Here is a 195,365-nt window from a genome sequence, read left to right on the forward strand (position 1 = left end):
CCATGCCGAACTCAGAAGTGAAACGCCGTAGCGCCGATGGTAGTGTGGGGTCTCCCCATGCGAGAGTAGGGAACTGCCAGACATCAATTAAGTGAGAAGGCCATCCGAAAGGATGGCCTTTTTGCGTTTGGAACCCTATGAATCTATAGGCCCGGTAAGCGTGGCGCCACCGGGCAAAACAAGCGTTTAATGAATGACCTGCGACAGGAACGCTCGCGTACGTTCTGATTTCGGATGCGCGAAGAACTCATCTGGCGGAGCCTGCTCTACAATCTCTCCCCGGTCCATGAAGATCACTCTGTCTGCCACGGTTCTGGCAAACCCCATCTCATGCGTGACGCAAAGCATTGTCATCCCCGACTGTGCCAGGCCAATCATGGTATCCAACACTTCTTTAACCATTTCAGGGTCCAACGCTGAAGTAGGTTCATCAAACAGCATGATTTTCGGTTTCATGCACAGCGAGCGAGCAATCGCTACGCGCTGCTGCTGACCGCCCGAGATCTGGCCCGGGAATTTATGAGCATGCTCCGCTATACGAACGCGTTCGAGATAGTGCATCGCCAGGGCTTCGGCCTCTTTTGTCGGCATTTTACGTACCCAAATGGGAGCCAGCGTACAGTTTTGCAGAACAGTGAGATGCGGAAAGAGATTAAAATGCTGGAACACCATTCCAACCTCCTGCCTGACGCGTTCGACATTACGAATGTCCTCATTCAGCTCGATACCATCCACAACGATACGTCCTTGTTGATGTTCTTCGAGATGATTAATGCAGCGGATCGTCGTTGATTTCCCCGATCCGGAAGGACCACATAAAACAATGCGTTCTCCCTGTCTTACGCTCAGGTTAACATCCTTTAAAACATGGAACTGCCCGTACCATTTATTAACGTTTTCCAGCGTAATCATCGCGTCGGCAGATGGCATTAAAAGTTGGCTCATAGAATCCTCAGTGCGGCGTACGCCCGGTGTTAAAGCGCTTTTCCAGATACTGGCTGTAGCGCGACATGCTGAAGCAAAAAATCCAGTAAATCAGAGCGGCAAAAACATAGCCTTCGGTGGACATACCCAGCCAGGCAGGGTCAACCGTAGCTTGTTGCACGCTACTAAAGAGATCGAACAGGCCGATGATGATGACCAGACTGGTATCTTTAAACAGCGCGATGATGGTGTTGACCAGGCCCGGAATAACCATCTTCAGGGCCTGAGGAAGAATGACCAACCCTTGCATTTTCCAGTAGCCAAGAGCTAACGATTCCGCCGCTTCATATTGACCCTTTGGCAGCGCCTGAAGCCCACCACGAACAACTTCCGCGACATAGGCGGACTGAAACAGAATCACCCCTACCAACGCCCGAATGAGTTTATCGATACTTGTTCCTTCTTCCATGAACAATGGCAGCATAACCGATGACATAAACAGGACGGTGATCAGCGGCACGCCTCGCCAGAACTCAATGAAAATAACAGATAAGATCCGGACAACGGGCATAGGGGAGCGGCGCCCCAGAGCCAGAAGAATCCCTAAGGGTAACGCCCCAGCGATCCCGACAGAGGCGATGATTAAGGTCAGGGTCAGCCCTCCCCACTGGCGCGTTTCAACCCGCTCCAGCCCAAGCAAACCGCCATACAACAACCACCAGACCACTAACGGGTAGATGACTGCCCAGACAGCAATATAACGTCCGCGCCGGGGCATCCTGTTCCAGAACATCGGAACAATTGAGACCAGCCCGACAAACAGCGCCAGCTTGATCCGCCAGCGTTGCTCGTGCGGATAAAGGCCAAACATAAACTGGCCGAAGCGTTCATGGATGAACACCCAGCATGCGCCTGATTGCGTGCAGTCCGCACGAGCAGAACCGACCCAATTGGCCTGCAAAAACGCCCAGTTTACGAAGGGAGGAATAAGCTCCCACATCAGCCACAGGCATAAGATTGTCAGTAGGCTATTCAATACGCTGGAAAAAAGATTTTTACGCACCCAGGCCACGATTCGGCCATGACCATGACTGGCCGGATGCGCGGGATGTGACAGCAGGACTTTTGTCATCATGCTTCCTTAGCGCTCAACGAGGGCGATGCGGCGGTTATAAATATTCATCAGCAGTGAGATGCTCAGGCTGATGATCAGATACACCGACATGGTGATGGCGATAGTTTCAATGGCCTGTCCTGTCTGATTCAGAACCGTTCCCGCGAACAGCGAAACCATATCGGGATAACCAATCGCGGCGGCCAGCGAGGAATTCTTAACAATATTGAGGTACTGGCTGGTTAACGGCGGGATAATCACCCGCAGCGCCTGAGGAATAATGACCTGACGTAGGGTGACCGTGTTTGGAAGCCCCAGCGAGCGCGCTGCTTCATGTTGACCATACGGCACCGCCTGAATCCCCGCGCGAATGATTTCCGCAATAAACGCCGAGGTATAAACCGACAGTGCCAGCGTCAACGCCGCCAGTTCGGGGATAAGCACCATTCCGCCACGGAAGTTAAACCCCCGCAATTCGGGGATGTCCCAATGAAGCGCAGCGCCAAAAAGCCAGTGGGCGAACAGTGGCAACAGGACAATCAGCCCCAGCGCAGTAGGCCAGGTTTTACGTAACTGTCCTGTTTTTGTCTGGTGCATTTTATTGAAGCGAAACAGCCCAACGGAAATCGCAACGGCGAGCGCAATTGAGATCGTAAAAGGCAGTATGCCTTCTCCCAATTGCGGAGAGGGAATATAGAGACCCCGGTTACTCAGAAACACGGTATCCAGCGCGCTGACAGCCTGCCGCGGGCCGGGCAAATTGCGTAACACCGCGAAGTACCAGAAAAATATTTGCAAAAGCGGGGGGACGTTGCGGAAGATCTCAATATACACCGTCGACAGTTTGCGCAGTAACCAGTTATCGGAAAGGCGTGCCAGCCCGAGAAAAAAGCCGAGAACGGAGGCAAACACAATACACAATGCGGAAACCAACAAAGTGTTAAGCAAACCAACCAGAAAAACGCGCCCGTAAGTATCACCCTGTTGATAGTCAATCAGGTGCTGGACAATACCAAACCCGGCACTGCGGTCAAGAAACGCAAAACCTGAAGTAATGCCGCGATTGCTCAGGTTATTAATCGTATTGTGAACAAGGTAAATAACCACGGCGACGACCGCAAGAATGGCGATAATTTGAAACAGCCACGCGCGGACCACAGGATGAGAAAAGGAGAGCGATCCTTTTGCGTGAGAGCGGCGATGGAACATAAGAAAGCCTCGGTAACCATGACTCTGGACTGAGCGCCGCCTGTGCGGCGCTCGTTACAGCACAACGACTTAACGTACGGGTGGTGCGTACTGGATGCCGCCGTTATTCCAGAGATTGTTTTGCCCACGTTTGATCTTCAACGGGCTTTCCGATCCCACGTTACGTTCAAAGATCTCAGCGTAATTACCCACCTGCTTGATGATGTTATATGCCCACTTGTTATCGAGTTTCAGGTCTTTACCGTAATCCCCTTCTTTGCCTAACAGATGAGCCATATCCGGCGTCGCGGGGTTAGCCGCTTTCTCATCAACGTTTTTCGACGTGACGCCCATCTCTTCAGCATTAAGCATCGCAAACAACGCCCAGCGTACAACAGCAAACCATTCATCATCGCCGCGACGGACAACAGGGCCAAGCGGCTCTTTGGAGATTACCTCCGGCAGGACGATCCATTCGCCTGGGTTACTTAGCTTAATGCGCAGAGCGTAAAGCTGAGACTGGTCGGAGGCGAGGGTATCACAACGTCCTGACTCCAGCGCTTTTGCCGACTCGTCAGAGCGATCAAAGGTCACTGGGGTATACTTCATCTTATTCGCTTTAAAATAGTCAGCCACGTTCAGCTCAGTGTCTGTTCCTGCCTGTATACAAACAGTCGCACCATCAAGTTCTTTCGCGCTTTTCAGACCCGCTTTGTTGTGTGTCAGAAAACCGATGCCGTCGTAATAGGTTACGCCGGTAAATGACATGCCCATCCCGGCGTCACGCGAGGAGGTCCAGGTCGTATTCCGCGAGAGAAGATCCACTTCGCCGGACTGTAACGCGGTGAAGCGCTCTTTGGCCGTCAGCGGGGTGTATTTCACTTTGCTGTCGTCGCCGAGCACAGCAGCAGCGACACCGCGACATACGTCGACATCAATGCCCGAGAATTTCCCCTCCGCGTCGGCGTAAGAAAAGCCGGGCAGCCCATCACTGATCCCACATTGTACGAAGCCTTTCTTTTTTACGGCATCCAGGGTTGCACCCGCATGTACCTGATTTGCAACCGTAAGCAGCACGCCGGCGGCAGCCAGCGTGGCGATCATCATCTTTTTCATAATGCATCCTGTGTGGCGAGAATTATTGTTATAGAGAACGTTACGCAACGTTTTAAACCTGTCTGTGGCCTGGCCGTACTCTTATAAGCAAAGGGAGTGCCAAGTTTTGCGTCAGCGTGCACGACGCAATATCCAGAGTGTAGACAGGATTAAATACATGCAGCGCCCTTAAATAGGGCGAAAATGAAACGTAAGCCACATTTTGGAGCAAAATATTTTTAACATATTCACTAAATCGAAATACTAATTTCGGACGTGAATATCGACAGGGTGAGTAATAGAAAAGTATTTCGTAAATGAGCAGTAGGAAATTTACAGAGCTCACAGAAAAGTAAATCAATGAAGAGAAAAAAATAATTAAAGGTGATACCAGAAATCATTTTCAAACGGCTTAATTATGGTGATACAGGTAAAAACGTAATGACACCCTGCCGGACAGAACAAAATAATGATTCGATTCATAAAGTAAGAACAAGGCAGGATGTCACAAAGGCGTCCTGAGACGCCTTTGTTGACACGGTTACTGGCGGGTTCGTCCAAAACGTCCTCTGACGACCACGAAGAAGACAGGCACAAAGAAGATTGCCAGCAGGGTTGCTGAAACCATGCCGCCCATCACGCCGATACCGACCGCATTTTGCGCGCCGCTACCCGCGCCATTACTGATCGCAAGCGGCAATACGCCAAGTATAAAGGCCAGTGACGTCATGAGAATTGGACGTAAACGCATACGTGACGCAGAGAGGGTCGCTTCAATAACGCCTTTGCCTTCTTTATCCATTAAGTCTTTCGCGAATTCGACAATCAGGATCGCGTTCTTCGCGGACAGGCCAATGGTGGTTAACAGCCCAACCATAAAGTAAACGTCATTCTTTTGCCCAAATAACGTTGCGGCGAGCAATACCCCCACAATACCTAACGGCACAACCAGCATCACCGAGAAAGGTATCGACCAGCTTTCATACAGTGCGGCCAGGCAAAGGAAGACGACGACAAACGAGATGGCGATTAGCGCTGGCGCCTGGTCTCCGGAGAGCCGCTCCTGATACGACATTCCTGTCCAGTCATAGCCAATCCCCACAGGAAGATTGGAAGCCATGCTTTCCATTAAGGCCATCGCCTCACCGGAACTGGTTCCAGGGGCGGCTTCCCCCAGGATCTCCATTGAAGGCAGGCCGTTGTAACGTTCCAGACGCGGCGAACCGTAAATCCAGTGTGACGAACTAAACGTAGAGAACGGCACCATCTCTCCATTTGCGCTCCGCACATACAGATTATCGATGTCCTCCGGCAACATGCGGAACTGGGCGTCGGCCTGAACATAGACTTTCTTCACACGACCACGGTCAATGAAGTCGTTAACGTAGTAGCCGCCCAGCGCCGCAGAGATTGTCTCGTTGATATCGGACAGCGAGACGCCCAGCGCCTGCGCTTTTTCCTGATCGACGTCCAGCTTAAACTGCGCAGTGTCTTCCAGCCCATTCGGGCGAACGCGTACTAACGTTTCAGGATGTTGAGCCACCATTCCTAAAAGTTGGTTTCTCGCCTGGGTTAACGCGTTATGCCCCAGCCCCGCCTGGTCGATAAGCTCAAAGTCGAAGCCCGTTGCGGTACCCAGCTCGACAATTGCTGGCATGTTGAAAGGGAAAACCATGCCATCCCGGATCTGGCTGAAAGCGCGAGTCGCCCGGGCGATAATCGATTCAACGTTGTTTTCTTCGCCGCTACGCTCCTCCCAGGGCTTGAGGCTCACAAAGGCCATCCCCGAGTTTTGTCCCTGACCGCTGAAGCTAAAGCCGTTCACGGTAAAGACGCTTTCAACGTTGGCTTTCTCGGTGTCCAGATAATAATGGGTCACTTGATCCAGCACTTTTTGCGTGCGCTCCTGCGTTGCCCCGGCAGGAAGTTGGATCATGGTCAGAAACACGCCCTGATCCTCTTCAGGCAAGAAGGATGTCGGCAAGCGTACGAACAGGAGCGCCATCCCGACAACAATCAGCAGATAGATTAGCAGGTAACGACCGGTGTTGTGGACAATGCCGCTGACGCTATTGGTGTAATGGTTGACGCTATGATCGAATTTGGCGTTAAACCAGCCGAAGAAACCGCTCTTTTTCTCATGATGCTCAGCGGAGACGGGTTTAAGCAACGTCGCGCAGAGCGCAGGCGTGAGAATCAACGCGACCAGCACCGAGAGCGCCATTGCCGACACAATGGTGATGGAGAATTGGCGGTAGATTGCGCCTGTCGATCCGCCAAAGAAGGCCATCGGGATGAACACGGCGGAGAGCACCATTGCGATCCCCACCAGGGCGCCCTGAATCTGCGACATGGACTTCTCAGTGGCTTCCCGTGGGGGCAACTTATCTTCCATCATCACGCGTTCGACGTTTTCAACCACCACTATCGCGTCATCGACCAACAGGCCGATGGCGAGCACCATGCCGAACATGGTCAGGGTGTTTATCGAGTAACCAAATGCCGCCAGTACCGCAAACGTTCCCAACAGGACAACCGGAACGGCAATGGTCGGGATCAGCGTGGCGCGGATGTTCTGCAGGAACAGATACATCACCAGGAATACCAGTACGATTGCTTCGAAAAGTGTTTTCACCACTTCATGAATGGAGATTTTCACAAACGGGGTGGTGTCATACGGGTAAACCACTTTCATTCCCGCCGGGAAGAAGGGCTGTAGCTCGACCAGTTTGGCCTTAATGGCGGTGGCAGTATCAAGGGCGTTGGCGCCAGTAGCCAGTTTAATCCCCAGACCGGATGCCGGTTTACCGTTAATGCGAGCGACAACATTATAGTTTTCTCCGCCAAGCTCAATGCGCGCGACATCTTTCAACCGCACGACGGAGCCGTCGCTGTTTACGCGCAGCGTGACTTTGCCGAATTCTTCGGGATCTTTCAGGCGCGTCTGCGCAATGATCGAGGCGTTAAGCTGTTGTCCCGGCAGGGCGGGCGTCCCGCCAAGCTGACCGGCCGCGATTTGGTCGTTCTGCACTTTCAACTGGTTGATAACATCTACCGGCGTGAGCTGGTATTTGTTCAGGAGATTGGCATCCAGCCAGATGCGCATCGCATACTGCGCGCCAAACAGTTGAACGTCACCGACGCCGTTCAGACGGCTGATGGAGTCTTTAACGTTTGAGGCGACATAGTCGGAGATATCGTCCTGGGTGGTCTGAGGATTATCGGAAACAAAGCCTGCAACCATCAGGAAGCTACTGCTCGACTTCTCAACGCTAATTCCCTGCTGCTGAACTTCCTGCGGCAGGAGCGGCGTCGCCAGCTGCAGTTTGTTCTGAACCTGAACCTGAGCGATATCCGGATCGGTACCCGACTCGAAGGTCAGCGTGATGGTTACGCTTCCCGCAGAGTCGCTGGTGGAGGACATATACATCAGGTTATCGATACCGTTCATATTCTGTTCGATAACCTGAGTCACGGTATCTTGTACCGTCTGGGCATCTGCCCCCGGATAGTTTGCGGAAATCGAAACCGCCGGTGGAGCGATGGTGGGGTACTGCGCAACGGGCAGTTGCATAATGGCCAGGGCGCCCGCCAGCATCAGAATGATGGCCAGTACCCAGGCAAAAATAGGACGCCTGATAAAAAAGTTTGCCATGTCCGTTTACCTTATGGCGCCGCTTGTGCGGCAGGGGCTTCGGTATCCGGCGTGGCTTTCACTTTGGTGCCTGGACGCGCTTTTTGCAACCCGCTCACGATCACCCGATCGCCAGGCTGTAACCCTTCGCTTATCAGCCATTTGTCGCCAATTGCCTGCGAAGCGATGACGGGGCGGGATTCCACTTTGCTTTCGTTGTTCACGACCAGTACCGTGGCATCGCCGCGCGGGGTTCGTGTGACGCCTTGCTGTGGTACGAGGATCGCGTTTGGCTGCACGCCTTCATCGATACGCGCGCGGACAAACATGCCCGGCAGTAATGTGTGCTGCGGGTTAGGGAACACGGCGCGTAAGGTGATTGAGCCGGTGCTTTCGTCAACGGTGACATCAGAGAACTGTAAAGCGCCTTTTAGCGGATACGCTTGGCCATTTTCCATGACCAGCTCGACGCTACTGCTGGCGTTATCCTTGTGCAGACTGCCTTGTTCGAGAGATTCTTTCAGACGCATGAAGTCGTTGCTGGACTGGGTCACATCGACGTAAATAGGGTCGAGCTGCTGTACGGTTGCCAGTTCCGTCGCCTGCCCGTTAGTCACCAGTGCGCCTTCGGTGACGCTTGATTTGCCAATCCGTCCGCTTATCGGCGAGGTGACTTTGGTATAAGCGAGATTGATACGCGCGCTTTCCACCGCGGCTTTTGCAGCTGTGACGGCGGCATCAGCCTGGCGCGCATCGGCAATGGCCTGATCGTATTCCTGTTGGCTGATGTACTTTGTACCAACCAGCGGAACATAGCGTTTCACCGTCAAATGGGCGATGGCGGCAGCGGCTTCGCTTTTCGCCAGCTCGCCTTTCGCACTGTCATAGTCGGCCTGATAGGTTGCTGGATCGATCTGGTAAAGCGACTGTCCTGCCTCGACATCGCTACCTTCGGTGAAATTCCGTTTAAGGACAATACCGCTAACCTGCGGGCGAACCTCGGCAATGCGGAAGGCTGTGGTGCGTCCCGGTAATTCTGTGGTCACGGCTAATGGCGCGGTGTTGACCACGTGTACGGTCACATGCGGCTCGCTGGCATGCGCTTGTTGCTCTCCCTGATCGTTACAACCGGCCAGCAGCGCAGCAGAGATGATAATGAATGAGGGCAGGAGTGAAAACCTGGCATGTTTCGTCATTACTGTTCCTTAAAAACCAATAGCTCGTTATTTACCGGATAACGGTAAGGCGGTAACGTGCGCGAAAAAATAACAGCTTGCTATCCTACAAATTATTGGGTCGCGATGTAAGTAATACTTATTTTTAGGTTGGCGCAACGGCACGTAAAAACAAAAAAGGAACACTGGCTTACCGTATTGTCCTGTCGAATTTAGACATTATTTATTGCGAGTTAATATATTTTGAAATATACATTCTTTGTGTGAATAATTTATCTATTAGCATTCGTGCACTCTATTTGTTTGAATGATTTGTGCGTCACAAACAGGCTTTTATTTCGTGTGCGCGGGTCTGAGATGTTACAGTCGGCTTTTCCAGAACGGCTTTACTGGCGTAATAATTACTCCGACTCTGATGTGATACTCCATGGCAAAAAAAACCAAGGCTGATGCCCTTAAAACGCGACAACATTTAATTGAAACGGCCATTACACAGTTTGCCGCACGGGGCGTAGGCAACACCACGCTCAATGATATTGCCGACGCCGCCCAGGTCACGCGTGGCGCAATCTACTGGCACTTCAGCAACAAGACGCAGTTGTTTAACGAAGTGTGGCAGCAGCAACCCCCTTTGCGCGATCTTATTCAGGAACGAGTCACTGCGCCGAATGCAGAAAACCCGTTACAACAACTGCGTGAGAAGTTTATCGTCGCATTGCAATATATTGCCGAAGTTCCACGACAGCAGGCTTTATTACAAATCTTATATCATAAATGTGAATTTCAGGATGACATGATATCTGAGCGGGAAATACGTGAGAAAATAGGTTTTAACCAGCAGGCGTTACGCGAGGCATTACAGGCCTGTATGGCGGAGGGCATGATACCCGGAACCCTTGATCTGGACGTGGCCTTAATCATTATTTGCGGCAGTTTTAGCGGCATCCTTAAAAACTGGTTAATGAACCCTGCCAGTTATAATCTTTATGAGCAGGCGCCTGCGCTGGTGGATAACGTATTAAGCATGTTAAGCCCGGACGGAAATGTCAGGCAATTAATAAAACCAACCAATATTCACGGGGAAATATAATCATTTCCCCAATTCAAAAACGTGACGCTATTGCAGGTCGGCACAGTTGACCAACTTAAGGGGATTCACCGAGTCCATGTTGCGACACTTGTCGGATTCCGTGGTGATAAGCTCGATCCACTGAATCAGTAACGCATCAAAGATAAAAACGGAGACCGCAAAAACAACCAGCCACCAATACTTGCGAATCATTGTCCAATCCTGTGTATTCATGCCCAAGCGTGCTGGAAATATACACGAAAAATGCGCTCTGAAAAGCGGGCTTACAATGCTTTTACTTTGTCACGACGCTGAGCGTTTTGGGCCCCGTCCGGCTCTTTTTCGACAAATTTTTCGTCTTCCGTTTTTTCACTTTCGCAAGCTCATCGCTGGTGAAGTGCGAGGTCACATTCATGCGTCGCAGGCCTATCTTGACGTATTCATCATTTACCTCAATACCAATGAACTTCCGTCCTGTCTCCAGCGCCACCGCGCCGGTGGTAAAGCTGCCCGCGAAAGGATCAAGAACGGTATCGCCAGGGTTTGAGGAGGCCAATACGATCCGCTTTAACAGGGCGACAGGCTTTTGCGTCGGATGGTTTTCATATTCATTCATCAGGTAACGCACACGGGGAAACTCCCAGACGTTTCCCGGGACTTTTTGCGTGTTGTAGGGCTGAGGCGGGTTTTTACGGTAGTCGATCAACGCTCGTTTAGCGCCGGTTTTTGTCTCAACCAGAATCGCTTCGCTATTGAAGGTGTAATTTTTGGCGTCTTTTACCATCATCAGGATCGGTTCGTACATTGAGCCGAAATATTTCTTTGCCTGTACGCCTGAGCTGTCGTAGGACCAGACGATCCGGCTCTTGATGGTAAACAGATTCCGGCACTTGAGATCAATATATGGCATGTTCTCGGTGCTGTTCATAATGTACATCGTGCCCTGCTTTTTCAGTACCCGATGACACTCTTCAATGCATTCGAACAGCCAGGCGAGGAAAACGTCCGCGTCCCAGGCTTCCCGCATGCCGTCAAAATCTTTTCCGATGTTATAGGGCGGATCGGCAAAAATTAAGTCGACGCTTTCAGTGGGTAATTTCTTGAGTTCGGCTAACGCATCTCCGTGAATGACCGACGTCGATTCATTGCCAAAGTAGTGTGGTTCAACTCCCGTTTTCATCTCTACTCCACAAGAAATGCGTATAAAAAAGGCGCTTCCCCATGCCGAGTAGCGCCTTTTATATCAGACAGTTAACTGATTAGTATCAGTTCATGCCGTATTTTTTCAATTTTTTACGCAGCGTACCACGGTTGATGCCCATCATCAGAGCAGCACGGGTCTGGTTACCGCGGGTGTATTGCATCACCATGTCCAACAGGGGCTGTTCAACTTCAGCCAGTACCAGCTCATAGAGGTCATTAACATCCTGACCGTTCAGTTGAGCAAAATAGTTCTTCAGTGCCTGTTTAACCGAGTCACGCAGGGGCTTTTGAGTTACCTGATCCTGAGAGTTAACGGTAGAAACGGTCAGTACGTCAGAATTTACGCGTTGTTCGAACATAGTTCTGTCAGCTCTTTATTTCATTACGCAAAATTTTCGAAGTATGCCTCCAACGCCTCCAGCTGTTCGCTGGCATCCTCAATGGCGTTGAATGTGCGCCGAAACTGGTCATTTGGAGCGTGCTCCTGGAGATACCAGGAGACGTGTTTACGCGCAATTCGGTACCCTTTTGCCTGGCCATAAAAGTCATGCAATTCCCGAATATGCGCACAAAGCAAGCGCTTAACCTCTGCCAAAGGCAGGGGGGACAGCAGCTCCCCAGTGTCCAGATAATGCTGGATTTCCCGGAAGATCCAGGGTCTTCCCTGAGCTGCGCGGCCTATCATCAGGGCATCAGCCCCCGTATAGTCGAGCACAGCTCTGGCTTTAAGCGGGTCAGTAATGTCGCCATTCGCGATAATCGGAATGGAAACTTTCTGCTTAACTGCCCGAATACTGTCGTACTCAGCATCTCCATTGAACAAACAGGCGCGGGTGCGTCCATGAATGGTCAGAGCCTGAATGCCACAGTCTTCAGCCAGTTGGGCAATCTCTACGCAGTTACGGTGTTCCGGAGCCCAGCCGGTGCGAATCTTCAGGGTGACAGGAACGTCCACTGCTCTGACGACCTCGGTTAGTATTGACTTCACTAATTCCGGGTACTGCAAGAGGGCTGAACCTGCGAGCTTGCGATTCACTTTTTTAGCCGGACACCCCATATTGATATCAATAATCTGGGCGCCGCTTTCCACGTTGATACGTGCGGCATCGGCCATCTCAACAGGGTCGCTACCGGCAATTTGCACCGTGCGAATTCCTGGCTCATCAACGTGCACCATCCGTAGCCGGGACTTGTCGCTTTCCCAAACCTGCGGGTTAGAAGACATCATCTCGGATACGGTCAATCCTGCTCCCATCTCGTAGCACAGCGTCCGAAAGGGTCTGTCAGTGATGCCAGCCATTGGCGCTGCGATCAGGCGATTTCTGAGCTGGTATTGTCCGATGCGCATGAGTTAAGAAATGACCATACTGTGACTGCAAGGCGGCGTATATTACGCATTTTTTGCACGAGATGAAAGGCCAAACTTTGACCAATCCTCTGAGATGGATCAAAGAATCACCGTTAAACGAAGGTGACTTGAATAATTAGCTTTATAAATCATTAAATTAAAAAAATGTGTCGAATTTCTGTACGCGTATTATTTTGCGTAACTTCTCATTTTTTCTTCGATACCACAGGAGCTGACAAGATAATCTGCTGAATTAACCAGCAGATTAGCAGGTCATAGTGTGACTATGCTCTCATTTCAGGCATGAACGTTTACCGTGTCGTCGTTTACTCAACCACCACGCGGCCATTCAGCGGCTGTGCCGGGCGGCTATTGTCATGGTGCATGGTGTGGCTGAACTTCTCCAGTTGTGCCGCAGAGAGGGTCAGCGGATGCTTAAGAACGATCCAGGTCACGCCTTCAGAGCAGGGCGGTGTGGTCAGAGAGCCGCTGAAACGCCAGTAAGATTTCTCTTTTGGCAACAGCGCGTTCAGGTCCATCTGGGTGGTAATCTTGACGTCCTGAGCGGCTTTTTCCGGCATCGTCGCCCACAGCTTTTCCAGTTCGCTATTGGCGGCACCTTTGTCGAACATGACGGCGACGACGGTAATCGCCCCTTTCGCATCTTTATGCACCAGATGCATCTCCATGGCGTAATGCTTACCGTGAACGGTGTTTTCGCTCGGCGCATGGAAGTGAAACTGCTGCAACGTGAATGGTTGGCCATCGATCGTTACGGTATCCGCAGTGGTGGATTTTAACCCGGCCTGAATGGTATGCCCGTTGTTGATCAGCGTGACAGGGCCATCAACATAGTGGGTAGCCAGCGGACTCAAATGGGCATCGACCGTATGGTCGATATTAACAGGGGACTGATTCATTCCTGTCTGACAGGTTTTATATTCCTCACTCAGCGTACCCCAGTGCTCCGGGGCGCCTTCGCCTTCATAGGTCCAGTGTGAGGCCAGTGCCGTAAACGGCATGATACTTAGCGCCAGAAGCGCTACCTTGCTCAAAGAATGGTTCATCGTATTCTTCCAATGAATGTATATGATTTTTATATGTGTAACTTCAATTGGTTACGTCACTATTTTAGCGAATGGAAGGCGATGGAGAAGAGGTAAAAAACCGAAAAAAAGGCCTGCGAACAGGCCATATTGGAAAAAAGGGATTACTGTTTTATTCCGGTGATCCGGCACCACTCCTCTTTTTCCACTACCGGATCGAGGGCGAAGAGGTCGGCATAGGCTTCGCAGACGCTTTCCGCCTGGCTGGCGAGGATACCGGAAAGGCCCAGCAAACCGCCTGTAACGGGCAGGACGCTGATTAACGGCGCCAGCTCGCGTAACGGGCCAGCAAGGATATTAGCGACTACCACGTCGGCTTTCAGGGCTTCTGGTTGATCCTGCGGCAGGTAAAGCGCCAGGCGATCGGAAACGCCGTTACGTTCGGCGTTGTCGCGACTGGCCTGAATCGCCTGCGGATCAATGTCCACGCCGATGGCTTTCGCCGCCCCAAGCTTCAGCGCCGCAATCGCCAGAATGCCGGAGCCACAGCCGAAGTCGATCACGGTTTTACCGGTTAAATCGAGGCTGTCCAGCCATTGCAGGCACAGGGAGGTCGTTGGATGTGTGCCGGTGCCGAATGCCAGTCCCGGGTCGAGCATGACGTTGACCGCGTTTTCGTCGGGGACTTCACGCCAGCTGGGGCAGATCCACAGGCGTTCGCCAAAGCGCATCGGGTGGAAGTTTTCCATCCATTCGCGCTCCCAGTCTTTATCTTCTAACTGTTCGATTTTATGGGCAAAACCCGCGCCAAGCAGCGGATGATTCTCGAGAATCGCGACCACCTCTTTCATGTCCGTCTCGGCGTCAAACAGGCCGATCACATCAGTGTCGCCCCACAGGCGGGTTTCGCCCGGCAATGGCTCGAAAACCGGCGTGTCGTGGGTATCCTGGAAGGTAATGGAAACAGCGCCTGCTTCCATTAACGCATCACTCAGATCTTCCGCATTCGTACCGGTGGCATTCAGTTTTAATTGGATCCATGGCATGGCAAAACTCTTTATTTATCAGTAGACAATACGGCGGCCTGTGGTGCGGGGGAACCGAAACGGTTTCCGACCAGAAAGGCCAGCAGACTTAGCAGTAGCGAGGGCACTATCGGGTGAAAGCCCTGATACTGAATATTCAGGGTGGCGAGGATGGCGTATAGCCCACCACCGACGATCATCGCGCTCAACGCCCCGGTTGCGTTTGCGCGCTCCCAGTACAGCCCAAGCACCAGAGGCCACAGGAATACCGCTTCCAGTCCGCCAAACGCCAGCAGATTCAGCCAGATAATCATCTCTGGCGGCTTCCAGGCCGCCAGCAATAACAGCGCTCCCAGGATCAAGGTGATCGCCGCGGACATACGCTTCAGCCGCGTCTCATTTTCCGCGTGATCCGGGCGAATATTGAGGTAGAGATCTTTAATGATCGTAGCGGAACTCTGCAGCAATTGCGCATTGATCGTCGACATAATCGCCGCCATTGGCGCAGCCAGGAAGATCCCGGCAGCGAAAGGCGGCAACACCTTGACCATCAGCGTGGGAATCACCAGATCCGGCACCGTCAGGTCCGGGATCACCGCGCGTCCCAGCGCGCCCGCAAGGTGCATCCCGAACATCAGGATCGCGACCACGATGGTGCCGATGATCATCCCGCGATGCACGGCCTTGCTGTCTTTATACGAAATACAGCGTACCGCCGTATGCGGTAGCCCAATCACGCCAAAGCACACCAACACCCAGAACGAGGTCATAAAGGCGGGAGACAGAATATCATCCGCTCCCTGAGGGGAGATCAGTTGCGGATTAATGGCCTCGAGGGTTGCAACCGCGTGTCCTAAACCGCCTGCGGCGTGCACGATACCGACCAGCAGAACGATCGTACCAATAAGCATCACCAACCCTTGCAAGGTGTCGTTCAGCACGCTGGCGCGAAAGCCGCCAAAGGCGGTGTACAGCGCGATACTGACCCCGAAAATCAGCAGCCCGGTTTCGTAAGGAATACCCGCCGCCGTTTCCAGCAGCCGCGCGCCGCCGATGAACTGCACTGTCATCGCCCCGACAAAGGCCACCAGCAGGCTGAGACTCGCCAGCCACACCAGCAGTCGGCTTTGGTAGCGGGCAAACAGCATGTCATTAAGGGTCACGGCATTATAACGGCGCGCGAGAATGGCGAACTTTTTACCGAGGACGCCCAGCGAGAGCCAGACAGCGGGGAGCTGAATCATTGCCAGCAGAACCCAGCCCAGCCCGTATTTATAGGCGGCGCCCGGGCCACCAATAAATGAACTGGCGCTGATATAGGTCGCGGTCAGGGTCATGGCCAGCACAACCCCGCCCATTGAGCGGCTGCCGAGGAAATATTCATTCAGAAATGAGCCGGTCTGCCTTTTACGCATGGCATAAACAGAAATGGCAAATACCACAACCAGGTAGGCAACCAGCGGCAGAATGACTTCAAGCTGCATCGTCATCCTCCAGCGGAATGTCGCGATAGATAAATTTTACCATTGCCCAGCACAGCAGAATGAAGATCAGCGGCGTCAACAGGCAGGCCATCTCAAACCAATGGGGCAGCCCGGTGAAACCCGGCGCTACGCCTGGTAAGTAAGCGGTCACTAACCATGCAGCAAGATAAAGAAGGGTCAGCCACAGCGCCCAGCGCGCTTCTTTATGGGCCTGAACAAAACGTTTGTCCATTTTTTGTCCCTTGTGGATGAAGAAAGCGGGGATTGTACATGATGGGGCCTGGCGATCCCCAGAAATAAAAAAGGCCGGGTTGCCCGGCCTTTTCGCATAAACGCTGACTTACTTCTCGTTCAGACCGAGTTTTTTCTCCAGGTAGTGGATGTTCGTGCCACCATTCTGGAAGTGCTCGTCGTTCATAATGCGGGTCTGCAAATCAACGTTGGTTTTGATACCGTCGATGATCAGCTCCTGCAGGGCGTTCTTCATGCGGGCAATCGCCACGTCACGGTTTTCGCCGTAGCAGATGAGCTTGCCGATCATGGAATCATAGTACGGCGGTACGGTGTAACCGGCGTAGATATGGGACTCCCAGCGCACGCCAAAACCGCCAGGCGCATGGAAACGCGTGATTTTGCCGGGGCTTGGCAGGAAGGTATTCGGGTCTTCGGCGTTGATACGGCATTCCACCGCATGGCCGCGAACCACAACTTCTTCCTGTTTGATGGACAGGGGCTGACCGGCTGCGATACGCAGCTGTTCTTTGATCAGATCGACACCGGTAATCATTTCGGTAACCGGATGTTCAACCTGAATACGGGTATTCATCTCAATGAAGTAGAACTCGCCGTTTTCGAACAGGAATTCGAAGGTACCCGCCCCGCGATAGCCGATGTCGACACACGCTTTGGCACAACGCTCGCCGATGTAGCGACGCAGTTCCGGGGTAATGCCCGGTGCTGGTGCTTCTTCGACCACTTTCTGGTGACGACGCTGCATGGAGCAGTCACGTTCTGCCAGATAGATCGCGTTACCCTGACCGTCAGCCAGCACCTGAATTTCGATGTGGCGTGGGTTTTCCAGGTATTTTTCCATGTACACCATATCATTGCTGAAAGCTGCTTTCGCTTCCGCTTTGGTCATGGAGATGGACTGTGCCAGTTCAGCGTCGCTGCGCACTACGCGCATACCGCGACCGCCGCCGCCGCCGGACGCCTTGATGATCACCGGGTAGCCAATGCGTTTAGCATGTGCACGGTTTGCATCCATGTCGTCAGTCAGCGGGCCGTCAGAACCCGGTACAGTCGGTACGCCTGCTTTCTTCATGGCGGTAATCGCAGACACTTTGTCGCCCATCAGGCGAATAGTGTCGGCTTTCGGGCCGATGAAGATAAAGCCGGAACGTTCAACCTGCTCGGCAAAGTTGGCGTTCTCAGAGAGGAAGCCGTAACCCGGGTGAATCGCGACCGCGCCGGTGATTTCGGCGGCGCTGATGATCGCCGGGATGTTCAGATAGCTTTTTACGGACGGAGCCGGGCCAATACAGACCGTCTCATCCGCCAGCAATACGTGTTTTAAATCGCGGTCCGCGCTTGAGTGCACGGCCACGGTCTTGATGCCCAGTTCTTTACAGGCACGAAGAATACGCAGTGCAATCTCGCCACGGTTGGCGATAACAATTTTATCCAGCATGTTCGCCTCGTTACTCGATGACGACCAGCGGCTCGTCAAATTCTACCGGCTGACCACTTTCGACCAGGATCGCTTTCACAGTACCTGATTTGTCTGCTTCGATCTGGTTCATCATTTTCATGGCTTCGACGATGCACAGGGTATCGCCGACGTTGACTTTCTGACCCACTTCGATGAACGCTTTGGCGTCCGGGCTCGGGGTGCGGTAGAAAGTACCAACCATTGGGGAACGTACGATGTGACCACTGATTTCCGCTGCGGCGGCTGCCGGCGCTTCTGCTGCCGGAGCAACTGCGTTAGACAGAGCCGGTTGCTGCTGCATCACTGGCGCAGCGTAAGCCTGTTGCATAACCGGGAAGCTGCCTGCCGGCGCTGCACGACTGATGCGTACAGATTCTTCGCCTTCAGAAATTTCCAGTTCGGAGATGCCTGATTCTTCAACCAGCTCGATCAGTTTTTTAATCTTACGAATATCCATGAGTGGGTTCCGTACTCTTTGTTTAGTGTGATTGTGACAGAGGGGTTACCGCTGTCTGTAAAGCGTGAGTCCCAACGGCAACAGCGCGTTTGCCTGTCAGGACGTCGGTCTATTTCGCCTTTACGCCTCAAGTGCGACTTGTCGGTCAAAATGCTGCGATTTGCGGCAATCCTCCGGCAAAAAACAAAATATACCTTCAAAGCGCGATTGTCACCCTTTCAGCGGCTTAAAAACGCCTTCCGGGAGGTCAGGGTCGCACATTATAACGATTTCGTAGCAATTGGCAGCTAAATACTGGTCTTATCAGGGAAGATAATCAACCGCTAACACGTAAATAACATCTGAGTCTCTGCGTTTTGTAACCGACAGCACACTTCGCTGAACTAGCGCCACCACTGGCGAAACTTCTTGTAACGGCAGGCTAAAAGCGCCAGCGCCAGCAGGGCGTAAATAACGGGTTGCGGGGATAAAACCTTCACTGACCAGAGATAATGTAAAGGGGCGAGGATCGCCACCAGATAGACGACGTTATGCAGCAATTGCCAGCGTTTGCCCAGCTTGCGCTGCGCCGCCTGCGTGGAGGTCAGCGTCAGCGCCAGCAAAATAAGCCAACTGATAATGCCCAGCGTCAAATACGGGCGCGTAATCAATTCGCGGCCCAGTAAACCCAGATTCTGAATGCCCAGCTCCAACAGCGCATAGCTGGTTAAATGCAGCGTGGCCCAGGCAAAACACCATAGCCCCAGCAAACGCCGCGTGCGTATCAATAAGGGCTGTTTAGCGTAACGCGCCAGCGGCGTGACCAACAAGGTCGCCAGGAGAAATTTCAGAGCGGTCCTACCGGTAAAATGTTGAATATCTTTCACCGGATCGGCGCTTAACCCGCCGCTGTTAATTGCCCAGAACAGCCAAAGCAACGGCACAATCCCCGCCAGATGAAGGAGGATTTTCAGCCAGGTAATCTGTTTTGCATTCAGCCGCACTTATATGTTCTCCCGCAGATCCAGTCCCCGGTATAACGACGCCACCTGCTCGCCATAGCCGTTGAACAGCAAGGTCGGCTGGCGCTTAACGTCAAGGATCCCGCCCGTACCGATAAATCGCTCCGTGGCCTGCGACCAGCGCGGATGATCGACGTGCGGATTCACGTTGGCGTAAAAACCGTACTCATCCGGAGCGGCGAGATTCCAGGTGGTCGGCGGTCGTTCGCGGGTGAGTTTGATGCTAACGATCGATTTAATGCCTTTGAAGCCATATTTCCACGGCACTGTCAGACGGATGGGCGCGCCGTTTTGCGGCGGTAGCGCTTTACCGTATACGCCAACGGTGAGCAGGGTAAGCGGGTGCATGGCTTCGTCAAGCCGCAGGCCTTCAACGTAGGGATACTTCAACCCGCCGCCGATAAAACGATCTTTTTGTCCTGGCATATCGTCCGGCGCGTAAAGCGTCTCGAACGCCACATAACGGGCATTGCTGGTGGGTTCGACAAGTGCGAGCAGCTTGTGTAAAGGAAAGCCAATCCACGGTACCACCATTGACCAGGCCTCGACGCAGCGCATCCGGTAAATGCGTTCTTCTAAAGGAAAGCGGGTGGTTAAGGCGTCGTGGTCCAGCGTCAGGGGTTTAGCGACCTCTCCGCTGATTTTCAGCGTCCAGGGATCGGTTTTCATGCTGCCGGCATTGGCCGCCGGATCGGCTTTATCCAGTCCGAATTCATAGAAGTTGTTATAGCCAGTGACCTTATCTTCCGGCGTTAAGGGCAGGCTGTTTTGCCACTCGCTGGGTTTACTGAAGTCGAGCGGCTTTCCGGCAGGCGCGGGGGGGCGATCGTTGCCTTTAAACCATCCCAACAGATCGGCCTGCGCCGTTGTAGGGAGCGAGAGGGCGGCAGCGCTGATGCCCAGGGCTTTAAGCACCTGGCGGCGATGCATAAAAAAAGCCGATTCGGCGGTGACATCGGCTTCAGTAAGTGGACGGTATTTTTTCATAACAGACTCCCGGCATACGCGTAACGCGTAGTTACTATGGCAGGGAGTCTGTCAATGCGCTGAGAAATTTCGTTATTTAAATGTAAATTTTTGCAGCGCTACGGCTTATTTAACCTTAACCAGCGTACGGCCCTGAACCTGATTGTTCATGATGGCGTCGGCGAATTTCGGCGCGTCGGCCAGCGCGATCTCCGTTGTGGCTTGCGCGTAGAAGCTTTCCGGCAGGTCACGAACCAGTCGTTCCCAGGCCTGGGCGCGGCGGGCGGGCGGCGTCATCACGGAATCCACACCCTGCAAACGCACGTTGCGCAGAATAAACGGCATCACCGTTGTCGGCAGGGCAAAACCGCCCGCCAGGCCACAGGCCGCCACGCAACCCCCGTAGTTCATCTGTGCCAGAACTTTTGCCAGCACCTTATCGCCAACGGTATCCACCGCGCCTGCCCACAGCTGTTTTTCCAGCGGGCGAGACTCGGCGAACTCGTCGCGTCCTAAAATGCGCTGGGCGCCAAGTTGTTTCAGATAAGCATGGGTGCTTTCACGACCCGATACGGCAACGACCTGATAACCCAGCTTATGCAGCAGGGCGACAGCCGTACTGCCCACGCCGCCGCTGGCGCCGGTCACCACGATTTCGCCATCTTCAGGACGGATACCGGCCTCTTCCAGAGCCATTACGCAGAGCATGGCGGTGAAGCCCGCCGTACCGATCACCATTGCCTTACGGCTATCCAGGCCTTTCGGCATCGCCACCAGCCAGTCCGCTTTGACGCGCGCCTGCTCGGCCAGACCGCCCCAATGATTCTCGCCAACGCCCCATCCGGTCAGTAAAACGTCCTGACCGGCATGAAAACGCGGATCCTCGCTTGTGCGCACAGTACCAGCGAAATCAATTCCAGGAATCATCGGAAAATGACGAATTATTTTTCCCTTTCCGGTGATCGCGAGCGCATCTTTGTAGTTCAGACTGGACCAGTGCACGTCCACGGTAACATCGCCTTCCGGCAACCGGCTTTCTTCAAGCGTCTGCACGGATGCGAGGGTTTTACCGTCCTGCTGTTCCAATATCAAAGCCTGCATAACCTGTCCTCAATGTTGCGTAGTGGATTGGAAAATGATTCCTGAAGACTATACTCGCTAATTGAAACGTGACGTCGATTCAACGCAATAAATTGCCAGATACACCTGATTTGGTAGTATGCACTCACTCTTTGCGCAACCAGGCGGATTTCGCGTTTGGTTATGCATTTTCGTGTCGCAATTTACTGGCGGAGTTAACACAAGGATGCGATTAACGACGAAATTCTCAGCTTTTGTTACGCTACTCACCGGGTTGACCATTTTTGTCACCCTGATCGGCTGCTCGCTGAGTTTTTACAATGCCATCCAGTACAAAATGAGTCATCGCGTGCAGGCGGTCGCCACTGCCATCGATACGCATCTCGTTTCGCGCGATTACAACGCGCTGTCACCACACATCAACGAACTGATGATGTCTGCGGATATCGTCCGGCTTGATTTGCGCCAGGGTGAAAAAACGATCTTTACCCAGACGCGCGCCAGCAGCTACCGTCCGGTTGGCACCAGTAATATGTTCCGGGAACTGTCGGTACCGCTGTTAAAACATCCGGGCATGACGATGGATCTGGTTTATCAGGATCCGATGGGGAATTATTTTCATTCGCTGATGACCACCGCGCCGCTCACGCTGGCGATCGGTTTTATTATCCTGATGCTGTTTCTGGCGGTGCGCTGGCTGCAGCGTCAACTTTCCGGCCAGGAACTACTGGAGGTGCGTTCTACGCGGATCCTGAACGGCGAGCGCGGACCGAATGTTCGCGGCAGCGTGTATGAATGGCCGGCGCGCACCAGCAGCGCGCTGGACATGCTGCTCTCCGAGATCCAGAGCGCGCAGGAGCAACGCAGCCGACTCGATACGCTTATTCGCTCGTACGCGGCTCAGGACACCAAAACCGGCCTCAGCAACCGTCTCTTTTTTGATAACCAACTGGCGACACTGCTGGACGATCAAGAAAAGGTCGGCGCTCATGGGGTGGTGATGATGATTCGTCTGCCGGACTTCAATTTGCTGCGTGACAGTTGGGGCCGCAACCTCGCCGAAGAAGAACTGTTCAGTCTGATCAATTTGTTATCCACCTTTATCCTGCGCTTTCCGGGCGCGCTGCTGGCGCGTTACCATCGCAGTGACTTCGCCGTGCTGCTGCCGCACCGTACCCTGAAAGAGGCGGAGAGCGTCGCCGGGCAACTTCTGAAAGCGGTCGATGCGCTGCCAACCAATAAAATGCTCGATCGCGACGATATGTTCCATATCGGCATTTGCGCCTGGCGTAGCGGCCAGTCGACCGAACAGGTGATGGAACATGCGGAAGCGGCCACCCGCAACGCGGTATTGCAGGGCGGAAATAGTTGGGCGGTGTACGATGATACGCTGCCGGAAAAAGGGCGCGGCAACGTACGCTGGCGCACCCTCATTGAACAAATGCTCAGTCGCGGCGGGCCGCGCATTTATCAAAAGCCAGCGGTTACCCGCGAAGGGCGCGTTCACCACCGGGAACTGATGTGCCGCATTTTTGACGGCCATGAAGAGGTTAGCTCGGCGGAATATATGCCGATGGTGCTTCAGTTCGGCCTGTCGGAAGAGTATGACCGTCTGCAGATCAGCCGGGTCATTCCGCTCCTGGGCTACTGGCCGGAAGAAAATCTGGCGATTCAGGTCACCGTAGAGTCGCTGATTCGCCCGCGTTTTCAACGCTGGCTGCGTGATACCTTGATGCAGTGTGAAAAATCACAACGTAAACGCATAATTATTGAACTTGCAGAGGCAGATGTGGGTCAACACATCAGCCGGTTACAGCCAGTTATTCGTCTGGTGAATGCGTTAGGCGTTCGGGTGGCGGTAACCCAGGCGGGTTTAACGTTGGTCAGCACCAGTTGGATCAAAGAGCTCAATGTGGAATTACTCAAGCTCCATCCGGGATTGGTCAGAAACATTGAGAAGCGAACAGAGAACCAGTTACTGGTGCAAAGCCTGGTGGAAGCCTGTTCGGGCACCCATACCCAGGTTTACGCGACAGGCGTACGGTCGCGTGGCGAGTGGCAGACGCTGACAGCCCGCGGCGTTGCGGGCGGACAGGGGGATTTCTTTGCCTCCTCCCAACCGCTGGATACAAACGTGAAAAAATATTCTCAAAGATACTCGGTTTGACCTGCCGTTTGTTCAGTTTTCACGTAGAATAACGCGCGCTGTGCTTTCATGGGGGTGTGCTTGTCTGCTCGCCAGGGTGTTGCAGCACATATGCAGGTGAATGACCTTAAACAGGTTGCAAATGAAAGCGAGGATTGCTGCTGAAAAGCTCAGCCCTGAGGGACTCAGGTAGAGATTTGTAACAGAGGAAACGAACTGCACTAATTTTCACCGTAGCAGATGATTTTTGCGCCTTGTCGCTGCTGCGTGTGGTTGGTAAAGTAAGCGGATTTTGTTTTCCGCCCCAGCTTTCAGGATTATCCCTTAGTATGTTGAAAAAATTTCGTGGCATGTTTTCCAATGACTTGTCCATTGACCTGGGTACCGCGAATACCCTTATTTATGTAAAAGGACAAGGCATCGTATTGAATGAGCCTTCCGTTGTGGCCATTCGTCAGGATCGTGCCGGTTCGCCGAAAAGCGTGGCTGCAGTAGGTCATGACGCGAAGCAGATGCTGGGCCGTACGCCGGGCAATATTGCTGCGATTCGCCCCATGAAAGACGGCGTGATCGCCGACTTCTTCGTGACTGAAAAAATGCTCCAGCACTTCATCAAGCAAGTGCATAGCAACAGCTTTATGCGTCCAAGCCCGCGCGTGCTGGTGTGTGTGCCGGTTGGCGCGACCCAGGTTGAACGCCGTGCTATTCGTGAATCCGCGCAGGGCGCAGGCGCCCGTGAAGTGTTCCTGATCGAAGAGCCAATGGCTGCCGCTATCGGCGCAGGCCTGCCGGTTTCTGAGGCAACCGGTTCCATGGTGGTGGATATCGGTGGCGGGACGACGGAAGTGGCCGTTATCTCTCTGAACGGCGTCGTTTATTCGTCCTCTGTGCGTATCGGCGGCGACCGCTTCGACGAAGCAATCATCAATTACGTCCGCCGTAACTACGGCTCTCTGATCGGTGAAGCGACCGCAGAACGTATTAAGCACGAAATCGGTTCCGCTTACCCGGGTGACGAAGTGCGCGAAATCGAAGTACGTGGTCGTAACCTGGCGGAAGGCGTTCCACGCGGCTTTACCCTGAACTCCAATGAAATCCTGGAAGCGCTGCAGGAACCGCTGACCGGTATCGTGAGCGCGGTGATGGTTGCGCTGGAGCAGTGCCCGCCGGAACTGGCGTCTGATATCTCCGAGCGCGGCATGGTGCTCACCGGCGGTGGCGCGCTGCTGCGCAATCTTGACCGCCTGTTAATGGAAGAAACCGGTATTCCAGTTGTTGTCGCTGAAGACCCGCTGACCTGTGTGGCGCGTGGCGGCGGCAAAGCGCTGGAAATGATCGACATGCACGGCGGCGACCTGTTCAGCGAAGAGTAATCGGATGCAGGCAGGGGCGTGTCTGGCGCCTCTGCCGAATCTGATACGAGAATACGCAAACTTATGAAGCCAATTTTTAGCCGTGGCCCGTCGCTACAGATTCGCCTTATCCTGGCGGTGCTGGTGGCGCTCGGCGTCATTATCGCCGACAGCCGTCTGGGTACGTTCAGTCAAATCCGCACGTACATGGATACCGCCGTCAGTCCTTTCTACTTTATTTCCAATGGTCCCCGTGAATTGCTTGATGGCGTCTCGCAAACGCTGGCTTCGCGCGACCAGCTTGAGCTTGAAAACCGGGCGCTGCGTCAGGAACTGCTGCTGAAAAACAGCGAGCTGCTGATGCTCGGGCAGTACAAACAGGAGAATGCGCGTCTGCGCGAGCTGCTGGGATCGCCGCTGCGTCAGGATGAACAAAAGATGGTGACGCAGGTCATCTCGACGGTTAACGATCCCTACAGCGATCAGGTGGTTATCGACAAAGGCAGCGTGAACGGCGTTTACGAAGGCCAGCCGGTCATCAGCGATAAAGGCGTTGTCGGCCAGGTGGTCGCGGTGGCGAAGCTGACCAGCCGTGTATTACTGATTTGCGACGCGACCCATGCGCTGCCGATTCAGGTACTGCGTAACGATATCCGTGTGATTGCCGCCGGTAACGGCTGCACCGATGATTTGCAGCTCGAACACCTGCCAGCCAATACCGACATTCGCGTTGGCGATGTGCTGGTGACGTCGGGGCTGGGCGGGCGCTTCCCGGAAGGTTATCCGGTGGCCGTGGTCTCCTCCGTTAAGCTGGATACACAGCGGGCATATACCGTGATACAGGCGCGTCCAACCGCCGGTTTACAGCGTCTGCGCTATCTGCTGCTGCTGTGGGGCGCCGACCGTAACGGATCAAATCCCATGACGCCGGAAGATGTGCATCGCGTGGCGAATGAGCGCCTGACGCAGATGATGCCTCAGGTGCTGCCCTCGCCGGATATGATGGGGCCGCCTGCGCCAATGCCCGCGCCAGCGACCGGGATCGCCACGACGCCCGTAACGCCGCCGCAGCCTGCGTCGCCTCAGCCGCGTCCGTCGGGAGGTCAGTAGTGGCGAGCTATCGTAGCCAGGGTCGCTGGGTTATCTGGCTCTCGTTTCTCATCGCGCTTTTATTACAAATCATGCCCTGGCCGGAGGAGATCATCGTCTTTCGGCCAAACTGGGTGCTGCTCATTTTACTGTACTGGATCCTCGCGCTGCCGCACCGCGTAAATGTGGGCACAGGCTTTGTGATGGGTGCCATACTGGATCTGATTAGCGGTTCCACGCTTGGCGTGCGGGCGCTGTCGATGAGCATCATCGCGTATCTGGTCGCATTAAAATTTCAGTTATTCCGCAATCTGGCGCTCTGGCAGCAGGCTCTGGTGGTGATGTTGCTTTCGCTGGTGGTGGATATTATTGTTTTCTGGTCAGAGTTTTTAGTGATCAACGTCTCTTTCAGACCTGAAGTGTTCTGGAGTAGTGTAGTCAACGGCGTGCTCTGGCCGTGGCTGTTCTTGCTGATGCGTAAAATCCGCCAGCAGTTCGCGGTGCAATAAGTGCAATAAAGGTTTCTATGACGTCTCTATACTTAGCTTCCGGTTCACCCCGCCGCCAGGAACTGCTCACCCAATTGGGCGTTGCGTTCGAGCGTATCGTTACCGGTATCGAAGAGATGCGCGGCGCAGGGGAAAGCGCGCAGCAGTATGTCTCTCGGCTGGCGCGTGAAAAAGCACAGGCGGGCGTGACGCAGACCCCGCGCGATTTGCCAGTGCTGGGGGCGGACACGATCGTCATCCTTCATGGTGAAGTTTTAGAGAAACCGCGCGATGCAGAACACGCCGCGACAATGCTGCGTAAGCTATCCGGGCAGACGCACCAGGTGATGACCGCCGTGGCGCTGGCCGACAGTCAGTACGTGCTCGACTGTCTGTTGGTGACCGACGTGACGTTCAGAGCGTTGTCGGATGCGGATATCGCTGACTATATCGCCAGCGGTGAACCGATGGATAAAGCAGGTGCATACGGTATTCAGGGGCTGGGTGGCTGTTTTGTCAGGAAGATAAATGGCAGCTATCACGCCGTAGTCGGCTTACCGCTGGTTGAAACGTATGAGTTGCTAAGCAATTTTAACTCACTGCGTGAGAAAAGGGATAAACATGACGGCTGAATTGTTGGTAAACGTAACGCCATCGGAAACGCGTGTGGCGTATATCGACGGCGGGATCCTCCAGGAGATTCACATTGAGCGTGAGGCGCGACGAGGAATCGTAGGCAATATCTACAAAGGTCGGGTAAGTCGCGTACTGCCGGGTATGCAGGCGGCTTTTGTAGATATTGGGCTGGATAAAGCCGCATTTCTTCATGCTTCTGACATCATGCCGCATACCGAATGCGTGGCGGGCGATGAGCAGAAACAGTTTACCGTACGGGACATTTCCGAACTGGTGCGTCAGGGACAGGATCTGATGGTGCAGGTGGTGAAAGATCCCCTCGGCACCAAAGGCGCGCGTCTGACCACCGACATCACCCTGCCTTCCCGTTATCTGGTCTTTATGCCCGGCGCGTCACACGTTGGGGTGTCTCAGCGTATTGAAAGCGAAGCCGAACGCGAAAGACTGAAAAAGGTGGTGGCGGAATATTGCGACGAGCAGGGTGGATTTATCATTCGCACCGCGGCAGAAGGCGTGTGTGAAGACGATCTGGCTTCCGATGCCGCCTACCTCAAGCGTGTCTGGACGAAAGTCATGGAGCGCAAAAAGCGCCCGCAGACGCGGTATCAGATGTACGGCGAACTGGCGCTGGCGCAGCGCGTATTGCGTGATTTTGCCGATGCGCAGTTGGATCGCATTCGCGTGGATTCCCGTCTGACCTACGAGGCGCTGCTGGAGTTTACCGCCGAGTACATTCCCGAAATGACCAGCAAGCTGGAGCATTACAGCGGGCGTCAGCCGATTTTTGATCTCTTTGATGTGGAAAATGAGATCCAGCGGGCGCTGGAGCGCAAGGTTGAGCTGAAGTCCGGCGGCTATCTGATTATCGATCAGACCGAAGCGATGACGACCGTTGATATCAATACCGGCGCTTTTGTCGGCCATCGCAATCTCGACGACACCATTTTTAACACCAATATCGAAGCAACGCAGGCCATTGCCCGCCAGCTTCGCCTGCGCAATCTGGGCGGCATTATTATCATCGACTTTATCGATATGAATAATGACGATCACCGCCGACGGGTTCTGCATTCTCTGGAGCAGGCGCTGAGCAAAGACCGAGTGAAAACCAGCATCAATGGCTTTTCACAGTTGGGACTGGTGGAAATGACGCGCAAACGCACGCGGGAAAGCGTGGAACATGTGCTCTGCAACGAGTGTCCAACCTGTCACGGTCGCGGTACGGTGAAAACGGTGGAAACCGTGTGTTATGAAATTATGCGTGAGATCGTACGCGTGCATCATGCATACGATTCCGACCGTTTCCTGGTTTATGCTTCTCCGGCGGTCGCGGAGGCCCTGAAAGGGGAGGAGTCGCACGCGCTGGCGGAAGTGGAAATTTTTGTTGGCAAACAGGTTAAAGTGCAAATCGAACCGCTCTATAACCAGGAGCAGTTCGACGTCGTAATGATGTAATCATTTACGTAGGCCAGATCACGCGTTCACGCCGCCATCTGGCACCCTTTGCTTGCAGTTTGCGAGCCACTTTCAGGCAGACAAGGAGAGACGCGTGAGGCGATTGCCGGGGATATTACTGCTCACTGGAGCCGCGCTCGTCGTCATCGTAGCGCTGCTGGTCAGTGGCCTGCGCCTGGCCCTGCCGCATCTCAACAGCTGGCGTCCTGCCATCCTCGCCAAGATCGAATCCGCGACCGGTTTGCCGACGGAGGCCAGCCAGCTTACCGCCAGTTGGCAAAATTTTGGCCCGACGCTGGAAGCGCGGGACATCCGCGTGCAGCTAACTGACGGCGGCGAGTTTGCGGTGAAGCGCGTCACCCTGGCGCTGGATGTCTGGCAAAGTTTGCTGCATATGCGCTGGCAGTTTCGCGATCTGACGTTCTGGCAGTTGAACCTACGCACCAATACCCCCATTCAACGCAGCGGAGACGCGGATACCCCTGAAGCGGGACGCATCAGCGATCTTTTTCTGCGTCAGTTCGATCACTTCGATCTCCGCGACAGCCAGATCAGCTTTCTGACCCTTTCAGGCCAGCGCGCCCAGTTGGCTATCCCCCAGTTGACCTGGCTTAACAGCCGAAACCGTCACCGCGCGGAGGGGCAGGTCAGCCTGTCGAGCCTGACCGGTCAACATGGCGTAATGCAGGTCCGTATGGACCTGCGCGACGATGATGGACTGCTGAATAATGGCCGCGTCTGGTTGCAGGCGGACGACATTGACGTCAAGCCGTGGTTGGGGCGATGGATGCAGGACAACGTGGCGCTGGAAACCGCGCGCTTTAGTCTTGAGGGCTGGATGAACATCAGCAAGGGAGAGATCGCTGGCGGCGATGTCTGGCTGAAAAAGGGCGGCGCGAGCTGGAAAGGCGAAAACACGACCCACACGCTTGCAGTCGATAACCTGACGGCGCATATCAGTCGCGAACAGCCCGGTTGGCAGTTCGCCATTCCAGATACCCGCATCACCATGGACGGCAAACGCTGGCCGAGCGGCGCACTGCAGCTTGCCTGGATCCCTGAGCAGGACGTGGGCGGCGCGGACGGTAAACGTAGCGACGAGCTACGCATTCGCGCCAGCCATCTTGATTTAGCCGGCCTTGATGGGCTGCGCCCCGTGGCGGCGAAGCTCTCGCCTGCGCTTGGTGAAGTCTGGCAGGCGACGCAGCCGAGCGGAACGATTGACACGCTGGCGCTGGATATCCCCCTTGATGCGACCGAAAAGACCCGTTTTCAGGCTGCATGGCGCGATCTGGCGTGGAAGCAGTGGAAGCTGTTGCCGGGAGCAGAGCATTTTTCCGGGACCCTTTCAGGAAGCGTTGAGGATGGTCGGCTAACCGCCGCCATGAAGCAGGCGAAAATGCCGTATGAAACGGTTTTCCGCGCGCCGTTAGAAATTGAAGATGGCGTAGCGACCCTGAACTGGCTGAAGAATGAGAAAGGTTTTCAACTGGATGGGCGCGATATCGACGTTAAAGCCAAAGCGGTACATGCCCGCGGCGGTTTTCGCTATCTGCAACCCGCAGGCGACGAGCCGTGGCTGGGCATTCTGGCGGGTATCAGCACCGACGACGGCTCCCAGGCCTGGCGGTATTTTCCGGAAAACCTGATGGGCAAAGCGCTGGTGGACTATCTCAGCGGGGCGATTCAGGGCGGTGAAGCGGATAACGCGACGCTGGTCTATGGCGGAAACCCCCATCTGTTCCCTTATAAACACAACGAAGGCCAGTTTGAAGTGCTGGTGCCGCTGCGTAACGCCAAATTCGCTTTCCAGCCGGACTGGCCTGCGCTGACCAATCTGAATATCGAGCTGGATTTCCTTAACGACGGCTTGTGGATGAAAACCGACGGTGTCGATTTAGGTGGTGTAAAAGCCTCCAATCTGACAGCGGTCATCCCCGACTATTCGAAAGAAAAACTGTTGATTGATGCCGATATCACTGGGCCTGGCGACGCAGTGGGGCCGTATTTTGACGGTACGCCGCTTAAAGAGTCGCTCGGCGCCGCCCTTGAGCAGTTGCAAATTGGCGGCGATGTGAATGCTCGCTTACATCTGGATATTCCCCTCGACGGCGAGCTGGTGACGGCGAAAGGCGACGTCACGTTGCGCGACAACAGTCTGTTGATAAAACCGATCGACAGCACCCTGAAAAACCTTAGCGGTAAATTCAGCTTTACCAATGGCGATCTCAACAGTGGGCCGATGACGGCGAACTGGTTTAATCAACCGTTAAACGTCGATTTCTCCACGACCCAGGGAGCAAAAGCGTATCAGGTCGCGGTGAACCTCAACGGTAACTGGCAGCCCACCCGTACTGGTGTATTGCCTGCTCAGGTGAATGACGCGCTCGGTGGCAGCGTGGCGTGGAAGGGTAAGGTGGGGATTGACCTGCCGTATCGTTCAGGCGCGCATTACCACGTTGAGTTGAACGGCGATCTTAAAAATGTAAGTAGTCGCTTACCTGCGCCGCTGAATAAAAAAGCCGGTGAACCGTTACCCGTTAACATTACCGCTAACGGCGACCTGCGTAGCTTTGCCCTCACCGGCAACGCAGACAAAGAGAACCATTTCAACAGCCGCTGGCTGCTGGGTCAGAAGCTTACCCTGGACCGCGCCATCTGGACGGCGGAAAGTCGAACCACACCGCCACTGCCCGAACAGGAAGGTATCGAACTTAATCTGCCCGCGTTGGATGGCGCCGAATGGCTGGCGTTATTCCAGAAAGGTGCGGCGGATAACGTGACCAGCAGCGCGAAGTTTCCTCAGCGCATTACCCTGCGTACGCCAGCGCTGACGCTGGGCGGTCAACAGTGGAACAACATGAGCATTGTCTCGCAGCCAGCGCTGAACGGAACGACCGTTGAAGCGCAGGGGCGAGAGATCAATGCGACGCTGGCGATGCGCAATAACGCGCCGTGGCTGGCGAATATCAAATACCTTTATTACAACCCGTCCACAGCGAAACCTGCAGAAAAAAACGACGCTCCCGCGACGCCGTTTGCTACTGTAGATCGCGTCAGTTTCCGCGGCTGGCCTGACATGCAGCTGCGCTGTAGCGAATGCTGGTTATGGGGGCAGAAGTATGGGCGCATCGATGCCGATCTGGCGATCAACGGCGATACGCTGAACCTGAGCAACGGGTTGCTGGACACCGGCTTTGCCCGGCTCACCGCGGACGGCCAGTGGGTCAACGCGCCTGGCCGCGAACGCACTTCGATTAAAGGTAAACTGCGCGGCAACAAGATTGATGCGGCGGCAGGCTTCTTTGGCGTGACCACGCCGATGCGCAACGCGTCGTTTAATGTCGATTACGATCTGCACTGGCGCAATCCGCCGTGGCAACCAGATGAAGCCTCACTCAACGGGATTATTCGTACCCGTCTGGGCAAAGGGGAAATCACCGACTTAAGCACCGGCCACGCCGGGCAGCTCCTGCGCTTGCTCAGCGTAGACGCGCTGCTGCGTAAACTGCGTTTTGATTTTAGCGACACCTTTAGCGAAGGGTTCTATTTTGATTCGATCCGCAGTACCGCGTGGATTAAAGACGGCGTGTTGCATACCGATGATACGCTGGTGGACGGCCTGGAAGCGGATATCGCTATGAAAGGGTCGGTTAATCTGGTGCGACGCGAACTGGACATTGAAGCGGTCGTGGCGCCGGAAATCTCTGCCACGGTGGGTGTGGCTGCCGCGTTTGCGGTCAACCCGATCGTCGGCGCGGCGGTATTTGCCGCCAGTAAGGTGCTTGGGCCGCTGTGGAACAAAGTGTCGATTCTGCGCTATCACATCACCGGTCCGGTCGATCAACCGCAGATCAACGAAGTTCTGCGCCAGCCGCGGAAAGAAAAAACGCAATGATTTGACGGCGACGCGGAATTACCCCACTCTCAGTACATAGTCTTGCCGGAGGGTAACGTAGCGGCCTACATTATGACGTTTCCGTAGGCCGCATACACGCAGCGCCATCCGGCGTAAATTTTTTAGCATAGCGCTCTCCTACGCAGCAACTAACGAGTAGCAAAACGATGAGTCTGAACCTGGTAAGTGAACAATTGCTGGCAGCAAACGGCCTGAAACATCAGGATCTGTTTGCCATTTTGGGCCAACTGGCCGAACGCCGTCTCGATTACGGCGATCTCTATTTTCAGTCGAGCTATCACGAATCCTGGGTTTTAGAAGATCGCATCATTAAGGATGGTTCTTACAATATTGACCAGGGCGTGGGCGTACGGGCGATCAGCGGCGAAAAAACCGGGTTTGCGTATGCAGACCAGATCAGCCTGCAGGCGCTGAGCCAGAGCGCACAGGCTGCGCGCACCATTGTCAGAGACAGCGGTGACGGAAAAGTGAAAACGCTGGGCGCAGTGGAACACTCCGCGCTTTATACCTCAGTGGACCCGCTCCAGAGCATGACCCGTGAGGAGAAGCTCGATATCCTGCGTCGTGTCGATAGCGTGGCGCGAGACGCTGATACGCGCGTGCAGGAAGTCACCGCGAGCCTGACCGGCGTCTATGAGCTGATCCTTGTGGCGGCAACGGACGGAACGCTAGCGGCGGATGTGCGTCCGCTGGTGCGTCTTTCCGTTAGCGTACAGGTGGAAGAAGACGGTAAACGCGAGCGTGGCGCCAGCGGCGGCGGCGGTCGTTTCGGCTATGACTGGTTCCTTGCGGATCTGGACGGGGAGGTTCGCGCAGACGCATGGGCGAAAGAAGCGGTACGTATGGCGCTGGTTAATCTCTCCGCCGTCGCCGCGCCGGCAGGCACGTTGCCGGTGGTGCTTGGCGCGGGCTGGCCGGGCGTGCTGCTCCATGAAGCGGTAGGCCACGGACTGGAAGGCGACTTTAACCGTCGTGGTACGTCGGTGTTCAGTGGACAGGTCGGCGAGCTGGTCGCTTCTGAACTCTGTACGGTGGTGGATGACGGCACGATGGTCGATCGTCGTGGTTCTGTCGCGATTGACGACGAAGGCACGCCGGGCCAGTACAACGTGCTCATCGAAAACGGCATTCTGAAAGGTTACATGCAGGATAAGCTGAATGCGCGCTTAATGGGCGTTGCGCCAACCGGAAACGGTCGTCGTGAGTCTTACGCACATCTGCCGATGCCGCGCATGACCAACACCTATATGTTGCCGGGGAAATCCACCCCGCAGGAGATCATTGAATCCGTCGAATATGGCATCTACGCGCCAAACTTTGGCGGCGGTCAGGTGGATATCACTTCTGGTAAGTTCGTCTTCTCGACTTCGGAAGCCTATCTCATTGAAAACGGTAAAGTGACCAAACCGGTAAAAGGCGCAACGCTGATTGGTTCCGGGATCGAAGCGATGCAGCAGATCTCTATGGTGGGTAATGACCTGAAGCTGGACAACGGCGTCGGCGTCTGCGGCAAAGAAGGACAGAGCCTGCCGGTGGGCGTCGGTCAGCCGACGTTGAAGGTGGATAACCTGACCGTGGGCGGCACCGCGTAAGTTGCGGGTCTGCCGTGCCGGATGGCCGCACGTTGCGAGTTATCCGGCCTGGCGTGTTGTGTTCCTGCGTGCCCGATAAGCGACTGCGCCATCGGGCAATTTAGCCTTTCTCTTTTCCCCGACCGTACATTCCCTGAAACAGCTGCGATACATCGACAAAATAATCGGTCAGGTAGTTAATCACGACTTGCACTTTCAGCGGCAGCTTATCTTTTTCGGTATACAAGGCATAAACCGGACGCGGATCGGACTGATAACGCGGTAATAAGATCTCCAGCTCTCCGCGGTTAATCTCGTTGATCACCCACATCAACGGGACGTAGGCGACGCCCGCGCCGGCGGTCAGCCAGCGGCTCAGGGTCATCGGATCGTTGGTGACAAAGCGTCCCTGCGGGATCAGACGGGTTGAAATCCCTTCTGGCGCGATCAGCTCAAACTCATTGTCCGGACGGACGCTGTACTCCAGCCATGAGTGGTTTGCGAGGTCGGCTGGCTTCTCCGGTATACCATATTGCGCGAGATAGCGTTTGGCGGCGCAAACCACCATTGGCATCGCCCCCAGGCGGCGGGAAAACAGACTGGAATCCTGTAACGCGCCCACGCGGATCACCACGTCCAGGCCGTCAGCAATCAGGTCGGGTGCGGGAATACCGGTGACCAGATTTACCGTCAGGCCGGGGTACTCTTTCAGCATTTTTGCGGTCAGTCCGGCGAGGACATTTTGTGCCATCGTTGAAGAACAGCCGATCCGCAACGTGCCGATAGGGGTATTGTTAAACGCGTAAAGCTGCTCGTGAACATCCTGCACTTCATGGAGCATTCGACGGCAGCCCTGGTAGTAAATTTTTCCGGCTTCAGTCAGCCCAATGCTGCGCGTACTGCGGTTGAGCAGTTTAACCTGCAGTTCATCTTCCAGTTTTGCAACCGTCTGGCTGATGGATGAAACGCTCATTTGTAGCTGTCTGGCCGCGGCGGTGAAGGAGCCAAATTCCACGACTTTGGCAAACACCGACATCCGTTTTAATCGTTCCATTATTCACTCTGGCTTAAAAGTGATTTAGATCACATATTATAGATAACAGCATAACAGTTACGTTAATATATTATTATTCAAATAACGGCTGCGTCGCTCTCGCCTGGCTTTCCTTGCCCTTCTCCGCGGCGACACGGCTAAAAACTGTATCGCCTGCACTCTCTAAAAAATCAAGGTCAACATGAGTCTGTTTCCCGTTATCGTGGTGTTTGGTCTGTCCTTCCCACCGATATTTTTCGAATTGCTTCTGTCACTGGCGATTTTCTGGCTGGTGCGCCGGGTGCTTGTGCCCACGGGCATCTATGATTTTGTCTGGCATCCGGCTCTGTTCAATACCGCGCTGTATTGCTGTCTCTTTTACTTAATATCGCGCCTGTTCGTTTGAGGTTGAAGTGAAAACACTAACAAGAAAACTCTCCCGTACGGCCATTACCCTCGTTCTGGTCATCCTGGCGTTCATCGCTATTTTTCGCGCCTGGGTCTATTACACCGAATCACCGTGGACGCGTGACGCGCGCTTCAGCGCCGACGTGGTCGCCATTGCGCCCGATGTTTCCGGGCTGATCACTAACGTGAATGTGCATGATAACCAGCTGGTAAAGAAAGATCAGGTGCTGTTTACCATTGACCAGCCGCGCTACAAGAAAGCGCTTGAAGAAGCAGAAGCCGACGTCGCCTATTACCGGGTGCTGTCGCAGGAAAAACGTCAGGAGGCCAGCCGCCGTAACCGTCTTGGCGTACAGGCGATGTCACGAGAGGAAATCGACCAGGCCAATAACGTTCTGCAAACCGTCTTACATCAGCTTGCGAAAGCGCAGGCGACCCGCGACCTGGCAAAATTAGATCTTGAGCGTACCGTGATCCGCGCTCCGGCCGACGGCTGGGTCACTAACCTTAACGTTTATACTGGCGAATTTATTACCCGGGGCTCCACCGCTGTGGCGCTGGTGAAGCAAAACTCGTTCTACGTGCTGGCCTATATGGAAGAGACCAAACTGGAAGGCGTGCGTCCGGGTTACCGCGCCGAGATCACCCCGCTGGGCAGCAACACGGTGCTGAAAGGTACGGTGGACAGCGTGGCGGCGGGGGTGACCAACGCCAGCAGCACGCGTGACGACAAAGGTATGGCCACCATCGATTCTAACCTTGAATGGGTCCGTCTGGCGCAGCGCGTGCCGGTGCGTATTCGTCTTGACGATCAGCAGGAGAACCTGTGGCCTGCCGGGACGACCGCCACCGTGGTTGTCACCGGTACGCAGGATCGCGACGCCAACAACGACTCGTTCTTCCGTAAAATGGCGCACCGTCTGCGCGAGTTTGGTTAATCGCGATGGGTATTTTTTCCATTGCCAACCAGCACATCCGCTTTGCGGTTAAACTGGCATGCGCCATCGTACTGGCGCTGTTTGTTGGCTTTCATTTTCAGCTTGAGACGCCGCGCTGGGCCGTTCTGACCGCGGCTATCGTCGCGGCGGGACCGGCTTTCGCCGCTGGCGGCGAACCCTATTCCGGCGCTATCCGCTATCGCGGGATGCTGCGTATTATTGGGACTTTCATCGGTTGTATTGCCGCCCTGGTGATCATCACGACGATGATCCGCGCGCCGCTGCTGATGATTATGGTGTGCTGTATCTGGGCGGGGTTTTGCACCTGGGTATCGTCGCTGGTGCGTATCGAAAACTCCTATGCCTGGGGATTGTCGGGCTATACCGCCCTGATTATCGTTATCACCATTCAGCCGGAACCGCTGTTGACGCCGCAGTTCGCCGTTGAACGATGTAGCGAAATCGTCATCGGGATTGTCTGCGCCATCATGGCGGATCTTCTGTTTTCTCCGCGATCCATCAAACAGGAAGTGGATCGCGAACTGGACAGCCTGCTGGTCGCGCAGTACCAATTGATGCAGCTGTGTATCAAACATGGCGACAGCGAAGAAGTGGATCAGGCCTGGGGCGATCTGGTGCGGCGAACCGCCGCGCTGGAGGGAATGCGCAGTAACCTGAACATGGAATCATCGCGTTGGGCGCTTGCCAACCGCCGTCTGAAGGCGATTAACACGCTTTCGCTGACCATGGTGACTCAGTCCTGCGAAACCTATTTGATTCAGAATACGCGACCGGAAGCGATCACCGATACGTTCCGGGAGTTCTTCGACATGCCCGTTGAAACGGCGCAGGACGTGCATAAACAGCTTAAACGCCTGCGTCGGGTGATTGCGTGGACCGGAGAGCGCGAAACGCCGGTGACCTTGTACACCTGGGCCGGGGCGGCGACGCGCTATCTGCTGCTTAAACGGGGAGTAATCGGTAATACCAAAATTAGCGGTACCGAGGAGGAGATCCTGGAGGGCGAGCCGGTGGTGAAAGTGGAATCCGCCGAGCGTCATCATGCGATGGTCAACTTCTGGCGTACCACGATTTCCTGCGTACTGGGCAGCCTGTTCTGGCTGTGGACCGGCTGGACCTCCGGCAACGGGGCAATGGTCATGATCGCGGTGGTGACCTCGCTCGCCATGCGTTTGCCGAATCCGCGGATGGTGGGGATCGATTTTATCTACGGGACGCTAGCAGCGCTGCCGTTGGGGGCGTTTTACTTTCTGGTGATCCTGCCTAATACCCAGCAAAGCATGTTGCTGCTGTGTCTGAGCCTTGCGGTGTTGGGGTTCTTTCTCGGGATCGAAGTACAGAAGCGGCGGCTGGGATCGATGGGCGCGCTTGCCAGTACCATTAACATTATCGTACTGGACAACCCGATGACCTTCCATTTCAGTCAGTTTCTCGACAGCGCGTTAGGGCAAATTGTTGGCTGCGTGCTGGCGTTCCTGGTTATCCTGTTGGTGCGTGATAACTCCCGAGCCCGTACCGGGCGTGTGCTGCTGAACCAGTTTGTCTCTGCGGCGGTCTCGGCGATGACCACCAATGTGGTGCGTCGTAAAGAGAATCATCTTCCGGCGCTTTATCAGCAGTTGTTTTTGCTGATGAACAAATTTCCTGGCGACCTGCCGAAATTCCGTCTTGCCCTGACGATGATCATTGCGCATCAGCGCCTGCGCGACGCGCCTGTTCCAGTCAACGAGGATCTGTCAGCGTTTCACCGCCAGCTGCGCCGTACAGCGGATCACGTAATATCGGCCAGCAATGACGATAAGCGTCGACGCTACTTCGCGCAATTGCTGGAGGAGCTGAACGTCTATCAGGAAAAACTGCGAGTCTGGGAAGCGCCGCCGCAGGTGACCGAGCCGGTAAAACGTCTGACCGGCATGCTACACAAATATCAACATGCGCTCACCGACAGCTGACCTGAAACCGACGCCAAAAGCGTCGGTTTTTTTATGGCTATACTTATTCGATGTGCGCAAAACCATGACATCGAAAGGAGAAACACCATGCAAACGCTCCAGGAGAACGAACTTTTCCAGACGGGATATCTGGTTGATGGATTGTGGAAAACGCTGGATACCACCTTTGATGTCCTGAACCCGGCCACCGGCGAGATAATCGCGAAGGTCGCCAAAGCGGGTAAACAGCAGACCGAGGAGGCGATTGCCGCCGCCAGCAAAGCGTTTCCCGCCTGGCGAGCGAAAACGGCGAAAGCGCGCTCGGCTATTTTGTACCGTTGGTACGAATTGATTATTGAGAATAAACGTTGGCTGGCCCAGTTAATGACCACCGAACAGGGGAAACCGCTGAAAGAAGCGGAAGGCGAAGTGGAGTACGCCGCCAGCTTTATCCAGTGGTTTGCGGAGCAGGCTAAACGCGCTAACGGTGAAATTATTCCGCCGGTCAAACCCGGATCGCGCATTCTGGCGACCCGTGAACCGGTAGGGGTGGTGGCGGCCATAACCCCGTGGAACTTTCCGATGGCGATGTTGACGCGAAAACTTGGCCCGGCGCTGGCCGCTGGCTGCACCGGCGTGATTAAACCCGCCAATAACACACCGCTAAGCGCCTTTGCGCTGCTTACCCTGGCGAAGAAAGCGGGCGTACCGGATGGCGTCCTCAACGCCGTGGCGGGTAATACGCAGGAGATCAGCGACGCGATTATGGCCAGCCATGAAGTGCGCAAAATCTCCTTTACCGGTTCCACTGCCGTCGGGAAAACGCTGGTGCGAAACGCGGCGGAAACGATGAAAAAGGTCTCGATGGAGCTGGGCGGCAACGCGCCTTATATCGTATTTGACGATGCCGATATCAATGCCGCCGTGCAGGGTGCGATCGCCAATAAATTCCGCAATGCCGGTCAGGTATGCGTGAGCGTCAACCGTTTCTATATTCAGGAGAACGTCTATGACGAATTTACCCGCAGGCTAGCGGACGCAGTACAGGCGCTGAAGGTCGGCAACGGACTGGACGAAGGCGTAGTGGTCGGGCCGCTCATAGAGCCGTCTGCGGTCGACAAAGTGCGTGAGCACGTCGACGATGCAGTGGCGAAAGGCGCGAAGGTGTTGGCGGGCGGCAAGGCGCATCCGTCTGGCGGTAACTTCTGGCTACCGACGGTGCTGGGGGAGTGCAGTGATGGCATGAAGCTGGCCAGCGAGGAGACTTTTGGGCCGGTTGCCGCCTGCTTCCGTTTTACCAGCGAAGACGAGGTCATTCAGCGAGCGAATAACACGCCGTTTGGCCTCGCCGCCTACTTCTATACGCAAAACCTGCAGCGGGTTTTCCGCGTCTCGCAGGCCATTGAAAGCGGCATGATCGGCATTAACGAATGTGCGGTTTCCACCGAGCTGGGGCCGTTTGGCGGCGTGAAAGAGTCAGGGTTGGGACGTGAAGGATCGGTGCTGGGGTTGGACGAATTCCTGGAAGTGAAAACCCTGCACATTGGCGGCCTGTAAGTGAGGTGGCGTCGGGAAGGTGGCGACAAATGAACATCTATACATTTGATTTTGATGAAATTGAGGATCAGAACGATTTTTATCGTGAATTTACCCGGATGTTTGGCCTCGCCAGCGAAAACGTGAACGATCTCGATGCGCTGTGGGATATCGTTATGAGCGAAAAGCTGCCGCTGCCGCTGGAGATCGAGTTTGTGCATCTCCCCGACAAGCTGCGCAGACGCTATGGCGCGCTGATTCTGCTGTTTGATGAAGCGGAAGAAGAGCTGGAAGGGCAGTTGCGTTTCAACGTCCGTCATTAAGGCATAAAAAAGCCCCCGACAGTCGGGGGCAAGGTCGTCGGACTAGACGACGAGGGTTTATTTGTACAGTTCGGCAGTGGCATGCCAGTTGTCACCGCTGCGGGCTTCAGTGATCTGATACGCTGATGCGCCTTTTTCTTCGGCTTTTTTGTTCAGCATTTCATGCATGTCCATCGGGTTTGAGCCGATCGCGCTTACGGAGATAGAACCCATCGCTTCGCGATTTTGTGCTTGTTCTGCGGTAATCGAATCTGCGGCGAAAGCGCCGAAAGAAAGAACAGAGAGAACGCTTAATGCTGCAACAGTAGTTTTGATTTTCATGATAAGTACCTCGTCGAATTTTATTATTGGGGGCCTTCGTTTCGTGACCCTCATCACAGAACTGAGTATACACTAATAACGTGATAAATTAATACCACGCTAACTGTTTCGCTGCTTTGTCAGTGATTAAAAACGACATTTTTATAACAATGCGTCATTAAAAATGCAGGTATTTATTATATTTTTCATTAAAATCAAAAGGTTATAAAATTTAGCGATTTGTGCGTTTTAGCGGAGATGTATTCACTATGTGAATGTCTTTAGGCAGTAAAAGGCACTAACTGTTAAATCAGATGCAGCAGAAAAGCGGGTGAATTGAGGTGAGGGCCGGGTTTTCCCCGCCGCGGAACGCAGCGGGGTGAAGGGGATTAAAGCTCTTGCTCGAACAGCTCCAGAATGGCTTCGTACAGATCTTTCACCGTAAAGCCGTTCGCCGGCGTGGTGAAGATAGTGTCATCACCGGCGATGGTGCCAAGGATACCTTCGGCTTTACCGAGCGAGTCCAGCAGGCGCGCGATCAGTTGCGCGGCGCCGGGGCTGGTGTGGATCACCACTACCGCATCGTTATAGTCGATGTCCAGCACCAGATTCTTCAGCGGACTGGAGGTCGTGGGGACGCCGAGTTCAGCCGGCAGGCAGTAAACCATCTCCATTTTCGCGTTGCGGGTGCGTACCGCGCCGAACTTGGTCAACATGCGGGATACTTTGGACTGGTTGATATTATCAAAGCCCTGATCCTGCAACGCGAGGACGATTTCGCCCTGGGAACTGAATTTTTCTTCTTTGAGCAGCGCTTTAAACGCTTTAACTAACTCTTCTTGCTTAGCGGAGCTTCGCATAAGTCACCCGTAGTATGAGGATGGAAACAACATTATTATGCATACAGATGAATTTTTATGCAAACAGTCTGCCTTAGTGAAGGCTGAAATAATGTTATGAAAGAGCGGAATTTTATCAAATTTCGTTATCAAGAAACATGCCTGTGTCACGCCTCGCAAATAAGCTTAAAAGTAAATTAATTGTTATCAAAATGATGTTGTTTTGGTCGGGCAGTAGGGTATATTGTCACCACCTGTTGGAAAGTTGCTCGACTGCGCTGGCGTCCTCGTATTACGTAAATTAAATGCATAAAAGCTAAATTCGCGTGACTACACATAATTGAGTATGAGTGATTGTATTCATCGTATTTGTGGATTATGGTCGCCGCCGCGGAGCAACAAACACTTAGTTTATCAATATAATAAGGAGTTTAGGATGAAAGTCGCAGTCCTCGGCGCAGCTGGCGGCATCGGCCAGGCGCTTGCACTACTGTTAAAAACCCAACTGCCTTCAGGTTCAGAACTCTCCCTGTACGACATCGCTCCAGTGACTCCCGGTGTGGCCGTTGATCTGAGCCATATCCCAACTGCTGTGAAAATCAAAGGCTTCTCCGGTGAAGACGCGACCCCGGCGCTCGAAGGCGCTGACGTGGTGCTGATCTCCGCAGGCGTTGCACGTAAGCCGGGCATAGACCGTTCCGACCTGTTTAACGTTAACGCAGGTATCGTTAAGAACCTGGTTCAGCAGATCGCGACCACCTGTCCGAAAGCCTGCATCGGTATCATCACCAACCCGGTGAACACCACCGTGGCTATCGCCGCTGAAGTGCTGAAAAAAGCGGGCGTTTACGATAAGAACAAACTGTTTGGCGTCACCACGCTGGACATCATCCGCTCCAACACCTTTGTCGCGGAATTGAAAGGCAAGCTGCCAACCGACGTTGAAGTTCCGGTAATTGGCGGACACTCTGGCGTGACGATTCTGCCGCTGCTGTCGCAGATCCCAGGCGTGAGCTTTACCGAGCAGGAAGTGGCTGACCTGACCAAACGTATCCAGAACGCGGGTACTGAAGTGGTTGAAGCAAAAGCCGGTGGCGGTTCCGCAACCCTGTCGATGGGCCAGGCGGCGGCACGTTTTGGCCTGTCTCTGGTTCGCGCGTTGCAGGGCGAAAAAGGCGTGGTGGAATGTGCCTACGTTGAAGGTGACGGCCAGTATGCGCGTTTCTTCTCTCAGCCGCTGCTGCTGGGTAAAAACGGCGTGGAAGAACGTCAGTCTATCGGCAAACTGAGCGCATTCGAACAGAACGCGCTGGAAGGCATGCTGGACACGCTGAAGAAAGACATTCAGCTTGGCGAAGAGTTCGTTAACAAGTAAGCGAACCGTAGCCAGAAAAGACAAAACCGGAGCGCAGACTCCGGTTTTTTTGTGATTGGGTTTGGCGATATTCTCTGTACCCCGAATCATTCACGTAGCGTCGGGGCAGCAAGTCAGTGAATCCCCAGAAGCGTACGAACAGTACGAGACTGGGGAGAATGACCATAGCCAACAAAGCGGCAGCGTGACGGATGCAGTGTATTAATTGGTCGCCGGGTATTCCTGAATGGTGACCTGCAACGTCAGTTGCTTGTCATCACGCATGACCACCACAGGGATCACCGATCCCGGTCGGATCTCCGCCACCTGATCCATCGTTTCCAGCGCGGACACGGCCGGCTTATTGTTCACCGAGATAATCAGATCGTTAACCTGAATTCCCGCCTGCGCCGCCGGGCCATCCGGGGCGACTTCATTTACGACGATCCCCTGGATCTGATCCATCCCGCTGCCTTGTGCGTGCAGAGGCGCAATCTCGCGACCGCCAATGCCAATGTAGCCGCGGATCACGCGCCCGTCGCGGATCAGCTTATCCATAATTTTGGTCGCCAGCTGGAACGGGATGGCAAAGCCGATCCCCTCCGGGGTTTCACCATCGTTGCTCTTGTCAAACGACAGCGTGTTGATTCCCATCAGTTCGCCCAACGAATTCACCAGCGCGCCGCCGGAGTTTCCGTGGTTGATCGAGGCGTCCGTTTGCAGGAAGTTCTGCCGTCCCGTCGGGTTCAGGCCGATGCGCCCCGTCGCGCTGATAATCCCCTGGGTAATGGTCTGCCCGAGGTTGTACGGGTTACCAATAGCCAGCACGACGTCGCCAATGTGTGGCGTGCGACGGGTGTTGATCGGAATGGTTGGCAGGCCGCCGGTGGCGTTGATTTTCAGGACCGCCAGATCGGTCAGCGTGTCGGAGCCGACCAGCAGCGCTTCGAACACCCGACCATCCTGAAGGGCGACGATGATTTGGTCGGCATCGTTGATCACGTGCTTGTTGGTAATGATATAGCCGCGTTGATCCATAATGACGCCCGAACCGAGCGTGCGGATCTCCAGCTGGTTATGCGCGGTGCTGTTCATGCTGCGGTTATAGACGTTGACCACCGCAGGCGCCGCGCGACGTACCGCAGAGTTGTAGCTCGCCGGCGTCTCGTCGGCGCTGTCGTATTGCGGTACGGAAAGGGTGTTGATTTTGCGTAGCGAAGGCATGGCGGCCAGAAGAATGGCGCCGACAATCAAACCAATTGCGACCGAACGTAAGAGCTTCACAAACATGATGGAGGCGTCATTAATAAAGGAAACGGCAGCAGCATACCACGAGTTAACCGGACATCACACGCGGGGCTGATGTCCGGTTAAGTCGCATTAGCGCAGGAGCAGGTAAATACTCTCGTTACCGCGAACCACCTGTAGCGCGATGATTGACGGTTTCGCTTCCAGCACTTTGCGCATTTCGGCGATGGAATGGACGCGATCGCGGTTGACCCCGATAATCACATCATCTTTCTGCAAACCAGCCTGGGCGGCCGGGCTGCTTTTCTCCACGCTGTCAATTTTGATGCCTTTGCTGCCGTCTTTCAGCTGACCGTCGCTCAGCGTCGCGCCCTGAAGCGCCGGAGCGATCATTTCCGCACTCGCAGAGGCGGAGGTACTGGCATCGAGCGTGACTTCCACGTCCAACGGCTTACCGTTACGCAGCAGGCCCAGTTTCACTTTTGTGCCCGGTTCAGTGGTGGCGATACGCGATCGCAGCTCGGCAAAGCTATTGAGCGGCTTACCGTTGAGGCTGGTGATGACGTCGCCGGATTTCACGCCTGCCTTCGCGGAACCGGAGTTCGGCAGCACTTCGCTGACAAACGCGCCGCGCTGAACGTCAAGTTTGAACGCTTTGGCGATGTCAGCAGTCATTTCGGTGCCCTTGATACCGAGCAGGCCGCGTTTGATTTCGCCAAACTGAATCAACTGCTGCGCCAGAATGCGCGCCATATTACTGGGGATAGCAAAGCCAATGCCCACGCTGCCGCCCCCGGGCGCGAGGATGGCGGTGTTGATGCCAATAAGCTCGCCGTTCAGGTTAAGCAGCGCGCCGCCGGAATTCCCGCGGTTAATCGAGGCGTCGGTCTGAATAAAGTTTTCCAGTCCTTCCAGATTCAACCCGCTGCGTCCCAGCGCGGAGACGATACCCGAGGTGGCGGTCTGTCCCAGACCGAACGGGTTGCCTACGGCCACCGCAAAATCGCCGACGCGCAGTTTGTCGGAGTCGGCGATAGCGATTTGCGTCAGCTTGCTGGCGTTCTGAATTTGCAGCAGGGCGATGTCGCTCTGGTCGTCGCTGCCAATCAGCTTCGCGTCAAACTCGCGACCGTCGTTTAGCTGTACGCTGATTTTTTGCGCCTGGTTAATGACGTGATTGTTGGTCAGCACATAACCTTTCGCGGCGTCGATGATCACCCCGGAGCCAAGACCTTCGAACGGCTGTGAGGGCTGATCCGGCAGTTCGTCACCGAAGAACTTTTTGAACTCTTCCGGTACTTTCTGGCTTTGGGTGGCGGTGCCTTCAACCTTCACGCTCACCACGGCAGGCAGCACCTTTTCGAGCATCGGCGCCAGGCTCGGCAGCGCGGGCTGGCCCGGAACCTGACCGGGAATCGAGGCGACGGCCTGAAACGGTGCCGAGAGAGTTAACCCGACACTTAACGCTAAAGCACTCAACAGCTGGGTGTGTTTTTTCATGGATCCTGCTCTCGTACCTTGAGTGAAAGGAAAGTCGATTCAAAACAGGTTGATGTTATTGAATTTTCAGTCAGCTAACAATGCGGATAATGATTAAATGATAGTCGGGACGGGAGAGAAGAGGCGGGCGCAATGAGCGCGCCCGGAAAATTTCGTGCCGATGTGCGATCAGTCGCGCTTTGCGCCGCTACGCAGCAGGCCGGATGCGCCTTCAGAGTAGTCACGCGGCATTTGCACCGGCGCTTGATCGTTGCTGGCTTCAGACTCCGCCAGGCGGTTACGGAACGGATTCGACTCCGCAGACAGTTCCGGCAGCAGGCTGCTGGAGCTTTTCGCCATGTGCTGATACAGCTGGCGGTAATCATGGGCCATGGTGTCCAGCAGTTCGGCGCTGCGGGCAAAGTGGCTCACCAGTTCTTCACGGTACTCTTCCAGCTCAGCTTTGTTCTTTTCCAGTTCATACTGCAACGCCTGTTGCTGACGTAATTTGCGATTACCAAAACGCATGGCCACGGCGCCGATGATGATGCCGACGACTAAACCAATTAGCGCATATTCCCAGGTCATGAACATCTCCCGTTGTCTTTTGTTTCCGTAGGGTGTTGGCTTTAGGCTCCATGCCCGCGCCTGATATAGCCACTATAACCGCTAATCCCGCAGAAGTGGAATCCCACGTGTATATCGCGTAGTGTAGAACGGCCTTTTTTTCGACAACCGTGAACGACGGCACACCGATTTTCAAGGAATAACAATAACATCATGCAAAGCATTTCCCCCACATCGCGTTATCTGAAAGCCATTAACGACGGCACCCACCAACCCGACGACGTACAAAAAGAGGCGGTTAACCGCCTGGAGGCGATCTATCAGGCGCTAACGGTGAAGACGCCGCCAGCCGCCCCGGTGAAAGGCTTTATGGCCCGCGTCGGCCAGCTGTTGGGAAAACGAGAAGTGACGCAGCGCGTCCCGGTGCGCGGCTTATATATGTGGGGCGGCGTCGGGCGTGGGAAAACCTGGCTGATGGATCTTTTCTACCATAGTCTGCCGGGCGAACGTAAACAGCGTCTGCACTTTCATCGTTTTATGCTGCGCGTCCATGAAGAACTGACGGCGCTCCAGGGGCAGAGCGATCCGCTGGAAACGATCGCTGACCGTTTTCAGGCCGAAACGGACGTGCTGTGCTTTGACGAATTTTTTGTTTCCGACATTACCGACGCGATGCTGCTCGGCGGGCTGATGAAAGCGCTGTTTGCCCGCGGTATCACGCTGGTGGCGACCTCGAATATTCCGCCTGACGAGCTGTACCGTAATGGCCTGCAGCGCGCACGCTTTCTTCCCGCCATTGATGCCATTAAGCAACATTGCGACGTCATGAACGTGGACGCGGGCGTTGATTATCGCCTGCGAACCCTGACCCAGGCGCACCTGTGGCTTTCACCGCTTAACGATGAAACGCGGCAACAGATGGATACGCTGTGGCTGGCGCTGGCAGGGGTGAAGCGCGAGCAGGGGCCGACGCTGGAAATCAATCACCGTCCGCTGCCGACGCTGGGCGCCGAAAACCAAACGCTGGCGGTGTCGTTCGATACGCTGTGCGTCGACGCCCGCAGCCAGCATGACTACATTGCCCTGTCGCGCCTTTACCATACGGTAATGCTGTTCGATGTGCCGGTGATGACGCCGCTGATGGAGAGCGAAGCGCGGCGCTTTATCGCGCTGGTGGATGAGTTTTACGAACGCCATGTCAAGCTGGTGATCAGCGCGGCGGTGCCTTTATATGATATTTATCAGGGGGAGCGGCTGAAGTTCGAGTTCCAGCGCTGCTTGTCGCGGTTGCAGGAGATGCAGAGCGAGGAGTACCTCAAGCGGGAGCATATGCCCTGAACGCTCGCCCTCCGGCGCGGATGACCGTTACACAAATCACAAAAAGGGGTCGATCTTTGACCCCGACTTCTCTATAATCCTGCGACCCCACGTTACAAGAAAGTTTTTTTCCCGAAACTTTTTGTGTGCTGGCATTGGCTATTCGAAGGGGTAGGTTTGCCGGACTTTGTCGTGTGAACCTCAACTGACTAAACGTTTGGGTGTTCACCAACGTGTAACTTATTTATTGGGTAAGCTTTTAATGAAAACTTTTACAGCTAAACCAGAAACCGTAAAACGCGACTGGTACGTTGTTGACGCGACCGGTAAAACTCTGGGCCGTCTGGCTACTGAACTGGCTCTTCGCCTGCGCGGTAAGCACAAAGCGGAATACACTCCGCACGTAGATACCGGTGATTACATCATCGTTCTGAACGCTGACAAAGTTGCTGTAACCGGCAACAAGCGTACTGACAAAGTGTACTATCATCACACCGGCCACATCGGTGGTATCAAACAAGCGACCTTTGAAGAGATGATTGCTCGCCGTCCTGAGCGTGTGATTGAAATCGCGGTTAAAGGCATGCTGCCAAAAGGCCCGCTGGGTCGTGCTATGTTCCGTAAACTGAAAGTTTACGCTGGCAACGAGCACAACCACGCGGCACAGCAACCGCAAGTTCTTGACATCTAATCGGGATTATAGGCAATGGCTGAAAATCAATACTACGGCACTGGTCGCCGCAAAAGTTCCGCAGCTCGTGTGTTCATCAAACCGGGCAACGGCAAAATCGTAATCAACCAACGTTCTCTGGAACAGTACTTCGGTCGTGAAACTGCTCGCATGGTAGTTCGTCAGCCGCTGGAACTGGTCGACATGGTTGAGAAACTGGATCTGTACATCACTGTTAAAGGTGGTGGTATCTCTGGTCAGGCTGGTGCGATCCGTCACGGTATCACCCGCGCTCTGATGGAGTACGACGAGTCTCTGCGTTCTGAACTGCGTAAAGCTGGCTTCGTTACTCGTGACGCTCGTCAGGTTGAACGTAAGAAAGTCGGTCTGCGTAAAGCACGTCGTCGTCCGCAGTTCTCCAAACGTTAATGGTTCTCTGCCTCTGGCAGAAGACTCTTGGCGAAAAAACCCGCTTCGGCGGGTTTTTTTATGGATAAAACGGGCGTAATCCCCTGACAACTCCCTCTTTTTCCCCATTTCCGGAATCGACTCACCACAAAGGTCACAAAATCTGGTAAACTATCATCCAATTTTCTGCCCAAATATCGGGTATTGCTCATTTTTTGTTTGCTTTTTGAACGATGATGACCTTTCCGATGTGGGTGACATCACTTCTGGCTGGCCACGCGGTGGCTGGTAGCAGTAAAAATTCTGAATATACCTGGAGGTTTTCATGGCTGTCGCTGCCAACAAACGTTCGGTAATGACGCTGTTTTCTGGTCCTACTGACATCTATAGCCATCAGGTCCGCATTGTGCTGGCTGAGAAAGGTGTGAGTTTTGAGATCGAGCACGTGGAGAAGGACAATCCACCTCAGGATCTGATTGACCTCAACCCGAATCAGAGCGTCCCGACACTGGTGGATCGTGAGCTGACCCTGTGGGAATCTCGCATCATTATGGAATACCTGGATGAGCGTTTCCCTCATCCGCCGCTGATGCCGGTTTACCCGGTCGCACGTGGCGAAAGCCGCCTGTACATGCACCGTATTGAAAAAGACTGGTACACCCTGATGAACGTCATCGTCAACGGGTCTGCCTCGGAAGCGGACGTCGCGCGTAAGCAACTGCGTGAAGAACTGCAGGCGATTGCGCCGGTCTTCGGTCAGAAGCCGTACTTCCTGAGCGATGAATTCAGTCTGGTCGATTGCTACCTGGCGCCGCTGCTGTGGCGTTTACCGATCCTGGGCATTGAGTTCAGCGGTGCGGGCGCGAAAGAGCTGAAAGGCTATATGACCCGCGTCTTTGAACGTGACTCTTTCCTGGCTTCTTTAACCGAAGCTGAACGTGAAATGCGCCTCGGCCGGGGTTAATGCCTATGGATTTGTCACAGCTGACACCACGTCGTCCTTATCTGCTGCGTGCTTTCTATGAGTGGTTGCTCGACAACCAGCTCACGCCGCATCTGGTGGTGGATGTGACGTTGCCTGGCGTGCATGTTCCAATGGAGTATGCGCGCGACGGTCAGATCGTCCTGAATATCGCTCCGCGCGCGGTGGGGAATCTGGAACTGGCCAACGACGAAGTGCGTTTTAATGCGCGTTTTGGCGGCGTACCGCGCCAGGTTTCCGTCCCGCTGGCGGCAGTGCTGGCGATTTATGCGCGTGAAAACGGCGCCGGAACGATGTTTGAACCGGAAGCGGCGTACGACGAAGACGTTGCCAGCCTGAATGATGATGACGCGGCGTCTGGCGCTGAGAGCGAAACCGTCATGTCGGTTATCGACGGCGATAAGCCGGATCGTGATGACGACGACAATCCGGATAACGATCCGCCGCCGCGCGGTGGACGACCAGCGCTTCGCGTGGTGAAGTGATGTCAAACAGGCTCGTCAGAGCCTGTTTTTTTATGCCTGCCGCCCTGTTTCCCCCTTATTTCGATCCTGTGTTAGGATGAAGCTGCTATACATTCCCGTAACGTGCTGATCAGGTCTTATGAAAACATTTGATTCACAAGCTGAAAATTCGTCTGCCCTTATCGGTCGTAGTCTGCGAAAACGTCCGCTGGCGCGGAAAAAGCTCTCTGAGATGGTGGAAGAAGAACTGGAACAAATGATTCGTCGCCGGGAATTTGGCGAGGGCGAACAGCTTCCGTCTGAGCGTGAGCTGATGGCGTTCTTCAACGTGGGACGCCCCTCGGTGCGTGAAGCGCTGGCGGCGCTCAAGCGTAAAGGGCTGGTGCAGATCAACAATGGTGAACGCGCCCGTGTCTCCCGTCCTTCCGCCGACACGATCATCAGCGAATTGTCCGGCATGGCGAAAGATTTCCTCGCCCATCCCGGAGGCATTGCCCACTTCGAACAACTGCGGCTGTTTTTTGAATCGAGTCTGGTGCGCTACGCCGCGGAGCACGCCACTGACGCGCAGATCGATCTACTGGCGAAAGCGTTGGAACTCAACAGCCAGTCGCTGGATGACAACGCGCTGTTTATCCGGTCCGACGTGGATTTTCACCGCGTGCTGGCGGAGATCCCCGGTAATCCGATTTTCATGGCGATCCATGTCGCTTTGCTCGACTGGCTAATCGCCGCGCGTCCAACGGTACCTGATCGCGAGCTCCATGAGCATAATAGCGTTAGCTATCAGCAGCATATCGCGATCGTCGAAGCGATTCGTCAGCGCGATCCTGACGAAGCCGATCGTGCGTTACAAACCCATCTCAATAGCGTCTCCGCCACCTGGCACGCCCTCGGACAACAGTCTCGATCTAAAAAATAACGATCCTTTAGTGAAGCAGATCGCAATATAAGCACGCTGTATTGCACTGCTGCTTATTTGATCTGGTATAACAGGTATAAAGGTATGCAATCAGATAACACTAACAGTGACAGAGGTCGGTATGGCAAAAGAGTTACGAGGCGTAATGCCAGCGTTATTAACCCCTTTCGATTCGCAACAGCAGCTGGATATCGACAGTCTGCGCCGTCTGGTGCGCTTTACTGTCTCGCAGGGCATCGATGGGCTTTATGTGGGTGGGTCGACCGGGGAAGCCTTCGTTCAGAGCGTCGCGGAGAGAGAGCGGGTACTGGAAGTTGTCGCTGAAGAAGCGAAGGGCGACGTCACGCTGATTGCCCATGTGGGAACGGTGAGTACCGCGGAAAGCCAACAGCTCGCCCGGGCGGCGCATCGCTATGGTTTTGACGCCGTCTCCGCGGTGACGCCGTTTTACTATCCGTTTAGTTTTGAGGAGCATTGCGACCACTATCGGGCAATCATTGATTCGGCAGAGGGATTACCCATGGTGGTTTATAACATCCCGGCGCTCAGCGGCGTGAAGCTCAGCCTGGATCAGATCAACACGTTGGTGACGCTACCGGGCGTCGGCGCGCTGAAGCAAACTTCTGGCGATCTGTATCAGATGGAGCAAATCCGTCGCGCGCATCCGGATCTGGTGCTGTACAACGGCTACGATGAGATTTTTGCTTCCGGCCTGCTGGCCGGGGCGGATGGTGGGATCGGCAGCACCTATAACATTATGGGCTGGCGCTACCAGGGCATTGTAAAGGCGCTCAAGGCCGGTGACATTCAGGCTGCGCAACAACTGCAAACCGAGTGTAATCAGGTTATCGATCTGCTGATAAAAACCGGGGTATTCCGTGGGCTGAAAACGGTACTGCACTATATGGACGTGCTGTCCGTCCCGCTGTGCCGTAAGCCGTTTGCCCCGGTAGACGAACGCTATCTACCGGAACTGAAGGCGCTGGCTCAGCAATTGTTGGCAGAGAAGGCGTAACCGTGAAAAGCCGGGGGCGCTTCGCTTGCCCGGCCTGCAAAACATACTCTGTAGGCCGGATAAGGCAACGCCGCCGTCCGGCATAACAGCAAAAATTATCGGGAGAGTGTTATGAGTAAGTGTACCCAAAGCATCCCGTGGTATCGCCATCTCAATCGCGCCCAATGGCGGGCGTTTTCTGCCGCATGGCTGGGATATTTGTTGGATGGTTTTGACTTTGTGTTAATCGCCCTTGTCCTGACCGAAGTACAGAGCGAATTTGGGCTGACGACGGTACAGGCGGCAAGCCTGATTTCGGCGGCCTTTATTTCCCGCTGGTTTGGCGGGCTGATGCTGGGGGCGATGGGCGATCGCTACGGGCGTCGTCTGGCGATGGTCACCAGCATCATTATGTTCTCTGTGGGAACCCTGGCCTGCGGTTTTGCGCCGGGATACACCACCATGTTTATCGCCCGACTGGTGATCGGCATGGGCATGGCGGGGGAATACGGCTCCAGCGCCACGTACGTCATTGAAAGCTGGCCGAAACATCTGCGTAACAAAGCCAGCGGCTTTCTGATTTCCGGTTTCTCCGTCGGTGCGGTGGTTGCCGCACAGGTTTATAGCCTTGTCGTTCCTGTCTGGGGATGGCGTGCACTGTTTTTTATCGGCATTTTGCCAATCGTCTTTGCCCTTTGGCTGCGTAAAAACATTCCGGAAGCCGAAGACTGGAAAGAGAAGCATGAAGGCAAAGCGCCGGTGCGCACGATGGTCGATATTCTCTATCGGGGCGAGCATCGCGTCGTCAACGTATTGATGACGATCGCGGCGGCAACTGCGCTGTGGTTCTGCTTTGCCGGCAACCTGCAAAATGCGGCGATCGTTGCCGTGCTTGGCCTGTTGTGCGCGGTTATCTTTATCAGCTTCATGGTGCAAAGCAGCGGCAAGCGCTGGCCGACAGGGGTGATGCTGATGGTCGTCGTGCTGTTTGCGTTCCTCTATTCATGGCCTATCCAGGCGCTGTTGCCAACGTATCTGAAAACCGAACTGGCGTACGATCCGTCAACCGTTGCGCGCGTGCTGTTCTTTAGCGGCTTTGGCGCGGCGGTCGGCTGCTGCGTGGGCGGTTTCCTCGGCGACTGGCTTGGCACGCGCAAAGCCTATGTCTGCAGTCTGCTGGCCTCGCAAGTATTGATCATTCCGGTGTTTGCGATTGGTGGCACAAACGTTTGGGTGCTCGGTTTGCTACTGTTTTTCCAGCAGATGTTAGGGCAGGGGATCTCCGGGATCTTACCGAAGCTGATCGGTGGTTATTTTGACACCGATCAGCGTGCGGCGGGCCTGGGCTTCACCTACAACGTGGGGGCATTGGGCGGCGCGTTGGCCCCCATCCTCGGCGCGCTTATCGCCCAGCGTCTGGATCTGGGTACCGCGCTGGGATCGCTCTCGTTTAGCCTGACCTTTGTGGTGATCCTGCTGATTGGCCTGGATATGCCGTCCCGCGTGCAGCGCTGGCTGCGCCCGGAAGCATTACGTACGCACGACGCCATTGATGGTAAACCGTTCAGCGGCGCCGTACCGCTCGGCGGCGATAAAAGCGCGTTAGCGAAAGGTAAAAGTTAAGCCATTTACCCGGTCTCGTACCGGGTAACACTCGGAAGGGAAGAAGTATGTCGTTACTTGCTCAACTGGATAAAAGCATCGCCGCAAACGGCGGCCTGATTGTCTCCTGTCAGCCGGTTCCCGGCAGTCCGCTGGATAAGCCGGACATCGTTGCGGCGATGGCGCTGGCGGCGGAGCAGGCGGGGGCGGTCGCCCTGCGTATCGAAGGCATCGACAATGTACGGGCAACGCGCGCTGTGGTGAACGTGCCGATTATCGGCATCCTCAAGCGCGATCTGGACGACTCTCCTGTGCGCATCACTGCGTTTCTGGACGATGTCGATGCGCTGGCGCAGGCCGGGGCGGATATTATTGCGTTTGATGGTACCGATCGCGTGCGACCGGTTCCTGTGGACGCGCTGCTGGCGAGGATCCATCATCATCAGCGTCTGGCGATGGCGGACTGCGCCTCGCGTGAGGACGGACTGGCCTGCCATCAGCGGGGCGCGGATATGATTGGCACCACGCTTTCCGGTTACACGACGCCGGAAACGCCAGAAGAGCCCGATCTGGCGCTGGTCAAAACCCTGAGCGACGCCGGGTGTCGGGTGATTGCCGAAGGGCGCTACAACACGCCAGCGCAGGCCGCGGAGGCGATGCGTCACGGCGCCTGGGCGGTGACGGTGGGGTCTGCGATTACGCGTCTGGAACACATCTGCGGGTGGTACAACGCGGCGCTGAAAAAGGCGGTGCTATGACGACGCTGGCGATTGATATTGGCGGCACCAAACTCGCCGCCGCCCGGGTGGATGAGGATTTACAGATCCGCGAACGAATTGAACGTCCAACGCCCGCCAGTAAAACGCCAGATGCCCTGCGCGAAGCGCTCGCGGAACTGATTGCGCCGCTGCAGGCGCAGGCGCAGCGGGTTGCTGTCGCGTCAACCGGGATAATTCGCGACGGTAGCCTGCTGGCGATTAACCCGCAAAATCTCGGCGGGTTGCTACACTTTCCGCTAGTTGAAACAGTAAAAGCGATCACCGGGTTACCGACCCTGGCGGTCAACGATGCGCAGGCAGCGGCCTGGGCGGAATACCATGCGCTGGCCGATGCGACCCGCGATATGGTGTTTATCACCGTGTCGACCGGTGTGGGCGGCGGGGTGGTGAGCGGCGGCAAACTGCTGACCGGTAGCGGAGGGCTGGCCGGGCATCTCGGACACACCCTGGCGGATCCGAACGGCCCACGGTGCGGCTGCGGTCGGATTGGCTGCGTGGAGGCGATTGCCTCGGGACGCGGCATTGCCGCCGCCGCGCAAGGCGATCTTGCTGGTTGTGACGCCAGAACCCTTTTTGCACGCGCGGCGGAAGGGGATGCGCAGGCGGCACAGCTGGTTACGCGCTCGGCGAAAGTACTGGCGCGGCTGATCGCCGATGTCAAAGCGATCACCGACTGCCAGCGGGTAGTGGTGGGCGGCAGCGTCGGACTGGCGGAAGGTTATCTGACGCAGGTCGGCGATTTTCTGGCCCAACAACCGCCGGTCTATCACGTTGCATTATCCGCCGCGCACTACCGACACGATGCAGGGTTACTGGGCGCAGCGCTGCTGGCTCAAGGAGAACGTCTATGATATTGGGTGAAGTTCGTTCGTTACCGTCCGCAGGTTTGCATCCTGTGCTTCTGGATGCGCTGACGCTCGCGCTGGCGGCAAGGCCGCAGGAAAAAGCGCCTGGTCGCTATGCGCTGCAGAGCGACAATATTTTTATGAATGTGATGGAATTTTTCACGCAGTTGCCGACGGAAAAGAAAGCGGAGCTGCACGAGCAGTATATCGATATCCAGCTGCTGTTAGCGGGGAAAGAGCGCATTCACTTTGGCGTGAACGGCGCGGCGCGACGTTGCGAAGAGATGCATGAAGAAGAGGATTACCAGTTGTGTAGTGAGATCGCAGACGAACAGTCGGTCACCCTGCAACCGGGGATGTTCGCCGTGTTTATGCCGGGAGAGCCGCATAAGCCAGGATGCGTATTTCGGGAGCCAGGCGAAATTAAGAAAGTGGTGGTGAAGGTACGAGCCAGTTTGCTGGCCGTTTAGACCGGATGCATTTACAGGCCGGACAGGGATGACTCCGCTATCCGGCTATATTCTTCAGCACATTACCGCTTAAACGTGACCGCTTCTGGCTGCGTCAGATGCAGCGTTGTCTGGCTGGGAACCGTCTCGGCAATGATCTTTCCGTGGCGGATGGAATAGCGCGCAGGCGTCTGGCGACGAACCGCATCAAAACCATTCTCAGCCGGTAAAATCACCAGGTTCGCCGAATTTCCTACCTTCACGCCGTAATCCTGGAGGTGGAGCGTTTTCGCACTGTGGCTGGTGATCAGATTTAGCCCATCGTTAATCTGTCCGTACCCCATCAGTTGGCAGACGTGTAATCCCATATGCAGCACCTGCAACATGTTTGCGGTGCCCAGCGGATACCACGGATCGAAAACGTCATCATGACCAAAGCAAACGTTGATTTCCGCTTCCAGCATTTCTTTCACCCGCGTCACGCCGCGACGCTTAGGATAGGTGTCGAAACGGCCCTGCAGGTGAATGTTCACCAGCGGATTAGCGACGAAGTTAATGCCCGACATTTTCAGTAAACGGAACAGGCGGGACGCATACGCGCCGTTATAAGAGTGCATCGCCGTGGTATGACTGGCCGTGACGCGTGGGCCCATCCCGTCACGATGCGCCAGCGCGGCGACGGTTTCAACGAAGCGCGACTGCTCATCATCGATTTCGTCACAGTGCACGTCGATCAGCCTGTCGTACTTCTGCGCCAGCGCGAACGTTTTATGCAACGACTCAACGCCATACTCGCGGGTAAATTCAAAGTGGGGGATCGCGCCAATTACGTCCGCGCCCATCCTCACCGCTTCTTCCAGCAATGCCTCGCCGTTGGGGTAAGAAAGAATGCCCTCCTGCGGGAACGCCACGATTTGCAGATCGACCCATGGGGCAACATCCTGCTTCACTTCCAGCATCGCTTTAAGCGCCGTCAGCGTGGGATCGGAGACGTCAACGTGAGTACGGACATGCTGGATACCGTTGGCCATTTGCCACTTCAGCGTCTGCATTGCGCGAGTCTTAACGTCTTCGTGGGTGAGGAGCGCCTTACGCTCTGCCCAGCGTTCAATACCTTCGAATAACGTACCCGACTGGTTCCAGCTCGGTTCACCTGCTGTTTGCGTTGTATCCAGGTGAATATGCGGCTCGACGAAAGGCGGAATCACCAACCCGCCTTCGGCGTCAAGTTGTTGACCTGCAGGCGCTGAGGCGGTTGCCTGTGGTTCAATACGGCTGAATCGTCCGTTTTCAATCGCGATCTGCCATAGCCCTTCTTGCCCCTGCAAGCGGGCCTGACGAATCGTGAGCGTATTATTCTGCATGGGTGGCCTCCGGGGCGTTAGCAAAGGTTCGTCTGGCGAATGGGGTTAACAGGATGTAGCTGAATACGCCGCCGAGGACCGCATTCACCGGCACAATGCCGGGGAGATAGTGCCCGGCTGCCACGCCGAGCGCGACTGACAAGATGGCGACCCAGTTGACCGTCACAAAAGTTGCGTTGTGGAAGTTGGCGTAGCGGCGGCGGTTGATCAGATAATCGGCGATAATCACCCCGCCAACGGGGGGAATCGCTGCCGACAGAAAGGTCAGCCAGCCGACAAAGTTATTGTACAGCCACAGCGCGCAGAGCGTACCGATAATCCCATTTACTACTGACAGCGTGCGGCTGGAGAGCCCGGTAATGTTGGCAAAGCCCAGACCCGATGCGTAGAGCGCGTTGTCATTGGTCGTCCAGATGTTCAGGCCAAGAACGATAATGGCGGGCAGTAGCAGGCCCTGAGCAATCATAACGTCAGAGATATCAGCCTGACCCACCGCGGCGGCGCCTGCGGCACCGAAAATAAACATCAGCGAGTTGCCAAGGAAAAACGCCACCATCGCGACCAGTACGGCGCCTTTCGCGTTGCGGCCAAAGCGGACGAAATCGGCGGTGAGCGTCCCGGCGCTGATGAACGAGCCGACGACCAGCGCCAGCGCGCCTGAAAAATTGAGCGGTGTCTGCGGCACGATCGCTTTTAAGTGATCCAGACCGCCCACGCCGTCCACTGCCAGCCACACGGAGTAGCTGCCGAGGATGACAATCGCCGGAACGGCGATGATCGATAACACCGTCAGCGCCGATATGCCAAAGAAAATGGTCATGGTCATCAGCAGGCCGGAAACCGCGATGAGGATATTGACGTCAATTCCCGTAGCTTTACTCACCGGGATTGCGAACATGGCCACGCCAACCCCAAACCAGCCTACCTGCGTCCCGCCTAATAGCAGGGAGGGAAGCCATGAGCCTTTCACACCAAATGAGTAGCGGGCGAGGAGGTGGGTCGAAAGGCCAGTTTTGGCGCCAATGTAACCGAGAAAAGCGGTGTAAATACCGAGGAGAAGATTACCGAAGAGAACTGCCAGGAAGAAATCATGATAGGAAAGACCGGTGCCGAGCGTGCCGCCGGTCCACATACTGGCGGAAAAAAACGTCAATCCCAACATTACAAACGTTAATGGAATGACACCTTTCCGCGCCGTCAGTGGGACGGGTCCCTGGCTATAATTGTTATCTTGCGACACAACGCCTCCTTGAATTTTGGTCAAAAAATCCGCCGCATAATATACATTTTTCTGGTGAATGCAAACGTTTCCGTCCGGATTTACATACGTTGCGGGGGCACCGCGAGACCAGCGTGGGGAGAGTAACGTTGCCGCCGGACAGTATCCGGAGGTGTCCGTGTAAAATGTCGTTAATGGCCCTGGTACAATCGGAAGGTGTCCGCAATATTGTTGCCAATTACTTTTTTATTTTCACATTTGCGGCAATCATGACTTTGAATTAATAACCTCGTAACAAATTAAAACATCATCATTATCTTTTTATTTTATTCGGTGATCGGGTATGACGCCCGTTTTATCTCTGCGACGTTATTCCGTGCAATCATGCCAGAAGCATCGCGTTAGTCGTATTAATATAAAATTTATCACCATTAATATTTATGGTGTTAATTTGAAAAACAGCAATGATCAATAAGGGTGATACGCGAACCCCGGGAACAATGATTTCTTTACTTAAGCGAACTTTAAGTTAAATTGAATTAATGTGATAGTCATATATCAGATTTATTTTTTGTGCAGGGTTTGAGCACTGGTTGATGCTATTTTAATCTTTTCATGCATCTCTTTTATGGGGATTTCCTTAAATTAAGAAAACAGATCTTTAGTAAGTTATCTACCATTAAAAGTGGTTTGTTTGGGGGTTTTTATGGGTAATAATGCGTGGCGAAAATAAAATTTAGTTATTTTCAGTACGCATTGTACATTTTGCTGAATTCTAAAATGAAAATCAACAAAAATAATCTTATCTGAGTGAAGAGTATGCACTCTGCATCGGCTTCGATGTTTTTATTGGAGACGCGTGTTAATCATACTCATCTTATTTTAAATGTTTAAAGGATTAAGAATGAAAACTGTAGTGAAAACAATCGCTGCTTCGGCAATGATTATGGGGTTCGCGTCTTTCGCTAATGCGGCGGGTACGAATATGGGTAACGTAACATTTACCGGTACGATTGAAGATTCTCCATGTTCGATTGCGGTGGGCGACGAGCATCAGACCGTTAACCTGGGACATATTGGCACCGGTTCTCTGTTGAAAGGCGGTCAGTCTTCCGCAGTTGATTTCCATATCAAACTGGAAAATTGTGCGTTCACTACCGAGAAAACCATGTCGACGACATTCTCAGCGGCGGGTAATGAATCCACAACGAGCGCAGGCAATATCGCCTTAATGGGCGCGAACGGTGAAATGGCAGGATCAAGTATCGTTTTGGCAACTTATAAAGGCGCACAGATTAAGCTGGATGAAGCTGATAGCCAGCCTCTGGCTGTCGATGCCAGCGGCGTAGGGCTGGCTGATCAGACGCTGAACTTCAAAGCATGGGTAAAAGGGGACGACGCGGCAACGTCGATCGATACTGGTGAATTTAACAGTGTCGTGAACTTCGCAGTGAGCTACCTGTAAGGTATGCCATTCTCTACGGCAGTCGTGCCGTAGAGAAACCAATCAAGATAATTTTATTCGCCATCCATCAGATCGTCTGAGGGTTTATTTCGCTTGCTATCATTAAATTATCAGGGATAGATATCTGATGAGCCGTTATTCATCATTTCGCTCGCATGCGCTAACGTTTCTCGTCGGTATGGCGTTAATTGGCGATCTGGGAAATAGCTTCGCCGAAGATGCTATTCAGTTTAATACTCAGTTTCTCGACGTTAAGGATGGTTCGAAATTCGATCTCAACCGCTTTTCCCGCAAAGGGTACGTCATGCCGGGCAAATACACATTACAGGTGATGGTAAATCAGAGCCAGATTGCCCAGGAACGCATCGTAAATTATATAACAGCGCAGGCTGATAACACGGTTACTTTTCCCTGTTTACCCCCTGAATTGATTGCGCAATTTGGATTAAAAACAGATGTTCTCGACAAATTACGCTGGATAAATTCAGGCGCCTGCCTGATGCCTAATCAACTCGATGGCGTCGAATTTCAAACGGATTTAAGTAAGTCGACTCTGGTGGTTATAATCCCGCAAGCCTATCTCCAATATTCAGATAAAGACTGGGACCCGCCATCGCGCTGGGATGAAGGTATTCCCGGAATATTCATCGACTACAATATTAATAGCCAGTGGCAGCACCCTGAGCATTCAAAAGGTGACGAATATGACGTCAGCGGGAATGGTACGCTGGGGGCAAACCTGGGGTCGTGGCGTTTGCGCGCCGACTGGCAGGCCAATTACTGGCATCAGGATGCGGACGATCGGGAAAATGACGAGGTTTCTGCTCATTCTGACCGTAACTGGGACTGGAGCCGCTATTACGCCTATCGTGCTATTCCGTCCCTGGGGGCGCAGCTGAAATTTGGCGAAGATTCGCTAACGTCAGATATCTTTGACAGCTTTCGTTATATCGGTGGCAGTCTGAATACCGACGATCAGATGCTGCCGCCGAATCTGCGAGGCTACGCGCCGGATATTTCCGGCGTCGCCCGAACGCACGCCAGGGTCACCGTTACTCAGCAAGGACGGGTGATCCATGAAACGCAGGTACCGGCGGGTCCGTTTCGCATTCAGGATCTCAACGAGGCCGTCTCCGGCGACCTTCACGTACGTATTGAAGAACAGAACGGTCAGGTGCAGGAGTATGACGTCAGCACCGCGTCTGTCCCTTATCTGACACGACCTGGACAGGTGCGTTATAAAGTGGCGATCGGCCGCCCGCAGGACTGGGATCGTCATTTGCAGGGTTCGCTGTTCAGCGTCGGGGAGGCGTCCTGGGGGGTGGCGAACGGCTGGTCATTGTACAGCGGCGGGATTGGCGAAAAAGATTACCAGGCGCTGGCGATCGGCGTCGGGCGGGATATGGCGGTTCTGGGGGCGCTGTCGATCGACCTGACCCATTCGCGAGCGCGTATGCCTGAAGGCAGCGTTTATGGCGAGGGAATCATCCACGGGAACGCCTTTCGGGCCAGCTATGCTAAAGATTTTGACGCGTTGAAAAGTCGTCTGACCTTCGCGGGTTTTCGTTTCTCGGAAGAGAACTATATGACGATGGATGACTATCTGGATGCTCAGTATGCGGATGAGGATCGGATGCGCAGCGGCCATGATAAAGAGATGTATACGCTGACGTACAGTCAGAACTTTGCCGAGATTAACGTCAACGCCTATCTGAATTTTACTCACCGGACCTACTGGAACCGACCGGACGAAGACAGCTATAACCTGACGGTTTCCCACTATTTCAACGTTGGCGACATGCGCAATGTCAGCTTATCGATCAATGGTTATCGCAACGACTATGACACTGATACCGACGATGGGGTTTTCGTCTCGCTGAGCGTCCCCTGGGGAAGCGACCGCACGCTAAGTTATAACGGCTCCTTCAGCGACGGCAATAACAGCAATCAGGTGGGGTATTACGAGCGCATCGACGATCGTAATAACGTCCAAATCAACGCAGGTCACAGCAACGACGGTGCGACGATGGACGGCTACTATCGCTATGCCGCTAATTTTGCCGATGTGGATGCCAGCGTGAATTATCAGGAAGGGGAATACCTTTCCGGCGGGCTCTCCTTACAGGGAGGAGCAACGTTAACGCCGTACGGAGGCGCATTTCACCGTACTGGCGTGAATGGCGGTACCCGATTATTGGTTAACGTTGACAGTCAGGCGGATATTCCGGTCAGTGGCTACGATACGCCGGTGTACACCAATGGTTTTGGTAAAGCGGTGCTCACCGATGTCAACGATTACTACCGCAATCAAATCCGTATCGATCTGACGGAATTACCCGAAAATGCCGAAGTGATTAATTCAGTAGCGCAGGCGACGCTAACCGAAGGGGCAATAGGCTACCGTCATATGGACGTGATCAGCGGCGAAAAAGCGATGGCGGTTATCAGGTTGCAGAACGGTGATTATCCCCCTTTTGGCGCAGAGGTTCGCAACGAGCATCTCCAGCAGGTGGGCATTGTTGACGGCGACGGCAGCGTCTATTTGATTGGCGTCAACGCGGCAGAGCGGATGCAGGTTATCTGGGACGGACTGCCACAATGTGAAATCGTGCTGCCGACGCCGTTGCCGAAAGCGTTATACAGCGGGCTGCTGCTTCCCTGCCGGAGCGAGGGGGCTGTCATGAAAGAGCCGGCTCTCGACCTGTTCTCCCGATGACACAGCAGAAAACCCGGTTAGCGCCTTCCGTAAAACCGGAAGCGCTTTTAACCCGAAACTGATCACAAAGGATTTATTTTATGAAAGGACATCTTCTGACCATGTTGGTGAGCTGCGCAATGGGCACAATCGGCGCGGCGCAGGCGGCCGTATCCCCGGACCGCACGCGACTGGTATTCAAAGGGGATGATAAATCCATCAGCGTGGATTTAAAAAATGCCAGCGAGAAAATGCCTTACCTTGCTCAGTCGTGGATCGAAGACGAAAAGGGCGTGCGGATCAGCTCGCCGCTGACCGTCGTACCGCCGGTGCAGCGCATTGAAGCGAAAAGTATCGGCCAGGCCAGGATTCAGGGAATGCCGGGTTTAGCTGCGCTGCCCCAGGACAGAGAAAGCTTATTTTTCTACAACGTACGTGAGATCCCGCCCAAAAGCGATGCGCCCAACACGCTGCAAATTGCGCTGCAAACGCGGATCAAGCTGTTCTATCGCCCCGTGTCGCTAGCGAAAGTCGATCCCATGAATCCCTGGCAGTATGACGTGGTGCTGGAGAAAAAAGGGGGTCAGTATCAGGTGAATAACACCACGGGTTATTACGTCATAGTGAGCGATGCCAGTCGCGACGTGGACGGCGAGACGGCGAAAGGGTTTACGCCAATGGTGATTGCACCGCAGACCAGCCAGATGATGGTCGCCGGTATCGCCGAATTGGGTAACACGCCGGTACTTACTTACGTGAATGATTATGGCGCCCGCTTGCCGCTGATTTTTAACTGCTCAGCAGAGAAATGCACAGTCAATAAAGAGAAGAGCAGAAAATCGTGAATGTCTTCAGCAGGAAGAACGTGGCGCGTATAGGGGCGGCGGCGTTAACGTTATTCATTTGCGCAGGAATAGCCCCGGCTAATGCGAAAAGTAAAACGGTCAATATGAAATTGATCGTGCTGGTGAACGCGGCTCCGCCCTGCACCGTCACGGGCGGGTCGGTCACGTTTGGCGACGTGCTGACGACCGAAGTGGGGAAGGCGGAGTATATCCAGCCGGTTAAGTACTCATTGAACTGCAACGGAAGGGTATCCGATTACCTGAAATTGCAGATCCAGGGCGCACCCGTGACGATAAACGGTGAGTCGGTGTTAAAGACCAGCGCCAGCGGGTTGGGTATTCGTATCCAGATGGCCAGCGACGGAACGCTGGTCCCCCTTGATAACAGCAACTGGCTGAATTTTACCTACGCTTCCACGTCCGGCATACCGCTGGAGGCCGCGCTGGTTAAGGCGAGCGGTAGCGAACTTCAGGCACAAGAATTCAGCGCGGCCGCAACGTTAGTGGTGGATTATCAATGAAAAAAATACTCCTGGGTTTCCTGCTAAGCAGTTTTACGCTGTCGGCGGCGGAAAACCTGCAATTCAGCGGGACGCTGATCGCGCCACCCACATGCACCGTTAACAATGAAGAGACAATAGAGATCGGCTTCGGTGATGTCGCCATTGAGAAGATCGATGGCGTCAACTATACGACGCTGATTGGACTTTATGTTTATTGCAACTATCCCGGCAGGAACCACCAAATGACGTTAACCATCGGTGGGGCGATCAGCGATTTTAATCCTGCGGCAATTGAAACAGATGTTGATGGTCTGGGTGTCGAAATCAAACAGAATGGTAAACCCTTCCCCATTAATGATGTGCTGTCGGTTGAGGAACTGACTTTCCCGTTGCTGGAAGCGGTGCCGGTGAAAAAGAGCGGGGCAAGCTTAAAGGACGGTTCCTTTGAGGCATGGGCAACGATAAAGGTGGAGTATCAATGAGCGTCGTGAAAGATGCGCTCTGCTTGCTGGCGCTGTGGGGAATGTTGGGACAGACGGTGAACGCAGAGACGAAAATTCATTTTACCGGTCGGTTGCTGTCATCGCCCTGCTCGCTGGTGGTCAATGGCAATACGCTTACAGAAGTCCTTTTTCCCTCATTGAGCGCGCCAGAGCTGGCTACCCGCGGGAGATCGAAGCCTGTCGCATTCAGCTTACAGCTTAAAGACTGCAATACGGTGACAAGCAAGTCTGTTTCCGTGCGTTTTTCCGGAATGGAAGTCAGCGGCATGAGCGGCTTTCTGGCGCTGGAAGGGGGCGCCGACGCCAGCGGCATTGGCATCGGCATTGAGACTGAAGACGGCGCACAGGTGAAGATCAACGGCGCTTCAGGAAATGAATTTATGCTGAGCGATGGGCTGAATACATTGAATTTTAATGCCTGGATTCAGGCGGTGGAAGGCCAGGAGATAACGCCGGGAACCTTCAGTGCGACAACTCTCGTTGCTTTTGAGTACTTATAACGATGAAAAAATTTATCTGCATCAGCGTATTTTTTCTTTGCTTACCCTTATTTTCCCCTTCCGCGACTGCGGCCGGGGATAAGTTGGCGAACTCAAAATTTAATAGTGAAACGATCTACTACGGGCGTAATCGGACAATCAATAGTGGACCGACGACGCTAAATGTTACTGTTGCCACGCCTCAGGGGGTTGCCTATGGGGCTTATCAAATTCCCTATGTGTCACATAAAGGCTCGGTCATTGCGGCAACATCCTGGTCGGGCACGGGAAAGGCGCCCGTCCTGACGATAGTCGATTTTGCATCGGCATCGAACTCAAACTGTCCCGGCATAGATACCTCTAAATGGCAATGTGGTCAACTCGTCGTCAGCGTTGAGGTTGAATCGGATAACTTTGGCTGTCCATGGATAGCGGCAATATCGGCGACATCAACAATGCGAGCGAATGGCAACTTTTATACGGGGCCAGTGACCCGCGACTCGGTATGCCCGACGGTACCGGTGGACACATTTGATATTTCCTGGGATCCCAACATCGTAAAGCACGAGACCGTTCTCGCTGTTGATGCTACAGGCGGGACGGTGACCTCCTCGCTGCAAACCTATTTAATGGAGAGCGGTTCGCTATGCGATAAAAGCAAGTATGATTCGCGCGGCGCGTACTGCCGTTTTGTGGGGACAGGAGTGACGTTGAGTGTATTGGGATGCGATGACAATCATGTCCAAAGCAGAGCCTCGCCCTTTGCGCTAACAGATAAAGCCTTGCACGATATTACTGTTTCGGTGAACACCAAAAATATAGGCACGGGAATGGTAAAAGCAACCTGTAATTTCCAGTATATTCTTGAACAGCTATAAGACGTTTTTCGCTGTACAGGCTTGCAGATAGCCCCCATCCCTGACTTATCTTCCGGATGGGGGCGGTGGTGTTTAAACCTCCAGGTAGTTCATGATCCCGTCAGCCGCTTTACGGCCTTCGGCAATGGCGGTGACCACCAGATCTGAACCGCGTACGATGTCGCCACCGGCGAAGATTTTCGGATTGCTGGTCTGGAACGCGTTATCGCTGCTTTCCGGAGCGATAATACGGCCCTGTGAGTCCAGCTCGACGCTGTGCGCTTTCAACCATTCCATGCTGTGCGGACGGAAACCAAACGCCATCACGACGGCGTCAGCCGGGACCACGTGTTCTGAACCGGCGACGATCTCCGCGCGACGACGGCCTTTCGCATCCGGCGCGCCCATTTCGGTGCGCGCCATTTTCACGCCGCACACCTTGCCGTTGGCGTTGACTTCAATACCCAGCGGCTGCACGTTGAACTGAAACTCGACGCCTTCTTCACGCGCGTTTTTCACTTCGCGTTTTGAACCCGGCATGTTTTCTTCGTCGCGGCGATAGGCGCAGGTGACGTGCGTCGCGCCCTGACGAACAGAGGTACGCACACAGTCCATCGCCGTATCGCCACCGCCCAGCACGACCACGCGCTTGCCTTCCATACTGATGAACGGCGCGTCGGTGGTTTCGCCAAAGCCCATGATCTGCCTGGTGTTGGCGATCAGGAACGGCAGCGCGTCAAACACGCCATCGGCGTCTTCGTTTTCCAGCCCGCCGCGCATGGACTGATAAGTGCCGACGCCGAGGAACACCGCATCGTAATCCTTCAGCAGGTCGTCGAGCTGTATGTCACGACCCACTTCCACGTTGAGTTTGAACTCAATGCCCATGCCGGTGAAGATTTCGCGGCGACGGGTCATCACCTCTTTTTCCAGCTTAAACGCCGGGATGCCGAAGGTCAGCAGGCCGCCGATCTCCGGATGACGATCAAAGACCACCGCCTTTACGCCGTTGCGGGTCAGCACGTCGGCGCAGGCCAGCCCGGCAGGACCGGCGCCGATAATCGCCACGCGTTTGTCGGTCTGACGTACCCCGGTCATATCCGGACGCCAGCCCATCTCGAACGCTTTGTCGTTGATATAGCGCTCGATATTGCCGATAGTCACCGCGCCAAACTCGTCGTTCAGCGTACAGGATCCTTCGCACAGGCGATCCTGAGGGCAGACGCGACCGCACACTTCCGGCAGGGTGTTGGTCTGGTGAGACAGCTCGGCGGCCTCGAAAATACGCCCTTCGTTGGCCAGTTTCAGCCAGTTCGGGATGTAGTTATGTACCGGACACTTCCACTCGCAGTACGGGTTGCCGCAGGACAGGCAGCGGTCTGCCTGTGCTTTGGCCTGACCTTCAGAAAACGGCTCGTAGATTTCGACGAACTCGATTTTGCGAATTTTCAGCGGCTTCTTCGGCGGATCAACGCGCTGCAGGTCGATAAATTGATATACGTTTTGACTCATGACCAGACCCTCTTACTGCGCCTGCACGCGCAGCTCGGCTGCGCTACGACTACGGTGACCCAACAGGGCTTTCACATCACTGGATTTCGGCTTCACCAGCGCGAACTTCGTGGCAAAAGTTGACCAGTTCGCCAGAATTTCTTCGCCACGCTGCGATCCGGTATGCTGCACATGTTCGGTAATCAATCCACGCAAATGCTCCTCGTGAATCGCCAAGTCGTCAACGCTCAGCACTTCCACTAATTCCGGATTCACGCGTTTGCGGAACTCGCCGTCTTCATCCAGCACGTAAGCAAAACCGCCCGTCATGCCTGCGCCGAAGTTCACGCCGGTTTTGCCGAGAATGCAGACAATACCGCCGGTCATGTATTCACAGCCGTTATCGCCAATGCCTTCCACGACGGTGATTGCCCCGGAGTTACGCACCGCAAAACGTTCACCTGCGCGGCCTGCGGCGTACAGGCGACCGCCGGTCGCGCCGTACAGGCAGGTGTTACCAATAATGCTCGCCTCATGACTGCGGAAAGCTGAACCGACCGGTGGACGTACCGCCAGCAGCCCCCCCGCCATGCCTTTACCGACATAGTCGTTAGCATCGCCGGTCAGGTATAACTCAACGCCGCCGGCGTTCCAGACGCCGAAGCTCTGGCCCGCGGTGCCGTTAAAGTGCGCTTTGATCGGGTCAGACGCCAGCCCCTGATCGCCATGCGTCTGGGCGATATAGCCCGACAGCGACGCGCCAACGGAACGGTCGGTATTGCGAATGTCAAACCAGAAGGTTTTGCTCTGACGTTCGTCAACGTACGGTTTCGCCTGTTGTAACAATTGCGCGTTCAGCACGCCGTTATCGAACGGCGGGTTGTTTTCCGTGCAGTACAGCGCTTTGCCTGGATGAGGCTCGGCGGTTTCCAGCAGACGGGACAGGGCCAGTTTCTGCTGTTTGGCGGTAAAGCCTTCCAGCTCTTTCAGCAGGTCGGTACGGCCAATCAGATCCACCAGGCGGGTGACGCCCAACTGCGCCATCAGCTCGCGGGTTTCACGGGCGATAAACTCAAAGTAGTTGGTCACTTTGAACGGCAGCCCGTGATAGTGATTCTTACGCAGTTTGTCATCCTGCGTTGCGACGCCCGTCGCGCAGTTATTCAGGTGACAAATACGCAGGTATTTACAGCCCAACGCCACCATCGGGCCGGTACCGAAGCCGAAGCTTTCCGCGCCCAGAATCGCGGCTTTGATAATATCAACGCCGGTTTTCAGGCCACCGTCCACCTGCAAGCGGATCTTATGACGCAGACCGTTTGCCACCAGCGCCTGCTGGGTTTCCACCAGACCCAGCTCCCACGGACAGCCCGCGTATTTCACCGAGGAGAGCGGGCTGGCGCCAGTACCACCGTCGTAGCCAGCGATGGTGATCAGATCGGCATAGGCTTTCGCCACGCCGGTCGCAATGGTGCCGACGCCCGGCTCGGAAACCAGCTTCACGGAGATCATCGCTTTCGGGTTAACCTGCTTCAGGTCGAAAATCAGCTGCGCTAAATCCTCGATAGAGTAAATATCGTGGTGCGGCGGCGGGGAGATCAGCGTCACGCCCGGTACCGAGTAGCGCAGTTTGGCGATGTATGGGGTGACTTTATCACCCGGCAACTGGCCGCCTTCGCCCGGCTTCGCGCCCTGCGCGACCTTGATCTGGATAACATCGGCATTGACCAGATACGCTGGCGTTACGCCAAAGCGACCGGATGCCACCTGCTTGATACGCGACACTTTATTGGTGCCGTAGCGCGCCGGGTCTTCACCGCCTTCGCCGGAGTTGGAGTTCCCGCCGAGGCTGTTCATGGCTTCCGCCAGCGCTTCGTGGGCTTCGGGGCTCAGCGCGCCGATGGACATTGCCGCCGTGTCGAAACGCTTGAACAGTTCGCTGGCCGGTTCAACGTCGTCAATACTCACGGCGTCGTCACCCGGTGTGATAGCCAGCAGATCGCGCAGCGTCGTGGCGGGACGTTCGTTGACCAGCTTCGCGTATTCCTGATAGTCGCTGTATTCGCCGCTTTGTACCGCCTGTTGCAGAGTACGCACCACGTCCGGGTTATAGGCGTGGTATTCGCCGCCGTGCACGTACTTCAGCAGGCCGCCCTGGGCGATTGGCTTGCGCGCCAGCCAGGCGCGTTTGGAGAGATTCAGCAGATCCTGCTGGAAGTCGGCGAAGCCCGCCCCGCCGATGCGACTCACCACGCCCTGGAAGCACAGGTTCACCACGTCGTCATGCAGTCCGACTGCTTCAAACAGCTTCGAGCAGCGGTAAGAGGCGATGGTTGATATGCCCATTTTGGACATGATCTTGTACAGCCCTTTGTTGATGCCGTTACGGTAGTTCAGCATCACGGTGCGGTAGTCTTTGGCAATCGCCTGGGTGTCGATCAGACGGCCCAGCGTTTCGTATGCCAGATAGGGATAGATGGCGGTCGCGCCAAAGCCGAGCAGCACCGCAAAATGATGCGGGTCACGGGCGCTGGCGGTTTCAACGATGATGTTCGCGTCGCAGCGCAGGCTTTGTTCCACCAGACGCGTCTGTACCGCGCCCACGGCCATCGGCGCGGGCACCGGCAGACGGTTCTTGCCAATGTTGCGGTCGGAAAGCACCAGCAGGACGGTACCATTACGCACCATCTGTTCGGCGGTGTCGCAGAGCGTTTTCACGGTCTCTTCCAGCGTGGTCTGCGTGGCGTCGAAGGTGATATCAAGCCAGTCGGCGCGATAATGCTCCTCTTTCATCGTCGTCAACTGCTTAAAGTCAGAGTACAACAGGATCGGCGATTTAAAGCTCAGACGATGCGCCTGGCCTTCCGCTTCGCAGAAGACGTTCATTTCGCGACCAATGCTGGTGGCCAGCGACATGACGTGAGCTTCGCGCAGCGGATCGATTGGCGGGTTGGTTACCTGCGCAAACTGTTGGCGGAAGTAGTCGTAAATAATGCGCGGCTGGCTGGAGAGCACGGCAAACGGGGTGTCATCACCCATAGAGCCGACCGCTTCCTGGCCGTTTTCGCCCAGCACACGGATGACGGAGTCCAGCTCTTCCGCGCTGTAGTTAAATTGTTTCTGGTAGCTGGCGAGCGCGTCGTCGTCCAGTTCGCGGCTTCCCACCTGATCGTCAGCCAGCTCTTCAAACGGTACCAGGCGGCGAACGTTTTTCTCCATCCACTCTTTATACGGGTGGCGGCTTTTCAGATCGTCGTCGGTTTCGGCGGAATGCAGAATACGGCCGCCGCGGGTGTCGATTACCATCAGTTCGCCAGGCCCAACGCGGCCTTTTTCCACCACTTCGTCAGGCTGGTAATCCCAGATGCCGACTTCCGAGGCGCAGGTGATCAGTTTGTCTTTGGTGATGACGTAGCGCGCCGGACGCAGACCATTACGATCGAGGTTACAGGCAGCGAAGCGACCGTCGGACATGACGATGCCCGCCGGGCCGTCCCAGGGCTCCATGTGCATGGAGTTAAAGTCGAAGAAGGCGCGCAGCTCGGGGTCCATATCGGGGTTGTTCTGCCAGGCTGGCGGCACCAGCAGGCGCATCGCGCGAACGATGTCCATCCCGCCGGCCAACAGCAGCTCCAGCATGTTATCCATGGAGCTGGAGTCGGAGCCGGTTTCGTTAACAAACGGCGCGGCGTCGTGCAGGTCCGGGATCAGCGGCGTCTGGAATTTATAGGTACGGGCGCGCGCCCACTGACGGTTACCGGTGATGGTGTTGATCTCGCCGTTATGCGCCAGATAGCGGAACGGCTGCGCCAGCGGCCAGCGCGGTACGGTGTTGGTAGAGAAGCGCTGATGGAACAGGCAGATGGCCGACTCCAGACGCAAATCCGCCAGGTCCAGGTAGAAGCGCGGCAGATCCGCCGGCATACACAGGCCTTTATAGATGTTTACCAGGTTCGACAGGCTACAGACGTAGAAATCTTTATCATCCTGGAGGCGCTTTTCAATGCGGCGGCGGGCGATGAACAGGCGGCGTTCCATATCGCGCGGACGCCAGCCTGCAGGGGCGTTGACAAAAATTTGCTCAATGCGCGGCAGAGAGGAGAGGGCAATTTCACCGAGAACGCCTTCGTTGGTTGGCACATCACGCCAGCCGACAATCGACAGGGTTTCCTGCTGCAGCTCTTCTTCAACAATACGGCGAGAGGCGGCGGCCAGATCCGGATCTTTATTTAAAAAGATCATCCCGACGGCGTAGTTTTTGGCTAAGCGCCAGCCGCGCTCTTCGGCAACGATACGAAAAAAGCGGTCCGGTTTTTGTAACAGCAAGCCGCAACCGTCGCCGGTTTTACCATCGGCGAGGATCGCGCCACGGTGCTGCATTCGGGCCAGTGCGTGGATTGCGGTACGCACTACCTTGTGGCTAGGTTCGCCTTCTATGTGGGCGATCAGGCCAAAACCACAGTTATCCTTCTCAAGGGATTTATCGTACAACATATCAGTGAACCTCCCCAGGCTCTGCGGGATCCCCTTCCGACACCGTTTGCGCGCGGGCACACCAAGAGCATGGCGACGGGGTTTGCGCATCTTACGCTTACCTCGCATTCGCCCTCTTTATCCTTTTCGCGTAGGTCAAACAAGTTTGAGGACTTGCTGTCAGAGGGAATCTCAATTACTGCATAAATATGATGAGCGCAGCGCTCATCCAGAAAGCTTCCAGCGGATTTCCAACTTATCGGGAATCCACACACAGGTCAAATGGCAAGCTTATTTATGCCAAAATGTGCTACGCAGCATGTATCAGAATGAAATTACTAGAATTATTGACATTTTTACATTGCTTTAACGTGGGAGAGACGGGATGCGGAGTGTGATCTGTCTCACTGTCATATCCCTCTGTGAACCCTTATCTCAGCTTGATTCCCCGTGAGATGCAGTGTTTTGTGCTGGTTGTCGCTGCGAAGGCAATTCATCATACTGTTTTTGCGCAATCGGCGTCAGAAGATAAAAAAAATGGAAGGAGATAAGGAAAAATAATTGAACAGCTTATGAATGAAATAGCGTTTATTTTGACTGGATATGCAATTGATAAAAGCCCGCCGTGGCGATTGATCCAGGTCATCGCCGAACGGGGCTAAAAATGGCAGGCTTTGGCCTCTTTTTAAGAGGCGGTCTATCAGATTATGCAGTTACAGAAATTAGTCAATATGTTTGGTGGGGATCTTTCGCGTCGTTATGGACAAAAGGTTCATAAACTGACGCTGCACGGCGGGTTTAGCTGCCCTAACCGTGACGGCACCATCGGTCGTGGCGGCTGCACTTTCTGTAACGTCGCCTCTTTTGCCGATGAAGCCCAGCAGCATCGATCGATCGCCGAACAGCTTGCCCATCAGGCGCATCGGGTCAATCGCGCCAAACGTTATCTGGCCTATTTCCAGGCGTATACCAGCACCTTCGCCGAAGTGCAGGTGTTGCGCGCGATGTATCAGCAGGCGATAAGCCAGGCCAACATGGTCGGCCTGTGCGTCGGCACGCGTCCCGACTGCGTGCCGGATGCGGTGCTCGATCTGCTCTGTGAGTATAAAGACCAGGGCTATGAAGTGTGGCTGGAGCTTGGGTTACAGACCGCGCATGATAAAACCCTGCATCGTATTAATCGGGGTCACGATTTCGCCTGCTACCAGCGCACCACCCGGCTGGCGCGCGAGCGCGGACTGAAGGTGTGCGCGCATCTTATCGTCGGCTTGCCGGGCGAAGGCCAGCGTGAGTGCCTGCAAACGCTGGCGCGGGTGGTGGAGACGGGGGTGGATGGCATTAAGCTGCACCCGCTGCATATTGTCACGGGTAGCATTATGGCGAAGGCCTGGGAAGCGGGGCGGCTGACCGGCATTGCGCTGGACGATTATACCTTGACGGCAGGAGAGATGATTCGCCATACACCGCCGGAAGTGATTTACCATCGTATCTCCGCCAGCGCCCGCCGTCCGACGCTGTTGGCGCCACTGTGGTGTGAAAATCGCTGGACCGGAATGGTCGAGTTGGATCGCTATCTTAACGAACACGGCGTTCAGGGGGCGGCGCTTGGACGCCCCTGGATTTCGCCCGACGCCTGATCTATGACGGGCGCTCGCATTTCTTGCACATTCTTCAACGTCACGCCCAGAATTGAGTATTATTGTGCCAGGTTGTCGTAAAGGAAATTCCTGATGAAGCAAATTCGTATGCTGGCGCAGTACTATGTTGATCTAATGATGAAATTGGGTCTGGTGCGCTTTTCGCTGCTTTTGGCGTTAGCGCTCGTTGTGCTGGCAATTGTCGTGCAGATGGCGGTCACTATGGTGCTGCATGGCCGGGTCGAACAGATCGACGTCATCCGCTCCATCTTCTTTGGTTTATTAATCACTCCCTGGGCCGTTTATTTTCTGTCGGTGGTGGTCGAGCAACTGGAGGAGTCACGCCAGCGGCTTTCCCGGCTGGTGCAAAAGCTGGAGGAGATGCGCGAGCGCGACCTTAAGCTCAACGTTCAGTTAAAAGATAATATCGCGCAGTTGAATCAGGAGATCGCCGATCGCGAAAAGGCGGAAGCTGAACGTCAGTCGACCTTTGAACAGCTGAAAGTGGAGATCAAAGAGCGCGAGGAAGCGCAAATTCAGCTTGAGCAACAGTCTTCTTTTCTGCGGTCATTCCTTGATGCATCTCCGGACCTGGTTTTTTATCGCAACGAAGATAAAGAATTTTCCGGCTGTAACCGGGCGATGGAATTGCTGACCGGCAAAAGTGAAAAGCAATTGGTGCACTTAAAGCCTGCTGATGTTTATTCGCCGGAAGCGGCAGAAAAAGTCATTGAAACCGATGAAAAAGTGTTCCGCCATAACGTGTCGTTGACCTACGAACAGTGGCTGGACTACCCGGACGGACGGAAAGCCTGTTTTGAAATCCGCAAAGTGCCGTACTACGACCGCGTGGGTAAACGCCACGGTCTGATGGGCTTTGGCCGTGATATTACCGAGCGGAAGCGTTACCAGGATGCCCTTGAGCGCGCCAGCCGCGACAAAACCACCTTTATCTCCACTATTAGCCATGAGCTTCGTACGCCGCTGAACGGCATCGTCGGCCTGAGCCGCATTCTGCTCGACACCGACCTGACCGCCGAGCAGGAAAAATACCTGAAAACGATCCATGTTTCCGCCGTGACGCTTGGGAATATTTTCAACGATATCATTGACATGGATAAGATGGAGCGGCGAAAAGTCCAGCTCGATAATCAGCCCGTGGATTTCACCAGCTTTATGGCCGACCTGGAGAACCTCTCCGGTCTGCAGGCGCAGCAGAAAGGGCTGCGTTTTGTGCTGGAGCCGACGCTGCCGCTGCCGCATAAGGTGGTGACCGACGGTACGCGTCTGCGCCAGATTCTGTGGAATCTGATCAGCAACGCGGTGAAATTTACCCAGCAGGGTCAGGTGACGGTGCGGGTTCGCTATGACGAAGGCGATATCCTGCATTTTGAGGTGCAGGACTCCGGCATCGGTATTCCGCAGGATGAGCAGGATAAAATCTTCGCCATGTATTATCAGGTGAAAGACAGCCACGGCGGTAAACCGGCCACCGGCACAGGAATTGGTCTGGCGGTTTCCCGTCGTCTGGCGAAGAACATGGGCGGCGATATCACCGTGTCCAGCCAGCCGGGGAAAGGTTCCACCTTTACGCTGACCGTGCATGCGCCCGCTGTCGCGGAAGAAGTGGAAGACGCGTTTGAAGAAGACGATCTGCCGCTGCCGGCGCTGCATGTGCTGCTGGTGGAAGATATCGAACTCAACGTCATCGTGGCGCGTTCGGTGCTGGAAAAACTCGGTAATAGCGTAGACGTGGCAATGACGGGCAAAGCGGCGCTGGAGATGTTCACGCCGGGCGAGTATGACCTGGTGCTGCTTGACATCCAACTGCCGGACATGACCGGTCTTGATATCTCCCGTGAGCTGACCAAACGCTATTCGCGTGAAGATCTGCCGCCGCTGGTGGCGCTGACCGCGAACGTTCTGAAAGATAAACAAGAGTATCTGGATGCCGGAATGGATGACGTGTTGAGCAAGCCGCTGTCGGTTCCGGCATTAACCGCGATGATCAAGAAGTACTGGGACACGCAAAACGAGGAGGAGAGCACGGTGACACCTGAAGAAAGCAGTAAATCACAAGCGCTGTTAGATATTCCGATGCTGGAACAGTATATCGAGCTGGTGGGGCCGAAGCTGATTACCGATGGCCTCGCCGTGTTTGAAAAGATGATGCCGGGCTATTTGAGCGTGCTGGAGTCCAATCTGACGGCGCGCGACAAAAAAGGCGTGGTGGAAGAAGGACATAAAATCAAAGGCGCCGCTGGCTCTGTCGGTCTGCGTCATTTGCAACAGTTGGGGCAACAGATCCAGTCTCCGGATCTCCCGGCCTGGGAGGATAACGTCGGCGAATGGATAGAAGAGATGAAGCAGGAGTGGCAGCACGACGTGGCGGTGCTGAAAGCCTGGGTGGCGGCGAACGGCGGAAAAAAATGACCCCGGCTTGACCGGGGTGCGCGAATACTGCGCCAACACCAGGGAAATCGTGGCTGCGCCGTAAGTTATACTCATTATCTCAAAAGGCGCAGCGCTCATTTTCAGGCCGCACGCAGATAAGATAGCAAATCTTAAATGTTTTGTTACATGAATCAGTTAAATGTGTGAAGCGCGGCAGTGTAATCACAATTATTAATGCGCTTCATACGAAGGGAAAAGGACATTTTGCATGAAGAAAATTGGCGTAGTGCTCAGCGGATGCGGCGTCTATGACGGCGCGGAAATTCATGAAGCGGTGCTGACTTTGCTGGCGATTGCCCGTAGCGGCGCGCAGGCCGTTTGCTTTGCGCCGGATAAGCCCCAGGCCGATGTGGTTAACCATGTGACGGGAGAGTCGATGGCGGAAACCCGCAATGTGCTGATCGAGGCGGCCCGCATTACGCGTGGTGAGATACGCCCGCTTTCGCAAGCCGTTTCTGCTGAACTGGATGCGTTGATCGTTCCTGGCGGCTTTGGCGCGGCTAAAAATTTGAGCACCTTCGCCAGCCAGGGCCGTGAATGTCAGGTTGACGCAGATCTTGCGGCGCTGGCTGTCGCCATGCATCAGTCGGGGAAACCGCTCGGCTTTATGTGCATTGCCCCGGCGATGCTGCCGAAAATCTTCGGCTTCCCGCTGCGGTTGACCATTGGTACCGACATTGATACCGCAGAAGTACTGGAAGATATGGGCGCAGAGCATGTGCCATGCCCGGTTGATGATATTGTCGTCGATGAAGATCATAAAATTGTCACTACACCGGCGTATATGCTGGCGCAGAATATCGCCGAGGCAGCGTCTGGCATTGAAAAACTGGTGTCGCGCGTGCTGGTTCTGACGGAATGAAAAAAGGCATCACCGCGTTTCTGCGGCGTCTGGTTCTGCGTATTATTCTGGTGCTCGCGGTATTCTGGGGCGGCGGCATTGCGCTGTTCAGCGTGGCGCCGGTGCCGTTTTCCGCGGTTATGGCGGAGCGCCAGATTAGCGCGTGGCTACAGGGGGATTTCGGCTATGTCGCCCATTCTGACTGGGTGAATATGAATGAAATCTCCCCCTGGATGGGGCTGGCGGTGATTGCCGCTGAAGATCAGCACTTCCCGGCGCACTGGGGGTTTGACGTCGCCGCGATTGAAAAAGCGCTGTCGCACAATGAGCGCAACGAGAACCGCATACGCGGCGCCTCTACGCTGTCACAGCAAACGGTCAAGAATCTCTTTTTATGGGACGGGCGAAGCTGGCTGCGTAAAGGTCTGGAGGCGGGCCTGACGCTGGGTGTCGAGACCGTCTGGAGCAAGAAGCGGATCCTGACGGTGTATCTGAATATCGCCGAATTCGGCGAGGGAATATTTGGGGTGGAGGCCGCGGCACAGCGCTATTTCGGCAAGCCCGCCAGCCGGTTGACGCAGTCGGAAGCGGCGCTGCTCGCAGCTGTGTTGCCTAATCCGCTGCGCTATAATGCCGCCGCGCCGTCCGGGTATGTCCGTAGCCGTCAGGCATGGATACTGCGTCAGATGCGGCAGTTGGGTGGTGAGTCGTTTATGACCCGCAACGCGTTGTATTAAACGTTTTAAGCCTCGCGGGAAGAGAGCGCCAGACCTGCGGACTCTTTTGGCGCCGCGCTTCTTTCCAGCGCCAATGCCAATGCCGGTTGGGCAATAAACCGCTGCCACAAACGTTCCTGTTTGCGCTGGCAAAACCATTTCGACCAGCTGGCCAGCGGGATCAGCGTTCCTTCACCAATGTTATCGCACACGACGGGCACCACCTCGGATTCACTGATGCGATGGCAGAGGATATTCTGCGGCTTCAGCGTCATGGTCACGATATGGTTGTCACGCAGATAGCGCTTCAGCTTATTCAGTAATTGACGCAAAACGGCAACGTCATCCTCGTAACGACACTGTTTAGCAAATTCAGTGAGCGTCACAGACGGTTTGCCATCGTAATCGGCAATCACATCGTATACATATCCTGTACCGCAGTCGGTCTCCACCGTGCCGTAATAGCGCGGGATCCCGCTCCAGTCCTGCAAATAGCGAGAGAGACGCGCGTAGTATTTCAGTTCGCGCTGTGTCTCTTTATCGCCGCCGTGGCCGCCGTTATAGACAATCTTGATACAGCGCCGGGCATCATCCGGATGCGCATAACATTTACGATGTCGTCCGGTGCCCAGGGGTGTCTGATCGGATAGACGAATCATGAGGGTATCCTGGAAATATTTACTGACAATAATCCAGTATGGACAACCAAAGTAAATGAAACCTAAACGAGCGGCCTTAAGGTTTTCTTAAGGTTATTCTTAGAGAAAAAAGCGCACAAAATGTACAAACGGAGAGCGTGAGAATAAAAAAAACGCCGGGCGGCGTTTTCTGTGAAGATCTTAATTGCGGTCAAGCGGAGACTTAGTCTTCGTCGAATCCTGAATTGAACAAGGCGATCACCGCAGCCAGCGCCTCGACTTCCTGCGGGCCTGAGGCTTCAATTTCAATCTGGCGGCCTTTCGCCGAGTCCAGCATCAGCAGCGCAATGACGCTGTTGGCTTCGGCTTCGGTGCCTTCATCGTTACGTAACAGAACTTCGGCGTCAAACCCCTGCATTAATTCGAAAAGCTTCATCGCAGGCCGGGCATGCATGCCCAGCTTGTTGGTGACTTCCACAGTTTGCTTCACGGTCATGTTTTGCGTTTTTCCAGCGTACGATGGCGCGACTGTACGTTTTTACCGCGCGAGCGGAAGTAGTCTGCCAGCTGTTCTGCAATATACACCGAACGGTGCTTCCCGCCGGTACAGCCGATGGCTACGGTCAGATAGCTACGGTTGTTGGTTTCCAGCATCGGTAACCATAGCTCAAGATAGCTGCGCGTCTGGTAAATAAAATTGTGTACTTCTGTGTGCCTGTCGAGAAAAGCGGCAACGGGTTTGTCGAGACCGGTCATGGGGCGTAGCTTCGGGTCCCAGTGCGGGTTTGGCAGAAAGCGCACGTCGAAAACATAGTCGGCATCAATCGGGATGCCGTGCTTAAAGCCAAAGGACTCAAACACCATCGTCAGCTCGCGCTCGCGTTTCCCCAGTAATCGGGTGCGTAGCATTTCCGCCAGCTCATGTACCGACATTTCTGAAGTATCGACAATCAGGTCGGCGCGGGAGCGTAGCGGCTCCAGCAGGTCGCTTTCCTGATCGATCGCGCTTTCCAGGGAGAGGTTTTTACTGGAAAGAGGATGCAGACGACGTGTATCGCTGTAACGGCGAATCAGGGTGTTGCGATCGGCGTCAAGGAACAGCAACTGCGGTGAGAACGCATCGGGCAGGTTGTTCATCGCCTGCTCGAAGATCTCCGGGGATTCAGGCATGTTGCGCACGTCAATACTGACGGCTGCCGAGATCTGGCGTTCGGCAAGCGTGCGAGCCAGATCGGGCAACAGCACCACGGGAAGGTTATCCACGCAGTAAAAACCCATATCTTCCAGCGCCCGCAGGGCGACAGATTTACCTGACCCTGAACGACCGCTGACGATCATCAGTACCATGTACTGTTTCTCCTCACCACGTCAAAAGGGGAGTGTTTTACGCGCTTACTCATCATCCTGGCGGCCTTCTGTGTCAGTGATGATTTGATACAGCTCTTCATCGCTTTGCGCAGCGCGAAGCCGGCGACAAATGGTTTTATCCGCCAGACGCTTGGCGACTAAAGACAGCGTGTGCAGATGCGTTTTGGTTTGATCCGCGGGCACCAGCAGGGCAAAGAGCAGATCCACCGGTTGATTATCGATCGCGTCGAAAGCAATCGGCGTTTCCAGTTGCACAAACACGCCTACGGCCCGCAAGGTATCTTCTTCCACTTTACCGTGTGGGATGGCGATGCCGTTGCCGATACCGGTACTGCCCATCTTTTCCCGCGTCAGGATCGCTTCAAAAACGATCTGTGGAGGCAAACTTAGCTGCTTTGCCGCCAGTTCACTGATAATCTCCAGCGCGCGTTTTTTGCTCTGGCAATGCACGCCGCTGCGTGTACATTCCTGGTTAAGTACACTGCTCAGTTGTAGAGTTGTATCGTTATTTATCATAATTTCACCTAAGAACCTGCCCCTTCAAGTGAGAAAACAGGTTCGGAGCGCTAACTGTACAAATGGCCCGTTGTTGTACACAACAGGCCGTCCTGCACCCGCTAACTGCCCGGACAATTAGTGTTGTTTCAGTTTATCTTTATGTTTGGTCAGCTGTCTTGCCAGCTTATCGATTAAGCCGTCAATGGCGGCATACATGTCCTGACCTTCCGCACTGGCGTGAATTTCGCCACCGTTGACGTGCAGGGTTGCATCCGAGATGTGGGTGACCTTCTCCACTTTCAACACAATGTAGACCTGATTGATTCTGTCGAAATACTGTTCGAGCTTCGCGAACTTGGTATTGACGAAGTCGCGCAGGGCTTCAGTGATCTCGACGTTGTTTCCAGTGATGTTGAGCTGCATAGTGTCTTCCTTATCGGTTGGGTCAAACCAGCTGTTTACGCTGATTCGACGGCGGAATGGATAAAGACTCTCGGTACTTCGCAACGGTGCGGCGCGCCACCATGATACCCTGTTCCGACAGCAAAGATGTTAACTTGCTGTCGCTCAGCGGTTTCGCGGGGTTTTCGGCCGCAATCAGCTTTTTCACCAGCGCGCGGATAGCCGTGGAGGACGCTTCGCCACCGCCTTCGGTGTTCACATGGCTGGAGAAAAAATACTTCAGTTCAAAAATGCCGCGCGGACTGTGCAGGTATTTCTGCGTGGTCACACGGGAAATGGTTGATTCGTGCATTTCGACGGCCTGGGCGATATCCGCCAGCACCATCGGTTTCATAAATTCTTCGCCCTGCTCAAAGAAGGCCTGCTGTTGCTCGACGATACAGCGGCTGACGCGCAGGAGCGTATCGTTACGGCTCTCCAGGCTTTTAATCAGCCATTTCGCGTCCTGCAAATTGCTGCGAATGTACTGACTGTCGGCATCGTTACGCCCGCCGCTACACATTGCCGCATAGTGCTGATTGATCTGCAGCCGGGGGATGCTGTCGCCGTTCAGTTCGACCGTCCAGCGGCCATTGTGCTTACGCACCAGTACATCCGGAATGACGTATTCAGGTTCACTGGTCTGGATCGACTGGCCGGGCCTGGGATCGAGCGACTGGATAAAATTGACCGCCTCTTTGAGCACGTCTTCTTTCAGGCGCGTCACGCGCATCAGGGTGCGGAAGTCATGATTCGCCAGCAGATCAAGGTGATCGCTGACGATCAACCGGGCTTCGTCGAGAAACGGGGTGGCCTTATCAAACTGGGACAGTTGGATCAGCAGACAGTCGCGCAGATCTTTCGCCGCCACGCCAACCGGATCAAAGCGCTGGATGCGTTTCAGGACCGCTTCGACCTCATCAATGTCCACCTCCTCGTCGCCCATGCTGTCGAGAATGTCTTCCAGAGAGACGGTGAGATATCCGGTGTCATCCACGGCATCAACGATGGAAGTGGCTATCGCGCGGTCTGTATCGGAGAAGGGCGTCAGCTCCACCTGCCACATCAGGTAATCCTGAAGGGACTGGGTGGTCTCGCCCTGATAAACGGGAAGCTCGTCGTCGATGTAATCTCCGCTGGTGCCGGATGGCGTACCGGCGGTATAGATCTCATCCCAACTGGCGTCGAGCGGCAGCTCTTCCGGCATCTCTTTTTGTTCGAGCGCGTCAGCGGCGTCCAGCGTTTCGCTGTCCTGCGTTTCGCGGGTTTCCACTTCATCATGAACGTCGGTTTGCTCAAGCAGCGGATTGCTTTCCAGCGCCTGTTGCAGCTCCTGCTGAAGTTCCAGCGTGGACAGCTGCAGCAGACGGATAGCCTGCTGAAGTTGCGGCGTCATCGCCAATTGTTGGCTGAGCCTGAGTTGCAAACCTTGCTTCATGTTCAGAGTCGTTTTCCCCCGCTATAACGTCGCGAACTTCTACCCTATCAGAGTCTGAAGTCTTCCCCAAGGTATACGCGCTTAACGTGTTCATCCTGGAGAATTTCCGTTGGCGTGCCGTGGGCGATCAGATGTCCCTGGCTGACGATATAGGCGCGTTCACATACTGCCAGCGTTTCACGGACGTTATGGTCGGTGATCAGAACGCCCAGGCCGCTGTCGCGCAGGTGCTCAATGATACGTTTGATGTCGATGACGGAGATCGGGTCAACGCCCGCAAACGGTTCATCAAGCAGGATAAATTTCGGGTTTGCGGCCAGCGCGCGTGCGATCTCGACACGGCGGCGTTCGCCCCCGGAAAGCGACTGTCCCATGCTGTCGCGCAGGTGCTCAATGTGAAATTCTTCCATCAGCTCGTTGGCGCGATCTTCGCGTTGCTCGCTGGTAAGATCGTCGCGAATTTGCAGTACCGCCATCAGGTTATCGAACACGCTCAGGCGGCGGAAGATCGATGCTTCCTGCGGCAGATAGCCAATACCGCGGCGCGCGCGGGCGTGCAGCGGCAGCAAACTGATGTCTTCATCATCAATGATGATGTTACCGGCGTCGCGCGGCACAATGCCGACCACCATATAGAACGTGGTGGTTTTACCCGCGCCGTTAGGCCCGAGCAGACCGACAATTTCGCCTGAGTTAACGGTCAGACTGACATCTTCCACGACGCGGCGGCCTTTGTAGGCCTTCGCCAGATTCTTTGCAGTTAATGTTGCCATAACGAATTAGTTACTCTTTTTCTGAGCCGGAGCCTGGTCTTTATTTTTGTCCTGCAGCTGGGACGGTACCAGAACGGTGGTCACGCGCTTGCCTTTCTCGCTGAACGCCTGCATTTTTTGCTCTTTCACCAGATAGGTAATCTTGTCGCCGGTGATGTTGCTGTCGAGCTGTTCCAGGTAAGCATTGCCAGTAAGCACGACGAAGTCTTTCGCCAGCTCGTAGTGCATCTTCGAGGCGCGGCCTTTGACCGGCTTCCCGTTGTCCTGCATTTGATAGAAAGTGGCCGGGTTGCCGAAGCCGTCAATGACCTCTTTGCCTTCTTCGCCGCCCGGGCGGGTCACGACAACTTTATCGGCGTTGATTTTAATGGTGCCCTGGGTCACGACGACATTGCCGGTGAAGGTGACGACGTTACCTTGCATATCCAGAGACTGCTGGTCCGACTCGATATGGATCGGCTGCTCGGTATCGCCGGTGACGGCGAACGCTGGAATGCTGGCGGCCAGAAGGGCGCTGGCAAGCACAAGATTAAGGCTGAGTTTGTTTGTTTTGAATTTCATAGGAGGTTCTAACCTTTTCAATCAGCTCGGCGTTCTTGCTGCGTAAGTTGCCGCGCATTTTCAGTCCGCTGGAGTTAAATGTTGTTCCGTATAACGTGACAAGATCCTCAGACGTGACATCCTGCGTCACGAGGTTGATCTGCGCGTTATCGGTGGTAATTTTGCGAAGTTGAGCGTCAGGCACCAGCGCGTTGACTTCAACGTGACCATACAGATACAGCATCCGATCGTCGGTCAGCTTGGCTTTATCCGCCTTGATTGACCACGTAGGGACCTTGTCCTTATCAAAGGTGGTTAATACCGGTTGAGTAAACCACGAAATGGCTTCATCCGAGAAATACTCAACGTTCTGCGCAATTAAACGATAGCTCAGCGCGCCTTCCGGGCTGTACACGACGGTATCGGTATGCTCGCTCTTATAAGTGGGATCGCTCGTGTTTACCACCACCTGCGCGGTATCGTCTTTATCGGCCAGATTAATACCAATCAGCACCAGCACGGCCAACGACAGTAGAATGATAACCCAACGTCTGGCTTTACTCATATCGATTGCCCTTTGGCCTCATCAAGCTTACCCTGCGCCAGCAGGAGTAAATCGCACACTTCCCGTACCGCACCGCGTCCGCCAGCGATTTTCGTGACGTAATCCGCGCGCGGAATCAGTAACGGATGCGCATCCGCGACCGCGACGCTCAGGCCGATTTTTTCCATCACTGGCCAGTCGATCAGGTCATCGCCGACGTACGCCACGTTTTCCGGAGCAATCGCCAGCTTATCCAGCAGATCGTGAAACGCCAGCAGCTTGTCAGACTGGCCCTGATACAGATGGGTGATCCCCAGGGTGGCGCAGCGATCTTCTACCAGTTTAGCCTTTCGCCCGGTAATAATGGCAACGTCGATATCAGACGTCAGCGCACAGCGGATGCCGTAACCGTCGCGTACGTTAAAGGCTTTTAGCTCTTCACCGTTGTTACCCATGTAAATCAGCCCATCCGACAGCACGCCGTCGACGTCAAGAATCAGCAGCCGAATGTTCTCTGCTTTGGCGATGACTTCAGCGCTAACGGGGCCATAACAGGTCGCAAGCGACGCACCTGCTTTACTCATTTCTTTTATCCTTGAATTGCTACACAACGCCTGCACGCAGGAGATCATGCATATGTAACACACCGAGTAACTGGTCGCCATCGGCAACCATTACTGAGGTGATATGGCGGGACTGCATTAAGTTCAGCGCATCGACCGCCAGAATCCCGGGACGCACGCGGATACCGCCCGGCGTCATCACGTCGGCGATACCTAACTGTCGTACGTCAACGCCCATATCAAAGACGCGACGTAAATCGCCGTCGGTGAAGATACCGTCGATCTTCATCGCATCGTCGCAAATCACGGTCATACCGAGATTTTTACGGGTGATTTCCAGCAACGCCTCGCGCAGGCTGGCGTCTTTGCGTACATGGGGGATTTCATCCCCGGTATGCATAATATCGTTAACGCGCAGTAAAAGTTTACGCCCCAGCGCGCCGCCCGGATGAGACAACGCGAAATCCTCGGCGGTAAACCCGCGCGCTTTTAACAATGCCACCGCCAGCGCATCGCCCATGACTAATGTGGCCGTGGTGCTGCTGGTCGGCGCCAGCCCCAACGGGCAGGCCTCTTTCGGTACTTTAACACACAGATGCACATCCGCGGCACGCGCCATGCTGCTTTCTGGCCGGCCAGTGATACAGATGAGCTGCACCTGGAGGCGTTTGAGTACGGGAATTAACGCGGCAATCTCGCTGGATTCGCCGGAGTTGGAGATGGCAATCACCACATCCTGCGAGGTTACCATGCCGAGATCGCCATGGGCGGCTTCACCCGGATGCACAAAAAAGGAGGACGTGCCGGTGCTGGCGAACGTCGCGGCCATTTTGCGTCCGATATGCCCCGATTTTCCCATGCCCATGACTACCACTTTGCCAGTGCAGTTGAACATCTTCTCACAGGCGAGGGTGAAGTCCTGATTGATGTACTGATCAAGCTCCGCCAGGCCTTCACGTTCAATCGCCAGGACCTCTTTACCGGCCTGCTGAAAGTCAAAACCCGGTTGTAACGCTAAGTGCGACATAATCTGTTTCCAGTTATCCAACAAGGAGCGGCGACAGCCAATACAACATCGCCAGCCATATGATAAAACCGCCGGTCAGCAGTACGCCCGCGCCGCGACCGGACTGGCGGGGGCGCCGCCAGCAGAGTAATGCAAAAATGACGCTTACCAGTAGCATCACGCTGTAATCGCGGCTAAACGCCAGCGGGTTGACCTCGCCGGGCGTCAGCAGCGCGGGCAGGCCAAGGACCAGAGCGAGATTAAAAATGTTCGCCCCAATAATATTGCCTACCGCGATATCGTTCTCACCTTTACGCACGCCGGCAATCGCGGTCGCCAACTCCGGCAGGCTGGTGCCGATAGCGATAACCGTCAGGCCGATGGTCAGTTCGCTCATCGCAAAGTAATTGGCAATAACGGTGGCGTTATCAACCACCATGCGGGTGGCCATCGGCATTATGATAAGCGCGATGCCCAGCCATAAAAACGCCACCGGCAGCCCGCCTTCGCGCGGTAGCTCCGCCAGTTGTTCGCGGGTGAGGCTGTCATTGCCCTGGCGTTCGGCCAGACGGGCGATTTTAACAATGAACAGCAGCCATAACACCGCTAACAACAGCAAAAATATGCCATCGCTACGGCTTAGCTGACCGTCGTAAAGTACGGAACCGGCCACTACGCTGACCAGCAACATTAACGGTAATTCGCGACGCAGAATATCGGAATGCACGGTAAAGGGGTGGATCAGCGCGGCAAGCCCCAGGATCAACAGGATATTGGTGATATTGGATCCGATCGCGGCGCCAACGGCGAGATCCAGCTGCCCGTGCAGGGAGGCGGCGAGCGAAACGATGATCTCTGGTAACGACGTGCCGATACTGACCACCGTCATGCCGATGATCAGCGGCGGGACCCCCAACGTTCGGCATAAAATAGACGCGGCGAACACCAGACGGTCGGCGCCGTAGACGACCAGAAGTAAACCAATAATTAACAGCGCCGTTGCTAAAAGCATCTAAAGTCCTTTCTTCAGGTATACTCGCCGGTCACCGGGATCCTCTGGAAACCGTAACGAAGTCTTAATTTTGACTTTATGCAGCTAAAAAGTAAAACAAATGCCAGCTTTAGCTAACCAGGGCAGGTAATATTCTGTAAATATGTTGGGTTCATGGCGCCATTCAACGCCATGCTTTGATCAACACGTAATACAAAGGATGAATGAATGGGTGAGTCTGCGGCGAATTTAGTCGATATGCGCGACGTCAGCTTTACGCGTGGCGACCGCTGCATTTTCGATAATATCTCCCTGACGGTGCCGCGTGGAAAGATCACCGCGATCATGGGACCATCGGGCATCGGTAAAACGACGCTCCTGCGCCTGATCGGCGGTCAAATTTCCCCAGACAAGGGCGAGATCCTGTTTGATGGCGAGAATATTCCCGCCATGTCGCGTTCGCGGCTCTACACGGTGCGTAAACGGATGAGTATGCTGTTTCAGTCGGGCGCGCTCTTTACCGACATGAACGTTTTCGATAACGTCGCCTATCCGCTGCGCGAACATACCACGCTGCCCGCGCCGTTACTGAAAAGTACAGTCATGATGAAGCTCGAAGCGGTCGGTCTGCGCGGGGCGGCCAGACTGATGCCGTCCGAACTCTCCGGCGGAATGGCCCGGCGCGCCGCGCTGGCGCGCGCTATCGCGCTGGAACCGGACCTTATCATGTTCGATGAACCGTTCGTGGGGCAGGATCCCATCACGATGGGCGTACTGGTTAAATTGATCTCTGAATTAAACAGCGCGCTGGGCGTCACCTGCGTGGTGGTTTCTCACGATGTGCCTGAAGTCCTGAGCATTGCCGATCACGCCTGGATCATGGCGGACAAGAAAATTGTCGCCCACGGTAGCGCGCAAGGACTGCAGGAGAACGCCGATCCGCGCGTCCGTCAATTCCTGGACGGTATTGCCGACGGGCCGGTCCCGTTCCGCTATCCGGCGGGCGATTATCATTCTGATCTACTCGGAACAGGGAGTTAAGCCACACATGCTGTTAAATGCACTGGCGACGCTGGGACACAAAGGTATCAAAACCGTCAGCTCGTTTGGGCGCGCCGGGTTAATGTTATTCAATGCGCTGGTCGGCAAACCGGAATTTCGTAAACATGCGCCGCTGTTGGTGCGCCAACTCTATAATGTCGGCGTCCTGTCGATGCTTATCATTCTGGTGTCGGGCGTGTTTATCGGCATGGTGCTGGGGCTACAGGGGTATCTGGTGCTCACCACCTACAGCGCGGAAACCAGCCTTGGCATGCTGGTGGCGCTGTCGCTGCTGCGTGAGCTTGGCCCGGTTGTCGCGGCGCTGCTGTTTGCCGGACGCGCGGGTTCCGCGTTAACCGCGGAAATCGGTCTGATGCGCGCCACCGAGCAGCTGTCCAGTATGGAAATGATGGCCGTTGATCCGCTACGCCGGGTGATTTCGCCGCGCTTCTGGGCTGGCGTGATTTCGCTGCCGCTGCTAACCATTCTGTTTGTCGCGGTCGGTATCTGGGGCGGCTCCCTGGTCGGCGTAAGCTGGAAAGGGATCGACCCGGGATTCTTCTGGTCGGCGATGCAAAACGCCGTCGACTGGCGTCTCGACCTGGTGAACTGTTTGATTAAAAGCGTGGTGTTCGCCATCACCGTAACATGGATTGCATTATTCAATGGATATGATGCGATCCCGACCTCGGCAGGGATCAGCCGGGCGACCACACGCACCGTTGTGCACTCGTCGCTGGCCGTTCTGGGCCTGGATTTTGTGCTGACCGCTTTGATGTTTGGGAATTGAGTTCATGCAAACGAAAAAAAATGAAATTTGGGTGGGGATTTTCTTATTAGCGGCGCTGCTGGCGGCGCTGTTTGTCTGCCTGAAAGCGGCAAACGTAACGTCGATGCGCACAGAGCCGACCTACACGATTTATGCGACCTTCGATAATATCGGCGGCCTGAAAGTGCGCTCGCCGGTGCGCATTGGCGGGGTGGTCGTGGGACGCGTCGCGGATATTTCGTTAGATCCGAAAACTTATTTACCGCGCGTCACGCTGGATATCGAAGAACGTTATAACCACATTCCTGACACCAGCTCGTTGAGCATCCGGACCTCCGGTTTGCTGGGCGAACAATATCTGGCGCTGAACGTCGGTTTTGAGGACCCGGAGCTGGGAACGTCTATCCTCAAAGATGGCGGCACGATTCAGGACACTAAATCCGCGATGGTGCTGGAAGATATGATTGGTCAGTTCCTTTACAACAGTAAGGGGGATGACAATAAGAATTCTGGCGATGCGCCAGCGCCGGCCGAAGGCAATAATGACGCTAACGGGCCTGCGGGCACAACGAATTAATCTCAGGAGATTCGACATATGTTTAAACGATTGATGATGGTGGCTCTGCTGGTGTTTGCACCACTGACCGCCGCCACTGCAGCCGATCAAACTAACCCGTACAAGCTGATGAACGAAGCGGCGCAAAAAACGTTCGACAGACTGAAAAATGAACAGCCGAAAATCCGTTCGAATCCGGACTACCTGCGCGACGTCGTCGATCAGGAACTGCTGCCGTATGTGCAGGTGAAATATGCGGGCGCGCTGGTGCTGGGCCGTTACTACAAAGAAGCGACCCCCGCGCAGCGCGAAGCCTATTTCGCCGCGTTCCGTGAATACCTGAAGCAGGCTTACGGACAGGCGCTGGCGATGTACCACGGTCAGACTTACCAGATTGCGCCTGAACAACCGCTGGGCGATGCGACGATCGTGCCGATCCGCGTCACCATTATCGATCCTAACGGTCGCCCGCCGGTGCGCCTCGACTTTCAGTGGCGTAAAAACACCCAGACGGGCAACTGGCAGGCCTATGACATGATCGCCGAAGGCGTCAGCATGATCACCACTAAACAAAACGAGTGGAGCGACCTGCTGCGAACCAAAGGGATCGACGGCCTGACCGCGCAACTGAAATCTATCGCACAGCAGAAAATCACGCTGGATGAGAAGAAGTAATGACGCAGTCACTCAGTTGGACGCGTAAAGGCGATACGCTGGCGCTGATGGGAGAGCTGGATCAGGACGTGGTAAATCCGCTATGGGATGCGCGCGTTGAGGCAATGCAAGGCGTCACCTGTATCGACCTGAGCCAGATTTCCCGCGTCGATACCGGTGGGCTGGCGCTGCTGCTCCATCTTATCGATCAGGCAAAAAAGCAGGGCGCCCGTGTTTCGTTGCAGGGGGTGAACGATAAAGTTTACACCCTGGCGCAGCTGTATAATCTGCCTGAGGACGTTCTTCCTCGCCTGTAATTTGCGCCGGGTAGCTTACTGGCTATCCGGTCTTTTCCTGTCGTTCTGATCACCGCGTTAGCGTCACCATCAGGCAACTTTACGTTGATCGCCCTTTTGCTTATTTATGACAGCGCAACTTTGCTCTAAGATGTTGGGCTGTTTTCACTATCTGACGAATATAGAGCCCATGGAAAATAATGAAATCCAGAGCGTGCTGATGAACGCACTCTCCCTCCAGGAAGTCCACGTCTCCGGCGATGGCAGTCACTTTCAGGTTATTGCCGTGGGTGAGATGTTTGACGGTATGAGCCGGGTGAAGAAACAGCAGACCATCTATGCCCCGCTGATGGAGTATATTGCGGACAACCGCATTCATGCTCTGTCCATCAAAGCGTATACCCCCGCAGAGTGGGCGCGCGATCGCAAACTTAACGGTTTTTGAGCTACGGGAGAAATACCGGTAGCGACGATGAATTTTAACTGAGAACAACATCATGGATAAATTTCGTGTACAGGGGCCAACGAAGCTCCAGGGCGAAGTCACCATTTCAGGTGCAAAAAACGCCGCACTGCCGATCCTCTTTGCGGCGCTGCTGGCGGAAGAACCGGTCGAGATCCAGAACGTCCCGAAACTGAAAGATGTGGATACGTCCATGAAGCTGCTGAGCCAGCTTGGCGCCAAAGTGACGCGTAACGGCTCTGTGCACATTGATGCGCGCGACGTCAACGTATTCTGCGCGCCGTATGATTTGGTGAAAACCATGCGCGCGTCGATCTGGGCGCTGGGTCCGCTGGTCGCCCGTTTTGGTCAGGGCCAGGTTTCGCTGCCGGGCGGCTGTACTATCGGCGCACGTCCGGTTGACCTGCATATCACCGGTCTTGAGCAACTGGGTGCGACCATTAAGCTGGAAGAAGGTTATGTGAAGGCCTCTGTCGACGGACGACTGAAAGGCGCGCATATCGTGATGGATAAAGTCAGCGTTGGCGCGACGGTCACCATCATGTGCGCAGCGACCCTTGCGGAAGGCACCACCATTATTGAAAACGCCGCGCGTGAGCCGGAAATTGTCGATACGGCGAATTTCCTGGTGACGCTGGGGGCGAAGATCTCCGGTCAGGGGACCGATCGGATTACGATCGAAGGCGTTGAACGTCTGGGCGGCGGCGTGTACCGCGTACTGCCGGACCGTATCGAAACCGGCACCTTCCTGGTCGCGGCGGCTATCTCCCGCGGTAAGATCATCTGCCGCAACGCGCAGCCGGATACGCTGGACGCCGTGTTGGCGAAGCTGCGCGACGCCGGTGCGGATATCGAAGTGGGCGAAGACTGGATCAGCCTCGACATGCATGGCAAACGCCCGAAAGCGGTAAACGTGCGTACGGCGCCGCATCCGGCGTTCCCGACCGATATGCAGGCGCAGTTTACGCTGCTGAACCTGGTGGCGGAAGGCACGGGCTTCATTACTGAAACCGTGTTTGAAAACCGTTTTATGCATGTGCCGGAGCTGAGTCGCATGGGCGCGCATGCGGAAATCGAAAGCAATACCGTGATTTGCCACGGCGTCGATAAACTTTCCGGCGCCCAAGTGATGGCAACCGACCTGCGTGCTTCTGCAAGCCTCGTGCTGGCAGGATGTATTGCAGAAGGAACCACAGTGGTCGATCGTATTTATCATATCGATCGCGGTTACGAGCGCATTGAAGATAAACTGCGTGCGCTGGGCGCGAACATCGAGCGCGTAAAAGGCGAGTAATTCGGACGCATTCGTCACGAATAAACAGGTAGCCCCATCGCGAAAGGGGCTACCGTTCTGCCGTGTCACTCGGTGCCTGGCTTCTCCCGACGCGACGCTCTCATCAGGCGCGTTCTGTCGATGAATTCATGCGTTTTGGCGTCGTGATAGCGCGACGGCCAGATCACCCACGGTTCCGTTCCCAGCGCTTTGGCAATAATCAGTTCGCCTTTCGGCCACGGTCGGGTTAAGGCATTGGCCAGCGTCGAAGAACTTAATCCGTTTCTGCGCGATTCAGCCGCCATTGATGTCCCTCTTTTGCGTAATCCCGCGATGATATCAGCGGGATGCCAGTCGATCAGTTTGCTCTCCATTTTTCCCTCGCTCCTTAACTTGTTCATGGGAATTTTGAACAATAAACCTGAGAAACACACTATACGCCGCAAGAACAAATGTTCTAAAAAGTTCATGTAAAGAGAGCGAATATTCAGAATATGCCAGGAGTTATTACAGCTATTGCAAGGGGTTTATGGATGAGCAAAATAATTAAAGAAATTTACTGGAATTTATATGAATCCATCCCGCGCGATACGGGATGGAGAGGATGTGTTTAACGGTCGCGCTGGACGGCGATATGCGCGAGGCCAATCAGCGCGTCGCGCCACGGCGTGTCCGGTAGGATCTGCAGGGCGGCGATGGCCTTATCCGCTTCTTCTTCCGCGCGCTGGCGTGTCCATTCCAGCGAGCCGCAGGCGTTCATCGCATCCAGAACCGGTTCCAGAAGATGTCGGCCGTTTCCTTGTTCAATGGCGGTGCGAATCATTTGCGCTTGTTCAGGCGTACCGTGACGCATCGCATGCAGCAGGGGAAGGGTTGGCTTGCCTTCGTTCAGATCATCACCCACGTTTTTACCAAGTTGCTCGCCGTCGGCGCTGTAATCCAGCAAATCGTCAATCAACTGGAAAGCGGTGCCGAGGTAACGGCCATAGTCCTGTAACCCTTTTTCCTGCGCGCCAGTACAGCCCGCAAGGATACCGGAGCATTGCGCCGCCGCTTCAAACAGGCGCGCGGTCTTGCTGTAGATGACGCGCATGTAGTTTTCTTCGGTGATGTCCGGGTCGTTAACGTTCATCAACTGCAGCACTTCGCCTTCTGCGATGACGTTAACGGCTTCGGACATCACTTCCAGTACCTTCAGCGAGCCAAGGCTGGTCATCATCTGAAACGCGCGGGTATAGATAAAGTCGCCGACCAGAACGCTGGCGGCGTTACCAAACGCGGCGTTGGCGGTGGCTTTGCCACGACGCATGTCGGATTCGTCCACCACATCGTCGTGAAGCAGGGTGGCGGTGTGGATAAACTCGATCAGCGCCGCGATAGTGACATGGGCATTTCCCTGATAACCCACGGCGCGCGCCGCGAGTACCGCAATCATCGGACGGATACGTTTTCCGCCACCGCTCACAATGTAATAGCCCAACTGGTTGATCAACTGGACGTCGGAATTAAGCTGTTCAAGGATTGTCGCATTGACACCCGCCATATCTTGCGCGGTTAACTCGTTGATTTTTTCTAAATTCATCGCAAAAGCCGGGCTTTTCGCCCTGTTTACCTGACGGTACATCAAGGTAACTTAGGGTTTAGGGTTAGAAATAAATGCTGATTGTACTGAAAAAACGCCGCAGATAAACGTTACCATACACGTTGTGTTTTTTTTCTTCATGTATTGACTGTAGCACTTGTCAAAGGCTCACGTTTTGCGTAATATTCGCGCCCTATTGTGAATATTTATAGCGCACTCTGAATCATTCAAAAGGTGTGCGCGGAAGCGGAGTTTTTTATGTACGCGGTTTTCCAAAGTGGTGGTAAACAACACCGAGTAAGCGAAGGTCAGACCGTTCGCCTGGAAAAGCTGGACATCGCAACTGGCGAAACTGTTGAGTTCGCTGAAGTTCTGATGATCGCAAACGGTGAAGAAGTCAAAATCGGCGTTCCTTTCGTTGATGGCGGCGTAATCAAAGCTGAAGTTGTTGCTCACGGTCGTGGCGAGAAAGTTAAAATCGTTAAGTTTCGTCGTCGTAAACACTATCGTAAGCAGCAGGGCCATCGTCAGTGGTTCACTGATGTGAAAATTACTGGCATCAGCGCCTAAGACCTGAGGAGAGATTTAAATGGCACATAAAAAGGCTGGCGGCTCCACTCGTAACGGTCGCGATTCAGAAGCTAAACGCCTGGGCGTTAAGCGTTTCGGTGGCGAAACCGTTCTGGCGGGTAGCATCATCGTTCGTCAACGTGGTACCAAATTCCACGCTGGTGCTAACGTAGGTTGCGGTCGTGACCACACTCTGTTTGCTAAAGCAGACGGTAAAGTGAAATTTGAAGTTAAAGGCCCGAACAACCGTAAATACATCAGCATCGTTGCTGAGTAAGTTTTTCGTGGTCCGGTAACGGATTAAAGCCCCGCACCTGTTGCGGGGCTTTTTACATTCGACGACCGGTAAATATGCTCGTGAAACCGTTCCTTTTCGGCTCACGAGCCCTTGCAGGGAAACGGGCATGAAGCAGCAGGCTGGCATTGGCATTCTTTTGGCGCTCACCACCGCGATGTGTTGGGGGGCTTTGCCAATTGCGATGAAGCAAGTGCTGGAGGTGATGGAACCTCCTACCGTCGTGTTTTACCGTTTTTTAATGGCCAGCGTTGGTCTGGGGGCGATCCTGGCGGTGAAGCGCAGGCTGCCGCCGCTGCGAATTTTCCGTAAGCCGCGCTGGTTGGTGCTGTTGGCGATTGCCACCGGCGGGCTTTTTGGTAATTTCATTCTGTTCAGCTCTTCCCTGCAATATCTTAGCCCGACAGCCTCGCAGGTTATTGGGCAACTGTCGCCGGTTGGTATGATGGTTGCCAGCGTATTTATTCTCAAAGAGAAAATGCGCGGTACGCAGATCATCGGCGCAATGATGCTGCTGAGTGGGCTGGTAATGTTCTTCAACACCAGCCTGGTCGAAATCTTTACCAAACTGACCGATTACACCTGGGGCGTCATTTTTGGCGTTGGCGCGGCGATGGTCTGGGTGAGTTATGGCGTTGCGCAAAAAGTATTATTGCGGCGTCTGGCGTCACCGCAGATCCTGTTTTTACTGTACACTTTATGTACGATAGCGCTATTGCCGCTGGCGAAGCCAGGGGTGATCGCGCAGCTCAGCGACTGGCAGCTTGCCTGTTTGATTTTCTGCGGGCTGAATACGCTGGTAGGATATGGCGCCCTGGCGGAAGCGATGGCGCGCTGGCAAGCGGCGCAGGTGAGCGCGTTAATCACGCTTACCCCGCTGTTTACCTTGTTATTTTCAGATCTTTTATCTGTGGCCTGGCCCGATTTCTTCGCCAGACCGATGTTAAACCTTTTAGGTTATCTCGGTGCGTTTGTCGTGGTTGCGGGCGCGATGTACTCCGCCATTGGTCATCGAATTTGGGGCGGATTACGCAAGCATGAACCGGTGGTATCGCAACCCCGCTCAGGCGAATGATTTACGGAGAGTAAAATGAAGTTTGTTGATGAAGCGACGATTCTGGTCGTTGCAGGCGATGGTGGTAACGGTTGTGTCAGCTTCCGTCGCGAAAAATACATCCCGAAAGGCGGCCCTGACGGCGGCGATGGCGGTGACGGCGGTGACGTCTGGCTGGAAGCGGACGAAAACCTTAACACCCTGATCGACTACCGTTTTGAGAAATCCTTCCGCGCGGAGCGTGGTCAGAATGGCGCCAGCCGTGACTGCACCGGTAAACGCGGTAAAGATGTCACCATTAAAGTGCCGGTCGGCACACGCGTGATCGATCAGGGCACTGGCGAAACCATGGGCGATATGACCAAACACGGTCAGCGTCTGATGGTGGCGAAAGGCGGCTGGCACGGTCTGGGGAATACCCGTTTTAAATCTTCCGTAAACCGTACCCCGCGTCAGAAGACCATGGGGACGCCGGGTGATAAGCGCGACCTGTTACTGGAGCTGATGCTGCTGGCTGACGTCGGTATGCTCGGTATGCCAAACGCCGGTAAATCGACCTTTATCCGCGCAGTGTCGGCGGCGAAACCAAAAGTGGCGGATTATCCGTTTACCACGCTGGTGCCGAGCCTTGGCGTGGTGCGTATGGATAATGAGAAGAGCTTTGTGGTCGCGGACATCCCGGGGCTGATTGAAGGCGCTTCTGAAGGCGCAGGGTTGGGGATTCGCTTCCTGAAGCACCTTGAGCGCTGCCGTGTTCTGCTGCATCTCATCGACATCGATCCGATCGACGGTTCCGATCCGGTGGAAAACGCCCGTATCATCATCGGCGAACTGGAGAAGTACAGCCAGGATCTGGCGTCCAAGCCGCGCTGGTTAGTGTTCAACAAGATCGATCTGCTGGATAAAGCCGAAGCGGAAGAGAAAGCGAAAGCGATCGCCGACGCGTTGGGCTGGGAAGGTAAATATTATCTCATCTCTGCCGCCAGCCAACTGGGCGTGAAAGATCTCTGTTGGGATGTGATGACCTTTATCATCGAGAATCCAATCGTTCAGGCTGAAGAAGCGAAGCAGCCGGAAAAAGTCGAATTCATGTGGGATGACTACCACCGCCAGCAGCTCGCGGAAGTCGAAGACGAAGCGGAAGATGACTGGGATGACGACTGGGACGAAGACGACGAAGAAGGCGTTGAGTTCATTTATAAGCGTTAACCTGTGTAATGCGAAGCGCCGGATGGCGCTTCGCTTCTCCGGCATTACCGCCCGCCTAGTTGTTCTGATAAATATCCTTGTACAACCGGCTTTCGAAACGCACCAGCGGAATTCGGCGGTTACGCTGCTCGGCTGGCGCAACCGCATAGCCTGACAGATACTGTACGAATGCCATACGCTGCCCGCTTGCGGTAGTGATGAACCCTGCCAGGTTATAAACGCCCTGAAGCGAACCGGTTTTCGCCGACACCTTACCATCCACTCCCGCCTGATGCAGGCCCGCCCGGTATTGCAGAGAGCCGTCATAGCCCGCCAGCGGAAGCATAGAGATGAAGTTCAGCTCGTTGTCGTGCTGGGCGATATATTGCAGCACCTGCATCATGGTCGCAGGGGCTATCAGGTTGTGGCGAGAAAGACCGGAACCATCGGCGATAATGGTATTGCCAATATCTACGCCCGCCTGCTGACGAAGGATCTGGCGTACCGCATCGGATCCGGCGCGCCAGGTGCCCGGCACGTTGAAACGGGCATGGCCAATCATGCGAAAGACGGTATCGGCAATCATGTTGTCCGACTTTTTCAGCATAATCTTAAGCAGATCGTGCAACGGGGCGGACTGTTTGCTGGCAACAATGGTTCCCGGTTCATTGACCTGCGTCTGGCGTAATAACGTTCCGCCATAACTGATACCGGCTTGTTTTAACTCGGCTTTTAAAATTGCCCCGGCATAGCTGGCGCCATCCTGAATGGCGAAGGCTAATGGCAGCGGTTCGGCACGCTGCGGCAGGCAGCCGGTTAATGTGAAGCGGTTTAAATCTCCAGGCACCACGTCCAGCTCACAGTATTGCGCCTCAGCGGAGCCGCGAGCGAGCGTACGCACCTGGCTAAAGAAGGTGACAGGATAGTAAGACGCCACGCGAATATACGCCAAATCGTTGGGTTTCTGGGCGCTATAAAGCGAAATGGAGAAGCAGTTTCGGTCCACAATCGCAGCCGCAGGCGGGGCGCTAAAGCATTGAGTCATGTCATTCCACGGCCATCCCGGCGCTTTGTCATGACTGGCAAAAATCGAGGTATCAATGAGGATATTTCCGGTAATCTGCGTGACACCTGATTTTTTCAGGTTCGCGACCATATTCCGAATATCCTGACGTTTTAACGTCGGATCGGCACCGAATCGCGCCACTAAGTCACCCTTCAAAACGCCGCCATCGACCTGGCCTTTGGTCTCCAGCGTTGTCGTAAAACGGAAGTCCGGGCCGAGCTGTATCAGCGCCGCCAGCGCGGTGATGACTTTCTGCGTGCTGGCAGGTAGGGCCATTTGCTGACTATGATAATCAATCGCGGGGGCCGGCGCGCCAACCTTCTGCACCATGAGGGCAAGATTGGCTCCGGCAGGAAGCTGGTTGATGTACTCATCAACGTTCGCGGCCTGGACGCTGAACGCTATACTGGTGGTCAATCCGATGATAAATCTGGAAAATCGCATAATCTCGCGCTAACAACCTGGAAACAAGCCGTCATACTACGGCGCAATGCCCTGGAAAGTAAACGATGACCCATAGGGAACTCCAGGGTAAAATGAGTATCAAATTGAGAATTGTAGCTGACCTGGGTTTTTGCCCGGGTCGGTATTTTTTTGCTTCTGGCTCGGGTATGACGCCATACCGGGGCAGGCTTAACAGCCGGGGTGGACCATTGCCCCCTACAGGAATGTTTAAGAGGTATAACAAATGCAAGCTATTCCGATGACCTTACGCGGCGCAGAAAAACTGCGCGAAGAGCTGGATTTTCTGAAATCTGTACGCCGCCCTGAAATTATCGCCGCTATCGCTGAAGCGCGCGAACACGGCGATCTCAAAGAGAATGCGGAATATCACGCCGCGCGTGAGCAGCAAGGGTTTTGCGAAGGCCGCATCAAAGATATCGAAGCGAAACTGTCGAATGCGCAGGTGATCGACGTTACAAAAATGCCTAACAACGGTCGCGTGGTTTTCGGTGCGACGGTCACCGTGCTGAATCTTGATAACGATGAAGAGCAGACCTGGCGCATCGTGGGCGATGATGAGGCCGACTTTAAACAAAACCTGATTTCGGTGAATTCGCCGATTGCCCGCGGTCTGATTGGCAAAGAGCAGGATGACGTTGTGGTCATCAAAACGCCGGGCGGCGAAGTTGAGTATGAGATCACCAGGGTCGAATACCTGTAAGAATTTCCCAATACTCAAGATGTTGATGTATTGTAAAGAAAGGAAAAAGGCCGCATAGCGGCCTTTTATCAACGAACAGAGCGTGGCATTTTGCTCTCCTGCCAGCGGAAAATCCCTCGTTTTACACAGAATTTGTGTTCAACGTCAGGATATTCTTAGCGCGGCAGCGAGATTTTACGTTCTTTACTTGGGCGATAAAGCACCAGCATTTTACCGATGACCTGTACGTTACAGGCGCCGGTTTCGCGCACGATAGCGTCCACGATCAAGGTTTTGGTTTCGCGATCTTCTGATGCGATTTTCACCTTGATAAGTTCATGGTGCTCTAACGCTTGTTCAATCTCGGCCAGTACCCCTTCGGTCAAACCATTATTGCCAAGCATAACGACCGGCTTGAGCGGATGTGCCAGACCTTTCAGGTGCTGTTTTTGTTTAGTACTCAGATTCATCGTATATTTTTGCTTACGTTGGGATTGAAAACGGGTCATTCTACCGCCATCTCCCATATATCACCAAATAGTGCGTTGAAATTTACGCCGTATGGCAACGATGTTCTGCCCGGATGGGAAAGTTAAATGACAGGTAAAAAGCGTTCTGCCAGCTCGAGTCGCTGGCTTCAGGAACACTTTAGCGATAAATATGTTCAAGAGGCACAGAAAAAGGGGTTACGTTCCCGTGCCTGGTTTAAACTTGATGAAATACAGCAAAGTGACAAACTCTTTAAGCCGGGAATGACGGTTGTCGATCTCGGTGCCGCGCCAGGAGGCTGGTCACAGTATGTGGTCTCGCAAATTGGCGGCAAAGGCCGCATCATCGCTTGCGATCTTTTACCTATGGATCCTATTGTTGGTGTGGACTTTCTTCAGGGCGACTTTCGTGATGAACTAGTGATGAAAGCGCTGCTGGAACGCGTGGGTGACAGTAAAGTACAAGTTGTCATGTCAGATATGGCACCAAACATGAGCGGAACACCGGCGGTGGACATCCCCCGCGCCATGTACCTGGTGGAACTGGCGTTAGAAATGTGTCGTGATGTGCTAGCGCCGGGTGGAAGTTTTGTAGTGAAGGTGTTCCAGGGCGAAGGTTTCGATGAGTATCTAAGGGAAATTCGCTCCCTGTTTACGAAGGTGAAAGTTCGTAAGCCGGACTCTTCTCGCGCACGTTCGCGTGAAGTGTATATTGTAGCGACCGGGCGTAAACCATAACTGGTCGATTTCAGACGAAAGTTTGAAAGACGCTGGATATAGAGTATCCTGACGCTGTTTTTAACACAGTTGTAATAAGAGGTTAATCCCTTGAGTGACATGGCGAAAAACCTAATACTCTGGCTGGTCATTGCCGTTGTGCTGATGTCAGTATTCCAGAGCTTTGGGCCCAGCGAGTCTAATGGCCGTAAGGTGGATTACTCTACCTTCCTGCAAGAGGTCAACAACGACCAGGTTCGTGAAGCACGTATTAACGGACGTGAGATCAACGTTACCAAGAAAGATAGTAACCGTTACACGACCTACATTCCGGTTAACGATCCGAAGCTGCTTGATAACCTGCTGACGAAAAACGTCAAGGTTGTGGGTGAACCACCGGAAGAGCCGAGCCTGCTGGCTTCCATCTTTATTTCCTGGTTCCCGATGCTGCTGTTGATCGGTGTCTGGATCTTCTTCATGCGTCAGATGCAGGGCGGCGGTGGCAAAGGCGCCATGTCGTTTGGTAAGAGCAAAGCGCGCATGCTGACGGAAGATCAGATCAAAACCACCTTTGCCGACGTAGCAGGTTGTGACGAAGCGAAAGAAGAAGTCGGTGAACTGGTTGAATACCTGCGCGAGCCGAGCCGTTTCCAGAAACTGGGCGGTAAAATCCCGAAAGGCGTTCTGATGGTAGGGCCGCCGGGTACCGGTAAAACCCTGCTGGCGAAAGCCATCGCCGGTGAAGCGAAGGTACCGTTCTTTACCATTTCCGGTTCTGACTTCGTGGAAATGTTTGTTGGTGTCGGTGCGTCTCGCGTACGTGACATGTTCGAACAGGCCAAGAAGGCGGCGCCGTGCATTATCTTCATCGATGAAATCGACGCCGTAGGCCGCCAGCGTGGCGCAGGTCTGGGTGGCGGTCACGATGAACGTGAACAGACGCTGAACCAGATGCTGGTTGAGATGGACGGCTTCGAAGGTAACGAAGGTATTATTGTTATCGCGGCGACAAACCGTCCGGACGTTCTTGACCCGGCGCTGCTGCGTCCAGGCCGTTTTGACCGTCAGGTCGTGGTGGGGCTGCCGGATGTGCGCGGTCGTGAACAGATCCTGAAAGTCCATATGCGTCGCGTGCCGTTGGCGCCGGATATCGATGCGGCCATCATTGCCCGCGGTACGCCTGGCTTCTCCGGTGCGGACCTGGCGAACCTGGTGAACGAAGCGGCCCTGTTTGCTGCGCGTGGCAACAAGCGCGTGGTCTCCATGGTTGAATTCGAAAAAGCGAAAGACAAAATCATGATGGGTGCGGAACGTCGCTCCATGGTGATGACGGAAGCGCAGAAAGAATCGACCGCTTACCACGAAGCTGGCCATGCGATCATCGGTCGTCTGGTGCCGGAACACGATCCGGTGCATAAAGTGACGATTATTCCGCGCGGTCGTGCGCTGGGTGTGACCTTCTTCCTGCCTGAGGGCGACGCGATTAGCGCCAGCCGCCAGAAACTGGAAAGCCAGATTTCGACGCTTTACGGTGGTCGTCTGGCAGAAGAGATCATCTACGGTGTTGAACACGTTTCTACCGGCGCGTCAAACGACATCAAAGTGGCGACCAACCTGGCGCGTAACATGGTGACCCAATGGGGCTTCTCGGAAAAACTCGGTCCGTTGCTGTATGCGGAAGAAGAGGGTGAAGTGTTCCTTGGTCGAAGCGTCGCGAAAGCCAAACACATGTCCGATGAAACCGCGCGTATCATCGACCAGGAAGTGAAAGCGCTGATTGAACGTAACTACAATCGTGCGCGTCAGCTTCTGAACGATAACATGGACATCCTGCACGCAATGAAAGATGCGCTCATGAAATACGAGACCATCGATGCGCCGCAGATTGATGACCTGATGGCACGCCGTGACGTTCGCCCGCCAGCTGGCTGGGAAGAACCCGGCTCTAACAATTCTGACAACAATGGCACCCCGCGTGCGCCGCGTCCGGTTGATGAACCCCGTACGCCGAACCCGGGCAATACCATGTCAGAGCAGTTAGGCGACAAATAAGTCATACCATTGTTGATGACTGCGCGTTAATGAAAACCCTGGGGCTTGCTCCGGGGTTTTTTATGATTTCATACCAGGGATAACATTATGCAACTCTTCGCCCAGGGCACTTCACTTGATCTTAGCCATCCGCATGTGATGGGCATTCTCAATGTCACCCCAGACTCCTTCTCTGACGGTGGAACGCATAACACGCTGATCGAGGCCGTGAAGCATGCGAATCTGATGATTAACGCCGGTGCCACCATTATTGATGTTGGTGGCGAATCAACGCGTCCTGGCGCGGCTGATGTCAGCGTGGAAGAGGAATTGCAGCGGGTGATTCCGGTTGTTGAGGCGATTGCGCAGCGTTTTGAAGTCTGGATTTCAGTGGATACATCAAAGCCGGAGGTGATCCGCGAATCAGCCAGAGTGGGCGCTCACATCATTAACGACATCCGCTCGCTTTCTGAACCCGGCGCGCTGGAAGCCGCAGCGGAAACCGGTTTGCCCGTTTGCTTAATGCACATGCAGGGGCAACCGAAAACCATGCAGCAGGCGCCGAAATATGACGACGTATTCGCTGAAGTTAATCGCTACTTTATTGAGCAGATAGCACGTTGTGAAAGGGCGGGTATCGCAAAAGAGAAATTGTTACTCGACCCGGGATTCGGTTTCGGTAAAAATCTCTCCCACAACTATACATTACTGGCGCGTTTATCTGAGTTTCATCATTTTAATCTGCCGCTGTTGGTGGGAATGTCGCGCAAATCGATGGTGGGCCAGTTGCTCAACGTCGGACCTTCAGAGCGACTGAGCGGCAGCCTGGCCTGCGCGGTAATTGCGGCCATGCAGGGAGCGCAGATCATTCGTGTCCATGACGTCAAAGAAACCGTAGAAGCGATGCGTGTGGTCGAAGCCACATTGTCCGCAAAGGAAAACAAACGCTATGAGTAACCGTAAATATTTTGGTACCGATGGAATCCGTGGTCGCGTTGGCGATGCCCCGATCACCCCTGATTTCGTGCTTAAACTGGGATGGGCGGCCGGTAAAGTGCTTGCGCGCCACGGCTCCCGTAAAATCATCATCGGTAAAGATACGCGTATTTCCGGTTATATGCTGGAGTCGGCCCTGGAAGCGGGACTGGCGGCGGCGGGCTTATCCGCCTCATTTACCGGCCCGATGCCGACACCCGCCGTGGCATACCTGACGCGCACTTTCCGCGCAGAGGCTGGCATTGTGATATCAGCGTCGCACAATCCGTTCTATGACAACGGTATTAAGTTCTTTTCTATTGATGGCACCAAACTGCCGGATGCGGTGGAAGAAGCCATTGAAGCAGAAATGGAAAAAGAGATCACCTGCGTGGACTCCGCTGAACTGGGTAAAGCCAGCCGTATTGTGGACGCCGCAGGACGCTATATTGAGTTCTGCAAAGGCACATTTCCGAATGAACTGAGCCTGAATGAGTTAAAAATTGTTGTCGATTGCGCGAACGGCGCGACCTACCACATCGCGCCCAACGTGTTGCGCGAGCTGGGCGCGAAGGTCATTGCGATTGGCTGTGAACCGAACGGCGTCAATATTAACGAAGAAGTGGGCGCGACGGATGTGCGTGCTCTGCAGGCGCGCGTTGTCGCGGAAAAAGCCGACCTGGGGATTGCCCTGGACGGTGACGGTGACCGCGTGATCATGGTTGACCATGAAGGCAACAAAGTCGATGGCGATCAGATCATGTATATCATCGCCCGTGAAGCGTTGCGTCAGGGACAATTACGCGGCGGCGCCGTCGGTACGCTGATGAGCAACATGGGGCTGGAGCTGGCGCTCAAACAGCTGGGCATTCCGTTCACCCGTGCCAAAGTAGGCGACCGCTACGTGCTGGAAAAAATGCAGGAAAAAGGCTGGCGTATCGGTGCGGAAAACTCCGGGCACGTCATTCTGTTGGATAAGACCACCACGGGCGACGGCATTGTGGCGGGACTGCAGGTATTAGCGGCAATGGTGCGTAACCATATGAGTCTTCACGATCTCTGCAGCGGCATGAAAATGTTTCCGCAGATCCTCGTTAACGTGCGCTATACCGCCGGCAGCGGCGATCCGTTGGAAAACGAAACCGTGAAGGCGATAACGGCGGATGTGGAAGCGGCGTTAGGCAACCGCGGTCGCGTGCTGCTACGTAAGTCAGGCACCGAGCCGTTAATCCGCGTGATGGTGGAAGGCGAGGACGAAGCCCAGGTCACTGAATTCGCTCACCGTATCGCAGAGGCTGTAAAGGCGGTGTAAAGGTCCTTTTTACTGCATAAAAAGGCGGCAAATGCCGCCTGTTGCAGGTAGAAATGGCATGCTTTTGCTGTTTTTTTCCGCAGTTGATACAATGGCCTAAAATTGCCCTTGCGAAGGACATTCGCTTTGGTTAGTATTCACACCCGCTTCAGTGGGAAACAGTAGCTTATCCCACTTTATTGGTTTGAAGCATTGGTATGCGGCAACTCCGCAAGGAACAGGTTGATTATGTACGAAGCTCTTTTGGTAGTTTTCCTTATTGTGGCAATTGGCCTTGTCGGTCTGATCATGCTGCAGCAAGGTAAAGGCGCTGATATGGGAGCCTCCTTCGGAGCAGGCGCTTCCGCTACGCTGTTTGGTTCAAGTGGTTCTGGTAACTTCATGACCCGAATGACGGCTGTGCTGGCGACGTTGTTCTTCATCATCAGTCTGGTGCTGGGCAATATCAACAGCAATAAAACCAATAAAGGAAGTGAGTGGGAAAATCTGAGCGCGCCGGCGAAAACCGAGCAGACTCAGCCTGCGGCTCCGGCTAAGCCGACCAGCGATATCCCACAATAAGATTTTCGTGCCGAGGTGGTGGAATTGGTAGACACGCTACCTTGAGGTGGTAGTGCCCAATAGGGCTTACGGGTTCAAGTCCCGTCCTCGGTACCAATATTCCGAAAGAAAGACGCTGAAAAGCGTCTTTTTTTTCGTCTTTTATTTATGACTCTTGCTATCTGTGGTCATTTGCCTGCCGAATAGTGGTTGCGCCGACATTCGACATTATTCACGAAGCCTGATGGCGCCACGCTTATCCAGTATACAGGGTGACGCCACGTATAAAAAAGGCCGCATACGCGGCCTGGTGAAAAGCATCTTTTCCGATCACTTCGCTTTATTTTCCAGATTCTCTACCTGCGGCAGACCGGTCGCGGAAGAGGCGGTGAGCAAGCCAGACTGCGCATAGCCAAACAGCTTCTCCCGGGTGTCGGTGATATCCAGATTACGCATAGTTAACTGACCGATACGATCGTCCGGTGAGAATACAGAGTCACCTTTTTCCATCGTCAGGCGTTCCGGTTTGTAGGTCAGATTCTCTGAAACGGTATTGAGGATGGAATAATCATTACCGCGGCGCAGTTCCAGCGTGACTTCACCGGTGATCTGGCTGGCGACCCAGCGTTGCAGACCGTCACGCAGCATCAGTGCCTGAGAGTCAAACCAGCGGCCCTGATACAGCAGGCGGCCCAGCTGACGTCCGTGCGCATGATATTGCTCAATAGTGTCTTCATTATGAATGCCAGTCAGCAAACGTTCGTAGGCGATATGCAGCAGCGCCATCCCCGGGGCTTCATAAATACCGCGACTTTTCGCTTCAATGATACGGTTTTCAATCTGATCGCTCATGCCCAGACCATGACGGCCGCCGATACGGTTCGCTTCCAGCATCATCTCCACATCGTCGCTAAACGTTTTGCCGTTCAGCGCCACCGGATGCCCCTGTTCGAAACGTACGGTGACTTCTTCCGCCGGGATTTTCACGTTTTCGTCCCAGAACTTCACGCCCATGATCGGATTAACGATCTTCACGCTGGAGTTCAGAAACTCGAGGTCTTTGGCTTCGTGCGTCGCGCCGAGCATATTGGAGTCCGTGGAATACGCCTTTTCGACAGACATTTTGTAGTCGAAGCCGCAGGCGATCATAAATTCAGACATCTCGTGACGACCACCCAGCTCATCAATAAAGTCGGTGTCCAGCCACGGTTTGTAAATCTGTAGCTCAGCGTTGGTCAGCAGACCGTAGCGGTAGAAACGCTCAATATCGTTTCCTTTATAGGTGCTGCCGTCACCCCAGATATTCACACCGTCTTCTTTCATCGCGGCAACCAGCATGGTGCCGGTTACTGCGCGGCCCAGTGGCGTGGTATTAAAATAGGTCAGGCCGCCAGTGGTGTTATGAAATGCGCCACACTGAATCGCCGCGATACCTTCGGCAACCAGCTGTTTACGGCAGTCAATCAGGCGAGCGTTCTCTGCACCGTATTCCATTGCGCGACGAGGAATCGCATCGTAATCGTCCTCATCTGGCTGACCCAGATTCGCAGTATATGCATATGGGACAGCCCCTTTTTGTCGCATCCACAGCAGTGCTGCGCTGGTGTCCAGTCCGCCGGAAAAAGCGATACCAATACGTTGACCTGCCGGAAGATGCTTGAGAATCGTCGTCATAAAATAAAACCCTGCTTGATAGACTGATGGTGAGATCGGCTTTCTGCTCTTATTGCATTTTTATGCAAAATAAATGAGTTTTCATTTAAACATCTTTTTCGCAAGACAGGAAGTGTTTCATGCGTTTTTCCACCATTCGCGCCGATGGCGTGTCGCGAGAGGATGCTGTTAACAAGGTTGACACAATGGGGGAGTAATCAATATAATAGCCGCAGATTTTACGTCCCGTCCTCGGTACCAAATCCCAGCAGTATTTGCATCTTTTACCCAAAACGAGTAAAATTTGCCACGTTTCAGGCGCGGGGTGGAGCAGCCTGGTAGCTCGTCGGGCTCATAACCCGAAGGTCGTCGGTTCAAATCCGGCCCCCGCAACCACTTTCCCTTAGAGTTCTTTTTCAAATATACTGTGAAGACTTAGGCCTTCGTAGCTGGATTTGAAAAAAATTCTTTCGGAAGGTTCTCCAGACCGCAGTTGCGGTTATAGGGTTCAGTTATCTAAAGCCCCGATTTATCGGGGTTTTTTGTTATCTGACTACAGAATAACTGGGCTTTAGGCCCTTTTTTTATGTCTTGGGGGTGGGCTTGTCCACATTAGAGCAAAAATTAACAGAGATGATTACAGCGCCAGTTGAAGCCTTAGGTTACGAGCTGGTCGGCATCGAATTTATTCGCGGTCGCACATCCACACTGCGCATCTATATTGATAGTGAAGATGGCATCAATGTTGATGATTGTGCTGATGTGAGCCATCAGGTGAGCGCTGTACTGGACGTAGAAGATCCGATCACGGTGGCGTATAACCTGGAAGTCTCCTCACCGGGGCTCGACCGTCCGATGTTCACTGCTGAACACTACGCGCGTTTCCTGGGTGAAGACGTTTCGCTGGTACTCCGCATGGCGGTACAGAACCGCCGTAAATGGCAGGGCGTGATTAAAGCGGTGGATGGTGAAATGATTACCGTCACAGTCGAAGGAAAAGATGAAGTGTTCGCGCTGAGTAATATCCAGAAGGCGAACCTGGTTCCCCACTTTTAACAGTCTGGATTGAGGTGAAAAGCCCGCGATGAACAAAGAAATTTTGGCTGTTGTTGAAGCCGTATCCAACGAAAAGGCGCTGCCACGCGAGAAGATTTTTGAAGCGCTGGAAAGTGCGCTGGCTACAGCAACTAAGAAAAAATATGAACAAGAGATCGACGTTCGCGTAGAAATCGATCGTAAAAGCGGTGATTTCGATACCTTCCGTCGCTGGCTGATTGTTGAAGAAGTAACCCAGCCGACGAAAGAGATTACGCTCGAAGCGGCGCGTTTTGAAGACGAAAGCCTGAACCTGGGCGACTACGTTGAAGATCAGATCGAATCTGTCACCTTTGACCGTATCACCACCCAGACGGCAAAACAGGTTATCGTACAGAAAGTACGTGAAGCCGAACGCGCGATGGTTGTCGATCAGTTCCGTGAACACGAAGGTGAAATCATCACCGGCGTAGTGAAGAAAGTGAACCGCGACAACATCTCACTGGATCTCGGAAATAATGCTGAAGCCGTGATCCTGCGTGAAGATATGCTGCCGCGTGAAAACTTCCGTCCGGGCGACCGTATCCGCGGCGTACTGTATGCAGTCCGTCCGGAAGCGCGCGGTGCGCAACTGTTCGTTACCCGCTCCAAACCGGAAATGCTGGTCGAATTGTTCCGCATTGAAGTGCCGGAAATTGGCGAAGAAGTGATCGAAATTAAAGCGGCGGCTCGCGATCCGGGTTCCCGTGCGAAAATCGCGGTGAAAACCAACGACAAGCGTATCGACCCGGTCGGCGCCTGCGTAGGTATGCGCGGCGCGCGCGTTCAGGCGGTGTCGACCGAATTGGGCGGCGAGCGTATTGATATCGTTCTGTGGGACGATAATCCGGCGCAGTTCGTCATTAACGCAATGGCGCCTGCTGACGTCGCGTCTATCGTGGTGGATGAAGACAAACACACCATGGATATCGCCGTCGAAGCGGGTAATCTGGCGCAAGCGATTGGACGTAACGGTCAGAACGTCCGTCTGGCTTCGCAACTGAGCGGCTGGGAACTCAACGTAATGACCGTTGATGACCTGCAGGCAAAACATCAGGCTGAAGCCCACGCCGCCATCGATACCTTCACCAAATATCTCGATATTGATGAAGAGTTCGCAACAGTTCTGGTTGAAGAAGGTTTCGCAACCCTGGAAGAGCTGGCCTACGTGCCAATGAAAGAACTGCTGGAAATCGACGGCCTTGACGAGCCGACCGTTGAAGCGCTGCGCGAGCGCGCTAAAAACGCACTGACCACTCTGGCACTGGCCCAGGAAGAAAGCCTCGGTGATAACAAACCGACTGACGATCTGCTGAATCTCGACGGTATGGATCGTGAACTGGCCTTCAAACTGGCTGCCCGTGGTGTTTGTACGCTGGAAGATCTCGCCGAACAGGGCATTGATGATCTGGCTGATATCGAAGGGTTGACCGACGAAAAAGCCGGAGAGCTGATTATGGCTGCCCGTAATATTTGCTGGTTCGGTGACGAAGCGTAATAAACTGTAGCAGGAAGGAACAGCATGACAGATGTAACCGTAAAAACGCTGGCCGCAGAGATACAGACCTCCGTGGAACGCCTGGTACAGCAATTTGCTGATGCCGGTATCCCGAAGTCTGCTGATGACTCTGTGTCCGCACAAGAAAAACAGACCTTACTGGCGCACCTGAACCGTGAAAACGGTTCAGGCCCGGATAAGCTGACGCTGCAACGTAAAACGCGTAGCACCCTGAACATTCCTGGTACCGGTGGAAAAAGCAAATCGGTACAAATCGAAGTCCGCAAGAAGCGCACATTTGTGAAACGCGACCCGCAAGAGGCTGAACGTCTCGCCGCGGAGGAGCAAGCGCAGCGTGAAGCGGAAGAGCAAGCCCGTCGTGAGGCAGAAGAAGCAGCCAAACGCGAGGCGCAACAAAAAGCTGAACGTGAGGCCGCAGAACAAGCTAAGCGTGACGCCGCTGAAAAAGCGAAACGTGAAGCTGCGGAAAAAGACAAAGTGAGCAATCAACAGACTGACGATATGACCAAAACCGCCCAGGCCGAAAAAGCCCGCCGTGAAAATGAAGCTGCTGAGCTGAAGCGTAAAGCGGAAGAAGAAGCGCGCCGCAAGCTTGAAGAAGAAGCGCGTCGCGTAGCGGAAGAAGCTCGCCGTATGGCGGAAGAAAACAAATGGACGGATAACACTGAGCCGACTGAAGACACCAGTGATTATCACGTCACCACTTCTCAGCATGCCCGCCAGGCTGAAGACGAGAACGATCGTGAAGTTGAAGGCGGCCGTGGCCGCGGTCGCAACACGAAAGCGGCCCGTCCGGCGAAGAAAGGCAACAAGCACGCTGAGTCTAAAGCCGATCGCGAAGAAGCGCGCGCAGCGGTTCGTGGCGGTAAAGGCGGCAAGCGTAAAGGTTCCGCGCTGCAGCAGAGCTTCCAGAAGCCAGCGCAAGCCGTTAACCGTGACGTTGTGATTGGCGAAACTATCACCGTTGGCGAACTGGCGAACAAGATGGCGGTGAAAGGCTCTCAGGTCATCAAAGCGATGATGAAACTGGGCGCAATGGCCACCATTAACCAGGTCATCGACCAGGAAACCGCGCAGTTGGTTGCCGAAGAGATGGGCCACAAAGTGATCCTGCGTCGTGAAAACGAGCTGGAAGAAGCGGTAATGAGCGACCGTGACACCGGCGCAGCGGCTGAACCGCGCGCACCGGTAGTGACCATCATGGGTCACGTTGACCACGGTAAAACCTCCCTGCTGGACTACATCCGTTCCACGAAAGTGGCCTCTGGCGAAGCGGGCGGCATTACCCAGCACATCGGTGCGTACCACGTTGAAACCGACAACGGCATGATCACCTTCCTGGATACCCCGGGTCACGCCGCGTTTACCTCCATGCGTGCGCGTGGCGCCCAGGCAACGGATATTGTGGTTCTGGTTGTTGCCGCAGACGACGGCGTGATGCCGCAGACCATCGAAGCTATCCAGCACGCGAAAGCGGCGGGTGTGCCGGTGGTGGTTGCAGTGAACAAAATCGATAAGCCGGAAGCGGATCCGGATCGCGTGAAGAATGAACTGTCCCAGTACGGCATTCTGCCGGAAGAGTGGGGCGGTGAAAGCCAGTTCGTCCACGTATCGGCAAAAGCCGGTACGGGCATCGACGAGCTGCTGGATGCGATCCTGCTGCAAGCCGAAGTACTTGAGCTGAAAGCGGTACGTAAAGGCATGGCGAGCGGCGCGGTCATCGAATCCTTCCTGGATAAAGGACGTGGCCCGGTTGCTACCGTTCTGGTTCGCGAAGGTACCCTGCATAAAGGCGATATTGTGCTGTGTGGCTTCGAATATGGCCGCGTTCGTGCGATGCGTAACGAACTGGGTCAGGAAGTGCTGGAAGCGGGTCCGTCGATTCCGGTGGAAATCCTCGGTCTGTCCGGCGTACCGGCTGCGGGTGATGAAGTGACCGTGGTGCGTGACGAGAAGAAAGCGCGTGAAGTTGCACTGTACCGTCAGGGCAAATTCCGTGAAGTCAAACTGGCGCGTCAGCAGAAATCGAAACTCGAGAACATGTTCGCCAACATGACCGAAGGCGAAGTTCACGAAGTGAATATCGTGCTGAAGGCCGACGTACAGGGCTCTGTGGAAGCGATCTCCGACTCCTTGCTGAAACTGTCTACTGACGAAGTGAAAGTGAAGATCATCGGTTCCGGCGTGGGCGGTATCACCGAAACCGACGCGACCCTGGCGGCAGCATCCAACGCGATTCTGGTTGGCTTCAACGTACGTGCCGATGCGTCTGCGCGCAAAGTGATCGAAGCGGAAAACCTGGATCTGCGTTACTACTCCGTCATCTATAACCTGATCGACGAAGTGAAAGCGGCGATGAGCGGTATGCTGTCTCCGGAACTGAAACAGCAGATTATTGGTCTGGCTGAAGTGCGTGATGTGTTCAAATCACCGAAATTCGGTGCGATCGCGGGCTGTATGGTTACCGAAGGCACGATCAAACGTCACAACCCGATCCGCGTTCTGCGCGACAACGTGGTTATCTACGAAGGCGAGCTGGAATCCCTGCGCCGCTTCAAAGATGACGTCAACGAAGTCCGTAACGGTATGGAATGTGGTATCGGCGTGAAGAACTACAATGACGTTCGCGTCGGCGATATGATCGAAGTGTTCGAGATTATCGAGATCCAACGTACCATCGCATAATCTTTGTCGTCTTTCGGACCGCAACTGCGTTGGCTACGAGTGTTCACCCCGGTCACATAGTTATCTATGCTCCCGGGGATTCACACTCTTGCCGCCTTGTTGCAACCCAAAATACTTATAAGATAATTTTGCGTAGGCCGGGTAAGCGAAGCGCCACCCGGCATGAATTTCAAAAGGGGGCTGATTGCTCCCTTTTTTGTCTGGAGAATTGATTATGGCGAAAGAATTTGGTCGCCCGCAGCGCGTGGCGCAGGAAATGCAAAAAGAGATCGCAATTATCCTGCAACGCGAAATTAAAGATCCGCGCCTGGGCATGATGACGACCGTTTCCGGTGTCGAAATGTCCCGCGATCTGGCGTATGCCAAAGTGTACGTCACTTTCCTGAACGACAAAGATGAAGACGCAGTGAAAGCGGGCATCAAAGCGTTGCAGGAAGCCTCCGGTTTTATCCGTTCCCTGCTGGGTAAGGCAATGCGCCTGCGGATCGTGCCGGAACTGACCTTCTTCTACGACAACTCGCTGGTCGAAGGGATGCGCATGTCTAACCTGGTGACCAACGTGGTAAAACATGACGAAGAGCGTCGTGTGAACCCGGACGACAGCAAGGAGGACTAATGAGTCGTCCTCGTCGTCGTGGTCGCGACATTCACGGTGTCCTGCTGCTGGACAAGCCGCAGGGCATGTCCAGCAATGATGTCCTGCAGAAAGTAAAGCGCATTTATAACGCCAACCGCGCCGGTCACACCGGTGCGCTGGATCCGCTGGCGACCGGTATGCTGCCGATTTGCCTCGGAGAAGCGACAAAGTTTTCGCAATATCTGCTGGATTCAGACAAGCGCTATCGTGTGATTGCCCGTCTCGGGCAGCGAACGGACACCTCCGATGCCGACGGGCAAATCGTGCAGGAGCGTCCGGTAACGTTTACCCCTGAGCAGCTTGCCGCCGCGCTGGATACCTTTCGTGGCGACATTGAACAGATCCCATCGATGTACTCGGCGCTCAAGTATCAGGGCAAAAAGCTCTACGAATACGCGCGTCAGGGGATAGAAGTACCGCGGGAAGCCCGACCGATAACGGTTTACGAACTGCTGTTTATTCGCCAGGAAGGCAATGAACTGGAGCTGGAAGTGCACTGCTCGAAAGGCACCTACATCCGCACCATCATCGACGATCTTGGCGAAGCGCTGGGCTGCGGGGCGCATGTCACCTATCTGCGCCGCCTGACGGTAAGCAACTATCCGGTTGATCGGATGGTGACGCTGGAACAGCTGCGTGAGCGAGTGGCGCAAGCCGAGCAGCAGGGCATTCCGGCGGCGCAGCTGCTGGATCCGCTGCTGATGCCAATGGACAGTCCGGCCTCGGACTACCCGGTCGTTAATCTGCCGTTAACCTCCTCGGTTTACTTTAAAAATGGTAATCCGGTACGCACCGCGGGCGCGCCGCTGGACGGGCTGGTCCGCGTGACGGAAGGGGATGACGGTAAGTTTATTGGCATGGGTGAGATCGACGATGAAGGCCGCGTGGCGCCTCGTCGGTTAGTGGTGGAATACCCAGCCTGATGCGGGTTCGTCTTGCGATAAGCAGGCGCTACGAGTAGAATACTGGCGCTTAACGTCGCGTAAATTTTTTAACAGTTTACGCGATGTACACTGGGACTGCTGAATTAGAGATCGGCGTCCTTTCATTCTTAATACTTTGGAGTTTTAAAATGTCTCTAAGTACTGAAGCTACAGCTAAAATCGTTTCTGAGTTCGGTCGTGACGCAAACGACACCGGTTCTACCGATGTTCAGGTTGCTCTGTTGACTGCACAGATTAACCACCTGCAGGGTCACTTTGCAGAGCACAAAAAAGATCACCACAGCCGTCGTGGTCTGCTGCGCATGGTTTCTCAGCGTCGTAAACTGCTCGACTACCTGAAACGTAAAGATGTTGCACGCTACACCGCGCTGATCGAGCGTCTGGGTCTGCGTCGCTAATTCTTGCGAGTTTCAAAAAAGGGGGCCTTCATGGCCCCTTTTTTCAAGCAGATGGCAGCAATTCACTGGAAACTATTGTATTGTTGCTATGAATGATCTTCCGTTGCAGAGGTTCGCGCGGCTAATGAGAGGCTTTACCCAATATCATGCGGGTTAGGGTTGTCATTAGTCGCGAGGATGCGCAGAAGATCGGGTCTTAACGGCGACTCAGCATAGGGTCGCCAGAATCAGGAAAGGATATTATTTTGCTTAATCCGATCGTTCGTAAATTCCAGTACGGTCAACATACCGTTACGCTGGAAACTGGCATGATGGCGCGTCAGGCCACTGCCGCTGTTATGGTTAGCATGGATGACACTGCGGTATTCGTTACCGTTGTGGGCCAGAAAAAAGCCAAACCAGGTCAGGACTTCTTCCCGCTGACCGTTAACTATCAGGAGCGTACCTACGCTGCTGGTCGTATTCCGGGTAGCTTCTTCCGTCGTGAAGGCCGCCCGAGCGAAGGTGAAACCCTGATCGCGCGTCTGATTGACCGCCCGGTTCGCCCGCTGTTCCCGGAAGGCTTTGTCAACGAAGTCCAGGTTATCGCGACCGTGGTTTCCGTTAACCCGCAGGTTAACCCGGATATCGTTGCGATGATCGGCGCCTCTGCCGCGCTGTCCCTGTCCGGCATTCCGTTCAACGGCCCGATTGGCGCCGCGCGTGTAGGCTACATTAATGACCAGTACGTACTGAACCCGACGCAGGACGAACTGAAAGAGAGCAAGCTGGATCTGGTTGTTGCCGGTACTGAAGCGGCTGTGCTGATGGTTGAATCCGAAGCGGAACTGCTGAGCGAAGACCAGATGCTGGGCGCGGTGGTGTTCGGTCACGAACAGCAGCAGGTGGTTATCCAGGCGATCAACGATCTGGTGAAAGAAGCCGGTAAACCGCGCTGGGACTGGCAGCCGGAAGCCGTAAACGAAGCGCTGAACGCGCGCGTTGCTGCTCTGGCCGAGTCTCGTCTGAGCGACGCTTACCGCATCACCGACAAGCAGGAGCGTTACGCTCAGGTAGACGTGATCAAATCTGAAACCATCGATGCGTTGCTGGCGGAAGACGACACTCTGGACGTTAACGAGCTGGGTGAAATCCTGCACGCCATCGAGAAAAACGTTGTCCGTAGCCGCGTGCTGGCAGGCGAACCGCGTATCGATGGTCGTGAAAAAGATATGATTCGTGGTCTGGACGTGCGCACTGGCGTACTGCCGCGTACTCACGGTTCCGCACTGTTCACCCGTGGTGAAACCCAGGCGCTGGTTACCGCGACGCTGGGGACTGCCCGCGACGCGCAGGTGCTTGACGAACTGATGGGCGAGCGCACCGACAGCTTCCTGTTCCACTACAACTTCCCTCCGTACTCCGTCGGCGAAACCGGCATGGTCGGTTCTCCGAAACGTCGTGAAATCGGCCACGGTCGTCTGGCGAAGCGCGGCGTGCTGGCGGTTATGCCGGACATGGATAAATTCCCGTACACCGTGCGTGTGGTATCGGAAATCACGGAGTCCAACGGTTCTTCCTCCATGGCTTCCGTGTGTGGCGCGTCTCTGGCGCTGATGGACGCAGGCGTGCCGATCAAAGCCGCCGTTGCGGGTATCGCGATGGGTCTGGTGAAAGAAGGCGACAACTTTGTTGTCCTGTCTGACATTCTGGGCGACGAAGATCACCTGGGCGATATGGACTTCAAAGTAGCGGGTTCCCGCGACGGTATCTCTGCGCTGCAGATGGATATCAAAATTGAAGGTATCACCAAAGAGATCATGCAGGTTGCGCTGAACCAGGCTAAGGGTGCGCGTCTGCACATCCTCGGCGTGATGGAACAGGCGATCAATGCGCCGCGCGGCGACATCTCAGAATTCGCTCCGCGTATCCACACCATCAAGATCAACCCGGACAAGATCAAAGATGTGATCGGTAAGGGCGGTTCTGTGATCCGTGCGCTGACCGAAGAGACCGGCACCACCATCGAAATCGAAGACGACGGTACAGTGAAGATCGCCGCGACTGACGGTGACAAAGCGAAACACGCGATTCGCCGCATCGAAGAGATCACCGCTGAAATCGAAGTGGGTCGTATCTACAATGGTAAAGTGACCCGTATCGTTGACTTTGGCGCGTTTGTTGCCATCGGCGGCGGTAAAGAAGGTCTGGTCCACATCTCTCAGATCGCTGATAAGCGCGTTGAGAAAGTGACCGATTACCTGCAGATGGGACAGGAAGTACCGGTTAAAGTTCTGGAAGTTGACCGCCAGGGCCGCGTACGTCTGAGCATCAAAGAAGCCACTGAGCAGTCCCAGCCAGCTGCTGCGCCGGAAGCGCCAGCCAGCGAACAGGGCGAGTAAGGTTGTTTTTGCCCTCCGCTTTGCGGAGGGCGTTTAACCTGGCAGGACGCCTTGTTGAGCCGCCGGTGGACAGGACGTTCAGTTAATCGTTGTCTTCGGGAGTGGGAAATGAAGCCTTTTTTGCGCTGGTGTTTCGTAGCGACAGCACTCACGCTGGCAGGATGCAGTAACTCCGCCTGGCGTAAGAGTGAAGTCCTCGCAGTACCATTGCAACCGACTTTGCAGCAGGAAGTGATTCTGGCACGCATGGAACAAATCCTTGCCAGTCGGGCTTTAACCGATGACGAACGCGCGCAGCTTTTATATGAGCGCGGAGTGTTGTATGATAGTCTCGGTCTGAGGGCATTAGCGCGAAATGATTTTTCACAAGCGCTGGCAATCCGACCGGATATGCCTGAAGTATTCAATTACTTAGGTATATATTTAACGCAGGCAGGCAATTTTGATGCTGCCTATGAAGCGTTTGATTCTGTACTTGAGCTTGATCCAACTTACAACTACGCGCACTTAAATCGCGGTATCGCATTGTATTACGGCGGTCGCGACAAGTTAGCGCAAGATGATCTGCTGGCGTTTTATCAAGACGATCCCAATGATCCTTTCCGCAGCCTGTGGCTTTATCTCGCTGAGCAGAAGCTCGATGAGAAGCAGGCGAAAGAAGCGTTAAAACAGCGCTTCGAGAAATCGGATAAAGAACAATGGGGATGGAACATTGTCGAGTTCTACCTGGGCGACATTAGCGAATCCACGCTAATGGAAAAGCTTAAGGCAGACGCAACGGATAACACCTCGCTCGCTGAGCATCTCAGTGAAACCAACTTCTATTTAGGTAAGTACTACCTAAGTCTGGGGGATTTGGACAGCGCTACGGCTCTGTTCAAACTGGCGGTGGCTAACAACGTTCATAACTTTGTTGAGCACCGATATGCATTGTTGGAATTATCGCTCCTGGGCCAGGACCAAGATGACCTGGCAGAATCGGACCAGCAATAGCTGACGTACACATCAGCCCGTAATCTTATTGATTGCCATCACCTTCACGGGTGAGGGCGTTGTTGTTCGTTAATACACCTACTTTGAGCCGGTTCACACTTTTCAATGAAAATTGCAGATCAATTTCATGATGAGTTATGTAGACTGGCCGCCATTAATTTTGAGGCACACGTACTACATGGCTGAATTCGAAACCACTTTTGCAGATCTGGGCCTGAAGGCTCCTATCCTTGAAGCCCTTAACGATCTGGGTTACGAAAAACCATCTCCAATCCAGGCAGAGTGCATTCCGCATCTGCTGGGTGGTCGCGATGTTCTGGGTATGGCCCAGACCGGTAGCGGCAAAACCGCAGCGTTCTCTTTACCGCTGCTCAACAATCTTGATCCTGAGCTGAAGGCACCTCAGATTCTGGTGCTGGCACCGACCCGCGAACTGGCGGTTCAGGTTGCTGAAGCCATGACAGATTTCTCTAAACATATGCGCGGCGTAAACGTGGTAGCCCTGTATGGCGGCCAGCGTTATGACGTGCAGTTACGCGCCCTGCGTCAGGGGCCGCAGATCGTCGTCGGTACGCCGGGTCGTCTGCTTGATCACTTAAAACGCGGTACCCTTGACCTGTCTCGCCTGAGCGGTCTGGTACTGGACGAAGCCGATGAGATGCTGCGTATGGGCTTCATCGAGGACGTCGAAACTATCATGGCGCAGATCCCGGAAGGTCATCAGACCGCGCTGTTCTCTGCCACCATGCCGGAAGCGATTCGTCGCATTACCCGCCGCTTTATGAAAGAGCCGCAGGAAGTGCGCATTCAGTCCAGCGTGACAACCCGTCCTGACATCAGCCAGAGCTACTGGACCGTCTGGGGCATGCGTAAAAACGAAGCGCTGGTGCGTTTCCTGGAAGCAGAAGATTTTGATGCGGCGATTATCTTCGTTCGTACCAAAAACGCGACCCTGGAAGTGGCGGAAGCGCTGGAGCGTAACGGCTATAACAGCGCCGCGCTGAACGGTGACATGAACCAGGCGCTGCGTGAGCAGACGCTGGAACGCCTGAAAGATGGTCGTCTGGACATCCTGATCGCGACCGACGTTGCCGCCCGTGGCCTGGACGTTGAGCGTATCAGCCTGGTCGTCAACTACGACATCCCGATGGATTCCGAGTCTTACGTTCACCGTATCGGCCGTACGGGCCGCGCCGGTCGTGCGGGTCGCGCGCTGCTGTTCGTTGAGAACCGCGAGCGTCGTCTGCTGCGTAACATCGAACGCACCATGAAGCTGACCATTCCGGAAGTGGAACTGCCGAACGCAGAGCTGCTGGGCAAACGCCGTCTGGAAAAATTCGCCGCGAAAGTACAGCAACAGCTGGAAAGCAGCGACCTGGATCAGTACCGTGCGCTGCTGGCGAAAATCCAGCCGACCGAAGAAGGCGAAGAGCTGGATCTCGAAACGCTGGCCGCTGCGCTGCTGAAAATGGCGCAGGGTGAACGTACCCTGATCGTTCCGCCGGATGCGCCAATGCGTCCTAAGCGTGAGTTCCGCGACCGCGATGACCGTGGTCCGCGTGACCGCAACGATCGTGGTCCGCGTGGCGACCGAGAAGATCGTCCGCGTCGTGAACGTCGCGACGTGGGTGATATGCAGCTGTACCGCATTGAAGTGGGCCGTGATGATGGCGTGGAAGTGCGTCATATCGTGGGTGCGATTGCCAACGAAGGTGATATCAGCAGCCGTTACATTGGTAACATCAAGCTGTTCGCTTCTCACTCCACCATTGAACTGCCGAAAGGCATGCCGGGTGAAGTGCTGCAGCACTTTACGCGTACCCGCATCCTGAACAAGCCGATGAACATGCAGCTGCTGGGCGATGCACAGCCGCACACTGAACGTCGTGGCGGTGGTCGTGGCTTCGGTGGCGAACGCCGTGAAGGTGGTCGTGGCGAAGGTCGCGGTTTCGGCGGCGAGCGTCGCGAAGGCGGTCGCGGTGATGGACGTCGCTTCAGCGGCGAGCGTCGCGAAGGTCGTGCTCCACGTCGTGAAGAGGGTTCAAGCCGTCGCCGTTTTGGTGACGCGTAAATCCCGCGCTGACTAACGTAAAGTAAAAGATACAGGCCCCGATAAAATTATCGGGGTTTTTTTTATTCCCTTTGTACTATTGTACTGGTACAGTACGGCGTATTAAAATTCAGTCGCAAAAGAATTCACTGGAGATCGGGCTGTATGGCAACACTAACCACCACCCAAACGTCACCGTCGCTGCTTGGCGGCGTGGTGATCATCGGCGGCACTATTATTGGCGCAGGGATGTTCTCTCTGCCGGTGGTTATGGCAGGTAGCTGGTTTTTCTGGTCCATGGCAGCGCTGGTCTTTACCTGGTTTTGCATGCTGCATTCCGGGCTGATGATCCTTGAAGCCAACCTGAACTACCGTATTGGCGCCAGCTTTGACACCATCACCAAAGACCTGCTGGGTAAAGGCTGGAACGTGGTCAACGGCATTTCGATTGCCTTTGTGCTTTATATTCTGACCTATGCCTACATTTCGGCGAGCGGCTCGATTCTGCATCACACCTTCGCTGAAATGTCGCTGAATGTGCCGGCTCGGGCAGCAGGCTTCGGCTTTGCGCTGTTGGTGGCATTTGTGGTGTGGATGAGTACAAAAGCAGTGAGCCGGATGACGGCAATTGTACTGGGCGCGAAGGTGATCACCTTCTTCCTGACTTTCGGCAGCCTGCTTGGGCACGTCAACCCAACCACGCTGTTTAACGTCGCGGAAAGCAACGCCACCTATACGCCGTACCTGTTGATGACGCTGCCGTTTTGTCTGGCGTCATTTGGCTACCACGGCAACGTGCCGAGCCTGATGAAGTACTACGGCAAAGATCCGCGCACGATTGTGAAGTGTCTGGTCTACGGTACGCTGCTGGCGTTGGTGCTGTACAGCGTCTGGCTGCTGGGGACGATGGGCAATATTCCACGTCCGGAATTTATCGGCATTGCGCAGAAGGGCGGCAATATTGATGTGCTGGTGCAGGCGCTGAGCGGCGTACTGAACAGCCGCAGTCTGGATCTGCTGCTGGTAGTCTTCTCCAACTTCGCGGTGGCGAGTTCGTTCCTCGGCGTCACGCTTGGTCTGTTTGATTATCTTGCGGATCTGTTTGGCTTTGACGACTCAGCGATGGGGCGTTTCAAAACCGCGCTGTTGACCTTTGTTCCGCCGGTGGTGGGCGGCTTGCTGTGGCCGAACGGATTCCTGTACGCGATTGGCTACGCAGGTCTGGCGGCGACGATCTGGGCGGCGATTGTCCCGGCGCTGCTGGCGCGTAAATCACGTGAACGCTTCGGTAGCCCAACATTCCGCGTCTGGGGCGGCAAACCGATGATTGCGCTGATCCTGGTGTTCGGCGTGGGCAACGCGCTGGTGCATATCCTGTCGAGCTTTAATTTATTGCCGGTGTATCAATAGCGATAATGCCCGGCAGGCGTAGCGCCACCGGGCAAACCCCTGTTTACCCCACCAGTTCTTCTTTCACCTGCATGGCAAGATCGAAGGAGTGCAGACGCGCCTGATGATCGAAAATTTGGCCATTAACCATAATCTCATCGGCCTGCGTTTCCCGCAGAATGGATTCCAGACCGTGGCGGACTTTCGCTTTATCCCCCACCAGCGACATGCTCAGCGCCTGTTGTACGCCGTACTGTTCTGACGGCGACCAGAACTGATCCATATTCTGGATGGGCGGTGGAAGCTGGCCCGTTTCGCCACGGCGAAGTTTCACAAACGCCTGCTGCATTGAGGTAAACAGATATTCCGCATCACGGGTGCTGTCGGCGGCGATGATATTAATGCACACCATCGCGTACGGTTTTTCCAGTCGCGCGGAGGGTTTGAACTGAGTACGGTACAGATGTAGCGCCTGGAATAGCATATCCGGCGCGAAGTGCGAGGCGAACGCAAACGGCAGACCAAGCTGCGCCGCCAGCTGCGCGCTGTACAGGCTGGAACCCAACAGCCACACCGGGATCTGTTCGCCGTAGCCGGGCACCGGACGTACTTGCGGGTTGGGGTGGCAGGCGTCAAACCACTCCACCAGCTCCGCCACGTCGCGCGGGAAGTTATCGATATCGCCGCCCATATGACGACGCAGCGCGCGCATCGTGGGCTGATCGCTGCCCGGTGCGCGGCCGAGACCCAAATCAATGCGTCCCGGATACAGGGTGTTGAGCGTACCGAACTGCTCGGCAATCACCAGCGGTGAATGGTTGGGTAGCATCACGCCGCCGGACCCCAGATGCAACGTGGTGGTATTCGCCGCCAGGTAACCAATCAGCACCGAGGTTGCCGCACTGGCGATGCCGGTCATGTTGTGGTGTTCCGCCAGCCAGTAGCGATGATAGCCGCGCTTTTCCGCCAGACGTGCGAGGTCCAGCGAGTGGGAGAATGCCTCTTTGGCCGAGGCCCCTTCAGGGATCGGCGCCAGATCCAGCACCGAGAATGGAATGGTTTTGTCAGTCATAACGGCTCACTTTGTTCCGGTTAATCTTGTCATACTGCATTAAAGATTAGCGAATGTTGTTAACAAAGTGAGCTGTTTTATCAGGCTTCCAGCGTCAGCCCGGCGAGCCGCTTCCAGTAGCCGTTGCAATCGCTGTGCGCAGCGAGCGGCAGCGGCGACGCGCCGTTTTCGTTGGCGCGGAAGGCGTCCAGCATGGCGAACGTCCCGGTGTCGAGCGGCGACAAACGAACGATATCCACCAATCCCTGCATCGACGTCAGTTCGTTACCAAGGTTATAGACATAGCCGCTCATGGTCTGAATGCCATTCAGTACAAACACCTGCTGACTCTCCTGGGAGAGCACGTCGCGGCCATTCGGATACTTGATGCAGCAGGTTTCACACTCATCTTTCGGGCGGTCTTCCGAACGGGCGGTAAAGCAGCGTGCGGAATATGCCAGCGGCAGATGGCCGTAGCTCAGCACCTCGACTTCAAACTGGTTGCGAATGCCCAGTTCATCGCACTGTTCCAGCAGGTTAGCCAGCCAGTCGCGGGAAAGCTCTACCGGCATACACCAGCGTACCATTCCCTGTTTAAGCAGCAGACGCAGCGTTACCGCGTTATAGCAGTTCAGCGCATGTCCGGCGACAAACGGCAGCTTGCGCTCGGCGCACATGTTTACCACGCCGAGATCGCTCGCTTCCAGCAAAAACTCGCCGTTTTCCACGTAGCGTTTCAGTTCGTTCAGCTCAGACGAGGCCTGCACCAGCGCCAGCGTCGAAAGCACCACCTGCTTGCCGCTGCCGGCGAGCGATTTCGCCATCTCCAGCCAGTCGCCCACTTTAGTGGCGCGGCGTTTGCTGCACACCGCTTCACCCAGATAAATCACGTCAGCGCTGCTTTGCGCCGCCTGTTGATAAAAATCTTCCAGTGTTTCTTTCGGCCAGTAATAAAGCACCGGCCCCAGGGAATATTTCATTGCTTCTCTCACTGCCATTTCCGGTGATACGCGCCAAGCGTGGTCTGGGTGCCTTCGGACATCGCGCCGAGCGTCTCCATCCATGCGCTTTGCGGCGCAAAGTTTTGCGGGTCGGCCAGACAGCGGTCGATCGCCTGACGCCACACTTTCGCCACCTGGCTTACGTATGCCGGGCTGCGCTGGCGTCCTTCGATTTTCACCGACGCAATGTTCGCCGCCAGCAGTTCCGGCAGCAGTTCCAGCGTATTCAGGCTGGTGGGTTCTTCCAGCGCGTGATAGCGCTCGCCGCCGACGAGATAGCGGCCTTTACACAGTGTCGGATACCCGGCGTTTTCGCCGTCCTGGTAGCGGTCTATCAGCACATCGTTCAGGCGGGATTCCAGTCCCTGCCCGGTTTGCTGCCAGCGAACAAAACGGGCGGGGGAGCAGGCTCCTACCGTATTCGGCGATTCGCCGGTTAAATACGACGACAGGTAGCAGCGACCCTCCGCCATAATGCACAGGCTACCGAACGCAAAGACCTCGAGTGGTACTGGCGTGGCGCGGGCAAGTTGCTTCACCTGGTGAATGGACAGCACGCGGGGCAGCACCACACGTGCGACGTCGAAGTTGCGATGGTAGAAGTTCACCGCTTCTTCATTGGTCGCCGATGCCTGAACGGAGACATGACGCTCAATATGCGGATAACGTTCTGCGGCATACTCAAGCATGGCCAGGTCGGCGAGGATCAGCGCGTCGGCGCCCAGTTGCGCCGCCATATCGACAGCGCGCTGCCAGCGGGCATAGCCGTCCGGATGCGCAAAGGTGTTGATGGCGATATGCAGCTTGCGGCGATGTTGATGGACAAAACTCACCGCTTCCTGCAGTTTCTTCTCGGTAAAGTTAAGGCCGGCGAAGTGACGGGCATTGGTATCATCTTTCAGCCCGATATAGACGGCGTCAGCGCCGTTTTCGATGGCCGCCTTAAGCGCCGGGAGATTTCCGGCAGGGCAGAGCAGCTCCATAATTTATCCTGAAGGTAGCGCCGCCTGGGACGCATAATTGTTAACGAACTGGGATTTTAGTTAACCTTGCTGCGACAATTTTTGATTTAAGGCAGTTAAAGTCGTATTGATATCAGCAATAAAGAGGTACGGTTAACGCATACAATTGTTGATTTACGCCGCTATGTCGTTTATCTGATATGGCAAAATGGCAGGACTACGGAAACAGGGAGTAAAGCTCGTGTTAGATAAACTGCGTTCACGCTTAGTGCATTTTGGTCCGTCTCTGATGAGCGTGCCGGTTAAACTGACGCCCTTTGCGCTGAAGCGCCAGGTTCTGGAACAGGTCCTGAGCTGGCAGTTTCGCCAGGCGCTGGCAGACGGGGAGCTGGCGTTCCTCGAAGGCCGTTGGTTAAGCATTACGGTTAGCGATATTGGCCTTCAATGGTATACCTCTGTTGAAAATGACAAGCTGATCGTCAGTCAGCACGCGCAGGCCGACGTCAGTTTTCGCGCCGAAGCCAGCGATCTGCTGATGATCGCCGCGCGTAAGCAGGATCCGGATACGCTCTTTTTCCAGCGTCGGCTGGTCATTGAAGGGGATACGGAGTTAGGGTTGTATGTGAAAAACCTGATGGACGCCATTGAGCTGGAGCAGATGCCAAAAGCCTTACGCGTGCTGCTGCTACAGGTGGCGGATTTTGTTGAGGCGGGACTGAAGCACTCGCCGGAAACCAAACAGACATCGGTAGGTGAACCATGCTGATTCGAGTAGAAATTCCAATTGACGCGCCGGGGATTGATGCCCTGTTGCGTCGTTCATTCGAAAGCGATGCGGAAGCAAAACTGGTTCACGATCTGCGTGAAGATGGTTTTCTGACGCTCGGTCTGGTCGCCACGGACGACGAAGGTCAGGTGGTGGGTTACGTCGCGTTTAGCCCGGTCGATGTACAGGGCGAAGACCTGCAATGGGTGGGGATGGCGCCGCTGGCGGTGGATGAACACTACCGTGGGCAAGGGTTGGCTCGTCAACTGGTCTACGAAGGACTCGATTCCCTCAACGAATTTGGCTATGCCGCCGTCGTCACGCTGGGCGATCCGGCACTGTATAGCCGTTTTGGTTTTGAACTGGCCGCCCATTACGATCTACACTGCCGCTGGCCGGGCACGGAGAGCGCGTTCCAGGTGCATCGTTTAGCTGAAGATGCGCTGAAGGGCGTGACGGGGCGGGTTGAGTATCACGAACACTTTAATCGCTTTTAAGCGCCGTGGTTTGCAGGTCGTTGAGTAACGCTGCAAAACCGTCGCCATTCGCCACCAGGCGCTCTTTTTGACGCTTGGTGAGCTGTTTAATGCGGTATTCCATGCGCAGCGCCAGCGAGCGATCGCCCACCTGCGCGGAAAACGCCAGCGTCAGCTCGCCCTTTCCCCGCAGCGCCTTCGCGCCTTTTCCACTCTGATGCTGTTGATAACGGCGCGCCACATCGGTGGTGATACCGGTATACAGCGCATTATCCGCAGTACGGATCAAATAGAGAAACCAGGGTGTCATCGTGACCTTCTGCGTGTTACGTTTCTGGCTCCCAGTATAAAAGAGAACAGCAATGGAAACACTCACTGCGATTAGCCGCTGGCTGGCAAAACAACACGTTGTGACCTGGTGCGTCCAGCATGAAGGGGAACTCTGGTGCGCCAACGCGTTTTACCTTTATGATGCGCAGAAGGTGGTTTTTTACCTGCTGACAGAAGACAAAACCCGCCACGCGCAGATGTCGGGGCCGCGAGCGAAGGTCGCCGGGACGGTAAACGGTCAGCCCAAATCAGTAGCGCTTATTCGCGGCGTGCAATTTACAGGTGAAATTCGCCGGCTGGACGGTGATGAAAGCGACGCGGCGCGTAACGCCTATCATCGCCGCTTTCCGGTTGCCAGAATGCTGTCAGCGCCAGTCTGGGAGATCCGGCTGGATGAACTCAAGTTCACCGACAACACGCTGGGCTTTGGCAAAAAACTTCACTGGTTAAGGCAGTCAGGCGCCGAGAATACGTAACGCCTCGCGGTTAAACGCCGGCAGATCGTCAGGGGTTCGGCTGGTGACCAGTTGGTCTTTATCCACCACCACTTCCTGATCGAAGAATTCCGCCCCGGCGTTCTTCACGTCAATCACAATGGGTTTAACGGCGGTGAGCTTGCGCCCGCGAATGACGTCCGCGCTGATCAGTAACTGTGGGCCGTGGCAAATGGCAAAAACCGGCTTCCCGGTGTTCACAAAGTCGCGTGTGAAGGTGACGAAGCGATCGTCGCCGCGCAGGTAATCCGGTGAATGGCCGCCGGGCAGCAGCAGGGCGTCAAAGTCGGCAGGGCTGACATCATCAATGGCTTTATCGATGGTGACGCTGGCGTCGCCTTTTTTCCCTTTTACCGTTTTCCCCGCCTGCTTCTCAATGGTGATGACCTCGTGTCCGGCCTGACGAAATTCTGCTGCAGGTGAAGTAAATTCGGAATCTTCAAACTCGTCAGTGATTAAAACGGCTATCTTCTTGCTCATGCTTCCTCCGCGGTGTTGGCATTGGATAAGGCAAATTTTCCATGATGAGGGATAATTACCTTGTGAATGAATAAGTCTGGTCGATGAGACTGAGAGTGCAAGTTGGACAATTCTGTAAAGGGGTGAGGATGAGTCAGGTATTGATTACAGGCGCGACGGGGCTGGTAGGCGGTCATCTGCTGAGAATGCTGCTTAATGAACCGAGAATCCATTCGATTGCCGCACCCACGCGTCGTCCGCTGGCTGACATGCCTGGCGTGTACAATCCTCACGATCCGCAACTGACCGATGCGCTGGCGCAGGTGACGGATCCGGTGGATATTGTTTTCTGCTGCCTGGGGACCACCCGGCGCGAGGCGGGAAGCAAAGAGGCGTTTGTCCATGCAGATTATACGCTGGTGGTGGATACCGCGCTGACCGGACGGCGGCTTGGCGCACAGCACATGCTGGTAGTCAGCTCAATGGGCGCTAATGCCCGCTCGCCCTTTTTCTACAATCGGGTAAAAGGGGAGATGGAAGAGGCGCTCATCGCCCAGGACTGGCCGCGGCTGACCATTGCCCGCCCGTCGATGCTGCTGGGGGACCGGGCGAAACATCGAATGAACGAAACCCTTTTTGCGCCGCTGTTCCGGCTGCTTCCGGGTAACTGGAAGTCGATAGAGGCGAGGGATGTGGCGCGGGCGATGCTGGCAGAGGCGCTGGCGCCCGAAAAAGAGGGGGTAACAATTCTTAGTTCTGCGCAGTTGCGGGAAAAAGCGGCGCAATAGGCTTTCGCATCGTGCCGGAAGCCAACGCGTTGCGTCTTATCCGGCATTCGGCATCAGGCAAAAAAACGACATTTCCAAACATTTCCCAAAGGCGTAGTATTCACCGGCAAAATATTCTAACACTCCCTGGGGAATGCTATGACTGGTCAGTCTTCATCTCAGGCGGCAACGCCAATGCAATGGTGGAAACCCGCTCTTTTCTTTCTCGTTGTTATCGTCGGTCTCTGGTATGTGAAATGGCAACCGTATTACGGTAAAGCTTTTACTGCCGCCGAAACTCACAGTATCGGCCAATCCATTCTGGCGCAGGCGGATGCGAATCCGTGGCAGGCAGCCTGGGATTACGCCATGGTCTATTTCCTCGCCGTCTGGAAAGCGGCGGCGCTGGGGGTGATTCTCGGCTCATTAATCCAGGTGTTGATCCCGCGAGACTGGCTGCTGCGCACGCTGGGGCAATCGCGCTTTCGCGGTACGCTGTTTGGCACGCTGTTTTCTTTGCCCGGAATGATGTGTACCTGCTGCGCCGCGCCAGTGGCGGCAGGAATGCGCCGTCAGCAAGTGTCAATGGGCGGCGCGCTGGCCTTCTGGCTGGGAAACCCACTGCTTAACCCGGCGACGTTGGTCTTTATGGGCTTTGTGCTTGGCTGGCATTTCGCGGCGATTCGCCTGGTTGCCGGGCTGGCAATGGTGCTGGTGGTGGCGACGCTGGTACAAAAATGGGTGAAAGAGCCTGCGCAAACCGATCTGCCGATCGAGATCGCCGCGCCGCAAGCGCAGGGTGGGTTCTTTGCGCGTTGGGGTAAAGCGCTGTGGACGCTGTTCTGGAACACTATTCCGGTCTATATTCTGGCGGTGCTGGTTCTCGGCGCGGCGCGCGTCTGGTTGTTTCCGCACGCCGATGGCGCCATTGATAACAGCCTGATGTGGATCATCGCGTTGGCGGTAGCCGGATGCCTGTTCGTGATCCCGACGGCGGCGGAAATTCCGATTGTGCAAACGATGATGCTGGCCGGTATGGGCACCGCGCCCGCGCTGGCGTTGTTGATGACGCTTCCGGCGGTGAGCTTGCCGTCGCTGATCATGCTGCGCAAAGCATTCCCGGCAAAAGCGCTGTGGCTGACGGGGGGGCTGGTGGCGATATCGGGGGTGATTGTCGGCTGTCTTGCGCGAGTGTGACGTGGGATTGCTACCCTGCCTACGTGAGCCATCACGTAGGCAGGTTGATGTGTTATTTAATAAAGGTAAACGCGGTGGTGACACGCTTCACGCCGCTCACCCGGCTGGCGATGTCGGCTGCGGCTTTGGCTTCACGTTCAGTCACCAGACCCAGCAGGAACACTTCGCCGTTTTCGGTGGTCACTTTCACGTTAGAGGATTTCACCTGGTCGCTGGTGAGTAACTGAGAGCGTACTTTGGTGGTGATCCAGGTGTCGTTGGAGGCGGTTCCGAGGCCAATTGGCTGGCCCTGACGGATCTCGTTAAAGACTTCGGTTGTGCCTTCCACGCCCATTGCGATCTGTTTGGCGCGCGATGACAGTTCGCTGTTAGGCGACTGACCCACCAGCAGCACCTTGCCCTGATAAGCCGTCACGTTAATCCGCGCTTCTTTCTTAATTTGTTCGTCTTTCGACAGCGCGCTGTTCACGCGCAGTTCCAGGGTTCCATCATCCACCTGGGTGCCGACGCTACGCGGGTCGGTTGCTGCTTTGGTTCCCACCGCGGCGGTACCGACTACGGCGGCAGCGACACAGCCTTGCAACAGCAGCGCAGAAATAAGGACTGCGATTGGCGATAAAGCCTTCATGTAAACTCCTTAATCATCCTGGTGAGGGAAAAGCGTGTTATCGATCAGATCGCACAAACAATTTACCGTCAGCATATGCATCTCCTGAATGCGCGCGCTATGGTGAGACGGTATGCGGATTTCAACGTCCTGCGGCCCTAACAGCCCGGCCAGCTCTCCTCCGTCATACCCGGTCAGCGCCACAATCGTCATATCACGCGTGACGGCGGCTTCTACGGCTTTTACGATATCGCGACTGTTGCCGCGCGTCGAAATAGCCAATAAAACATCGCCCGCATGTCCCAGCGCCCGGACCTGTTTTGCATAGATTTCATCATGCAGGCGATCGTTGGCAATCGCAGTTAAGACCACGTTATCGGTATTTAGTGCGATAGCGGGTAAACTGGGACGCTCTGTCTCAAAACGGTTGATCATGCTGGCAGCAAAATGCTGTGCATTGGCAGCGGATGTCCCATTACCACAACAGAGGATTTTGTTGCCATTCAGCAGCGAGTGTACCAGCGTCATGGCGGCGCGGGAGATCGCATCCGGGAGCGCTTCAGCCGCAGCTATCTGAGTTTGAATGCTTTCTGTAAAGCAGACTTTAATTCTGTCTAACACGCGAATCCTTAAGTCCCTGCTATAAGGCTATTTTATTTGCCATTTGTTCCTGGCAAGCGCTTACCCTCCGCACGTACGATACGTACGCTCCGGGTGTTCCGCGCTGTCCGCCCGGACTGGCGGCAACAATGACGCCTTATAAGCAGGAACTGGTTTAAGTATCATGAGCAGTCGTTAAAGGCATCCCTTAACCACTCAACATCATTTCCGGTGAAGGCTAACACATCGAACCGGCAATCCACAGTATCAAAACTCCCATTGTGGCGCGCGAGCCACAAGCGGGCAGTGTGTAATAATTTGCGTTGTTTGCTCCGGGTCACACTGGCCGCCGCGCCGCCGAAGGCTGCTGAGCGGCGGTAGCGGACCTCAACAAAGACGGTCGTTTTACCTTCACGCATAATCAGATCAATTTCGCCGCCACGTTCGTTGACGTTGGCGGCGATAAACTGCAGTCCCTTGCGCTCGAGCCAGCGTCGCGCGGTGACTTCCCACGCGCCGCCGGTCTGTTTGCTCGTTAACTGGCCGGGACGATCTGCCCTTGCTGGTATTTGAGCCATGATAACTTCCTGTTAATCACACAGTCCTGATTAGCGGTCAGCGCGCCGGTGTTGCCGTTGATTTCAAAGCCCTGAACCTGACGCATCTGCGAGAAATGGTTCGCCAGCGTCCAGGCGTCAACGCCCATCGCGTACATGCGCGCCAGAGAGTAGTCGTTGCGTACCGCGCCGAGCGCCTGTTGCATCAGCGACGGATTGCCGCCAGCGAGCATTGGGATTTCGCTGTACTGTAAGCCTTCCATTTCCAGACGGAAGTCCGGTCCGGCATTTCCCTGTGCGCTACGGGAGCTGGCGTAAAGCGTTGCGCCGCTCTGGCTGCCGTTGCGCATGGCGATCATCGGCTTAATAAACGCGATCTCGTTCGGCGTCGCCAGTATATAGACCGCGTCGACACGACCGCCGCTACCGGTAATTTGGGCCTCGGTTGGCGGCGCCGGAATGGTCAGATCGCCAATGGTCACCCCAGGCTGCGATGGCGCGCTGGCGGCGACCGGGCTACCGGTTAACGCGATGCCGGCGCCGCCGTTGACGCCCATCCGTAATTCTGCGGTAGAACCGAATTTTTGCTGTAGCACGGTACCGCCGCCCAGCTTCAGCCATTCTTCAGCAAAAGCGTTGGCCACGCGATCGCCCAGCGCGCTGCGTGGGATCAGCAGCAGCGGCGACTGTTTACCCTCGTCACGAATGTGACGGGCGGCGTCGCGCGCTTCATCTTCCGGCGAGAGGGCGAAATAGCAGATATTGACGCGGTTCTGCACCGCTTCCGGCTGGTTTAGCGCCAGCACGTTCAGCGGGGTATTGCTCTTGATCAGCTCATCGACATTGCTTTTCAGCAGCGGGCCTACCACGATGCTCGCGCCATCCTGCTGAACCTGATTCAGGATCTGCGTCAGCGGCTGTGAGCTGGTGTCATAAATTTTGAGTTCCGCGGAGGGATTCGCCGCCGCGCTTGCCGTTACAGGCTGTGCAGGCGCTGTTTGCGGGGCGCTGGTCGGCGTGGGTTGCTGTGCTGGCTGCTCGTTGGTCAGGTCGTTCACCGACGCCTGAGACGGGCTGGCGACGCCATCGGTTACCTGCGGCTGTTGTTCGGCTGGCGCAGGCGCCTCTACCGGCGCGGGCTGGGCGGCTGGCTGCGCGTCTACGGGCTGCGTGCCCTGGTTTTTCGCCGCTTCAAACCCTTGCTGGATGGTGCGGCCAAAAACGGCGGCCTGACCGTTCAGCGGCAACAGCAGGGCGATTTTACTGGTGGACGCTGGCTTAAAACTTTGCACATTCACCAATTGCGTCGGCAGCATTTTCGCTCCCGGGTTCTGTGGATAGCGTTTTTGCCAGTCTGTAATGCCCGCTTTCATCATGTCCGGATCGCTGCGGTTATCAAACCAGACCCGCTGCAGATCCAGCCAACCCTGCAGTACGTTTTCATCCGCATTGATAACCAGCGCTTTCGCCTGATCCTGACTCATGGAGGTCAGCGCCTGCCAGGTGGCATCGATGTTCGCCTGTTTTTCTTTTGCGCCGAGCAGTGGTTCCTGGGCGATCAGCGCACGCAGGAGCGTCAGGGAAGGCTGTCCCTGTTCCGCGGCGATGCCGATTTGCCAGAAACGCAATTGTTGATTTTTATCCAGCGCGGAAATATCGATCTCGCCTAACTGTTTTTTCGCGCCGGCAACGTCCTGCTGCACGACCTTCACTTCTGCCCCCAGCAGCGCCTGCTCACGGCGCTGGGCGTCGTTCAGGTTCTGCGGCAGTTGATTAAACAGTTCGATAGCCTGCTGGTTTTTGCCCTCTTTCAGCAGGGCACGAATGGCGAGTAATTGCCAGTTGGTCTTGCTATCATCTGCGCTCTGCTGCATTTGCTGTAAATAAAAGCCAGAGTCAGCTTGCGCGCTGCCCTGCATGTGCGCAGTGCTTTGATCGGGCGCCTGGGTGCCACAGCCGGCGAAAATCAGTGCTGCCAGAATGACGGGCAGACAGCGCGCGGCTTTTAAACGAGAAAATGTTAAGGGTACCATACTGTATCCAGTGATATTTTTTATACGCAATGCTCAATATTAAATCGGCAATACGGACGACACAATGAAACAACACGAATCGGCGGATAAATCTCCCGGCCAACTCTTTATTGTACCTACTCCCATCGGGAATTTGTCCGATATTACCCAACGTGCGCTCGAAGTTTTGCAAGCCGTTGATTTAATTGCCGCTGAAGACACCCGTCATACCGGTTTGCTGTTGCAGCATTTCGCGATTACCGCCCGCCTGTTCGCCCTGCACGACCATAACGAGCAACAAAAAGCCGATACGCTGGTGGCAAAGCTGAAAGAAGGGCAGAACATTGCGCTGGTATCAGATGCCGGAACGCCGTTGATTAACGATCCGGGTTATCACCTGGTGCGTACCTGCCGTGAGCAGGGGATACGCGTGGTGCCGCTGCCGGGGCCCTGCGCGGCTATTGCGGCATTAAGCGCGGCGGGCTTGCCTTCTGATCGCTTCTGCTATGAAGGCTTTTTACCTGCAAAATCAAAGGGCCGGCGTGATGCACTCAAAGCCCTCGAAGCGGAAGCGCGGACGCTGATTTTTTATGAATCGACTCACCGCCTGCTCGACAGTCTGGAAGATATGGTGGCGGTATGGGGAGGAGCCCGTTACGTCGTGCTGGCGCGAGAGCTGACCAAAACCTGGGAAACGATTCACGGTGCGCCGGTCGGCGAGCTGTTGGCGTGGGTGAAGGATGACGAAAACCGCCGCAAGGGCGAGATGGTATTAATTGTCGAAGGGCATAAAGCGCAAGAAGACGAATTGCCCGCTGACGCCCTGCGCACGCTGGCGTTACTCCAGGCGGAGCTGCCGCTGAAGAAAGCCGCCGCGCTGGCGGCTGAAATTCACGGCGTGAAGAAAAACGCGTTGTATAAGTATGCGCTGGAGCAGCAGGACTAACGCTGCTACTTCACCACCACGGTAATGGTGGCGGTCCCCTTAAAACGCCCTCCGGCAAGCGTGCCCCCGGTGAGATTGACCGGGTAAGCCTGTAAATGCGCGGTCCCGCTGCCGGAACTGTCCATCAGAAGTGCGCCGGGGTTAAAAGGAATATCTATGTTTGTGGTGGTGATATCCACCAGGCGGATTCCCACATCCGGCACGTTGTCAGACTCTCTGCGTCTTGCGACGAGCACATATTGGCTGGCCAAATCGCTGCCCTCGATATACATATACAGGCTGTTCTTTATTTCAGACATATCCCCGCAGTCATAGGTAATGTCGAAGTTAATGGGTGTGTAATGCTCAGGCATTTGGTCCTTAATTGTAAAATGCGCAGCACTGATCGTTCCAAGATTCACCTGGATGACGTCTCCTTGATTAATCTTACAGTGTTGTGGAACCGTAATTCGCCCCTGGATATGCAGTTCAGCAATATTATTGAAGGTTTTTGGATAGGTCGACGAGCTGCTCCATGCCGCCTGGATGTAGGCGACAAGGGTGTCAGGAATAATCATTTCGCCTAAAAACGGTTTGCGGACATACAGCGTAAATGTGGTATCCATACCAATTGAAATCGCTGACGATCTTTGCTCGGCAGGATCGTCATTACAGACGCTGTTACTGGTTTTTGTACTGTAAGAACCGCTGGTATCCTTGATGGGCGAACCAATTTTCGTGGGAACAAGTACGGTACCTGCGTTGGGAATATCGTTAATCTCGGTTTTAATGTCCAGACTGTCGTTTAAACGATAAAAACCACTTAAATGTCCGGTGGTGGTGATTGCGCTGACGGTAGAATAATAAAGGTTTACCTTGGTGTTAGCACTGCAGTCGCATCCTAATTGATAGGCATTGCCCCTGGCTGCCGAAGGGATCTGCCAGACTGAAGCTGTCACATTCTGTTCTTTTGTCCAGTCGGTTGCGATATCTGTCATAAAATTTCCATTCGCTTCGCAGATACCTGTCGCTGACTGAGCCGGTGAGGCAGAAGCCAGGGCGATAAGCGCGGTAATCACAGATAAAATATAAATTCTCATCGAATACACCCTTAACGACATACCGTTGTGTCTTTTAGAACAGATGATGCGCTCTGCCGGTTTTCTGACAGGCTATAAGTAAACTGACATTGCTGGCTGGCTTCTTTACCCCAGCGAATCGTCCAGGTTTGCGGCAACTCATTAACCCCAGTGAGATAAAGCACGCCGCCCTCGTCCACGATGCTTTGCGTTCCCGCACTCTGGTTATTCGCCATAGCACCGAAAGGTAAAGGGGTGTTCTGCGCATCGGTCACGGTGAGTAAAACTCTGCGCCCCGTCTGCGCACTAAAATAGGCACTCACGGCAGCGCCCTGACCTGGCACGACGATTTTTGCTGTTTCCGTTACGTCAACGTCATCCGGCATGGTGGTCGTGTCCAGCGTAATTCGGTTTTCCTGATACGGGGTGAGAAAAGGGATAACGGCATTGCCAAAATAGTCGGTTGCGATTCCCGGGTAGTTCTTAATCCGTATATTGGCGGCGCCATTGGCGTCAATAAGCGCAAAGGCATTACCAAGCGGCTGGGACAGCGTTACGCCATGAGAATGCGCAACGACGCCGCCAGAAAGGCCATAGCTGAGCTGGCGATTATCTGGACTGTAGTCGTAGCTACTGCTGACGGTACCGTATGCGGAGCGGTAATTTGCGGAAAAACTGCTACTGGTGTTGTCGTTATTTTCGCTTTGCCGTTGCTTAAGGCTATAGCTCAGACGATGGTCATCCAACAGCGAACCATTAATTCCTACCTCATGCTGCGTCGCTTTATTTTTATCTTCCGTAACACGCCATGTCGCCTGCGCATGGGGAAGCCATCGATCCAGCGGTACGCTAATACTGAGCGAAACGGAGCGCTCGCTCTCGCGGTCCGTTGAATCGGTGAATTGTCCGTTAAGGTTATAGCTGACGCCGTAGAGGCTGCCATTCAGTCCTGCGGAGAAGTTGTTATCTTTTTGGCTGTCGTTCCAGTAGGTACGTTGAGAACCGGAAACGTAAAAATTGATGCTGTTGAGTAGCGTCTGGCTGATGCTGAATTGTGCTTCACTTTTTTGACGGTAACTATTATTTATATTCTTTGCATTGGCATCAGAAAACGTAAAATAGCCATTGCTGGTATAGCGATAATATCCCAGCGATAAATTCGTGCCAGTTTCTGGCAAATCTTTAATATATTGGGTACGCCAGGTATAGCCTTCAAAGGTATTGCCATCGTCAAATTGCGTCTCTGCCCTGCCAATATCCACTGAAACGGAGCCGAATTCTCCCAGAGTGCCGCCAACGCCGACGGTTTGCGACCGATAATTTTCAGCGGTTAGCATTCCGCCATACACCGTCAGGGCGTTGCTCAGACCATAGATGCCGGTACTTTCAATAAATTGGGGTTCTTTACTCTCTGCTGATTGGGCGGCGCGAAAGCGACCCGCAGTAAGGCTGTATTTCAGATGCCCCAGCCTTTGCATAACGGGAAGCGACGAGAAAGGTTGAACGAAATGGCGAACTGTCCCGTCGGCTTCTTCGATACTGACGTCCAAATCGCCCCCGAAGGAGGAGGGATAGAGATCGTTAATCTCAAATGCGCCCGCAGGGACGTTGCTTTGGTAAATGGTATAACCGTTCTGGCGAACCGTGACGATAGCGCTGGAATTGGCGATGCCACGAATGGTTGGCGCAAAGCCTTTTTGACTGTTTGGCAGCATGTTGTCGTCGGAGTAAAGGCGAGCGCCGGTAAACTGGTAGCCCGGAAAAATGGCGCCGTCTGTTGAGCTTTCGCCAATCACCAACTGTGACCTGAGGGACTTTATGTCCCGTTGCAACCAGCTGTTGATGCTGTCCCAACGAGCGTCATCCTCATTGTGCGTCCAGGTGGAGTAGTTACGTAATCGCCACTCGCCGAAGTTCGCGCCACTTTGCAGGTTCATGTACTGGCGTTCACTTTGTTCGTTATTGTCGTAGCGGCTTCTGGAACCGGTGAAACTGTAGTTGGTGAAAACGACCGGAACACCGTTATCCCAGCGCGAAGGATCGACATAGCCTCTGGCATCGCGATAAAGGGCAATTTGCGGAACGCTTAACTTGAGTTTGCTGTGGTTAAAATCAAATATCGCAACGCTACCGGGAACGGCTTTAGCGAGATCGGGAATGCGCTTACCGTCATCAGCATTGGCAAATGCCGGATTCTCATCGACTTTAAAGCCTAATTCGCGTAGTTGCCCTACTGTAAATTGTGGTTGAAGCTGGTGATTATTTGCGATGACAAAAGGCAGCGTTCGTTGCATCATCTTTTTATTATTGATGTAAATATCGACAGAATATTCACCGGGTTGCTGTGCATTCTTATGAGAAAAAAGTGACAGATCGACGGGGCGTTGACCGCTTTTGGCGGTTTCCAGTAGAGCGGGGTCGAAAAAATAGTCATCGGCAAAAACAGTACCTGAAACCAGGTAACCGCTGGTGATGGTAAACGGCAAAAGGTACCTGATGCAGTGGCGCAAATATTTCTTTGCGTACAGGACATCGATTTTCTCCGTTAAATCCTTTTTCCGCTTATAGCTCATATTTCCCTTATCACTGAAGCGTTGCCTGTTTTATGGAATCAGGCGTGTTTCTGGCGCTGTACTGCCACCAAAATCATTTATTGCCGCCCATTTCACCGTTCTTCCAGTCGTGGCATTGATGGCAATTATTTTTCTTTCCTGCGGCGCGATGTATTCAATTTTGTCGGTGAGGTTGACATTGTCTAAACTTAATCCCGCAAAAACGACATGATATGCCGATGGGTTATAAATAGTCAGTTGGTTCGCTGAGATGCCAAACTCGAGCGCTTTGAAAGCATCTCTGGCTTTACCGTTGAGTCCTTTTGGTCGGTAAAAAAGTTTGATTCGGGTTTTAAACACTAACGTTAATGTATTGGTATTGGCGAGATCGGCTTTGTTCTGTGCAGGAATGGCTCGCACATTGATAAAATACATCGACTCTCTGTCATTAGGCACCTGTCCATCAGCCTTAATAATACGTAGCGTAGAGTCTTCTCCGGCATCAAGTCGAAACAGTGGGGGCGTGACAATAAACGGGCCGCGCGAGCTGTTGTTGCTGTTTTCTACCCATGATTGCAGCAGATAAGGCATTTTTTCGCTGTGGTTAGCGAGCGGCAGAGCGGCCTCTTTTTTACTGGCGTCATAAATAACGCGCGTCCTTTCCAGTACGATACCCCCTGCGAAAGCCGTGCTTGCCAGAGTGGTAAGCAAGATAAAAAATGCCAGTGTCGCCAGTCTCTTCATTATTTACTCCCTGAAATGTTAATATCTCTTTATCCCTGTAAAAAGGGATAAAGAGATATGATGAAGGGATTAACGGTAATCAAGAGTGACATCAACCGAAGCGTTTGCTTCACCTGGGGTAATGTCTTTAGACTCTACGGTTGAAACGTAATAAGCCAGTAAATTGATATCCATCGTCGCCCCGGTAATAGGGAAAGACACTTTAGGATCGTTGAGTTTGTTAATGGCCATTTGTGTCCCCTGGTCATTATCGATACGAATACCGACACCCGTCGCAGGTTCGTCCATACCCGTCACCGCAACCAGTTCGTCATTTGTTCCGGTCGTTCCGCCATTTCGTGTTTCTAACCATAGCTGGAAAGACGCATCTTCAACACCATCAACGTGCTCCCACGGGTCAGTTGGACAATTTTTTAATGGGATAGTGACTGGAATACTTGGCGTTTTATCGCCAACGGTTTTGAACTGAGAAGCGGCGTAATGACCAAGTTCAACATCAACCGTGTCGCCATTAGCAAATTCACAGGTGCTGGTTAATATTTGCCCGGTAAATTCAATCGTTCCATCTGTCGCCCACGCGTGGCTTGCGGAAAGCGTGAGTAAACCCGCAATAACGGATTTCGTATAGCGTTTCATTACTAATTCCTTATCCTTGCTTAAAATACAATGAAATATTTCATTAGGCAATATATCTGCATGCTTTAAGGATTATACAGTTCCTGACGGCTTAGAATGGCGTAATGTTATGTTTTCGGAATATATTTATATTAATAAAGTCTATTTGGCTGGTGGTTAATTGATCTGTCAACAGGGGGTTTTAAAAATTCATACTTAATGCTGTTGCTCATAACTGGTTGATTTTAAGTCATAATGAAAGTGTAAGGTTAAATAAAAGTGAGCAGTCTATTTAAGATAAGTCAAATAAAAATATTCATATTATTGATATGAGGGGGCGATTCATCTCAAAAAAGACTTTTTAATATTATTTTTGTGCAATATCTTTATATAAATTTCTTTCGGGATAAGATACCATCAAGCTAAAGATATAATCTTAAACTAAACAGTATTTTTAATTTGTATAACCGGATAAAAAGTAGACTCGCTGCAGGCAGGCGCAGGCCTGCCTTTATTAAGTGAAGCTCTATACAATAATAAGCTCAACGCCGGTTTTGAGCACCGCCGCTTTATCCTGCTTACTGATGCCATCGTCAGTGATCACGCAGTTGATCTTCTCCATGGGGAGAACCTGGTTGAATCCGCGGCGGTTGAACTTGGTGGCGTCCAGAACGGCGACAACTTTGTGTGCCGCAGCGGCCATCACTCCGCTTATCGAATACCCTTCATTAAAGGTGGTGATCCCGTTGGTGGCGTCGATACCGTCCGCACCGACAAACATCAAGTCTGCGCTGATGCCCTGTAACGAACGTTCGGCGATGGTGCCATGCATGGAATGTGTTTTATGCCTTACCGTGCCGCCGCAAACCACCAGCGTCAGGTCTTTGTTGTCGGACAGGGTAAATGCCGCCGGTAAGCTGTTGGTAATCACGGTAATGTTGCTCTTACGGTTCAACGCTTCGGCGATCAATAACGTGGTGCTGCCGCTATCCAGAATCACGGTCATCCCTTCTTCCACCATCGCCGCCGCTGACTGAGCAATGCGCTTTTTCGGATCGCTGGCAAGCTGGTAACGGTCCTCGAGTATAACTTCCTGATTATCGCCTTCCGCCAGATGACTTCCGGGTTTAGCCGCGCCGCCGTGAAACCGCGTAACCAGACCCTTTTCCTCCAGCAAACGCAGATCGGCACGGATAGTGACTTCAGAAATACCAAAGGTATTCGAAAGATCAAGCACCAACACGCTGCCCTGCGAATTAATCAGGTCGACAATTTTGTTCCTTCGCTCAAATGAGTTCATATTGATTTGCCTGATAATTAACTGTGACTAGTTTAATCGAAGGATTGCGAAAGGTGAACGCTAAATTTCGAAAGTAAATGTGAGCCAGCGCAGGTTGCTGGCTCGTACGATCAGGAGAAGTCCAGGAGAATTTTTCCCTGCATAGGTGCGCCGTTTAGCGCTTTCACGGCTTCTGCGAAACGCTCTGGGTTACCCCGATGGGCAATCAGCGGGGTGAGCTGCAGGCGTTTCTCGGTCAACAAGCGTGCGGCGGTTTCCCACTCTTCTCCTGGCCACGGGCTGGAGTAGTTCATCCAACTGCCCAGCACCGTGAGCTCTTTGCGCAGGATCAGCCCAAAAACGTGACTGGTGAGCGTCAGATCATGGTGCAGCGTGCCGACCAGCGCTACCTGCGCACGCGGTCCGGCAATTTCAATTGAGAGTGAGACGGTCTGCGGCGTACCTGCCGTTTCCAGCACCAACTGGTCGAACTGCGCGTCGTTCTGCGCTGCCTGAATCTCTGCTGCGCTCATCTCCCGGCTGTTATACACCCGCGTGGCTCCCAGCGCTGTTGCCAGCGCCAGTTTCTGTGGATTAATGTCGATAGCGGCGACGCTTTTCGCACCGAGCTCTTTTGCGCACTGAAGCGCGAGCAGGCCGATGGTGCCCGCGCCAACGATGATAACGTTTTTCCCTTCACATCCCCGCGCCAGATGAAACGCATGCAGACCAACGGTGATCGGCTCGATGAACGCGCCGTCTTCGACAGGCATATCGGAAGGTAAGCGGAACAGATTGGCGCGCTTTACGACAACGAACTCCGCATTGCCGCCTTCACTGCGCGAACCGACAAACTGGTACTGTTTACACAACGAGTAAAAACCACGCTCGCACTGGGGACAGTGAAAGCAGGGCAGAAGCGGCACGCAGGCAACCGCGTCGCCCGGCTGCATGTCCTTCACGCCCTTGCCATACGATTCAACGTAGCCGCTAAATTCATGGCCGAGGGTAATGGGGTAATAATGCGCGCCTTTAGAAAAAATACGCGGAATATCAGAACCACACAGACCAGAACTGATGACTTTCACCAGCACGTCGTCGTCGTTTTGCAACTGGGGCATGGGGCGTTCTTCAACGCGCACGTCTCCCTCAGCGTGAATCACCACTGATTTCATAACATTCTCCAGAAAGATAACGGGGAGCGAACGCTCCCCTGAAATTACACGGTGGGCTGACTTTCCGTCAGCGTTGCGTTTTGCTCCGCGGCTGCAAAATGACGCGCCCGACGCCAGGTCAGCAGTACGCCGGTGAAATAGAGGGCGGCAATCACCACGAACCCTACAACGTTTTGCCAAGTAAAGAGCTGGATCAGAAGCCAGGTTACCGGCGATCCCCCCTGATCCATGGAGGCTACCATGCCACCGGTTTTCAGCGCCCCGGCATTGGCGGCAAGCTGGGTATGCAGACCGATGGTTTGCGTGGCGATCCACAGCGTAATGCCCATAATGATGACGCCGGATATCAGCGTGCGGAACAGGTTGCCCTGATGTACCGCCACCGCCATCGCGACAAAGAAACCGATAGTCGCAAGGTCGCCGAACGGCAGCACCTGGTTACCCGGGACCAGCACCGCAATCAGGATCGTCAGCGGGATAAAAATCAGGCTGGCGGAAACCACAGAGGTATGGCCGAGGAGCAGCGCCGGATCCAGTCCAATCAGAAACGCCTGGCCGCCAAATCGGGCTTGCAGACGTTTACGCGCCTGTTTGGCTATCGGCGTTAAGCCATCCATGATCGGTTTGATCACGCGCGGCATTAGTAGCATCACTGCCGCTGTTTTGACTGCCAGTTGCAGGACGGCTTTCACGTCGTAGCCTGCCAACATGCCGATCACCAACCCCATCACAAAACCGACGGTCACCGGCTCGCCAAACGGACCGAAGCGTTTTTGCACATCGTCCGCGCTGAAATGAATGCGGTTAAGGCCCGGTATTTTGTCGATAACCGTATCGACCAGTACCGCGACAGGACCGAGGTAGGCTGAGGTGCCATGCGGGATAGCTATTCCTTCCAGACCGAAGAAGTCGCGGGTATCTTTTGCGAACCAGTCGCCAAGTTTGTAAACAAAGGCAGCATGGACAATCACGCCGAGGATCCCCAGCCAGTACGATCCGGTCGCCAGATGCAGCATCGCACCGGTAAAGGTCATGTGCCAGATATTCCAGATGTCGACGTTCACAACGCGGGTCATACGCGTCACCAGCATCAGAATATTGACGCCAATGGCGACCGGGATGGCGATCAGCGCAATTTGCGAGGCCCAGGTCATGGGTGACGATCCGGGCCAACCAACATCAATGACGTGAAGATTGATTTGAAATTGCTCGGCCATCGCTTTCGCCGCAGGGCCAATAGAGTCAAGCATCAGACCGATCACCAGGCCGATTCCGACAAAGCCAATGCCAATATGCAGACCCGATTTAAAACAGTCCCCGAGCTTCATCCCCAGCAGTTTTGAGAAGATGATGATCACCAGCGGCAGCATTACCGTTGGGCCTAAGTCGAGGATATAACGCATAATTTCGCTAAACATGGCGTCACCCCACGAGGATCGTCAGTATTTTTTGCTGCAACGCTTCGATACCCACCCCGGAAACAAAAGGCATACCGTGAACGACAGGAATATCGCCAAAGGTGCGGTCGACGCGGGCGGTGGTGCAAATGAGATCGGCGCCGTCCATATAGGTTTCGATTTCCGTGACCCGACATTGCACCAGGTCGAGTGTGATATCGTTGGCTTCACATAGCTCTTTAATTTCTTCCGCGGCCAGCGTAGAGGTCGCGACAGCACCGCCACAGGCCACAATCACTTTACGTTTCATAGGGTATTCCTTTTATTATCAGTATATTATCAGGCCTGTTCGCAAGGCTCAGGCATCAGGATAGTTTCCTGAAAACGGGCTGCCAGCGCTGTTTCAGGGGCACTCAGTAACGCTTCAAGGGTGTCCGGGTTTTGCAGTTCGCTAAACAGACGACGCAGGAGTTTCAGCTGCGCCGCCGGGTTTTCAACGATCAGCGCGATGATCAGCGAAACGGCAATTTCGCCGTCGTCATCGGCCTGCTGAAACGCCACCGGAGTATCGGGACGGATGAGGTAGATCGCCGGCGATTTGGCGTGAACCGCTTCGCAGTGTGGAATCGCAACGGCATGGCGTTCCAGCGCGATGCCGGTTGGAAAGTTTGCTTCACGTTCGAGAAGCGCCTGCGGATACGTGTCATGCACCACGCCTTTGGCCAGCATCTCCTCGGCAATGTGCGCGAGCGCCTGCTGGCGCGAGGTAAAATGAATTCCAGTACGGACAAAAAGTTGGCTCATAGCGTCTCCGGTTTTCAGGCTGTTTCTGACGCGCAACCGAACCGGTATGCACGTAAAACATCCTGAATTTTGTCAATAATCAGGCTGTGCGGCGTGGCGGTTAGCGCGCCTTCCGACAGCCGTTCAAACTGTACAGGCATAAACTGGCTGATTAATCCCAGCGGTAATGAGACGCCACTCAGATTGGCGATCAGTTTTTCCACACTTTGCCGAATACGCGGGTGCGGCCAGTAGTAACGGATACGGTCTGACAGGCTGAAATGGATATCGACCATCGCCTGGCTCCAGGTCGGCCGGTAATACTTCTTCCAGTATCCAGGCTCGTTAAGCATCACTTCATCGATCACCTCCAGCACCCGGCTGCGTTGTTCCGGCGAAATCAGGGCGTCTTCCATCTGCGCCAGCGCAAAAACGGCTTCACGCAGAGCGAAAGTCAGGGCCGGGCCGACCTTGAGAATGGCGTAGTGATCACGAACCAGCGCGCGGTAGGCTTGTCGGGTCTGGTAGTCTGTGGAGTGCGCTTCGTAAACCATTGGCGTGGCCTTGATCCAGGTAGTGAGCGCTTCGGCAGCCTGAGGCTGGTAGTGGATAATTTGGGTGTGATCGAATTCCACGCCGGGCTGCACGACGATGGCGATAACGCGGGTTAAGGCCTCATCAAGCCCCCGAGCGCGAAAGGCAACCTGATGCGTTTCCAGCGTGCGGGCGGCATCGTCGGCGCGGGTGACGTGAACCGTCCCAATGCTGCTGGCTTCCCCGCCCGGTACCGGAACTTCAGTGCCGATTACATAGGTCAGTCGGCGTTTTTGTTCTTCCGTTGCCGTCGCTTCAGCCGCCTGGCAAAGTACCGCTGCGCGTTCGGCGACCACCATCGGGTCGAGCGGCGTGGGGTCATCGGCGCAGGACATAGAGGCGTCCAGGTGGATTTTACTGAATCCTGCGGCGACGTAGGCCTGAATCAACACCACCGATTTTTCCATCGCATCCGCTGCGGGTTCATCCTGCCAACAGTTCGGGCCCAAATGATCCCCGCCAAGGATTAAACGCTCACGCGGGAAGCCAACCTCCTGGGCAATGCCATAGACAAAATCGCGGAAATCAGCGGGTTTCATGCCGGTATACCCGCCGAACTGATTAACCTGGTTAGAGGTCGCTTCAATCAGCACTTTGTTGTCGCTGTGCAGATCAAAGCGCAGGGCCGCTTCAATGACCAGCGGATGGGCTGAACAGACAGAACAGATCCCGACATGTTCACCGGCTTTATGACGCGAGATAATTTCTTTCACTTCTGACTCCGATATCTTTCGTTTGTATTGAATGCGATTGCGTTATCTGTCAAAGCTTGCCTTCGCAGCCGCAGTCGGCGATGACTTTGCGCACGACGGCTTTCATGGCGGCTTTGGCTGGCACCATGTAATGTCGGGGATCATTGGCCTTGGGATGCTCACTAAGATAGGTTTTCAGGGCATCGGAAAAGGCAATTTTAAGTTCGGTGGCAACGTTAACCTTGCAGATGCCGAGTGAGATTGCGCGTTGGATATCCCCGGTGGGCAGGCCCGAGGCGCCGTGCAGCACCAGTGGAATATCCACGTGTTGCCGAATCTCCGCCAGGCGCTGAAAATCCAGTCGCGGTTCGGCGGTGTAGAGGCCGTGAGCCGTTCCAATTGCTACGGCCAGAGAATCAATGCCGGTTCCGGCGACAAACTCCCGGGCCTGCTGCGGATGGGTATAAAGCGCGTCTTTTTCGTCAACGCTCAAATCGTCTTCCTGTCCACCCAAACGGCCCAGTTCGGCTTCGACGCTAACGTCGTAACGATGGCAGTAATCGACAACATTTTTCACCAGGGCAATATTGTCGGCAAACGGAAGGTGCGAGCCGTCGATCATGACGGAACGCACGCCAGCAGCGACTTTCTGTTCTATATCTTCACGTTTTTCATGATGATCAAGATGGATCGCGAGAGGGTGGTTCCATGACTTCGCCAGTTCCCCGGCGATGGCGACGATATTGCTCACGCCTGCATAGCAAAACGTGCCTGGCGTCCCCGCAACGATCAACGGTGAACGTAATTCTGCTGCGGTTTCCACGACCACCTGCAGGGTTTCAAGATTATGGATGTTGAAAGCCGGTACGGCGTAACCCTCGCGCTGGGCCTTCCTGAGCATGGTCTTGCTGGAAATAATAAACATCCTTCCTCCGAAATCTTTCGTTTGTCTTCTTCGAAAGAATGTATAGGCTTTCGTAATGTTTTTATGTGATTTCGATCGGATAAATGAAAGCTACGAAAGTAAAAGAAGGTTTGCGAAAGATTACGGCCGAAAAAAAAGCACGCCCGCCGGGCATGCTTTATGAGAAGAGAAGGGGGGGCGTCACGTCACCGGCGCCGGGTTAAACACTGCCAGTTGGTTATGAAGGCCCCATTGATCCGAGAAGGTTTTCTTCCGTCCGCTGGCTACCTCCAGGATAAACGCAAACAGCTTCTGACCGACCTCTTCAATGGTTTCTTCCCCGGTGGCGATGGTCCCGGCGTTAATATCCATTAAGTCATACCAGCGGTTTGCCAGCTCGGTGCGGGTAGCCATTTTGATCACCGGTACCGCCATTAGCCCATACGGGGTACCGCGCCCGGTAGTAAAGACCTGGACGGTGATCCCTGACGCCACCTGCTGGGTGCCGCAGACAAAGTCGCTGGCGGGGGTTGCCGCGTATATCAGGCCGCGCTTCGTTGGCCGCTGGCCCGGCGACAGCACTTCAACAATCGCGCTCTTACCCGACTTGGCAATGGAGCCGAGCGCTTTTTCGACCACGTTCGCCAGCCCGCCTTTTTTGTTCCCCGGTGACGGGTTGGCGCTGCGGTCGGTTTTCCCCATGTCGAGGTAGTTATCGTACCAGGCCATCTCTTCGAGCAGGCGCTTGCCCACCTCTTCGTTGACCGTGCGCGGGGTCAGCAGATGGATGGCGTCACGCACTTCGGTCACTTCGGAGAACATCACCGTGGCGCCGCAGCGAACCAGCAGGTCCGAGGCATACCCTACCGCCGGGTTCGCCGTGACGCCGGAAAACGCATCGCTGCCGCCGCACTGCATCCCGACGACCAGTTCAGAGGCCGGGCAGGTTTCGCGCTGGCGCTGATTGAGTTTCGCGAGATGGCGCTCAGCCACCTGCAGAATGTCATCCACCATCGAGCGGAAACCGACGTGTTTTTCATCCTGCAAGCTCACGATGCTGGCGCTGTCCACCGTGATACTCTGCACATCGTCGGTACCTTCCAGCAGGCGCTCAGGTTGCAGTTTTTCACAGCCGAGGCCGATGACCATCACTTCGCCGCCAAAGTTCGGGTTCAGCGAAATGTTGTGAATTGTGCGAATCGGCACTACCGCTGCCGGGGCGTTGATCGCCACACCGCAGCCGTACAGATGGTTCAGGCCGACGACGCCGTCGACGTTCGGGTAGTCAGGCAGCAGATCGCGCTCAATGATCTTCACCACATAATCGACCACACCCGCCACGCAGTGGACGCTGGTGGTAATGCCGAGCAGATTTTTGGTGCCCACGCTGCCATCGGCATTGCGATAGCCCTCAAAGGTATAACCTTCCAGCGGCGGCAGCGGCTCCGGCACTTTGGTCGCCAGCGGCAACGTGTGCAGTGGCGGTGCCTTCGGCAGTTCCACCATGGACTCATCGATCCAGCTTCCGCGCGCGATATTGCGAACGGCATAGCCAATCACCTCGCCATAGCGAACGATTTCACCATGCGCGGGAATATCCACCAGCGCCACTTTGTGCCCCTGCGGAATATGTTCGATCAGTTCAAGCCCGTCCGGGAAACGCGTTCCGGCTTTTAAACCATTGTCGTTAACAATGATTGCCACATTATCGATGTCGTGAACTTTAATATAAAACGCCGTCGGCGATTGCTGTCGGATGTCGATGTTAGCCATTGCTCAGTATTCTCCAGCTAAAAATAATTCGTTCAGTGAACCTGAAAAAAGAGAATGTCATTTTGATAAAATAAGCATGTCAGGCGCGCTGGAATAAGAATGTGATCGCGATCACCCGTTGTGGCGAACGCCACACCCGCAGGGTGAGCAAAGCGTAAATCTGTGCATCAGCGCCCAGGCTTATGTGCATATGCTCAAAATAATATTTAATGCCCGTTTCTTTAATGAGCGTTTGCACAATGCCTAATACACCGCGGCTGATTATACTGAACCACGAACTTATTACACCCGTCGGTTATTTTAATTAGCATCGGTAAATGTCAAACAATAATAAAATACCGGCTTAAATGCCTGGGTAAATAAATAGTGACCCGTCCGTCGGTTTATAAAACTCTCTATATAACGGTTAAGTGACAAGGTAAACGTGATGAATAACGACATCTTCCCCAACAAATTCAAGGCAGCGCTGGCTGCGCATCAGGTGCAGATCGGCTGCTGGTCGGCGCTGGCAAGCCCCATCAGCACCGAAGTGCTCGGTCTGGCGGGCTTTGACTGGCTGGTGCTGGACGGCGAACATGCGCCGAACGATGTCTCAACCTTTATCCCGCAACTGATGGCACTAAAAGGTAGCGCCAGCGCGCCGGTTGTGCGCGTGCCGACCAACGAGCCGGTGATTATCAAGCGTCTGCTGGATATCGGCTTTTACAATTTCCTCATCCCGTTTGTGGAAACAGAACAAGAAGCCGTAAACGCTGTGGCGGCGACCCGCTATCCGCCAGAGGGGATTCGCGGCGTATCCGTATCACACCGCGCCAATATGTTTGGCACCGTAGCGGATTACTTTGCGCAGTCGAATAAGAACATCACCATCATTGTGCAGATCGAAAGCCAGCAGGGCGTCGATAACGTGGACGCGATTGCGGCAACCGCAGGCGTTGACGGTATTTTTGTCGGTCCAAGCGATCTGGCTGCCGCGTTAGGCCACCTTGGCAACGCGTCGCATCCTGACGTTCAGAAAGCCATTCAGCACATTTTTGCCCGTGCGAAAGCGAACGGTAAACCCTGCGGCATTCTGGCGCCGGTTGAAGCCGATGCGCGCCGTTATCTGGAGTGGGGAGCGACGTTTGTGGCCGTGGGCAGCGATCTGGGCGTATTCCGTTCCGCCACGCAGAAGCTGGCAGATTCCTTTAAGAAATAACCACCACCGCAACAAGAGAGAATAGTGATATGACGATGAAAGTTGGTTTTATTGGCCTGGGTATCATGGGTAAACCAATGAGTAAAAACCTCCTGAAAGCAGGTTACTCGCTGGTGGTTTCTGACCGTAACCCTGAAGCGATTGCTGAAGTTATTGCTGCCGGGGCAGAAACCGCCTCTACCGCAAAAGCGATCGCTGAGCAGTGTGATGTGATCATCACCATGCTGCCGAACTCCCCGCACGTGAAAGACGTTGCGCTGGGTGAAGGCGGCATTATTGAAGGCGCGAAGCCGGGCACCGTTTTGATCGACATGAGTTCGATCGCGCCGCTGGCAAGCCGTGAAATCAGCGACGCGCTGAAGGCCAAAGGGATTGATATGCTCGACGCGCCGGTCAGCGGCGGCGAACCGAAAGCCATCGACGGCACGTTGTCCGTCATGGTGGGCGGCGACAAAGCGATCTTCGACAAATATTACGATCTGCTGAAGGCGATGGCGGGATCCGTGGTGCATACCGGTGAAATCGGCGCGGGTAACGTCACCAAGCTGGCAAACCAGGTGATTGTGGCGCTGAATATTGCCGCGATGTCAGAAGCGCTGACGCTGGCGACCAAAGCGGGGGTAAACCCGGACCTGGTTTATCAGGCGATTCGCGGCGGTCTGGCGGGCAGTACCGTGCTGGATGCGAAAGCGCCGATGGTCATGGATCGCAACTTCAAACCGGGCTTCCGTATCGATCTGCATATTAAAGATCTGGCGAACGCGCTGGATACGTCGCACGGTGTCGGCGCGCAGCTGCCGCTGACCGCTGCGGTGATGGAGATGATGCAGGTGCTGCGCGCGGACGGGCTGGGGACGGCCGATCACAGCGCGCTGGCATGCTATTACGAAAAACTGGCGAAAGTGGAAGTCACTCGCTAATCACGTCGTGCCTCGTGGCACGCAGCAATCTGGCCTGCCTGGCGCAGGCCGGAACAGTGAAACGCTAATTGGCGTTATGCAGTAACAGGCTACCCCTATGAAAATCGTCATTGCCCCAGACTCTTATAAAGAAAGCCTTTCTGCCAGTGAGGTAGCTCAGGCAATAGAAAAAGGATTCCGGGAAATTTTTCCGGATGCGCAATATGTTTCTGTTCCCGTCGCCGACGGTGGTGAAGGAACAGTTGAAGCCATGATTGCCGCCACGCAGGGAACTGAACATTCCGCTTGGGTTACCGGCCCGTTGGGGGAAAAGGTCAATGCCAACTGGGGCATGTCAGGAGACGGAAAAACCGCGTTTATCGAAATGGCGGCAGCCAGCGGACTGGCGCTGGTTCCCCCGGAAAAACGCAATCCGCTGATCACCACCTCTCGCGGCACGGGCGAGCTGATTTTGCAGGCGCTGGAAAGCGGGGCGCGAAACATCATCATCGGTATTGGCGGCAGCGCCACCAATGACGGCGGCGCGGGTATGATACAGGCGCTGGGCGCGAAACTGTGCGACGCCAATGGCACCGAGATCGGTTATGGCGGAGGCAGCCTGAACAGCCTCAACGCAATTGATATTTCGGGTCTTGATCCACGATTACGCGCCTGCACGATTCGCGTTGCCTGCGACGTCACCAATCCGCTGGTGGGGGAGAAGGGCGCATCGCGAATTTTTGGACCGCAGAAAGGCGCGACCGAGGCGTTAATTGTCGAACTGGACGCCAATCTTGCCCATTACGCCGATATCATCAAAAAATCGCTACGGGTGGATGTCAGAGAGGTTCCTGGCGCAGGCGCGGCGGGCGGTATGGGCGCGGCGCTGATGGCCTTTCTCGGCGCGGAGCTGAAAAGCGGTATCGAGATTGTGACCCAGGCGCTGAATCTGGAAGAACATATCCACGACTGTACGCTGGTGGTGACTGGCGAAGGACGAATTGACAGTCAGAGCATTCACGGAAAAGTACCGGTCGGCGTGGCGAGCGTGGCGAAGAAATACCACAAGCCGGTGATAGGTATTGCCGGCAGCCTGACGCGTGACGTCGCGGTGGTGCACCAGCACGGTATTGATGCTGTGTTTAGCGTATTAAGCAGCATCGGCACGCTGGAAGAAGCCTTCCGGGGCGCATTTGACAATATTTACCGCGCTTCGCGAAATATTGCGGCCACGCTGGCGATGGGAATGCGCAGCGCGGGGTGACAAGGGCGCGTAAACCCTCTATACTTCGCGCCGAAGCTGACCAGACAGTCGCCGCTTCGTCGTCGTCCCTTTCGGGGGAGACAGGCGGAGGGGAGGAAAGTCCGGGCTCCATAGGGCAGGGTGCCAGGTAACGCCTGGGGGGGAAACCCACGACCAGTGCAACAGAGAGCAAACCGCCGATGGCCCACGCACGTGGGATCAGGTAAGGGTGAAAGGGTGCGGTAAGAGCGCACCGCGCGGCTGGTAACAGTCCGTGGCACGGTAAACTCCACCCGGAGCAAGGCCAAATAGGGGTTCATAAGGTACGGCCCGTACTGAACCCGGGTAGGCTGCTTGAGCCAGTGAGCGATTGCTGGCCTAGATGAATGACTGTCCACGACAGAACCCGGCTTATCGGTCAGCTTCAACTCATTACTGAAACCCCGCCATCAGGCGGGGTTTTTGCTTCTGTGAGGCAGATGAATGCCTGTCCACGAGGATAACCATTCGGCAGGGGAGCGTATCGGGCGCAAGAGATTTCCCGATATGTGACAGGAAACACAAAACGCTGGCTTTGATTCTTTTGGCGACAGAAACAAAAAGCAAACGATCGCCTTCACAAAATTACTTGCTATAAAATCTATAAAAACTAGTGTTAATGGTTTGTTTGCAATGATAATGAATTGTATGCTTATATTTAATTATTGATAAAAGTAATGTTTATTTACAAACAAATACGGCAAAAAAATGTGATATGCCACAATATTTAACGTCATTTATGTTTTATATATAATTATATTTGATAAATTGCACATTAAATTTAATGACATATTTGAACGTTAATTGCACGATAATTGCTTGAAATATCATCATTCGCCGATTTTGAAAATAACCACAAGTTTATCGATGTTATCGCCATAAAATATTGTTATCCCCCCCTATTTTTTTGACTAAAATCAGACTAAAGCGACATTGTAATTATATAACTGTTTGAAAAATATAAATTTAATAATTTATTTGCCAGCTTCATAAAATAATGACAAGGCAATTTGTGAGTGGTCGCACATATCCCCCATTACGTAATTTGTTACACTCCACGCCGTCAACAAAGTTATTTGCGCAGGTCGATATGAATACGTTTGCTCTCCCAAAAACTCAGCAGTTGGTGGTCTTTCAGGAAGTAATCAGAAGTGGTTCGATCGGATCTGCGGCGAAAGAATTAGGGTTAACTCAACCGGCGGTCAGTAAAATCATTAACGATATTGAAGCGTATTTCGGCGTTGAGTTGGTGGTACGGAAAAACACCGGCGTCACCTTAACCCACGCAGGGCAGGTTTTACTCTCGTGGTCAGAGTCCATCACTCGCGAGATGAAAAACATGGTGAATGAGATGAACAGCATGACCGACAGCGCGGTGGTGGACGTCTCCTTCGGATTCCCGTCGTTGATTGGATTTACCTTTATGTCCGATATGATCCAGAAGTTCAAAGAGGTCTACCCGAAATCGCAGGTCTCTATGTATGAGGCGCAGCTCTCCTCGTTTCTGCCAGCGATTCGCGACGGACGACTGGACTTTGCTATTGGCACGCTCAGCGATGAAATGAAGTTACAGGATCTCCATGTCGAGCCGTTGTTCGAGTCAGAGTTCGTGCTGGTGGCGAATAAGTCCCGAACATGCACCGGCACCACCACGCTGGAATCGTTGCAAAACGAACAGTGGGTGCTGCCACAAACGAATATGGGCTACTACAGCGAACTCCTCACCACCCTGCAAAGAAATGGCATCAGTATTGAAAACATCGTTAAAACCGACTCCGTCGTCACCATTTATAATCTTGTTCTTAATGCCGATTTTTTAACTGTTATTCCATGTGACATGACCGCGCCTTTTGGTTCAAACCAGTTTATTACGCTCCCTGTAGAAGAATCATTACCCATTGCGCGATATGCTGCAATATGGTCTAAAAATTATCGTATTAAAAAAGCCGCCTCGGTGTTGGTGGAATTAGCGAAAGAGTATTCATCTTATAAAGGTCGCAGACGAAAGCAATTAATTGAAATCGATTAACCCAAATAAATTTAGTTAATCCAATATTAACGCCATCGCGCTGTATTTCAGCCGTTGGTCACGATCATTTATTACTTTACAATAAGTAAGAGGTTACAATGCACATTACTTACGATCTACCGGTTGCCATTGACGATATCCTCGAAGCCAAAAAACGCCTGGCAGGAAAAATATATAAAACAGGCATGCCGCGTTCGAACTATTTTAGTGAGCGCTGCAAAGGTGAAATATTTCTCAAGTTCGAAAATATGCAGCGTACCGGTTCTTTTAAAATCCGCGGCGCGTTTAACAAATTAAGTTCGCTGACGGATGCGGAAAAACGCAAGGGCGTGGTGGCCTGTTCCGCGGGCAACCACGCGCAGGGCGTATCGCTCTCCTGCGCGATGCTCGGTATTGACGGCAAAGTGGTGATGCCAAAAGGCGCTCCGAAGTCAAAAGTTGCCGCGACCTGCGACTACTCTGCGGAGGTGGTGCTGCACGGGGATAACTTTAACGACACCATCGCCAAAGTCAGCGAAATTGTAGAAACCGAAGGCCGTATTTTTATTCCACCGTATGACGATCCGAAAGTCATTGCCGGACAAGGCACTATTGGTCTGGAAATCATGGAGGATCTTTATGACGTCGATAACGTCATTGTGCCTATTGGCGGCGGCGGTTTAATTGCCGGGATTGCCATCGCGATTAAATCCATTAACCCGACAATTAAAGTCATCGGCGTTCAGGCTGAAAACGTACACGGTATGGCGGCATCTTATCAGGCCGGAGAAATAACCACGCACCGAACGACCGGCACCCTGGCGGATGGTTGTGACGTTTCCCGCCCGGGTAATTTAACTTACGAAATTGTGCGTGAATTAGTGGATGACATAGTCCTCGTGAGCGAAGACGAAATACGCAACAGCATGATTGCCTTAATTCAGCGCAATAAAGTGGTGACAGAAGGCGCTGGCGCACTGGCTTGTGCCGCTTTATTAAGCGGGAAATTAGATAGCTATATCCAGAACAGAAAAACGGTCAGCATTATTTCTGGCGGCAATATCGATCTTTCTCGTGTATCGCAAATAACGGGTTTAGCAGACGCTTAACACCGGCTATTCATCTTTTCGTTGAGGATAGGATATGAGTACTACTGATAGCATTGTATCCAGCCAGACAAAACAGTCGTCCTGGCGTAAATCGGACACCACCTGGACACTGGGATTATTTGGTACCGCCATCGGCGCCGGAGTGCTGTTCTTCCCCATTCGCGCCGGATTTGGCGGCCTGATCCCCATTCTACTGATGCTGGTGCTGGCGTACCCCATCGCCTTTTACTGCCACCGGGCGCTGGCGCGCCTGTGCCTGTCCGGCTCGAACCCGTCCGGTAACATTACGGAAACGGTAGAAGAGCACTTTGGCAAGACGGGCGGCGTGGTGATCACGTTCCTCTACTTCTTCGCCATTTGTCCACTGTTGTGGATTTACGGCGTGACCATTACCAACACCTTCATGACCTTCTGGGAAAACCAGTTGCAGTTGCCAGCCCTGAACCGCGGCTTTGTGGCGCTGTTCCTGCTCTTGCTGATGGCGTTTGTCATCTGGTTTGGTAAAGATCTGATGGTAAAAGTGATGAGCTATCTGGTCTGGCCGTTTATCGCCAGCCTGGTGCTGATTTCACTGTCGCTGATCCCGTACTGGAATTCGGCGGTGATCGATCAGGTCGATCTGAGCAACATCGCGCTGACCGGTCACGATGGCATTCTGGTCACCGTATGGCTCGGTATCTCCATCATGGTGTTCTCGTTTAACTTCTCGCCGATCGTCTCCTCGTTCGTGGTGTCGAAGCGCGAAGAGTATGAGAAAGATTTTGGCCGCGACTTTACCGAGCAGAAATGTTCACAGATCATCTCCCGCGCCAGCATGCTGATGGTCGCCGTGGTAATGTTCTTCGCCTTCAGCTGCCTGTTTACGCTCTCGCCGCAAAACATGGCGGATGCGAAAGCGCAGAACATCCCTGTGCTCTCTTACCTGGCGAACCACTTCGCCTCAATGTCCGGTACTAAGTCAACGTTCGCGACCACGCTGGAATACGGCGCGTCGATTATCGCGCTGGTCGCCATTTTCAAATCGTTCTTCGGGCACTATCTGGGCACGCTGGAAGGGCTGAACGGTCTGATCCTTAAGTTTGGCTATAAGGGCGATAAAACTAAAGTCTCGATGGGTAAACTCAATACCCTCAGCATGATCTTTATCATGGGGTCCACCTGGGTTGTGGCCTATGCCAACCCGAATATTCTGGACCTGATTGAAGCGATGGGCGCGCCGATTATCGCCTCGCTGCTCTGCCTGCTGCCGATGTACGCCATTCGTAAAGCGCCTTCGCTGGCGAAATACCGTGGCCGTCTGGATAACGTGTTTGTCACCGTCATTGGTCTGCTGACCATCCTGAACATCGTGTACAAACTGTTTTAAGCCTTAGGCTCAGGATGAGCGGAGTAGTGAAATGACTGAATTTCCTGTAGTTCTGGTAATTAACTGCGGTTCGTCTTCAATTAAGTTTTCAGTGCTGGATGCAACAAACTGCGACGTTTTAATGGCAGGTATTGCTGACGGCATTAACACTGAAAGCGCCTTCTTGTCGGTAAACGGAGGAGAGCCAGCAACGCTGGCTCACCACAGCTACGAAGGGGCATTAAAGGCGATCGCCTTCGAACTGGAAAAACGTAATTTAAACGACAGCGTGGCCTTAATTGGCCACCGCATCGCCCACGGTGGAAATATCTTTACCGCGTCGGCCATTATTACCGATGAAGTCATTGACAATATCCGCCGGGTTTCACCGTTAGCGCCGTTACATAACTATGCGAATCTGAGCGGAATAGAATCCGCACAGCAGTTATTTCCCGGCGTCACGCAGGTCGCTGTTTTTGATACCAGTTTTCATCAGACGATGGCGCCTGAGGCCTACCTGTATGGCCTGCCGTGGGAATATTACGAACAACTCGGCGTGCGGCGTTACGGCTTTCATGGCACGTCACATCGCTATGTGTCTCTGCGGGCGCATGCGCTGCTGGATCTTGCTGATGACGATTCAGGCCTGGTGGTGGCGCATCTTGGCAATGGGGCGTCTGTCTGCGCGGTTCGTAACGGGCAGAGCGTGGACACCTCAATGGGCATGACGCCGCTGGAAGGGCTGATGATGGGCACCCGCAGCGGCGATGTCGACTTCGGGGCGATGGCGTGGGTCGCCAGCGAAACCGGTCAGACCCTGAGCGATCTGGAGCGGGTGGTCAACAAAGAGTCCGGTCTGCTGGGAATTTCGGGTTTATCGTCCGACTTAAGAGTGCTGGAAAAAGCCTGGCATGAAGGACACGCGCGGGCGCAACTGGCGATCAAAACGTTCGTCCACCGTATCGCCCGCCATATCGCCGGGCATGCAGCGTCGTTACATCGTCTGGACGGCATTGTTTTCACCGGCGGTATCGGCGAGAACTCGGTCTTAATTCGTCGCCTGGTAGCAGAGCGTCTGGCGGTGCTGGGCGTTACGCTCGACAGTGACAGAAATAGCCTGCCGAATTCCCACGGCGAACGCATTATTTCCGCCAGCGATGCCCGGGTCATGTGCGCCGTTATTCCGACCAATGAAGAAAAAATGATTGCGCTTGATGCGATCCAGTTAGGCCGTATTCACGCGCCAGTGGAACTCGCTTAATTCATTGTTGTTCTGTAGAGAGATTATTTTTCATGAAGGTAAATATCGATACCAGCGATATGCTGTACGCCGACGCATGGCAGGGTTTTAAAGGTACGGACTGGAAAGAAGAAATTAATGTCCGTGATTTTATTCAGCACAACTATACGCCTTATGAAGGGGATGAATCTTTCCTCGCGGAAGCGACGCCAGCCACAACGGCGCTGTGGGAAAAGGTGATGGCGGGGATTCGCATCGAAAACGCGACCCATGCGCCGGTTGATTTCGACACTAACATCGCCACGACGATCACCGCGCATGACGCGGGCTATATCGAGCAGTCGCTGGAAAAAATCGTCGGTCTGCAAACGGACAAACCGCTCAAGCGTGCCCTGCATCCGTTTGGCGGCATCAATATGATCAAAAGCTCGTTTGAGGCTTATGGTCGCGAGATGGACCCACACTTCGAATACCTGTTCACCGAGCTACGAAAAACCCACAACCAGGGGGTTTTCGACGCCTATTCGCCGGACATGCTGCGCTGCCGTAAATCCGGCGTCCTGACCGGTCTGCCGGACGGCTATGGCCGCGGGCGAATTATTGGCGACTACCGCCGCGTGGCGCTGTACGGCATCCGCTATCTGGTGCGTGAGCGTGAACTGCAGTTCGCCGATCTCCAGTCAAACCTGGAGTGGGGGCAAAATCTCGAAGCTACTATCCGTCTGCGCGAGGAGCTGGCGGAACACCGCCGCGCGCTGCTGCAAATGCAGGAGATGGCGGCAAAATATGGTTTCGATATCTCGCGTCCAGCGCGCAACGCTCAGGAAGCAGTACAGTGGCTCTACTTTGCCTACCTGGCGGCAGTGAAGTCGCAAAACGGCGGCGCGATGTCGCTGGGGCGTACCGCGTCATTCCTCGATATCTACATTGAACGTGACTTCAAGGCGGGGATCCTGACGGAGCAACAGGCGCAGGAGTTGATCGATCATTTCATTATGAAGATCCGCATGGTGCGCTTCCTGCGTACGCCGGAATTCGACACCCTGTTCTCCGGCGATCCGATCTGGGCGACGGAAGTGATCGGCGGGATGGGGCTGGATGGTCGCACGCTGGTGACGAAGAATTCCTTCCGTTACCTGCATACCCTGCACACCATGGGACCGGCGCCGGAACCAAACCTTACCGTGCTGTGGTCGGAAGCGCTGCCGGTGGCCTTTAAAAAGTACGCTGCGCAAGTATCTATCGTCACGTCGTCGCTGCAATACGAAAATGACGATCTCATGCGTACTGACTTTAACAGCGACGACTACGCGATCGCCTGTTGTGTTAGCCCGATGGTAATCGGTAAGCAGATGCAGTTCTTCGGCGCGCGCGCCAACCTCGCCAAAACGCTGCTGTACGCGATCAATGGCGGCGTGGATGAGAAGCTGAAAATCCAGGTTGGGCCAAAAACCGCGCCGCTGATGGACGATGTGCTGGATTATGACACCGTGATGGAAAGTCTCGACCACTTTATGGACTGGCTGGCGGTGCAGTACATCAGCGCGCTGAACATCATTCACTACATGCACGATAAGTATAGCTATGAAGCCTCGTTAATGGCGCTTCATGACCGCGACGTGTATCGCACCATGGCCTGCGGTATTGCCGGGCTGTCAGTGGCGGCGGACTCCCTTTCCGCCATCAAATACGCGAAGGTAAAACCGGTGCGCGACCATAACGGCCTGGCGGTCGATTTTGTTATCGAAGGCGACTACCCGCAGTACGGTAATAACGACGAGCGCGTCGACAGTATCGCCTGCGATCTGGTCGAACGTTTTATGAAGAAAATTAAGGTGTTGCCGACCTACCGCAATGCGGTGCCGACCCAGTCCATTCTGACCATTACCTCAAACGTGGTGTACGGGCAGAAAACCGGGAATACGCCGGACGGACGCCGTGCCGGTACGCCGTTCGCGCCGGGAGCCAACCCGATGCACGGACGCGACCGCAAAGGCGCGGTCGCTTCGCTGACCTCCGTGGCGAAGCTGCCATTCACCTATGCCAAAGACGGTATTTCATACACCTTCTCCATTGTGCCAGCGGCGCTGGGCAAAGAAGATCCGGTGCGGAAAACCAACCTGGTCGGGCTACTTGATGGCTACTTCCATCATGAAGCGCATGTGGAAGGCGGTCAGCATCTGAACGTCAACGTCATGAACCGGGAAATGCTGCTGGATGCCATCGAACATCCGGAAAGCTACCCGAATCTGACGATTCGCGTTTCCGGTTATGCGGTGCGCTTTAACGCGCTCACCCGCGAGCAGCAGCAGGATGTCATCTCGCGGACTTTCACCCAGGCGATGTAACATTATCGGGGCGGTCAGCCGATCGCCCCTGGTCATAATGCGTATCAAACCTGGTCTCCACTGAACGGCATTCCGAGGGTGTAGATATGATTAGCGCATTCGATATTTTTAAAATAGGTATTGGTCCTTCCAGTTCCCACACCGTAGGGCCAATGAATGCAGGTAAGCGTTTTATCGATCAACTGGTCAACAGCGGTGACTTGCTGCGTACAACGCGCATCACGGTGGATCTGTATGGGTCGCTGTCGCTGACCGGAAAAGGCCATGCTACCGATACCGCCATCATCATGGGGCTGGCGGGTAACAGTCCGCAAAACGTCAATATTGACGCCATTCCCGGGTTTATAGAGGCGGTCACTCGCAGCGGGCGTCTGCCGCTGGCGGAAGGCGCGCATGTCGTTGATTTTCCGGTGACGGACAGCATTCTGTTTCACGGCGAAACGCTTCCCCGTCACGAAAACGGTATGCGCATCAGCGCCTGGGAACACCAGCGCCGGTTGTTGAGTAAAACCTACTATTCGATTGGCGGTGGGTTTATCGTCGATGAAGAGCATTTTGGTCAGGCCCACGATGTCGAAGCCCCTGTGCCTTACGATTTCCATTCGGCGAGCGAACTGCTCAGGCTGTGTGAGCGCAACGGGCTGTCGGTCTCCGGACTGATGATGCAAAACGAACTGGCGCTGCGCAGTAAGGCGGAAATCGACGACGGATTTGCCCGTATATGGGACGTTATGCACGCCGGAATCGAGCGTGGCATGAATACCGAAGGCGTACTGCCCGGTCCGCTCAACGTACCGCGGCGGGCGGTGGCGCTGCGGCGCTTGCTGGTGTCCAGCGATAACCTTTCCAGCGATCCAATGAACGTTATCGACTGGATCAACATGTTCGCCCTCGCGGTCAGTGAGGAGAACGCCGCGGGCGGACGTGTGGTGACAGCGCCCACTAACGGGGCGTGCGGGATTATCCCGGCGGTGCTGGCCTACTACGATAAGTTTCGCCGTCCGGTGAACGCCAATTCTATCGCCCGCTACCTGCTGGCGGCAGGCGCTATTGGAGCGCTATATAAGATGAATGCGTCGATCTCCGGCGCGGAGGTGGGCTGTCAGGGAGAGATCGGCGTAGCGGCGTCAATGGCGGCGGCAGGGCTGACTGAGCTGCTTGGCGGGAGTCCGGCGCAGGTGTGCATTGCGGCAGAAATCGCCATGGAACATAACCTCGGCTTAACCTGCGATCCGGTGGCCGGACAGGTGCAAATCCCCTGTATTGAACGCAACGCGATCAATGCGGTAAAAGCGGTTAACGCCGCGCGCATGGCTCTGCGTCGCACTTCGCAGCCGCGCGTGTCGCTCGATAAAGTCATTGAAACTATGTACGAAACCGGCAAAGACATGAACGACAAATACCGCGAAACGTCACGCGGCGGGCTGGCGATCAAGGTGGTCTGCAGTTAGCCTACGTCCGGTCCGGTAAAAAAAAGCACACTTCGGTGTGCTTTTTTTATTGTGATCGCTATCAAATTAAGAAATTAATGCCTTTAAGGTGCAGTTAAGGGGAAAATTTTTCTTAACACAGGGAAAATACAGGGGTTTGTTTGTGAAGTTTTTCTCTGCGCCCGGGCGTATGATTTTTTTCATACTAACAACTCGCCTGCACACCTGTACCGCGTATCGCCCTGATGCGGCACGACAAAAATATAAAAACTTACCCTACATATTGAGCGAGAATTTTATGGAAACGGCAACGAACAGCAGTGTGATACCTGGTGCCTCCAGCCCGGCGCGCCGGGCCGGTATGACCGAAAGCGAATGGCGTGAAGCGATCAAATTCGACAGCACCGACACCGGCTGGGTCATTATGAGTATCGGGATGGCAATTGGCGCGGGGATTGTTTTTCTCCCGGTCCAGGTGGGGCTGATGGGGTTATGGGTCTTCCTGCTCTCTTCGGTCATTGGCTACCCGGCAATGTATCTGTTCCAACGACTGTTTATTAACACCCTGGCGGAATCGCCGGAATGTAAAGATTATCCGAGCGTTATCAGCGGCTACCTCGGCAAAAACTGGGGTATTTTGTTGGGCGCGCTGTATTTTGTGATGCTGGTGATCTGGATGTTTGTTTATTCCACCGCAATCACCAATGACAGCGCCTCTTATCTGCATACCTTTGGCGTCACGGAAGGATTACTCTCCGACAGCCCGTTCTATGGTCTGGTGCTCATCTGCATCCTGGTCGCCATCTCCTCGCGCGGTGAGAAACTGCTGTTCAAAATCTCCACCGGTATGGTGCTGACCAAACTTTTGGTGGTCGCGGCGCTGGGCGTGTCGATGGTGGGGATGTGGCATTTGTACAATATTGGCGCGCTGCCGCCGATGGCGCTGCTGGTGAAAAACGCGATCATCACGCTGCCGTTTACCCTGACCTCAATCCTGTTTATTCAGACCTTAAGCCCGATGGTGATTTCCTATCGCTCCCGCGAAAAATCCATTGAGGTCGCGCGCCACAAAGCGCTGCGCGCGATGAACATCGCCTTCGGCATTTTGTTTGTGACCGTTTTCTTCTACGCCGTCTCCTTTACGCTGGCGATGGGCCACGATGAAGCGGTGAAAGCCTATGAGCAAAACATTTCCGCGCTGGCGATCGCCGCACAGTTTATTAGTGGCGCGGGCGCAGGCTGGGTAAAAGTGGTCAGCGTGATCCTCAATATTTTTGCCGTAATGACCGCGTTCTTTGGCGTTTACCTGGGCTTTCGTGAGGCTACCCAGGGGATTGTGATGAACATCCTGCGCCGCAAAATGCCCGCCGAGAAGATCAACGAAACGCTGGTGCAGCGCGGCATTATGCTGTTCGCCATTTTACTGGCCTGGAGCGCCATTGTGCTCAATGCGCCGGTGCTCAGCTTTACCTCAATCTGTAGCCCCATTTTCGGCATGGTGGGCTGTCTGATCCCGGCCTGGCTGGTTTACAAAGTTCCTGCACTGCACAAATACAAAGGGGCGTCGTTGTATCTGATTATCGTCACCGGTTTGCTGCTGTGCGTATCTCCGTTCCTGGCATTCTCCTGATTGACTTTGAAGGTTGTTGTTATGTTTGAGACTACAGAAAATCCGTTGTGGCAGCGTTTTATCCTCGCCGTACAGGAGGAAGTCAAACCGGCGCTGGGCTGTACGGAACCTATTTCACTGGCGCTGGCGGCGGCGGTTGCCGCTGCCGAACTGGATGGCGCGGTTGAACGTATCGACGCCTGGGTCTCGCCAAACCTGATGAAAAACGGGCTGGGCGTAACGGTTCCCGGAACCGGAATGGTAGGACTGCCTATCGCCGCCGCGCTCGGCGCGCTGGGCGGAAACAGTCAGGCCGGGCTGGAGGTGCTGAAAGACGCCTCCGCACAAGCTATCCATGACGCGAAAGCGATGCTGAGCGCCGGAAAGGTATCGGTGATGCTGCAACAGCCCTGCGACGAGATCCTTTTTTCCCGTGCGAAGGTCTACAGCCGCGACGGTTGGGCCTGCGTGACCATCGTCGGCGGACATACCAACATCGTGCGCATCGAAACGCACGCTGGCGTGAAGTTTGCTCAGGACACGCGGACGGACGGCGATGAGCAGGACTCTCCGTTGGCGGTGTTGTCCACGACCTCGCTCGAGGAGATTCTGGCGTTTGTGAATAACGTCCCGTTTGACGACATTCGTTTCATTCTCGACGCTGCCCGGCTCAACGGCGCGCTGTCGCAGGAAGGGCTGCGCGGCAGTTGGGGACTGCACATCGGCGCGACGCTGGAAAAACAGTGCGCGCGCGGACTGCTGGCGAACGATCTCTCTACGGCGATTATTATCCGCACCAGCGCGGCGTCCGATGCGCGCATGGGAGGGGCGACGCTGCCGGCCATGAGCAACTCCGGCTCCGGCAATCAGGGGATTACCGCCACGGTACCGGTGATGGTGGTGGCGGAGCACTTCGGCGCCGACGAGGAAAAACTGGCGCGCGCGCTGATGCTTTCTCACCTGAGCGCGATCTACATCCATCATCAGCTTCCGCGTTTGTCGGCTTTGTGTGCGGCGACTACGGCGGCAATGGGGGCGGCGGCGGGGATGGCGTGGCTGGTGGATGGGCGCTACAGCACCATCTCCATGGCGATCGGCAGCATGATCGGCGACGTTAGTGGGATGATTTGCGACGGTGCGTCAAACAGTTGTGCGATGAAGGTGTCGACCAGCGCGTCGGCAGCGTGGAAAGCCGTGTTGATGGCGCTGGACGACACGGCGGTAACCGGCAATGAAGGCATCGTGGCGCACAACGTGGAACAGTCCATTTCCAACCTGTGCGCGCTGGCGTGTCATTCTATGCAGCAAACGGACAAGCAGATCATCGAGATCATGGCCCGTAAAGCGCAGTAAGGGAGGCAACAGGCGGCAGGGGTCAGGCGGTGGCCTCTTCCTCGGCGAGCCGCACTTCGGCGTCGGCGACAATCGCCTCCAGCTCGGTCAGCATCTCCTCGTAGCCAAAACGACGGGAAGCGACCGGGGTTTCTGCCGCCGCGGTAGGTTTCGCGGCAGCCTGTTTTTTGATTTTCTTACTCATAAGCAACTCCATTTACCGGCTACACCGGCAAATCTATCAGCAAAGCGCGCAGCGGCGAATCGGCGACGAGCGTTATGTTAGCTTCATCACGAATAAACGCGCCGTCGCCGCAGGTCAGCGCCTCGCGGGCTTCATCGTGCGTGACCGCGTGAAACGTACCGTGAATCGACTGCAGATAGGCACGGGGACCATGCAGTTGAAAGCGCAGGGATTCTCCCTGTTCCAGTTCAACATGATGCACCCACACCTGTTGACGCAGTTGCAGACTGCCGTTCTCGCCGTCAGGAGAGGCGATCAGCTGTTGCTTCGCTTTTTCAAGCGTGGTTTTCTGCACAGACGCGTTTTCGCGTTCAGGACAGGCGTCAAGCCACAGCTGCATGCGTGTTAACGGCTTGTCCTTACTGATGTTATGTTCGCTGTAGCTAATACCCGGCTGCGTGGCGAGCAACAGCGCTTCGCCCGCTTTGGCCTGGACATGGTTGCCGTCGCTGTCGCGATATTCGGCAACCCCTTCCAGAATCAGGTTTAAAATATCCACCTTCGGGTAGGTGCGCGGCTGAAAAGCGGCGCCGGGCGCCAGCACTTCCTGATTGAGTACGCGCAGTGAGGCGTAGCCCAGCAGTTTCGGGTCGAAGTAGTGTCCAAAGGAAAAAGTGTAACGGGCCTGCAGCCATCCGTAGTCCGCTTGTCCGCATTGTTTGGCTGTTCGGGTAGTAATCATAATTCTTGACCTCTCTTTACTCCCTTTTATGTTAAGGGGCTGGACGCTACATTGTTAGCCAGATATTCTGCCCGGTATGTTCAAATTTCCTGAATGAGAACGATATGGCCAAAGAAAGGGCATTAACGCTCGAAGCGTTGCGCGTGATGGATGCGATAGACCGTCGCGGCAGCTTTGCGGCGGCGGCGGATGAACTGGGGCGCGTGCCGTCTGCGCTCAGTTACACCATGCAGAAGCTGGAAGAGGAACTGGATGTGGTACTGTTTGACCGCTCCGGGCACCGCACAAAATTCACCAATGTTGGACGCATGTTGCTGGAAAGAGGCCGCGTTCTTCTCGAAGCGGCGGATAAACTGACTACCGATGCCGAAGCGTTGGCCCGGGGATGGGAAACGCATTTGACCATTGTAACGGAAGCGCTGGTGCCGACGCCGTCCTTTTTCCCGCTTATCGACAAGCTGGCGGCCAAAGCCAACACGCAGCTATCGGTCATTACCGAAGTGCTGGCAGGCGCCTGGGAACGTCTGGAGCAGGGGCGGGCAGATATCGTTATCGCCCCGGACATGCACTTTCGCTCGTCGTCAGAAATCAATTCGCGCAAATTATACACTCTGATGAATGTTTATGTGGCTGCGCCGGATCACCCTATCCATCAGGAGCCAGAACCGCTTTCTGAAGTGACGCGCGTGAAATATCGCGGCGTGGCGGTGGCGGATACCGCCCGCGAGCGCCCGGTGTTGACCGTACAACTGCTGGATAAGCAGCCGCGTCTTACCGTCAGTACGATTGAGGATAAGCGTCAGGCGCTGCTGGCGGGGCTTGGGGTGGCGACGATGCCTTATCCGTTGGTGGAACACGATATCGCTGAAGGGCGACTGCGGGTTGTCAGTCCTGAATCGACCAGTGAGATCGACATAATTATGGCCTGGCGGCGAGACAGTATGGGCGAGGCGAAAGCCTGGTGTCTGCGTGAGATTCCGAAACTGTTTATTGGAAAGTAATATTTGCTGGAACAATGAAATTCGGGGCAAATATATTGCCCCGAAAAATCTTAATTAATCTCACCCTGCTTAGGGTCTGCGCCGAAACGGTTATTTCCGGCGGTGCCGTTCTGGCACATAAAGACGATAAGCACAATCGCCCCGACAATCGGAATCAGGCTAATCAGCAACCACCAGCCAGAGCGCTCGGTATCGTGCAGACGGCGAACCGCCACGGCAATACTCGGCAGCAGAACGGCGAGGCTATAAATTATCGTGATGTACGGCGTTTCCATGCCGATAACGGCTTGAATAACGTTCAGAATTGCGCTGATGATCATGTTGATCAACACAAACATCCAGTACTCTTTCCTGCGCGCACGTCCCGTAAAAAGGGCATAATTTTTTAATACACCTATATACCAATCCATTAAATATCCTTATTAGTGCTAAAAAAAGTCGCAGAAATATATCACGCTATATCGCTGAGGTCATTTTTATTATGCAAACTTAGGAATATTTCATGTTAATATTCGTATTAATAATAATATGATTAGATATAAATAAGATGTGAATGGATAAACGCACAGACAACAAAAAGAATATTTACCGTATAAAAATTAAAAAGGCAGCGTTTTTTTCTGCCTTTTGGGGTTCTTATGGCAGGGTTTTCGGATCCGGGCCGAAGCGGTTTTCGCCAGATGTACCGTCCTGACAGTTAAAGATAATAATAACCAGCCAGCCGATGACGGGAATGAGTAACAGTAACAGCCACCATGCAGATCGATCGGTGTCGTGCAGGCGTCGGAACTGAACCGCCCACCACGGCAGAAACACGAGGATCCCATACAGGGTTGTGAGTACGCCTTCTCCGCCTGCGCGTTGCCAGCCCAGGATTTTATCCAGCACGCCCAGAACGAACGTTAAGATGACGTTGACCAGAATAAACATCCAGTACTCTTTGCGCCGGGCGCGACCACCGAACCCGATGTAGTTTCGTAGAACTTTTAAATACCAATCCATTTTCGCCTCAACCTTGGGTCAATCACTTGTTTTTAAAGCAATCAAATTAAGAATAGCTGCGAATGATCGGGGGGTAAATATTTGTGAACGGAATGAGGCCTGGTAGGCAGAAAAAGAAAGAAGCGCCGCCATCCGCGATGGCGGCAGGGTGTTACGCGAAGCGGGTGTCGCGCCCGTGAGGCTCGCTGAGATCCTGCCACGGACCGATGGAAATGATCCCCGTCGGGTTGATGGTCTTATGGCTTCGGAAGTAGTGCGTGCGAATATGGTCAAAATTCACCGTTTCCGCAATCCCCGGCATCTGGTAAATATCGCGCAGGAAGCCGTAAAGGTTGAGATAGTCGCTGATGCGATGCTTATCGCATTTAAAATGCGTCACGTACACCGGATCAAAACGGATCAGCGTGGTCCACAGACGAATATCCGCCTCAGTTAAGCGATCGCCGGTAAGAAAACGATGCTGACCGAGGATCTGCTCCAGGCGCGCCAGATGGGTAAAGACATTGTTAACCGCGTCGTCATAGGCCTGCTGGCTGGTGGCGAAACCGGCTTTATAAACGCCGTTATTGACGTTGTCATAAATCCAGCCGTTCAGTTCGTCGATCTTACCGCGGAGATCGGCAGGGTAGTAGTCGCCTGCTTTGGCGCCCAGCGCATCAAACGCCGTATTAAACATGCGGATGATTTCTGCGGATTCATTGCTAACGATAGTGTGGTTCTTTTTATCCCACAGTACCGGTACGGTCACCCGACCGCTGTAATGCGGGTCGGCGTGTAGATACAGTTGATACAGAAATTCATGTTGATACAGAGTATCACCTGTCGCAGCCGGGAAGTTATCGTCAAAGGTCCAGCCATTTTCCAGCATTAAGGGATTGACGACGGAAACGGAAATAAACGGCTCCAGCCCTTTTAACTTGCGCAGGATCAGCGTACGGTGCGCCCACGGGCAGGCGAGCGAAACGTACAGGTGATAACGATCTTTTTCCGCCGCAAAGCCGCCTTCACCGGAAGGACCGGGTGCGCCATCGGCAGTGAGCCAGTTACGGAATGCCGATACCGAACGCTGAAATTTGCCGCCGGTGGATTGGGTGTCGTACCAGGTGTCATGCCAGACGCCGTCAATCAGTTGTCCCATGTTTCTCTCCTTTACACGCTTCGTTGTAGGCCGACTCGAAGCAACGCGAAATCCATTAGGTATGGATAGCAAAAACGAGGAGAAGGTCTCCTCGTTTTACGTTCATCAAGTATAGTGCGTTTACCACTTTTTATTCAGCACGCGGTCGATACTGAACGCGCCCGGACCGGTGATGGCCAACAGCAGGAAGCCGCCAGCGATGGTCAGGTTTTTCATGAACATCAGTGAGTTCACCCCTTCCGCGAAATTACTGTGGAACAGAAACGCGGTCAGAAGCGTAAAACCGGCAGTAAACAGGGCGGTGGTGCGGGTCAGGAAACCAAACAGAATCGCCAGGCCGCCGCCAAACTCAAGCAGGATTACCAACGGTAACATAAAGCCAGGCACGCCCATGGCTTCCATATACTGTTGTGTACCCGCGTAACCGGTAATCTTTCCCCATCCTGCGGTAATAAACAGGATTGGCATCAGAATACGCGCGACCAGTACACCAACATCTTCTAATTTTTTCATTTTACTCTCCAGGAAACCACTCAGGCTGCTGATTATGTTTTTTAGCGCAATGGCGCGGTAATCCGCGTCATTGCTGTCGATGGAGAGAATCATAAACGTGAGTAATGAGAATTGTTAGCAAGGAAAACTGTCAAATTTCTTCAATAATTTTGATGAATATAAGATTGGGTGCTGAACAGCGACGATGGCGTATTGTGCCAGTGGGGGTTATGCGCTCAATAAGTGGGGAAAAAAGGAGAGGCCCGATAAGCGAAGCGCCATCGGGCAGAAGGCGTTCGGCCTACGCATTCAACGTCTTTTTGAATAACCGCCAGGCCGTCCAGGCACCGAATCCACGTCTTGCCCAGCGTACCAGCATATTTGGATGACGCACGGTCCAGATCGCCATCACGCTGCTGCCCACCAGCGCCCATGAACGCAGACTCAGGAGCGTGTTCCAGCCGCGATCGTAGGCGCCCGTGGCTTCCAGCCAGTCACGGCGACTGGCTGAAAGATCCAGCCTTTGCTGCTGGATCTCGCTAAGCAGTCGGGCCTTACGCTGTGCACGTTCGACTTTACCGCTCACGGCTCTCCTCCTCGAGAATTTGCCTGTCGTTCGCCAGTTCATGCCGCGTATGGCGAAGCAGCGTGGACTGACGCGCTTTGCGTAACGTCCATATGCCGCCAATCAGCGCCAGAACCAGCAATACGACCGTGGTGGCAATCATCGCGTTGAGCCGGTACTGCGGATCAACGGCCCAGATCACCAGCACCATCAGGCTCATCAAACCAAATGCAGCGAAAAGCATGGTGAGTCCCAGCATCAGCAGCAGCTGAAAGAGGTTAGCCTTTTCTTCTTCAAGCTCAACCACCGCCAGACGCAGCCGGGTTTCCACCATCTCTACCAGAATAGAGACGATTCGCTGCCCGATGCCCAGAACGCTTTTACCGGGCCCTTGCGCGTGATGAGTGTCCGCCATAATTAGCGACGCGACAGCAGTACGCCCAGCACTACGCCAACCGCAGCACCAATACCTACGCCAGTCCATGGATTTTCGCGAACATAGTCGTCTGCACGGGCAGCGGCTTCACGGGTCTGCTTCGCGATAGCATCACCGGTTTCACCAAGACGATAGCGGCTCTCTTTCAACGCACGTTCGGCTTTGCTACGGATCTTACTCAACTCTTCTTTCGATTTTTCGCCAGAGGAGTTCAGCACTTCTTCCAGCGTATCGGTCAGGGATTTCAACTCAGCGCGCAGATGTTCCGAAGTAGTATCTTTCGACATAGTTTTTCTCCAGATGAGTAAGGGGTTAGGGTTGCTTAGTAGTCGCGAGCTTCCAGCTCTTTCAGCTCGGCTTCTGCTTCAGCCAGCTTGCGCTCACGTTTGGCAATTTTGTCCGCATCGCCTTTTTGCTTCGCTTCCACGAGATCCTGTTTACGCTCAGTAATCTCTTCTTTTTGCTCAGCAATCTTTTCCTGATGTTCCGCGCGCAGTTTACTGTCAGTGCAGTTGGCTTTGACTTCACTGAGCGCTTTCTTCAGCCCATCGATACGGTGTTGATTATTGTGTTTCTCGGCATAGCTGATTTCCCGTTGAATATCCTGCTCCTTCTGTTGGCAGAGCGTATTGGCGTAACTGCCAGCACTAAGAGCAAAAAGGGTAATAGCTAAAGCGATGCGGTGTTTCATTCTTGAACCTTCCATTGTGATTCGTTCCCGTGAAGTCAGGAACGAGAATCCAGATGACAACGCGATGGAGTGACCCACCGCTTTATTAATCATAGACATTAAACGGGGAAATCACCAAAGTGGGTGACGGGATTCGGATTCCTGGCGATATTATCCTACCCGATGTGGGGTATCGCGCAAACGCGACAGCCACTGTACGGCCTGGCTGTCATTATCCTGCTGAGCAATGATATAGCCCTGCGGCAGGGTTTTATCGAGCACCGCTTTTGCCGCGGCGCTTTGGGCGCTGGAATCGAACGTGATCAGCAGCGTATCTTTCTGTGGCGTGATGCTTTTAAAGCGAATACCGTTGGCGTCAAGATGATGCCAGATAGAGAAACCGTCGGGCACGCTTGCCCCCTGATGAACGGCGCGGATCGCGAGAGTTGAATCCTGCTGGCGAATGGCCGACCAGACCAGTAGCAGACTGCCCAGCACCAGCAGGAACGCGGTACTCAAGGCCAGTTGCTTCAGCGTTATGCGCGGTTTCAGCATCCCTTACCCTCGGTTCCCGTATTTCTTTTTCCACAAGACCACCAGCGAACCGGCAAGGCCAAAGACCAGCAGGACGACCGGCAGCAGCATCAGGCAGGACATCAGTTGGTCTTCATATTTCAGAAAGACCGGTGTTTTGCCCAGCAGATAGCCCAACGTGGTCAGGATAAGCACCCATAGCAGGCCGCTCATCCAGTTGAAAAACTGAAAGCGCGCATTATTAAGGCCGGACAACCCTGCGATGGTGGGCAACAGGGTACGCACAAATGCAATAAAACGGCCAATAAGCAGTGCTGAAAGCCCATGCTTATGGAACAGATGGTGCGCGCGTTGATGATAGTGCGCGGGCAGATGCGAGAGCCAGTTTTGCACGGTGCGGGTATTCCCCAGCCATCGTCCCTGAATATAGCTCAGCCAGCAGCCCAGGCTGGCGGCGGTGGTGAGCAGCAAAATGGTTTGCGGATAGCCCATTGCGCCTTTCGCAATCAGCACGCCGACCAAAACCAGCAGACTGTCGCCGGGTAAAAAGGCGGCAGGCAGCAACCCGTTTTCCAGGAACAGAATCATAAATAAAACAAAATACAGCATGCCAATCATGGAAGGATTGGCCAGAGTTTCAAAATCCTGCGCCCACAGAGCGTGCAGTAATTGGGTCAAAAGTTCCATTCAGTATTCCTGGTGAATCGGTTAACGTCACGCCGGTTTCAGGAGTTTGCTATGCCGCATCATTTATCAACTTTTTTGTATGGTGTGCGAACGGCGCAAAGTCACGGCCTGAACTAATCCCTGTAAAGTGGTGAAGTAAGCAAGCACTAACAAACATAAATTCGATTTGCATCTAATTGTAACAAAGGTCAACGGAGTCCGTTATAGAAATTACGCGTCCCTGAGGTCTGATTTTGCTTATCGTAGTGGAGTGAGGCGAGAGGATTTACACAGGCTGACACTTTATACCTTTCGCTTACTGTCAGGCGTGCAGACAGGCGCAGCGGCGCGCCTGTCGGAGAAAGAACGTTTATTTTGCCGCGTTGACGGCGGTATCAAGATGAACCACCGGATTTTCAGCAAAAAGATAACGGTCAGCGTTAAATTCAAAATCGTCGCTGGTTTCGTTAAACAGCATGATTTTGGTGTTTTCGAGATGCTGCCACATTGCCAGTTTGGCGGCGTTCGGATCTTTACGAATCAGCGCCTTAAGGATTTGATCGTGATCGTCGCACCAGTTGTCCACGGTGCGCGCATCAATGTGTTCGTGCAGTTTTTTCCAGTAGGGGTTATGGCTGCGCTGGGTCCACATTTTTTCGACAATCGCCGCCAACGCGGAGTTTTGCGTCGCTAACGCCACCTGAATGTGAAACTGCAGATCCCATTCGGAATCGCGAAAGCACTTTTCATTGCGCGCTTTCTCCTGGATCTCCATCAACTTCATGATGTCCTGCTTGGTCACCTGGGTCGCGGCAAATTCAGCAATATTGCTTTCAATCAGCTGACGCGCCTGTAGCAGTTCGAACGGTCCGTAATTGGCGAACTCCAGCGACTCGTCGGCCGCCTGATGATAGCGAGGCTGATTAGAAATGACGTGAATACCCGAACCTTTACGCACTTCCACAAAACCTTCCACTTCCAGCATGATAATGGCTTCACGAACCACGGTGCGGCTGACGTTCTTTTCATCGGCAATAAAACGCTCTGCGGGCAGTTTATCGCCCACCAGGTAGACGCCCTGCTCAATACGCTCTTTCAGGTCAGCGGCAAGTTGTTGATACAAACGACGGGGTTCAGTGATTTCCATATGCGCTCCAGGCATGATACGGCAGACTCTATTTGTTATACCACTTTCGCGAGTTTCGCTCCACTCACAGAGACGAAAAAGCCGCCCTGGAGCAGGCGGCTTAGGTCAGCCGGGCAGGTAAAGCGCTCCGGCACAGGCTCTGGATTGCAGGTTAGCTTTGCGTAGCCGGTTTATTCACCTGCGGACCGGCATCGACATCGCTGGCCGGTTTGTTTTGCAGAACGGTCCAGATGACCAACGCGCCCAGCAGGTCAAACACCGCCAACACAGCAAACAGCGGGCTAAAGCCGATGGTATCCGCCAGCGCGCCTACCACCAGGGCGAACAGGGTGCTCGCCAGCCAGGCGGACATCCCGGTCAGGCCATTCGCGGTGGCCACTTCGTTGCGGCCAAAGACGTCAGAGGAGAGGGTAATCAACGCGCCGGACAACGCTTGGTGAGCAAAACCCCCTACGCACAGCAGCATGATGGCAATGTACGGGCTGGTGAACAGGCCGATCATCCCCGGACCAATCATCAGTACCGCGCCGAGGGTGACCACCATTTTACGCGACACGATCAGGTTTACGCCGAACCAGCGCTGGAACAGCGGCGGCAGATAGCCCCCGACGATACAGCCCAGGTCGGCAAACAGCATAGGCATCCAGGCGAACATGGCGATTTCTTTCAGGTTAAAGCCATACACCTTAAACATGAACAGCGGGATCCACGCGTTGAACGTACCCCATGCCGGTTCCGCCAGGAAGCGTGGCAGGGCGATCCCCCAGAACTGGCGGTTGCGCAGGATCTGCAGCAGCGACATTTTCTTTGCGCTGTTGGTCTGATGCTGTGCTTCCTGACCGTTAATAATGTAGTCACGCTCTTCGTCCGTCAGTTTTTTCTGGTCGCGCGGGTGTTTGTAGAAAATCAGCCATGCCATCGCCCAGATAAAGCTCAGGGCGCCGGAGATGATGAACGCCATCTGCCAGCTGTGCATCACAATCGCCCAGACGACCAGCGGCGGGGCAATCATCGCACCGATAGAGGAGCCAACGTTAAAATAACCCACCGCAATGGAGCGCTCTTTCGCCGGAAACCACTCAGAACTGGCTTTCAGGCCAGCCGGGATCATCGCGGCTTCGGCTGCGCCGACCGCGCCACGCGCCAGCGCCAGACCGCCCCAGCTACCCGCCAGTGCCGTTGCGCCACAGAAAACGGCCCACAATACGGCAAACATCGCGTAACCCACTTTGGTGCCGAGAACGTCAAGCACGTAACCGGCAACGGGTTGCATAACCGTGTAAGCAGCAGAGTAGGCTGCGATGATATAGGAATACTGTTGGGTGGAGATGTGTAACTCTTCCATCAGAGTCGGCGCAGCTGCCGCCACAGTGTTACGCGTCAGATACCCGAGCACGGTGCCAAGCGTCACCAGTGCGATCATGTACCAACGTAACCCTTTAATTTTACGCATGTAAAACCTCATCGTTTTGTTATTTCCGCCAGGAACGCGGCCATCATCCAGCGTAGGGCGGAGGATGTTCTTCTCACGAAGGGCGTAACCGAAAAAAGCCGGTACTCCCCGAACGTTGCCATTAAGTCGTTGTGCTCATTCGGTTTCCGTACCGGTCAATCCGATGATGAATTCATCGGTAATAATGCATTCCGTCAGCTTATGTATCGCGACGGCAGAAAGATAACTTGTCATACAACTTTAAAAGGTGAGAGCCATCACAAAAGTGCTATTCTTAGCAGGGTCATTATTTCTTTACAGAAAGGCCAGTCGTGGCGCGGCCTGGGACGGTTTTTACCTCCAGAAGGGTAACGTTTTTGTCAGGGTTTATTGATCTGGCTCACGAAAATATCTTCGGATAGTGGAAATTGGTGTGATAACTTTGTCAGCATCGCAACATAAGCAATCTGACGCACTCGATGAGAGGAAGACGATAATGACCCCGTTTATGACTGAAGATTTTCTGCTGGATACCGAATTTGCCCGCCGCCTGTATCATGATTACGCTAAAGAACAGCCGATCTTCGACTACCACTGCCATTTGCCGCCGCAGCAAATCGCCGAAGACTACCGTTTCACGAACCTGTATGACATCTGGCTGAAGGGCGACCACTACAAATGGCGCGCGATGCGAACCAACGGCGTGCCTGAGCGGCTGTGTACCGGCGACGCGTCCGATCGCGAGAAGTTCGACGCCTGGGCGGCAACCGTTCCGCATACCATCGGCAATCCGCTGTATCACTGGACTCACCTCGAACTGCGTCGCCCGTTTGGCATCACCGGTAAGCTGCTGTCACCGTCTACCGCTGATGAGATCTGGAATGAGTGCAACGACCTGCTGGCGCAGGATCGCTTCTCCGCGCGCGGGATCATGCAGCAAATGAACGTGAAAATGGTCGGCACTACCGACGATCCGATCGACTCGCTGGAGCACCATGCGAAGGTGGCGCAGGACAGCAGCTTCGCCATTAAAGTGCTGCCAAGCTGGCGTCCGGACAAAGCTTTCAACATTGAACAGGCGACCTTCAATGATTACATGGCGAAGCTGGGTGAAGTGTCCGATACCGACATCCGCCGCTTTAGCGATCTGCAAAGCGCGCTGACCAAACGTCTGGATCATTTCGCCGCCCACGGCTGTAAAGTCTCTGACCACGCGCTTGATGTGGTGCTGTTTGCGGAGGCGAATGAAGCCGAACTGGACGGCATCCTGGCGCGCCGTCTGGCGGGCGACGCCCTGAGCGAACACGAAGTGGCGCAGTTCAAAACGGCGGTGCTGGTGTTCCTCGGCGCGGAATATGCCCGTCGCGGTTGGGTCCAGCAGTATCACATCGGCGCGCTGCGCAATAACAACCTTCGCCAGTTCAAACTGCTGGGGCCGGACGTGGGCTTTGACTCCATCAATGACCGTCCGATGGCAGAAGAGCTGTCTAAATTACTCAGCAAGCAGAACGAAGAAAACCTGCTGCCAAAAACCATTCTCTACTGCCTGAACCCGCGTGATAACGAAGTGCTGGGAACGATGATCGGTAACTTCCAGGGCGAAGGGATGCCGGGCAAAATGCAGTTCGGTTCCGGCTGGTGGTTTAACGATCAGAAAGACGGGATGGAACGTCAGATGACACAACTGGCGCAGTTGGGCCTGTTAAGCCGCTTCGTGGGCATGCTGACCGACAGCCGCAGCTTCCTGTCGTATACCCGTCATGAATACTTCCGCCGCATTCTGTGCCAGATGATCGGCCGCTGGGTGGACGCGGGCGAAGCCCCGGCAGACATTCAGCTGTTGGGCGAGATGGTAAGAAACATTTGCTTTAACAATGCGCGTGACTACTTCGCCATTGAGCTCAACTAAGGTTCGGGGTTGATATGCAATACATCAAGATCCATGCGCTGGATAACGTTGCGGTAGCGCTGGCCGATTTGGCGCAGGGCACGGAAGTGAACGTTGATAACCACACCGTAACGCTACGTCAGGCTATCGCACGTGGTCATAAATTTGCGTTGAGCAATATTACGCGTGATGAATACGTCATTAAGTACGGGCAGCCTATCGGCCATGCTCTGGCGGACATTGCGGCGGGTGAACACATTCATGCCCATAATACACGCACCAACCTGAGCGACCTGGATGCGTATCGCTATCAACCTGAGTTTCAGGATCTCCCGCCGCAGCCCGCGGATCGCGATGTGCAGATCTACCGTCGCGCCAGCGGGGACGTCGGCGTACGTAACGAGCTGTGGATCCTGCCGACCGTCGGCTGCGTCAACGGGATCGCCCGGCAGATCCAGAATCGCTTCCTGAAGGAAACCAATAACGCCGAAGGCACCGACGGCGTTTTCCTGTTCAGTCATACCTACGGCTGTTCCCAACTGGGCGACGATCACATCAACACCCGCACTATGCTGCAAAACATGGTGCGTCATCCGAATGCCGGGGCGGTACTGGTGATTGGCCTCGGCTGTGAAAACAACCAGGTCGATGCGTTTCGCGAAACGCTGGGCGAGTTCGATCCTGAACGCGTGCATTTTATGATCTGCCAGCATCAGGACGATGAAGTGGAAGCGGGGATTGCGCATCTGCATCAGCTTTACGAAGCGATGCGCCACGATAAGCGCGAACCGGGTAAACTGAGCGAACTGAAGTTTGGTCTGGAGTGCGGTGGTTCTGACGGGCTTTCCGGTATTACCGCGAATCCGATGTTAGGACGTTTTTCTGACTATATGATTGCCAATGGCGGCACGACGGTGCTGACCGAAGTGCCGGAGATGTTCGGCGCGGAGCAACTGCTGATGAGCCACTGCCGCGACGAAGAAACCTTCCACAAGCTGGTGACGATGGTCAACGACTTTAAGCAGTATTTTATGGCCCATAACCAGCCCATCTACGAAAACCCCTCGCCGGGCAACAAAGCCGGGGGCATTACCACGCTGGAAGATAAATCGCTGGGCTGTACCCAGAAAGCAGGTTCCAGTCAGGTGGTGGACGTGCTGCGTTACGGCGAGCGTCTGAAAACGCACGGGCTGAACCTGCTGAGCGCGCCGGGTAATGATGCAGTGGCTACCAGCGCACTGGCCGGGGCGGGGTGTCATATGGTGCTGTTCAGTACCGGACGCGGCACGCCCTATGGCGGTTTTGTGCCGACAGTGAAAATCGCCACCAACAGCGAACTTGCAGCGAAGAAAAAGCACTGGATCGACTTCGACGCGGGTCAGCTCATTCACGGTAAAGCGATGCCGCAGTTGCTTGATGAATTTATCGACACCATTGTTGAGTTCGCCAACGGCAAGCAGACCTGCAATGAACGTAATGATTTCAGAGAGTTGGCTATTTTTAAAAGCGGCGTTACCCTCTAATTACCCTTCGTTTTGAGTCAGGTTGTAAAAACAGGCCGGATACGCGCAGCGCTATCCGGCCTGGGGATGTCACATTAGCTACGCAGTGCGTTGTTGGCCAGACGCTCGTCTTCCGCCTGGCAAGCCGCCGCGGTAAACAGTACGTCGGTAGAGGAGTTCAGCGCCGTTTCGCAGGAGTCCTGCAGTACGCCGATGATGAAGCCAACCGCCACAACCTGCATGGCAATATCGTTCGGAATGCCGAACATGTTACAGGCCAGCGGGATAAGCAGCAGTGAACCGCCCGCCACCCCGGATGCGCCACAGGCGCACAGAGAAGCCACCACGCTCAGCAGCAGCGCCGTCGGCAGATCCACCGGCACGCCCAGCGTATGTACCGCCGCCAGTGTCAGTACGGTGATGGTGATTGCCGCACCCGCCATATTGATGGTCGCGCCCAGTGGAATTGACACCGAATAGGTATCACGGTCCAGATTCAGCTTTTCACACAGCGCCATGTTTACCGGAATATTGGCCGCGGAACTGCGGGTGAAGAAGGCGTAAACGCCACTTTCACGCAGGCAGGCGAACACCAGCGGATACGGGTTGCGCCGAATTTTCCAGAACACCAACAGCGGGTTGATCACCAGCGCCACCAGCAGCATACAGCCAATCAACACCACTAACAGCTGAGCGTAGCCCCACAGCGTAGAGAAACCGGTGGTGGCCAGCGTAGACGACACCAGACCAAAAATACCAATCGGCGCAAAACGGATGACCAGCTTCACCATAAAGGTGACGGCATTGGACATATCGTTCACCAGGTTTTTGGTGGTCTCATTACCGTGACGCAGGGCAAAGCCCAGACCGACAGCCCACACCAGAATACCGATATAGTTGGCGTTCAGTAGCGCATCGACAGGGTTAGAGACCATGCTCATCAGCAGGCCGCGCAGGACTTCGACAATGCCGGACGGCGGCACAACGTCATTGGCGCTACTACTTAAATGCAGCGTGGACGGAAAGGCGAAGCTGAACACGACCGCAGCCAGCGCTGCAGAAAAGGTGCCCAGCAGATAGAGGAACAGAATCGGACGGATATTGGTTTTTTGTCCGTGTTGATGGTTGGCGATAGACGCCATGACCAGCATCAGAACCAGGACAGGTGCGACGGCCTTTAACGCGCCGACGAAAAGTGTACCCAGTAACCCTACAGCTTCTGCTGCGGGCTTAGAAATCCATGCCAGTAGAATCCCCAGAACGAGGCCCACTAAAATTTGTTTTACCAGACTCCCTTGCGCCAGGCGCTGGAACAACCCCGGTGTACGTTGCGTAGTCATTTCTAGATCCTTACAGTGTGATGTTGCTCATCCGCTGTGCGCTCTGATGGCGCATCTTTCTGGATGTAACAAAGTGTTTGCATGGTCGAGTATAAGGAAAGATAAAGCTTCGGGAAGCGAAATATGCTGGAATTTTCGCTGTGATCATATTTTATAACTTATCATTAACACGATTGTGACATGATAAACAAAAAGCGATCGCGCCGGGCGGAGGAAAATCGCCACCCGGCATAACAGATTTAAGCCTGCTGCTGCTTATCACGCTGGTGGTTCACCCAGGCATTGATCAGTAGCGTAACAACCAGAATACCAAACACCACACCCAGCGAAATGGCGATCGGGATATGGTAGAAGTCGACGATCAGCATTTTAATGCCGATAAACACCAGTATTACCGCCAGCCCGTATTTGAGCATTGAGAAGCGCTCAGCCACCCCCGCCAACAGGAAGTACATCGCACGCAGACCAAGGATCGCAAACAGGTTCGACGTCAGTACGATGAACGGGTCGGTCGTCACAGCGAAGATCGCCGGGATACTGTCGACCGCGAAAATGACGTCGCTCAGCTCCACGAGGATCAGCACCAGCATCAGCGGCGTCACGTACAGCAGACCGTTTTTACGCACGAAGAAATGCTCGTTCTCAATGGTATCGGTCATCCGCAGATGTCCGCGCAGCCAGCGCACCAGCGGCTTGTCGCCAATGCCGGATTCGTCCTCTTTCGCCAGCGCCATCTTCACGCCGGTAAACAGCAGGAACGCGCCGAACACATACAGCATCCATTCGAACTGGGTAATCAACCAGGTCCCTGCAAAAATCATAATCGTACGCAGTACGATCGCGCCCAGCACGCCGTAGACCAGCACCCGACGCTGCAGCGCAGGGGGGACCGAGAAGTAGCTGAACAGCATCAGCCAGACGAAGACGTTATCGACGGCCAGTGATTTTTCGATCAGATAACCGGTGAGGAAGGCGAGCGCCTGTGGGTCTGCGACCGCGCGTCCTTCAGTTTGTACCAGATACCACCAGAACGCGGCATTAAACAATAACGAGAGGGTAACCCAGACGAGGGACCAGGCTGCCGCTTGCTTCATGGTCATCGTGTGTACGCCACGACGCCCCTGAAGCAAGAGGTCGATAGCCAGCATAATCACCACAACGACAGCGAATCCGCCCCATAACAACGGTGTGCCGACAGTATTCATAGACATTCCTTACACATAAAAAAAACGGCCAACGTCGGAAGACGTCAGCCGCTGCTTTTTATATGCATAGACCTCGCCTTCCGGCAAGGTCTCACTTACAACAAAACAGGAATACGTTGTCGCATTCCTGTTTTGTTGCCCGGTGACCGGATGTGGTTTTTCACACATCGTAATGACGATCAACCGACAATGAAGTTACTCCCCTTTGCAGGTTACAAAATATGACAGGCCACGCATTTCGTCAATGGCCTGTAACATCTGTTTTACAATGTTTTACGCAGGGGTCGCGTGGCTGACATCATCCGCCGGGAAAATCACGCCGGTCTGGCGGCGAATTTCCGTAAGCAGTTTGGCGGTCACGCGACTGACCGACAGCCCGGGATGGTTCACTTCATTGGTTTCTACCAGTGCTGCAAAAACCTCTGCCTCATACAGCATAGTATTGATGTGCTGAGGTTGGGTGAGGTCCTGCGATTTCCCGCCGCGCGGCACGAAGCACACTTTCTGGCATTCGGAGATCTTTTCGACAACCAGTGCGCCCGCTTCCCCCTGAATTTCACTGTCGATAACGGAATCACTGACTTTCGAATGCTGCAACGTTACGCTGAAATCGCCGTAATCCAGCACCACCACGCCGTGCGCATCGACGCCGCTGTCCAGCAGGCTGGCTGTCGCCTGCACGCCGTGCGGTTCGCCCCACAGCGCTACCGCTGACGCCAGGCAATAAAAGCCGATGTCCATGATGGAGCCGTTAGAAAAGGCGGGATTAAAGGTGTTTGGGTTTTCGCCATCCAGATAACGTTGATAGCGCGAGGAGTACTGGCAGTAGTTAAGAAACGCTTTACGCATTTTGCCCACTTTCGGCAACGATTGCTGGAGCAGCAGGAAATTCGGCAGGCTGGCGGTTTTGAACGCCTCGTACAGCACCACCTGATTTTCCCGCGCGCAGGCAATTGCGGCTTCCGCTTCCGCCAGGTTCGATGCCAGCGGTTTTTCGCAAATCACATGTTTCTTATGACTCAGAAAAAGCTGTGTTTGTGGGAAGTGCAGCGAGTTCGGGCTGGCAATATACACAGCGTCAATGGCATCGCTCTGCGCCATCGCGTCCAGCGAGGTAAAAAGATGCTCGACGAGGTAATCATTGGCGAAGGTTTGCGCCTGCTCGAGGCTGCGGGAATAAACGGCGGTGAGCTTATATTTGCCGGTCTCATGGGCGGCATCGACAAACTGGCGGGTGATCCAGTTCGTGCCAATCACTGCGAAACGTATCATAAACGCGTTCTGGCTCCATAAAAGGTATCTGCCGACAATGTAGCATGCCCACGTGTCAAAGCCAGTGCGCTACCGCGCAGTTTCCCTGATTGAAAGCGCCGTCAGCCAAAGCCGGGTATCGAATTCCAACTGGTGATAATGCGGCTCCATATGACAGCAGAGCTGGTAAAACGCCTTGCTGTGCTCTTTTTCTTTGAGATGCGCCAGTTCGTGCACCACGATCATGCGCAAAAACGGCTCCGGCGCATGGCGAAACACGGTGGCGACCCGGATTTCCGCTTTCGCTTTCAGTTTACCGCCCTGCACCCGCGACACGGCGGTATGCAGCCCCAGCGCGTTTTTCAGCACATGGATCTTATTGTCATACATTACTTTGTTGATCGGCGGGGCGCTGCGCAGGAACTGGCTTTTCAGGTCCTGGGTATACTGCCAGAGCGCCTTATCGGTGGCGAAGTCATGCGTGCCGGGATAACGCTTTTCCAGCACCGCCCCCAGTCGTTGTTCGGCAATCAGCGTGCGCACCTGAGAAAGCAAATGTTCACGGTAACCCTGGAGATAAGGCAGTTGGTTCATTACGGTCCACGCCATTGAATGAAAATGTTGTATACTCACGCACCCTTTTCAGGGACAAGCCGAAATTTTACCATTCAGGAGGGCCGATGAGCCACACAGACAACGGTTTCCGTTCACTGACATTAAAACGTTTTCCCCAGACGGATGACGTTAACCCACTGCTGGCGTGGGAAGCGGCGGACGAGTATCTGCTGCAACAGTTGGACGATACGGAAATTCGCGGCCCGGTGCTGATCCTGAATGACGCCTTTGGCGCGCTGAGTTGTGCGCTGGCGGCGCACGCGCCGTACAGCATTGGCGACTCATATCTGAGCGAGCTGGCGACGCGGGAAAACCTGCGCCATAACGATATCAGCGAAGCCAGCGTTACGTTTCTCGACAGCACCGCGGCGTATCCGCAGGCGCCGGGCGTGGTGCTGATCAAAGTACCGAAAACGCTGGCGCTGCTGGAGCAGCAGCTACGCGCGTTGCGCAAAGTCGTTACCCCACAAACGCGAATTATCGCTGGCGCAAAAGCCCGGGATATTCACACGTCCACGCTGGAACTGTTTGAAAAGGTGTTGGGACCGACCACCACCACGCTGGCATGGAAAAAAGCCCGTCTTATCAACTGTACCTTCAGCGAACCTGCGCTGACCGACACCCCGGACACCCTGAGCTGGAAGCTGGACGGTACCGACTGGACCATCCATAACCATGCCAACGTTTTCTCGCGTACCGGGCTGGACATCGGCGCGCGTTTTTTTATGCAGCATCTGCCGGAAAACCTGGAAGGGGAGATTGTCGATCTCGGCTGCGGCAATGGGGTGATCGGCTTAACGTTGCTGGCGAAAAATCCACAGGCGAGCGTGGTGTTTGTCGATGAGTCGCCGATGGCGGTGGCGTCCAGCCGCCTGAACGTAGAAACCAACCTGCCGGATGCGGTCGATCGCAGCGAGTTTATGATCAACAACGCCCTTTCTGGCGTCGAACCGTTTCGTTTTAACGCCATCTTCTGCAACCCGCCGTTCCACCAAAAGCATGCCCTGACCGATAACATCGCCTGGGAGATGTTTCATCACGCCCGCCGTTGCCTGAAGATCAACGGCGAACTGTATATTGTCGCCAACCGGCATCTAGACTATTTCCACAAGCTGAAGAAGATTTTCGGCAACTGCGCCACTGTCGCCACCAACAACAAATTCGTGGTGCTCAAAGCGGTGAAACTGGGACGTCGGCGTTAACGTATTGCCGGATGACGGCCAACGCCTTATCCGGGCCGCATTGGAATGCTATCCCGTCGGCCCGGTAAGCGTAGCGCCTTAAATCGTCAGCGCTAAACGGGTGCCCTGGGCGATGGCGCGGCGAGCGTCCAGTTCCATCGCCACATCGCAGCCGCCAATCAAATGCACCGTTTTACCGGCCGCGTACAGCGGTTCGGCCAGTTCACGCCGTGGCTCCTGCCCGGCACAGATAATGACGTTATCCACTTTCAGGATCTGCGGTTCGCCGCCGATCAGCAGATGCAGCCCGTCATCGTCGATCCGTTGATAACTCACCGCAGGGATCATTTTCACCCCACGCGCGAGCAGCGTGGCGCGATGGATCCAGCCGGTGGTTTTCCCCAGCCCGTCGCCGGGTTTACTGGCTTTACGCTGGAGCATCACGATCTGGCGCGGACTGCGTGGGAGATGCGGCCCTTCCGGACGTAATCCGCCGGCCTGTTTCAGGCTGGTGTCGATGCCCCATTCCACGCAAAAATCGGCAATGTTCTGGCTGGTCGGTTCGCCTGGCTGGCTTAAATACATCGCGGTATCAAAGCCGATACCGCCGCAACCAACGATCGCAACCCGGTTGCCCACCGGCGCTTTATCACGCAGCACGTCGAGATAGGTTAATACTGAAGGATGATCGATGCCTTCAATTGGCGGTCTGCGCGGTTCGATCCCGCTGGCGAGGATCACCTCGTCAAAGGCCTGAAGGTCGTCCGCGGTGACAACGTGGTTCAGCTGCAGCCTAACGCCTGTAACGTCGATCATCCGCCGGTAATAGCGTAGCGTTTCGTAAAACTCCTCTTTGCCGGGGATCTGCTTGGCAATGTTAAACTGTCCGCCGATCTCGCCCAGGGCATCGAACAGCGTGACGTGATGACCGCGCGACGCCGCGTTGATGGCAAAGGCCAGCCCTGCCGGACCCGCACCGACTACCGCCAGGTTTTTTGCCTGCAGCGCAGGCAGAACCGGCATTTGGGTTTCGTGACACGCGCGTGGGTTGACCAGACACGAGGTGACTTTTCCGGCGAAGATTTGATCCAGACAGGCCTGATTGCAGCCGATGCAGGTGTTGATCTCATCCGCACGTCCCGACTGCGCTTTTGACAGGATCCCGGCATCGGCCAGAAATGGACGCGCCATCGATACCATGTCGGCATCGCCGCGCGCGAGGATCGCATCGGCGACCTGCGGATCGTTAATACGGTTGGTGGTCACTAACGGTACAGAGACATGCCCCTTCAGCTTGCGAGTCACCCAACTGAAGGCGCCGCGCGGTACCGGCGTGGCGATGGTGGGAATACGCGCTTCGTGCCAGCCAATGCCGGTGTTGATGATTGTCGCGCCCGCGGCTTCAATGGCCTTTGCCAGCTGGACGGTCTCCTCAAAGGTGCTGCCATTTTCCACCAGATCCAGCATCGACAGACGATAGATAATAATAAAATCGTTGCCGACACGCTGGCGTACCGCGCGCACCACCTCCACCGCAAAACGCATGCGGTTGGCGTATTCTCCGCCCCACTGGTCGTCGCGCTGATTGGTGCGCAGGGCGAGAAATTCGTTAATCAGATAGCCTTCCGACCCCATCACCTCTACGCCGTCATAACCCGCTTCGCGCGCCAGCTGCGCGCAGTGCGCAAAGTCCTCAATCAATTGCAGTATCTCATCATGAGACAGCGCATGGGGCGTAAAACGGTTGATCGGCGCCTGAATCGCGGAGGGAGCGACCAGCTGCGGCTGATAGCTGTAGCGCCCGGTGTGCAAAATTTGCAGGGCTATTTTGCCGCCTTCATTGTGCACTGCGTCAGTGACTACGCGATGCTGCGGCAACTGACAGGCATCGTTAAGCGTCGCGCCGCCCTTCAGCGCCACCCCGGACAGGGAGGGCGCAATGCCGCCTGTCACAATCAGCGCAACGCCGTGCCGTGCGCGTTCGGCGTAAAAGGCCGCCAGGCGTTCAGCCCCCTCGGGGTGCTCTTCCAGCCCGGTATGCATCGATCCCATCAGCACGCGGTTTTTCAGCGTGGTAAAGCCAAGATCCAGCGGGGCAAACAGCGACGGGTAGCTCATAGCAGTATCCAGTATGTAAAATTATTGTTATGTGGTCGGATGAGTTACTAATTTAGCCGTCGCGCCGTAAAAGGGAAAAGGGGAATGCGATGATTGTGATGGGATTCAAAAAAGCGCCACCGCAGATAAAAAAAAGCCGGATAGCGCTTATCCGGCCTGGATTGGTTTCTTGCCCGTAAGCCGGGTGGCCATACCGCCCCCCGGCACTGTTGCGTTACACTTCTTCCACGCTTACCCGTAGCGCCGCCAGCGCTTTACGCGCGGCTTTCAGTACTTGCTCGCACTGCTCGACGGACAGGGTGAGCGGTGGTTCAATGCGGATCGTTTTCGCGTTGTTGAGCGTGCCGGCAACCAGTACGCGCTGTCGGAACATCTCGCTGGCGAAGCTGTAGCCGATCTCATTGTCGACAAACTCGATCGCCATCAGCATCCCCTTGCCGCGCGCGTCATGCACCAGATCCGGATATTCACGGCTCAACTGGCGGAAACCGTCCAGCAGCATATCGCCTTTCTGCTCTGCCTGAGCGGGCAGGTTTTGCTCCAGCAACACGTTGATGGTTGCCAGCGCCGCTGCGCAGGAAAGCGGGTTTCCGCCAAAGGTGGTGGTGTGCAGGAACGGGTTGTCGAACAGCACCGAAAAGACTTCTTCGGTGGCAATCGTTGCGCCAATCGGCATCACGCCACCGCCCAGCGCCTTCGCCAGGCAGAGAATGTCAGGCTGCACGTTTTCATGTTCGCAAGCGAACATCTTGCCGGTGCGCCCCATGCCGGTTTGCACTTCATCCAGAATCAGCAGCGCGCCGAATTCGTCGCACAGTTTACGCACGGCGCTAAGATACCCCTGCGGCGGCAGGATCACGCCGCCTTCTCCCTGAATGGGTTCGAGGATCACCGCCGCCACGTCGTCGCCGGTCTTTTTGCACTCGCTAAGGACCGATCGCATCGCGCTGATATCGCCAAAAGGCACATGACGAAAGCCCGGTAGCAGGGGCATAAACGGTTTGCGGAAGGTCGATTTCGCCGTTGCGGACAAGGAACCTAATGACTTGCCGTGGAACGCGCCGCTGGTGGCGATAAAAGTGAACTTACCGCGCGGCGACTGGTACGCTTTGGCGAGCTTAAGCGCCGCTTCGACGGACTCAGTACCGCTGTTGGAGAAGAAGCTGTATTTCAGTTTGCCTGGCGCCAGGGCGGCGAGCGTTTTTGCCAGCATCGCCCGCAAAGGATCAAGCAGTTCCTGACTGTGCAGGGGTTGTTTCGCGAGTTGATTCTGTACGGCGGAAACCACGACTGGATTACGGTGCCCCACGTTAAAGATGCCGAACCCACCCAGACAGTCGATAAATTCCTGACCCTGGGTGTCGACAAGCGTATTCAGACTCCCCGCTTGCCACTCTACGGCTCCGTAATCCCCGCCGGCGGTAACAGATTTGCGATACTCTAAAAAACCCGGATTCACATGCTCTTTGAAGTAATCAATCACCTCTCGGTTTAGTGCTTTCATTTCCTCATGGTCAAGCGTTCGCTTTTCGATGAGATTCAGGGCGTGTGCGCTGCAGGCTAATGCCGACGCGCTGGAAGGTAACCTGTTCAAAATATGCTCCCGCGGCTCGCGTATCACATGATACCGATTTAAGTATTGCAGGGATTGCGCCATCCCAATGAGGCCGACGAAAATCGGGATAAACATGAGGAAATAAGGAAAATGCGCAATATTTAATCTTATTTGTTAACAAAAAGTAGCATATTGAGCAGAATTTAATCAGTTCACAACGAGGAGAGATCCCGCTCGCTGCACAAAAAAGAGGCGGATTTTGCGCTATGGTGGTGCGGGTGGGCTCGCAGGTACGGATAGTTTCATCCCGAAAGTATTCAAAATCAACAAATTGGAATTCGTACAAATAATAAGGTTTAATCGCAAATTGCGATCTAAATCAAATTTAACAACTAAAGATAAATCCGTTAGCGCCGAAATAACATCTGACAAGAAGTTAACAACCAGATAACCTGCACAGGACGCTACTATGTCTTCTCATCTCTACGTTACCCAGCAAAATACACCGCTGGATGACGATACGACGCTCATGTCCACGACCGATCTGCACAGTTACATCACGCACGCTAACGATACTTTCGTCACTGTTAGCGGCTACTCGCTCAATGAGCTGTTGGCGCAGCCGCACAACCTTGTACGTCATCCGGACATGCCAAAAGCTGCGTTTGCCGATATGTGGTACACCCTGAAACAGGGCGAGCCGTGGAGCGGCATTGTTAAAAACCGTTGTAAAAACGGCGATCACTATTGGGTTCGCGCCAACGCGGTGCCGATGGTTCGCGAAGGGCAGGTCACTGGCTACATGTCGATTCGTACCCGCGCAACGGAAGAAGAGATCGCCGCGGTGGAGCCTTTATACCAGGCGCTGAACGAAAACCGCTGCGCCCGACGCATTCACAAAGGGCTGGTGGTACGCAAAGGCTGGTTGGGAAAACTCCCTTCTCTGCCGCTGCGCTGGCGGGTACGCGGCGTGATGACGCTGTTGTTCGTGATGGTCGCGGCGGGCTTGTATGCCTCCGACGCGTCCGCGCTGGCGTATCTGATGAGTGCGCTGGCGCTGGGAGCCGGCACCGCGATCTTTGAAGGACAAATAGTTCGTCCGATCGAAAACGTGGCGAAGCAGGCGCTGAAAGTCGCGACCGGGGAGCGTAACAGCGTGATGCATCTTAATCGCAGTGACGAACTGGGACTGACGCTGCGCGCGGTTGGGCAACTTGGGCTGATGTGCCGCTGGCTCATCAACGATGTCTCAAGTCAGGTGTCGAGCGTACGTAACGGCAGCGAAACGCTGGCGAAAGGCAATGACGATCTGAATAAACACACCCGCCAGACGGTTGATAACGTGCAACAAACGGTTGCTACCATGAACCAGATGGCCGCTTCGGTTAAGCAGAACTCCGAAACCGCCTCCGCTGCCGACAAACTGTCGAGCGCCGCCAGCAGCGCAGCGACTCAGGGTGGTGAAGCCATGGATACGGTGATCAAAACGATGGATGACATCGCCAACAGCACCCAGCGGATAGGCACCATCACCACGCTGATAAACGACATCGCTTTCCAGACCAATATCCTCGCGCTTAACGCGGCGGTGGAGGCGGCGCGTGCGGGCGAGCAAGGAAAAGGGTTCGCCGTCGTGGCGGGAGAAGTACGCCATCTGGCCAGCCGCAGCGCCAGTGCGGCGAACGACATCCGTAAGTTAATTGACGCCAGCGCGGACAAAGTTCAGTCCGGTTCGCAGCAGGTTCACGCCGCAGGACGCACCATTGATGACATTGTTTCGCAGGTGCAAAACGTCACCCAACTGATTGCGCAAATCAGTCATGCGACGTCGGAACAGGCCGACGGGCTGAGCAGCCTGACCCGCGCGGTGGATGAGCTTAACCACATCACCCAGAAAAATGCCGAGCTGGTTGAAGAAAGCGCGCAGGTATCCGCTATGGTCAAACACCGCGCCAGCCGTCTGGAAGATGCCGTGACGGTACTGCATTAATTTCCTCATTTCTTCACATCTCTGCCTCTTCTTTTTTCTGCCAACGCTTACCGTAATGGGTGAGCGTTTTGTAAATTTAATGTTAAATTTATATTAAATATTAGCCCATAAGGGTGAGATAGTTATTTTTATCCTCATTGTCGCCCGGCGGTTTTCCGCATTTCACGAAAGCATAAAAAACGCTTATATAACGATCGGTCTACCGTTATTCATCGTTAAAAGCGATTTATCAGAAAGCGTTTAAAATAAAAACTGATCAATATCATAAAGTTACTGAGATTCCGACCGATAAGAAATGCTATCTGAGAAAAACGATCTCCGGGAGGGGAAATATGTTTTTGCGTAACGTGAAAATTCGTTCAAAGTTATTTATCGCGTTTGGTTTGTTTATTGTGCTGATGATGGTGAGTTCCGGTTTGTCGATATTTAGCCTGGATCGTGCGAATCGTGGTATGCAAAACATCCTGACCGACGATTATCCGATCACGGTAAAAGCCAACAAACTTATCGACAATTTTCAGGAGTATGTCAGCACGCAACAACTGATGCTGATGGATGAAGAAGGGCGTTGGACAGGGGCTTCGCAGGCCCGGCTCGACGCGATAAGCCAGCAGATTAGCCTTCTGCTGGACGAGCTAAGCGCGGCGCCGCTCGACGATAAATCGAAAACGGTGATAGCAGACATTCGCGACGTGCGTGAGCAGTATCTTGCCTCGCAGCACCGTATCCAGGCGGCGGTGCAAAGTCACAACCGTCAGGCGGCAATGCAGGAGATGATGACCACCACGGTAAACGTGCAGCAGGCGTATAAAGATAAAGTTATAGCGTTGATCGCCATAGAAGACGCGCAGATGCTAAAAGCAGGCGAGCAAGTGGAGAGCGATTTTAAAGCCAACCGGATCCTGCTTGTCGCCCTGGCGTTGGCAGGCATTGTCGCTGGCTGCGTTATGGGGCTGTACATCGTGCGTTCCATTACCCGACCGCTGGACGACGCTGTCCAGTTTGCCGAAGCGATCGCCGAGGGCGACCTGACCCGCACTATCGCCTGCGAACAGCGGGACGAAACCGGCGTATTGCTTCAGGCGCTGATGACCATGAAAAACCGCCTGCAAGAGATTGTGCAGGAGGTACAAAACGGCTCGGAGAATATTTCCAGCGCGGCGGCGCAGATTGTGGCTGGCAACCAGGATCTGGCGGCGCGTACCGAAGAGCAGGCCAGCTCGGTTGAACAAACTGCCGCGTCGATGGAACAGATCACCGCGACGGTGAAAAACACAGCGGAACATACCGGAGAAGCGACGAAGCTCTCTGCGGGGGCGGCGACCGTAGTGAAAAACAACGGTGAAATGATGAATCAGGTCACGCAAAAAATGCGCGTCATAAATGAAACCGCTAACCGCATGTCCGACATCATCAATCTGATTGACTCTATTGCCTTCCAGACCAACATACTGGCGCTGAACGCTGCCGTAGAAGCGGCGCGTGCGGGTGAACACGGGCGTGGGTTCGCGGTAGTGGCGGGTGAAGTGCGGCAGTTGGCGCAGAAAAGCGCTTCGTCCGCCAGCGAGATCCGTAATCTGATTGAAGATTCCACCGGTCAGACTCAGGAGGGCATGCTGCTGGTCGAAAAAGCGAATGCGCTAATCAACGGTATGGTGAGCAATGTTGAGGAAATGGACGTGATCCTGCGGGAAATCGGCCAGGCCAGTCGCGAACAGACCGACGGAATTTCGCAGATCAACAGCGCGATTGGCCTGATCGACGCCACCACGCAACAGAACTCCTGTCTGGTGGAGGAGTCCGTTGCCGCGGCAGCGTCACTGAATGAGCAGGCGCTTCACTTAAAAGAGCTGGTGAAAGTGTTCCGTGTCAGGGAAGACGACGCGCAGCCTGCTTAATCCAGTTGAGTGATTTCCAGCGCCGCGCGGTCGATCACGCCAGTGATCTGTTTTAACTGCGCGTCGCTGAGATTCCCTTGATTCACTTTCAGGTCCAGCACCGCCTTGAAATTGTCCAGCGCCCGCTTCATCTGCGGATTCTTACGCAGTTCAGCGCCAACATTACGCGCAGTGATCCGCGCCTGAATGTGTCCGAGGTGTTCCTGGTTCTCCTCCAGCCATTGTGCGCCGGACGCGGTAAGGGTGATTTTCTTCCGTCCGCCGTCTTCTTCGCTAATGGTGATAAGCCCCTGCTCCTGTAAAAAATCGAGCGTTGGATAGATCACGCCCGGGCTGGGGGTATAGTTCCCTTGAGTCAAATTTTCGATAGCTTTGATCAGCTCGTAGCCATGACTGGCCTCACGGGAGAGAATATCCAGAATCACCAGACGCAGCTCGCCATGTCCGAAGAAGCGTTGGCGTCTTCCACCGCCTCTGCCATGACGTTGCCCACACCCGCCATGATGATGACCTTCGCCGTTACACCCGCCGTGATGATGATTTTCGCCATTACATCCGCCGTGTTGATGACCTTCGCTGTGACAGCCGCCCTGGTGGCGACCTTCGCCGGAACAGCAGCCCTCATGATGCTCCCCTTCGCCGTTGCAGCAACCCTCGTGATGATGTCGCATAAGTTTCTCCTGACGTTTATTAGATATATCTAATTTATATCTAAACTCTTGATTTTGGCAAGCTGCGCAATGAAAATTTTATAATCTATTGAATTTAATGCTTATTTATAGTGGATAAGGCAGTATAAAACAGTATCGAAAAATCGCTTGCAATCATCTTGATTAGCAATCATTATCATTTGAAAATTAAATTCGATATATCTGATTATTTCACGAAGGCAGCGACATGACCGACATCACCTCACGTTATCCTCAACGCGTGCGCAACGAATTGCGTTTTCGCGAACTTACCGTTTTGCGCGCGGAACGTATCAGCGCAGGCTTTCAACGCATTGTACTGGGCGGCGACGCGCTGAAAGGCTTTTGCTCACACGGCTTTGACGATCACACGAAAGTCTTTTTCCCCCAGGCTGGCGCTCCGTTTGTCCCTCCAACGGTCACTGACGAAGGCATTGTCTGGGGAGAGGGCGCACGCCCGGCGTCCCGTGACTACACGCCGCTTTACGATGAAGCGCGTCATGAACTGGCGCTGGATTTCTTCATTCACGATGGCGGCGTGGCGAGCCGTTGGGCGATGCAGGCTCGCGAAGGGGACACGCTGATCATCGGCGGGCCGCGTGGTTCGCTGGTGGTGCCGGAGGATTATGCATACCAGGTTTATGTTTGCGATGAGTCAGGCATGCCCGCGCTGCGTCGGCGTCTGGAAGCGCTCAGCCGCTTGCCGGTCAGGCCGTCGGTGACCGCGCTGGTGAGCGTCAACGATCCTGCTTATCGGGATTACCTGGCGCATCTTGACGGGTTCAACATCGAATGGCTGGCGCACGACGAGCAGGCGATTGATGCGCGACTGGCGCAATTGTCGGTGCCAGCGGCAGATTACTTTATCTGGGTCACCGGAGAAGGAAAGGTGGTCAAAAACCTCAGCCGCCGTTTCGAAAGCGATGCGTTTGACCCGCAGTTGGTGCGCGCGGCGGCCTACTGGCATCGAAAATAAGGCCGTCCGTGGCCCCATTGTTGCAGGCCGGGTAAGGTGTTTTCGCACCACCCGGCAAAAAGCCGATGTCAGAAAATTCGCCAGGATATTTCGTTCTGCCATTAAGATTATCCTAAATAATGGGGGCAATTTAGCCGACTGTTTACCGTAACGTTTTATTATTTTCACATTAACTGGAAAATTTAGGACTTTTCAGTTCCAAAAAACTATAAATCCATCACGACTGCCGTTAGGATAGCTCTTCCAAAATTACTGACTCGCTATATCATGTTCTACACAAAAGTCTTCATGTTGCTGTGTGCATTAAGCATTGGCACCTTTCTTTTCCTTTCAATTCGCTATTTGCTGACGTCGCCGTTTAGTACGAATAATCTGTTGTCCGAACAGCGAATGCGTGACCAGCGTATTATTGAGGAGATTCTTCACGTTTGGCCCTATGAAGAAACAGTGGGCTGTACGCAGTACTATTTGCATCCGGCGATTATTCATCAAATATCACATCGCATGGAGCAGGCTGAAAAATTTAACGATAGCGACTATCGCCTGCATGATGAAACGATAGAGCTGGCGAAACGTGAATTCATTTCTTCGATCATCGAACTTAATTATACAATATACGCATTCCTGCTCTCTGAAGGCTCGGAATACAACGACTATCGCGACAAAATAGGCATCAAGTCGCAAATGATGATCGAAAAGTACGACCGCTTTCTTTTCACCTGTAAGCGGAAAAACCACACCGTTTTACTCCCTTCCTGATTTCCCGCATTAACACGCTCACCTCGGCATGGATGCTAACTGATTGGAATAATACTGTTTCTAATTTGTTATTCATCTGAAAACTGATCCGGTTTAATTTTAGTCAGGGATGAACAATACTGATGAATCTCTGCGCACTCCATGGCTTTTTAGTTCAAAATTTCAGCAAGTAAAGGGCTTTTCAGAGTGTTTAAGATCTTTGGTTGAAATATCATGTTCTTGTTTTTATTAGTTTTAGTTCTTCATGGTTACAATCAGAAATCATTTAAGATGAATTAAGGTTATTTTTCTTTCCTCGTTTACCCCGACACCTCAGAATATTCTTCAACCCGTGATGCCAGCGATAGGTAACGCTTACCCTGAATACTTGGGAAAGTGTCTTTTCTGGACGCTGGAAAATGTCATACAGACGTAGTGATGATGACGTTTTTCAACTTTGTTTGTCACGGACAGGTATATGTCGTTATCAGTGTGGGCATTATTTAAGCTCAGGGGAGACTGACCGTTAAATTCAGCGGAATGCGCTGAAAACACATTGATAAGGGCATATCTCATAGCAGGCTTCATTATTTTCCATATCGCTCTGAAAAAGAAAAGTGTGGAGGCATCGGTCAGCCTGAAGAAAGCCATTTTAATTAGGATATATGTTGTGAGTATGCGTTTTGTTTTTTCATTGGTGACGTTAACCCTTGCACTTTGCGGCGCTTCTGTTTCTTGCTTCGCGGCATTAGCGAATGTTGAAGAGACGAATCTGAAAGAAAGTATTTTATTTGCTTTAGATCGCGACCCGGCAATTAGCCGTCAGGCCGCGCAAATGGGAATCGGCCAGGCAATGACAAAAGAGGCGAAAAGCGGCTGGATGCCGCAAATTGGCTTAACGGCGAGTACCGGTCACAGCCAGACAACGGATTCCAGTGGTTCGTTAAATAATTCCGCAGCCTGGGGAATTACCGTTACGCAATTAGTGTATGACTTTGGTAAAACCAATAGCGCTATTGCCCAGTCGGAAGCGCAATACGAAAGTTATCGCTATCAGTTGATGGCGACCCTTTCGGAAGTGGCGGAAAAAGCCGCGCAGGGTTATGTCGAAGTGAAACGCTATAGCGCCTTAGTGAATGCGGCGCGGGAGAACATCGCCGCGCTGGAGAAAATTCAGCATCTGGCGCAGCTGCGCGCTGGCGCAGGTCTTAGCTCGACCTCTGACGATCTGCAAACCCAGACCCGCATTGCCGGGATGCGAGCGACGCTGGAGCAGTACGACGCCGCGTTGCAAAAAGCGAAAGCGGTGCTGGCGGTACAGACCGGTATCAGCGCCCATCGTTACGCCCGTCTGCCGGAGAACCTGGAAGCCAAACAGGTCGCCGTTGACGATATCGATTATTCCAGAATCCCTGCTGTGTTGTCCGCACGCGCTATGGTGACATCCGCACAGCACGGCATTGATCGGGCGAAAGCCCAACATCTGCCCACGCTCAGCCTGAAAGCGGGACGCACCCGTTATGAATCTGACAATCGCGGCTACTGGGACGATCAAATCCAGCTCAGCGTGGATGCGCCGCTGTATCAGGGGGGTGCGGTTTCCGCGCGCGTTGATCAGGCGCAGGGGGCAAAGGCGATGGCCGCTTCAGAAGAAGAAAAAGCGCGATTCGACATTCTGCAAAAAGCCTCATCGGCAATGGCGGACTGGAAAGGCGCACGCGGTCGTGAAGATGCCGGCAAATTCCAGCTGGTTAACGCCATGCAAACCCGCAGCGTTTACAAAAACGAATACACCCTGAGCAAAAAAAGCATCAACGACCTGCTGAGCGTCGAACAGGACGTCTGGCAGGCGCAATCTTCACGCATTAATGCTGAATACGACGGCTGGAGCGCCGCCATTCAGTACGCGACGGCAGTCGACAACCTGTTGCCCCTTATCGGGATTGAAAAACAGGCATCTAAAAAATTGCCCGATCTCTAATCCATTTTACTCGCAGCACCATGACCTCAGGGACGCGACCCGCAAGCGTAGTACTGATTAACTGACCTTTATGAGCCAGACTATGAATACATTAAAAACCGCAAACATTATCAATCGTCACACCGCGAAAAAAACCGTCCTGTCGGGCGAAGGCAACCTTTCCGTCGCAGTATCCGGCGCTTCCGTGATCGAAATCCTCGGTTCCGCTCAGGATGTGGCCCGCTACGTCCGCCAGGGCAACGACCTGCTGATCTACATGAAAGACGGCAGCGTGATTCGTTGCAGCGGCTATTTCACCGAAGATCCCGAGTCGAAACTGCACTCTGAACTGGTTTTCAATGATGAAACGGGACTGACCCACGTGACCTTTGAGGATGTGGGCAATGCTGCCAGCCTGGACGCGGTTGAGCTGACGGCGCATGCGACGCCGATCGACAGCATCGAACCGTTGATGGCGGAAGCTGCCAGCGAAGAGAATGATTTTCCGTGGGCATGGCTGGCTGGTGCCGCGTTGGGCGGCGGCGCGATTGGCGCGCTGCTGGCTAATGATGACGGCGGTGAAACGAAAACAGTCACAGTGACCGAAACTGAAACCGTTGATAACACCAAAAATACGCCAACCTACATGGTCACCGATAATCAGGGCGACAAACAGGGCGGTCTGACCGCCAATGCCACCACCGACGATAACACGCCGACCTTCAGCGGGACCGGCCATCCGGGCGCGACAATTCAAATCAAAGACAGCAACGGCAACACCATCGCCAGTACAATGGTCGATGCAAATGGGGTCTGGACGGTACTGCTGCCCACGCAGACCGACGGCGTACATACCTGGTCTGTCGTGCAAATCAACGGTGGCGAGTCCACCTCAGCGGGCAAAATTACGGTCAATGTCGATACCACGCAGGCAACCCTCACGCTGGCGACAACGGCTAACGATAATGTGATTAACGCCAGTGAACAGTCTGCCGGGTTTACGCTGTCAGGCAGTAGCAGTCATCTGGCGCAGGGCACGCAACTGACCGTCACGCTAAACGGTAAAAGCTATCTCACCCGCGTCGACGCGAACGGGGAGTGGCAGATCAACGTCCCGGCGGCGGATGCCGCTGCGTTGGCTGACGGGAGCTGGACGGTGAGCGTTAGCGGTCAGAATGCGGCGGGCAATACGGTGACGGGCACTCAGGTGATTGCTGTCGACACACAGGCGCCGCTGCTGTCGATGGATAGCATCGCCGTTGATCAGATCCTCAATGCCGTTGAGCACAACGCGTCCCTGGTATTAAGCGGAAAAACCACTGCCGAAGCCGGGCAGACGGTCACACTGACGCTGAACGGCCAAACCTATACCGCCCTTGTGACGAACGAGGGGACCTGGGCGCTGACGGTGGACGCCGCAGACGTACAGGCGCTGGCGAATGGCGACCATTCTTTGACGGTTTCAGTGAGCGATAAAGCCGGGAACGCGGCGGATTTCTCCGATCAACTGACTGTCGACACCACCGCGCCGATCCTGACGGTCAATCCCGTAGCTGGCGATAATATCCTTAATGATGATGAGCAGGATGTCGCTCAACTGATTTCAGGAATGGCGAACGGCGCCGCGCCCGGCGACGTCGTGACCGTTCAGTTTGGTGATCAGACCTTTACTGGCGTGGTACAGGCAGACGGCAGCTGGAGCGTGGGCGTTCCGGCCTCGTTGTTTAATTCCATGAGCAACGGGCAGCACACCATTACCGTGACGGTGACCGATGCGGCGGGCAATACCAGCACAGCCACCCACGATGTGACTCTCAACAGCCTGGCCGTCGGGATCACCGTCGATACTATTAGCCAGGACAACGTACTTAACGCCCAGGAGTCGATGCAGCCGCTGACCTTAAGCGGCGCCAGTACTCTCGCGGACGGTAGCACCCTGACCGTGATGCTCAACAATATCGCCTATACCGCAACGGTCAACGGTGGCGTCTGGTCTGTTCAGGTGCCGGTTTCTGATGTACTGAACCTTGCCAATACCCTCTATCATGTCACCGTAAGCGGCACGGACGCCACCGGTAACAGCGGCACGACCAGCGCATCCTTCCTCGTCGACACGGTGCTGCCGCAGGTGGTCATTAATCACTTCGCCACCGACAACCTGGTGAACCACGCGGAAACGCAAAGCGACCAGATTTTAAGCGGTCGTGTCATCCATGCCGCGGCGGGCGATACGGTCACCGTTCAGGTCGGCGGAAAAAGCTACAGCGCTACCGTGGAAAATGATCTGAGCTGGAAGGTGACTATTCCGGCCAACGACCTGCAACACTTTGGCGATGGCGACCTCACCTTTACCGCTTCCGTAACCAACAGTCACGGCAATACCGGGACCGGCGATCGCGATATCAGCATTAATGCGTCGCTGCCGGGCCTGCGTATAAATACGCTTTCTGGCGACGACATTGTTAACGCCATCGAACACCATCAGGATCTGGTGGTGAGCGGTAGCAGCAGCCATCTGGCGGCGGGTACGCTGGTCACGGTGTCTATCAATAACGTGAATTATCAGGCGGTGGTGAGCAGCAACGGGGGTTGGCAGATTGGTGTTCCGGCAAGCGACTTACAAAACTGGAACGCAGGGCAACTGACCGTAACGGCCAGCGCACAGGATGGCTGGGGCAACCCCGTGTCCGTTGATCATCCGGTTGAGCTGGATCTTGATCCGGTGGCAATTACGATCAATACCGTTGCCGCAGACGATCTCATTAACGCCGCGGAGAAAGGCGCAGACCTGCTGCTTTCAGGGCAGACTCAGGGCGTGGAAGCGGGTCAAACTGTGGTGGTGAAATTCGCTGACCAGACTTTTACGGCACAGGTTCAGGCGGACGGTTCCTGGCGCGTGACTGTACCGTCATCGGCGATGGATTTACTGACCGACAGCCGCGAACAGATTGGCGTAAGCGTGACTAACGTCAGTGGCAACACGGCCAGTGCGAGCCATACCGTCACCCTGGACTCCCACGCGCCGGTGATCACCATCAGCACCATCGCCGCTGACGATATCCTGAACGCCACGGAAGCGCAGGCGGATCTGCTGATCGGCGGCACCACCACCGCTCCGGCGGGTCAGACGGTGACCGTGACGATTGGCGGCACCGGCTACACCACCCAGGTGCAGGCCAACGGCAGCTGGAGCGT

General features: G+C 54.4%; 180 protein-coding genes, 2 tRNA genes, 1 rRNA gene, 1 other RNA gene and 1 pseudogene. 96 read left to right on the top strand and 89 right to left on the bottom strand.

Translation table 11 applies throughout. The annotated features are described in order from the left end of the window. A 5S ribosomal RNA gene (gene rrf, locus OGY07_RS23430) occupies window positions 1-82 on the top strand; the annotation flags it as partial. 104 nt (window positions 83-186) lie between these two features. Here the strand turns inward: rrf and OGY07_RS01925 are convergent. The 6 genes from OGY07_RS01925 to OGY07_RS01950 all read right to left on the bottom strand — a co-directional run bounded on the left by OGY07_RS01925 (window position 187) and on the right by OGY07_RS01950 (window position 9,151). Beyond that, window positions 187-945 carry an amino acid ABC transporter ATP-binding protein gene (locus OGY07_RS01925; RefSeq protein ID WP_286598348.1) on the bottom strand — a complete coding sequence of 253 codons (759 nt, stop codon included), beginning with the start codon at window positions 943-945 and terminating at the stop codon, window positions 187-189. Window positions 946-952: 7 nt separating this feature from the next. Next, complete coding sequence (locus tag OGY07_RS01930) at window positions 953-2,056, bottom strand: amino acid ABC transporter permease (RefSeq protein WP_286598523.1); 1,104 nt, start codon at window positions 2,054-2,056, stop codon at window positions 953-955. A 9-nt stretch (window positions 2,057-2,065) separates the two neighbouring features. Beyond that, window positions 2,066-3,247 (bottom strand): amino acid ABC transporter permease, encoded by a 1,182-nt coding sequence (locus tag OGY07_RS01935; RefSeq protein ID WP_286598351.1) that lies wholly within the window; start codon window positions 3,245-3,247, stop codon window positions 2,066-2,068. Window positions 3,248-3,316: 69 nt separating this feature from the next. Continuing rightward, on the bottom strand, window positions 3,317-4,342 hold the full coding sequence (locus OGY07_RS01940; RefSeq protein ID WP_286598353.1) for an amino acid ABC transporter substrate-binding protein: 1,026 nt from the start codon (window positions 4,340-4,342) through the stop codon (window positions 3,317-3,319). Between the two features lie 520 nt (window positions 4,343-4,862). Beyond that, window positions 4,863-7,976, bottom strand: a complete 3,114-nt coding sequence (locus tag OGY07_RS01945) for an efflux RND transporter permease subunit (protein ID WP_042292031.1) — start codon at window positions 7,974-7,976, stop codon at window positions 4,863-4,865. Between the two features lie 11 nt (window positions 7,977-7,987). Next, a complete protein-coding gene (locus OGY07_RS01950; protein ID WP_286598359.1) occupies window positions 7,988-9,151 on the bottom strand; it encodes an efflux RND transporter periplasmic adaptor subunit in 1,164 nt (387 codons plus the stop codon). 406 nt (window positions 9,152-9,557) lie between these two features. Here OGY07_RS01950 and envR point away from each other — a divergent pair, with 406 nt between their 5' ends. Then, complete coding sequence (gene envR / locus OGY07_RS01955; protein WP_286598361.1) at window positions 9,558-10,220, top strand: acrEF/envCD operon transcriptional regulator; 663 nt, start codon at window positions 9,558-9,560, stop codon at window positions 10,218-10,220. Window positions 10,221-10,247: 27 nt separating this feature from the next. Here envR and OGY07_RS01960 read toward each other — a convergent pair whose 3' ends face one another. The 13 genes from OGY07_RS01960 to acuI all read right to left on the bottom strand — a co-directional run bounded on the left by OGY07_RS01960 (window position 10,248) and on the right by acuI (window position 21,541). Beyond that, window positions 10,248-10,412 (bottom strand): DUF2556 family protein, encoded by a 165-nt coding sequence (locus tag OGY07_RS01960; RefSeq protein ID WP_042292024.1) that lies wholly within the window; start codon window positions 10,410-10,412, stop codon window positions 10,248-10,250. Between the two features lie 82 nt (window positions 10,413-10,494). Further along, window positions 10,495-11,379, bottom strand: a complete 885-nt coding sequence (gene yhdJ / locus OGY07_RS01965) for an adenine-specific DNA-methyltransferase (protein ID WP_042292021.1) — start codon at window positions 11,377-11,379, stop codon at window positions 10,495-10,497. Window positions 11,380-11,464: 85 nt separating this feature from the next. After that, window positions 11,465-11,761: a DNA-binding transcriptional regulator Fis gene (fis, locus tag OGY07_RS01970; RefSeq protein ID WP_000462905.1), complete on the bottom strand. Its 297-nt coding sequence runs from the start codon at window positions 11,759-11,761 to the stop codon at window positions 11,465-11,467. Window positions 11,762-11,784: 23 nt separating this feature from the next. Beyond that, window positions 11,785-12,750 (bottom strand): tRNA dihydrouridine synthase DusB, encoded by a 966-nt coding sequence (gene dusB / locus OGY07_RS01975; protein ID WP_286598365.1) that lies wholly within the window; start codon window positions 12,748-12,750, stop codon window positions 11,785-11,787. A gap of 326 nt (window positions 12,751-13,076) precedes the next feature. Beyond that, window positions 13,077-13,817, bottom strand: coding sequence for a carbonic anhydrase (locus tag OGY07_RS01980; RefSeq protein WP_286598367.1), 741 nt, complete (start codon window positions 13,815-13,817; stop codon window positions 13,077-13,079). A 143-nt stretch (window positions 13,818-13,960) separates the two neighbouring features. After that, window positions 13,961-14,842, bottom strand: a complete 882-nt coding sequence (gene prmA / locus OGY07_RS01985; RefSeq protein ID WP_286598369.1) for a 50S ribosomal protein L11 methyltransferase — start codon at window positions 14,840-14,842, stop codon at window positions 13,961-13,963. An 11-nt stretch (window positions 14,843-14,853) separates the two neighbouring features. Further along, window positions 14,854-16,305, bottom strand: coding sequence for a sodium/pantothenate symporter (panF, locus tag OGY07_RS01990; protein WP_181822459.1), 1,452 nt, complete (start codon window positions 16,303-16,305; stop codon window positions 14,854-14,856). After that, complete coding sequence (locus tag OGY07_RS01995) at window positions 16,295-16,537, bottom strand: YhdT family protein (protein ID WP_060571036.1); 243 nt, start codon at window positions 16,535-16,537, stop codon at window positions 16,295-16,297. Before OGY07_RS01995 ends, panF begins: the two co-directional genes overlap by 11 nt. Window positions 16,538-16,645: 108 nt before the next feature. Further along, the gene (gene accC / locus OGY07_RS02000; protein ID WP_042292006.1) at window positions 16,646-17,995 is read right to left on the bottom strand and encodes an acetyl-CoA carboxylase biotin carboxylase subunit; all 1,350 of its coding nucleotides are present in this window, start codon (window positions 17,993-17,995) and stop codon (window positions 16,646-16,648) included. A 10-nt stretch (window positions 17,996-18,005) separates the two neighbouring features. Continuing rightward, window positions 18,006-18,473: an acetyl-CoA carboxylase biotin carboxyl carrier protein gene (gene accB, locus OGY07_RS02005; protein WP_042292003.1), complete on the bottom strand. Its 468-nt coding sequence runs from the start codon at window positions 18,471-18,473 to the stop codon at window positions 18,006-18,008. A gap of 383 nt (window positions 18,474-18,856) precedes the next feature. After that, window positions 18,857-19,456, bottom strand: a complete 600-nt coding sequence (gene msrQ / locus OGY07_RS02010; protein WP_042291999.1) for a protein-methionine-sulfoxide reductase heme-binding subunit MsrQ — start codon at window positions 19,454-19,456, stop codon at window positions 18,857-18,859. Further along, the gene (gene msrP, locus OGY07_RS02015; protein WP_042291996.1) at window positions 19,457-20,461 is read right to left on the bottom strand and encodes a protein-methionine-sulfoxide reductase catalytic subunit MsrP; all 1,005 of its coding nucleotides are present in this window, start codon (window positions 20,459-20,461) and stop codon (window positions 19,457-19,459) included. 105 nt (window positions 20,462-20,566) lie between these two features. Next, window positions 20,567-21,541 (bottom strand): acrylyl-CoA reductase (NADPH), encoded by a 975-nt coding sequence (gene acuI, locus OGY07_RS02020; RefSeq protein WP_199957661.1) that lies wholly within the window; start codon window positions 21,539-21,541, stop codon window positions 20,567-20,569. 205 nt (window positions 21,542-21,746) lie between these two features. Here acuI and csrD point away from each other — a divergent pair, with 205 nt between their 5' ends. The 8 genes from csrD to tldD all read left to right on the top strand — a co-directional run bounded on the left by csrD (window position 21,747) and on the right by tldD (window position 34,197). Further along, window positions 21,747-23,687: an RNase E specificity factor CsrD gene (csrD, locus tag OGY07_RS02025; protein ID WP_042291991.1), complete on the top strand. Its 1,941-nt coding sequence runs from the start codon at window positions 21,747-21,749 to the stop codon at window positions 23,685-23,687. Window positions 23,688-23,995: 308 nt separating this feature from the next. Then, window positions 23,996-25,039 carry a rod shape-determining protein MreB gene (mreB, locus tag OGY07_RS02030; protein ID WP_000913396.1) on the top strand — a complete coding sequence of 348 codons (1,044 nt, stop codon included), beginning with the start codon at window positions 23,996-23,998 and terminating at the stop codon, window positions 25,037-25,039. 63 nt (window positions 25,040-25,102) lie between these two features. Continuing rightward, a complete protein-coding gene (mreC, locus tag OGY07_RS02035) occupies window positions 25,103-26,128 on the top strand; it encodes a rod shape-determining protein MreC (protein WP_060571040.1) in 1,026 nt (341 codons plus the stop codon). Beyond that, window positions 26,128-26,616: a rod shape-determining protein MreD gene (gene mreD / locus OGY07_RS02040; RefSeq protein WP_042291986.1), complete on the top strand. Its 489-nt coding sequence runs from the start codon at window positions 26,128-26,130 to the stop codon at window positions 26,614-26,616. The genes mreC and mreD overlap by 1 nt, the downstream gene beginning before the upstream one ends. A gap of 17 nt (window positions 26,617-26,633) precedes the next feature. After that, window positions 26,634-27,227: a Maf family protein gene (locus tag OGY07_RS02045; protein ID WP_286598379.1), complete on the top strand. Its 594-nt coding sequence runs from the start codon at window positions 26,634-26,636 to the stop codon at window positions 27,225-27,227. Then, on the top strand, window positions 27,217-28,686 hold the full coding sequence (rng, locus tag OGY07_RS02050) for a ribonuclease G (RefSeq protein WP_042291983.1): 1,470 nt from the start codon (window positions 27,217-27,219) through the stop codon (window positions 28,684-28,686). The genes OGY07_RS02045 and rng overlap by 11 nt, the downstream gene beginning before the upstream one ends. Before the next feature lie 94 nt (window positions 28,687-28,780). After that, window positions 28,781-32,584, top strand: coding sequence for an AsmA2 domain-containing protein YhdP (gene yhdP / locus OGY07_RS02055; RefSeq protein ID WP_286598381.1), 3,804 nt, complete (start codon window positions 28,781-28,783; stop codon window positions 32,582-32,584). A 167-nt stretch (window positions 32,585-32,751) separates the two neighbouring features. After that, complete coding sequence (tldD, locus tag OGY07_RS02060) at window positions 32,752-34,197, top strand: metalloprotease TldD (protein WP_042291977.1); 1,446 nt, start codon at window positions 32,752-32,754, stop codon at window positions 34,195-34,197. Between the two features lie 100 nt (window positions 34,198-34,297). Here the strand turns inward: tldD and aaeR are convergent, their stop codons facing one another. Continuing rightward, on the bottom strand, window positions 34,298-35,230 hold the full coding sequence (aaeR, locus tag OGY07_RS02065) for an HTH-type transcriptional activator AaeR (RefSeq protein ID WP_060571044.1): 933 nt from the start codon (window positions 35,228-35,230) through the stop codon (window positions 34,298-34,300). Window positions 35,231-35,411: 181 nt separating this feature from the next. On the opposite strand from aaeR, the gene aaeX reads away from it, so the two are divergent. The 5 genes from aaeX (at window position 35,412) to OGY07_RS02090 (ending at window position 40,366) form a co-directional block, all read left to right on the top strand. Beyond that, entirely contained in the window at window positions 35,412-35,615 is a 204-nt protein-coding gene (gene aaeX, locus OGY07_RS02070; protein WP_000051841.1) for a p-hydroxybenzoic acid efflux pump operon protein AaeX, read from the top strand. A 7-nt stretch (window positions 35,616-35,622) separates the two neighbouring features. Continuing rightward, window positions 35,623-36,555 carry a p-hydroxybenzoic acid efflux pump subunit AaeA gene (aaeA, locus tag OGY07_RS02075; RefSeq protein WP_042291971.1) on the top strand — a complete coding sequence of 311 codons (933 nt, stop codon included), beginning with the start codon at window positions 35,623-35,625 and terminating at the stop codon, window positions 36,553-36,555. Window positions 36,556-36,560: 5 nt separating this feature from the next. Then, a complete protein-coding gene (gene aaeB, locus OGY07_RS02080; protein ID WP_042291969.1) occupies window positions 36,561-38,528 on the top strand; it encodes a p-hydroxybenzoic acid efflux pump subunit AaeB in 1,968 nt (655 codons plus the stop codon). An 87-nt stretch (window positions 38,529-38,615) separates the two neighbouring features. After that, the gene (locus OGY07_RS02085; protein WP_042291967.1) at window positions 38,616-40,064 is read left to right on the top strand and encodes an NAD-dependent succinate-semialdehyde dehydrogenase; all 1,449 of its coding nucleotides are present in this window, start codon (window positions 38,616-38,618) and stop codon (window positions 40,062-40,064) included. 29 nt (window positions 40,065-40,093) lie between these two features. Then, on the top strand, window positions 40,094-40,366 hold the full coding sequence (locus OGY07_RS02090; RefSeq protein WP_042291964.1) for a barstar family protein: 273 nt from the start codon (window positions 40,094-40,096) through the stop codon (window positions 40,364-40,366). 57 nt (window positions 40,367-40,423) lie between these two features. Here OGY07_RS02090 and yhcN read toward each other — a convergent pair whose 3' ends face one another. Beyond that, window positions 40,424-40,687 (bottom strand): peroxide/acid stress response protein YhcN, encoded by a 264-nt coding sequence (yhcN, locus tag OGY07_RS02095; RefSeq protein WP_042291961.1) that lies wholly within the window; start codon window positions 40,685-40,687, stop codon window positions 40,424-40,426. 368 nt (window positions 40,688-41,055) lie between these two features. Next, window positions 41,056-41,526: a transcriptional regulator ArgR gene (gene argR, locus OGY07_RS02100; RefSeq protein ID WP_012135369.1), complete on the bottom strand. Its 471-nt coding sequence runs from the start codon at window positions 41,524-41,526 to the stop codon at window positions 41,056-41,058. A 415-nt stretch (window positions 41,527-41,941) separates the two neighbouring features. Here argR and mdh point away from each other — a divergent pair, with 415 nt between their 5' ends. After that, a complete protein-coding gene (mdh, locus tag OGY07_RS02105; RefSeq protein ID WP_286598390.1) occupies window positions 41,942-42,880 on the top strand; it encodes a malate dehydrogenase in 939 nt (312 codons plus the stop codon). 201 nt (window positions 42,881-43,081) lie between these two features. Here the strand turns inward: mdh and degS are convergent, their stop codons facing one another. From degS to zapG, 3 genes are all read right to left on the bottom strand, one after another. Further along, window positions 43,082-44,149 (bottom strand): outer membrane-stress sensor serine endopeptidase DegS, encoded by a 1,068-nt coding sequence (degS, locus tag OGY07_RS02110; protein ID WP_042291957.1) that lies wholly within the window; start codon window positions 44,147-44,149, stop codon window positions 43,082-43,084. A gap of 90 nt (window positions 44,150-44,239) precedes the next feature. Next, window positions 44,240-45,607, bottom strand: a complete 1,368-nt coding sequence (gene degQ / locus OGY07_RS02115; protein ID WP_060571048.1) for a serine endoprotease DegQ — start codon at window positions 45,605-45,607, stop codon at window positions 44,240-44,242. Between the two features lie 168 nt (window positions 45,608-45,775). Then, a complete protein-coding gene (zapG, locus tag OGY07_RS02120; protein WP_042292056.1) occupies window positions 45,776-46,174 on the bottom strand; it encodes a Z-ring associated protein ZapG in 399 nt (132 codons plus the stop codon). 192 nt (window positions 46,175-46,366) lie between these two features. On the opposite strand from zapG, the gene zapE reads away from it, so the two are divergent. The 11 genes from zapE (at window position 46,367) to nanQ (ending at window position 55,606) form a co-directional block, all read left to right on the top strand. Beyond that, window positions 46,367-47,491, top strand: coding sequence for a cell division protein ZapE (gene zapE / locus OGY07_RS02125; protein WP_042291953.1), 1,125 nt, complete (start codon window positions 46,367-46,369; stop codon window positions 47,489-47,491). A 241-nt stretch (window positions 47,492-47,732) separates the two neighbouring features. Beyond that, on the top strand, window positions 47,733-48,161 hold the full coding sequence (gene rplM, locus OGY07_RS02130) for a 50S ribosomal protein L13 (protein ID WP_000847556.1): 429 nt from the start codon (window positions 47,733-47,735) through the stop codon (window positions 48,159-48,161). Window positions 48,162-48,176: 15 nt separating this feature from the next. After that, entirely contained in the window at window positions 48,177-48,569 is a 393-nt protein-coding gene (rpsI, locus tag OGY07_RS02135; protein ID WP_000829818.1) for a 30S ribosomal protein S9, read from the top strand. Between the two features lie 304 nt (window positions 48,570-48,873). Then, window positions 48,874-49,512, top strand: coding sequence for a stringent starvation protein SspA (gene sspA / locus OGY07_RS02140; protein ID WP_042291949.1), 639 nt, complete (start codon window positions 48,874-48,876; stop codon window positions 49,510-49,512). A gap of 5 nt (window positions 49,513-49,517) precedes the next feature. Then, complete coding sequence (gene sspB, locus OGY07_RS02145) at window positions 49,518-50,015, top strand: ClpXP protease specificity-enhancing factor (protein WP_042291947.1); 498 nt, start codon at window positions 49,518-49,520, stop codon at window positions 50,013-50,015. A gap of 118 nt (window positions 50,016-50,133) precedes the next feature. Then, window positions 50,134-50,916 carry a transcriptional regulator NanR gene (gene nanR, locus OGY07_RS02150; protein WP_042291946.1) on the top strand — a complete coding sequence of 261 codons (783 nt, stop codon included), beginning with the start codon at window positions 50,134-50,136 and terminating at the stop codon, window positions 50,914-50,916. A gap of 121 nt (window positions 50,917-51,037) precedes the next feature. Beyond that, a complete protein-coding gene (nanA, locus tag OGY07_RS02155) occupies window positions 51,038-51,931 on the top strand; it encodes an N-acetylneuraminate lyase (RefSeq protein ID WP_042291944.1) in 894 nt (297 codons plus the stop codon). A gap of 111 nt (window positions 51,932-52,042) precedes the next feature. Then, a complete protein-coding gene (locus OGY07_RS02160) occupies window positions 52,043-53,533 on the top strand; it encodes an MFS transporter (RefSeq protein WP_042291941.1) in 1,491 nt (496 codons plus the stop codon). A gap of 47 nt (window positions 53,534-53,580) precedes the next feature. After that, the gene (locus tag OGY07_RS02165) at window positions 53,581-54,270 is read left to right on the top strand and encodes an N-acetylmannosamine-6-phosphate 2-epimerase (protein ID WP_042291938.1); all 690 of its coding nucleotides are present in this window, start codon (window positions 53,581-53,583) and stop codon (window positions 54,268-54,270) included. Next, a complete protein-coding gene (nanK, locus tag OGY07_RS02170) occupies window positions 54,267-55,142 on the top strand; it encodes an N-acetylmannosamine kinase (protein WP_181822472.1) in 876 nt (291 codons plus the stop codon). The genes OGY07_RS02165 and nanK overlap by 4 nt, the downstream gene beginning before the upstream one ends. Beyond that, the gene (gene nanQ / locus OGY07_RS02175; protein ID WP_042291934.1) at window positions 55,139-55,606 is read left to right on the top strand and encodes an N-acetylneuraminate anomerase; all 468 of its coding nucleotides are present in this window, start codon (window positions 55,139-55,141) and stop codon (window positions 55,604-55,606) included. The genes nanK and nanQ overlap by 4 nt, the downstream gene beginning before the upstream one ends. Before the next feature lie 62 nt (window positions 55,607-55,668). On the opposite strand, the gene OGY07_RS02180 is transcribed toward nanQ, so the two are convergent. Further along, window positions 55,669-56,949 carry a cytosine deaminase gene (locus OGY07_RS02180; protein WP_286598404.1) on the bottom strand — a complete coding sequence of 427 codons (1,281 nt, stop codon included), beginning with the start codon at window positions 56,947-56,949 and terminating at the stop codon, window positions 55,669-55,671. Beyond that, a complete protein-coding gene (codB, locus tag OGY07_RS02185) occupies window positions 56,939-58,189 on the bottom strand; it encodes a cytosine permease (RefSeq protein WP_042291930.1) in 1,251 nt (416 codons plus the stop codon). Before codB ends, OGY07_RS02180 begins: the two co-directional genes overlap by 11 nt. An 883-nt stretch (window positions 58,190-59,072) precedes the next feature. On the opposite strand from codB, the gene OGY07_RS02190 reads away from it, so the two are divergent. The 7 genes and pseudogenes from OGY07_RS02190 to OGY07_RS02220 all read left to right on the top strand — a co-directional run bounded on the left by OGY07_RS02190 (window position 59,073) and on the right by OGY07_RS02220 (window position 65,536). Beyond that, window positions 59,073-59,633: a fimbrial protein gene (locus tag OGY07_RS02190; protein ID WP_060571052.1), complete on the top strand. Its 561-nt coding sequence runs from the start codon at window positions 59,073-59,075 to the stop codon at window positions 59,631-59,633. A 127-nt stretch (window positions 59,634-59,760) separates the two neighbouring features. Beyond that, window positions 59,761-62,411: pseudogene (locus OGY07_RS02195) on the top strand (outer membrane usher protein). A gap of 18 nt (window positions 62,412-62,429) precedes the next feature. After that, window positions 62,430-63,173, top strand: a complete 744-nt coding sequence (locus OGY07_RS02200; RefSeq protein ID WP_286598406.1) for a fimbria/pilus periplasmic chaperone — start codon at window positions 62,430-62,432, stop codon at window positions 63,171-63,173. Between the two features lie 104 nt (window positions 63,174-63,277). Further along, window positions 63,278-63,694, top strand: a complete 417-nt coding sequence (locus tag OGY07_RS02205) for a fimbrial protein (RefSeq protein ID WP_352486387.1) — start codon at window positions 63,278-63,280, stop codon at window positions 63,692-63,694. Continuing rightward, window positions 63,691-64,158, top strand: coding sequence for a fimbrial protein (locus tag OGY07_RS02210; RefSeq protein WP_060571054.1), 468 nt, complete (start codon window positions 63,691-63,693; stop codon window positions 64,156-64,158). Before OGY07_RS02205 ends, OGY07_RS02210 begins: the two co-directional genes overlap by 4 nt. Further along, window positions 64,155-64,679, top strand: coding sequence for a fimbrial protein (locus OGY07_RS02215; protein ID WP_060571055.1), 525 nt, complete (start codon window positions 64,155-64,157; stop codon window positions 64,677-64,679). Before OGY07_RS02210 ends, OGY07_RS02215 begins: the two co-directional genes overlap by 4 nt. Window positions 64,680-64,681: 2 nt before the next feature. After that, complete coding sequence (locus OGY07_RS02220; protein WP_286598411.1) at window positions 64,682-65,536, top strand: StfH/YfcO family fimbrial adhesin; 855 nt, start codon at window positions 64,682-64,684, stop codon at window positions 65,534-65,536. 72 nt (window positions 65,537-65,608) lie between these two features. Here OGY07_RS02220 and gltD read toward each other — a convergent pair whose 3' ends face one another. Then, entirely contained in the window at window positions 65,609-67,027 is a 1,419-nt protein-coding gene (gltD, locus tag OGY07_RS02225; RefSeq protein WP_060571057.1) for a glutamate synthase subunit GltD, read from the bottom strand. Between the two features lie 12 nt (window positions 67,028-67,039). Next, window positions 67,040-71,500 (bottom strand): glutamate synthase large subunit, encoded by a 4,461-nt coding sequence (gene gltB, locus OGY07_RS02230; RefSeq protein WP_286598414.1) that lies wholly within the window; start codon window positions 71,498-71,500, stop codon window positions 67,040-67,042. 686 nt (window positions 71,501-72,186) lie between these two features. Here gltB and mnmL point away from each other — a divergent pair. The 4 genes from mnmL (at window position 72,187) to mtgA (ending at window position 77,148) form a co-directional block, all read left to right on the top strand. Continuing rightward, window positions 72,187-73,116, top strand: coding sequence for a tRNA modification radical SAM protein MnmL/YtqA (mnmL, locus tag OGY07_RS02235; protein ID WP_042291923.1), 930 nt, complete (start codon window positions 72,187-72,189; stop codon window positions 73,114-73,116). A gap of 93 nt (window positions 73,117-73,209) precedes the next feature. After that, complete coding sequence (arcB, locus tag OGY07_RS02240) at window positions 73,210-75,549, top strand: aerobic respiration two-component sensor histidine kinase ArcB (RefSeq protein ID WP_042291921.1); 2,340 nt, start codon at window positions 73,210-73,212, stop codon at window positions 75,547-75,549. Between the two features lie 229 nt (window positions 75,550-75,778). Then, the gene (elbB, locus tag OGY07_RS02245; protein ID WP_042291918.1) at window positions 75,779-76,432 is read left to right on the top strand and encodes an isoprenoid biosynthesis glyoxalase ElbB; all 654 of its coding nucleotides are present in this window, start codon (window positions 75,779-75,781) and stop codon (window positions 76,430-76,432) included. After that, a complete protein-coding gene (mtgA, locus tag OGY07_RS02250; protein ID WP_042291915.1) occupies window positions 76,429-77,148 on the top strand; it encodes a monofunctional biosynthetic peptidoglycan transglycosylase in 720 nt (239 codons plus the stop codon). The genes elbB and mtgA overlap by 4 nt, the downstream gene beginning before the upstream one ends. A 5-nt stretch (window positions 77,149-77,153) precedes the next feature. On the opposite strand, the gene yrbL is transcribed toward mtgA, so the two are convergent. The 12 genes from yrbL to OGY07_RS02310 form a co-directional block, all read right to left on the bottom strand. After that, window positions 77,154-77,786, bottom strand: a complete 633-nt coding sequence (gene yrbL / locus OGY07_RS02255; RefSeq protein WP_286598417.1) for a PhoP regulatory network protein YrbL — start codon at window positions 77,784-77,786, stop codon at window positions 77,154-77,156. 202 nt (window positions 77,787-77,988) lie between these two features. Beyond that, window positions 77,989-78,261 carry a PTS phosphocarrier protein NPr gene (npr, locus tag OGY07_RS02260; protein WP_042291909.1) on the bottom strand — a complete coding sequence of 91 codons (273 nt, stop codon included), beginning with the start codon at window positions 78,259-78,261 and terminating at the stop codon, window positions 77,989-77,991. After that, a complete protein-coding gene (gene rapZ, locus OGY07_RS02265; protein WP_042291907.1) occupies window positions 78,258-79,112 on the bottom strand; it encodes an RNase adapter RapZ in 855 nt (284 codons plus the stop codon). Before rapZ ends, npr begins: the two co-directional genes overlap by 4 nt. Before the next feature lie 45 nt (window positions 79,113-79,157). Further along, window positions 79,158-79,649: a PTS IIA-like nitrogen regulatory protein PtsN gene (ptsN, locus tag OGY07_RS02270; protein WP_042291903.1), complete on the bottom strand. Its 492-nt coding sequence runs from the start codon at window positions 79,647-79,649 to the stop codon at window positions 79,158-79,160. A 117-nt stretch (window positions 79,650-79,766) separates the two neighbouring features. Further along, window positions 79,767-80,054 (bottom strand): ribosome hibernation promoting factor, encoded by a 288-nt coding sequence (hpf, locus tag OGY07_RS02275; protein ID WP_003025078.1) that lies wholly within the window; start codon window positions 80,052-80,054, stop codon window positions 79,767-79,769. A gap of 22 nt (window positions 80,055-80,076) precedes the next feature. After that, window positions 80,077-81,510 (bottom strand): RNA polymerase factor sigma-54, encoded by a 1,434-nt coding sequence (gene rpoN / locus OGY07_RS02280; RefSeq protein WP_042291899.1) that lies wholly within the window; start codon window positions 81,508-81,510, stop codon window positions 80,077-80,079. A gap of 47 nt (window positions 81,511-81,557) precedes the next feature. After that, window positions 81,558-82,283: an LPS export ABC transporter ATP-binding protein gene (gene lptB, locus OGY07_RS02285; protein ID WP_003025073.1), complete on the bottom strand. Its 726-nt coding sequence runs from the start codon at window positions 82,281-82,283 to the stop codon at window positions 81,558-81,560. A gap of 6 nt (window positions 82,284-82,289) precedes the next feature. Beyond that, window positions 82,290-82,844 (bottom strand): lipopolysaccharide ABC transporter substrate-binding protein LptA, encoded by a 555-nt coding sequence (gene lptA / locus OGY07_RS02290; protein ID WP_060571060.1) that lies wholly within the window; start codon window positions 82,842-82,844, stop codon window positions 82,290-82,292. Next, entirely contained in the window at window positions 82,813-83,388 is a 576-nt protein-coding gene (lptC, locus tag OGY07_RS02295; protein ID WP_042291892.1) for an LPS export ABC transporter periplasmic protein LptC, read from the bottom strand. The genes lptA and lptC overlap by 32 nt, the downstream gene beginning before the upstream one ends. Then, on the bottom strand, window positions 83,385-83,951 hold the full coding sequence (gene kdsC, locus OGY07_RS02300; protein WP_042291889.1) for a 3-deoxy-manno-octulosonate-8-phosphatase KdsC: 567 nt from the start codon (window positions 83,949-83,951) through the stop codon (window positions 83,385-83,387). Before kdsC ends, lptC begins: the two co-directional genes overlap by 4 nt. Before the next feature lie 19 nt (window positions 83,952-83,970). After that, window positions 83,971-84,957 (bottom strand): arabinose-5-phosphate isomerase KdsD, encoded by a 987-nt coding sequence (gene kdsD, locus OGY07_RS02305; protein ID WP_042291887.1) that lies wholly within the window; start codon window positions 84,955-84,957, stop codon window positions 83,971-83,973. A 13-nt stretch (window positions 84,958-84,970) separates the two neighbouring features. Beyond that, a complete protein-coding gene (locus OGY07_RS02310; RefSeq protein WP_286598424.1) occupies window positions 84,971-85,948 on the bottom strand; it encodes a calcium/sodium antiporter in 978 nt (325 codons plus the stop codon). A gap of 207 nt (window positions 85,949-86,155) precedes the next feature. On the opposite strand from OGY07_RS02310, the gene mlaF reads away from it, so the two are divergent. The 7 genes from mlaF to murA all read left to right on the top strand — a co-directional run bounded on the left by mlaF (window position 86,156) and on the right by murA (window position 91,000). Further along, a complete protein-coding gene (mlaF, locus tag OGY07_RS02315; protein ID WP_042291883.1) occupies window positions 86,156-86,968 on the top strand; it encodes a phospholipid ABC transporter ATP-binding protein MlaF in 813 nt (270 codons plus the stop codon). 7 nt (window positions 86,969-86,975) lie between these two features. Continuing rightward, window positions 86,976-87,758: a lipid asymmetry maintenance ABC transporter permease subunit MlaE gene (mlaE, locus tag OGY07_RS02320; RefSeq protein WP_042291881.1), complete on the top strand. Its 783-nt coding sequence runs from the start codon at window positions 86,976-86,978 to the stop codon at window positions 87,756-87,758. Between the two features lie 4 nt (window positions 87,759-87,762). Continuing rightward, the gene (gene mlaD / locus OGY07_RS02325; RefSeq protein WP_042292053.1) at window positions 87,763-88,314 is read left to right on the top strand and encodes an outer membrane lipid asymmetry maintenance protein MlaD; all 552 of its coding nucleotides are present in this window, start codon (window positions 87,763-87,765) and stop codon (window positions 88,312-88,314) included. A gap of 18 nt (window positions 88,315-88,332) precedes the next feature. Then, the gene (gene mlaC, locus OGY07_RS02330; protein ID WP_286598426.1) at window positions 88,333-88,968 is read left to right on the top strand and encodes a phospholipid-binding protein MlaC; all 636 of its coding nucleotides are present in this window, start codon (window positions 88,333-88,335) and stop codon (window positions 88,966-88,968) included. Continuing rightward, the gene (gene mlaB / locus OGY07_RS02335) at window positions 88,968-89,264 is read left to right on the top strand and encodes a lipid asymmetry maintenance protein MlaB (RefSeq protein ID WP_286598428.1); all 297 of its coding nucleotides are present in this window, start codon (window positions 88,968-88,970) and stop codon (window positions 89,262-89,264) included. The genes mlaC and mlaB overlap by 1 nt, the downstream gene beginning before the upstream one ends. 169 nt (window positions 89,265-89,433) lie before the next feature. Further along, the gene (gene ibaG, locus OGY07_RS02340; protein WP_042291873.1) at window positions 89,434-89,688 is read left to right on the top strand and encodes a BolA family iron metabolism protein IbaG; all 255 of its coding nucleotides are present in this window, start codon (window positions 89,434-89,436) and stop codon (window positions 89,686-89,688) included. 52 nt (window positions 89,689-89,740) lie between these two features. Further along, window positions 89,741-91,000 carry a UDP-N-acetylglucosamine 1-carboxyvinyltransferase gene (gene murA / locus OGY07_RS02345; protein ID WP_042291871.1) on the top strand — a complete coding sequence of 420 codons (1,260 nt, stop codon included), beginning with the start codon at window positions 89,741-89,743 and terminating at the stop codon, window positions 90,998-91,000. A gap of 65 nt (window positions 91,001-91,065) precedes the next feature. On the opposite strand, the gene sfsB is transcribed toward murA, so the two are convergent. Then, window positions 91,066-91,353 carry a DNA-binding transcriptional regulator SfsB gene (gene sfsB, locus OGY07_RS02350; RefSeq protein ID WP_042291869.1) on the bottom strand — a complete coding sequence of 96 codons (288 nt, stop codon included), beginning with the start codon at window positions 91,351-91,353 and terminating at the stop codon, window positions 91,066-91,068. A gap of 236 nt (window positions 91,354-91,589) precedes the next feature. Continuing rightward, window positions 91,590-92,561, bottom strand: a complete 972-nt coding sequence (ispB, locus tag OGY07_RS02355) for an octaprenyl diphosphate synthase (protein WP_042292051.1) — start codon at window positions 92,559-92,561, stop codon at window positions 91,590-91,592. A 258-nt stretch (window positions 92,562-92,819) separates the two neighbouring features. Between ispB and rplU the strand changes: the two genes are divergently transcribed. The 4 genes from rplU to cgtA all read left to right on the top strand — a co-directional run bounded on the left by rplU (window position 92,820) and on the right by cgtA (window position 95,689). Next, a complete protein-coding gene (gene rplU, locus OGY07_RS02360) occupies window positions 92,820-93,131 on the top strand; it encodes a 50S ribosomal protein L21 (protein ID WP_000271401.1) in 312 nt (103 codons plus the stop codon). A gap of 19 nt (window positions 93,132-93,150) precedes the next feature. Then, window positions 93,151-93,408 carry a 50S ribosomal protein L27 gene (gene rpmA / locus OGY07_RS02365; RefSeq protein WP_042291867.1) on the top strand — a complete coding sequence of 86 codons (258 nt, stop codon included), beginning with the start codon at window positions 93,151-93,153 and terminating at the stop codon, window positions 93,406-93,408. A gap of 127 nt (window positions 93,409-93,535) precedes the next feature. Continuing rightward, entirely contained in the window at window positions 93,536-94,501 is a 966-nt protein-coding gene (locus OGY07_RS02370; RefSeq protein ID WP_042291865.1) for a DMT family transporter, read from the top strand. 15 nt (window positions 94,502-94,516) lie between these two features. Then, on the top strand, window positions 94,517-95,689 hold the full coding sequence (cgtA, locus tag OGY07_RS02375; RefSeq protein ID WP_042291862.1) for an Obg family GTPase CgtA: 1,173 nt from the start codon (window positions 94,517-94,519) through the stop codon (window positions 95,687-95,689). A 55-nt stretch (window positions 95,690-95,744) separates the two neighbouring features. Here the strand turns inward: cgtA and dacB are convergent, their stop codons facing one another. After that, the gene (gene dacB, locus OGY07_RS02380; RefSeq protein WP_042291861.1) at window positions 95,745-97,178 is read right to left on the bottom strand and encodes a serine-type D-Ala-D-Ala carboxypeptidase; all 1,434 of its coding nucleotides are present in this window, start codon (window positions 97,176-97,178) and stop codon (window positions 95,745-95,747) included. 244 nt (window positions 97,179-97,422) lie between these two features. Between dacB and greA the strand changes: the two genes are divergently transcribed. Then, on the top strand, window positions 97,423-97,899 hold the full coding sequence (greA, locus tag OGY07_RS02385) for a transcription elongation factor GreA (RefSeq protein WP_042291859.1): 477 nt from the start codon (window positions 97,423-97,425) through the stop codon (window positions 97,897-97,899). Window positions 97,900-98,054: 155 nt separating this feature from the next. Here the strand turns inward: greA and yhbY are convergent, their stop codons facing one another. Beyond that, on the bottom strand, window positions 98,055-98,348 hold the full coding sequence (gene yhbY, locus OGY07_RS02390; protein ID WP_042292049.1) for a ribosome assembly RNA-binding protein YhbY: 294 nt from the start codon (window positions 98,346-98,348) through the stop codon (window positions 98,055-98,057). A gap of 126 nt (window positions 98,349-98,474) precedes the next feature. Between yhbY and rlmE the strand changes: the two genes are divergently transcribed. The 6 genes from rlmE (at window position 98,475) to OGY07_RS02420 (ending at window position 104,058) form a co-directional block, all read left to right on the top strand. Beyond that, window positions 98,475-99,104: a 23S rRNA (uridine(2552)-2'-O)-methyltransferase RlmE gene (gene rlmE, locus OGY07_RS02395; RefSeq protein ID WP_042291855.1), complete on the top strand. Its 630-nt coding sequence runs from the start codon at window positions 98,475-98,477 to the stop codon at window positions 99,102-99,104. Between the two features lie 99 nt (window positions 99,105-99,203). Further along, window positions 99,204-101,135 (top strand): ATP-dependent zinc metalloprotease FtsH, encoded by a 1,932-nt coding sequence (gene ftsH, locus OGY07_RS02400; protein ID WP_042291851.1) that lies wholly within the window; start codon window positions 99,204-99,206, stop codon window positions 101,133-101,135. Between the two features lie 87 nt (window positions 101,136-101,222). Then, on the top strand, window positions 101,223-102,071 hold the full coding sequence (gene folP, locus OGY07_RS02405; protein WP_060571064.1) for a dihydropteroate synthase: 849 nt from the start codon (window positions 101,223-101,225) through the stop codon (window positions 102,069-102,071). After that, window positions 102,064-103,401, top strand: a complete 1,338-nt coding sequence (gene glmM / locus OGY07_RS02410) for a phosphoglucosamine mutase (protein WP_042291845.1) — start codon at window positions 102,064-102,066, stop codon at window positions 103,399-103,401. The genes folP and glmM overlap by 8 nt, the downstream gene beginning before the upstream one ends. Before the next feature lie 228 nt (window positions 103,402-103,629). Next, window positions 103,630-103,962: a preprotein translocase subunit SecG gene (gene secG, locus OGY07_RS02415; RefSeq protein ID WP_042291843.1), complete on the top strand. Its 333-nt coding sequence runs from the start codon at window positions 103,630-103,632 to the stop codon at window positions 103,960-103,962. Window positions 103,963-103,971: 9 nt separating this feature from the next. Continuing rightward, a tRNA-Leu gene (locus OGY07_RS02420) sits at window positions 103,972-104,058 on the top strand. Between the two features lie 213 nt (window positions 104,059-104,271). Here OGY07_RS02420 and argG read toward each other — a convergent pair. Next, window positions 104,272-105,615, bottom strand: coding sequence for an argininosuccinate synthase (gene argG, locus OGY07_RS02425; protein WP_042291839.1), 1,344 nt, complete (start codon window positions 105,613-105,615; stop codon window positions 104,272-104,274). Window positions 105,616-105,913: 298 nt separating this feature from the next. Here argG and OGY07_RS02430 point away from each other — a divergent pair. The 12 genes from OGY07_RS02430 (at window position 105,914) to mtr (ending at window position 119,685) form a co-directional block, all read left to right on the top strand. Beyond that, window positions 105,914-105,990: transfer RNA gene (locus tag OGY07_RS02430), tRNA-Met, on the top strand. 207 nt (window positions 105,991-106,197) lie between these two features. Next, a complete protein-coding gene (gene rimP / locus OGY07_RS02435) occupies window positions 106,198-106,650 on the top strand; it encodes a ribosome maturation factor RimP (RefSeq protein WP_042292047.1) in 453 nt (150 codons plus the stop codon). 28 nt (window positions 106,651-106,678) lie between these two features. Then, complete coding sequence (gene nusA / locus OGY07_RS02440; RefSeq protein WP_042291836.1) at window positions 106,679-108,166, top strand: transcription termination factor NusA; 1,488 nt, start codon at window positions 106,679-106,681, stop codon at window positions 108,164-108,166. 24 nt (window positions 108,167-108,190) lie between these two features. Beyond that, the gene (infB, locus tag OGY07_RS02445; RefSeq protein ID WP_042291835.1) at window positions 108,191-110,872 is read left to right on the top strand and encodes a translation initiation factor IF-2; all 2,682 of its coding nucleotides are present in this window, start codon (window positions 108,191-108,193) and stop codon (window positions 110,870-110,872) included. Window positions 110,873-111,086: 214 nt separating this feature from the next. Further along, window positions 111,087-111,488, top strand: a complete 402-nt coding sequence (gene rbfA / locus OGY07_RS02450) for a 30S ribosome-binding factor RbfA (protein WP_001040201.1) — start codon at window positions 111,087-111,089, stop codon at window positions 111,486-111,488. After that, entirely contained in the window at window positions 111,488-112,432 is a 945-nt protein-coding gene (gene truB / locus OGY07_RS02455) for a tRNA pseudouridine(55) synthase TruB (protein ID WP_042291832.1), read from the top strand. Before rbfA ends, truB begins: the two co-directional genes overlap by 1 nt. A gap of 149 nt (window positions 112,433-112,581) precedes the next feature. Next, window positions 112,582-112,851 (top strand): 30S ribosomal protein S15, encoded by a 270-nt coding sequence (rpsO, locus tag OGY07_RS02460; RefSeq protein ID WP_000059465.1) that lies wholly within the window; start codon window positions 112,582-112,584, stop codon window positions 112,849-112,851. 245 nt (window positions 112,852-113,096) lie between these two features. Then, window positions 113,097-115,232 (top strand): polyribonucleotide nucleotidyltransferase, encoded by a 2,136-nt coding sequence (gene pnp, locus OGY07_RS02465; RefSeq protein WP_211935201.1) that lies wholly within the window; start codon window positions 113,097-113,099, stop codon window positions 115,230-115,232. A 108-nt stretch (window positions 115,233-115,340) separates the two neighbouring features. Next, on the top strand, window positions 115,341-116,225 hold the full coding sequence (gene nlpI, locus OGY07_RS02470) for a lipoprotein NlpI (protein ID WP_042291827.1): 885 nt from the start codon (window positions 115,341-115,343) through the stop codon (window positions 116,223-116,225). A gap of 105 nt (window positions 116,226-116,330) precedes the next feature. Continuing rightward, window positions 116,331-116,411, top strand: coding sequence for a protein YrbN (gene yrbN, locus OGY07_RS02475; protein ID WP_010723222.1), 81 nt, complete (start codon window positions 116,331-116,333; stop codon window positions 116,409-116,411). Further along, on the top strand, window positions 116,404-118,296 hold the full coding sequence (gene deaD / locus OGY07_RS02480; RefSeq protein ID WP_042291824.1) for an ATP-dependent RNA helicase DeaD: 1,893 nt from the start codon (window positions 116,404-116,406) through the stop codon (window positions 118,294-118,296). Before yrbN ends, deaD begins: the two co-directional genes overlap by 8 nt. Before the next feature lie 144 nt (window positions 118,297-118,440). Beyond that, complete coding sequence (gene mtr / locus OGY07_RS02485) at window positions 118,441-119,685, top strand: tryptophan permease (RefSeq protein ID WP_042291821.1); 1,245 nt, start codon at window positions 118,441-118,443, stop codon at window positions 119,683-119,685. A 43-nt stretch (window positions 119,686-119,728) separates the two neighbouring features. Here the strand turns inward: mtr and OGY07_RS02490 are convergent, their stop codons facing one another. The 3 genes from OGY07_RS02490 to ubiU form a co-directional block, all read right to left on the bottom strand. Beyond that, a complete protein-coding gene (locus OGY07_RS02490; RefSeq protein ID WP_060571067.1) occupies window positions 119,729-120,736 on the bottom strand; it encodes a luciferase-like monooxygenase in 1,008 nt (335 codons plus the stop codon). 80 nt (window positions 120,737-120,816) lie between these two features. After that, entirely contained in the window at window positions 120,817-121,695 is an 879-nt protein-coding gene (locus tag OGY07_RS02495) for a U32 family peptidase (protein ID WP_434219505.1), read from the bottom strand. Between the two features lie 8 nt (window positions 121,696-121,703). Then, complete coding sequence (ubiU, locus tag OGY07_RS02500; protein ID WP_060571069.1) at window positions 121,704-122,699, bottom strand: ubiquinone anaerobic biosynthesis protein UbiU; 996 nt, start codon at window positions 122,697-122,699, stop codon at window positions 121,704-121,706. A 220-nt stretch (window positions 122,700-122,919) separates the two neighbouring features. On the opposite strand from ubiU, the gene ubiT reads away from it, so the two are divergent. Next, the gene (gene ubiT, locus OGY07_RS02505; protein WP_042291811.1) at window positions 122,920-123,444 is read left to right on the top strand and encodes a ubiquinone anaerobic biosynthesis accessory factor UbiT; all 525 of its coding nucleotides are present in this window, start codon (window positions 122,920-122,922) and stop codon (window positions 123,442-123,444) included. Continuing rightward, complete coding sequence (locus OGY07_RS02510; protein WP_042291809.1) at window positions 123,438-123,941, top strand: GNAT family N-acetyltransferase; 504 nt, start codon at window positions 123,438-123,440, stop codon at window positions 123,939-123,941. The genes ubiT and OGY07_RS02510 overlap by 7 nt, the downstream gene beginning before the upstream one ends. On the opposite strand, the gene OGY07_RS02515 is transcribed toward OGY07_RS02510, so the two are convergent. Next, complete coding sequence (locus OGY07_RS02515) at window positions 123,928-124,230, bottom strand: GIY-YIG nuclease family protein (protein WP_042291807.1); 303 nt, start codon at window positions 124,228-124,230, stop codon at window positions 123,928-123,930. The two genes, OGY07_RS02510 and OGY07_RS02515, sit on opposite strands and share 14 nt — an antisense overlap. 52 nt (window positions 124,231-124,282) lie before the next feature. On the opposite strand from OGY07_RS02515, the gene OGY07_RS02520 reads away from it, so the two are divergent. After that, window positions 124,283-124,726 carry a YhbP family protein gene (locus OGY07_RS02520; protein ID WP_286598453.1) on the top strand — a complete coding sequence of 148 codons (444 nt, stop codon included), beginning with the start codon at window positions 124,283-124,285 and terminating at the stop codon, window positions 124,724-124,726. On the opposite strand, the gene OGY07_RS02525 is transcribed toward OGY07_RS02520, so the two are convergent. Then, window positions 124,706-125,224, bottom strand: coding sequence for a type 1 glutamine amidotransferase domain-containing protein (locus OGY07_RS02525; RefSeq protein ID WP_042291802.1), 519 nt, complete (start codon window positions 125,222-125,224; stop codon window positions 124,706-124,708). The genes OGY07_RS02520 and OGY07_RS02525 overlap by 21 nt on opposite strands. Window positions 125,225-125,352: 128 nt before the next feature. Between OGY07_RS02525 and OGY07_RS02530 the strand changes: the two genes are divergently transcribed. Together OGY07_RS02530 and OGY07_RS02535 are read left to right on the top strand one after the other, a co-directional pair. Further along, window positions 125,353-125,991 carry an NAD(P)H-binding protein gene (locus tag OGY07_RS02530; protein WP_060571072.1) on the top strand — a complete coding sequence of 213 codons (639 nt, stop codon included), beginning with the start codon at window positions 125,353-125,355 and terminating at the stop codon, window positions 125,989-125,991. Between the two features lie 138 nt (window positions 125,992-126,129). Beyond that, window positions 126,130-127,167, top strand: coding sequence for a permease (locus OGY07_RS02535; RefSeq protein ID WP_060571073.1), 1,038 nt, complete (start codon window positions 126,130-126,132; stop codon window positions 127,165-127,167). 52 nt (window positions 127,168-127,219) lie between these two features. Here OGY07_RS02535 and dolP read toward each other — a convergent pair whose 3' ends face one another. From dolP to OGY07_RS02555, 4 genes are all read right to left on the bottom strand, one after another. Then, the gene (dolP, locus tag OGY07_RS02540; protein WP_042291799.1) at window positions 127,220-127,795 is read right to left on the bottom strand and encodes a division/outer membrane stress-associated lipid-binding lipoprotein; all 576 of its coding nucleotides are present in this window, start codon (window positions 127,793-127,795) and stop codon (window positions 127,220-127,222) included. Between the two features lie 9 nt (window positions 127,796-127,804). Then, on the bottom strand, window positions 127,805-128,395 hold the full coding sequence (gene diaA, locus OGY07_RS02545; RefSeq protein WP_012135279.1) for a DnaA initiator-associating protein DiaA: 591 nt from the start codon (window positions 128,393-128,395) through the stop codon (window positions 127,805-127,807). 161 nt (window positions 128,396-128,556) lie between these two features. Further along, complete coding sequence (locus OGY07_RS02550) at window positions 128,557-128,952, bottom strand: YraN family protein (RefSeq protein WP_042291797.1); 396 nt, start codon at window positions 128,950-128,952, stop codon at window positions 128,557-128,559. Then, window positions 128,910-130,964, bottom strand: coding sequence for a penicillin-binding protein activator (locus OGY07_RS02555; protein WP_211935203.1), 2,055 nt, complete (start codon window positions 130,962-130,964; stop codon window positions 128,910-128,912). The genes OGY07_RS02550 and OGY07_RS02555 overlap by 43 nt, the downstream gene beginning before the upstream one ends. 64 nt (window positions 130,965-131,028) lie before the next feature. Here OGY07_RS02555 and rsmI point away from each other — a divergent pair, with 64 nt between their 5' ends. Next, on the top strand, window positions 131,029-131,889 hold the full coding sequence (gene rsmI / locus OGY07_RS02560; RefSeq protein ID WP_286598458.1) for a 16S rRNA (cytidine(1402)-2'-O)-methyltransferase: 861 nt from the start codon (window positions 131,029-131,031) through the stop codon (window positions 131,887-131,889). A 5-nt stretch (window positions 131,890-131,894) separates the two neighbouring features. Here the strand turns inward: rsmI and OGY07_RS02565 are convergent, their stop codons facing one another. The 13 genes from OGY07_RS02565 to OGY07_RS02625 all read right to left on the bottom strand — a co-directional run bounded on the left by OGY07_RS02565 (window position 131,895) and on the right by OGY07_RS02625 (window position 145,693). After that, on the bottom strand, window positions 131,895-132,968 hold the full coding sequence (locus OGY07_RS02565; RefSeq protein ID WP_286598460.1) for a fimbrial protein: 1,074 nt from the start codon (window positions 132,966-132,968) through the stop codon (window positions 131,895-131,897). Between the two features lie 11 nt (window positions 132,969-132,979). Continuing rightward, complete coding sequence (locus tag OGY07_RS02570) at window positions 132,980-135,520, bottom strand: fimbria/pilus outer membrane usher protein (RefSeq protein ID WP_286598461.1); 2,541 nt, start codon at window positions 135,518-135,520, stop codon at window positions 132,980-132,982. Between the two features lie 30 nt (window positions 135,521-135,550). Further along, window positions 135,551-136,234 carry a fimbrial biogenesis chaperone gene (locus tag OGY07_RS02575; RefSeq protein ID WP_392397389.1) on the bottom strand — a complete coding sequence of 228 codons (684 nt, stop codon included), beginning with the start codon at window positions 136,232-136,234 and terminating at the stop codon, window positions 135,551-135,553. A 78-nt stretch (window positions 136,235-136,312) separates the two neighbouring features. Then, the gene (locus OGY07_RS02580) at window positions 136,313-136,879 is read right to left on the bottom strand and encodes a fimbrial protein (protein ID WP_060571077.1); all 567 of its coding nucleotides are present in this window, start codon (window positions 136,877-136,879) and stop codon (window positions 136,313-136,315) included. A gap of 505 nt (window positions 136,880-137,384) precedes the next feature. Next, window positions 137,385-138,158: a DeoR/GlpR family DNA-binding transcription regulator gene (locus tag OGY07_RS02585; protein ID WP_042291789.1), complete on the bottom strand. Its 774-nt coding sequence runs from the start codon at window positions 138,156-138,158 to the stop codon at window positions 137,385-137,387. A gap of 110 nt (window positions 138,159-138,268) precedes the next feature. Continuing rightward, on the bottom strand, window positions 138,269-139,312 hold the full coding sequence (gene gatD, locus OGY07_RS02590; RefSeq protein WP_286598467.1) for a galactitol-1-phosphate 5-dehydrogenase: 1,044 nt from the start codon (window positions 139,310-139,312) through the stop codon (window positions 138,269-138,271). Between the two features lie 44 nt (window positions 139,313-139,356). Further along, window positions 139,357-140,730 (bottom strand): galactitol-specific PTS transporter subunit IIC, encoded by a 1,374-nt coding sequence (locus OGY07_RS02595; protein WP_286598469.1) that lies wholly within the window; start codon window positions 140,728-140,730, stop codon window positions 139,357-139,359. Between the two features lie 4 nt (window positions 140,731-140,734). Further along, window positions 140,735-141,019 (bottom strand): PTS galactitol transporter subunit IIB, encoded by a 285-nt coding sequence (gene gatB, locus OGY07_RS02600; protein ID WP_042291785.1) that lies wholly within the window; start codon window positions 141,017-141,019, stop codon window positions 140,735-140,737. A gap of 29 nt (window positions 141,020-141,048) precedes the next feature. Then, entirely contained in the window at window positions 141,049-141,513 is a 465-nt protein-coding gene (gene gatA / locus OGY07_RS02605) for a PTS galactitol transporter subunit IIA (protein ID WP_286598471.1), read from the bottom strand. A 14-nt stretch (window positions 141,514-141,527) separates the two neighbouring features. Then, window positions 141,528-142,799, bottom strand: a complete 1,272-nt coding sequence (gene gatZ / locus OGY07_RS02610) for a tagatose-bisphosphate aldolase subunit GatZ (RefSeq protein ID WP_181822499.1) — start codon at window positions 142,797-142,799, stop codon at window positions 141,528-141,530. 49 nt (window positions 142,800-142,848) lie between these two features. Then, on the bottom strand, window positions 142,849-143,703 hold the full coding sequence (locus tag OGY07_RS02615) for a tagatose bisphosphate family class II aldolase (protein WP_286598473.1): 855 nt from the start codon (window positions 143,701-143,703) through the stop codon (window positions 142,849-142,851). Between the two features lie 180 nt (window positions 143,704-143,883). After that, window positions 143,884-145,455 (bottom strand): galactarate dehydratase, encoded by a 1,572-nt coding sequence (garD, locus tag OGY07_RS02620; RefSeq protein WP_286598475.1) that lies wholly within the window; start codon window positions 145,453-145,455, stop codon window positions 143,884-143,886. Window positions 145,456-145,534: 79 nt separating this feature from the next. Beyond that, window positions 145,535-145,693, bottom strand: coding sequence for a hypothetical protein (locus OGY07_RS02625; protein WP_286598478.1), 159 nt, complete (start codon window positions 145,691-145,693; stop codon window positions 145,535-145,537). Between the two features lie 189 nt (window positions 145,694-145,882). On the opposite strand from OGY07_RS02625, the gene garL reads away from it, so the two are divergent. The 12 genes from garL (at window position 145,883) to OGY07_RS02685 (ending at window position 161,276) form a co-directional block, all read left to right on the top strand. Beyond that, the gene (gene garL / locus OGY07_RS02630; RefSeq protein ID WP_042291775.1) at window positions 145,883-146,653 is read left to right on the top strand and encodes a 2-dehydro-3-deoxyglucarate aldolase; all 771 of its coding nucleotides are present in this window, start codon (window positions 145,883-145,885) and stop codon (window positions 146,651-146,653) included. 29 nt (window positions 146,654-146,682) lie between these two features. Beyond that, window positions 146,683-147,573 carry a 2-hydroxy-3-oxopropionate reductase gene (gene garR, locus OGY07_RS02635; RefSeq protein WP_286598481.1) on the top strand — a complete coding sequence of 297 codons (891 nt, stop codon included), beginning with the start codon at window positions 146,683-146,685 and terminating at the stop codon, window positions 147,571-147,573. A gap of 97 nt (window positions 147,574-147,670) precedes the next feature. After that, window positions 147,671-148,816: a glycerate 2-kinase gene (garK, locus tag OGY07_RS02640; protein ID WP_042291772.1), complete on the top strand. Its 1,146-nt coding sequence runs from the start codon at window positions 147,671-147,673 to the stop codon at window positions 148,814-148,816. A gap of 32 nt (window positions 148,817-148,848) precedes the next feature. Then, window positions 148,849-149,225: RNase P RNA component class A (rnpB, locus tag OGY07_RS02645), an RNA gene on the top strand. 699 nt (window positions 149,226-149,924) lie between these two features. Beyond that, on the top strand, window positions 149,925-150,863 hold the full coding sequence (gene tdcA, locus OGY07_RS02650; protein ID WP_042292871.1) for a transcriptional regulator TdcA: 939 nt from the start codon (window positions 149,925-149,927) through the stop codon (window positions 150,861-150,863). A gap of 98 nt (window positions 150,864-150,961) precedes the next feature. After that, complete coding sequence (tdcB, locus tag OGY07_RS02655; protein WP_042292873.1) at window positions 150,962-151,951, top strand: bifunctional threonine ammonia-lyase/L-serine ammonia-lyase TdcB; 990 nt, start codon at window positions 150,962-150,964, stop codon at window positions 151,949-151,951. A gap of 34 nt (window positions 151,952-151,985) precedes the next feature. Further along, entirely contained in the window at window positions 151,986-153,317 is a 1,332-nt protein-coding gene (gene tdcC, locus OGY07_RS02660; protein ID WP_042292876.1) for a threonine/serine transporter TdcC, read from the top strand. 31 nt (window positions 153,318-153,348) lie between these two features. Then, the gene (tdcD, locus tag OGY07_RS02665) at window positions 153,349-154,557 is read left to right on the top strand and encodes a propionate kinase (RefSeq protein ID WP_060571083.1); all 1,209 of its coding nucleotides are present in this window, start codon (window positions 153,349-153,351) and stop codon (window positions 154,555-154,557) included. Window positions 154,558-154,589: 32 nt separating this feature from the next. Continuing rightward, a complete protein-coding gene (tdcE, locus tag OGY07_RS02670; protein WP_286598485.1) occupies window positions 154,590-156,884 on the top strand; it encodes a 2-ketobutyrate formate-lyase/pyruvate formate-lyase in 2,295 nt (764 codons plus the stop codon). An 86-nt stretch (window positions 156,885-156,970) separates the two neighbouring features. Then, window positions 156,971-158,335, top strand: a complete 1,365-nt coding sequence (gene tdcG, locus OGY07_RS02675) for an L-serine ammonia-lyase (RefSeq protein ID WP_042292885.1) — start codon at window positions 156,971-156,973, stop codon at window positions 158,333-158,335. A gap of 277 nt (window positions 158,336-158,612) precedes the next feature. Further along, entirely contained in the window at window positions 158,613-159,944 is a 1,332-nt protein-coding gene (locus OGY07_RS02680; RefSeq protein WP_042292974.1) for an SLC5/6 family protein, read from the top strand. A gap of 21 nt (window positions 159,945-159,965) precedes the next feature. Next, on the top strand, window positions 159,966-161,276 hold the full coding sequence (locus OGY07_RS02685) for an L-cysteine desulfidase family protein (RefSeq protein ID WP_042292887.1): 1,311 nt from the start codon (window positions 159,966-159,968) through the stop codon (window positions 161,274-161,276). A 22-nt stretch (window positions 161,277-161,298) separates the two neighbouring features. Here OGY07_RS02685 and OGY07_RS02690 read toward each other — a convergent pair whose 3' ends face one another. Together OGY07_RS02690 and OGY07_RS02695 are read right to left on the bottom strand one after the other, a co-directional pair. Next, window positions 161,299-161,460 (bottom strand): protein YhaL, encoded by a 162-nt coding sequence (locus OGY07_RS02690; RefSeq protein WP_167333871.1) that lies wholly within the window; start codon window positions 161,458-161,460, stop codon window positions 161,299-161,301. Window positions 161,461-161,479: 19 nt separating this feature from the next. Beyond that, on the bottom strand, window positions 161,480-162,181 hold the full coding sequence (locus OGY07_RS02695; protein ID WP_060571085.1) for a pirin family protein: 702 nt from the start codon (window positions 162,179-162,181) through the stop codon (window positions 161,480-161,482). A 104-nt stretch (window positions 162,182-162,285) separates the two neighbouring features. Here OGY07_RS02695 and yhaJ point away from each other — a divergent pair, with 104 nt between their 5' ends. Then, a complete protein-coding gene (gene yhaJ / locus OGY07_RS02700; protein ID WP_042292892.1) occupies window positions 162,286-163,182 on the top strand; it encodes a DNA-binding transcriptional regulator YhaJ in 897 nt (298 codons plus the stop codon). A 50-nt stretch (window positions 163,183-163,232) separates the two neighbouring features. Here yhaJ and OGY07_RS02705 read toward each other — a convergent pair whose 3' ends face one another. The 12 genes from OGY07_RS02705 to exuT form a co-directional block, all read right to left on the bottom strand. Further along, complete coding sequence (locus tag OGY07_RS02705; RefSeq protein WP_042292895.1) at window positions 163,233-163,592, bottom strand: DUF805 domain-containing protein; 360 nt, start codon at window positions 163,590-163,592, stop codon at window positions 163,233-163,235. Window positions 163,593-163,818: 226 nt separating this feature from the next. After that, window positions 163,819-164,184 (bottom strand): DUF805 domain-containing protein, encoded by a 366-nt coding sequence (locus OGY07_RS02710; protein ID WP_042292897.1) that lies wholly within the window; start codon window positions 164,182-164,184, stop codon window positions 163,819-163,821. A gap of 151 nt (window positions 164,185-164,335) precedes the next feature. Then, a complete protein-coding gene (locus tag OGY07_RS02715) occupies window positions 164,336-165,322 on the bottom strand; it encodes a glutathione S-transferase family protein (protein WP_199957637.1) in 987 nt (328 codons plus the stop codon). Between the two features lie 120 nt (window positions 165,323-165,442). Continuing rightward, the gene (locus OGY07_RS02720) at window positions 165,443-165,835 is read right to left on the bottom strand and encodes a DoxX family protein (protein WP_003024847.1); all 393 of its coding nucleotides are present in this window, start codon (window positions 165,833-165,835) and stop codon (window positions 165,443-165,445) included. Between the two features lie 280 nt (window positions 165,836-166,115). Next, window positions 166,116-166,400, bottom strand: coding sequence for a YqjK-like family protein (locus OGY07_RS02725; RefSeq protein ID WP_042292902.1), 285 nt, complete (start codon window positions 166,398-166,400; stop codon window positions 166,116-166,118). Then, the gene (locus tag OGY07_RS02730; protein WP_042292904.1) at window positions 166,390-166,794 is read right to left on the bottom strand and encodes a phage holin family protein; all 405 of its coding nucleotides are present in this window, start codon (window positions 166,792-166,794) and stop codon (window positions 166,390-166,392) included. The genes OGY07_RS02725 and OGY07_RS02730 overlap by 11 nt, the downstream gene beginning before the upstream one ends. 2 nt (window positions 166,795-166,796) lie before the next feature. Further along, window positions 166,797-167,102 (bottom strand): ElaB/YgaM/YqjD family protein, encoded by a 306-nt coding sequence (locus OGY07_RS02735; protein ID WP_042292907.1) that lies wholly within the window; start codon window positions 167,100-167,102, stop codon window positions 166,797-166,799. Between the two features lie 35 nt (window positions 167,103-167,137). After that, window positions 167,138-167,506 carry a DUF1090 domain-containing protein gene (locus OGY07_RS02740; RefSeq protein WP_042292909.1) on the bottom strand — a complete coding sequence of 123 codons (369 nt, stop codon included), beginning with the start codon at window positions 167,504-167,506 and terminating at the stop codon, window positions 167,138-167,140. A 150-nt stretch (window positions 167,507-167,656) separates the two neighbouring features. Continuing rightward, complete coding sequence (mzrA, locus tag OGY07_RS02745) at window positions 167,657-168,040, bottom strand: EnvZ/OmpR regulon moderator MzrA (protein WP_042292912.1); 384 nt, start codon at window positions 168,038-168,040, stop codon at window positions 167,657-167,659. 3 nt (window positions 168,041-168,043) lie between these two features. Continuing rightward, a complete protein-coding gene (gene yqjA, locus OGY07_RS02750; RefSeq protein ID WP_042292913.1) occupies window positions 168,044-168,706 on the bottom strand; it encodes a DedA family general envelope maintenance protein YqjA in 663 nt (220 codons plus the stop codon). Between the two features lie 349 nt (window positions 168,707-169,055). Continuing rightward, a complete protein-coding gene (gene exuR, locus OGY07_RS02755; protein ID WP_042292915.1) occupies window positions 169,056-169,832 on the bottom strand; it encodes a transcriptional regulator ExuR in 777 nt (258 codons plus the stop codon). 151 nt (window positions 169,833-169,983) lie between these two features. Next, entirely contained in the window at window positions 169,984-171,285 is a 1,302-nt protein-coding gene (gene exuT, locus OGY07_RS02760; protein ID WP_042292977.1) for a hexuronate transporter ExuT, read from the bottom strand. 475 nt (window positions 171,286-171,760) lie between these two features. On the opposite strand from exuT, the gene uxaC reads away from it, so the two are divergent. Then, complete coding sequence (gene uxaC, locus OGY07_RS02765; RefSeq protein ID WP_042292917.1) at window positions 171,761-173,173, top strand: glucuronate isomerase; 1,413 nt, start codon at window positions 171,761-171,763, stop codon at window positions 173,171-173,173. Between the two features lie 14 nt (window positions 173,174-173,187). Next, complete coding sequence (locus OGY07_RS02770) at window positions 173,188-174,675, top strand: UxaA family hydrolase (RefSeq protein WP_042292919.1); 1,488 nt, start codon at window positions 173,188-173,190, stop codon at window positions 174,673-174,675. Between the two features lie 74 nt (window positions 174,676-174,749). On the opposite strand, the gene sstT is transcribed toward OGY07_RS02770, so the two are convergent. From sstT to OGY07_RS02790, 4 genes are all read right to left on the bottom strand, one after another. Continuing rightward, window positions 174,750-175,994, bottom strand: a complete 1,245-nt coding sequence (sstT, locus tag OGY07_RS02775; protein WP_042292921.1) for a serine/threonine transporter SstT — start codon at window positions 175,992-175,994, stop codon at window positions 174,750-174,752. 239 nt (window positions 175,995-176,233) lie between these two features. Continuing rightward, a complete protein-coding gene (locus OGY07_RS02780) occupies window positions 176,234-177,199 on the bottom strand; it encodes a TerC family protein (RefSeq protein ID WP_042292924.1) in 966 nt (321 codons plus the stop codon). A gap of 273 nt (window positions 177,200-177,472) precedes the next feature. Then, window positions 177,473-178,471, bottom strand: coding sequence for a Gfo/Idh/MocA family protein (locus tag OGY07_RS02785; RefSeq protein WP_199957635.1), 999 nt, complete (start codon window positions 178,469-178,471; stop codon window positions 177,473-177,475). Window positions 178,472-178,540: 69 nt separating this feature from the next. Further along, window positions 178,541-179,044 (bottom strand): M48 metallopeptidase family protein, encoded by a 504-nt coding sequence (locus OGY07_RS02790; RefSeq protein ID WP_286598527.1) that lies wholly within the window; start codon window positions 179,042-179,044, stop codon window positions 178,541-178,543. Window positions 179,045-179,130: 86 nt separating this feature from the next. On the opposite strand from OGY07_RS02790, the gene rlmG reads away from it, so the two are divergent. Further along, complete coding sequence (gene rlmG, locus OGY07_RS02795) at window positions 179,131-180,267, top strand: 23S rRNA (guanine(1835)-N(2))-methyltransferase RlmG (protein ID WP_286598507.1); 1,137 nt, start codon at window positions 179,131-179,133, stop codon at window positions 180,265-180,267. A gap of 78 nt (window positions 180,268-180,345) precedes the next feature. Here rlmG and OGY07_RS02800 read toward each other — a convergent pair whose 3' ends face one another. After that, entirely contained in the window at window positions 180,346-182,364 is a 2,019-nt protein-coding gene (locus tag OGY07_RS02800; protein ID WP_286598509.1) for an oxidoreductase, read from the bottom strand. Window positions 182,365-182,578: 214 nt separating this feature from the next. After that, on the bottom strand, window positions 182,579-183,958 hold the full coding sequence (ygjG, locus tag OGY07_RS02805) for a putrescine aminotransferase (protein WP_167333872.1): 1,380 nt from the start codon (window positions 183,956-183,958) through the stop codon (window positions 182,579-182,581). Between the two features lie 430 nt (window positions 183,959-184,388). On the opposite strand from ygjG, the gene OGY07_RS02810 reads away from it, so the two are divergent. Beyond that, window positions 184,389-185,909, top strand: a complete 1,521-nt coding sequence (locus tag OGY07_RS02810; protein WP_286598512.1) for a methyl-accepting chemotaxis protein — start codon at window positions 184,389-184,391, stop codon at window positions 185,907-185,909. A gap of 332 nt (window positions 185,910-186,241) precedes the next feature. Beyond that, window positions 186,242-187,807, top strand: a complete 1,566-nt coding sequence (locus OGY07_RS02815; protein ID WP_286598514.1) for a methyl-accepting chemotaxis protein — start codon at window positions 186,242-186,244, stop codon at window positions 187,805-187,807. Here the strand turns inward: OGY07_RS02815 and OGY07_RS02820 are convergent. Beyond that, complete coding sequence (locus tag OGY07_RS02820) at window positions 187,804-188,478, bottom strand: PadR family transcriptional regulator (protein WP_211935220.1); 675 nt, start codon at window positions 188,476-188,478, stop codon at window positions 187,804-187,806. The two genes, OGY07_RS02815 and OGY07_RS02820, sit on opposite strands and share 4 nt — an antisense overlap. Before the next feature lie 226 nt (window positions 188,479-188,704). On the opposite strand from OGY07_RS02820, the gene OGY07_RS02825 reads away from it, so the two are divergent. From OGY07_RS02825 to OGY07_RS02840, 4 genes are all read left to right on the top strand, one after another. Beyond that, the gene (locus OGY07_RS02825; RefSeq protein ID WP_286598517.1) at window positions 188,705-189,472 is read left to right on the top strand and encodes a siderophore-interacting protein; all 768 of its coding nucleotides are present in this window, start codon (window positions 188,705-188,707) and stop codon (window positions 189,470-189,472) included. A gap of 267 nt (window positions 189,473-189,739) precedes the next feature. Continuing rightward, the gene (locus OGY07_RS02830; RefSeq protein WP_199957629.1) at window positions 189,740-190,231 is read left to right on the top strand and encodes a hypothetical protein; all 492 of its coding nucleotides are present in this window, start codon (window positions 189,740-189,742) and stop codon (window positions 190,229-190,231) included. Between the two features lie 655 nt (window positions 190,232-190,886). Then, window positions 190,887-192,191: a TolC family outer membrane protein gene (locus tag OGY07_RS02835; RefSeq protein ID WP_042292970.1), complete on the top strand. Its 1,305-nt coding sequence runs from the start codon at window positions 190,887-190,889 to the stop codon at window positions 192,189-192,191. A gap of 82 nt (window positions 192,192-192,273) precedes the next feature. Beyond that, the coding region (locus OGY07_RS02840; RefSeq protein WP_286598521.1) for an Ig-like domain-containing protein at window positions 192,274-195,365 on the top strand (3,092 nt) is incomplete at its 3' end.

Source organism: Citrobacter sp. Cs237, from assembly GCF_030332325.1.
GTDB lineage: Bacteria > Pseudomonadota > Gammaproteobacteria > Enterobacterales > Enterobacteriaceae > Citrobacter_A > Citrobacter_A sedlakii.

Coding starts and splice junctions, on each gene's coding strand:
- garL (WP_042291775.1), top strand. CDS start 145,883: ATGAATAACGACATCTTCCCCAACAAATTCAAGGCAGCGCTGGCTGCG.
- dolP (WP_042291799.1), bottom strand. CDS start 127,795: ATGAAGGCTTTATCGCCAATCGCAGTCCTTATTTCTGCGCTGCTGTTG.
- OGY07_RS02190 (WP_060571052.1), top strand. CDS start 59,073: ATGAAAACTGTAGTGAAAACAATCGCTGCTTCGGCAATGATTATGGGG.
- OGY07_RS02810 (WP_286598512.1), top strand. CDS start 184,389: ATGTCTTCTCATCTCTACGTTACCCAGCAAAATACACCGCTGGATGAC.
- OGY07_RS02515 (WP_042291807.1), bottom strand. CDS start 124,230: ATGACACCCTGGTTTCTCTATTTGATCCGTACTGCGGATAATGCGCTG.
- rlmG (WP_286598507.1), top strand. CDS start 179,131: ATGAGCCACACAGACAACGGTTTCCGTTCACTGACATTAAAACGTTTT.
- mreB (WP_000913396.1), top strand. CDS start 23,996: ATGTTGAAAAAATTTCGTGGCATGTTTTCCAATGACTTGTCCATTGAC.
- OGY07_RS02565 (WP_286598460.1), bottom strand. CDS start 132,968: ATGAGAATTTATATTTTATCTGTGATTACCGCGCTTATCGCCCTGGCT.
- rapZ (WP_042291907.1), bottom strand. CDS start 79,112: ATGGTACTGATGATCGTCAGCGGTCGTTCAGGGTCAGGTAAATCTGTC.
- mnmL (WP_042291923.1), top strand. CDS start 72,187: ATGCAGTTACAGAAATTAGTCAATATGTTTGGTGGGGATCTTTCGCGT.
- prmA (WP_286598369.1), bottom strand. CDS start 14,842: ATGCCATGGATCCAATTAAAACTGAATGCCACCGGTACGAATGCGGAA.
- OGY07_RS02585 (WP_042291789.1), bottom strand. CDS start 138,158: ATGAACTCATTTGAGCGAAGGAACAAAATTGTCGACCTGATTAATTCG.
- zapG (WP_042292056.1), bottom strand. CDS start 46,174: ATGACCTGGGAATATGCGCTAATTGGTTTAGTCGTCGGCATCATCATC.
- ubiU (WP_060571069.1), bottom strand. CDS start 122,699: ATGGAGCTGCTCTGCCCTGCCGGAAATCTCCCGGCGCTTAAGGCGGCC.
- tdcG (WP_042292885.1), top strand. CDS start 156,971: ATGATTAGCGCATTCGATATTTTTAAAATAGGTATTGGTCCTTCCAGT.
- glmM (WP_042291845.1), top strand. CDS start 102,064: ATGAGTAACCGTAAATATTTTGGTACCGATGGAATCCGTGGTCGCGTT.
- OGY07_RS02780 (WP_042292924.1), bottom strand. CDS start 177,199: ATGAATACTGTCGGCACACCGTTGTTATGGGGCGGATTCGCTGTCGTT.
- tdcC (WP_042292876.1), top strand. CDS start 151,986: ATGAGTACTACTGATAGCATTGTATCCAGCCAGACAAAACAGTCGTCC.
- OGY07_RS01940 (WP_286598353.1), bottom strand. CDS start 4,342: ATGAAAAAGATGATGATCGCCACGCTGGCTGCCGCCGGCGTGCTGCTT.
- mlaC (WP_286598426.1), top strand. CDS start 88,333: ATGTTTAAACGATTGATGATGGTGGCTCTGCTGGTGTTTGCACCACTG.
- npr (WP_042291909.1), bottom strand. CDS start 78,261: ATGACCGTGAAGCAAACTGTGGAAGTCACCAACAAGCTGGGCATGCAT.
- yrbN (WP_010723222.1), top strand. CDS start 116,331: ATGAAAATTGCAGATCAATTTCATGATGAGTTATGTAGACTGGCCGCC.
- tdcB (WP_042292873.1), top strand. CDS start 150,962: ATGCACATTACTTACGATCTACCGGTTGCCATTGACGATATCCTCGAA.
- dusB (WP_286598365.1), bottom strand. CDS start 12,750: ATGCGCATCGGACAATACCAGCTCAGAAATCGCCTGATCGCAGCGCCA.
- mdh (WP_286598390.1), top strand. CDS start 41,942: ATGAAAGTCGCAGTCCTCGGCGCAGCTGGCGGCATCGGCCAGGCGCTT.
- OGY07_RS02490 (WP_060571067.1), bottom strand. CDS start 120,736: ATGACTGACAAAACCATTCCATTCTCGGTGCTGGATCTGGCGCCGATC.
- mreC (WP_060571040.1), top strand. CDS start 25,103: ATGAAGCCAATTTTTAGCCGTGGCCCGTCGCTACAGATTCGCCTTATC.
- sfsB (WP_042291869.1), bottom strand. CDS start 91,353: ATGGAGAGCAAACTGATCGACTGGCATCCCGCTGATATCATCGCGGGA.
- sspB (WP_042291947.1), top strand. CDS start 49,518: ATGGATTTGTCACAGCTGACACCACGTCGTCCTTATCTGCTGCGTGCT.
- OGY07_RS02085 (WP_042291967.1), top strand. CDS start 38,616: ATGCAAACGCTCCAGGAGAACGAACTTTTCCAGACGGGATATCTGGTT.
- nanA (WP_042291944.1), top strand. CDS start 51,038: ATGGCAAAAGAGTTACGAGGCGTAATGCCAGCGTTATTAACCCCTTTC.
- greA (WP_042291859.1), top strand. CDS start 97,423: ATGCAAGCTATTCCGATGACCTTACGCGGCGCAGAAAAACTGCGCGAA.
- mzrA (WP_042292912.1), bottom strand. CDS start 168,040: ATGCTGAAACCGCGCATAACGCTGAAGCAACTGGCCTTGAGTACCGCG.
- OGY07_RS02045 (WP_286598379.1), top strand. CDS start 26,634: ATGACGTCTCTATACTTAGCTTCCGGTTCACCCCGCCGCCAGGAACTG.
- OGY07_RS02770 (WP_042292919.1), top strand. CDS start 173,188: ATGCAATACATCAAGATCCATGCGCTGGATAACGTTGCGGTAGCGCTG.
- OGY07_RS02200 (WP_286598406.1), top strand. CDS start 62,430: ATGAAAGGACATCTTCTGACCATGTTGGTGAGCTGCGCAATGGGCACA.
- nlpI (WP_042291827.1), top strand. CDS start 115,341: ATGAAGCCTTTTTTGCGCTGGTGTTTCGTAGCGACAGCACTCACGCTG.
- OGY07_RS01960 (WP_042292024.1), bottom strand. CDS start 10,412: ATGATTCGCAAGTATTGGTGGCTGGTTGTTTTTGCGGTCTCCGTTTTT.
- OGY07_RS02830 (WP_199957629.1), top strand. CDS start 189,740: ATGTTCTACACAAAAGTCTTCATGTTGCTGTGTGCATTAAGCATTGGC.
- sstT (WP_042292921.1), bottom strand. CDS start 175,994: ATGACTACGCAACGTACACCGGGGTTGTTCCAGCGCCTGGCGCAAGGG.
- lptB (WP_003025073.1), bottom strand. CDS start 82,283: ATGGCAACATTAACTGCAAAGAATCTGGCGAAGGCCTACAAAGGCCGC.
- yhcN (WP_042291961.1), bottom strand. CDS start 40,687: ATGAAAATCAAAACTACTGTTGCAGCATTAAGCGTTCTCTCTGTTCTT.
- fis (WP_000462905.1), bottom strand. CDS start 11,761: ATGTTCGAACAACGCGTAAATTCTGACGTACTGACCGTTTCTACCGTT.
- elbB (WP_042291918.1), top strand. CDS start 75,779: ATGAAGAAAATTGGCGTAGTGCTCAGCGGATGCGGCGTCTATGACGGC.
- tdcA (WP_042292871.1), top strand. CDS start 149,925: ATGAATACGTTTGCTCTCCCAAAAACTCAGCAGTTGGTGGTCTTTCAG.
- cgtA (WP_042291862.1), top strand. CDS start 94,517: ATGAAGTTTGTTGATGAAGCGACGATTCTGGTCGTTGCAGGCGATGGT.
- yrbL (WP_286598417.1), bottom strand. CDS start 77,786: ATGATTCGTCTATCCGATCAGACACCCCTGGGCACCGGACGACATCGT.
- tldD (WP_042291977.1), top strand. CDS start 32,752: ATGAGTCTGAACCTGGTAAGTGAACAATTGCTGGCAGCAAACGGCCTG.
- rpoN (WP_042291899.1), bottom strand. CDS start 81,510: ATGAAGCAAGGTTTGCAACTCAGGCTCAGCCAACAATTGGCGATGACG.
- OGY07_RS02615 (WP_286598473.1), bottom strand. CDS start 143,703: ATGTTTATTATTTCCAGCAAGACCATGCTCAGGAAGGCCCAGCGCGAG.
- argG (WP_042291839.1), bottom strand. CDS start 105,615: ATGACGACGATTCTCAAGCATCTTCCGGCAGGTCAACGTATTGGTATC.
- OGY07_RS02715 (WP_199957637.1), bottom strand. CDS start 165,322: ATGGGACAACTGATTGACGGCGTCTGGCATGACACCTGGTACGACACC.
- gatA (WP_286598471.1), bottom strand. CDS start 141,513: ATGAGCCAACTTTTTGTCCGTACTGGAATTCATTTTACCTCGCGCCAG.
- zapE (WP_042291953.1), top strand. CDS start 46,367: ATGCAAAGCATTTCCCCCACATCGCGTTATCTGAAAGCCATTAACGAC.
- dacB (WP_042291861.1), bottom strand. CDS start 97,178: ATGCGATTTTCCAGATTTATCATCGGATTGACCACCAGTATAGCGTTC.
- mlaD (WP_042292053.1), top strand. CDS start 87,763: ATGCAAACGAAAAAAAATGAAATTTGGGTGGGGATTTTCTTATTAGCG.
- rng (WP_042291983.1), top strand. CDS start 27,217: ATGACGGCTGAATTGTTGGTAAACGTAACGCCATCGGAAACGCGTGTG.
- mtgA (WP_042291915.1), top strand. CDS start 76,429: ATGAAAAAAGGCATCACCGCGTTTCTGCGGCGTCTGGTTCTGCGTATT.
- rbfA (WP_001040201.1), top strand. CDS start 111,087: ATGGCGAAAGAATTTGGTCGCCCGCAGCGCGTGGCGCAGGAAATGCAA.
- exuR (WP_042292915.1), bottom strand. CDS start 169,832: ATGGAAATCACTGAACCCCGTCGTTTGTATCAACAACTTGCCGCTGAC.
- gltB (WP_286598414.1), bottom strand. CDS start 71,500: ATGTTGTACGATAAATCCCTTGAGAAGGATAACTGTGGTTTTGGCCTG.
- arcB (WP_042291921.1), top strand. CDS start 73,210: ATGAAGCAAATTCGTATGCTGGCGCAGTACTATGTTGATCTAATGATG.
- rpsO (WP_000059465.1), top strand. CDS start 112,582: ATGTCTCTAAGTACTGAAGCTACAGCTAAAATCGTTTCTGAGTTCGGT.
- folP (WP_060571064.1), top strand. CDS start 101,223: ATGCAACTCTTCGCCCAGGGCACTTCACTTGATCTTAGCCATCCGCAT.
- aaeB (WP_042291969.1), top strand. CDS start 36,561: ATGGGTATTTTTTCCATTGCCAACCAGCACATCCGCTTTGCGGTTAAA.
- nusA (WP_042291836.1), top strand. CDS start 106,679: ATGAACAAAGAAATTTTGGCTGTTGTTGAAGCCGTATCCAACGAAAAG.
- aaeR (WP_060571044.1), bottom strand. CDS start 35,230: ATGGAACGATTAAAACGGATGTCGGTGTTTGCCAAAGTCGTGGAATTT.
- argR (WP_012135369.1), bottom strand. CDS start 41,526: ATGCGAAGCTCCGCTAAGCAAGAAGAGTTAGTTAAAGCGTTTAAAGCG.
- deaD (WP_042291824.1), top strand. CDS start 116,404: ATGGCTGAATTCGAAACCACTTTTGCAGATCTGGGCCTGAAGGCTCCT.
- OGY07_RS02820 (WP_211935220.1), bottom strand. CDS start 188,478: ATGCGACATCATCACGAGGGTTGCTGCAACGGCGAAGGGGAGCATCAT.
- OGY07_RS02580 (WP_060571077.1), bottom strand. CDS start 136,879: ATGAAACGCTATACGAAATCCGTTATTGCGGGTTTACTCACGCTTTCC.
- OGY07_RS02790 (WP_286598527.1), bottom strand. CDS start 179,044: ATGAACCAACTGCCTTATCTCCAGGGTTACCGTGAACATTTGCTTTCT.
- yqjA (WP_042292913.1), bottom strand. CDS start 168,706: ATGGAACTTTTGACCCAATTACTGCACGCTCTGTGGGCGCAGGATTTT.
- mtr (WP_042291821.1), top strand. CDS start 118,441: ATGGCAACACTAACCACCACCCAAACGTCACCGTCGCTGCTTGGCGGC.
- ispB (WP_042292051.1), bottom strand. CDS start 92,561: ATGAATTTAGAAAAAATCAACGAGTTAACCGCGCAAGATATGGCGGGT.
- degQ (WP_060571048.1), bottom strand. CDS start 45,607: ATGAAAAAACACACCCAGCTGTTGAGTGCTTTAGCGTTAAGTGTCGGG.
- OGY07_RS02690 (WP_167333871.1), bottom strand. CDS start 161,460: ATGAGTAAGAAAATCAAAAAACAGGCTGCCGCGAAACCTACCGCGGCG.
- mlaF (WP_042291883.1), top strand. CDS start 86,156: ATGGGTGAGTCTGCGGCGAATTTAGTCGATATGCGCGACGTCAGCTTT.
- OGY07_RS02520 (WP_286598453.1), top strand. CDS start 124,283: ATGGAAACACTCACTGCGATTAGCCGCTGGCTGGCAAAACAACACGTT.
- mlaE (WP_042291881.1), top strand. CDS start 86,976: ATGCTGTTAAATGCACTGGCGACGCTGGGACACAAAGGTATCAAAACC.
- nanQ (WP_042291934.1), top strand. CDS start 55,139: ATGATATTGGGTGAAGTTCGTTCGTTACCGTCCGCAGGTTTGCATCCT.
- rplM (WP_000847556.1), top strand. CDS start 47,733: ATGAAAACTTTTACAGCTAAACCAGAAACCGTAAAACGCGACTGGTAC.
- exuT (WP_042292977.1), bottom strand. CDS start 171,285: ATGCGTAAAATTAAAGGGTTACGTTGGTACATGATCGCACTGGTGACG.
- lptC (WP_042291892.1), bottom strand. CDS start 83,388: ATGAGTAAAGCCAGACGTTGGGTTATCATTCTACTGTCGTTGGCCGTG.
- uxaC (WP_042292917.1), top strand. CDS start 171,761: ATGACCCCGTTTATGACTGAAGATTTTCTGCTGGATACCGAATTTGCC.
- OGY07_RS02525 (WP_042291802.1), bottom strand. CDS start 125,224: ATGAGCAAGAAGATAGCCGTTTTAATCACTGACGAGTTTGAAGATTCC.
- OGY07_RS02730 (WP_042292904.1), bottom strand. CDS start 166,794: ATGGCGGACACTCATCACGCGCAAGGGCCCGGTAAAAGCGTTCTGGGC.
- truB (WP_042291832.1), top strand. CDS start 111,488: ATGAGTCGTCCTCGTCGTCGTGGTCGCGACATTCACGGTGTCCTGCTG.
- OGY07_RS02800 (WP_286598509.1), bottom strand. CDS start 182,364: ATGAGCTACCCGTCGCTGTTTGCCCCGCTGGATCTTGGCTTTACCACG.
- mlaB (WP_286598428.1), top strand. CDS start 88,968: ATGACGCAGTCACTCAGTTGGACGCGTAAAGGCGATACGCTGGCGCTG.
- panF (WP_181822459.1), bottom strand. CDS start 16,305: ATGCAGCTTGAAGTCATTCTGCCGCTGGTTGCCTACCTGGTTGTGGTA.
- rlmE (WP_042291855.1), top strand. CDS start 98,475: ATGACAGGTAAAAAGCGTTCTGCCAGCTCGAGTCGCTGGCTTCAGGAA.
- OGY07_RS02310 (WP_286598424.1), bottom strand. CDS start 85,948: ATGCTTTTAGCAACGGCGCTGTTAATTATTGGTTTACTTCTGGTCGTC.
- OGY07_RS02220 (WP_286598411.1), top strand. CDS start 64,682: ATGAAAAAATTTATCTGCATCAGCGTATTTTTTCTTTGCTTACCCTTA.
- OGY07_RS02205 (WP_352486387.1), top strand. CDS start 63,278: ATGAAATTGATCGTGCTGGTGAACGCGGCTCCGCCCTGCACCGTCACG.
- ftsH (WP_042291851.1), top strand. CDS start 99,204: ATGGCGAAAAACCTAATACTCTGGCTGGTCATTGCCGTTGTGCTGATG.
- yhaJ (WP_042292892.1), top strand. CDS start 162,286: ATGGCCAAAGAAAGGGCATTAACGCTCGAAGCGTTGCGCGTGATGGAT.
- garD (WP_286598475.1), bottom strand. CDS start 145,455: ATGGCTAACATCGACATCCGACAGCAATCGCCGACGGCGTTTTATATT.
- rpsI (WP_000829818.1), top strand. CDS start 48,177: ATGGCTGAAAATCAATACTACGGCACTGGTCGCCGCAAAAGTTCCGCA.
- OGY07_RS02215 (WP_060571055.1), top strand. CDS start 64,155: ATGAGCGTCGTGAAAGATGCGCTCTGCTTGCTGGCGCTGTGGGGAATG.
- OGY07_RS02510 (WP_042291809.1), top strand. CDS start 123,438: ATGCTGATTCGAGTAGAAATTCCAATTGACGCGCCGGGGATTGATGCC.
- kdsD (WP_042291887.1), bottom strand. CDS start 84,957: ATGTCGCACTTAGCGTTACAACCGGGTTTTGACTTTCAGCAGGCCGGT.
- tdcD (WP_060571083.1), top strand. CDS start 153,349: ATGACTGAATTTCCTGTAGTTCTGGTAATTAACTGCGGTTCGTCTTCA.
- OGY07_RS02720 (WP_003024847.1), bottom strand. CDS start 165,835: ATGAAAAAATTAGAAGATGTTGGTGTACTGGTCGCGCGTATTCTGATG.
- infB (WP_042291835.1), top strand. CDS start 108,191: ATGACAGATGTAACCGTAAAAACGCTGGCCGCAGAGATACAGACCTCC.
- OGY07_RS02705 (WP_042292895.1), bottom strand. CDS start 163,592: ATGGATTGGTATATAGGTGTATTAAAAAATTATGCCCTTTTTACGGGA.
- aaeX (WP_000051841.1), top strand. CDS start 35,412: ATGAGTCTGTTTCCCGTTATCGTGGTGTTTGGTCTGTCCTTCCCACCG.
- OGY07_RS02550 (WP_042291797.1), bottom strand. CDS start 128,952: ATGGCTCAAATACCAGCAAGGGCAGATCGTCCCGGCCAGTTAACGAGC.
- gatD (WP_286598467.1), bottom strand. CDS start 139,312: ATGAAATCAGTGGTGATTCACGCTGAGGGAGACGTGCGCGTTGAAGAA.
- acuI (WP_199957661.1), bottom strand. CDS start 21,541: ATGCAGGCTTTGATATTGGAACAGCAGGACGGTAAAACCCTCGCATCC.
- accC (WP_042292006.1), bottom strand. CDS start 17,995: ATGCTGGATAAAATTGTTATCGCCAACCGTGGCGAGATTGCACTGCGT.
- OGY07_RS02530 (WP_060571072.1), top strand. CDS start 125,353: ATGAGTCAGGTATTGATTACAGGCGCGACGGGGCTGGTAGGCGGTCAT.
- OGY07_RS02160 (WP_042291941.1), top strand. CDS start 52,043: ATGAGTAAGTGTACCCAAAGCATCCCGTGGTATCGCCATCTCAATCGC.
- secG (WP_042291843.1), top strand. CDS start 103,630: ATGTACGAAGCTCTTTTGGTAGTTTTCCTTATTGTGGCAATTGGCCTT.
- OGY07_RS02555 (WP_211935203.1), bottom strand. CDS start 130,964: ATGGTACCCTTAACATTTTCTCGTTTAAAAGCCGCGCGCTGTCTGCCC.
- garK (WP_042291772.1), top strand. CDS start 147,671: ATGAAAATCGTCATTGCCCCAGACTCTTATAAAGAAAGCCTTTCTGCC.
- OGY07_RS02090 (WP_042291964.1), top strand. CDS start 40,094: ATGAACATCTATACATTTGATTTTGATGAAATTGAGGATCAGAACGAT.
- OGY07_RS02695 (WP_060571085.1), bottom strand. CDS start 162,181: ATGATTACTACCCGAACAGCCAAACAATGCGGACAAGCGGACTACGGA.
- hpf (WP_003025078.1), bottom strand. CDS start 80,054: ATGCAGCTCAACATCACTGGAAACAACGTCGAGATCACTGAAGCCCTG.
- OGY07_RS02835 (WP_042292970.1), top strand. CDS start 190,887: ATGCGTTTTGTTTTTTCATTGGTGACGTTAACCCTTGCACTTTGCGGC.
- garR (WP_286598481.1), top strand. CDS start 146,683: ATGACGATGAAAGTTGGTTTTATTGGCCTGGGTATCATGGGTAAACCA.
- accB (WP_042292003.1), bottom strand. CDS start 18,473: ATGGATATTCGTAAGATTAAAAAACTGATCGAGCTGGTTGAAGAATCA.
- OGY07_RS01945 (WP_042292031.1), bottom strand. CDS start 7,976: ATGGCAAACTTTTTTATCAGGCGTCCTATTTTTGCCTGGGTACTGGCC.
- rsmI (WP_286598458.1), top strand. CDS start 131,029: ATGAAACAACACGAATCGGCGGATAAATCTCCCGGCCAACTCTTTATT.
- OGY07_RS01935 (WP_286598351.1), bottom strand. CDS start 3,247: ATGTTCCATCGCCGCTCTCACGCAAAAGGATCGCTCTCCTTTTCTCAT.
- OGY07_RS02685 (WP_042292887.1), top strand. CDS start 159,966: ATGTTTGAGACTACAGAAAATCCGTTGTGGCAGCGTTTTATCCTCGCC.
- msrP (WP_042291996.1), bottom strand. CDS start 20,461: ATGAAAAAATACCGTCCACTTACTGAAGCCGATGTCACCGCCGAATCG.
- OGY07_RS02495 (WP_434219505.1), bottom strand. CDS start 121,695: ATGAAATATTCCCTGGGGCCGGTGCTTTATTACTGGCCGAAAGAAACA.
- sspA (WP_042291949.1), top strand. CDS start 48,874: ATGGCTGTCGCTGCCAACAAACGTTCGGTAATGACGCTGTTTTCTGGT.
- csrD (WP_042291991.1), top strand. CDS start 21,747: ATGCGATTAACGACGAAATTCTCAGCTTTTGTTACGCTACTCACCGGG.
- OGY07_RS01925 (WP_286598348.1), bottom strand. CDS start 945: ATGAGCCAACTTTTAATGCCATCTGCCGACGCGATGATTACGCTGGAA.
- OGY07_RS02370 (WP_042291865.1), top strand. CDS start 93,536: ATGAAGCAGCAGGCTGGCATTGGCATTCTTTTGGCGCTCACCACCGCG.
- yhdJ (WP_042292021.1), bottom strand. CDS start 11,379: ATGAAAACGGGAGTTGAACCACACTACTTTGGCAATGAATCGACGTCG.
- tdcE (WP_286598485.1), top strand. CDS start 154,590: ATGAAGGTAAATATCGATACCAGCGATATGCTGTACGCCGACGCATGG.
- OGY07_RS02210 (WP_060571054.1), top strand. CDS start 63,691: ATGAAAAAAATACTCCTGGGTTTCCTGCTAAGCAGTTTTACGCTGTCG.
- ptsN (WP_042291903.1), bottom strand. CDS start 79,649: ATGATAAATAACGATACAACTCTACAACTGAGCAGTGTACTTAACCAG.
- kdsC (WP_042291889.1), bottom strand. CDS start 83,951: ATGAGTAAAGCAGGTGCGTCGCTTGCGACCTGTTATGGCCCCGTTAGC.
- gltD (WP_060571057.1), bottom strand. CDS start 67,027: ATGAGTCAAAACGTATATCAATTTATCGACCTGCAGCGCGTTGATCCG.
- OGY07_RS01980 (WP_286598367.1), bottom strand. CDS start 13,817: ATGAACCATTCTTTGAGCAAGGTAGCGCTTCTGGCGCTAAGTATCATG.
- OGY07_RS02740 (WP_042292909.1), bottom strand. CDS start 167,506: ATGAAACACCGCATCGCTTTAGCTATTACCCTTTTTGCTCTTAGTGCT.
- lptA (WP_060571060.1), bottom strand. CDS start 82,844: ATGAAATTCAAAACAAACAAACTCAGCCTTAATCTTGTGCTTGCCAGC.
- OGY07_RS02165 (WP_042291938.1), top strand. CDS start 53,581: ATGTCGTTACTTGCTCAACTGGATAAAAGCATCGCCGCAAACGGCGGC.
- gatB (WP_042291785.1), bottom strand. CDS start 141,019: ATGAAACGTAAAGTGATTGTGGCCTGTGGCGGTGCTGTCGCGACCTCT.
- OGY07_RS02735 (WP_042292907.1), bottom strand. CDS start 167,102: ATGTCGAAAGATACTACTTCGGAACATCTGCGCGCTGAGTTGAAATCC.
- yhbY (WP_042292049.1), bottom strand. CDS start 98,348: ATGAATCTGAGTACTAAACAAAAACAGCACCTGAAAGGTCTGGCACAT.
- rpmA (WP_042291867.1), top strand. CDS start 93,151: ATGGCACATAAAAAGGCTGGCGGCTCCACTCGTAACGGTCGCGATTCA.
- envR (WP_286598361.1), top strand. CDS start 9,558: ATGGCAAAAAAAACCAAGGCTGATGCCCTTAAAACGCGACAACATTTA.
- OGY07_RS02680 (WP_042292974.1), top strand. CDS start 158,613: ATGGAAACGGCAACGAACAGCAGTGTGATACCTGGTGCCTCCAGCCCG.
- nanK (WP_181822472.1), top strand. CDS start 54,267: ATGACGACGCTGGCGATTGATATTGGCGGCACCAAACTCGCCGCCGCC.
- rplU (WP_000271401.1), top strand. CDS start 92,820: ATGTACGCGGTTTTCCAAAGTGGTGGTAAACAACACCGAGTAAGCGAA.
- ibaG (WP_042291873.1), top strand. CDS start 89,434: ATGGAAAATAATGAAATCCAGAGCGTGCTGATGAACGCACTCTCCCTC.
- OGY07_RS02180 (WP_286598404.1), bottom strand. CDS start 56,949: ATGCAGAATAATACGCTCACGATTCGTCAGGCCCGCTTGCAGGGGCAA.
- OGY07_RS02710 (WP_042292897.1), bottom strand. CDS start 164,184: ATGGATTGGTATTTAAAAGTTCTACGAAACTACATCGGGTTCGGTGGT.
- OGY07_RS01950 (WP_286598359.1), bottom strand. CDS start 9,151: ATGACGAAACATGCCAGGTTTTCACTCCTGCCCTCATTCATTATCATC.
- OGY07_RS02815 (WP_286598514.1), top strand. CDS start 186,242: ATGTTTTTGCGTAACGTGAAAATTCGTTCAAAGTTATTTATCGCGTTT.
- degS (WP_042291957.1), bottom strand. CDS start 44,149: ATGTTTGTGAAGCTCTTACGTTCGGTCGCAATTGGTTTGATTGTCGGC.
- OGY07_RS02535 (WP_060571073.1), top strand. CDS start 126,130: ATGACTGGTCAGTCTTCATCTCAGGCGGCAACGCCAATGCAATGGTGG.
- OGY07_RS02570 (WP_286598461.1), bottom strand. CDS start 135,520: ATGAGCTATAAGCGGAAAAAGGATTTAACGGAGAAAATCGATGTCCTG.
- OGY07_RS01930 (WP_286598523.1), bottom strand. CDS start 2,056: ATGACAAAAGTCCTGCTGTCACATCCCGCGCATCCGGCCAGTCATGGT.
- OGY07_RS02825 (WP_286598517.1), top strand. CDS start 188,705: ATGACCGACATCACCTCACGTTATCCTCAACGCGTGCGCAACGAATTG.
- murA (WP_042291871.1), top strand. CDS start 89,741: ATGGATAAATTTCGTGTACAGGGGCCAACGAAGCTCCAGGGCGAAGTC.
- OGY07_RS02785 (WP_199957635.1), bottom strand. CDS start 178,471: ATGATACGTTTCGCAGTGATTGGCACGAACTGGATCACCCGCCAGTTT.
- OGY07_RS02595 (WP_286598469.1), bottom strand. CDS start 140,730: ATGTTTAGCGAAATTATGCGTTATATCCTCGACTTAGGCCCAACGGTA.
- OGY07_RS01995 (WP_060571036.1), bottom strand. CDS start 16,537: ATGGACAAACGTTTTGTTCAGGCCCATAAAGAAGCGCGCTGGGCGCTG.
- nanR (WP_042291946.1), top strand. CDS start 50,134: ATGAAAACATTTGATTCACAAGCTGAAAATTCGTCTGCCCTTATCGGT.